Genomic DNA, 230,686 nt, shown 5'->3' with positions numbered 1-230,686 from the left:
GTATCTGATGAATGAAATAATACGGCTCCCCTCATGGGGGCGATTATTTCACGATGAACAGCGGCTTGCCAGTCATCTCTTGCGGGATTTCCATTCCCATCAGCGTCAGCATTGTTGCGGCGATATCAGACAGCTTACCGCCTTCCACCGCCGTTGCGTCTTTACCGACGTAGATCAGCGGAACCGGCAGGCTGGTATGCGCGGTATGCGGCTGGCCGGTGGTGTCATCCTTCATCTGCTCTGCGTTGCCGTGGTCGGCGGTGATCAGCAACTGACCGCCGGCATTCTGCACGGCCTCCACAACCTGACCGATGCAGTGATCCAGCGCTTCAACCGCCTGAACCGCGGCGTCGTAAACGCCGGTATGGCCCACCATGTCCCCGTTCGGGTAGTTACAGATGATGGCGTCATACTTGCCGCTGCCGATGGCGCTGACCAGCTTGTCAGTCAGTTCGGCGGAGCTCATTTCCGGCTGCAGATCGTAGGTGGCGACTTTGGGCGAGTTCACCAGGATGCGCTCTTCTCCCTTGAACGGCTCTTCGACGCCGCCGTTGTAGAAGAAGGTTACGTGGGCATATTTTTCGGTTTCGGAAATACGCAGCTGCGTTTTGTCGTGTTTCATCAGCCACTCGCCGAACGTATTGTTCAGGGACTCCGGCGGATAGGCGCAGGTGGCTTTGATGTCGGCGGCGTATTCGGTCAGCATGACGAATTCGCTGAATTTCACCACTTTATTGCGGGTGAAGCCGTCAAAGTCCGGGTTGATGAAGGCACGGGTGATCTGACGGGCACGGTCGGCGCGGAAGTTCATGAAAATCAGCGCGTCGCCGTCGTTCATCGCGGCATCGGCTTCGCCGGCGGCGCGGATCACGGTAGGTTTCACGAATTCGTCGTTTTCGTCGCGCGCGTAAGCGGCCTGCAGGGCGGCAACGGCGTTGTCTGCGGTGAATTCGCCCTTGGCTTCGGTCATCAGGTCATAAGCCAGCTGTACGCGATCCCAGCGGTTATCGCGGTCCATGGCATAGTAGCGGCCGATAACGGAAGCGATGCGGCCTTTACCCAGCGCGGCGAATTTCTCGGTGAAGCGCTTTAATGTGGCTTCGGCGCTGCGGGGCGGGGTGTCGCGCCCGTCGAGGAAAGCATGCAGGTAGATGGCTTCGGCGCCGCGTTTGGCCGCCAGTTCCACCATCGCCAGGATATGATCTTCGTGGCTGTGCACGCCGCCCGGCGACATCAGGCCCATAATATGAACGGCTTTGCCCGCGGCGACGGCTTTGTCTACCGCGCCGGTCAGCACGGCGTTGGTGAAGAAGTCGCCGTCCTTGATTTCTTTGTCCAGGCGGGTCAGGTCCTGATAAACGATACGGCCGGCGCCGAGGTTAACGTGGCCGACTTCTGAGTTGCCCATCTGCCCGTCGGGCAGGCCTACGTCCAGGCCGGAGGCGGAGATCAGGGTGTGAGGGCGGGTCTGCCACAGCTTATCCATCACCGGACGCTTAGCATTGAGAATAGCGTTATCCTTGCGATCTTCGCGGTAACCGTAACCGTCCAGAATCACCAGTACCATGGGTTTTTTGGCGCTCGACATTGCAACAACCTCGTTTTGGTAAGTTTCAAATTGATCAGTTTCAATATAAACAGGCATCTGCGCTGACAGGATTCAGCAGTACGGATGCCTGTGTATACGGGAGGCGTAATTTTACTACATAACGCGGAAGAAATGAGCGCAAAAATGATTAAAGTTGTTGTCCGGCCGCGTTATCGCGGCTGCCGGAGTGGAAAAAAAGAAAAATTTTTCGCGCTGCGCCGCAGTTTCCGCTTCCGCTCCGCCTGATTTGGCTGTATTTGACGCATGGCACAGGTATACTTTGGCTCTTTATGTTTATCCCCAAACCAACGGGAGCAGTTACACCCCATGCAAATGCAAGAAATAATGCAATTCGTCAGTGCCCACCCCATACTTAGTGTGGCGTGGATCGTGCTGTTCGTCGCGGTTGTGGTTATGACGTTCAAAAGCCGTTTCTCCAAGGTGAAGGAGATTTCACGCGGCGAAGCGACGCATCTGATCAATAAAGAAGACGCCGTTGTGGTGGATACCCGTACGCGCGAAGATTTTCGCCGCGGCCACATCACCAACGCAATCAACCTGACGCCGAGCGATTTGAAAAGCGGCAGTCTGGGAGAGCTGGCGAAGTTTAAAGGCCAGCCCGTTATTATCGTCTGCGCCAACGGCACGACCGCCCGCGAATCCGGTGAACACGTAGTGAAAGCCGGTTTTGACAGGGTCTTTACCCTGAAAGACGGTATCGCCGGCTGGGTTGCTGATAACCTGCCTCTGGCGCGTGGTAAATAATGCCGCGGCTAAGCCGTGGTTAATGCACTACGTGAGGTAAACGATGGCAAAGATCGATATTTATACCAAGGCAACTTGCCCGTATTGCCGCCGGGCGAAAGCGCTGCTGAATGAAAAAGGCGCGGCGTTTCATGAGATTGCTATTGATAACGACGCGCAAACGCGTGAAGAGATGATCGAACGCAGCGGCCGGACAACCGTACCGCAGATTTTTATCGATGGTCGGCATATCGGCGGTTGCGACGATCTCTATGCTCTTGATGCCCAGGGCGGCCTGGACCCCCTGTTGGCGTAATATTCGGTGCCGGCGCAGTGCCGGTAATCCAAGGATTTTTAACTAAAAGGTATTAAACACATGTCAGAACAAGCTAACACCGAGATGTCATTCCAGATTCAGCGTATCTACACCAAGGATGTTTCTTTCGAAGCGCCTAACGCACCTCAGGTATTTCAGAAAGAGTGGCAGCCTGAAGTGAAGCTGGACCTGGATACCGCGTCTGGTCTTCTGGCCGAGGGGGTTTATGAGGTCGTCCTGCGCGTGACGGTGACGGCTTCCCTGGGTGAGGAAACGGCATTCCTGTGTGAAGTTCAGCAGGGCGGCGTGTTCAGCATCGGTGGCCTGGAAGGGACTCAGCTGGCTCATTGCCTGGGCGCTTACTGCCCGAACATCCTGTTCCCTTATGCCCGTGAAGCCATCACCAGCATGGTTTCCCGCGGTACGTTCCCGCAGCTGAACCTGGCGCCGGTTAACTTTGATGCCCTGTTCATGAACTACCTGCAGCAGCAGCAACAGCAGGCGGAAGGCGCGGAAGCAGAACAGAACGGACAAGACGCCTGATGGCATCCCCGACCGCGTCCATGACCGTCATCGGTGCCGGCTCGTACGGCACCGCCCTGGCTATTACGCTGGCGCGTAATGGCCACCGGGTCGTGATGTGGGGCCATGACCCCGCGCATATCGACGCTCTGGAGCAGGCACGCTGCAACCAGGCGTTCCTGCCCGACGTTCCCTTCCCGGACACGCTGGTGCTGGAAAACGATTTGGCGAAAGCGATGGCGGCCAGCAGAGATGTGCTGGTGGTCGTGCCCAGCCACGTATTCGGCGAGGTTTTACGCCAGCTGAAGCCGCATCTGCGCGCGGACTCCCGCATCGTTTGGGCTACCAAAGGTCTGGAAGCGGAAACGGGGCGTTTATTACAGGACGTTGCCAGAGAAGCGCTGGGCGAAGCGATTCCTTTGGCGGTGCTTTCCGGCCCGACGTTTGCCAAAGAGCTGGCGGCCGGTTTACCGACGGCGATTGCCGTTTCTTCAACGGATGCGCAGTTTGCTGACGATCTTCAGCAGCTTTTGCACTGCGGTAAAAGCTTCCGTGTTTATAACAACCCTGATTTTATCGGCGTACAGCTGGGCGGCGCGGTGAAAAACGTGATCGCTATTGGTGCCGGCATGTCTGACGGTATCGGCTTTGGCGCGAATGCGCGTACGGCGCTGATCACCCGCGGGCTGGCGGAAATGAGCCGTCTGGGCGCCGCGCTTGGCGCCGATCCCTCGACGTTTATGGGAATGGCCGGGCTGGGCGATCTGGTGCTGACCTGTACCGACAACCAATCCCGTAACCGGCGCTTTGGTATTATGCTGGGGCAGGGGTTAGGCGTTCAGGAAGCGCAGGATACTATCGGCCAGGTCGTCGAAGGGTATCGTAATACCAAAGAAGTGATGGCGCTGGCGCAGCGCTACGGCGTGGAAATGCCGATCACCGAACAGATTTACCAGGTGCTTTACCAGCATAAAAATGCGCGCGAAGCCGCGCTCAGCCTGCTGGGCCGCGCCCGCAAGGATGAAAAACCGGGTAACTGATAACGCATATTAAGGCGGGAAAACGCCCTGAAGAGTTATTGGCGCGGTGATGGATGTGCTTGATATAGTCACTGGAGCAATTAATAACAATAATCGGGAGTAAGGACGATGTCGAAAGAAGAACTTGAACACGTTTGGCAGAGCATTAAAGCGGAGGCGCGCAAGCTCGTTGAATGTGAACCCATGCTGGCCAGTTTCTTCCACGCAACGCTCCTGAAGCATGAAAATTTAGGTAATGCGCTGAGCTATATGTTGGCTAACAAGCTGGCTAGCGCGATTATGCCGGCCATCACCATCCGTGAAATGGTGGAAGAGGCGTATAAGGCCGATGCCCGGATGATCGATTACGCCGCCCGCGATATTCTGGCTGTGCGCCAGCGCGACCCGGCGGTGGATAAGTATTCGACCCCCCTGCTTTACCTCAAAGGCTTTCATGCCCTCCAGGCCTATCGTATCGGCCACTGGTTGTGGTCACAGGATCGCAAGGCACTAGCTATTTATCTGCAAAACCAGATTTCTGTCGTATTCGGCGTGGATATTCACCCGGCGGCCCGTATCGGCTGCGGGATCATGCTCGACCACGCCACCGGTATCGTGATTGGCGAAACGGCGGTGGTGGAGAACGACGTCTCTATTTTGCAGTCGGTAACGTTGGGCGGCACCGGTAAGGAAGGCGGCGATCGCCATCCGAAGATCCGCGAAGGCGTGATGATTGGCGCGGGCGCCAAGATCCTGGGCAATATTGAGGTTGGCTGCGGCGCGAAAATCGGCGCAGGCTCCGTTGTCTTGCAGGCCGTACCGCCCCATACGACAGCGGCCGGCGTGCCGGCGCGTATCGTCGGCCGCCCCGACAGCGACAAACCCTCAATGGATATGGATCAGCATTTCAACGGGGTCAGCCAGGGGTTTGAATTCGGCGACGGCATCTGACAAATCGCGTGATGCGGGCGTTCTGCCCGCATTCCCCTTCCGTCATTACTCCTTCAGCAGGGCGCCGGGATAACCCAACTGGCGCCAGGCTTCGTAGACCACCACCGATACCGCGTTAGACAAGTTCATGCTGCGGCTGCTGGCCAGCATCGGAATGCGGATTTTCTGCCCGGCCGGCAGGTTGTCCAGTATCGGGGCCGGCAGGCCGCGCGTTTCCGGACCGAACAAGAGGTAATCCCCTTTCTGATAGCTGACGGCGCTGTGCGCGGGCGTGCCTTTGGTTGTCAGTGCGAACAACCGGCGCGGCTGTTCTTGCTGCAAAAACGCGTCATAGTCGTGATGTCGCCGGATGTTGGTGAATTCATGATAGTCCAGCCCGGCGCGGCGCAGGCGTTTGTCGTCCCAGGTAAAGCCGAGAGGCTCAATCAGATGCAGGCTGAAGCCGGTATTGGCACACAGGCGGATAATGTTGCCGGTGTTGGGGGGAATTTCGGGTTCGAATAAAACGATGTGTAGCATGTAACCTGCGCTCTCTCGGAATCAGAGAGCGCAGTATATACCGGTTGTCATGATGCGTGAATCAGTGGCCTTGCAGCGGCAGCCACAGCGCCAGGCGCATTCCGCCCAGCGGACTGTCTTCCGCCCGGACCCAACCCCGGTGCTGGCTGACCACGGTCGCTACGATCGCCAGGCCAAGACCGGTGCCGCCTGACTCACGGTCGCGGGCTTCGTCGGTGCGGTAGAACGGCTCAAAGATGTGCTCGCGATCTTCCGGCGCGACGCCCGGCCCGTCGTCGTCAACGTGAATCAGAACGCCGTGGTTGTCGTTGCTGAAGCTGATGGCGATTTGGTTATGGGAATAGCGCAGCGCGTTGCGCACGATGTTCTCAAATGCGCTGTCCAGCGCGCCGGGATTGCCCAACAGCGCCCACGATCCCGCCGGTTTGGTGACGGTCAGGGTTTTGCCCATCTGCTCCGCTTCGAATTTCGCATTGTCCAGTACGTCGGCCCACAGCTTATCCGCCTTCAAAATGACGCGTTCCAGATCGTTTTTGTGCTGATTGCGCGACAGCGTCAGCAGATCGTTGATCATGCCGTCAAGGCGGGAAGATTCAGTTTCAATCCGCGTCAGTTCGTTAAACTCGCCGTGACGGCGGCGCAACAGCGCCGTTGCCAATTGCAGGCGGGTCAGCGGCGTACGCAGCTCATGCGAGATGTCGGAAATCAGCCGTTGCTGGGCGGTTACCATGCTTTCCAGCGCGTTGATCATTTGGTTGAAACTGGCGCCCGCCGCCAGGAATTCCTGCGGGCCGGACTCCAGTTCCGGGTGCTGACGCAGATTGCCTTTGGCGACGTCGTCGGCGGCGTTTTTCAGCTTACGCGCCGGTTTAGCCAGGCTCCAGGCCAGCCACAGCAGCAGGGGAGAACTGATCAGCATGGTAACGAGCAGCAGCAGCAGCGGACGGTCAAACAGCAGGTTGATGAAGTCGGACTGCGGGCTGCTGGCCGGGCGCACCAGGTAGAGCTGATAGTTATCCTCGCCATCGCGGATAGAGAAGGGACCGAGCATTTCTGAGCGGCCGTATTTTTTCTTTTGGGGGAAATCGGCGTTGTCGGACTGGCCGATAAAGTTACGCACGATCTGCATTTCGTGACGCTGAGCGCCGATCACCCGCCCTTCGCTGGTCACCAGAATCAGGCGTTGACCCGGCGGCGACCATTTATCAATGGCGCGGAACAGCCGGCGCCACCACAGCAGATCGTTAGCGGGATCGGCAGCCAATTCCGCTTCGACGTGCTGTTCCAGCATCACGCCCTGCCGGCGTTCGCTGTCCAGCAGGGCGGTCATCTGGCGGGAGTCCAGCTTCGGCAGCATCAGCACGACCATGAGCACCAACACCAGCGTCAGCCAGAAAATAGCAAAAATTCGGGCTGTCAGGCTGTTGATCATGAAGTCGCTACCATCAGATAACCGCGGCCGCGCAGGGTTTTAAACCAGGGCTGTTTGTCGAGGCGATCAGGCAGTTTGCGGCGCAGGTTAGAAATATGCATATCGATGGCGCGGTCAAACGGCGTTAAACGCTTGCCGAGCACTTCCTGGCTGAGGTGTTCCCGGGACACCACCTGGCCGATATGCTGCGCGAGCAGGTACAACAGAGTGAATTCGGTACCGGTCAGTTCCAGGGAAACGCCGTCGAAGCTGGCCTCCTGGCGACCAGGGTTCAGGTGCAGCCTGTCCACTTCCAGCGTGGGGGAGCCGTTTTCCGAATTCTGTTGCTGCTCGCTCCAGTTAGAGCGCCGCAGAATAGCCCGGATGCGTGCTACCAGCTCACGATCGTTGAACGGCTTGGGTAAATAGTCGTCGGCGCCCAGCTCCAGGCCCAGCACGCGATCAAGCTCGCTGCCGCGCGCCGTCAGCATGATGACGGGCGTCTGGTGATGCTGGCGCAACTCCTTCAGGGTATCAATGCCATTCTTTTTCGGCATCATAACGTCCAGCAGCAACAGATCAATGCTGCCGTCGAGCATCGTCAATGCCTGCTCGCCGTCATGCGCCACAACAACGTTAAACCCTTCCAGCTCCAGCAGTTCCTGTAACAGGGAAGTCAGTTCACGGTCGTCGTCAACCAGTAGGATCTTGTTCATAGATGAATACCTCCAGACGCAAAATACGACATCAAATGCAGCTATTCCATGACTTTACGTAGCTTTACATCCCCTGACGCTATCTTTCAGTCCCGGGGGTACACTGCTTCACATTGACTGAGGCAACCCACAACAAGAGAGGAGCTGATGATGCGAGCAACCACCGCCTTAACAGTATCTACCTTGTTGGCATTTGTATCCTGCGCCGCCTTTGCTGGTTCGTCGAACGCTTATCATCATGACGGCTTACTGAGACAAAATATGGATAGCCAGATGTTCGAAGGCGTGAGCCTGACGGAACATCAACGCCAACAAATGCGCGATCTCATGCGCCAGGCCCGCCACGACCTGCCGGGTATGGATCTACATGATATCGAAGCCATGCACAAGTTGGTAACGGCAGAAACGTTTGATGCGGCGGCGGTGCGCGCTCAGGCGGAAAAGATGGCCCGCGAGAGCGTGGGGCGCCAGATCGAAATGGCCCGTATCCGCAACCAGATGTATAACCTGCTGACGCCGGAGCAGAAAGACCAGATTAACGTGCGTTATCAACAACGTGTTGAGCAATGGCAACGCCAGATGACGCAATTACAGAATGCTTCATCACTGAAGTTAGGTACGACCAAGTAATACCCTGTTTTTCCTTGCCATAGACACCATCCCTGTCTTCCCCCGCCATGATGGCGGGGTTTTTTTTCAGTAAATTTCGTGAAAACTCATTGCTTCACTGCCCACATTTTTATTTAGAGAAAGCCCGCAGCCGGGTTTACCGCATTTTCTTAATTGAAGAAAATATCCCGGACTTCTTCACTTTTTTAATTGAACTGGCGAGATTACAATCAGCTTCTCTTTGAATTTTTCTTTTAAAACGGATGGTTAGACGGCAGCAGACTAGACAAGTCAGGATGTGCGCAGAGGGCATATAACATTTGATGCTGAGGGGAATCATGTAAGGAGTTACAACATTGTGGTTGATATCGTCATATCCGGGGAGCTTTTGGTCATGCCAGTGGCGTCTGAAAATAAAACATGATGAATACTTAACAGTCTCTGGCGGTGTTCTGATGTCTTTTTTTGCTTGGGTTGCAGGTCCAGTTTTCAGTGAGCTATGGCAACAAGGCCGGGAAATCGAACCACTGATTGCGCGTAAAGACGCGCATTTATTAACGCGCTCTACGCCAGAGATGGAGCGTTATTTTGACCAGTCCTCCGCAGATCTGCCCGGCAAAATGGTTTCCCGGTGGCAACAGTGATGCTGCTGTTAGTGGCTTTTGCGCTTAATCTACTGACTGTGTTGCGCTTATTTCCCGTCTTAACGGCGCCATTGCATGCGTTGCTTTTTTTCGCTCCCGGACTTGTCATGATGGCGGCGACAATCACGTGCAGCTTTTTGCTGGCGCGCGGGTACAGTACCGGACTTGCGGGATTTTGCTGCCTGTTCACTGGTCTGTTATTGGCGACGGGTGGGCAACTGGTGGTCAATTTACTGATTGACGGCGGATCGCCGCTGCCTTTGCTGGTTGCGTTAGCTGCACTTCTGGGAGTGAGAAAAGTATTTAACGGACAAGGATTTGTGCTTTTCTCGCTCTATTGCCGTACCCAGCGTCTTGCAAGAGAGGTGCGAGAGATACGAATGAAATCACGCTAAGGAAAAATTCCGGATGTTGTTGTGATACTGAGTGTCAAATCGGGGATGTGGATATTTTGTGGATGGAGTTGATGTTAAAATCATTTTAATTCCCTAAGTGCGATTATGTTCCCGCCACTCATCATAAAGTGTGAGGCGAATGTATGGCGGAGAACGTGCGTTGTCTGCCCGTGTGGCAGATCGGGTTTAACGCTTTTCAATTTCCGGCAGAAGTTTTCATAATCAACTTGAACAGTTTGCCGCTTGCTCCATCCTTAATTTCCTTTTCCAGTTCGGCGGAGATGGTACAACTCTTTTTCTGTCGTTCTTTGTTTCCAGAGCCCGCGCGGTGCGCTTGGAATTTGCAGCGCGGCGCTTAACTGAAAAAATATCTCAGAATCCTTCAGTGTTTTTTATTGATCTGGTGAGCTTATAATCAAATTCACTCAACTTCGGCAAGATTTTTTGTCCTGGCAGGAAGAGCGTTTAGGGATGAGTAAAAGAAGTGAAATTATTGACGGCAGCAAAGCCGCCGGTTCCAGAAGTGGGTTGATATACACAAAGGTGCTTGGGTGGGTTGATCTTGGTCATGCGCAAGGGACTGATATCAGAAATATTCTTGGTCAAATTGAGCGAGGGGAGCGGTCAGGGAAAGAGCGGTACGATGTGACCTACTCCCAATCTATGTCTGATCCATTCCGTATTATGAAGATGGGAAAATTTATCACTTGGCGCATTAAGCGAGGTCGTTCGCAATATGAGCGTAAAAGCATTGCGCTTGGAATGATGATGTCATTGGCGCGAAAGTTTGAAGGGCTGCAAGCGTCTTTCCCTGTTAGCCTTGTTACCGATAGTGGCTTCAGTGGGGAAGACTTGGTATCTGATTTGCTTGGGTTTTATCGCGTCGTGTCCATTCAAAATCCGTTTGGAATTTTGCGGCCAGTCAGTAAAGAAGAAGCGCTTAAAATATGGGACTTCTACGGCAAAGTTGGTGACTGGAAGAATGAAACCTTTTTACCCATATTGTTTCCGGACCCTGAAAAATTCCCCAACGCGAAGCCACGTAAGGGCATGCTGCCAAATTTCATGCAGACCATCAGACCCTGGAACGACCTCCGATCCGGGGTGGTTGGTGTCGCTACTGCTAACGGATCGTATATTGATGATGCAAAGAGCGGGGTGTTGCCTTATGCGTAACTCACTTAAAGCCCTGTGCATTCTGGTTGTTGTGGCCGTTGCTGCGTTTGCGTATGCATGGCCGTATATACAAATGGAGTTTGCGGGTAGTGCCCACTATACAGAACGGGATGCGCGGGAGTATGACTTTTACACTCCTGATATTCTGAAAAAAATGCCGCGAATTACCGAGCGATATGATTTCAATTATTCCAATATAACTGGCCCGGCGGCGCAGGTGTGGTCGATAAATTTTTATGGGGCAAATGACATCAATCAAATTGATGACTACTTGATATCAATTGGATATGTGAAACAGAGCACCTGCGATATTGAGGCTGACTGTTGGCATGCCCCTGCATCTAAAGAGGTCGTGACGGTGGCAAAGTTTGCTACTGACACAAGCATATCCGTGCAGGTATACCTCAGCCCGTATAGATAACAGGAAGATGCAGTGCAAATAAAGCCCCGGCACTCTGAGCGGCACCCCATAAAGTCAGATGGGTCATATTAAGCGGCTTTCATGATCTGAGACCGTAATTTAAATTGTGTCATTGCCTGTTTTTGATATGTTCTTCCTGACAACGGAGGCAGGTAAATTATGGACGAAAAGAAACTTAAGGCGCTCGCAGCCGAACTGGCCAAAGGCCTTAAAAAGCCTGCGGGGCCAGTGCTGGCGCGGCTTTCTCGCGAGTTTTTGCGACGATGCTTTTTTCACCACTTTTTACGCTTCAATATCAATGGATTAACAAAAAAATTACCGATGAGCAGTAAGGTAAACCCCTGTCCCGCCGATATATAGAAAACCTCTCCCCCATAGGACTATCTGGCGTTATGAAAAATACCAAAGTAATCACAGTGATAATCACCGCGCTGGCGATTCTCAGCGTGCTTTTGCTGGTCACCGGAGGACTGTTTTACGCCGCGGTTAACAACGATCGCCAGAATTTCCAGAAAACCGGGCTGCTGAACTATCAGCAACAGCAGTTGAGCGGCAGCTTCCAGACGCTGCTCGAAACCCGCGTCACGATTAACCGCGTCGCTATCCGTATGCTGAAAAACCAGCGCGATCCCTCGTCGCTGGCGGAGATGAATCAATTGCTGGCCAACGCGGACGCATCGCTCAAGGTGGCGAAGGAATACTTTAACCACTACATCCAATCGGAAAATGTTTTTGGTCAGGACGAGGCTCTTGAGAAGCAAACTGAAACGAATTTCAATAAGCTGCGCGGTATGTTGCAGCAGTCCATTGTGTTCTTAAGGGCTGATAACTATCAGGCTTATGGCGATCTGGACAGTCAGCAGGCGCAGGAGAATATGAAAGCCAGCTACGACGAATGGCTGGTGCAGAATACCCGGTTGCTGGAGGACGCCAGCATGCAGAATCAGAACAGCTTTATCGGCATGCAGTGGACGCTCGGCATCATTTTACTGATTGTCATCGTCGTGCTGGCGCTGATTTGGCTTGGCTTACAGCAGGTATTGCTGCGTCCGTTGCGGGAGGTGATGAAACATCTGGATGCGATAGCCGGAGGTGACCTCACCCATGACATCCACGCCGAAGGGCGCAGTGAAATGGGCTTGCTTGCCGCCGGCGTTAAGGCGATGCAGCAATCCCTGATCCGAACTGTGAGCGCAGTACGCGACAACGCGGACTCCATTTATGCCGGCGCAGGCGAAATCACCCTCGGCAGTAACGATCTTTCTTCGCGCACCGAGCAGCAGGCCGCCGCGCTGGAAGAAACCGCCGCCAGCATGGAGCAGCTCACCGCTACCGTGAAGCACAATACTGATAATGCCCGTCAGGCGAGCCATCTGGCGCAAAATGCCTCGGAAACGGCGCTGAAAGGCGGCCGCGTGGTAGATAACGTCGTCAGTACGATGAGCGAAATTGCCGAAAGTTCGGAGAAGATTGTCGATATCACCAGCGTTATCGATGCCATTGCCTTCCAGACCAATATTCTTGCGCTCAATGCCTCGGTGGAAGCTGCCCGTGCGAATGAGCAAGGGCGCGGCTTCGCCGTGGTGGCCGGGGAGGTTCGTACCCTGGCGAACCGCAGCGCTCAGGCGGCGAAAGAGATTAAAGTGCTTATCGAAAACTCCGTCTCGCGCATTGATACCGGCTTTACCCAGGTGCGGGAAGCGGGCGATACCATGAAAGAGATTGTCACGGCGGTAACACGGGTGACCGACATCATGGGCGAAATCTCATCGGCCTCGGATGAGCAGAGCAAAGGCATCGAGCAGGTTGCCCAGGCGGTATCGGAGATGGACAGCGTAACCCAGCAAAACGCCGCGCTGGTTGAGGAATCTGCGGCGGCAGCGGCGGCGCTGGAAGATCAGGCAAACCATCTGCGTCAGTCCGTCGCCGTTTTCCAGATTCAGCAATATGCAGACGAGAGCAGGGCGTTGCCCGCCGAAATACCCCGGCAATCCCAGCCGGCAACGTCAAAACCGGTGCCGGTTGATGCAGACGTTAACTGGGAAACGTTTTGAGTTTGGCCGGATAGCTCTCTGCGGAAATGCGTAAAAAATCCGGAATCAGGAAACTGATTCCGGATTATCTTTATACCCAAAACAGCATACTGAACCCGGTCAGAATGATGATGCAGGCGATATTCAGGTACATCCCCACCTTCATCATTTCCCGCTGCTTAATATGCCCGGTGGCAAACACGATGGCATTGGGCGGCGTCGCGACCGGCAGCATAAAGGCGCACGATGCCGCGATGGCGATCAGTACGGCCAGAATGACCGGCGACAGGCCGAACGCTTCCGCTACGCCGGCGAAGACGGGAATTAACAACGCCGCGCTGGCCGTGTTACTGGCGAACTCCGTCAGGAAGACCACGAACGTGGCGATAACCAGAATCACGACGAAAATCCCCATGTCGGCAACCATCGCGCTGATCTGATTCGCCAGGAACAGGCTGGTTCCCGTCTCTTTCAGCACGTTGCTCAGGCAGATGCCGCCGCCGAACAGCAGCAATACGCCCCAGTCCGCGGTTTTTTCCACGTCTTTCCAGTGCACCACGCGGGCAAAGTTCACCAGTATGATTGCACACAGCGCTACGATGGTATCGAACGCCTTAAAGCCACCCAGCATTGCGTTGATCGGGCTGCTGAAAATCCAGAAGAAGACCGTCGTCCCGAAAATGCCGAGCGTGACGACTTTTCCTTTGTCCCATTTTACGGGCTGGTGGTTCAGCTCAAACTCGCCTTTCAAATCGGGCTTAAAGACCACATACAGAATAATGACAGCCACGGGTAACAACACGATGGTTGCCGGCAGGCCGAACTTCATCCATTCCACGAAGGTCAGCCCCACTTCCGCCGCCGCGATGGCGTTCGGCGGGCTGCCGACGATGGTGGCGATACCGCCGATGCTGGCGCTGTAGGCGATGCCCAGCAGAACGAAAACATATGTGGAGTGGCTGCTTTTACTGTCGACTTTACTCAGCACGCCCAGTACCAACGGCATCATCATGGCTGCGGTCGCCGTATTACTTATCCACATTGAAAGCGCGGCGGTAACGCCGAACAGCATGAAAATCGCCATACTCAGCTTACCGCGCGCCAGTACCAGCACTTTATCGGCAATGACTTTATCCAGCCCCTGCGTATGCATTGCCGCAGCGAGCGCAAACCCGCCCAGAAAGAGGAAAATCGTCGAGTTGGCAAAGTTATTCAATGCCGCCTGAGTGCTGAATACGTCAAGCAGTACCGCCATGACAGGAACGATAATTGCCGTTACCGTGACGTGCAGGGCCTCCGTCAGCCACAGTATGGCAATGAAGATCAGCATACTCAGCCCCAATACGATTTTCGGTTCATAGGGCAGGGTGTTGTACAGCACAATGAAGAGGATGATATCCAATAAAATAATGAGGCTGTTGCGGCTGAAAAACCATTCTTTGGTGTTGATGGGCAAAGGGGCAAGATCGTTTTTATTCATCTGATGTCCTTTTTCTAATCATTTTTGTGAATAGGATAATTACATGTATAAGGTAAAGAGTCCCAACCTCATGTGATAAAAGTGTTATCAATGTCAAATAATTGAAAATCAAAATATTCTTAAGAAGAGTAAATAAAGCATTTACTTTAATAAGATGAGGGTGGCAAAAATAACGAATGAAATAACGCGAGCGGAATAATCGCGTTATGGAAGGAGAAGCTAATAGGTTATTAAGTTAAACCAGAAGGAATATATAACGGATATATCTCTTCGTCTTAAGCCTAAGAATGATCAGTATTTATATCGCCCGAATCCATAGTGCTGCAATATGTCAGCCGCGCTCTCTGAACGCAGGAATTCTCCCAGTATTTCGCCCTGCGGGCTGCAAACTGCGGCGGTATAGCGGGCCATTACGTTCAGGGATTGCGGAATATCATAGACCACGAGATCGGCCCTTTGCCGCAGGCGCGGAGCATAGCTGGCGTAGCCGATGAACATATCCGTCTGCCCGCTGTGAATCAGCCAGGCGGCGGCCATCTCACCCTGCGGAATCGCCGGGCTCTCTGGCCCGCCGACCAGGCATTCGGCCTTCTGCTTAAGCGTCCTGCCCAGCCCTGGGCGTTGTTTTTCCAGGTTGTCAAAGAATTGCCAGGCATAATCCCCGCCGGGATCGCTGCCCGGCGTGGAGGTCGCCAGTCGTAGCCCCGTATTATCCAGCAGCGACAACCAGTCGTCATGTGCTGTTGCTGCGTGGGCGGCGACCGTCAGGCAAAGCTGATTGCTGGCGAAGGGAAAGTTGCGCCGGGCGCGCCCCGCCGCCGTTAACGCAGCCGGATGCGCGGCGTTGGCGGAAGCGAAAAGGTCGCAGTGCTCACCGGCTTCAATGCGCCGGCGCAGCAGCCCGGCAGGGCCGAACTGCGTCGTGACCTCAACGCCGCTGTGCGTCTGAAAAAGCGCCGTTAACGGCGCCCAGACCCGGCGCAAACTGCCTGCGGCCAGTACGTGCAGCATCAGTCGCCCCCCTGATACCGGGTACGATAAAAGCGCTGATACCAACGATCGGCTTCTTGTTGCATATCGATATCGCTGAATTTTTCCGGATACAGCTTTTTCGCCATCCACAGCTCCCCTAAACCAATGGCTTCCGGCATCGGATAACCCCAGGCCTTGGCGTATTCCGGCATCAGCCAGACCCGGTGGTTTTTAACCGCGTCGATGGTCTGCCATTGCGGCCCGGCGGTGATTTCATTCACCACCTGCGGGTAACGATCCTGAACAAAAATCACCTGCGGATCCCAGGCGATGACCTGTTCCATCGCGACCTGTTTAAACCCTTTTACCGTTGCCGCCGCGACGTTCAGCGCGCCCGCGTGCGCCATCATCAGCCCGGTATACTTTCCGGACCCGTAGGTGGTCAGCTCCGGGTTTGCCATATAGGCCCGCACCCGTTGCTGGTTGCTCAGGGAATTCAGGCGGTCGGCGACGCGCTGACGCCCGGCAAACGCGGCATCTGTCAGCGCTTTCGCCTCTTCCGGCTTATTGATAATGTCGCCAATCAGCGCAATCCCTTCCCTCAGCCCCTGGTTATAAGCCTGCTCTTCATCAGCCATGCCCGGATTAACTTTTGCCTTTTCTCCCGGCTGGTCGTGGCGCAGCGAGATGGCAATGACCGGAATGCCCAGCCCGCTGATTTTATCGATCATCTCCTGAGGCGCGTAGTTGGTGACGAACACCACCTGTGGCTTCAGCGCGACCAGGCTTTCGGCATCGACGTGGGTCAGATCGCCGAGGGTCGCTTTTCCGTTCAGTTCCGGGACCAGGCGCGCATAGTTATCGCCCAACTGCTGCTTCCAGTTCGCCAGAATACCGACGATTTTGTCCGTAGCGTTCATCTGCACCAGCAGGTTCAGGGTTTGATGCTGCAGCACGACGACGCGATCGACCTTATCGGGAACGGTGACCGTACGGCCGAGCTGATCGGTTACCTGCCGATCGGCAAGGCTGGAAAAAGAGAACAACAGCGTGAGTGCGGCAAGGAAACGTAATGATTTCATGAGCAGTCCTTTTTTCGATATAAACTCAATTATATAGCGATTGGTGTGATGAAAAACAGGCGTTAGCGCCCGAACTTCCGCGGCAGGGAAAAAAGAGTGAATGTCAAAGAAGAATGCCGGACCGGCAGCGATAGAAAAGACTTAACGGGCGCCGTCAGACGCCCGTGGAAAATCAGGCATTCTGATAAAGATCCCAGCGGTTTCCGTAAATATCTTCGAAAACGACAACCATGCCGTATTCTTCCTGGCGCGGTTCTTCACAGAAATGCACGCCTTTCGCTTTCATCTGATGGTAATCACGCCAGAAGTCGTCCGTTTGCAGGAAAAGGAACACCCGGCCGCCGCACTGATTGCCGATAAAACCCTGCTGCCGCTCGTTTGAGGCCCGTGCCAGCAGTAAATTACAATCGCTTTCCGGGTTCGGCGTGACGACAACCCAGCGCTTCCCCGGCTGCGGTGTATCTTCAACCAGCGTAAAGCCCAATTTATTCGTGTAGTAATCAATCGCGCGATCATAATCATCGACAACAATGGCGACATATCCCATGCATCTCTTTTGCGTTCTCAAACCACGGCTCCTTATGTATTGAAATAATAATTAGTCGCTTAAACATTCAATTGGATTATTTATCACGAAATAAGCCGCGTTATAACAGCACGATGCAAATTGATTTTTATTTTCGACAGACTGTATTTTTTTGCGTTTTATTTCGTTTTTACCGAGGTATTAGATCGGTATTTTCGTGCTTGGCTGTGCTGGATATCCGATTTTTAGCTCATGGCCTAAATAGCTAACGCTTTTATTGACCGGGGTCATTTATGCCGAAAAGTGATTACTTAATAGTCCTAATCAGATTCACAAATTGTCACATATTGGTATTAAGGATAATGATCTATGAGTAGTCCAGTCCCTCCCAGTGCGCTGCCCCACGAGCAACGCGTCGGCATCGGTGCTTACATCGCCCTGCTTTTTGCTATGGTGTTCTTTTCTGGCCTGCTCGGCGGAAAAGAGTGGTATGGCGTGTTCGATTTTACCACCCTTAACGGCGCATTCGGCAAGGTTGTCAGCGGCGTGAGCGGTGGCGGCAGTGAAGCTGTGAACGCTGCGACCAGCACCTTCCGCGGTAAAGGCGGTTCCGGCGCGATGGACGGCTTTCTGTTTGCCTTCGGCCTGATCCCGGCGGTGATGTTCGCATTGGGCATGATCAACGTGCTTGAGCACTACGGCGCCCTGAATGCCGCGCGTAAACTGCTTACGCCGCTGCTGCGCCCGCTGCTGGGCATCCCCGGCTCTGCCGGCCTGGCAATGATCGGCAGCCTGCAAAGTACCGACGTCGGCGCCTCCCTGACGCGCAACCTGTCCGATGAAGGGCAGCTCAATGAAAACGAACGTGATGTGTTCACCATGTTCCAGTTTTCCGCCGGCGCGATGATCACCAACTTCTTCTCCTCCGGCGCCATCCTGTTCACGCTGATCGCCGCCGACGGCACGCCGGCGGTACCGGCCTCCATCGGCCTGTGTATCGCGATAATGTTCGTCATGAAGATTTTCGGCGCCAATATCATGCGCCTGTTTTTACGCATGGGATCACGCAAGAACAGCGGGGAAGAAGCCCGCGATAAAGCACAGGGAGAAGCCTAATGTCCGCACCTACTTCTAATCCGATGATCACCGACATCTTTGTCGCTGGCGCGCGCAAAGGCTGGAATATCGCCACCACCAGTACGCTGCCTAACGTGCTGATGGCGTTCGTGTTGATCAAGGCGCTGGAAATCACCGGCGCGCTCAAAGGGCTGGCGCTGGTGTTCGGCCCGCTGATGGGGCTGTTTGGCCTGCCGGGCGAGGCCGCGGCCGTATTGATCGGCGGCTGGATGTCGATGGGCGGCGGCGTCGGTGTGGCGGTGGCGCTGTTTGACCAGGGCATTCTCACCGGCACCCACCTGGCGATTCTGGCGCCGGCTATCTACCTGATGGGCTCCCAGATCCAATACGCCGGCCGCATTCTCGGTGTTGTCGGAACCGCCGCCAAACGTATTCCGCTGATGATCGGGATTTCCGTCATCAATGCTTTTATCGCGATGCTGCTTATGCGCGTGATTCTCTAACGACGGGGAAAACAGATGCAACTGGAACATTATCTTGATGAATTGCGCAGCGTGGTAAACGTTGACTGCGGTACACAAACCATTGCCGGCGTAGCCAAGGTCGCGGCGACGTTCGCCCGGCTTTACCAGCAAGAGGGTTGGCACGTCGAGCAGGTTGATTTGGGCGACAAGGTCGGGCCGGGGGTTTTCGTCACCAATCACCCTAATGCCGAGAGTTATGACGTCCTGCTGGTCGGCCATCTGGATACCGTTTTCCCGCCGGGCACCGCCGCCGAGCGTCCGATGAGCCTGGCCGAAGGCCGTGCCCACGGGCCGGGCGTGTCAGACATGAAAAGCGGCCTGCTCAATATCCTGTGGGCGCTGCGTGATCTGAGCGATGCGGATAAGCAGCGCCTGCGTATCGCCGTTGCGATGAACCCGGATGAAGAAACCGGTTCGGTTCATTCTCATGCCTGGATTGGCGAGCTGGCTAAACGCAGCAACTGCGTGCTGGTGTGCGAAGCCGCGCGGGCAGATGGCTCGCTGGTGAAGGCCCGTAAAGGGATGGCGCGTTATCGTCTGCGTTTCCAGGGCGTCGCCGCCCATGCGGGCAACGATCCGGAGAGAGGGCGTTCGGCGATTACCGCGCTGGCGCATGCGGTGATTGCGGTGAATGCGCTGGCGGATATGAGTAAGGGCACGACCCTGAACGTCGGCGTCATCAGCGGCGGCGATGCGGCCAACATCGTGGCCGACCATGCGGAAGCCGTGGTGGATCTGCGCTTCTGGGACAACGACGAATACCGGCGCGTGAATCAGGCGCTGACCGAGCGCTGCGGGCAGCCGTTCCTGGACGGTGTAAGCTGCGATCTGGCGCAGGAAGCCCATACGCCGGCCATGTCGCCGTCTGCCGATACCGAGGCGCTGATGGCCCGCGTTGAGCAGGCCGGGCACGAGGAGGGCGTTAACGTCACCTGGCAGGCCGTCGGCGGCGGTTCGGACGCCAACCATACTGCGGCGCTGGGCGTACCTTCGCTGGATGGCTTCGGGCCTATCGGCGCGAACTTCCACAGCCCGGCGGAATACCTGGTTCTTGACAGCATTGAGCCGCGTATCCGCCTGCTGCGCCGGGTGATCAGCAACCTGTAATTCACCGTTCGCGCCGTTGGTCCGTCAGTTCTTTTGGGGCAGCGGCGCGTATTCTACGGGAACCCAGGCGTAGCCCTTGTCCTCTTGGCGTACGTGCCCGATGCCCGGGAAGGGCAGATGGGCGCCGCCGATCAGCCATTTCCCTTTTGCCGCCTCAGCAAACACCGCTTTTCTGGTTTCCACCGCTTTCTGGCTGTCGGAGTCATACTCGATGGCGACCTCAGGCCGTGCGAACTGCACGGAGTGGGAATGCACGATATCGCCCCAAATCAACATCTTGTTCTGGCCGGAATGCAGCATCAGGGAGGTGTGGCCGGGAGTATGCCCCGGAGTGGGGACGGTATTGATGCCGGGCAGTATGGCGTCGCCGTTGTTAAAGGTACGGAAGGCATTTTTGGCGGCGTAGGGCGCGATGGCGTCCTGGGCGGTTTTAAAGGAGGCGCGATGCGCTTCTGGCGCTGCGGCCATTGCCTGCGCGCTGAGCCAGAAATCGCTTTCGCCCTGAGACGCCATCACCGTGGCATTGGGGAAAACCGCTTTGCCTTCTGCTACCAGGCCGCAGATATGGTCGGGATGCATGTGGGTTAACAAGACGGTTTTCACTGCTTCCGGCGCGTAGCCCGCCGCGCGGATATTGTTGAGTATGTTGCCGGTCGTCGGGCCGAAGCAACTGGCGGCGCCGCTGTCGATCAGCACCAGGTCTTTGCCATTGTCGACCAGAAAAGCGTTCACTGCGGTTTGCACGCCGTCTTTTCCCGTTACCTGAAACATTCGCTGGAACAGGGCTTCAGCATCTTTGGCCTCTATGCCTTTCAGCAAGGTCGGGGAGATATTGACGAAACCATCATAGACGGCCGTTACCGTAAAATCGCCGACGGCATAGCGGTAGTAACCCGGAACCTGCGTTTGCTGTTGTTGCTGTTGTTGCTGTTGTTGCTGCGACGGCGCGGCCAGCGCAGAGAGCGGCAGCGCCGTAGCCGCGATGCCGGCGGAGGCTAAGGCCAGACAGGCGGCGATGGTTTTTTTGCGAATGTTCATCCTGTTCTCCAGAGTTCATATTACGGAATGGGCGTAATAGATAGGGATATAACGATGTCAAAGATAAGTATTTTTATGACGGAAAAAGCAACGCCTTAACGATATGGCAGGCAAGGACGGACGGGAAGGTCAGATATTCCGGAAACGCTTATCCCCGGCATATTTCCGGGGATAAAAAACGGGGGTGGCAGAATTATTTGTCAGGGCCGGTCGATCATATCCGGTTTGATGGCTGGCGTTTCAGCACGATTGAGCAGGTATAGCGATCCGCCGGGTGAATGGACACCGTGGTTTCAAACGTTTCGCCGTGCCGGTCGAGATAGCGGCGCACAATCCTTAAGGCGGGCGATCCCGGTTCCACGCCCAGCGCCCTGGCAAGCCGGGCCGGCATACCCACGGCGGAGATGGTTTGCCGGACTTCCTCGCTGTGAATGCCGTAATGTTTTTCAATCAGATCGCTGATTAACGCATAAGGCTCGCTGCGTACCAACTGACGCACCTTGGCAAAGCCGGGGCTGACGTAGCTGTCCGTCCAGCAGATAGGCATGTCGGGGCGGTGCGCATCTTCACGGATGCTGGCGATGTGCAGCCAGCGCGCGCCCGGCGCGCCGCCGATGGTGAGGGCGAGCGCATCGTCGGCGACGATTTCGTCAATCTTCTTCACTACCCGCAGATTGTTTTCGGCCAGCACCAGCAGATCTTCCAGATAGGCCAGAGGGTGATTCAGCCGCCCCTCTTCCGGTATCTCGGCCACGATGGTGCCGATGCCTTTATGGCGGGAGATTAAGCCCCGCTCGGTCAGATCCCGCATCGCTTCACGTATCGTGTGGCGGCTCACCTGATAGTGCTCGCACAGCTCCATTTCCGGCGGCAGCAGAGAGCCGGCCGGATACTGGCCGGAAACGATCCCCTGGAACAGCTCATCGGCGATTTGCTGGTACAACGACTTTTTCATAGGTCACGTTCTTCACAAATGATAACGATCCGCGTCACAAAACCGCGCTAAAACGCGTTGCTTTAAATGTACGGACATTATAGCTTAGCAATAAGCCAAATGTACGGACATTTGAATTTGTTCGGACATTAAGTCGTTCCCGCGCCGCCGTATGATGGCGTTATTCCGCGAGTTCTTTCCGGCGCAGGTACGGATTAAGTCCGGCGTAGTTTATCACCAATCTTATATCGTAAGGGGTAATTATGGCTTCCACCGTTATTGATTCCGTCCTGTTCCGCGACTCTTTCGGCACGCCGGGGATGCGCGCCATTTTTGAAGATCATGCGCTGATCCGTAAATACGTCGAGGTTGAAATCGCGCTGGCGAAGGCGGAAGCCCGCTGCGGCGTGATACCTCAGGAAGCGGCGGACGAGATTGCCGAAAAGTGTACCGCCGATACGCTCGATTTTGACCTGCTGCGCCATGAAACCGAGATCGTTGGCTATCCGATCCTGCCGCTGGTGCATCAGATCTCCAAACAGGCCGGGGCGTCCGGCGGATACGTTCACTGGGGCGCGACCACGCAGGACATCATGGACACCGCCGTTGTGCTGCAAATCCGTGATGCTTTTGATTTGATTGAGGCGGACATCCGCGAGCTGCGCCGTATTCTGGCCGATCTGGCCCGCCGCTATCGCGACACGCCGATGGCGGGAAGAACGCATTTACAGCAGGCGCTGCCGATCACCTTCGGCTACAAGGCGGCGATTTGGCTGGATATGTTCGACCGCCACGCCGAGCGCCTGGCGCAGGCCCGTCCGCGCGTGCTGGTGGGGGAGTTCGCCGGCGCTGCGGGAACGCTGGCGTCGCTTGGCGACAAAGGTCTGGCGGTGCAGAAAGCGATGATGGAGGAACTGGGGCTGGGCATACCGGTTTCCACCTGGCACGTTGCCCGCGACGGCTTTGCCGAGGCGGTAAACCTGCTGGCGGTAATCACCGGTTCACTGGGCAAAATCGCTTATGACGTCATGCTGCTGGCCGCGAACGAATTCGGCGAACTGTATGAACCGTTCGTGAAAGGCCGCGGCGCCAGCAGCACCATGCCGCAGAAGCGTAACCCGATTTCCAGCGAGCTGATGCTGGCCTGCGCCAAAGGCGTGCGTCAACACGCCGGGCTGATGCTGGACGCGATGGTGCAGGATCTCGAACGCGCCACGGGGCCGTGGCATGCGGAGTGGATCGCGATTCCCGAAAGCTTCGTGCTCAGCGCCGGGGCGTTGTTCCAGGCCAAATTTATGCTCAGCGGCTTGATCGTGGATGAAGCCGCAATGGCCAGAAACCTCGATCTGACCAAAGGTCTGATCGTTGCCGAAGCCGTCATGATGGGGCTGGCTCCCTACATCGGCCGGCAGGACGCCCACGACGTGGTGTATGACGCCTGCCGCATCGTCAATGAACAGGGCGGGCGTCTCGCTGATGTGCTGAACGCCATGCCGGCAGTTTCCCGGCGCCTTGACCCCGCGCTTATCGAACGCCTGACCGATCCGGCCAACTACCTGGGCATCGCGCCCCAAATGGTGGACCAGGTGCTGGAAAGCTCGGCGCAGCGGGGCTGAGCGACAAGGATGACGCAACGTGCGTAATTAAGGAGACGAACATGTCATCAGAGCCATCCAATAAGAAAAGGGCGATCGCCACGGCGATCCCCCTGCTGCTGGGCGTCGCCATCTGGTTCTCTCCGGTACCGGAGGGGCTGACGCCGCAAGCCTGGCATATGTTTGCCATTTTTGCGGCGACGATCGCGGCGATTCTGACTCAACCGTTGCCGTCGGGGGCCGTCATGCTGGTGGCCCTGTGCGTGGCGATATTCACCGGGACGCTGAAGGAGGCCAAAGCATTGTCCGGTTTTGCCAGCGGCACCGTTTGGTTGATCTTTTGCGCTTATATTTTGTCCCTGGGGTTCGTCACCTCAGGGCTGGGGAAACGCATTGCCTATAAAATGCTGTCGCTGTTCGGCGGCAGCAGCCTGGGCATCGCCTATTCGCTGGGCGTGTCCGACCTGATTATGGCGCCGGCGATGCCGTCAGTGACCGCCCGCTCCGGGGGGATCATTTTCCCGATCGCGCGCTCCATTAATTCGGTGCTCGGCTCATCGCCGGGGGAGTCCGGGAAAAAAATCGGTGACTTTCTTACCATGGTCTGCTTCCAGTTTACCCCGATCACCGGCGCGATCTTTCTCACCGGTATGGCGGCCAACCCGCTGATTGGCAGCCTGGCGAAAACCTCGCTGGGCGTGGAGATCACCTGGGGTGGCTGGTTTGTGGCGGCGGTGGTACCGGCGATGGCCTGCTTCTGCCTGATGCCGCTGCTGGTTTACCGGATCATCAATCCCGAGCTGAAGAAAACGCCTGAAGCGAAGGAGATGGGGCGCCACTCCCTGGCCGAACTTGGCCCGATGACGCTCACGGAGAAAAAAGTTGCCATCGGCTTTGCCCTGGCGCTGCTGGGCTGGGGCACCAGCCTGATTACCGGGCTGTCGGCGACCGCTGTCGGCCTGGGACTGGCGGCCTATCTGTTCGCGGTGCGCGCCGTAGACTGGAAAGCGTTGCTCAATGACCACGCGGCATGGGATACGGTGATCTGGTTCGGCGTCATCATCAGCCTGGCGGGCGGCTTGTCCGACTTAGGTTTTATTTCCTGGATGACGGAAAAACTGGGCGGCTCGATTCATGGCTTCGGCGCGATGCAAACATTTGTGATCCTCGGGGTGTTGTATATCTACGTGCACTATCTGTTTGCCACTGCATCGGGGCACGTCGCGGCGCTGTACGCACCGTTCGCCGCCGTCGCGATTGCCGCAGGCGCGCCGCCGATGATGGTCGCCATCTGCTTCGGGATCTTCAGTAATCTGATGTGGGGAAATACCGAGTATGGCGGCGGGCCGGGGCCGATCTACTTTGCGCAGGGCTATTTCGAACGCCCCCGCTTCTACCGGATTAACTTCTGCGTGGTAACGATGAACGTCATTGTGACATTCACCGTAGGTTTCCTGTGGTGGAAGATACTGGGGTTGTACTAAACGGCGATGACCGCCTTAATAACATCAATTAGCAGAAACTGAAACAGAGGAAGCGGGAATCGATCCCGCTTCTTTCTTTAGCGCTGTCCGGCGGACATTCCGCATTGGAAAATTAGCTTTCCGGCAATGCCGGCGCGGTGAAGAAGGAATAACGCGGGGCTTGCGGCCGCGTTTAGAAAGCGTACAATATGTGACATACATCACATAAAACGCAAGAGGCTGTACCATGTCATTCTGGGATAATTTGATGAAAAAAATCGACGAGTTTGCCGAGCTGATCCCGGTGCGCTTTTTCTGATAACTCGTCAGCGCAATGCAAAGAGGCCTGTTTTTACGGGCCTTTTGCTTTTTGAGGTTTCCGTTTGCGCAGCCCCAGCATATACAGAATGCGCAGCCTGATCCGCAGCAGGGTGAAGTTATGCACCAGCGGATGCTGGGGGATCAGCAACGATAAAAACATAAAAGCCTCCCCGCAGTGAATGGCCCCTGCCGCTTACCGGCAGAGGCGCGATCGTTACAGTTCTTCGGCGAAATACTGGATTTCCGGCGCCATAATTTGGTGCCTGGCGTCGATCATGCAGAGTTCGTAAGACTCCTTTTGCCAGGTCTGCCGCATTACCGCGTCGGCGGCGCTGGTGGTGAACTCCAGCGCGGCTTTGTCGCTCATCCCGTTCAGCAGACAGCCCAGCAGCAGCGCGCAGGTCAAATCTCCCACGCCGACCGGATAGCGGCTGAACGGGTAGAGCGGCCGGGCGGTATGCAAGACTTTATCCCGCGTCACCAGCAGCATTTCGAACGCGTTTTTGTCGCGGGCGCAGGCGCCCAGATGTTTGACCAACACTTTTCCGACGCCGCGCGCGATTAACGTCCGGGCTGCCTCAATCACGTCATCGAGGCGGGAAAGCGTCCTGCCGGTCAGCATCCCCAGCTCATACAGGTTCGGCCCCATGACATCGGCGAGGGCCACGGCTTCATTGAGGAAAAACGTTTCCACGCCGTCGGCGACGATGCAGCCTTTGGCCGGATGACTCATCACCGGATCGCAGAAATAGAGCGCCCGCGGATTGTGCCGCCTGACCTGCTCAATCGCGTGAACGATTTCTGCGCACTGGCGTTTGTCCCCCAGGTAGCCGGACAGAATGGCGTCGCACTCCGGTAACTTCTGAATGTTATCCAGTCCGGTGATCACGTCCGTCAGCTGCCCGGCCGGCAGGGCCATGCCCGTCCACTGGCGGTACTGCGTGTGGTTGGAAAACTGCACGGTGTAAAACGGCCAGACATCGATTCCCAATAACTGCATCGGGAACACTGCGGCTTTATTTCCGGCATAGCCGTAAACCACGCCGGACTGAATCGATAATACGTTCTTCATCGTTTTTCCCGTTCCGTTTAATTATTTGAACGTTGGCAGCCAGCCCAGCACGTCCAGAATCACCGTGAGGTACACGATAAATCCGCAGACGATGATCAGGTTCAGCACCAGGTTATTGCAGGGGGCGGTATAGAGTGCGCTGCTGTACCGTTTTCTGGCGCTTTTGACCAAAAACGGCGGCAGAATGACGCTCCAGATGGTGAAGGCCAGCCCTGCGTAGCCGATGGCATACACAAATCCGTTTGGGTAAAAGAAGCAGACCACGGCCGGCGGCAGGTAGGTGACCACCGCCGTTTTGAACCGTCCCACCCGGTCGTTCGGGAAGTTAAACAGGTCGGCGATGTAGTCAAATAACCCCAGCGTTGCCGCCAGCAGGGAGCTTGCCACCGCGAAGTTGCCGAAGAACGTCAGGATCAGGCCCATGTGCTTGCTGGCGAAGATCCCGCCGATGGCTTCAACGAATACGTCGATGTTGCCGCCTTTGGCGATAATCGGGGAGAACTCCGCCCGGCTGATGTTGCCCATCGTTACGGCGAGCCAGAAGATGTACAGCAACACGGCGAAGGCGGTGCCGATGATGATCGACAGCGTGATTTTCCGCACATTGTTTTTACCATACAGTTTCACCAGACTGGGGACGTTGCCGTGGAAACCGAATGAGATAATGCAGAAGGGCAGCGTCATCAGAACGTAAGGCAGGTAGCTGGTGCCTTGCAGGGCGACCGAGGCGGAGTCCAGCAGCTTGGCGATTTCAATATGGCTGACCATGCCGGAGAACGTGGCGAAGAAGGCGATAAACTTCCCGAAAATCAAAACGGTCGTGATGCGCCCGACCCACAGGGAACTGTACCAGGCGATGACCCCGACCAACATACTGACCACGATGACCGCCAGGCTGGAGGAGAAGGAGTACCCCGCGTACTTCATTACCGTTTGGGAAAGCACCGCCGAGGAACCGGAAATATAGGCGTAGGTGAGAATGTAAAGCACGAAACCGAAAGCGATTCCCACCAATAAATTCCATTTCTTACCCAGTAATTCCAGGGTGAAGGTATTAAAACTTGCTCCCGGCTCAAAATGCAGGTTGACCTCAACCAGCATCAGTCCGGTTAATAACATCATCAGGGCAATCAAAATAAGAATAATTGTTGCCCCGGTGAACCAAACACCCGCCATGGCAATTGGCAGGGAAAACATGCCGCCGCCGACCACGGTGGCAATGACCAGCATCGCGCCGTTGGTTAACCCGGGCGACTTATTTTGGCCTGAAATATGAATACCCATAATAAAGCTTCCTGTATAAAGTCTATTTCATGTACAGCATTCATAGTGAATTTCATGTTTTTTACTGACGGTTCTTCTGTTTTCTGACGAAAAAAAGCCCCATTAAAAATGGGGCCGGAATATAAAATTAAATATATTCGAAACGGGCGGTAAAGAAGCGCAGTTGCTTGGGCTCATAAACGAACTGCAGGCCGCGGATATCTTCTTTATGCTTATAGAGCTTAATAATGCCGTCGGCGACGAGATCCATATGCGCGTAAGTATAAACACGGCGCGGAATGGTCAGACGCACGGTTTCCAGCTTCGGACGGTGGTGGTCGCCGGTTTCTTTATTACGCCCTGCGGAGATGATGCCGCGCTCCATGCTGCGTACGCCGGTTTCAACGTAGATGCTGGCCGCCAGGCTCTGCGCCGGGAACTGATCCTGCGTCAGATGCTCGCAGAAACGACGGGCGTCAAGGAAGACCGCGTGGCCGCCGACCGGCTCTACGATAGGTATGCCGGCGTTTTTCAGCTTCTCGCCCAGGTAACGTACCTGCTTGATGCGGTGTTCGATATATTCAAACTGCATCGCTTCACGCAGGCCGATCGCCATGGCTTCCATATCGCGCCCGGCCAGGCCGCCGTAGGACGGCATGCCTTCATACACCACAACCAGCTCACGTGCGGCGGAGAACATCTCGTCGTCGTTCATGCACAGGAAGCCGCCGATGTTCACCAGGCAGTCTTTCTTACCGCTCATGGTGCAGCCGTCGGCATAGCTGAACATCTCGTGGACGATTTCTTTGATCGTCTTGTTCTCGAAGCCTTTTTCCTGCTCTTTGATGAAGTAGGCGTTTTCAACGCAGCGGGTGGCGTCATAGAACACTTTGATGCCGTGTTTTTTGGTCAGCTCGCGCACCGCACGCATGTTTTCCATGGACACCGGCTGGCCGCCGGCCAGGTTAACCGTTACCGCCAGGCAGATGTACGCGATATTCTGCGCGCCTTTCTCTTCGATCAGTTTTTCCAGTTTCTTCAGATCGATATTCCCTTTGAACGGGACTTCCAGCGTTGCGTCGTGGGCTTCATCGCGCACGATATCAATAAAGGTGGCGCCGTTCTTTTCCTGATGGAAACGGGTCGTGGTGAAATACATGTTCCCTGCGACATACTGGCCGGGTTTAATCGCCAGCTGGGATAACAGGTTTTCTGCGCCGCGCCCCTGGTGGGTCGGAACAATATGTTTAAAGCCGAACAGTTCGCGTACCGTCGCTTCAAGGTGATAAAAGTTTTCGCTGCCGGCGTAGGCTTCGTCGCCGATCATCATACCGGCCCATTGCTTGTCGCTCATGGCGTTGGTGCCGCTGTCGGTCAGCAGATCAATATAGACATCTTTTGAATTTAACAGGAATGTATTATATCCGGCTTCCTGCATTTTCTTTATCCGCTCTTCACGCGGAATCATTGAAACAGTTTCTACGCTTTTAATACGGAACGGTTCTGCTGGATACATCATGATTAAATCTCCAATTCGGTGATGGTGATAACTTGATAATTTAAACAACAGAATATCGGCTTGCCTGTATAAACGGGCAAAGAAACAGATTTCTTTAATTTCCTGCTTTATTAAAAGTCCAAAAATATGGCTCGGAGGCATCATGCGATAAACGATTAATTATTGGAATAGCTCCCGGAGATAAAAAATATGGCGTAAATAAGGTAAGTGTAAAACGCGTGATTAGCCTCACACGCTTTTATATAAATGTATAAATATCAACATATTGCCGATGTTGATTATTTGTTAATTAAAAAGGGATGATAAACGTAAAATCGATTTTAATTATCAGGCTAACGATGTGCCCTTGCTTTTTTAAAAGAAAAAAAGGTTATAAATCATGATGTAAATATAAACTGTGGCGCGGGGTTCAGATGAGCAATAACTTGCTGAAACGATAACGGTGGGAATAATATACCGATCACGCTTTGGCAGATTAGATTTACATATTTTCTATTCATATTCTTATTGCCAATATCTGCATTTACCCTCAATACAAATTATTTTTTACCATTCTCCCGCGATTATCCTGGGTGGTAAGGTCGCGGCTAAACTGCGTGGAAAGTGTCGCTGCGAGTAAAAGAAACTTTTTCCTTTCTTATGGTGGTCGTCCATACCATCAAGCGGAATTAATCAATGAAAGCAATGGGGACAGTATGTGCTCTACCTGCATCATTGAGACTGTAATCACGTTTTTTTATTTTGGTTTATGGTTGGCAACAGAATTGTGTACACATAAGTTTACATGGCAAAATACCGGTATTCCGGCTTGCTGAAAATCATAGAAAATCCATTTTATATTAATGTGTTAGATGCTTTCGGGTGAAGCGGCATCTGAATGATATCACCTCCTGATTTCCTGAATGACATCGGAGTTGCAAAGAAGTGTGATGCTGAGCAGGGCGTAAGAGAGAATCAGCGAAATATGATAAACATATAAGAAACAATTTCGATCATTATTTATTACATAAATAACAATTTATGAATGAGGGAAGCATGACGACATCGGAAAATCTGTCTGCATCGCCCCCCTTTTCCGGGGATAACCCCGGGCTGTTATCAAGCCTTATTACATACTGTCATCCTGAAACCGGTTCAAGGCGCCAACCGCCGGGTCCGATGTGCAACCGGTGCGTCAGCGCCAGCGCATTCAAAAAATGCGTGTCATGAGATACCACCATCAGCGCGCCGGGATAGGCGATAAGCGCATGTTCCAGCGCCTCCAGTGCAGGCAGGTCAAGATGATTGCCCGGTTCGTCAAGCAGCAATAGCTGAGCCGGTTCGCTCCCCCACAGGGCGCAGGCTAATGCCGCCTTCATACGCTCGCCTCCGCTGTAATGGGCTGAAGGGCGGGTAACGGTGTCGGCCGCCAGCCCGAGCTGCGCAAGGCGGGTGCGCAGCTCGCTTTCCGTAAGCGGGGAATTCAGCCGGCTCAGGGCCTGCAATACGCTCAGCGCCGCGGGGAGATAAGCGCTGGCGTTTTGATCAATCCTGGCGCAGCGGACGCCGGTTTCGCAACGGCCGTGCACCGGACGCAACTCTCCGGCCACGAGGTCCAGAAACGTGCTTTTCCCTGCGCCGTTCGGCCCCGTGATGCCGATGCGCACCGGGCCGTTCAGGCACAGATCCAGGGCAGGAAATGACGGCGGATGGCAGGGAAGACGAAGCCGTTCACAGGTCAGCACGCGGCGGTTAGCCGGAACGTGGCTTTGGGGCAGAGCCAGTACGACGCCCGTATCCGGCAACAGGCGGGAGAATGTTTCCCGTACTTCGTTATCCAGGTTTTGCCGCTGCTGTTCCCGTTTCTGCGTTTCCCGCCCGTCGTAGGCTTGCGCGCCGTCTTTTCTGCGCCCTTTGGTCAATCCGTCGAGGTTGGCCTGCGAACCCTGCCGCTGGTTGTGGGCATGGCGGCGTTGCTGGGCGTCGTGCGCCGCACTCCGTTCGCGGGAAGCCCGTTTACGTTCGGCCCGCAGATGATCCAGCTCCGCGCTGATTGCCGCCTGCTGCTGGCGTACGGCCGACTGCCAGGACGCATAGTTGCCGCCGTGGCGGGCAAGCCGCTCCGCTTGCAGGGCGACGGTAACCGGAATCTGCTCCAGCAGCGCCCGGTCGTGACTGATCGTGATGATATGCCCCGGCCAGCGCTGAAGCTGGTTGCTCAGCCACGTACGCGCTCCGGCATCAAGGTGGTTACTGGGTTCATCCAGTAATAAGCCGTCAGCGCCGGACAGGAATGCCCCGGCCAACGCGATGCGGGTCCGCTCTCCGCCGCTGAGGCGCGCCAGCGGGGATTGCGCATGCAGGCCGGATAAACCCGCCGCCGCCAGCGCCTCCGCGGCGTGTTCACGCAGCTGCCAGCGGCCGTCAAGGGCGTCGATGTCGCCGTCCTCCGGTTCCCCGCGTTCCACCCGTTCCAGCGCGCGGAACCAGGGCGCCAGCCCCAGCAGATCGATCACCTGTGCTCCGGCGGGCAAGCCGGCTTCAGGTTGCTGGCGAACGTAATACCATCTGCCGTGCCGCTCCACGCGCCCGGCGCTGGGCGTGCGCAGGCCCATCAGTAATTCTCCCAGCAGCGTTTTGCCTGAGCCATTTGGCCCGACGATGGCATAGCGGAGTTCGTAAAAAGCAAAGGATGAGGGATGCAAAATGCACCGCCCGTCAGGAAGCGTTAATGCGGCCTGATGCAGGTGAATGGAGATTTCGGATGAAGATGAAGCGGATGCGGCAAATGGCGCCATGAGTGCCCCCAATAATGATGCATGCCATAACACGGCCGCGGCGCTAAGCGCGGGCCAATCGTCAACGTATGGGCATCATTTGTTCATTTGGGTGGGGCACTCCTGTATAAGCTCGGAAAACTAACGGACTATAAAGTGCATGTGTCGTTATCGTCAAGAAATTGAACAAACTTTATACTGTTTCGGCGCAGGGTGAATCACGGAGGCGACAATGGATGAAGCAAAGATTCTGGGAGCAATGAGCACGGCGGAGTTGGGAAAGCTGTTTCCCGTGACGCTGAGCGGCCATGATGAGGCGTGGGTGAGCGTATTCCGGCGTGAGGCGAACGTGCTGGCTCCTGTTTTGCGGGGGTATGAGGCTGCGGTCCACCACGTCGGCAGCACGTCGATTCCCGGCATCGTTGCCAAGCCTATCATTGATATCCTGGTGGAGATCAAAGCCTGCCGCGACGAAAAGGCGTTGATTGACGGCATTGTGGCGACGGGATATTTCTACACCCCACAGCAGGGGCACCCGGAAAGGCTGCATCTGATGTTCGTTAAAGGCTATTCGCTGCAGGGCATGACGTTTCCGGGCGTTCATCTGCATATCCGCCGCTGGGGCGATCGTGATGAGGTGTTGTTTCGTGACTATCTTCTGCGCCATGATGAGGCGCGGCGTGAGTACGCCGCGCTGAAAACCGGGCTGGCCGAACGTTTCCATTACGATCGCGAAGCCTATACGGCAGGGAAATCGGCGTTTGTCCGGCGGATTGTCGATCTGGCTGCGGCGGAACAAGAAGATGAGGCGTCATGAATATCAGGGAAAGCCTGGCTCCGTTTATTACCGAAACTTTTGATGCGCAGGCGGCGGAGATACTCGCCTACTTACCGGCATTTCCTGTCGATCCCGGCCACATCAGGGCCGTCATCATCAATGAAACGGTGGCCGCGCAACCGGCGCTCGACTTTTACGGTGATGCCGCTTCCCCCTATCAGGTATCACTGCTTTCCCTGTTTCATCTGGCCGGCGCGGCGGTAAATTCGCTGGAAGACATCACCGCCGGCGGCATCTATTTAACCAGCGTACTGAAGTGCCCCAAAACGTGCCAGACGCCAGGTTCTGCGGAGGTTGAACGCTATGTTCCGCTGTTGCGGCGCGAGCTGGCGCTGTTTCCGTCATTGCAGGCCGTCATGCTGGCGGGTGATGTGGCAAGAAAGGCATTCAATATGCTGGCGAAAAGCGAAACCGGCAAAAATGCCCTGCCTGCGGTTTCAACCTACAAATTGCGCCATTGCGAACTTTTCTGGCAGGGCATCCGTTTGTTGCCTGCCTACATCATGACGGGCGACAACCTGAAGATAGAGAAATCCAAATCCACGATGTGCGCTGAGGAGTTGGCCAAGCTGATGCGGCTCCTTGGCGGGGAGTCACGCTGAGCCCGGTTGCTTTACGCGGTATGTGATCTCTCTCGCCGTTTTCCTCTCTCAGTTAAAAATTGAGTTAAATTTAGGTTAATTTATTGTGAATTAACCTTGGGCTAATTCACCCTTGTCCGCAAGCGGCCTGCGGGAAGCCTGAAAAACCGAACGCCGGCTCCGGCGGTGGGAGAGATGATGACAATGTCAGTACCGCACAGGGATGCCCGCTTTGAGGAATGGATTAATAAGATCAACCGTGCCTGCGGGCGGTTTTGCGCCGCCACGCTGGGCGATCACTTCAGCGGCGACGTTCAGGAGTGCCGGACGCACGCGCTGCGTATGAGCGTCGTGGATATCCGCCAGACCCGCCTGTACCGTACCGTGCGTGAAGTCGCGCAAAGCGACGACGGGCACTACTTCACGGTTTTTCAGCTTGGCGGACAGGCGGTGATGGAGCAGGGGAACCACCGCGCCGTGATGCAGCCGGGCGACGTTACCCTGATTGACGCCGCACGCCCCAGCAACTTCATTTTCAGCACCGGTTCCCGCCAGATCTCCCTGTTACTTCCGCGCCGTTGCCTGGAGCAAACGCCGGGTAACGGCACGCCGGTATGTGCTCTGCGTCTGCCCGCAGAAATGAGCGTGGTGAAGCTGGGCCGGCAGTTGATAACGGAGAGCCTGCGTAATCCGGGGCTGAGCCGCCCGGAGAGCGAGGCCGTGCTGGAGGCCGTCGCCAGCCTGCTCAGGCCGGCGGTGATGAATCACTGCGACGGGGAAAACCTGCATGACCGGGCATTCCGGCGCGCCGTTGAACTGATTGATAAACATATTCAGGCCGACACGCTTTCCCCGGCATGGGTTGCCGGAGAGATCGGCGTTTCGCTGCGCGGCCTGTACCGCATGTTTGCCCGCCAGGGGCTGGTGGTGGCGCAGTACATCCGCAACCGTCGTCTTGACCTGTGCGCTCAGTCGTTAAGAACGTCATCCGGGCGGCAAAAAATGTCCACCGTCGGCTATGCCTGGGGCTTTATCGATTACAGCCACTTCTCCCGCGCATTCAAGACCCGCTTCGGGGTTTCGCCCAGCGAATACCGTAAACAATATGGCTGAAACATGGCTAAAACGCGCGGCCCGGCCATGACTTCGCCCGTTGCCGTGAAATTGGCACGGATGACAAAAGGATTGGCAAACACAACAAAACAACGCTGCGGCGTGCTTGGTAATGTTTTAACCAAACGGATCGGAAATCCGTTCTTCAGTCGACCGCGTTGGGATACGTGCCGTTAGATTTGTGGCGAGGTGAATAATCGTGTTACGAAAGATAATGACTAAAAAACGTCTGCCCGCAGCGATTGCGCTGGCCGCCGGTATGATGGCTTCCGTTGGCTGGGTGCCTGCCGCCGGGGCGCACGGCGCGGCCGTGCATAGGGTGCCGATGGAGAAAACCCTGACGGACTTCGGCGCCACCGTGCAGTGGGATGACTATGCCCGTATGTTTACCATCATTAAAGACGGCGCGTACGTTAAGGTGAAGCCCGATGCCCATGAGGCCATCGTAAACGGCAAGCCGCTGAAACTTCAGGCGCCGGTGATTCTGAAAGGGAAAACGGCCTATATTTACGACGAATTTATCAATGATGTTTTCCAGTCCGGTCTGGATCAGACGTTCGCCGTGGAGCAGCGTGCGCATCCGCTTAACCCCCTGAGCGCGGATGAGATCAAGACCGCCGTGGAGGTGGTGAAGGCGTCCGGCAAGCTGCCCGGCGCGCTGCGTTTCACCGAAATTTCCCTGCGCGAGCCGCCGAAGGAGCAGGTGTGGAATTTCGTGCTCAAGGGCGGGGCGGTTAGCGCGCCGCGTCAGGCGGACGTTACGTTGCTTGACGGTATCCACGTGGTTGAAGGCGTCGTGGATCTGAAAGACAAAAAACTGGTGTCCTGGACGCCGCTGAAAGATGCACAGGGCATGGTGGTGCTGGATGATTTCACCAGCGTGCAGTCCATCATCAACGCCAGCCAGGAATATGCGGCGGTGCTGAAGAAACGCGGTATTCAGGATCCGACGAAAGTCATTACGACGCCGCTGACGGTCGGTTACTTCGACGGCAAAGACGGGCTGACGCAGGATCAGCGCCTGCTGAAAGTCGTGAGCTACCTGGATGTCGGCGACGGCAACTACTGGGCGCATCCGATTGAAAACCTGGTAGCGGTGGTCGATCTGCAACAGAAGAAAATCATCAAGATAGAAGAAGGTCAGGTTATTCCGGTGCCGATGGCGCCGAGGCCCTACGACGGGCGCGATCGCACGGCGGCGCGGGTTAAGCCTCTGGACATCATCGAGCCGGAAGGCAAGAACTACACCATCACCGGCCATACGCTTCACTGGCAAAACTGGGATTTCCACCTGCGGCTGAACTCACGCGTGGGGCCTATTATCTCCACGGTCACCTATAACGATCGCGGCAAAAAGCGTCAGGTGATGTATGAGGGTTCGCTGGGCGGCATGATTGTGCCGTACGGCGATCCGGATATCGGCTGGTACTTCAAGGCGTATCTGGATGCCGGCGACTACGGGATGGGAACGCTGACTTCGCCCATCGCCCTGGGTAAAGACGCGCCGGAGAATGCGGTACTGCTGGATGAAACCATCGCCGACTACACCGGCACGCCTACCACCATTCCGCGCGCCATTGCCATTTTCGAACGCTATGCCGGGCCGGAATATAAGCATCAGGAGATGGGGCAACCCAACGTCAGCACCGAGCGGCGCGAGCTGGTGGTGCGCTGGATCAGCACGGTGGGGAACTACGATTACATCTTCGACTGGGTTTTCCATGACAACGGCGTAATCGGTATCGACGCCGGCGCCACCGGTATTGAAGCCGTCAAAGGCGTGAAGGCACGCACCATGCAGGACCCGACGGCGAAAGAGGATACCCGCTACGGCACCCTGATCGATCACAATATCGTCGGCACCACGCACCAGCATATCTACAACTTCCGGCTGGATATGGACGTGGATGGTGAGAACAACAGCCTGGTAGAAGTGAACCCGGACGTGAAGCCTAACGATCGCGGCGGCCCGCGCACCAGTACCATGCAGGTGGATCAGGTGAACGTGGATACCGAGCAGCAGGCGGCGCAGAAATTCGATCCCTCCACCATTCGCTTGCTGAGTAATACCAACCGGCTGAACCGGATGGGGAACCCGGTTTCTTACCAGCTTATTCCGTACGCCGGTGGTACGCATCCCATCGCCAAAGGCGCCAACTTCGGCAAGGATGAGTGGATTTACCATCGCCTGAGCTTTATGGATCGCCAGCTGTGGATTACCCGTTACAACCCGGATGAACGCTATCCGGAAGGGAAGTACCCCAACCGTTCAATACATGACACCGGCCTGGGGCAATACGTTACCGATAATCAGTCCATCAGCAATACGGATAACGTTGTTTGGCTGACCACCGGCACCACGCACGTAGCGCGGGCGGAAGAGTGGCCGATTATGCCGACGGAGTGGGTGCATGCGTTGCTTAAACCGTGGAATTTCTTTGATGAAACGCCGACGCTGGGCCCCCGCGGGCAGCGTAAAAGTGATAAGTGATTTCCGGTGACATAATGCCATCACGCTAAGCTCCCGGCAGCATGCCGGGAACTTAGCACAGCATTTTATAGCGATGTGATTACCCATCGGTAATAATAAATATTGCTAATGATTTTTTCCGTCATTCAAAAACACTCCCTGCCTTGATTTCTGCATTCACGATCCGGCAATTTTTTTGTGATCAAGATCATTATTTCCCCGCTGGGCTACGCTGTTTTATGTCTGAATCCGGACGATGAAACAGGAGATACCGGCATGCTGAATCAATCCCTTGTTGTTGTTACAGGCGGCGGACGCGGCCTGGGCCGCGTGTTTGCCCGGCGGTTGGCGCAATCCGGCGCCAGGGTAGTCATTACCGGGCGCGATCCGGAAACGCTGAGCCGCAGCGCGGCGGAAATCGGCCATGGTACAGAAAGCATCGCTTTCGACGTCACGGATGCCGGTCAGGTGCGGGATGCGTTTGCGGAAATTGAGCGCCGCTTCGGGCCCGTTGAGGCATTGGTCAACAATGCGGGGGTTTTGGGGCCGGTGGACTATTTCTGGCGCAGCACGCCGCTGGAGTGGTACGAGGCGCTGGACATCAACCTGAAAGGCACCGTGCTGTGCTCGCATGCCGTACTGGATTATATGATTGCCCGCGAGCGGGGAACGATCATCAACATCGCCAGCAACGCCGGGGTATTCCGCTGGCCGACCTGCTCCTCTTACTCCGTCTCCAAGGCGGCCATCATCAAACTGACGGAGAATCTGGCCGTGGAAGTACGGGGGCACCATGTGTCGCTGTTCGCTTACCATCCCGGCCTGATCCATTCTGTTGGTATGTCTATGGACTTACAGCAAAGTGACGTTCCCGGGGAAAGCATGAAAGCGAAGCTGCTGGAATGGTGTAGGGAAGAGCACCTGGCGGGCCGGACGGTAGAGCCGGAAAAGGGGGCTGAGCACGTTGCGCAGCTGTGCGGCGGCGGCTATTCGGCGCTCAGCGGCCGTTATCTGACAGTGTATGACGATCTGGATGTGCTGTTGAGTGCGCAAAAAGAGGTGAAACGGCAAGACTTCCTGACCCTGCGGGTACGCGAATTTTCTCCGGCGTTGTCTGCGGGCAGTGAAGTGCCGGACTAATACCCCAAAAGCTGGCGGTAGCTGCGCTTTTCCTGGTTCTGTTCGCGCAGCCCCAGTTCACGGGCAAACTGGGCCAGTTGTTGATAAAGGAGGCGTAACTGGTCGGCATCGTCGGTCATCACGGCCACTTCGGCAAAGTACCCCAGGCTGGGCAGGTGGTCGAGGGTGACGTGGAACTGGCGGCAAAAGTAAATGCTGCGGGTTTTTTCCATGCGGAAGTAAGGATGAAAACCCAGCGTTTCCAGCATCACGGCGGCTTTGTCGCAGTCGCTGATATTGACCGCTTCACACTGCGACGGGCCGGGGCCTTTGACGATCCACAGCCTGATGCCGGAAGGCTGCATTTCCCGCAGGCACATGCTGACGTGCTGATTACCCAGCGTGGCTGAAGGAGACTCGAAGTAATGGTCCACCTCATGGTTATCCAGCAAAAAGGGTTCCGCATGCAGCGCTTCCAGACGCGCCCGTATCGGCGCGGGATCTGAAATCCTGAACTTAAGCTCCGCTTCGTATTTTCCTTTAAAGTGATCGGTCATGATGAGGATTCGCGCCTGGCCGCCTGGAAATTCACCGAGTATATCAGGATGCAAAATGCGGTAATCGGTTGAAATTCATAACTATGCGCCCGATCCCGAAATTGCGGGGGGATGGCATATGCGCGCGGTGGGGCATATTCATCACGGAATCCGCGTCGGGTATTGCTCGGAATTATCTGTTTCGTGATATATTTTTCTCCGCAAGCAATTTTTCGCAGCATAAAAGCGCTGGCGGATGGCGCGATATTCAATGGATATAGTCCGGATAGGCTATGGTAATAGTATGAATACCATTCCGGCGTACTGCTGGCATCGGAGGAGATCCGCCATGATTAACGTCATTCTGGTTGATGAGAACGACCGCCCAACGGGAACGATGGAGAAGCTGGAGGCGCACCGGCAGGGCAGGCGGCATCGCGCAATTTCATGCTATGTGTTCAACAGCCGCGGCTGGTTGCTGTTACAGCTGCGGGCGGTGCAGAAATATCACGCGGGCGGCCTGTGGAGCAATACCTGTTGCGGCCATCCGTTTCCCGGTGAAGAGACGCACCTGGCGGCGACGCGTCGCCTGCATGAAGAAATGGGGATGCATTGCCAGCTCCATAAGGCGTTTGAGTTCAGCTACCGGGTTGAGTTGGATAACGGGATGGTGGAAAACGAGTTCGGCCATATTTTCCTGGGAACCAGCGATCTCACCCCGCAGTTGAATCCGGCAGAGGCCGAGGCGTATGCCTATGTTGAACCGGAAACGCTGCGCCGGCAGATGGCGGAAGAACCGGCGCGTTTTACGCCCTGGTTTCTGCTTTGCTATCCGCACGTGCTGGATTATCTGGCCGGCAGGGAATAAGGGATTTACTTATTTTCTTTTCACCGGCCCCCCGCCATCATAAATGAGCGCCGGGAGCGGACGTATTCGGGAAGATGACAACCAAGAGGGAACTATGGCTTCCGTAGAGAAAAAATTTTATAAGCTGGCAGAAGCCTTTCGCACTGCCCTGGCACAGGGAAACTATGCGCAGGGGCGTGAGGTCGCCCGCCAGGCGCTGAAGCTGGCGCCCGGTAACCCTTCGCTGCTGGCGGATTACGCGCTGTGCCTGATGCGCACCGGCGACTATGAGCAGAGCCGTAAAACCTACATGCAGCTTCTGCGGCGCACCGGTGAGGAAAACATGCCCGGTACGGCGCTGGACGGGCTGGTGGAGGTGTGCGGCTGGCTGGGTGATAAGGCGCAGGTGCGCCGCTATGGCAATATGTCGTTAACCCAGGCGGATAATAAATTTCGTCAATTTCACGCTTACCCATTGCCCGACTCTCCGCCGCCGGCGTTCGATCCTTCCGTGGCAGAGCGTAATCTGATCGTCTTTTCATTGTACGGCGCCCGTCCCCGTTATTGCGAAACCGCAGTGATGAACGTCGGGGTTGCCCGCGACCTGTTCCCACAGTGGCGCTGCCGTTTTTATCTGGATGACACGGTTCCCGCCGGGGTTCAGGCGCGCCTGAGCGCCGCCGGCGCGCAGGTGGTAAAGGTATCGGACGATATCCGTCAGACGATACCGCCGCAGATGTGGCGCTTCCTGGTGATGGAAGATGAGGGCGTCTCCCGCTTCCAGGTGCGTGATGCGGATGCCTTGCTTTCGGAGCGCGATAAAGCGGCGGTGGAGGCGTGGCTGCAAAGCGGGTACTGGTATCACCACATGCGGGACTACTTCACCCATACCGAACTGCTGCTGGCCGGCATGTGGGCCGGGTGTCACAACCCGGCGCTGCCCGGAATCCGGACGCTGATCGCCCAATACCTGAGTGAAGAAGAAGCGCACAAACGCTTCGCCGACCAATATTTTTTGCGCCGCAGCCTGTGGCCTACCATCCGGCAAAGCCTGCTGAGCCATGATGATATGTTTGGTTTTCTGGACGCCGAACCGTTCCCGCCGCATGAGCCGGTGCGCTGGCTTCCCCATCAGTTCCACGTTGGCAGCAACGTCAGCTACAAGCGGGTCAGCAGCAACAGCGACGCAGCCGATGGCGCGGAGCAGCTCTGGGCGCTGCTGGATGAACAGGGAACGGAGCTGTGCCGGTATTCCTCGCCGGTAAAAGGCGGGCAGTGGGAAGAGTGGTTGCCATTCTTCCTGACCGACGGTATTCAGAGTGGTATATATCGTGTAAAGAATGTGATCGAATAGCGTCACGGATAAAATAATGCGGGAAAGCGGGTGCTTTCCCGTTTTTATATCGCACATTCTACGCTTTTATTTAGCAAACTGTGCCGAATACGTAAGCGGGAAATAACCGGCTTTTTTGTTGAATGTCATGAATTGTATATTTTTGTTTTTTCCAACAAAGTGTGTTACTCAATTAATTTAATCTCAACTCATTGAATTATAATATTTATTGCTATGTTTATTTGTTTTCGTGCAGTTTTAAATTTACGCGCTTTTTATTAAACTTTGCGGTTGTGTAAAGTTGGTGCATTGATATTCAATTTATTTGAATGAGTTTCTCAAAAGAGATCGGTGTTAATTTTAAGTGAAGATGTCTATTATTCTTTCATCGCAAGTTACTCCCGATTTTATTGACAATAACTGACAATCAGATAGAAAGGATACATCATGAAAAGCATCAAATTTTTCGCTGCAGTTTTGGCTCTTACCTCTGCATCTTTCGCTGCTACGGCGGCTGACTCGGTAACCACCGCGACCGGTGACCTGCAATCTATGGGTTATATTTCCGCTTCTGGTGCGACCAACCTGGATTCTTTGGAAGCGAAACTGGCCGCTAAAGCGGAACAAGCCGGCGCAAGCTCATACCGTATTATTTCCACTACCGGTCAGAATAAACTGCACGGAACGGCTGAGATTTATAAATAATCTTAGCAGCAGGAAATAATCACCGTGGCGGCACTGTGCCGCCTTTATTTTTTCTTCTTCATTTTTCTTTCTTTATATTTTTCCACCAGGAATTGCGTGCGAAATAATTCCTCTGTCGTGATATTTCTTCCCTCATATTTTCCATAACGTCTTCTGGAGCAAAACGGAAGCTGCGTTTACGCGGATTTTGGTGATAGCCTAACAGCAGTATGCGCCGCGATGCGGCGTGCCGGTCATTTCTGAATTCACGGGAGGCATTGTGGAGCAAACAATCGGGTTCATCGGCTGCGGTAACATGGGGAAGGCGATTCTGGGCGGGCTGATTGCCAGTGGCCTGGTTCCCGCACAGCACATCAGGGTCTATAACCGCAGTGCAGACAGCGTAGCGGCTATCGTACGTGAATATGGCGTGCGCGGCGCGGCGGACGCGTCTGAAGCGGCGCGCGACAGCGACGTGATCATCATCGGCGTTAAACCCGCCGGCGTGACCGGCGTGCTGAAGCAAATCAGCGGCGTATTGCGCCCGGAAACGATTGTGATCTCCATTGCGGCCGGCGTAACGCTGGAAACATTACAAGGCGCGCTGCCTGAACGGCAGAAAGCGGTACGCGTAATGCCGAATACCCCGGCGTTAGTGAATGCGGGTATGTCATCCATTACGCCGAATGAATATCTCACGCAGGATGACACGGAAAACGTAGTACGCCTGTTCAGCAGCTTCGGCAAGGCGGAAGTCGTGCCTGAGTCATTGATTCATGCTGTGGTCGGCGTCAGCGGCTCCGCGCCGGCGTATGTTTTCATGTTTATTGAGGCGATGGCGGACGCGGCGGTACTCGGCGGCATGCCACGGGCGCAGGCGTATGAGTTTGCCGCCCAGGCGGTGCTGGGGTCAGCCAAAATGGTGCTGGAAAGCGGTAAGCATCCGGGCGCGCTGAAGGACATGGTGTGCTCGCCGGGCGGAACCACCATTGAGGCGGTTAAGGTGCTGGAGGAACAGGGGCTGCGGGCGGCGGTAATTAACGCAATTCAGCATTGTATGCAAAAGTCCGAGGTAATGAGCCGGGGATAATTGCGCTTTTCAACGTATCCATTTTCAAAGCACCAATACCGGTGAAAGGCCGGTATTGGTGTGGTCGATTCATTTTTGGCGCGCATTATGTCCAATTATAATTACATTTGGGAATCTTCCTTAATTAGGATTATTTTCTAACGTTACAGAACAATTGTGCCAAGCATGTGTCAGATGAGGGTCTGAGAACTTTTTTGCACAAGGTCTTCCTGCTTAATGGAAACAATGAAATCACTGTCCCATCCGGTACAATCTTTGTTGCTGGCGCTTTATGTTGGCATCTTTCTTAATGCTTCTGTGTTTTATCGTCGCTTCAGCGAACTGACGCACGGAGAACATGTTTCCCGGCTGCTCAGTGGTGCCGTTGAAATCCTGGCTATCGTTCTGTTCACTTTCTTCCTCCTGCGCCTGCTTTCGTTGGGCGGCCGCTGGTTTTACCGCATTACCGCTTCGCTGCTGATACTGATTTCCGTCGGCGCCAGCTATTACATGACGTTTTTCAACGTGGTGATCGGCTACGGGATCATCGTTTCCGTTCTGACGACGGACATCGATCTTTCCAAAGAGGTCGTCGGCGTTAATTTCATCATCTGGATGGTGTGCGCCAGCATTATTCCCCTGACGCTGGTCTGGAACAGCCGGCTGCGTAATTCGCTGAAAGAACAACTGACCCGGCCCGGCCAGCGGCTGCGCACGCTGGGCATTCTGCTGCTGGTTGCCCTGCTGGTCTGGCTGCCGCTGCGCTGGATGGATAAGCAGCAAAAGCGGGCTGACGCGGCGAATAACGTCGATATGCCCAGCTACGGCGGCGTGGTGGCGCACTCCTACCTGCCTTCCAACTGGCTGGCGGCGCTGGGGCTGTATACGTACACCGCGATTGATGAGCGTCAGGATCGAAGCGAACTGCTTGATCCGGCGAAACAGTTCACCTATATCGCCCCGCCGGGTATCGACGACACTTACATGGTGTTCATCATCGGTGAAACGGCGCGCTGGGATCACATGGGCATTCTGGGCTATGGCCGGGATACCACGCCGCGGCTGGCGAAAGAGAAGAACCTGGCGGCGTTTCGCGGCGAATCCTGCGACACCGCGACCAAGCTCTCGCTGCGCTGCATGTTTGTGCGCGAAGGTGGTGCGTCGGATAACCCGCAACGCACTTTGAAAGAGCAAAACGTGTTCTCCGTGCTGCACTCTTTAGGGTTCAGCTCCGAGCTGTTCGCCATGCAGAGCGAGGTGTGGTTCTACAACAATACGGACGTTGATAACTTTGCCTTCCGCGAGCTGATCGCCTCTGAAAAGCGTAACGACGGCAAACCGGTGGATGATATGTTGCTGGTCACCGAGCTGCAAAACTCGCTGAAGGCGCATCCGGCCGGTAAACACCTGGTGATTTTGCACACCAAAGGCTCGCATTACCTGTATTCCCAGCGCTACCCGCGCGATTTCGCCCGCTATCAGCCGGAATGCATGAGCGTGGATGAGAGTTGCACCAAGGAGCAGCTGATTAACGCGTTTGATAACAGCATTTTGTATACCGACACGTTTATTGAAAACGTCATCAATCAGGTGCGGGACAAAAAAGCGCTGGTGTTCTATGCCTCCGATCACGGCGAATCCATCAGCGACAGCATGCACCTCCACGGTACGCCGCGGGAGATGGCGCCGCCGGAGCAGTTCCGGGTGCCGGTAATGGTGTGGGCGTCCGACAGTTTTCTGGCCGACGGGCGTAACCGTCAGGCATTCAGCGAATTACAGGCGCGCGCGCGCAGCGGTGCCGGCGCTAAGCACACGCAACTGTTCGACTCGATTCTCGGCTGCCTGGGATACACCTCGCCGGACGGTGGGATCGTGACAAAAAATAACCTGTGCCGACTATAAATCCGGTTTTTTCCTTAAAAATATGAGAAATGGTGTTTTTATCAGCGATCGGTGAAAGGAAAACAAAGAAGAGGGTTGACGCTGTTCCTGTACGGAAGTAAGATGCGCTCCGCATTCGGCGAGTAGCGCAGCCTGGTAGCGCAACACGTTCGGGACGTGTGGGTCGGAGGTTCAAATCCTCTCTCGCCGACCAAATTTACTTCCGGTAAGTTTTTAAAACGACCGGGAACCCGACAAGAACCCGCAACTCTCATTGAGTTTGCGGGTTTTTTGTTGGCTGCAATATGCCTGTCGTGATTTGTATAACTCTTTCCCCTTCTGACCTGTTTCTCCTGTTTTCGCTGTCAGGAAAATGAGGAATAATTCTGCGGTACTTGCCCTATGTGTCCGGTGAACAACGCCTGGAGCAGATAGTGCATGACTAACAGGGAGGATGGGTTGTGGAATTAAATGATGACGTAGCGCAGGCCGTGCTTGATTGGTACGACTCCGTATGGAACCTCCCTCCGCCTATGGGGAAAAAGCCGGTCTTAACCCCGGATACCAGCCTTTCTACGGGAAAATATCCGTGGGCGCGGGAAACCGGCGACGAGGTCATGGCGGATTATTTTTCTCGTTTTCAAGTCGATAGGGCCGGCTTTGATTTTCTGAAGTATTGGCCTTATGAGCGGGGGATTATTGCCGTTTTGTTTCGCAGGAAACCGAAAGCGCCGGAGCCGCTTACTGTTCACATGTTGATAGAGTCCGCCAGGGCTGGGCGGTGGTTGTATGATTCTGACTGATCATCGGTATAACAAGGCCATGCCACACTAAAATATCTCGAAAAGACGATGATTTTTTATTATTGATCTGCCGTGATGTTTTTCCTCACCAATGCCTGGCAGACGCTTGCTGTCATTAAAAAACCATACCGATAATAAGTGGCAATAAAACTTCATCGGTTTTGTGCGGGAAGTTAAAGGATGGAAAGGATTCAAAGGAATATTATTGGCATCGATCTGGGCACATCAAACTGCGCCGTGAGTGTTTGGCGTAATGGTCAACCCATATTGGTTCCGGCAGCCGATGGAAATAACCTGACGCCATCCGTCGTCGGCTTGGATGATGATGGGCATATCATCATCGGCCATCGTGCCAAATCGCGTTTAACCTCCCACCCGCACCTCACCATCGCCAGCTTCAAGCGTTACATGGGGACGGAACACCTCTTTACGTTGGGACCCCACCATTTTCGGGCCGAAGAACTTTCTGCCCTTGTGCTGGGTAAATTGAAAACCGATGCGGAAGTTTTTCTGGCACAGGAAGTCACCGAGGCCATCATTACCGTTCCGGCTTATTTCAACGATATTCAGCGTAAAGCGGTCAAGGCAGCGGGGAAGCTGGCGGGGCTGAAGGTTGAACGCTTGCTCAATGAGCCTACCGCCGCGTCGTTGGCTTATGGCCTTGCCAATCATAGCGAACAGAAATTCCTGGTCTTTGACTTGGGAGGAGGTACGTTCGATGTTTCGATTATCGATATGTTTGAAGGTGTGCTGGAAGTACGGGCCAGCAGCGGTGATATCTGGTTAGGTGGTGACGATTTCACTGAAAAAGTACGTCAGTGGATGCTGAGCTGTAAGCCGCAACTGAGTGACGCTCCGTCTGAAACATTGGCAGAGTTGGCCCGTCTTGCCGAAGAGATGAAGTGTCGCTTAACGCAGCACCCGCTGGCATCGTGCTCGCTGGGTTGGCAGGGCGGAACGCTGGAATGGGAACTGGATACGCCGACATTCGCCCAACTGTGTGAAGAATTGCTTACGCGCCTGAAGGCGCCGATCATCCAGGCGCTACATGACGCTCAGTTTTCACTGGCGTCGCTGGATCACGTCGTGCTGGTGGGGGGCGCGACGCGTATGCCCGTGGTGCGCCAGGTCGTGGCGCGGATGTTTGGCCGCTTCCCGCGCAGTGAACTGCATCCGGATGAGGTTGTGGCGCTTGGAGCCGGAATTCAGGTGGGGTTCATGCTGGAAGATAAGGCATTGGACGATATTGTGCTGACCGACGTGATGCCTTATTCCCTGGGGGTGAATGTAGCGCGCCAGTATGGTAGCCGCTATGAGGAAGGGTTCTTTTTACCGGTAATTGAGCGTAACGCCTTCGTACCGATCAGTGTCATGAAATCGCTGTCAACGCTACACGATAACCAGCAACAGATGGACATCGGGATTTATCAGGGAGAGGCGCGGCGGATAAAAGATAACATCTTGCTGGGCAGCATGTCAGTGCCGGTTCCTCCCCGTCCGGCCGGTGAAGTCAGCGTGGATATCCGCTTTACCTATACACTGGATGGCATTTTAGAGGTGGAATGCCGTGTCGCCGGAGAGGATACAATGTCATCGCTGATCATCGAGAAGGTGCCGGGGGTACTGAGTGAAGAGGAAATTCATCAGCGCCTGGCACAACTGGCCGCACTGAAACTACATCCTCGTGATGCTTCCGTAAACCGCCAGCTTCTGGCACGTGCTTCGCGGCGGTATGAACAGTTCCTTGGCGAACGGCGGCAGATTATTGATCATTTCGTGACGGATTTTGAAGTTGCGCTGGATTCCCAGGATGTAAGGGCGATTGCGGTGGCACGCCAGCAACTGGAGCAAGTGTTATCCCGTTTTGATGACGGTTTGGAGTGAGGCATGACCATCTGGGATATCCTTGGCATTGAGTCAACCAACGATCAGACCGCTATTCGCCGCGCCTATGCGCGCCAACTGAAGCAACATCGGCCGGATAAAGATCCTCAGGGCTATCAGCAACTGCATGAGGCATTTGAACTTGCCAAACAGCTGACCGGTGAGGGGGTAGGTTCATCCGTGTCGGAGGAATCCATTGATACACAGGCTGATCAGGTGATGGGTGGGGCTGTCGCGCCTTATCTTGATGCTTTATTGGCCCAATCTGAAACACAACCAGCTTCTTGCTTGCCCGTATGGGACAAAGGTGCGGTAATTGAAGAGGGGAAAAGGCTGGCGGCGCTGCTGGCGCAGAACAGCCATGAAGGCAGGCAGGAATTGCAGGCATATGTTAATTCGCGTTTGCCCGATTCTCTGGCCGCTCGCGAAGCGTTTAGCTTGGCTCTGGCGGAGGCGTTGAGTACCAGTGATGAATTAGATGAAACTCTGCTGAATGGTGTTTCCGCTATTATGATGTGGGATTTGGATCACTACCGCAGCAGTCAATTGCCGGCCTGGCTTATATCAGCGCTGGAGCGGCGTGTTCAGAAAAATTACGACAATCTTTACTGGGAGCAACTGGAATATAAGTATCAGCATTCCATGACCGATCGTCTGGTATGGCGAATGTTGATCACACCTGAAAAGCCAGTTGCCTGGTGGGTAAAATGGGTACCCGGCCTGATCGATACGCTACGTAAAGAGCTGACGACGATGGAGAGTAACCACCCGGCCTTGCTTGATCGTATCGGGCCGCAGGTTTTTATCCTGGCGGCTTTTAACTTCAGTATTGGCGGTATCTTGCTCAATCTTTATGTTTGGGGCGTGGTGAGCTGGGTAGTGGGAGCCCAAGCTGAGCGGGTATGGCCCGAACTGCTTTCCCTGTGGCTGGTAGTGGGGTTTTTCGTCTTGGCTTATGTGCCATTGCATCAACGTTTCAATGCCCGACCTGAACGACTGAGAGTCTATAACTTTTTGGTTTATTTGCTTTCGCTGGCGTTGTTGGTGCCGTTTGTCGTTAAATATTTCCGCTTTGTCACTTCACTGAAAACGAAAAGTACGGGCGAGGCATTGGCGGTTTTGTTGTGTTTCTCATTGCTGGTGGTCCCCATTGCCTGGTGGATTTGGAAGAGCCGGGCGCAATGGCGGATACTTGCAACACGCATTGTGGCGATACTGATTTCATTCCCGGTCAATTTCTTGCGTGGAGTGTTCAGCAGTTTGGGGCCAATCAGCGTGCTGCTGCTTATCCTGGTGCCAGTCGCATATGGCTTCATCATCCATCACGTTTACTTCACCCGATAACGCTCATTCCTGGCACTTGATAAACTGTACCAGCCGCGGTGCGGCAATCCGCTGATAATCCTGGGTGTTAAGAATTACCGATCGCTCCAGCGTGCCGGCGTTGAAGGCCAGCTCATCAAAGCGCTGGAACAGCAGCGGCGCGGCCACCAATAAAAGATCCGGATGAAAGCTGAACGGCGGTATGGCGCCGAAGACGCAGTCGGTCAGCGCGCTGACCTCTGCCGGGCTGGCGAGTGAAGCCCGTGTCCCGCCGATGCCCGCGGCGAGCAGGCTGAGATCGGCCTGTTGATCGGCAGGCAGAACGGCCAGCACATGCTGCTTTATGCCGTTCCCTTTCACGTGGCAGACCAGCGCCTTGGCGCCTTGCCCCAATTGAGTGCCGCGCAGCAGGGCGACTTCTTCGGAACGTCCGGCGCTGGCGTGTTCCATCACGCGGTAACGCGCCTGCTGCGTGTCCAAAAGCGTGGTCAGGCGGATAAATGTTTCTGCGGACAAGATTATTTTCTCCGGATTCTGTATTTGTCATACAGCGCAACTCGTGGGGCGCGCCATTTCTGACCACCATACCCCAATACCAAAATGGTGCAACCCATGCACAAAAACGGCGCATTGCGGATGATTTTGGTGCGGCGCAGGCAAAAAAAACCTCAATAAACAGAATATCATCCTGTCGATTAAACAGATCACAAAATCAATTGTTCAGTTATTCATCATTTGGCAAGAATTTTTTCGGCTACTTTTTTGGCCTGATTCTCTGCCTGAATAATAGCCTGTGGTGGATTATTCTGATAATAAAGTGCTAGCACAAATTTAAATTCTGCATATGTTACATGGAGGTTTTTTTTATGTTTGCATGATGTATATCACGCATCATGCAAATCACGTTTAGTTATATTGACGTCACCCTTAACACTTGCGAAATTGGTGCGTATGAGGGAGGGCAGGCGATATCCGCAATCATGGCGGATGCGCTTTAAAAACATGCGGGATTCGTTCTCCTGGCATGACGGTTGCACCTCTCTTTTAGCCTTTAGGCTGTTCGTCAAGACTGCGCACGAAAAAGAACAGGTCTGGCGGAACACACACAACACCACAACGGAGCCAAGCGTTATGTCTTTTTATAAAAAGAACACGTCCACTCGCGGGAAAAAAATGGGTGCACTGAAAGTTGGGATTGGTTTGGTGGCGCTGGCCGTTGCCGCCAGCGTTCAGGCAAAAACTCTGGTTTATTGTTCAGAAGGGTCGCCCGAAGGGTTTAACCCGCAGTTGTTCACTTCCGGTACGACTTACGATGCCAGTTCCGTACCGATCTATAACCGTCTGGTTGAGTTTAAAACCGGCACCACCGAAATTGAGCCGGGCCTGGCGGAAAAATGGGATATCAGCCCGGACGGGAAAACCTACACCTTCCACCTGCGTAAGGGCGTGAAGTGGCAAAGCAGCAAGGACTTCAAACCGTCGCGCGATTTTAATGCCGACGACGTCGTGTTCTCCTTCATGCGTCAGAAAGATGAAAACCATCCCTTCCATAAAGTCTCCGGCGGCAGCTACGAGTACTTCCAGGGAATGGGCATGGGCGAGCTGATCAGCAAAATTGAGAAAGTGGACGACTACACCGTCCGCTTTGATTTAGTCCGTCCGGAAGCGCCGTTCCTGGCCGACCTGGCGATGGACTTCGCCTCCATCATGTCCGCCGAGTACGGCGATCAGATGCTGAAAGCCGGCACGCCGGAGAAGATCGACCTCAACCCGCTGGGCACCGGTCCGTTCCAGATGCTGCAGTACCAGAAAGACTCCAAGATTCTGTACAAGGCGTTCCCGGATTTCTGGGGCACCAAGCCGAAGATCGATCGTCTGGTCTTCTCCATCACGCCGGATGCTTCCGTACGTTATGCCAAGCTGCAGAAAAACGAATGCCAGATCATGCCGTACCCGAACCCGGCCGATCTGGAGCGTATGAAACAGGATAACGCCATCAATTTGATGGAGCAGCCGGGCCTGAACGTCGGCTATCTGTCGTTTAACGTGGAGAAAAAGCCACTGGATAACCAGAAGGTGCGCCAGGCGTTGACTATGGCGGTCAACAAATCGGCGATTATCGACGCGGTTTATCAGAAGGCCGGCCAGTCCGCCAAGAACCTGATCCCGCCCACCATGTGGGGTTATAACGAGCAGATCACCGACTACGCGTACGATCCGGAGAAGGCCAAAGAACTGCTGAAAGAGGCCGGTATGCCGGACGGTTTCTCCATCGACCTGTGGGCGATGCCGGTACAGCGTCCGTACAACCCGAACGCCCGCCGTATGGCGGAGATGATTCAGGCCGACTGGGCCAAGATCGGCGTGAAGGCCAAAATCGTGACCTACGAGTGGGGTGAGTACCTCAAGCGCGCCAAAGACGGCGAGCACCAGACGGTGATGATGGGCTGGACCGGCGACAACGGGGATCCGGATAACTTCTTTGCCACCCTGTTCAGCTGCGCAGCCGCGAAAGAAGGCTCCAACTATTCCAAGTGGTGCTACAAGCCGTTTGAAGATCTGATCCAACCGGCGCGCGCCGAGTCCGATCATAATAAACGCATCGAGCTGTACAAACAGGCGCAGGTGGTGATGCACGATCAGGCTCCGGCGCTGATCATCGCGCACTCAACGGTATTCGAACCGGTCCGCAAGGAAGTGAAGGGCTATGTGGTCGATCCGCTGGGTAAACACCACTTCGACAACGTCTCTCTGGACTAATCCGGGCGGGCGACTTTGTTGTATATCCCCCGTTGTGCGGGGGATATAGCAGTTTGCTGTGAGCATCATAAGCCCGGCGGCCCATGAGCCGCCGGGCATTCATAAGAGAGTTCGGGATATGTTGCAGTTCATACTCCGGCGTTTGGGATTGGTTATCCCGACGTTTATTGGCATTACGTTGCTGACGTTTGCTTTTGTTCACATGATCCCCGGCGATCCGGTCACGATCATGGCAGGGGAACGCGGGATTTCAGCCGAACGCCACGCCCAGCTGATGGCGCAAATGGGGCTGGATAAGCCGCTTTATCAACAATATTTCACTTATATCGGCAATGTGCTGCACGGCGATCTCGGTATATCGCTGAAAAGCCGCACGCCGGTATGGCAGGAATTCGTGCCCCGTTTCCAGGCAACGATGGAACTGGGTATCTGCGCGATGATTTTCGCCGTGCTCGTCGGTATTCCCGTGGGGGTGCTGGCCGCGGTGAAGCGGGGATCGGTGTTCGATCACACCGCGGTGGGGATCTCCCTGACGGGATACTCCATGCCTATCTTCTGGTGGGGCATGATGCTTATCATGCTGGTTTCCGTTCAACTCAACCTCACGCCGGTATCGGGGCGTATCAGCGATACCGTCTTCCTCGACGACAGCTATCCGCTTACCGGCTTCATGCTGATCGATACGCTGTTTTGGGGCGAAGCCGGCGACTTTAAAGACGCGGTGATGCACCTGATCCTGCCCGCTATCGTGCTGGGTACTATCCCCCTGGCCGTTATCGTGCGAATGACCCGCTCTTCCATGCTGGAAGTGCTGAGCGAAGATTATATCCGTACCGCGCGCGCCAAGGGGCTGGGCCGGATGCGCGTCATCATCGTGCATGCGCTGCGCAACGCGCTGTTGCCGGTGGTCACCGTGATCGGCCTGCAAATCGGCACCCTGCTGGCCGGCGCGATCCTGACGGAAACCATCTTTTCCTGGCCCGGGCTGGGGCGCTGGCTGATCGATGCCCTGCAACGCCGTGATTACCCTGTGGTGCAAGGCGGCGTCTTGCTGGTCGCCACCATGATTATTTTGGTCAACCTGCTGGTCGACGTGCTGTACGGCATCGTTAACCCGCGTATTCGCCACAAGAAATAGGAGGCGCAACGATGTCTGAAGTAGTAACTGCGCCTAAGCCCATGACGCCGTTTCAGGAGTTCTGGCATTATTTTAAGCGCAATAAAGGGGCCGTGGTTGGCCTGGTGTATATCGTCATCGTGCTGATCCTGGCCATTGGCGCCAACGTTCTCGCGCCGCACCTGCCGGCCGAGCAGTTCCGCGATTCACTGCTGCGTCCGCCGGTATGGATGGAAGGCGGCAGCTGGCAGTTCATTCTGGGCACCGACGACGTGGGCCGCGACATCCTGTCGCGCCTGATTTACGGCGCCCGTCTGTCGCTGCTGGTCGGCTGCCTGGTGGTGGTGCTGTCGCTGATCCTCGGCGTGGTGTTCGGCTTGCTGGCCGGGTACTTCGGCGGCGTGATTGACGCCGTTATCATGCGCATTGTCGATATCATGCTGGCGCTGCCCAGCCTGCTGCTGGCGCTGGTGCTGGTGGCGATCTTCGGGCCGTCCATCGTCAACGCCTCGCTGGCGCTGACCTTCGTCGCCCTGCCGCACTACGTGCGCCTGACGCGCGCCGCGGTGCTGGTGGAAGTTCACCGCGATTACGTCACCGCCTCCAGCGTGGCCGGCGCGGGCGCGATGCGCCAGATGTTCGTCAATATTCTGCCCAACTGCCTGGCGCCGCTGATCGTGCAGGCGTCGCTGGGTTTCTCCAACGCCATCCTCGACATGGCCGCCCTGGGCTTTCTGGGCATGGGCGCACAGCCGCCTACGCCGGAGTGGGGCACCATGCTGTCGGACGTGTTGCAGTTCGCGCAGAGCGCCTGGTGGGTGGTGACCTTCCCGGGGCTGGCGATTCTGCTGACCGTGCTGGCGTTCAACCTGATGGGCGACGGGCTGCGCGATGCGCTTGACCCGCGTCTGAAGCAGTAAGGGGGCGGAGAAATGGCCTTATTGGATGTAAAGTCGCTATCGGTGCATTTCGGCGACAGCAACGCCCCGTTCCGCGCGGTAGACCGTATCAGCTACAGCGTGGATCAGGGGGAAGTTATCGGTATCGTCGGTGAGTCCGGCTCCGGTAAATCGGTCAGCTCGCTGGCGATCATGGGATTGATTGATTTTCCCGGCCGCGTAATGGCGGAAAGCCTGCAGTTTAACGGCAACGACCTGCAAAAGATCTCGGAAAAAGAGCGCCGCCAGTTGGTGGGCGCGGAAGTGGCGATGATCTTCCAGGACCCGATGACCAGCCTGAATCCCTGCTATACCGTGGGATACCAGATCATGGAAGCGCTGAAGGTGCATCAGGGCGGCAACCGCAAAACCCGCCGCCAGCGTACTATCGATCTGCTGACGCTGGTCGGCATTCCCGATCCGCAATCGCGCCTGGAGGTTTATCCGCACCAGCTTTCCGGCGGTATGAGCCAGCGCGTGATGATTGCCATGGCGATCGCCTGCCGTCCCAAACTGCTGATTGCCGATGAGCCGACGACGGCGCTCGATGTGACGATTCAGGCGCAGATCATCGAACTGCTGCTGGAACTTCAGCAGCGGGAAAACATGGCGCTGGTGCTGATTACCCACGATCTGGCCCTGGTGGCGGAAGCGGCGCACAAAATTATCGTGATGTACGCCGGTCAGGTGGTCGAAGCGGGCACGGCGAAGGATATTTTCCGCACGCCGCGCCACCCCTACACCCAGGCGCTGCTGCGCGCCCTGCCGGAGTTTGCCGCCGACAAAGCCCGCCTGGCTTCGCTGCCGGGCGTGGTGCCGGGGAAATACGACCGGCCGACGGGGTGCCTGCTGAATCCGCGCTGTCCGTACGCCACGGAGCACTGCCGCGCCGAAGAGCCGGCGCTGCGTGAAGTCAACGGACGTCAGGTGAAATGTCATACGCCGCTCGATGATGAGGGGAGGCCCGTCGCATGAGTCAGGAAAAACGGGATCAGGCCGCACAGCCGCTGCTGCATGCGATTGACCTGAAAAAGCATTATCCGGTGAAGAAAGGTCTGTTCTCGCCGGAGCGCCTGGTGAAGGCGCTGGACGGCGTTTCCTTCACGCTGGAGCGGGGAAAAACGCTGGCGGTGGTCGGGGAATCCGGCTGCGGAAAATCTACGCTGGGCCGCCTGCTGACGATGATTGAGAAGCCCACCGGCGGTGAGCTTTACTATCAGGGGCAGGACCTGCTCAAGCCGGACGCCAGCGCAGAAAAACTGCGCCGCCAGAAAATCCAGATCGTGTTCCAGAACCCTTATGCGTCGCTGAATCCGCGTAAGAAAGTCGGCGCGATCCTGGAGGAGCCGCTGCGGATTAATACCTCGCTGTCGTCGGAAGAGCGCCGGGCGAAAGCGCTGGAAATGATGGCGAAGGTCGGCCTGAAAACCGAGCATTACGACCGCTATCCGCACATGTTCTCCGGCGGCCAGCGTCAGCGTATCGCTATCGCCCGCGGCCTGATGCTGAATCCGGACGTGGTAATCGCTGACGAACCGGTGTCCGCGCTGGACGTTTCCGTGCGCGCTCAGGTGCTGAACCTGATGATGGACCTGCAACAGGATATGGGACTGTCTTACGTGTTCATCTCGCACGATCTCTCCGTGGTGGAACACATCGCTGATGAAGTGATGGTGATGTACCTGGGTCGTTGCGTGGAGAAGGGCAGTAAAGAGACGGTGTTCAACAATCCGCGTCATCCGTATACCCAGGCGCTGCTTTCCGCAACGCCGCGCCTGAACCCGGATCAGCGCCGCGCGCGCATTAAGCTGACCGGCGAGCTGCCCAGCCCGCTGAGCCCGCCGCCGGGATGCGCCTTCAACGCCCGCTGCCAGCGTGCGTTCGGCACCTGCAAACAGTTGCAGCCGCAGCTTAAGCAATACGGCGAACAGCTGATCGCCTGCTTTGCCGTGGATCAGGACGAAGCGGCGGAAAGCGCGTAATTCCCTGTTACCAATAAAAATACGGGCCGGAAAACCGGCCCGTATTTTTTTCTGCGTAACGTCACGCCTTAGTGCGGATAAGGCACCCAATCCCCGCCGTTCAGGCGAATGTAGGGTTTACCCTGATACTGTATCACGATGGCGTTGTCGTTCTCCGACACCGCAGCGGACTGCGGCAACCCTTTCACCAGCGCGTTCCAGTCCACGTTGTCCTGCGTGAAAATTTTTCCGTCTGCCGTGCGGGCAACTAACTCAGACAGCGCCAGGAAGCTGCTGGGAGCGTCGACGGTCAGTTCCGCACCCTGATGCGGGGTCTTCATCCCGACGAATTTTATCCCGACCGGCACATGGGTGATGCCCGGGCTGGGAATGTCGCGCAGGCCGGACATCTGCATTTTATCCCCCACCAGGGCGGCGCCGTGTTCCGGCACGATCACCACCATCACTTTACGGCCTGATTTTTCCAACGCATTCAGGAAGTTATTTAACTGATCAAATAACGTTTGCGCCCGGGTTTTATAATCCGCAGTTTTGCTCTGCCCGATAAAACGGTTACCGTCGTGCAGCGGGATCAGGTTGAAGAAGGTGGCGGTCCGGCCGCCGTCGTCTTTCTCCTGAGCGTCCAGCCAGCGTTGCAACACCTGCTGATCGTTGTATATCGGCTCGCCGTCGAACGAGGTCAGCTCATGGCCGATACCACTCTGTGACATCAGCGGTGCCTGCAAACCGGCGTATTTGCGCAGGCCGTCCAGGTAATTACCGAACACGCCGGAGTGGTCCATGATCAGCTCAGATTTAAAGCCCAGTTTGGCCAGATTGTCGAACAGGTAACACTGTTGCCCGGCCGGGGAATACAGCGCCTTATGCGATGGCTGGCCGCAACTGGCGCGCAGCAGGCGGATTGACGCCGGGCCGCTGTAGGCGGTCGCCGAGTTGAAGTTCTTAAACAGAATGTCGAAGTGGCTCCACAGCGGGTGGTTGCTCAGGCCGATGGAATCGATGTCGGACCAGGCCAGCGAGCAGATGTTGATCACCAGCAGGTCGAACGGCTGGGCATCTGCGGGCAGCGAGGCCGGAAATGCGGTCTGGCGCTGCTGTTCGCTGGCGTAGAAGGTGTCCAGCCAGGCGGAGAGGTTCTTGCTGGTCGGCGCCTCCGTTTGCGCGGGAATATCTCCGCTTGCGGCGGCCTGAGCGCCTCCACCGTCGGCGGCGGGGGCTGCGGCGCCCGTGCCCGCGGTGTTTGTCGCCGCTTCCGGCGCAAGCGAGAAAGCCGGGCCGGCGATGGTCAGCACATTCAGCCAGACCATGGCGGCAACCACGAACGGCGTAATGCGCACCCACTGCGACACGAACAGGTAGGCGACCAACAGAACGAACACGGCGCCGATCATTTGCCAGTTGATAAAGCGGTTAGCCAAATCCAGCAGGTAGTCGGAGGTAAAGCCCGCTAACTGCGAGCCCTGGCTGAGGATGCTGTTCAGGCCGGGCAGCCAGGTATCGTGATAAAACAGCGCGAAGCCGATGGGCAGCGCCAGCCAGTTGCGCCAGCGGCGCAGGCGTCCCTCCGGCAGGGGAAACAACAGAAACGCCATGAAAACCAGGTTGGCGAGGGGATGAAAATTAAGGTATCCGTACCACAACAGCCCGAATTTAATCAGAAAATAGTAGTTCCAGCCGGAAAGCCCGCGCCAGTTTTGCCACAACCCGGACGGCTGCGGGGAAGCTTCAGTGTTTGTCGTCATTTTGGCGGTTTACCGTAACAGAAGATGTGCGTTGCAAAACGCCGGCGGATTTCAGGTAGCGCGGCGCCAGGAAGCGCTGCCGGAAGCGTTGCAACAGGCGCGGCAGCCAGCGCCGGGCGGAGTAGCCCAGCGGAAGCATGATGACCGCACAAAGAATAATGAGCTGAATAATGTCGGTGATGTTCATCATGATGCGGACTCCCGGCCGCGTGCGTGCAGCAGCGTGATGGGGTACGGCACCTGAGGCGCCCGTTTGCCGCTTCCTGCCGCGGGGTCGTTGCTGCGGTGGATATCCGCAACGTCCGGCTCCTGCCAGTGAGGCGGACGGCTTTGCTGCATCTGATGAATTTCCGCGATGATCTGTTTGTCCTGATACCACACCATCCGGTTGCTGAACACTTCGTCCACCGGCAGGGGGAAAATGTGGCGCAGGGCGACGTCCAGATCGTTAAGGCGGCAGGAGGAGAGGAACAGCGTCATCCGCTCGTCGTCAAGCGTCACCAGATCGCCGAAGCGGCGGATATGGCACAGCGTCAGCGCCTGGCGGACCTTCAGGCCCGGCACCGGACGCAGCGCGATCAACAACCCTTTGCTGTCTTCCGGCAGCAGCGCGTTGTTCATCAGCGCCAGCATCGTTTCACAAAAACGCGGATGGGGAATGTACCCTTTCATGTTGAGCGGGCGCATTGCCTTGAGGAGCACGTTGATGTCCGCCGGAACGTGGCGCGGGAAAACCTGCCCCTGTACGCTTTCAATCATGGTCAGGCTGCGCGACAGCGGCGCGTTGTACGGAATGATCAGGTTGGCGCCGCAGGCCAGCAGCAGGCGTTCGTCGCTGAAACGCAGGCAGGGGGCGTTTTCCCGCACGATGAGCTTCAGCGCATTACCGCGCTGACGGCGCAGCCCGTGCACCAGGTGCGCCAGTTCATCAATCTGATCGTTTTGCTTCAGGCTGAAAATCAGGGTGGCGGCCTGTGCGGCATAGGCGGCGTCGGCCAGGGCTTTGTTGCTGCCGAACAGGCTCCAGTTTTCGGAAAGCGGCGGCGCGCCCTCCAGCACGTTGGCATGCGCCAGATAGAGAAAGTCATCGTTGCGCGGCTGAAGCGTCCGGGGTTTTTCCTCTTCGATGCGCCAGCCCTGCCCGTCGTGAAGTATTACCGTATCCAGACTGGCGCTCACGCCGTTTTGATTACACCAGAAAGCGACGTCATAACGATATTCATCCTGTAACCCGCGCAAACTGGCTAAACCCCATAGTTGCCGGTGTTTTGAGATAAATATTTTCCGAATGTTATTCACGCCACTGCCATGGCAAATGACGAGTAAGGTGCAGCGGCGCTGATTAAGCCAGGTGTTTATATTTGTTACCCAACGGGTCAGTACTTCTTTTTCAATGCTTTCCCAAAACGACGCCGGGGAAAATAATACTAACAAACTTTCTCTGGGATTAAGAATTCGTGTTAGATCTTCGGATAACTGTAATAAGGCTTTTTCTTCTTGTGGTAATAAAAAAATCGGCAGTTTCGCCGGCCCGTTGGTAAAGTTTTCCGGCCCGCCGACAATCTCCGCCGGCGGCGCGCCGATGCTTATCAATGCAGCATTGCAATCAATAGGTTGTGCCGCAATCATTTGATTGGTAAATGTTTTTGCGTCCTGTTCCCGATCGGCGTTCAACCAGTATAAGCCGGGCGTCTGCATCGTTTGGACTTCATCCCAAAGTTGATGAACGCCGAGAGTAAATGATAGTGTCATAGCATCTTCTTATTGATCTTAGAAACGGACATTTCATTAACGGGCAGCTAGCGAAACTACCTAAACAATTGTAACATTACAAACGATAAAGGCCATTCCATTAATATAGTAAGGGCATAGGGAATTACCGCCGGAGCAGATTTTTTTCCGCTTGCTATACTCTCTAAACATAGCTGATTTTTCACGGATAACAGAATGAATGATAAAAGAAATAATCCGGCTGAGAGTGATCCTTCGTTCAGTTTTCAAAATGATATTGATGCCCTGAGAAAAGCATTTTCACTGCCGAAAATAGATTATGTAGATATTTCCCGTCAGGAACATCTTACGCAGGTTATTGCGCGCTGGCCGCTGTTAGCTGAATTGGCGCAGGCTGGCGGGAGCAAAGCCTGATGACGATTATTGCGTTGCAGGGGATTCGCGGCGGCGTGGGCACCACGTCCATTACCGCGTCGCTGGCCTGGGCTTTGCGGCAGTTGGGCGACACGGTGCTGGCGATCGATTTTTCCCCGGATAATTTATTGCGCCTGCATTTCAACACCGCCTGGGAAGATTCGCGCGGCTGGGCGCGTTCGGTCACGGACGGTTTACCCTGGCAACAGGGCGCGCTGCGTTATGCCGATCGTATGGATTTCCTGCCTTTCGGCCAGCTGAATCGCGCGGAGCAGGAACGCCGGCCGGCGGTGGATTGGCCGGACTCCCTGAAAACGCTGGGCGCCAGCGGAGATTACCGCTGGATCCTGCTGGATATTCCCGCCGGTTACACCCCGTTGTCTGACGCCCTGACGGCGCTGGCCGATCTGACGATTTGCCCGCTGGTGGCCGACACCAACTGCCATGTCCGCCTGCATCAGCAGGCATTGCCGCCCGGCGCCCGCCTGCTGGTGAATCAGCTCGCCGTGGCGAATCAGCTTCAGGACGATATTTACCAACTGTGGCTGCAAAGCGTACCGGACCTGCTGCCGCTGGCGGTGCATCGCGATGCGGCGATGTCTGAATCGGCTGCGGCAAAGCAGCCGGTGGGGGAGTATCGCCCTGAATGCCTGGCCGCGGAAGAACTCACCACGCTGGCGAACTGGTGCCTGCTGCATACCGCCGGAGTGGCTCTGTGAGCGTGGTGCTGGATGGATTACTGGCGGCGCCGGTCAGCCGTGCGCTGACGCAGCGTTACCGTCTTTACCGCGCCAGCGGGGCGGGGCGCCTCGGCGCTTTTCTGGGCTGTTTCTGGACGGTGCTGGCCTGGACGTTTCTGCGCCTTGAGTCGCCGCGCTGGCGGCAGGTGCGGGAAAACTACGCCCGCTATTACCCGCATATTCCCCTGAACCGGCCCCGTCCGCTGGATATTCTGCGTTACCTGATCCAAACCCTGTGGCTGCTGGTGAGCGTTCCGGGCGCCGCGCAGCGCACCAAAGTTAACGCCGGGTTCGCCTCGCTGCGGCGTCTGCGCGGGCATTACCATCGCTGGATGGAGAAGTTGCCGGAGCGCATGAAACAAAGCGGGGTGGAAGAAGGCGCCGACAAATGGATCGACGGCATCAGCGGCGGGCTGCGCCGGGTTTTGCTGTGGGGCATGAGCCTGTTTGCCGCCGTGCTGGCGCTGCTGTGCATTTCCCAACCCTTTGATTTGAAATCCCAGTTCGTCTTCGTGCTGCTGCTGTGGTGCATCGGCATGGTGGTGCGGCGTATTCCCGGCCGTTTTTCGTCGCTGATGATGATCGTGCTGTCGCTGACCGTTTCCTGCCGCTATATCTGGTGGCGTTACACCTCTACCCTCAACTGGGACGATCCGCTCAGCCTGACGTGCGGCCTGCTGCTGCTGTTCGCGGAAACCTATGCCTGGCTGGTGCTGGTGCTCGGCTATTTCCAGACCGTCTGGCCGCTGCACCGCACGCCGACGCCGATGCCGCAGGATATCCGCACATGGCCGGTGGTTGATATCATGGTGCCGACCTACAACGAAGATCTCGGTGTGGTGAAGCCCACGGTTTACGCGGCGCTGGGCATTGACTGGCCGAAAGACAAGCTGAATATCTACATCCTCGACGACGGCGGGCGCGAGGAGTTCCGCCATTTCGCCGAGCAGGTCGGGGTGCATTACATCGCCCGTCCCACGCATGAACATGCCAAAGCCGGGAACATCAACAATGCGCTCAAACAGGCGCAGGGCGAGTACGTCGCAATTTTCGACTGCGATCACGTTCCCACCCGTTCGTTCCTGCAACTGACGATGGGCTGGTTTTTCAAAGACAAAAACCTGGCGATGCTGCAAACGCCGCACCACTTTTTTTCGCCCGATCCGTTTGAGCGCAACCTGGGCCGTTTCCGCAAGGCGCCTAACGAAGGCACGCTGTTTTACGGCCTGGTGCAGGACGGCAACGATATGTGGGACGCCACCTTCTTCTGCGGCTCCTGCGCCGTGCTGCGGCGTGACGCGCTGGACGAAATCGGCGGCATCGCCGTGGAAACCGTGACGGAAGACGCCCACACTTCTCTGCGCCTGCATCGCCTCGGCTATACCTCCGCGTATATCCGCATTCCCCAGGCCGCAGGGCTGGCGACGGAAAGCCTGTCGGCGCATATCGGCCAGCGCATCCGCTGGGCGCGCGGCATGGTACAGATTTTCCGCCTGGATAACCCGCTGATCGGCAAAGGGCTGAAGCTCGCGCAGCGCCTGTGTTATGCCAACGCTATGCTGCACTTCTTATCCGGCATTCCGCGCCTGATTTTCCTGACCGCGCCGCTGGCGTTCCTGATCCTGCATGCCTACGTGATTTTCGCCCCGGCGCTGGCGATCGCGTTGTACGTGATCCCGCACATGATTCACGCCAGCCTGACCAACTCGAAGATTCAGGGTAAATACCGCTACTCCTTCTGGAGTGAAGTCTACGAAACCGTGCTGGCGTGGTATATCGCCCGGCCGACCACGGTGGCGTTGTTCAATCCGCACAAAGGGAAGTTCAACGTTACCGCCAAAGGTGGCCTGATCGATCGTGAATACGTTGACTGGGTGATTACCCGTCCGTACCTGATGCTGGTGGTGTTTAACCTGCTGGGGCTGGCGTGGGGCGTCTGGCGGCTGGGGTTCGGGCCGGCGGACGAAGTCTGGACGGTGATGCTGAGCATGCTGTGGGTGGCCTATAACCTGATCATCCTGGGCGGCGCCGTGGCGGTGGCGGTAGAGGCGAAACAGGTACGTCAGGCGCACCGCGTGGAAATCGCCATGCCCGCCGTGGTCGCCTGTGAAAACGGCCATCTGTTTCCCTGCACGCTGCGCGATTACTCCGACAGCGGCGTGGGCATCGAGCTGTATGCCAATCACGTCATACAGGCGAACGAAGAGGTACGGCTGATGCTTAAGCGCGGTCAGCAGGAGTACGCGTTCCCCGCTACGGTGACCCGCGTGTTCGGCCGAAATATCGGCCTGCGCCTGGAGTCGTTGACGGTGCAGCAGCACGTCGAGTTCATTCAGTGCACCTTCGCCCGCGCCGACACCTGGGCGCTGTGGCAGGACAGTTTCGCCCAGGATCGGCCGGTGGAAAGCTTCCTTGACATTATCAAGCTGGGTTTTCGCGGCTATCAGAACCTGGCTGAATACGCACCTCCGTTGTTGCACGGGGTGCTCGTTGGTTTTACCACGCTGATTTCCTGGATTGTGTCCTTCATTCCGCGTGGCGTTGGGAGGGGTCTGGCGGCACATCACCCGACTCCGGTGGATAACCGTCAGAGTCCGGCGTTGGCTCAGCAGCGATGATAAAGATGATGAAGAGAAAACTATTTTGGCTAACTGCGGTAGCCCTGAGCGTGAGCGCTCTGGTGCGCGCCGAGCCGACGACGCCGACGCAGCCGGTTGTCCCGGCGCTGCCGGCTTCCCAGCCCGTCACCCCGCTGGCGGACCCATCCGCCGCGTCCGATGCGGTGGCGCAACCGCAGGTGGAAGCGGTGCCTTCACGCGATGTGGTGCTCAATTTTGCCAAAATCGCGCCGGCGCCGGGCAGCATCCGGCTGCGCGGCACCGATCCGACCAGCCAGGTGGAGTTCGGCGTACGCAGCGATGAAGTGGTGTCGAAAGCGCTGCTGAATCTGGAGTTTATTCCCTCTCCCGCGCTGCTGCCGACCGAGTCGCAGGTCAAGGTTTACCTGAATGATGAACTGATGGGCGTGATCCCGATTGCCAAAGAGCAACTGGGGCAGAAAACGCAGGTGCAGATGCCCATCGACCCACGTTACATTTCCGACTTCAACCGGGTGCGGCTGGAGTTCGTCGGCCACTACCGCATCATCTGCGAAAACCCGGCCAACACTACGCTGTGGCTGGACGTCAGCAGGGGCAGCGCCCTGGCTCTGACCTACCAGACATTGCCGCTGAAAAACGATCTCTCCCATTTTCCGGAACCCTTCTTCGACAGCCGCGATACCCGCCCGCTGACGTTGCCGATGGTGTTCGCCGCTGCGCCCGACGCCAGCCAGCAACGTTCGGCGGCGGTTCTGGCCTCCTGGTTCGGCGCGCGTGCGCAGTGGCGCGGCCAGAATTTCCCGGTGCTGTATAACCAACTGCCGGATCGTCATGCCATCGTGTTCGCCACGAACGACAAGCGCCCGGATTTCCTGCGGGACTATCCGGCGGTGAAAGGGCCGACGGTGGAAATGATCGGGCATCCCGACAACCCTTACGTCAAGCTGTTGCTGGTGCTGGGGCGCAATGACGACGACCTGCAAACCGCAGTGCGCGGCATTGCGCAGGGCAACATTCTGTTCCGCGGTGAAAGCGTGGAGGTGGAGGGGGTGAAAACCCTGGCGCCGCGCCAGCCTTACGATGCGCCGAACTGGGTGCGCACCGACCGGCCGATGACTTTCTCCGAGCTGCAAACCTATGCCGGGCAGCTGCAGTCCAGCGGGCTGGTGCCATCGCCGATTAACGTGACGGTGAACCTGCCGCCGGATTTGTACCTGATCCGCAGCACCGGCATCGACATGGACCTCAAGTACCGCTATACCGCGCCGCCGGCGGATGACAGCTCGCGGATGAGCGTCAGTCTCAACGATCAGTTTATTCAGGCATTTCCGCTCACGGCGCAGCATGAAAAGGGTTCCGTGCTGATGCGCCTGCCTCTGTTGCAGGGGCTGATTGATAAAGGCACTGAAGTGACGATTCCGGCGCTGCGGCTTGGCGCCAGTAACCAGCTGCGTTTCGACTTCAGCTACACCAACCCGATGCCGGGCGGCTCCATCGATAACTGCGTGACCTACCAGCCGGTCGACAACCATGTGGTGATTGACGGCAATTCCACCATCGACTTCAGCGGCTATCGCCACTTTATGGCGATGCCGGATCTGCGCGCTTACGCCAACGCGGGCTTCCCTTTCAGCCGCCTGGCGGATCTGTCGCAGACCACGGTGGTGGTCGGTAAAAGCCCGCGCCCGGCGCAGCTCAGCGCCCTGCTGAACACGCTCGGCGCCGTCGGCGCCCAGACCGGTTACCCGGCGCTGCAAGTGAAATTGACGGATGACTGGGCGTCGGCGAAAGCGCGGAATGACGACATTATGCTGATCGGCACTATTCCCGATGCCCTGAAGGACGACAGTAAGATTAACCTGCTGGTGCAGGCCACGGAAAGCTGGGTGAAAGTTCCGCTGCGCCAGCCGGCGCTGGACACCGTAATGCCCGATCCGGCGGACATCAAGCCCGACGCCCGCACCGATATCCGCTCCGACGGCCCGATGGCGGCGGTGATCGGCTTCCAGTCGCCGTTTGACGATCAACGCAGCGTAGTGGCGCTGCTGGCGGACAGCCCGCGCGGCTACGAGCTGCTCAATCAGGCGCTGAACGACAGCGGCAAACGCGCGGCGATGTTCGGCTCCGTGGCGGTGATCCGTGAGTCCGGCGTCAACAGTCTGCGGGTGGGGGATGTTTATTATGTCGGTCACCTGCCGTGGTGGGAGCGCCTGTGGCACGCCTTCGCCGAGCATCCGGTGCTGCTGGCCATCTTGTCGGTGGTGAGCGTGGTGCTGTTTGCCTGGGTGCTGTGGCGCTTGCTGCGTCTGCTGAGCCGCCGCCGTTTGTCCGCGGATGAACGGAAATAACGGCGATGAAAGGCATTGGCAGAGGCGCGTTGCTCCTGTTGCTGGTTCTGCTTCCCCTGACGTCGCGGGCCGCGCCCTGTGCGTGGCCGGCCTGGCAGGCGTTCCGGCAGAACTACGTCAGCGAACAGGGAAGGGTGATCGATACGTCTTCGCCGCAGAAGATCACCACTTCGGAAGGGCAAAGCTATGGCTTGTTCTTTGCGCTGGCGGCTAACGACCGCGAGACTTTCGACACCCTGCTGCAATGGACGCAGGACAATCTGGCGCGGGGCGATCTCAGCGCCCGCCTGCCCGCCTGGCTGTGGGGGGAGAACGCACAGAAGCAGTGGGGCGTGCTGGACGATAACTCTGCGTCGGATTCCGATCTGTGGATCGCATACAGCCTGCTGGAAGCGGGGCGCTTGTGGCAGGTTCACCGCTATCAGTCGCTGGGCACGCTGCTGTTGCAGCGCATCGCCCGTGAGGAAACCGCCGATTTACCCGGCCTGGGCGTGATGCTGCTGCCGGGCAGGAAAGGGTTTGCCCGCGAGGGGCGCTGGACGCTCAACCCGAGCTACCAGCCGCCGCAGTTGCTGGCGCGCATGGCGCGCTATCACGGCCCGTGGCAGGCGATGCGGGCGGTGAATCAGCGCCTGTTGCTGGAGAGTTCGCCCAAAGGCTTTGCGCCGGACTGGATTGACTGGGTGAAGACGCAGGGCTGGCAGCCGACGGCGGAAAAACATAGCGCCGGCAGCTACAACGCCATCCGCGTTTACCTGTGGGCCGGCATGCTGGCGGACGACGATCCGGACAAGGCCGCGTTGCTGCAGCGCTGGCAGCCGATGGCGCAGGCCACGGCACGGGCGGGGGTGCCGCCGGAGAGCGTGGATACCGTCAGCGGTGAAGTCAGCGGCGGCGGGCCGGTGGGGTTTTCCGCCGCGCTGTTGCCTTTCCTGCACGGCGACCCGGCGCTGGCGGTCCAGCGTCAGCGGGTGGCGCAAAATCCGCCGGGGGGCGGGGCGTATTACAGTTCGGTGTTAACACTTTTCGGCCAGGGATGGGATCAGCAACGATTTCGCTTCAACTCTGAGGGTGAGCTGGTACCTCAATGGGATCGCCAATGCGTAAGTTCACATTAAAACGGCTGGGGTGGGCCGGCCTTCCGTTATTCCTTCTCTCTGCGGCGCAGGCCGCCGTTTCCCCGGAGCAGTGGCTGCTTGAGCAGATCCGCCTGGGGGAGGCGACCCATCGTGACGATCTGGTGAAGCAATCCCTTTATCGTCTGGAGCTGATGGACCCGGACAACCCGAACGTGATTGCGGCGCGCCTGCGCCTGTCCCTGCGTCAGGGCGACCAGCAACAGGCGCAGCAGCAACTGGACCGGCTGGCGAAGCTGGCGCCGGATTCCGGGGCTTACCGGGATGCCAAAACCGAGATGATGCTGGCGTCGCCCGAAGGGCGGCAGCAATTGCAGCAGGCGCGCCTGTTGGCCGCGGCGGGGCGTATACCGGAGGCCGTAGAGGCTTACCATACGCTGTTTGGCGGCACGACGCCGCCCTCGCTGGATCTGGCCGTGGAATACTGGCGGCTGGTGGCCCGGCAGCCGGGCCAGCGCAAGCAGGCTATCGCCCGGCTACAAACGCTGAACCAACAATATCCCGGCAGCGGCAGCCTGCGTAACACGCTGGCTAACTTGTTGTTTGACGACGGGCAATCCCAGGCGGGATTTCTGGTGGTGCACCAGATGCTGGCGGATGTCGGCACCCGTTCCGACGCGGCGGATATCTGGCTGGCGCAGATTGATAAAATGCCGGTCAGCGATGCCAGCGTCGCGCAGTTGCAAAGTTTTCTGCTGGAATTCACCGACGGTGACGATGCCACAAAGGCAAGACAGAAACTGACGCAACAGCAGGCGCTGTTGGCCGATCCGGCCTTTCGGGCGCGTACCCGCGGGCTGGCGCTGGTCGATAACGGCAAGGGCGCGGTGGCGATCCCCGATCTGAAGCGCGCGTTGGCAGAGAAGCCCGATGACGGCGAAGTGCTGGGTGCGTTGGGGCAGGCTTACGCCCGGCAGGGCAACCGCGCCAAAGCCTTGCAGTTGCTGGAGCAGGCAGCGCAAGCGGATACCGCGGGCTATAACAACAGCAAGTGGCAGAGCCTGATTAAAACCAACCGTTACTGGTTGTTGATTAAACAGGGCGATAACGCCCTGCAGGCCAGGCAACTGGGGCAGGCGGAACGTTTTTACCGGCAGGCGCAGGGCGTGGATAACACCGACGGCTATGCGCCGCTGGGGTTGGGCGACGTCGCCGTAGCGCGCAATGATGACGCGGCGGCGGAGCGCTTTTATCAGCGGACGTTGCGCCTTGATCCCGGTAACGGCAGCGCGTTGCGCGGGTTGGTGAAGATTTACCAGCGGCAGTCGCCGGATAAAGCGCTGGCGTACCTGAACCAACTGCCGCGCAATCAGCGCAACGCGATGCGCGATACCCTGCAACGTTTACAGGCCGATGCGCTGCAGCAGGAGGCGGAGACGCTGGAGAAACAGCAGCAGTGGGCGCAGGCGGCGGACAAGCTGCGTCAGGCGCTGGCGCTTACGCCGGATGACGTGTGGCTGACGTACCACCTGGCAAAGGATTTGCGTGAAGCGGGGCAACCGGCGCAGGCGGACGCGCTGTTTCGGGCGCTGGCGCAGAAACACCCGGCTGATCCGCAACAGGTTTATGCCTGTGCGCTCTATCTTTCCGGCAGCGACCGGGACGACGCGGCATTGGCGCAACTGAATACCCTGCCCAAAGGGCAATGGGACGACAATATCCGCGAACTGGCGCAGCGCTTGCAGCTCAACGGCGTTTTGCAGAAGGCCAATGCGCTGCGTGCGACGGGCCATGAGCAGGAGGCGATTGCCTACCTGCAACAACAGCCGGCGAATACGCGCATCGATCTGACCCTGGCCGACTGGGCGCTGGCGCGGGAAGACTATGACGACGCGCAGTCACGCTACCAGCGGGTAGCGCAGCGGGAGCCGGAAAATGCGGATGCGCGGCTCGGCGAAGTGGAAACGTTTATCGCGCAGGGCAAACTGGGCGAGGCGCGCGCGGGGTTGAGCGCGCTGAAACAGCCGGCCGGCGAAACGCCGTCGCTGAATACGGCGCGCCGCGTGGCGAACGCCTGGTCGGAAGTGGGCGACGCCAGCCGTGCCGATCCGATGTTCCGTGATATCGCCCGGCAGGCGCTGACGCAGCCGCCGGGGCAGGACAGCGCGCTGGCGCTGCGCGATGTCGCCCGCTACGACGTGAAACAGCATCAGCCGCAGCAGGCGCTGGATATATACCGCAACGCAATGGTGGCGTCGCAAATTACGCCGGCCGTACCGCGGGACAACGACACCTTTACCCGCCTGATGCGCAATAATCCCGCCGATGACTGGCTGAAGCGCGGCATTCGCGCGGATGCGGCGGATTTGTACCGCCAGCAGGATGTGCGGATCACGCTGGACCACGATTACTGGGGTTCCAGCGGCACCAAAGGCTATTCCGACCTTACCGCGCAGACCACCATGTTACAGGCCGACGCGCCGCTGTATGACGGCCGTATGTTTTTGCGCACCGACTATGTTCAGATGGATGCCGGCACCTTCGGCGGCGATGGCGATGGTAAGTATTACGATAAATTCGGCACCTGCGCGGCGCAGGGATGCTCCGGCAGTAATAAACAGCGCGCCAACGGAGCGAGCCTGGCGGCAGGGTGGAGCAACGACACCTGGAGCGCGGATATCGGCACCACGCCGCTGGGGTTTGACGTGGTGGACTGGGTCGGCGGCCTGAGCTACAGCAGCGACTGGAACCATATCGGCTGGACGGTAAACGCCCACCGCCGCCCGATCTCCAGCTCCCAGCTTTCATTCAGCGGGCGGCGCGATCCCAACACCGGAATTACCTGGGGCGGCGTGCGGGCCAACGGGGTCAGCCTGAGCAGCAGCTACGATCGCGGCGGGGCCAACGGCGTCTGGGGCGATCTGAGCGCTGACCAACTGACCGGTAAAAACGTGGCGGACAATAACCGCGTACGCCTGATGGGCGGCTATTACTACAAGCTGATCAACGAAGATAACCGCCGCGTCAGTGTCGGGCTGAGCAGCATGCTGTGGCACTACCAAAAAGACCTGAGCGGCTACACGCTGGGCCAGGGCGGTTACTACAGCCCGCAGCGCTACTTCTCGCTGGCGGTGCCGGTGAACTATCGTCAGCGCACGGAAAACTGGTCATGGGATTTGGGCGGCTCTGTCTCCTGGTCCCGTTCCACCACCAAAGATCAGGAACGCTACCCGTTGCAAAATCTGGTGCCGGACAGCTACGCGGATAAAGACGCGATAGAAACCGGCAGCACCAGCAGCGGCTTCGGCTACACCCTGCGCGCGGTGGTGGAGCGTCGTCTCAGCGCGCACTGGACGTTGGGCGCCGGCGTCGATATCCAGGAGGCGAAGGATTACACCCCCAGCCATGCCCTGCTCTATGTCCGTTACTCGATGGCCGGTTGGGAAGGCGACCTGGATATGCCGCCGCAGCCGTTAATTCCCTACGCGGATTTTAAATAAGGATGGGGCGGGCAGCGTTATATTTTAAAATGCCCGCCTGCCTTGACCAAAAAAAAACCATCCCTCCGGCCTAAACAGGATTCAATCGCAAAATATTCCAGTATACTCTGGCAACATAATCCGGAATTCAGATCTTTCTGCCTAATCCTGTAATTAGCTCTATCTGCTGCGGAGAGAGGATTTTGCGAGTCAGCCGTTCTTTAACGATCAAACAGATGGCGATGGTGTCCGTTGTGGCGCTGGTCACTATCTGCATTTTTATTACGATCCAGCTCTTTCATTTCGTGGATCAGCGTAAAAATGACTATATCCGCCAGATGTGGAGCATGTCGCATACGGTGCGCGACCCGCTGGCTGAGGCCGTGATGAACGTTGATATTCCCAGGGCGCAGCAGCTGCTGAACAGCCTGAAAACGCCCGGCATTCTCGCCCGGGCTGACGTTGTGTTGCCCGGCAACGTGCCGGGCCTGCACGCCGATTTCCTGCCGCTGCGTCCGGTTCCCCCGATGGTGGTCCGCCTGTTTGACCTGCCGGTGCGCCTTTCCGTTCCGCTGTATGGTACGGAAAGCAACCTGGCCGCGCGCCAGCCCGTGGCGCATCTGGTGATGCAGATCGACGCCTACCGCCTGTATCAGTTTATTCTGTCGATGCTGTCTACCATGGTGTCTGCCTATTTGCTGCTGGCGCTGGTGCTGACGGTCGCCATCAGCTGGTGCATGAACCGCATGCTGGTGCACCCGCTGCGCGCGCTGGCGCAGGAACTGAACGCCATGCCGCTCAATTCGCCCAATTATCACCAACTGACCCTGCCGCCGCTGCATGGCGACGACGAGCTGGGGCTGTTGGTTCGCACCTATAACCGCAATCAGATGGCGCTGGAAAAGGCGCATGACATGATGAACCGGATGTCCACCCGCAACCCGGTCACTGATTTACCCAATCTCACGTTGTTTCTGCCGATGCTGGAGCAGCACCTGCTGTCCACGCGCCGCGCGCCGCTGTTCAGCGTGATGCTGATCGGCATCAGTACGTTGCAGGAAGCGATGGGCATACTGGATTCCGAACAGCGTAACCGCATGCTGAAGACTATCGTGGCGCGGATAAAGTCGTGTATGGATGAAGGCAACCTGCTGGCACAAATCAACCATGACCGCTTTGTCGTGCTGGCGCTGGATACGGAGCAGCCCTTCGAGGCGACGCACCTGGCGAAGCGGCTGATTGCCGAGATAAATCAACCCGTTGAGCTGCCGGATTACGGTATCCGCCCGGAAGCCAACATCGGCATTGCCGTATGCCATAAGCGCAGCGATGAAATCACCGATGCGCGTGCGGAGGTAGACTTGCTGATGGGCCAGGCCAGCTCCGCCCTGAATATCGTCGGCCGCGACGATCATCACCACTTTCTGTTTTTCGAACCGGAGCTGGCGCAGCGGGCCCGCGAGCGGCTGACTCAGGAAGACGCGATTTTGCACGGGCTGAAGGAAGGACATTTCTCCCTGTATCTGCAGCCCCAGCTGGATTTACGCACCGGCAAGGCCGTTGGCGCGGAGGCATTAATCCGCTGGCACCGGCAGGACGGCGGTTCGCCGCTCCCCTCGGTGTTTATTCCCCTGGCGGAAGAGACGGGAGGCATCGTGCCGTTGGGCGAGTGGGCGATGGAGCAGGTGGTGCGGATACTGGCGGAATGGCAGCCGCGTGGCCTGCGTTTGCCGCTGGCGCTTAACGTTTCCGGCGTGCAGCTTTCCGGCTCACGCTTTGCCGACCACCTGACGTCGCTGCTTGAGCAGTACGCCATTGACGCGACCTTGTTGCACCTGGAAGTGACGGAAACGGCTCGCATCCGCGACATTTCCCATGCCGCGGCCACGTTGGGGCAATTGCGCGAGCGTGGCATCCGGGTGGCGCTGGACGACTTCGGCATGGGGTATGCCGGGCTGAATTATCTCCAGTCCCTGCCTGTCGATATTATCAAGATCGACAAAAGCTTCGTCGAGCGACTGCCGCAGGACGGTTCGCTGGTACGCATCGTTAACGCCATTGCCGCAGAGCTGTCGTTGCATGTGGTGGCGGAAGGGGTGGAAACACAGGAACAATGCGACTGGCTGCAACAAAACGGCATCTTCTGCGTGCAAGGATACCTGTTTGCGCCGGCGCTGCCGCAGGATGAGTTTATTCGACGCTATCTAACCTGATGGTTACATTTTAGCGATGTTTTATTTCCATGTTGTTAATGTGGTTACTGTTCGCGCAATCCTAAATTTACTTGTCAAATCAATCATAGCTTGATGCGTTTCAGCTCTTAAATCTGATCATTTCCCGTTTCAGGTTGCAACATATCATTTTCATGTTGTTACATAGGTGTTATTTTCCGCGCAGGCGCAGGCTGGAATCCTGAGCCGGGTGATAAGAAGGTTATACAAAGTGTAACCCGGTTCTGTACCCTAAAGGGCTTCGGACAGTGGCGACGTTGTCGCAACCAGGAAGACAGGGGTATGCGTTGTATCTGGTTGCGTGAGTACCCAATAAGGATAGTTATTATGAAAAGAAATATTTTTAAGAGCCTCTATGTTCAGGTATTGATAGCCATTACGGTCGGTATCCTGCTTGGGCACTTTTACCCTGACCTAGGTGCCCAGATGAAGCCGCTGGGGGATGGCTTTGTAAAACTGATTAAAATGATTATTGCGCCGGTTATTTTCTGTACCGTGGTAACCGGGATTGCGGGCATGGAAAGTATGAAAGCGGTGGGTCGCACCGGGGCCATCGCACTGCTCTATTTTGAAATCGTCAGTACCATCGCGTTGATTATCGGTCTGGTCGTGGTAAACGTGATTCAGCCCGGCGCGGGTATGAACGTTGACCCTGCCGCGCTGGACGCCAAAGCGGTGGCGGTTTATGCGGATCAGGCGTCGCAGCAGGGGATTATTCCTTTCCTGCTGGACATCATTCCGGGCAGCGTGGTTGGTGCGTTCGCCAGCGGTAACATCCTTCAGGTATTGCTGTTCGCCGTAATGTTTGGTTTTGCCCTGCACCACCTGGGCGAGAAAGGTCAGATGATGTTTAACTTCATCGAGAGCTTCTCCAAGGTTATCTTCGGCATCATCAACATGATCATGCGTCTTGCTCCGCTGGGGGCATTCGGCGCCATGGCATTCACCATCGGTAAATACGGCGTGGGTACGCTGGTGCAGCTGGGGCAACTGATTCTGTGCTTCTACATCACCTGTCTGCTGTTCGTTGTGTTCGTGCTGGGTTCCATTGCCAAAGCCACCGGCTTCAGCATTTTCCGCTTTATCAGCTACATCAAGGAAGAGTTGCTGATCGTATTGGGTACTTCTTCTTCCGAGTCTGTACTGCCGCGTATGCTGGACAAAATGGAGAAGGTCGGCTGCCAAAAATCGGTGGTCGGGCTGGTCATTCCAACCGGCTATTCGTTCAACCTTGACGGCACCTCTATCTACCTGACGATGGCTGCGGTGTTTATCGCCCAGGCGACCAACACGCACATGGATATTTTCCATCAGGTCACCCTGCTGGTGGTTCTGCTGCTGTCGTCTAAAGGGGCTGCCGGGGTGACGGGCAGCGGCTTTATCGTCCTGGCGGCGACCATCTCCGCCGTAGGGCATTTGCCGGTGGCCGGTCTGGCGCTGATTCTGGGTATCGACCGCTTTATGTCTGAAGCGCGTGCCCTGACCAACCTGGTGGGTAACGGCGTGGCGACGATCGTTGTTGCGAAGCGCTGCCGTCAGCTGGATGAAAAGCAGATGAAAGATGTTCTGGGCAAAAAGCGCCCGGATGAGACACAAACTCAGTCGTTATAATCGTACTTCCTGATTTTACCCCACTAAATGCCCCCATTCGCTTGCTGCGAATGGGGGCATCTCTATAATGTGCTCCATTCGTTATTGATCCGGCCGCTTCGGTACAGAAATATTTTTCTCCGCGTGGTGATATCGGCGTGTCTTCGTGGTCTAAATGACAATTTACACACTCAGCCGTATAACATGGCATCCTTTGAACCCTGCTCGCGGGGTTCTTATTGGCAAGTTTTTTAGTAGGGGTTCACATGCAGGGCACCAGAATTCGTCTTTTGATTGGTGGATTGCTGCTGGCAGGGGTCGGCGGCAATGTGCATTCTGAAGCGCTACAACCCGATCCGGCCTGGCAGGAAGGCAAACTGGATAACGGTCTTTCATGGCAGGTGCTGGCAACGCCCCAGCGTCCGTCCGATCGGATTGAATTGCGTATGCTGGTTAACACCGGCTCACTTATCGAATCGACTCAGCAGGCAGGCTTTGCCCACCTGCTGCCGCGCCTGGCGCTCACTCAGAGCGAAACGCTGACGCCGGGGCAATTGCAGTCTTTTTTCCAGCAGGTTATCAATCCCGCCAAGCCGTTGCCGCTGGTGGTGACGTCGTACGATTACACGTCGTATAACCTGAGTTTGCCCAATAACCGCCCGGATCTGCTGAAGGACTCGCTGCACTGGCTGGCCTCCACGGTGGGAAAACTGCCGGTGAACGAGGCCACGGTGACGCAGGCTTTGCAGAGCGGAAGCGTTTCCTCGCTGATGATGACGTTGCCGGTCGATACCGGGGATGCCTGGTGGCGCTATCGCCTGAAAGGCTCCACGCTGCTGGGGCACGATCCCGGTAAAACGCCGGCGGCGCCGGTCGACGCGAATCAACTGGAGTCTTTCTATCATCAGTGGTATACGCCTGATGCCGTCACGCTGTATGTGGTGGGCAACGTCGATGGCCGCGCCCTGAACGAGCAAATCGCCAGGGCGTTCTCCTCGTTGCAGGGGAAACGCGAAACGCCGGCGACCGTGCCGACGCTTTCTCCGCTGCCGACCACGCCGGTGGCGCTGATCAGCGATGTACTGAAGCAGGATGATCTTTCCCTGATCTGGGACACGCCCTGGCAGCCAATTCGTGACTCTCAGGCGATGCTGCGTTACTGGCGCAGCGATCTGGCGCGTGAAGCGCTGTTCTGGCACCTGAAACAGGCGCTGGGCGGCAGCGCGCTGAAAAACAGCGTGAACCTGTCGTTTGACTGCCAGGTGCAGTACCAGCGTTCACAGTGCGGTATTCACCTTCTGGCGCCGCAGGCCAGCATGAGCAAAGCGCTGAACTTTGTGGCGGCGGAAATGGCCGTGCTGCGCGAGAAAGGCATTGATAACAAAGAGTTCACCGCGCTCATTGAGCAGAAGAACGGTCAGTTGGCCCGGTTGTTCGCCACGTATGCCCGCACGGATACCGACATCCTGATGAGCCAGCGTTTACGTTCTCAGCAGAGCGGCGTGGTAGATATCTCGCCGGAGGCATACCAGAAATTGCGCCAGGAGTTTCTGAACACGGCCTCGCTTGAGGTGTTGAATCAGGAACTGCGCGTGCAGCTTTCCCGTCAGCCTACGCTGGTGTTGCGTCAGCCGCGCGGTGAAGAAGAGGGCGATGTGAAGGCGTTGGCCGCGGCCTACAATCAGGCGTTGGGGCTGGCCAGTGATGATGTCGCGCCGCCAGCGGATGTTGTACCGGCTGATACTCCGGCCGCAACGGTGCCGGACGTTACGCCGAAAAGCGAACTAACCGCACCGGCGCAGACGCCGTCCGCGAACTGATGGTTGTGTCTGTTCGATAAAAACGCCGCCGGGAAACCGGCGGCGTTTTTGCCTGGCAGGACTTATTCCGGCATGGCGGAGCGGGGAATGATTGCGCCGCGGTACTGAATGACCGTGCTGGCCGTTTGGTGGCCGCGGCGTGCCGCAGACACGGCGTCGCCGCCGGTCAGGCGCACGGAAAGGTAGCCGGCGCTGAAGGAGTCGCCGGCGGCGGTGGTATCGACCACCTTCTCTTTGGGCAGCTTCACCGCCGGCACGTCGTTTTCCCCGTCGGCGGAAGACACGATGCAGGAATCTGCGCCGCGTTTAATCACCACCTCGCCGACGCCAAGCGCGTGGGTGCGGGCCAGCACGTCGGCGACCGGTTTTTCCCCCCACAGCATGTCTTCATCATCCAGCGTCAGGAACGCAATGTCGGTACAGGACAGCATGGCGCGATAGGCATGCTGCGTCTGCTCTTTGCTCTGCCACAGGCGCGGGCGGTAGTTGTTGTCGAAAATCACCTTGCAGCCTTTGGCGCGGCAGCGTGTCAGCAGCGCTATCAGGCGCTCGCGGTTGGCGTCGTTGAGGATGGCGAGGCTGATGCCGCTCAGGTACAGGTAATCAAACTCCTCCAGCTGTGCGCAAATCGCTTCGGCCTGCGGGCTTTCCAGCCAGTAACGCGCTGCGGCGTCGTTGCGCCAGTAGTAGAAGGTGCGCTCGCCGCTGGCGTCGGTTTCGATGAAGTAGAGCCCCGGCAATTTGTTGTCCAAACGCTGGGTTAACCCGGTGCGCACGCCTTCCTGATTCCAGGCTTCGAGCATTTCGCTGCTGAAGGTGTCGGTGCCCAGCGCGGTGACGTAGTTCACCTCAAGGCGGTCCGCTGGCACCAGCCGTGACAGATAAACGGAGGTATTCAGGGTATCGCCGCCAAAACCGCGGGAAAGATCCGCGCCTTTCTGCGACAGTTCGATCATGCATTCGCCGATGACGGCGATTTTTGCCGGTGTTGTGGAAGTGGTCATGTGAGTTTAGTCCATTAGAAGAGGAAGCTTTTAGCTAGTCTCACTATGACGGAACCTCTCGTCAACATAAATAAAACGCCGTTCTGATTTTATTGACGTAGATCGGGTTATCGCGGTGAATCCCGGCTCAGCCTGAATTCCCGCGATTGAAACGGTTATTTTTTCGCGCGTAATTCCGTCACCGTTTTTCCGCCGATTCCCCAGTTATCGGTGTCCACTTCGTCAATGACAACCACGGTGGTGGCCGGGTTTTTGCCCAGCACGTCAACCAGCAACTGTGTGGCGCCGGCGATCAGCGCTTCTTTTTGTTCTGCCGTGGCGCCTTCACGGGTGATTTTGATATTGACGTAGGGCATGGTCTGGCTCCTTAAGGAAAAATTGCGCCGGGCAGGCGCGATGAACGTTTACTGTAGCGGCTTCACGCGAAGAATTGTTAATAGAAGGTTATCACTGTGATCTGTCCCACATCAGGCGTCAGGTGGCGCATAGAGCTGCGGGCAGCTGTGATCCTGAATCTCCTCAATTGAAGCGAGATTCAGCCGCCAGAGCTGAAGGCGGGTGGCAAGCAGCACAAAGCGTTGCTCCGTCAGCGGCACCAGGGCCAGACCGTATGAGCCCATGTTGTTGCGCGCGCCGGGCAGACCATCCGCCAGCATCCGGAACGGCGTGCTTTGTGCGAGTTCGTCCGCGCTCAGCGCGCGCGCCCAATATTGATGACCGTTAATGCCGTTATCGATGGGCTGCCAGCGGGTATTCAACTGTGCCGACTGAGCTTCCAGCCGTTTTTGCACCGCCGGTTTCAGGCATGACATGTGAATGTGCAGCTGATTTTGGCTGCGCCCGTAGCGGGAGTTCACGGCGAAGGAAAGCTGTTGAACGGGAATGGCGCGACCGAGCTTTTGTTCCAGAAAATGACGCTCACGCCAGGCGGCGAGGAAATAGTTGGTTTGCCGTGATGTCAGCAGTTCCGGCGATTCCATGCCGCTGACCTTCGTCACCGGCATCAGGAGATACTGCAACGGCCCGTTGCGGTCTTTGAACACCACGTAGCCCTGCCCCAGATTGACGCTGGCGCAGGGCGCAGGCCGGTACTGCGTCTGTTGATGCGGGACGCACTGCCCGTTCACGATGTGCCAGAGCGCATCGGGACGGGAAGAGGATCGCAACCAGAACCAAAGGACAATGATAACGGCCGTCAGTACTAAGGCGACCGGGTAACGACAGCGGTTCAGCGTCATACGGTTTCCGGGCGGTGATTAATCAGGATACCGCCCTGAATTTATTGTGCGCACAGGCGTTTGTCCAGATATCCGCTCCAACTGGTTACCCCCAGGGCGACCAATACGACGACCGAACCGATCCAGGGCGTCGCCATCAGGCCGAGGTGATTAACCACCATGCCGCCAGCCCAGGCCCCGCCGGCGATGCCGAGGTTAAACGCGGCGATATTCAGGCCGGAAGCCACGTCCACCGCGTGCGGCGCGTAACGTTCCGCCTGCTGCACCACGTAGACCTGCAGGCCGGGGACGTTGCCGAAGGCTACGGCGCCCCATAACAACACCGTCAGCAGCGCCAGCGTACCGTTATGCGCAGTGAGGCCGAACAGGGCCAGAACCAGCGCCAGCAGCAGGAAGATGATTTGCAGCGCTTTCACCGGGCCGAGGCGATCGGCCAGACGTCCGCCCCACAGGTTGCCGGCGGCGACGGATACGCCGTAAATCAGCAATACCCAGGTCACCATGCCGGCGCTGAAGCCGGTCACCTGTTGCAGCACCGGCGCCAGAAAGGTGAAGACGACGAAGTTACCGCCGTAACCCAGCGCGGTTTTGGCGTACACCATCAGCAGGCGCGGCTGTTTCAGGATCGTCAGCTGACGGGCGATCGACGCCGGGGGCGTGTGCGGCAATCCTTTGGGGATGAAAATCAGGCTGCCCGCCAGGGCGATGACGCCCAGCAGCGAAACGGCCAGGAAGGTTTCATGCCAGCCGAAGTGCTGCCCGATAAAGGTGCCCAGCGGGACGCCGGTCACCAGGGCGACGGTCAGCCCGGTGAACATGATGGCAATGGCGCTGGCGGCTTTGTCTTTACTGACCAGGCTGGTTGCCAGCGTGGAACCGATGGAGAAGAACACCCCGTGGGCCAACCCGGTCAGCACGCGGGCGGTAATCAGGGAGAAATAACCGGGCGCCTGCCAGGCCAGCAGGTTACCGGCGGTAAACAGCACCATCAGGGAAACCAGCAGCGACTTACGCGGCATCCGGCCGGTTAACGCGGTGAGCACCGGCGCGCCGATGGCGACGCCAAGGGCATACAGGCTGACCAGCAACCCGGCTGAAGGCAGGGAAACCTGCAGGTCCGCCGCGATGGTGGGGATCAGGCCGACGATGACGAACTCGGTGGTCCCGATGGCGAACGCGCTGATGGTCAGCGCAAAAAGAGCAATGGGCATAATATGCACTCCGTAACTGGGGATTCCGTAATAAGGAATGTGCGTAGTGTGCCCGGAGTACTTTTGCTAAAATAGCGGGTGATGCTCACAACATAATTGACTGGCATGCAAAAATGAAAACCACAACCGAGGAATTGCTGGCGTTTGTCAGCGTCGTGGATTCCGGCAGCCTGACCGCGGCGGCGGAATTGCTGGGGCAAACGCCCAGCGGGGTCAGCCGGGCGCTGGGGCGGCTGGAACAGAAGCTGGAAACCACGCTGCTTAACCGCACTACGCGGCGCATCGACATGACCGAAGAAGGAAGGCTGTTTCTGGAACGGGCGCGGTCGATTCTGGAAGCGATGGAAGAGGCTGAAGAGCTGCTGGCCCAGCGTCGCCACCGCCCGGCAGGACGGCTGCGCATCAACGCGGCATCGCCGTTTATGTTGCACGTGGTGGTACCGATTATCGGCGAGTTTTCCCTCTGCTATCCCGACATCCGCCTGGAGCTTAACACCAGCGATCAAATCATCGATTTGCTGGAGCAGCGCACCGACGTGGCGATCCGCATCGGTAATTTGCAGGATTCCAGCCTGCATGCCCGCCCCATCGGGCGTTCCGGCCTGAAGCTGTTGGCCGCGCCGGCTTATCTGGAAAAACATGGCGCGCCGCAGAGCGTAGACGAATTGTTTTCCCATTGCCTGCTGGGCTTCACCCAGCCGGCCACGCTTAACCAGTGGCCGCTCAAGCAGCAAACCTGCGCCAGCCTGGCGATTACGCCCGCTATTGCGGCATCCAGCGGTGAAACCCTGCGCCATCTGGCGCTCAGCGGGCAGGGCATCGCCTGCCTGTCGGACTTCATGACCTATGAGGATCGTCAGGCGGGGCGGCTGGTTCAGGTGCTGAAAGAGGAAATGCTGGAGAGCTACCAGTCAATCCATGCGGTGTATTACCGCAACAGTCAGCTCTCCGCGCGTATTCGTTGCTTCCTCGACTTTCTGGCTAAACGCTACCCGCTGCACGGCGATTAAGCGCTTTTGCGGCGCTCGGGGATCTGTTCGTCGTCCTTGTACTCTGCGGTAGCGATCCAGGCGGCGCAGAACAGCGTCAGGCGGGCGAAAAAGTAGAAGAAGGCCATCAGCCCGATCACCGAGCCGAACGCCGCGCCGGAGGGCGAACGCGCCAGGCTCGGCAGTGTCCATGTCATGATGGACTTGATGATTTCAAACCCGATTGCCGCCAGCAGCGTACCGCGCAGCAGCGCTTTTTTGCGTGGACGGTGGCGCGGCAGGGCAAGGTAAATCCACAGGAACAGCAGATAGTTCGCGGCGATGGAGATCGACAGCGCGATAGTGGTCAGCGCCGGACGCAGCCATTCGATGCCGTCCAGCCCCAGCGCCCTGACGATTGACGCCTGCGCCGAACCGGCAACGGACGTTAAGGAAAGCGTCACGATCAGGGCGATGACCAGCCCGGTCAGGGAGATGAGATCGCGCAGGTAGCGGAAGTAGATTTTTTCCTTTTCCTGTGGATTGCGCTCCCAGACGTCACGCAACTGGGCGCGGATGGCTTCCCGCATGTTGCCCATCCAGCTGACGCCGGAATACAGGGCGATAGCCAGGCCGGTCAGGCCGACGGTGGTACGTTGCTGCACCGCGGTGTTCACCGTGTTTTTCAGCGTATTCGCTAACGTCGGGTCGCTGATGTTGTTGACGATTTTGTCGATCAGCTCCGTCAGCAGGTAAGGATGTGAAGCCAGCACGAAACCCGCGGCGGCGAACGACACCATCAGGATCGGAATCAGGGAGAGGAAAGAGAAATAGGTGATGGCCGCGCCGAACTGGCTTCCCATGCGATCGTTAAAGCGGTCCACGGCGCGCAGCAGGTGCGCGACGACGGGGAGCGCCCTGAACCAGTCAACGAAGCGGGTTGCCTGGCCGATCGTTTTCTCTACCGGCGGCGGTATGATGGTCTTTTTCTGCTGCTCTTCTGTCATTGGCATTACGATTTCCATGTATCCGCGGAATGCGGCGGATATATCCTTTTCATTGATGTAATTGAATAAATTCTAGCAGAGCGTGAATTCAAGACAAAATAAACATCCCGGATAGCGTCAGGAATGAGATTTTTCTCCGCTCAGGCGGAAAAATTGCCCGCCGGCGTTCGGATTATTCTTTGCGATTGGCAAGATGTTTTAAGAATTTCTCTATGACAATATGCGGTTCTGTATTTCAGGGAAATAGCCATCTTTATTCTGTGGTCATCTTATTTTGATAAAAATGACGGATTTGCTTTAGTACAACCAGCCACTTACACTGTAGTCGCTTCCCTCTGACCCGCCGAATAAATAACTACTCAGGGTAAGTTTATGTACGATATCGACATGAGTACGATTCATGTTTTTTTAACCGTCATGGATACGCGCAGCGTAACATTGGCGGCTGAATTATTGGGGAGTTCAGGGGCTTCGGTGAGCCGCGCATTGAATAAAATGCGTGAGCGATTTAATGATCCGCTGTTTATCCGCACCAAACATGGTTTAGAACCCACCGCCGTGGCGTTGAATATCACGCCCAATCTTTCCCGCGCGCTGGCCAGCATGCAGCAGGCGATCAGCACCTCGGGCAGCGTGTCGCAGGACGATCGCCGCCGGATACGCATTAAACTGTGCGCTTCGCCGGTAATGGAGTTTTATTTATTACAGGCATTGCAGGCGCAGCAGTATAATTTTCGCCACGTCACGCTGCTGACGGAAACCCACGACGGCGATTTATCAAAAGACATCAGCCGGTTGCGTGCGCGAAAAATCGATCTCAGCCTGACGCCGCAAAAGTACGCCGACTGGACGATCGCCAATGAGCCGGTGATGGAAGTGCGCCCGGTGGTGTTGTGCCGCAAAGGGCACCCGCGCATCGGGCCGGGGTTCACCATGGCGCAGCTGGAGCAGGAGGAGTACCTCAGTTCAACGATGTGGCCTTCGCTGTTTGCGGACAATGAGGTGCTTAATCCGCGCAACAAGATGCCGATCTACTCCAGTACGTCTCTGCTTAATCTGATGTTGCTGGCCGCGACGTCAGACAGCATTCTGCTGTGTAGCGCGCATTTTGCCCGGCCGTTTGCCCGGCTGATGGAGGTTCAGGTGCTGGAGATGCCGGAAAGCCACGCCGTGGGCACGATATATGCGCACTACCATAAGAGCCGCAGCGCCGAGCCGCATATTATGGAACTGGTCGACTACCTGCGACGCTACGCCGCAGATCAGGATGTTCTTCCTCAGGGAAGATAACAGTGCCAGTAGTACCCCTGGCCGAGGTCGATACCGGATTGCCGGCAGTGCAGGTATTGCACCTCTGTTTCGATGCCTTCCACCAGAATGGTTTGCGCGTAGCGGCGGTAAAAACGTGCGGCCTGTTGCAGGAAAGCGCCGCGCATCTGCCAGAAATAGTGCTTGTCGATTTTGATCCCGTCCCAGTACAGGTAACGCAGCGCCGCCAGCGGCGTATGCCGTTTTACGTCATCAAGCCAGATCTGATGCCCGCAGTCGCGCAGCCGCCCGGTGTTATGGCGCACGCGCAGATGCTCCTCCAGGGAAAGCGACGCCAGGTGTTCGATTTCCAGCGCCAGCGGGGTACGGATGGATAACAGACGGTTGACGAAATCATCGTCGATCAGATTCTGGTGGGCGATGTTGATGAAGATACGTTCATTTTTTCCGCTGACCAGCTTTAATTGCTGTTCAACCAAGTCTCTGACGCTGCGGCTGGATTGAATGGAGAAGAAGTCCTCCACGTTGTCTACGCCGCTGACTATGGAGAGGAGTTCCGCGCCGTAATATTGCTGGCTGAGTCCGACGATGGGCTGAAAGCGGGCGTGGAATTGCTTCCTTCCCAGCATAATGACCGTGCGTTCAGGCTGTATCGTCATTTTTTGCGCTCTGTCCCCATGGAAAATATTGTCTGAGTTCGGTCAGGTATAAATTGAGCCTGAATTCCATGGCGCAGATGAATACTTATTCACAATAATGCGGATTTATTATGGAGCAGGATTTATCTTTTCAGAGACTATTGCCGTATGGTTAAAGATAGCACCGCCGCATATTGTCTGGCGTGCAATCTAAATAATTTACTAATGTTTTACAACATCACTGATGTTTAACCTGAGTTTACTTTTCAGGCGCGGAAATAATGAACCTGCTGGCGCTGTCGTAGTTTTATTGTTGGGGGTTTATTATTTGTTATATATATCATCGTGTTGCGTGGAGTGTTAGGGGCTTTATGCAATAAATCGTCTGCGCGGAATCATGAGGAAATACGAAGTCTGGTCGGTTTTATTATGATATTTCATTTTGCGTAATAGTCATTTTCAGAATTCGGCGTTGTTTTTAAAAATATATCTGCTTTATTAGGGGCATCCCAAAAAGGGGATACGGAGGATTTTTGTCGCAGATTTTAAGCAATATCGCATAAGTATTGCTTAGCGTCTTCGGTAGATTTCTGAACAGACAAACCGTCAGCAGTACGGATATTGACGCTATTGAGTTAGCGTCCGGCAAGAGTAAAAGGCTTTTATTATGAGAGTAATATCAACATCGGAAGTGATCGACATTAACGACGCCTGCGTCGGCATCGTCTCCAACGACCCCCTGTTTACCGAAGGTGTCAAAGGGCTGCTCAAGCTCTGTCGTTCAGATATTGCGCCGGGAACGTGCCCGGTGATGCAAAGCAAAATCCTGTTTCTCGATCTCGACAGCCTCGACCAGTCGATTTTTGAGATCGTCCGTACACTGACCCACCTGAGCTACGAACAAACGTACCGCGTTGTATTCTGGACCACCAACCAGCATGACTACACGCTGAACTTCCTGCGCACCATCGAAAACGCCAGCTTTATCAGCAAAAATGCCCAGCTGGAACCCATTAAGAAGGCAATGCAGGCAGTGCTGCGCGGCGAGATCTTCATTTCACCGGCGATTGACGGGATGTTCCGCGAGTCCAACAAACCAGGCAACATCAGCGAAGAAACGTTCACCATTCTGGACAATATGATGAGCGGCGTGCGGGTGAAGCGCATTGCGGCCAACTTGCAGGTGGCGGACAAATCCATTTACAGCAAGATGCGTCAGTTTCGCGGTCGGCTGGCGCTGATGCGTAAAAGTGATTTTCTGAGCTTTATCCACGAAATTTCATAGACAAACGAAGGGAGCGTTTGTGCTTTTGCCGCAACGGGTTGTTGCGGCTTTTTTTGTCCGTTGCCGGGGAGTGCCTGGGTTCTGATGAAAAAAAGCCGGAATATATTCCGGCTTTTTCGCAGGTGATCCGGCCATTAACCGGCTTAGCGCATGGTCACAAACTCTTCCGATGCGGTCGGGTGAATGGCGACGGTATTGTCGAAATCTTTCTTGGTCGCGCCCATCTTCAGTGCGACGGCGAAGCCTTGCAGGATTTCATCCATACCGAATCCGATGCCGTGAATACCGACGATTTTCTCTTCCGGACCAACGCAGACCAGCTTCATACGACACGGCTGGCGGTGCTGGGTGACCGCGGTGTACATGGCGGTAAACGCGGATTTGTACACTTTCACGTTATCCGCGCCATGCTGTTCCTTCGCCTGATCTTCGGTCAGGCCGACGGTGCCGATAGGCGGGTGGCTGAACACCACGGTGGGGATATTGGTGTAATCCAGATGCTCGTCGGGCTTGTTGTTAAACAGGCGCTCGGACAGGCGGCGGCCAGCGGCCACGGCGACCGGCGTCAGCTCCACCGCGCCGGTGTTGTCGCCGACGGCGTAGATGCCCGGAACGCTGGTATTCTGATATTTATCTACTGAAATATAGCCTTTGGCATCGGTTTTCACGCCGGTAGCGGCCAGGTTGATGGCATCGTTGGCCGGCTCACGGCCGATGGCCCAGATCAGGCAGTCCACTTCCGTGCTGTTGCCGTTTTCCAGCGTCAGGGTCAGGCTGCCGTCGCTGTTTTTGGTGATGGACTTGGGCACGGACTGCGTATGCAGGTGCGGCCCTTCGGCGTTCATCACTTCAACCAGCGTTTCTACGATCATCGGATCGAAGGTGCGCAGCGGCGCATGCTTGCGCACGAACAGGTGGGTTTCTGCCCCCAGCCCGTTAAGTACGCCGGCGATTTCCACCGCAATATAGCCTGCGCCCACAACGGCAACGCGCTTCGGCATTGCATCCAGGGCGAAGAAGCCATCGGAATCGATGCCGTATTCCGCGCCGGGAATCGACGGGCGTGAAGGGCGGCCGCCGGTGGCGATAAGGATATGGTCCGCGGTAATTTTCTCGCCGTTGACCTCAACGGTGTGCGCGTCGATGAAGGTGGCGAAACCGTGAATGACGTCGACTTTGTTATTGCCCAGGCCGCGCTCGTAAGACTGATGGATGCGGTCGATGTAGGCGCTGCGGCTGGCGACCAGCGTTTTCCAGTCGAAACCGTTGATCGTGGTGTCGAAGCCGTAATCCGGGCCGTACAGGCGGATCGCTTCTGAAATCTGCGCCGCATGCCACATCACCTTCTTCGGCACGCAGCCGACGTTTACACAGGTGCCGCCCAGATATTTCGCTTCAATCAGGGCGCATTTCTGGCCGTACATGGCCGCACGGTTGATGGAGGCGATGCCGCCGCTGCCGCCGCCAATTGCAATGTAGTCGTAATGTTTCGTCATTAGCTGGGTCCATAGTCAGAGACAAATATTGGGCTCAAGTGTAACGCCAGAGCCGTTATCGCCACAAAGATTAGGCCTATTGTTGCGATAGGCCGGAATTATTCCGGCACGATCCACTCCAGATGCGTGTGCCCGGTGCCTGACGGCACCAGCGCCTGATGCAGCCAGGGCAACAGCTCGCGCATCTGCTGTTCCAGTTTCCACGGCGGGTTGATGACAATCATCCCCGAGGCGGTCATGCCGCGCTGATCGCTGTCCGGGCGCACCGCCAGTTCGATCTGCAGAATACGGCGGATGCCGGTTTCCTGTAAGTCGCGGATCATGCGCTTGGTTTGCTGGCGCAGCACCACCGGATACCACAGGGCGTAGACGCCGGTGGCGAAACGTTTGTAGCCTTCCTGAATGCCTTTTACCACGTCCTGATAGTCCGTTTTCATCTCGTAAGGCGGATCAATCAGGATCAGGCCGCGCCGCGAATCGGGCGGGAGCTGCGCCTTGAGCTGCTGGTAACCGTCGTCACGCAACACCCGCGCCCGCTCGTCTTTCTGAAACTCCTGGCGCAATAAAGGATAGTCGCTGGGATGTAACTCCGTCAGGTGCAGCTTATCCTGCGCGCGCAGCAGGAGACGGGCAATCAGCGGGGAACCGGGGTAGTAGCGCAACTGCCCGTTGCGGTTGAAGGCGCGCACGGCGTCCAGATACGACGTCAGGGCGTCGGGAATGTCATCGCGCTGCCACAGCCGGGCGATGCCTTCCAGGTATTCGCCTGTCTTTTCCGCGTGTTCGCTGCTTAACTGGTAACGTCCGGCGCCGGAGTGGGTGTCCAGGTAGAGGAAGGGCTTCTCTTTTTCCTTCAGCGCTTCAATGATCAGGCTCTGAACGGTGTGTTTAAGAACGTCGGCGTGGTTGCCGGCGTGGAAACTGTGGCGATAGCTCAGCATTTGATTATACTTAATTGATTTTTAAATGATTAATTTGTGGTTTGTTTCGAATCTCAAGATTTATTACCCCACAAATCACCCCACGTAGTTATGCTCAATGGTGAAAACACCAGAACGGAATGAAGGGAGTATAAAGCAGAAAAGGTTTGAAAGAACCACAAACAAAAAGTCTATATCCAGAGCCTATATGCAACTTTAAGAAAAACTGCTTATAGATGATTACATTGTGACAAGCTATTGACCTGCTCGTCATTGGTGACGGTCTTGTCCTTAGCCGGCAGGCCGGGAAGGCTTCGCTCATCGTCAGCAACGGCTTCAAGGCGGGTGATTTCGATATCAGGGGAATCAGTTTTAGCACGGAGTTCATCGAACTGTTTACCCTCTTCATCGGTCAGTCTGCGCTTCTCGCTATCCTTGCCTTTTTTCCAACTGGTTTGTTTAACGTGAAGATTGCAAGTGATAAATAGCATGCCAATAAAGAACAGAAGGCCCATGCCAAATAATTTGCTGACTCATAAAATGCTTCTCTTAACAGAACAATAAAGTTTCCATTAACATCCTCTTTTTATCTGTTAAGTTGCATCAAACAAATTTCACATATTTATTTCTTGGCATGGCCAGGCAATACAGTAATGCAAAAAACAGAGCTCCATACATTATGGAGTCATAAGGATCTATATCATAGTTGATAAAAAGAATATCCCTTAAGAAGTTATACCCATGATAAAAAATCCCAAATTGCAGCGCTGCAATAATTGGGACGATAAATGTATAAACGATAAATAACGGGCGCTTCATCTTTTTATCCACGACCAGCTTGATGTAATAAAGTAAAATAAATAAAAGTATCGATATACCGTAGTATACAAAAACAGGAAGCCATGATTTTGTAGATAAGATAACATCATTTTCCATCGTACTTACTCCCTATTACCTGATATACTGTATATCGAATAAGAAGTTGCTACACTTCCCATCGCATCAGTAGCTATCGCAACCTTACTCATTTCCTGCCAGCCCAAAATATAATCGCTCTTAATTTGATGAAACAACTTCCATGATTTATGTCTTGGCAATAGAACCTGGCGTGCAGCGCCATACCCTGTTAAGCCCAAGTCTACTGCACCGTATACTATATCAGCAGTATCATTGCTATAACCTAACGTTTGTGCTGTATAGCGGTAGGCGTCCCTTACTGGGCCGGATATATCTCTACGGAGTAGAAGATAATACCCGCTTTCATAAGCGTTATTCGCACCCTGAATCGCCATTGGCGCTCCGTATCCTGAACATGCTGCCCCCAATGAGCCTACACATACACCTGCGCCAGCAAAAAACTGAGCCCCTCCACTTACAAATCCTATTTGCTTAAGAACGATTTGCTGATTTTTATTTTTTCGCTCTTTTTCGACAATAAGGTAAAGCTGAACTTGTCCTGACATTATTAAAAAGTCTTGCTCTGCAAGATGCTCTATTTCAAGTTGTAAAACATCTACGCCACCACGATAAGACATGCAATTGATATAAATTTCGTGTTCGAGCTCACTGATTAAGTTCTCCGTATCGGAAAATAAACTCGAACGCAGAAACTGAAGGTGCCTTCCTGACAAGCTGCGCGAAAACCGCCTCAACTCCTCGCGTTTGCGCTCAAATTCATTACGACATGCGCTTTGTCCGTACCCCATAGCCCTCCCTGTCTGGTGTATATCAATCCTGTGTGATTGTAACCGTTTTTACCGGCTTGGCTATGGGGAGTCTCTTAAAGTTTGTTAACCAATTTACTTCACTTCTCGCTCATCCACCCAGGAGAAGACAATACTATTCGTGGCGATAGCTCAGCATGTCGATTTTCCGGTGACTGAATTCGGGCCGCTCCGCACGGGAAAGGCATATGGCGCCCAGTATAAACGTTCCGCCGGGAAATAGGTTGCTTTATCAGGACGGGGCCGATGACCCGCACATCGCCTATCGCAAGAATCGGAACGCTTAACTATTGATATTCGCTACACTTAACCTCATATAACGTTCATTACGCTGCCGCGCTGGCGGTGTTAACCTGTATTCATTCGCTGCCCGGCCGCGGGCTCCCGGGCCGCCATTTTATAAGGATCGTTTCCATGACCAATCCGTTACTGACGCCGTTCGACTTACCGCCTTTTTCCCGGATTAAACCGGAGGATATCGTCCCCGCCGTTACGTCGGCGCTGGCGGACTGCCGTGCGGAGGTTGAGCGGGTTGTGGCGCAGGGCGCTCCGTTCACCTGGGACAACCTGTGCCAGCCGCTGGCGGAAACCGACGATCGCCTGAGCCGGATTTTCTCCCCGGTCAGCCACCTGAATTCGGTGAAAAACAGCCCGGAACTGCGCAGCGCCTACGAGCAATGCCTGCCGCTGCTGTCGGAATACGGCACCTGGGTGGGGCAGCATGAAGGGCTGTACAAAGCCTATCGCAATCTGAAGGAAGGCGCGTCGTTCGCCGGCCTGACCAAGGCGCAGAAAAAAGCGGTGGAGAATGCGCTGCGTGACTTCGAGCTGTCCGGCATCGGCCTGCCGAAAGCGCAGCAGCAGCGTTATGGCGAGATTATGGCCCGCCTGTCCGAGCTGGGTTCCGCGTTCAGCAATAACGTGCTGGATGCCACCATGGGCTGGAGCAAGCTGATCACCGATGAACAACAACTGGCCGGCCTGCCGGAAAGCGCGCTGGCCGCGGCACAGGCGCAGGCGGAAGCCAAAGAGCAGAAAGGCTGGCTGCTGACGCTGGATATGCCGAGTTACCTGCCGGTTATGACCTATGCCGACAACCGCGAGCTGCGCCATGAGATGTACCAGGCATTTACCACCCGCGCTTCCGATCAGGGGCCGAATGCCGGCAAATGGGACAACAGCGCGATCATGGCGGAAACGCTGACGCTGCGCCACGAGTTGGCGCAACTGCTGGGCTTCGCCTCTTACGCAGATAAATCACTGGCGACCAAGATGGCGGAAAATCCCCGTCAGGTGCTGGATTTTCTGACCGATCTGGCGAAACGTGCCCGCCCGCAGGGCGAGGAGGAGCTGGCGCAACTGCGCGAATTTACCCGCCAGCACTACAACGTCAGCGAGCTGGAGCCGTGGGACATTACCTACTACAGCGAAAAGCAGAAGCAGCATCTCTATTCCATCAGCGATGAGGAACTGCGCCCGTACTTCCCGGAACAGCGCGTGCTGAGCGGCCTGTTTGAAGTGGTGAAACGCATTTACGGCATCACGGCGAAAGAGCGTCATGACGTTGACGTGTGGCATCCGGAGGTGCGCTTCTTCGATCTGTTCGATGACAGCGGTGAACTGCGCGGCAGTTTCTTCCTCGATCTTTACGCGCGCGAGCACAAGCGCGGCGGGGCCTGGATGGATGACTGCGTTGGCCGCATGCGCCGCAGCGACGGCACGCTGCAGAAGCCGGTGGCGTATCTGACCTGTAACTTCAACCGCCCGGTCGGCGATAAACCGGCGCTGTTCACCCACAACGAAGTGACCACGATGTTCCATGAGTTCGGCCATGGCCTGCATCACATGCTGACCACCGTGGAAACGCCGGGGGTGTCCGGCATCAACGGCGTGCCGTGGGATGCGGTCGAACTGCCGAGCCAGTTCATGGAAAACTGGTGCTGGGAGCCGGAGGCGCTGGCCTTCATCTCCGGTCACTATCAGACCAACGAACCGCTGCCGCAGGCGATGCTGGACAAGATGCTGGAGGCGAAAAACTATCAGGCGGCGCTGTTTATCCTGCGTCAGCTGGAGTTCGGATTGTTCGATTTCCGCCTGCATACCGAGTTCGATCCGGCGCAGGGGCCAAAGATTCTGGAAACCCTGCAGGAAGTGAAAAAGCTGGTCGCCGTAGTGCCGTCTCCATCATGGGGCCGTTTCCCGCACGCATTCAGCCATATCTTCGCCGGCGGTTACGCGGCGGGGTATTACAGTTATCTGTGGGCCGAACTGCTTTCGGCGGATGCCTTCTCCCGCTTTGAGGAGGAAGGGATTTTCAACGTGGATACCGGCCGCGCTTTCCTGGACAACATCCTGTCACAGGGCGGCTCTGACGAACCGATGAACCTGTTCCGCAATTTCCGCGGACGCGAGCCGAAAATCGACGCCATGCTGCGTCATTACGGCATCAAAGGGTAATCCGTTGAGCATTCAACTGATTACCGAACAAGGCGCCGACAGCGGCGCCTTGTCGCATCTGGCGCAGCGCTGGGGGCTGACGCACGATCCCGCTGCTGTGATGGCGCTGGTGCTGACGCCGCAACATCTTGAGCTGCGCAAGCTGGACGAACCCAAACTGGGCGCGATTTTTGTCGATTTCGCCGGCGGCGCGCTGGCGCACCGGCGCAGGTTCGGCGGCGGTCGCGGCGAAGCGGTGGCGAAGGCGGTCGGCATTAAGGGCGATTACCTGCCTGACGTGGTGGACGCCACGGCGGGGCTGGGACGCGATGCGTTCGTGCTGGCGTCGGTCGGCTGCCGGGTGCGGATGCTGGAGCGTCACCCGGTGGTGGCCGCTTTATTGGATGACGGTTTACGGCGCGGCTATGAAGATGCGGAAATCGGCGGCTGGCTGCGTGAGCGGCTGACGCTGATCCACGCTTCCGGTATTGACGCGCTGGATAGCCTGACGCCGCGCCCGGAAGTGGTGTATCTCGATCCGATGTATCCGCACAAGCAGAAGAGCGCGCTGGTGAAAAAAGAGATGCGGGTGTTTCAGTCCCTGGTCGGGGCAGATGCCGATGCGGATGAACTGCTGGCTCCGGCACGCCGGCTTGCCACCAAACGGGTGGTGGTCAAGCGGCCGGATTACGCGCCGCCGCTGGCGGGAATTCCCGCTCATGCGGCGACGGAGACCAAAAACCACCGGTTTGATATCTATATGCCGCAGGCATAACGGTGGAAGGGCCGGGGCGCTTACAGCACCCCTTGCGCCAGCATGGCGTCGGCAACCTTCACGAAACCGGCGATGTTGGCGCCCTGAACGTAGTTGGTTTGTGAGCTTTCACCGCCGTACTCCACGCAGGCCTGGTGGATGTCCAGCATGATGTGGTGCAAACGCAGATCCACCTTCTCGGCTTTCCAGCCCATACGCGCGGCGTTCTGCGCCATTTCCAGCCCGGATGTCGCCACACCGCCGGCGTTTGCCGCTTTACCCGGCGCAAACAGCACGTTCGCTTCCAGGAAGAGTTCGGTGGCTTCGATGGTGGTCGGCATGTTGGCGCCTTCGGCCACGGCTTTCACGCCGTTGGCGATAAGCTTGCGCGCCGCCTCGACGTCCAGTTCGTTCTGGGTGGCGCAGGGCAGGGCGATATCAACAGGAACGCCCCAGGGCTGCTGGCCTTCCAGATACGTTAAGCCGAATTCGTTGGCGTAGTCGCGTACGCGGCCGTCGTGCTGGGATTTGATTTCGCACAGGCGGGCCAGTTTCTCTTCGGTGAAGCCGGCTTCGTCCACCACGGTGCCGTTGGAGTCGGAAGCGGTGATAACGCGCGCGCCCAGCGACATGGCTTTCTCGATGGCGTATTGCGCCACGTTGCCGGAGCCGGAAACGGCGACGCGCATGCCTTCAAAGCCCAGGCCGTGACGTTTGAGCATGGCGTTGGTGAAATAAATCAGGCCGTAGCCGGTGGCTTCCGGACGAATCAGGCTGCCGCCGAAAGAGAGGCCTTTGCCGGTAAACACACAGGCGGTGTTGTTGGACAGCTTTTTCATCATGCCGGCCATGTAACCCACTTCACGGCCGCCTACGCCGATGTCGCCGGCAGGGACGTCGGTGTCCGGGCCGAGGTGGCGGTATAGCTCGCACATCAGCGCCTGACAGAAACGCATGATCTCGCCTTCGCTTTTACCGCGCGGGTTAAAGTCGCTGCCGCCTTTGCCGCCGCCCATAGGCAGGGTGGTCAGGGAGTTTTTCAGCGTTTGTTCGAAGCCGAGGAATTTCAGAATCGACAGGTTTACCGAGGGGTGGAAACGCATGCCGCCTTTGAACGGGCCGATCGCCGAACTGAACTGAACACGCCAGGCACGGTTCACCTGAACCTTCCCGTGGTCATCCAGCCAGGTGACGCGGAACTGAATGATGCGCTCAGGTTCGACCAAACGCTCCAGCAGCGCGCCATTGCGATAACGCGGGTTTTGTTCCAGAAACGGCCATAAGGTCGTCATTACTTCGCGCACGGCCTGAAGGAATTCAGGTTGATGTGGATCTCGCTGTTGTACACCGGACAGGAAACTTTCTAGAGACGAAAAATTCTCCATAGAGCTTTTACTCCTTGTGATAATTTAATGAAATATATGTATTTTTATGATTATTTTAGTTGTGGCTGGTTGCCGTGTTTGCGTTTTCGACTATAACACCAGCAATACCGGGGTTAACAAGTTTTTTTTCTGATGAGAGCGGGAGAAATATTAGCGATGCGCGATGATCCGCCGGTTTCAGGTATGCGGATCATCGCGGGTAAGGACGGGAATCAGCCTTTTTGTGCGGGCGTTGAGGCGTCTCCGGTTGCGTTCATCATCCGGTTCAGCCACGGCACCATGATAGCCATGATGATGGCGATGATCAGGGTGGCGATGCCGATTTTGCTGAAGACGCCGGTGTAGATCGGCAGCGTTTGCAGCGGGTCGGTAATGCCTTCCGGCACGGCGGTGAAGGTGGCGACGTAGCCGCCCAGCAGGAAGGAGGCCGCCTGCGTCAGGAACCACATGCCGAGGATAAAGCCCATCAGATACTGCGGCACCAGCGCCGCGACCATCGCCAGACCGAGGGCGCTGATCATCAGCTCGCCCAGGCTCTGGAACAGATAGACCAGCACGATGAACCAGGGCGAAGTCAGCCCCTGCGCATCAGCGAACCACAGCCCCGCGGCGGCGGCAGTCAGGAAGCCCAGTGAGCAGAGGAACATACCCAGCGTAAATTTCGCCGGCATGGTCAGGTCTTTCCCCTTAACGCCGAGGCGGGTGTAGAGCGATGCCAGGATCGGGCTGGCGACCACCACCCAGAAGGGGTTCAGCGCCTGGAAGCTCACGGGGTTGATCGTGAAGCCGAGAATTTCGTGGTGGACGTTATTGATGGCGAAGAAGTTGAGTGAGGTCGGCATCTGTGCGTACAGAATGTAAAACAGGATAGCTTCGATCATCAGCACGAAAGCGACGTACATTTTGTTGCGGCCGATCTTGTCCTGTTTGAACGCCTCGCGGAAGAAAACGAACACCACGCCGATGGAGATAACGATCAGCGCGATATTGGCGATTTTGACGTTATGCATCAGCCAGGCGCAGACGTACACCATGACGACGGTGCCCAGCAGCACCATCAGCAGGTTTTTCACGTTCAGGGGGCGGTGGTCCGGCTCGGAACCGATATTACGCACCATGCCGCGGCAGGCGAAGTAGACCAGCAGCGCGACGATCAGGCCGATACCGCAGATGTTGTAGGTGATGGCGTAGCCGTATTTGTCCGCAATGACCGGCGCGGCGGAGAGGGAGAGCAGCGAACCGATGTTGATGGACATGTAAAACAGGGTGAACGCCCCGTCCAGACGCGGGTCCTTCGGCGGATAACACTTCGACAGCAGGCTGGCCGGGTTGGCCTTGAACAGGCCGTTACCCACCGCGATGGTGCCCAGCGCGATGAAAATCATATTCGGGCTGTGCAGCGACAGCCCCGTCATGAAGTAACCGACGGCGAGTACAATGGCGCCCAGCACCATGGTGCGTTTGGTGCCGAGCAGGTGATCGCCCACGTAGCCGCCGATGGAGATCAGGCCATAAACCAGTGCGGCGAAGGCGCCGAAGGTAATGAACGCCTGTTCCTGTGAGAATCCCAGCTGTTTGACGAAAAAGACCGCCAGGATCCCCTGCACGCCGTAGTAGCCGAACCGCTCCCACAGTTCGACGAAGAAGATCATGAAAAAGGGTTTGGGTTGATGCAATAAACCGACAGGGGTGGGCTTATCCATGGTAAATCTGCCTCTGCGTGATGGTTCTTAGAAGTGTAGGCGGGCATCAGATGGCATGCCGTCTTGTGGTTGATGAACGAACAGAATTCCATTTCATTGCCTTTCGGCTTTGATTTAATTCCATATGATTTGTGGATGATAGGTTATTGTATTGTTTGTTGACTGACTTAGTGGTTGATCACACTAATCAGCTTTTGTCCGGCGGGAGATAAAAACGCGGAAAGAAAAACGCCCGCATGAGCGGGCGTTTGGAGATTCATTGATTAATTAAATGATTAGTCGTCATCTTCATCGCGCAGGGGAACGATCAGCATGTCGATATGCACGGTGTTGATTAACTGGCGCGCGGAAGACATCAGCTTGCTCCAGAAGTCCTGATGGTGGCCGCACAGCACCAGATCCATGTCGTACTTCTTGATCGCGTCAACCAATACCTGTCCCAGGTCACCGCTGCCGCTCAGGGTCTCTGCGATGGGATAACCGGCGTTCTGGGAGAGATCGGTCAATGCATGATGCGTTTCGTCGGAAATGCGTTTCTGCATGTCTCCGAGATTAACGTCGATCAAACCGGTGTAGAGATCGGAGTAATTGACATCAACGTGAATCAGAGAAACTTTGGCATTGTATGGCTTAGCCATAGAAACCGCTTTCTCGACCAGAATGTTACTCTCAGGGGAAAGGTCTACAGCAACCAGAATATGTTTATAAGCCATAAAGTACTCCTTCCGTAAAAGCCGATGAATAGGTGACAGGCATTTGCTTGTACCGGGCTTCTTGCATGCCTGCATGTTATCACTGTCCGCCGTTGCGAGGGTGTCTCTCCGATCACAACATGCGGGTTTTTATAGCCAAATGTTGCATAGCCGTCGTGCATCTGAATGAGGGCTGACCCTTTTGTTTTACACCCGGAAGGCGTATTCGCCTATGCCCCGGCGGCAAAAAGCCGCCTGACTGCTGTATTTGTGCTCACATCGTTATGCGATGGTTATAACGCGTGAAAGCGGGGCGGCGTAAAAGATTAGCCCCGTTTTTTATAAGGATAGCCCTTACTGAAAGCAAGTGCAGAATGCTCTGTATCAGCAATTAGTACTTTTTTTGTCGCTGGTTTACCGGCTTGCTCACGTTTTCTGCTTTTATTTTAGGAATAGATCGTGAGTTTTGGTGACAGCGGAACGCATTATTCGTTGTCGCACAAGATCTGCGAATTTGTTGCCGTGATCTCTATTCCATTTTCGTATTCTTTTCCTAAACTGGTAGATAGTGGCTTGCCGAATAATCAGGCTGGGCCACCTCCCCGATAAGAAATACTGCGGTTTGGTGCGCAGGCAAGGCACCAAAAGTTGTCTGGCAAAATAACGAGTGCGGTCATTCCGTGCTATGGCGGGGTGATTGCCGGGAGGAGAGCATGGTTAATACCGTTGCGCTGTTCTGGGCATTATTTGTGGTATGCGTGGTGAACATGGTGCGCTACTACTCCTCACTGCGGGCACTGCTGGTGGTTCTTCGCGGCTGTGATCCGCTTTTATATCAATACGTTGACGGAGCCGGGTTTTTTACCGCACACGGTCAGCCCAGCAAACAAATCCGTCTGGTTCGTTATATTTACGCACAACGGTATCTCGATCATCATGATGATGAGTTTATCCGTCGCTGTGAGCGCCTGCGCCGTCAGTTTATGCTGACCAGCGCCCTGTGTGGGCTGGTGGTGGTGTGTCTGGTATCGCTGGCGGTCTGGTATTGACTGCCTCAGGGAAGGATATAAAAAAACCCGTCAGGTTCACCTGACGGGTTTTTTGTTGCCCGGAAAGAATCAGAGCACGAACGTCAGCGCCAGCCAGTACAGGCCGCCGGCCAGTACGATGGATACCGGCAGCGTCAGTATCCAGGCTAACAGGATGTTCTTCACCGTCTTCTTCTGCACGCCGCCGCCGTCAACGATCATGGTGCCGGCAACGGAGGAGGAGAGCACGTGGGTGGTGGAAACCGGCATCCCGGTGTAGCTGGCTACGCCGATGGAGATAGCCGCGGTCATCTGGGCGGAAACCCCCTGCGCGTAGGTCATGCCTTTCTTGCCGATTTTCTCCCCGATGGTGGTCGCCACGCGGCGCCAGCCGATCATGGTGCCAAGGGAGAGCGCCAGCGCGACGGCGACGATAATCCACATCGGCGCATATTCGACGGTTTGCAGCAGGTCCTTACGCAGATCGCCGAGGTAGCGGCGGTCGCTCAGGCTGGTTTCCGGCAGCTTGCCGGCTTTCTCCGACGTGTCGGCGATGCACATCAGCAGACGGCGCATGTGGTTGCGCTGCTCAACGTTCAGTTCGCTGTAGCTTTGCAGATTACCCAGCATGCCCTGCGCCTGTTCAATGGCGATCAGCGCGCGGTCGCTGTGACAGTGGAATTCACCGCTGTTCAGCGCGACTTCGACCGGCGCTGTCGGCTCGCTGCCCACGATGTGCGGCAGGGTGTCCTTGTTTTTAACGTAGTACTGCTGGAGGTGCACCACGGCGTCGCGGGTACGGGCGATGTCATACCCGGTGGCGTCCATATTGACGACGAAGCCCGCCGGCGCAACGCCGATGAGCACCAGCATCAGCAAACCGATGCCTTTCTGGCCGTCGTTGGCGCCGTGAGAGAAGCTGACGCCGACGGCGGACAGGATCAGGGCGATACGGGTCCAGAACGGCGGCTTACGTTTGCCGTCGATTTTTTCGCGTTCCGCCGGCGTCATGTGAATGCGCTGGCGTTTTTTGGTGCCGCTCCAGTAACGGCGCAGCAGGAAAACCATACCGCCTGCCACGATCAAACCTACCAGAGGGGAGATAATCAGCGACATAAAGATGCCGATGACTTTCGGGATATTGAGCGCATCTACCACGGAAGCGTTGGTGACCAGCGCGTTCGTCAGGCCGATACCGATGATCGCCCCGATGAGGGTATGGGAACTGGAGGCCGGCAAACCGAAATACCAGGTGCCGAGGTTCCAGATGATCGCCGCCAGCAACAGTGAGAACATCATCGCCAGTCCATGGGCAGAACTCACGTTTAGCAGCAGATCGGTCGGAAGCATGTGGACGATGGCGTAAGCAACGCTGAGACCGCCCAGCATCACGCCAAGGAAGTTGAAGATACCGGACATCACGACGGCAAGCTGCGAACGCATTGCCCGGGTGTAAATAACGGTTGCCACCGCGTTGGCCGTGTCGTGGAAACCGTTGATGGCTTCGTAAAACAACACGAACAGCAATGCGAGTACCAACATTACGCTAGTGTGAAAATCTAGCCCTGCAAAAAGATGTAGCATAAGCGTTACGCCAGGTAGTGGACATGAACGCGGCGCATTATCTGTGAGAAAGCGGGTTGGGTAAAAGAGAAATATGACTATTTTTTGATTTTTTTGTGGCAAAAGATGTCATTAAAATTAGATTACTCTCATAAATTCATAGGGTTGCCGCCTTCTTTGCTCATTAATATTTTCTTACACTGGAGCCGCCGGAAAACGGCGTTTACAATGCTTTTTCAGAATTTGTGAGTGCCGTTTCATCACGGCAGGATATGAGGCAGGGTGTGGAAAGATTTGATGCGGTGATTATCGGCGCCGGAGCGGCCGGATTGTTTTGCGCCGCGCAGGCGGGACAGGCCGGATTACGGGTTCTGGTTGTCGACAACGGGAAGAAAGCCGGGCGGAAGATCCTGATGTCCGGCGGCGGTCGCTGCAACTTTACTAACCTCTATACGGAACCGGCGGCGTATTTGTCACAAAATCCGCATTTTTGTAAGTCTGCCCTGGCGCGTTATACCCAGTGGGATTTTATCGATCTCGTGGGGCGTTATCAGATCGCCTGGCATGAAAAAACGCTGGGCCAGCTGTTCTGCGATGATTCCGCGGAGCAGATCGTCGACATGCTGTTGCAGGAGTGCGCCAAAGGCCAGGTTACCCTGCGTTTGCGCAGCGAAGTGCTGGAGGTGGCGCGCGAAGGTGAGGAGGCGTTCCTTATTCGCCTCAATGGTGGAGAGGTGCGTACGCCGGCGCTGGTCGTCGCCAGCGGCGGGCTGTCGATGCCGGGGCTGGGCGCTACGCCGTTCGGCTATCAGCTGGCGCAGCAGTTCGGCCTGAACGTTCTGCCCACGCGTGCGGCGTTGGTGCCGTTTACGCTGCACAAGCCGGTGCTGGAACATCTTCAGGCGCTTTCCGGCGTGTCGGTGCCGGCACTGGTGACGGCGGAGTCCGGCGTTGCCTTCCGTGAAAATATCCTGTTTACCCACCGCGGCCTGTCCGGCCCGGCGATTTTGCAGATTTCCAGCTACTGGCAGCCGGGGGAGTTGGTCAGCGTGAATTTGCTGCCGGATGATGACCTGAATGCGTTCCTTGATGGGGAACGGGCTGAGCATCCGAACCAAAGCCTGAAGAATACGCTGGCAAAACGGTTGCCGCGCCGGCTGGTGGAATGCCTGCAAACCCTCGGCCAGATTCCGGAGTTAACGCTGAAACAGCTGGATGCCAGGCAACAGACGCAACTGGCGGACACGCTGCACAACTGGCGGGTGCAGCCTAACGGCACGGAGGGGTATCGCACGGCGGAGGTGACGATCGGCGGCGTGGACACGGCCGGGCTTTCCTCCAAGACGATGGAAGCGCATAAGGTGCCGGGGCTGTACTTCATCGGTGAAGTTGTGGACGTGACCGGTTGGCTGGGCGGGTATAACTTTCAGTGGGCGTGGAGCTCGGCCTGGGCGTGTGCGCAGGCGCTGGGGGAACGGTGCGGAGGGAAGGGGGCTGGTTTGTAGTTTTTGTTAGTTTCGTATTGAAAAAACGTAAAGTATTAAGGAAATACCCGTCAGAGAGCCAAAGGGATTTACTCTTTGGTGCTAATGTAGCTTTTAAACCTGCTTTGACTAAGTTAGAACCGTTAATCTGTATACATCATCAATGTTAATAAGGCCTGCACATGGCCTGAAGCAGCCAACATATTGTTGTTTGGCTGCTGAGTGTCAGCAAGGTGGATCTCCGGATTTGGACATCATTAACTGAATGTGTCGCTTTCCCTTTCCTCTATCCAGGTAATAAGCTCTGTGAGCTGCGTATCTGAAAACACGGCTATACCATGCTCAGACAGTAACGATGCTGCGACTCCCATACCTGGTTTACGCTGGCCGCTAAAAGAGCCGTCATAGATATACCGGCTGCCGCATGTTGGACTACCGTCAGTTAACAACGCAGCAGTACAACCAGACTCCTGTGCGGTACGCAGTGCCAGCCAGGCTGCAAGCTGATAGTGCTCAGTAACATCCCGCCCTGTATTTTCTGTTATTCTGGCTCGTCCATGCATCACGTCGTTACCGTTAGCAGAAATAATCTCTGCCGGAGGGCGTGGTACAGACAACCCGGCAGCCAGTTCAGGACAATGGATCACCAGACGTTGCTCCTGTTGCCAATGGGCAAGCTGAGCGATTATCGGGGCTTTCTCACTGCCGTTATAGCGGACTTTGAAACCCATCAGGCAAGCGCTTACCAGAATTTTGTTTATCATTTTTTCTTGCAATTAAGATAATAAAACGCCTGGATTATAACACGTTAGCGTTATGCATTAACCTGCTTATCCTGGCACGGCGCACCGTGATAAAAGCGGGAATAAAACGGGCAGATAGGAAAGTAGCCAGGTCCGCTGTGAGCGAAAAGCAAAAATTAGCTTCAAAAGTACATCATAGGTTCACTGGAAGCGGGGGAATGATTATGCGGGATACTTACATTTTCTCGTAGGTGAAAATGACGGATAAATATATGACAAAAACGCCGGCGTGATTTTATCCAACACGCCGGCCCCGTTTTCACCTGGCCTCCATGTTCCCATATTTCCGGTAAGCCCCCGGCGTCTGGTGGAATGTTTTGCTGAAAGTCCGGGTAAACGTCTGCTGCGAATCGAAGCCGTATTTCATGCTGATATCCAGAATCCTGTCATTGGTATCAAGCAATTCCTGCGCCGCCATTTGCAGTCTTCTCTTGCGTACATATTGCCCCAGGCTCTCGCCCGTATGGCGTGAAAACAGTCGTTGCAGATGCCATTTGGAATAACCAGAATAGCGGGCGATTTCATCAATACGCAGCGGTTTATGCAGGTTTTGATCGATCCAGTCGACCAGCACTTCTACTACCTGAACGGGAATATTCATGCTTTCTCCTTAAACTATTCTTTTATTCGCCGGATTATTTATTCTTCCCACCATGCGCCGAAGGTTTGATCCTTCTGCGCCGGGTAAACAACGTCGCCCAACCTGGGCGTTAATAATGAAAATGCGTAGTTCTTGCTTGCCGCCGCCAGCCGGCGGTAAGGGTCGTCCCAGGCGTGGTTCGCCAGTACGAAGCGACCAGCGTGGCTGGGGATGACGGCGCGTGCGTTGAGATCGGCGGTGGCCTGTGCGGTTTCCTCCGGCATCATGTGAATCTGCTGCCAACCGGGGTCATACTGGCCGTTTTCCATAATCGCGATGTCGATAGCGCCGAAACGATCGCCAATGGCTTTGAAGTGCGGGCCGTAGCCGCTGTCACCGCTGTAATAAATCTTGCGCACCGGCGTTTCGAACAGAAAGCTGGCCCACAGCGTTTGGTTCCTCTTCAGGCTGCGTCCGGAGAAGTGCCGTGCAGGCAGAACATGAACGGTCAGCGTGTTGGTGAGCGTCCACGACTGCCGCCAGTCCGCTTCCCGGACCTTGTCTGGCGGGATCCCCCAATGTTCAAGATGAGCGCCTACGCCCAGCGGCGTCAGGAATTGCCCGACTTTTGGGTTAAGTGCCTGGATCGTGGCGTAATCCAGGTGGTCATAATGATCATGGGAAATGAGCAGATAATCGATTTCCGGCATGTCTTCCGCCCGCCACGGGTATTTTCCGCCGAACGCTTTGTTCAGGAAGGAGAAAGGCGCGGCGTAGTCGCTGAAAACCGGATCGATGAGAATGCGTTTGCCCGCCAGCTGCATGTACCACGAGGAGTGGCCCAGCCAGACGATGACATCTTCCTGCGTCTCCAGCGCTGCCAGATCGGTGGTGACATACGGCAGATCGCCGGCGGGGCGCAGGTTTTCCCGCTTGCCCGCGACAAACTCCCACAGCAGGGCCAGCTGCCCCTTGTCTCCGGTCAGCATGGTCGTCGGCAGTTCATTATGAAACTGCCCGTCATTATAGTGCGGGGAACGGGCCAGTTGCTCCGCGCGTTCTCCCTGCGGGGCATGGCCGAAGCCGGCATTGAGGCCTAACGAAACACATCCCGCCGCTGCTAATAACATCACAATCACCACGCTGACTTTGAGAAATTTCATGTTTAGACGCTAACCCGATCACACACTCCGTGCGTTCCTGAGTGATTCACTTGATTATGAGTGAGTAATTACTCATTATAGGTGGCGACGTTATACCGTCAAGCAGGTTTACAGAATCTATACAAATGTTGCGGTACGTAGGGGATCGTGTTTCAATCATGCGTTTTTTAACGCGCGGGGGGTAAAACGCGGTGGCGCGTCCTAAAAGTGAAGAGAAAAAGCAGGCTCTGCTGGAAGCGGCAACCGCCGCAATCGCACAGCTGGGTATCAGTGCGCCGACGTCGTTGATTGCCCGGAAGGCGGGCGTTGCCGAAGGCACATTGTTTCGTTATTTCGCGACCAAAGACGAGTTGCTCAACGGGGTATACCTGTTCCTGAAGCAGGATCTGTGTCAGTTCACGCTGGAGAATATCGACAGCAGCGAGCATGACGCCAGAAAATACACGAACTATATCTGGAACTGCTACATCGACTGGGCGATCCTTCATCCCGAAGGGCATCGTACTATGCGCCAGCTGGCGGTCAGCGACAAAATCACCGAAGAGACGGAGCAGCAAGGCGCGGATATGTATCCGGAAATGTACCGGCGGTGTGAGCAGTCCGTACGGCCGATCTTCCGCACGTCGCCGTTCCGTACTTTTGGCCACGGTATGTTTATGGCGCTGGCGGATACCACGATGGAGTTCGCCACCCGCGACCCCGAACGCGCCGCTGAGTATAAAAACATCGGCTTTGAGGCGACGTGGAAAGCGATTACCAATGGGGAATAAGCGTTAAGTCCGGCGCTGGCTTGCGGCGTCGGAAATGTTTTTCCCGCTTTCCCGGGGGCGTTAGGACTATTCCTTATTTAGGCATTCTGTTTTGCTTAATACATCCTTCCTGTTGTTATCCTCTGCATATAATTGCTTGTGTTTAATCGCTTTTATTATTAAGCAGCGAAAGCTTGATTAATTCCCGGGTTGTGACAATGTGGGCCAGATACTTTTTTACCTATTAAGAATGAATTAAAATTATCGGGCATAATTATGCATATTATTTTTATTAATCTTTTAGGGCAGGATGCACAATGAAAAAATTAGTTCTCGCTTGCGGTTTGCTGGCTTTATCTACCTCTGTATTTGCCGACATGACCGATACCTGTAAAAAATACGTTGATGAAGTCGACGCGCTGATCGCTAAAGCCTCTGAGAATGAAGCGGCTAAAGCGCAGATGGACGCGATGAAAACTCAGATGGAAGAGAGCAAGAAGCAAATCGCCGCGATGCCTGCGGAGTCTCAGGACACTGCCTGTAAGCAGGGTCTGGAGTATATGGGCCAGATGAAAGCATCGATGGGCATCCAGTAAGCCCGATTTTTAGTCTGAAATAGAGCCGGATATCATTTTTTATCCGGCTTTTTTATTTGCCGGTATAGTGATTACAGCAGTGAATTAGCGCAATTCTCTGATATTAACGAATGCGTGGTTTTTTCTTTACCAGGGATTTTCCGTCGGTTTTATCTGATCTTATTCATGGTGACACATTTTCCCGCTATATTTATCACTTTTCCTTTCCCCCCTTTTTCTTATTCGTCCGTTTCCTTCGATGTAAAGTCCGGCGGACACGCCGCTGAATCATTTTCCTTTGTGAATTTGCGGGAATAGCCGGGGTGTACTAATAGTTGAAGCTGTTCTGCAGGTTTTATCGTTTCACGTTAACGTGGAGGTACGTGATGAAGAAGATTGGTATCAATGGGTTCGGACGCATCGGCCGCTTGGTTTTACGCAGGCTGCTTGAGGTTTCCAGCGAACTGGAGATCGTGGCGGTAAACGATCTGACATCGCCCAAGGTCTTGGCTTACCTGCTGAAGCACGACACCAGTTACGGCGCTTTTAAAACCAGAGTGGACTATACCGATGACGCGCTGATCGTTGACGGACGAAAAATCACCGTGTACGCCGAAAAAGACGCGCGCAATATCCCGTGGGGTAAGCTCGGTGTTGAAATCGTGGTGGAGTGCACCGGTTTCTATACGTCCGAAGATAAAGCGCGGGCGCACCTGGACGCCGGCGCGAAAAAAGTGCTGATTTCCGCCCCGGCCGGGGATATGAAAACCATTGTGTTCAACGTGAACGATGACGCCATGAGCGCGGGCGACACGATTATCTCCGTGGCGTCCTGCACCACCAACTGCCTGGCGCCGATGGCGAAAGCGCTGCATGATGGTTTCGGTATCAAAGCCGGCACGATGACGACGATCCATGCCTACACCGGCACCCAGTCTCTGGTCGACGGGCCGCGCGGGAAAGATCTGCGTGCATCACGTGCCGCGGCGGAAAACATCATTCCTCACACCACGGGCGCGGCCAAGGCCATCGGCCTGGTGGTTCCGGCGCTGAACGGCAGGCTTAAAGGTCACGCCCAGCGGGTTCCGGTGCTGACCGGCTCGGTAACGGAGCTGGTCTCTGTGCTGGAGAAAAAAGTAACCGTGGATGAAATCAACGCGCTGATGAAGAAAGCCACGGAAAACAACCCCTCGTTCGGTTATACGGATGAAGAAATTGTGTCGTCCGACATCGTCGGTACCGAGTTCGGCTCACTGTTTGACGCAACGCAGACCGAAGTGACGGAATTCGGCGATCTGCAGTTGGTGAAAACGGTGTCGTGGTACGACAACGAATACGGCTTCGTCACCCAACTGGTCAGAACGCTGGAAAAATACGCCAAGCTTTAAGGCTGTTTCCCGTCTGCTGTTAGAGCCGCGCCCCGCTGTATGCGGGGCGTTTTGTTTCGGCCGCATAACCCGGCATGGGCAGCGTTTTTACCGCCCGTTCTTCCGCCGCCTGCCGCTGCTCCGGTGCGTAGGGCAGAAAGAGTTTGGCGTCGTCAATGTCCGTTTGCCGGCGATAGCTCTGCGGAGCCTGGCCGAAATGCTTCTTAAACGTGCGCGAAAACGACTGCTGTGAATCGAAGTGGTAACGCATCGCGATGCTCAGAATGGTTTCCTGGCTTGAACGCAGCATCAGGGCCGATGCGGTCAGGCGACGCAGCCGGATGTAGGTCGCCAGGGATTGCCCGGTAACGCTTTTGAAAATGCGTTGCAGGTGCCACCTGGAGTAACCGGCTTTAACCGCCACGACGCTGATGTCCAGCTTGGTTTCGAGATTATTTTCAATCCACTGCGCCAGCATGGCGGCGAAATGCTTGTAGCGGGCGTGTTGTTCCGGAGTTTCCCTCATTAATGTCCTCCTGCCGGCGCTTTGCCGCCGGATGAAATAAAGGGGGGTCTGGCGAACCAGATGCTGAAAATCAGCAACAGGAAGACCCAACCCAGCAGGGTGAAGTAGTCGATGGTCGACATCATGTACGCCTGGTGCTCTACCAGCCGATCCAGCTGAGCGAGCGTGCTTTGGCTGATGCCGCCGGCCTGTTCCAGGTAATCAATGCTGTTGCCGTTATACGGGGTGATATGTTCCGTCAGGTTGGCGTGGTGAAGGATTTCCCGCCGGTGCCAGATCCAGGTGGTCAGCGAAGAGGCGAAGCTGCCGCCCAACACGCGCAGGAACGTCGCCAGCCCCGATCCTTCCGCTACGTCCGACGGCGACAGGTTGGAAAGCAGGATGGTGTTGAGCGGAATAAACATCAGCGCCACGCCCAGTCCCATAAACATCTGCACCTGTGCAATGCTGGCGAAATCGACGTCGGTATTGAACCGGGCGCGCATAAAGCAGGAGAGCCCCATGGCGATGAAGGAGACGCTGGCGAGCAGACGCATGTCGATCCGGTTGGAATAGCGGCCGATCAGCGGCGACAGCAGCAGCGGCAGCAATCCCACCGGCGCGGCGGCCAGCCCGGCCCAGACGGCGGTGTAGCCCATCTGGGTTTGCAGCCACTGCGGCAGGATCAGGTTGACGGCGAAGAAGGCGGAGTAGCTGAGCAACAGCGCGCAGGTGCCGACGGTAAAGTTACGGTTTTTGAACAGACGCAGGTTAACGATAGGGTTGCTGTCGGTTAATTCCCAGATCACAAACGAAATCAGGGCGACAACCGAAATCAGGCCGAGGGCGATGATGGTGCGTGATTCGAACCAGTCCAGATCGTTGCCCTTATCCAGTACGACCTGCAATAAACCGACGCCAACCACCAGCAGCGCGACGCCGATATAATCGATAGGGATCTTGCGCGCCGTTTCTTCGCGCCCGCGCAACTGCACCCATACCACAATGGCGGCGAAAATACCGGTCGGAATGTTGATGTAGAAAATCCACGGCCACGAATAATTGTCCGTCAGCCAGCCGCCGGTGATGGGGCCGACGATCGGCGCAATCACGATGACCATCGACAGCAGCGCCAGCGCCATGCCCCGCTTCGCCGCGGGAAAAATCGACAGCAGCAGCGTTTGGCACATGGGAAACAGCGGCCCGGCGAAGAAACCCTGTAAGGCGCGGAACAGGATCAACTGCGTCATCGACTGGGCCAGCCCACAGAGAAACGAGGTCAGCGTAAACAGCGCAACGGAGGCGGTGAACAGGCGCAACTGCCCGAAACGGCGGGAAAACCAGCCGGTCAGGGGCAGCGCGATGGCGTTACAGACGCCGAACGAGGTAATAACCCAGGTGCCCTGTTCGCCGCTGACGCCGAGATCCCCGGCGATGCTGGGCAGGGCGACGTTGGCGATGGTTGAGTCCAGCACCTGCATAAACGTCGCCAGTGATAATCCCAGCGTCGCCAGCCAGAGGCGTGGTGGCTGAAAGGTCGTTTCGGCCATTATGGACGCGCCTGTGCCGTTTCGTGGTAGCCGGCGCCGTTTTCATGCAGGATGCGCGCGACCATCTCATCAGCCTGCGCCAGCGGGTTGTCGTAGACGTCGGTGCTGTAGCGCGCGTTCGTGACCCGTTTGTTGGCCAGCAGGGCGCCTTCTGTCTGCTTCAGGCTGACGGTGGCGGTCATCGACAGACCGATGCGCAGCGGGTACTGCTCCAGATTTTTGGCGTGCAGCCGCACTTTAACCGGCAGGCGCTGCACGATTTTGATCCAGTTGCCGCTGGCGTTTTGCGCCGGCAGTAACGAGAACGCGGAGCCGGTGCCGATGCCCAGGCTTTCAATTTCGCCGGTATAGCTGACGTCGCTGCCGTATAAATCAGACACCAGGGTCACCTGCTGCCCGATGCGCATCTCGCGCATCTGATTTTCCTTGAAGTTGGCATCTACCCAAACCTCATTCAGCGGCACGATGGACAGCAGGGTGCTGCCGGGCTGTACCCGGTTGCCGAGCTGCACGGCGCGTTTGGCGACGAAGCCGCTGGCCGGGGCGATGATGCGGGTGCGGGCGTGGTCAAGATAACGCTGGCGCAGCTGGGCAACGGCGGTTTTGATATCGGGGTGCGAAGCCAGGACGGTGTCGTCCACCAGGGCCAGCTGGGTGTTCAGCGCCTGACGCGCGGCGTCCAGTTCGTTGCGGGCTGCATCCAGCGCTTCGCGGTAATGCGTCAGATCTTCGGCGGAGATGGCGCCGGTTTTCAGCAGATTGCGCCGCCGGTTGTAGTCGTTCTGCGCCTGACGGTATGCCACCTCTTTGGCGGCGAGCTGCGCGCGATAGTTATCGGCGGTGCTGTACAGGCCGCGCACCTGACGTACCGCGCCGGCCAGGCTGGCCTGCGCGTTTTGCAGGGCGATCTCCGTTTCGCTGGGATCGAGGCGCACGATTTCCTGACCTTGTTCGACATAATCCCCTTCATCCGCCACCACCCGGGTCACGGTGCCGGTAATTTGCGGAGATAAAACGATCAGGTTGCCGTTGACGTAAGCATCGTCGGTTTCTTCATAATATTTGGCATGCAATTGGTAATAAAGAATTGCACCCGCAGAGGCAATTAACAGAATGAAGAAAAAAATGATGAAAGAGGTTTTTCTTTTACCTGTTAATTGTTTATTACGTTGCGATTGAATATCCGCGGGAGCATTTTGAGGTTTGTCGTCCATATTTTTTACCGTTGAATGATGATGTCACTCAGTGATTAATCCATCCGTCGGGATCGTGCATTTACGATCTTTCGTTTCGATATATTTATAGTTTTAGCGCTTTTTTAACCGGCGAATATGCTGAGTTAACAACGGCAATGTCGTCACATCCCCGGTATCGCGCGCGTTCGGGCGGGAGGGCCGGTGGAGCATGCAACATAGAGTCATATTCCATTTCATTGATAATTATCATTTTTATATTATTCACCCTTGTAAGGTAAGCCTGCGGGCCGGTCCGTGACGGTAATGTATTTGCCCTGGCAGCTATTCAGGACTAAAGTTACTGCCAGGGCAACTACATGTCAATGCCCCGGCATGAAGAAAAATTAATCGTGCTGATTTATTTAGGGAAATGGACGGCTATCCGATGAGATAACGCACAAAATTTGTCGCGTGAGCGGGCATATATTGGCAATTTGTGCACTACGCCACATATGATCAATTCGTGCATCGGTATTTGCCCGGTACAATTAAGATGATGTCTACTTTTAAAATGCATGTTAGTTTTTGACTGGAAAATTATTACAGGCTAAAAACAGACGGCAATGAATCGAAAACATGGTTTTCGGATCGCCGTAAACGGTATAAAGGGAGGAGCGGGGATTCATGGCAAACCCTTCAAATGGATATTTTGCCGGCATCGATGTGGGGTCGACGACAATTAAATTGGTGCTGCTGGATGCGCAGCAACAACTGATCCATTGTGACTATCAACGCCATTTCTCTGATATCCGTCAGACACTGTTGCGTTTACTGGAACAGGCACGGCAGCATTTTTCCGGCGGGGAGATTACTCCGGTGATTACCGGCTCAGGGGGGCTGGCGCTTTCTGCGTTGCTGGGCATTCCTTTTGAGCAGGAGGTTATTGCCGGGGCCAAAACCATCACCACGCTGATCCCGCAAACGGACGTCGCCATTGAGCTGGGCGGCGAAGATGCCAAGATCACCTATTTTGATCGGCACGGCGTCGATCAGCGGATGAACAACAGCTGCGCGGGCGGCACCGGCGCGTTCATCGATCAGATGGCGTCGCTGCTCGAAACCGACGCGGCCGGCCTGAACCAACTGGCCGACAATTACCAGACGCTTTACCCCATCGCATCGCGCTGCGGCGTTTTCGCCAAGACCGACGTACAGCCGCTGATTAACCAGGGCGCAGCGCGTGAAGATATTGCCGCCTCTATTTTCCAGGCCATCGTTAACCAGACCATCAGCGGCCTGGCCTGTGGTAAACCTATCCGTGGCAAGGTGGCGTTTCTCGGCGGGCCGTTCTATTTCCTTTCCAATCTGCGCAAGCTTTTCATTAAAACCCTGCGGATGAAGAAAGATGACGTCATTTTCCCCGAAAATCCGCAGCTTTTTGTCGCAATGGGCGCCGCGCTGCTGGCGATGGAGGAGAGTGACGGCAAAGCGCGGATGACGTTGCCGGACCTGATTGCCCGCCTTGAGGGGGCGCAGGAGAACACGGTAAAAGAGTCCGATCTGCTGACGCCGCTGTTTACGCGGCAGGAAGAGATTGACGCTTTCCGCCGCCGCCATGCCGCGGCCAACGTCCGGCGCGCTGCGCTGGAAAGCTATCGCGGCCGCGTCTTTATGGGCATCGACTCCGGCTCCACCACCACCAAGGTGGCGCTGATCGGTGAACAGGGCGAGCTGCTGTATGATTTTTATGGCAACAACAAAGGCGATCCGCTGACGCTGGTGCGCGATATTCTGTGCCAGATTTACACCGCGCTGCCGGAGGGCGTGACGATAGCGCAGGTGGTGACCACCGGCTACGGCGAACAACTGATCAAGGCCGCGTTCCAGGCCGATCACGGCGAAGTGGAAACCGTGGCGCATTACCGGGCCGCCGAAGCCCTGTTGCCGGGTGTGGAGTTTATCCTCGACATCGGCGGGCAGGACATGAAATGCCTGTACATCCGCGACGGAGCGATTAACAGTATTCTGCTCAACGAAGCCTGCTCTGCGGGGTGCGGTTCGTTTATCGAAATGTTCGCCCGCTCCCTGAACGTGCCGGTGACGGAGTTCTCGCAGAATGCGTTGCTGGCGCAGCGGCCGGTCGATCTCGGTTCGCGCTGCACCGTGTTCATGAACTCGCGCGTTAAGCAGGCGCAAAAAGAGGGCGCTACCGTAGCGGACATTTCCGCCGGGCTTTCCTATTCCGTTATCAAGAATGCGCTGTTTAAAGTGATTAAACTCAAGCGCATGGACATGCTGCCGCAGAAAATCATGGTGCAGGGCGGCACTTTCTATAATGAAGCCGTGCTGCGCGCGTTTGAGCAACTGACGCAGCGCGAGGTGGTGCGCGTGGATATTGCCGGGCTGATGGGCGCTTACGGCGCGGCGCTGATTGCGCGCGATCGGGCGGGAAGCCGGGCGGAAAGCACCCTGCTTCACCCCGGCGCCCTGACGGCCTTTGGCGTAAGTCAGCAAAGCGATCGCTGCAAAAAGTGCAACAACCAGTGCCTGCTGACGATCAACTGTTTCGACGACGGACGTGAATTTGTTTCCGGCAACCGCTGTGAGAAGGGCGCACGGGCCGAGATCGCGCCAAGCGAACTGCCCAACCTGTATGAATATAAAGAGCAATGCCTGTTTGACTACCCGTCGCTGAGCAAAGAACAGGCGACGCGCGGCAGCGTCGGTATTCCGCGCGTGCTGAATATGTATGAAAACTATCCGTTCTGGCATACGTTCTTTACCGCGCTGGGCTTCCGGGTGGTGCTTTCCCCGCCTTCCACCGACCGTTTATACCTGAAAGGTATTGAAACCATTCCGTCGGAGTCGGCCTGCTACCCGGCCAAGATGGTGCACGGGCACATCGAACATCTGCTGGATCGTAAAGTCGACCGCCTCTTTTTCCCTTCGGTAACGTACGAGTGGCAGGAGTTCGGCGGCAGCGATCATCACTTCAACTGCCCGGTGGTCAGTACCTACTCCGAGCTGGTGCGCCATAACGTCGACCCTATCCGCGACGGCAAGGTGCCGTTCCATAATCCGTTCCTCAACTTCAATCACCTTGAGTCGATGGAAAAGGTACTGGCGGGTGAATTCAAATCGCTTGGTGTTACCCGGACGGAGGTCCGCCAGGCGGTGCGCGAGGCCTGGCAGGAATTGCAGACGGTGCGCCAGGAGATCCGCGATCGCGGGCAGGCGGTGGTGGACTGGCTGGCGGCCAACGGCCGTAACGGTATCGTGCTGGCCGGGCGTCCTTATCATCTGGACCCGGGGATTCATCATGGTATCGATCGCATCATCATCGAAGAGGGCATGGCGGTACTGACCGAAGACAGCGTGGCGCATCTGGGCGATGCCTTGTTGCAGCGCCCGCTGCGGGTAATCGACCAGTGGGCCTATCATGCCCGGCTGTACACATCGGGGGCGTTCGTCGCTGCCACGCCGCAGCTGGAGCTGGTGCAGTTGACGTCGTTCGGCTGCGGCCTGGACGCGCTGACCTCCGAGCAGGTTGAAGATGTGCTGCGCGCCGCCGGCAAGATTCATACCCTGATCAAGATTGACGAAGGCGCCAACCTCGGCGCGGTGCGTATCCGTATCCGTTCGCTCAAGGCGGCGATGGAGGCCCGCAGCCAGCGCGGCACGGCGGATGACACCGCGCAGCCTTACCGCGCACAGCGGGTGCCGTTTACCGAGGCGATGCGCAAAACGCATACCATCCTGGCGCCGCAGATGTCGCCGATCCATTTTGACCTGGTGCAGTCGGTGTTCCACAGCGAAGGCTACCGGCTGAAGGTGCTGGAAACAGTCAGCAAAGCCGCCATTGAGGAAGGGCTGAAGTACGTCAACAACGATGCCTGCTATCCGTGCGTGCTGGTCACCGGGCAGATCGTAGAGGCGCTGACCAGCGGGGAACACGACCCGCAATACAGCGCGGCGATTATTTCCCAGACCGGCGGCGCCTGCCGGGCCACCAATTACATCGCGTTCATCCGCAAGGCGCTGGAGGATGCGGGGTTCCCGCAGGTGCCGGTTATTTCTCTGAGCGACAAAGGCATCGAGGAAAACCCCGGTTTCCGCTACAGCTTTACGATGGTGAAAAAGTCGATCATGGCGGTGATTTACGGCGATCTGTTGATGAAAGTGCTGTTTCGCACCCGGCCTTATGAGCTGGTCGCCGGCGAGGCTGACCGGCTGTTTAACCGCTGGAACCTGCGCTGTAAGGAAAACCTGCTGGGTGATGGCAATATGCGGCAATTCCGGCGTGATATTGATGGGATCGTGGCAGACTTTGACCGGTTGCCGCTGCGTGATGTGCATAAGCCTAAGGTTGGCGTAGTCGGCGAGATTTTGGTCAAGTTCCACCCCGGCGCCAACAACGATTTGGTGAAACAAATCGAGGCCGAAGGCGGGGAAGCGGTGGTGCCGGACATGCTTGATTTCTTCCTGTCCTGCACCTACGGCACGCGCTTCGATCACAAGCAGTACGGGTTAAGTTTCATGAACATGGCGATTAATCAGGCCGTGACCCGTTACATCGAGTGGATCCGCGGCGCGGCGCGCAGTGCGCTGACGAAAAGCCGGCGCTTCAGCGCACCGCCGCCGATAGCCGAACTGGCCTCCATGGCGGAAGAGATGGTGTCGTTGGGTAATCAGGCCGGGGAAGGGTGGCTGCTGACGGCGGAGATGCTGGAACTGCTGGAAACCGGCGTGAACAATATCGTTTGTGTTCAGCCTTTTGGCTGCCTGCCGAACCATATTACCGGACGCGGCATTATCAAAAGCCTGAAGGCGCGCTATCCGGCCGCGAATGTTTTCGCCATTGACTATGATCCGGGCGCCAGCGAAGTTAACCAGCTCAACCGGTTGAAGCTGATGATGTCGGTGGCGAAAAACGCCATCTATCTGCAAAACGAGCCGGACCCGGATTTCTCAGCCTGCAAACCATGCGGTAAAAACGACAGTCTGCTGCTGGGCGGCGCGTCATAACCGAAAACGGCGCGCTGTTCAGTGCGCCGTTTTTCTGACGATCTCTTCTTTAACGATGTCGTTAAGTCCGGCAAGCGTTGCGATAAGGTGTCCGCTGGATGAGAGCCACTGGGCCAGCTGGCTTAGCGGCTCTTCGCCTTCGGCCAGCTCGGAGAACTCTTCTGGCGGGGGAGCGAAAGGATCGTCACGTTCCTCCATCTCCTGGTAAAGGTTCTCAAGGTTGGAGTCCAGCCAGACGGAAAGCTCTTCCAGGCGGTGACGCGGTATGTATTGCAACTCAGTCGTGTTGATCAGCGTTGCGATCATGGTGCATGACGGTGTTTTCATTCTATTTCCCTATCCCTGGCCCGGCTAAATGTGTCCCGGCAATGTTTTTTCTGACCAATGCTTTTTACTTATACCGTGACAATAACGCCGAATTCCGCTAATGGGCAAAGAAATTCTTTATTATTTGCGAAGCTCTTCGCAACACAAATACGATAATTATGCTCAGACAGTAGCATTGTTGGTTAAAAATACTTTAAGGAAATGAAAAGTCACCAGATCATAGGGAACCTGGTGACTTTTCACGGGCAAAGTGACCGGCCTTTTCAGACGCGGCTCAGAACCACTGGCCGAAACGGCGGATGTAGACGCGTTTCATCAACTGGGTGAGCACGCAGTAGCTGAGCAGGGTCGCTATCAGCCAGGGGAAATATTCCCAGGGCAGCGGTTGCAGGCCAACCCAATGACCAAGCGGCGAGAAGGGAATGTAGATCCCCAATGCCATGATCAGCCCGGTGGTAAGCATCACCGGCAGTGCGGCGGCGCTTTGGATAAACGGGATCTTGCGCGTGCGCAGCATGTGCACCACCAGCGTTTGGGAAAGCAGCCCCTCGATAAACCAGCCGGACTGGAACAGCGCCTGGTGGTCCGGGCTGTTGGCGCCGAAGATATGCCACATGATCGCGAAGGTGGTGATGTCAAAAATCGACGACGTCGGCCCGATCCACAGCATAAAGCGGCCGATGTTGGGCGCGTCCCACTTGCGCGGCTGGCGCAGGAACTCTTTGTCCATCTTGTCCCAGGGCAGGGAAAGCTGGGAGATGTCGTACATCAGGTTCTGCAACAGCAGCTGGATCGCCAGCATGGGCAAAAACGGAATAAAGGCGCTGGCGACCAGCACGGAGAACACGTTGCCGAAGTTGGAACTGGCGGTCATGTTCAGGTACTTGATGATGTTGCCGAACGTTTCGCGCCCTTTGATCACGCCTTCTTCCAGCACCATCAGATCTTTTTCCAGCAGGATGATATCTGCGGATTCTTTGGCGATATCGGTGCCGGTGTCCACGGAGATCCCGACGTCGGCGTCGCGCAGCGCCGGGGCATCGTTGATGCCGTCGCCGAGGAAGCCGACGGTGTGGCCACCGCCCTGCATAACTTTCAGTACGCGGGACTTTTGCAGCGGCGTCAGCTTGGCGAACACGGTGCGTTGCTCTGTCAGGCAGGCGAGCTGCTCGTCGCTGAGCGCTTCGATGTCATTGCCCAGCAGCGGTTCGCCCGGCTCCAGGCCGACATCCCGGCAGATTTTGGCGGTGATGACCGGGTTGTCGCCGGTCAGCACTTTGACCATCACGCCGTTTTCCCGCAGGGCGGCGATGGCCGCGGCGGCGCTCTCTTTCGGCGGATCGAGGAAGGTCAGCATGCCGCGGATCACCAGATCGCGTTCGTCGTCGACGCTAATCGGGAAGACGCAGCCGTCGATGCCCAGATCGCGGGTGCCCAGCATCAATACGCGGAATCCCTGCTGGTTATAGTCCGTCGCCAGCGCCAGCAGGCCCTGACGCCGGGCGTTGTCCAGCGGCAGCAGCGTGCCGTTGTCATCGATATGGGTGGCGATGGCCAGCATTTCTTCCACCGCGCCTTTGCAGATCAGGCGATGATGACGTTGTTCGTCTCCGACCACGATGGAAAGGCGGCGGCGCACGAAGTCGAACGGCAGTTCGTCGATTTTCTGGTAACGCGACATGGACTCGATTTCCGGTTTGCCGCGTGCGTAGCGGATCACCGCTTTATCCATCAGGTTCTTCATGCCGCTCTGGTAGTAGCTGTTCAGCCAGGCGAGTTGCAGAATTTCCGGATTTTCCCGCCCGTTAACGTCGATGTGGTGCTCCAGAATAATGCGATCCTGCGTCAGTGTGCCGGTTTTGTCGGTGCACAGCACATCCATCGCGCCGAAATTCTGGATGGCGTTAAGGCGTTTTACCACCACTTTGCGCCGCGCCATGGCGATCGCGCCTTTCGCCAGGTTCGAGCTAACGATCATCGGCAGCATCTCCGGCGTCAGTCCTACGGCGACCGCCAGAGCGAACAGGGCGGCGTCGCCCCAGTCGCCTTTGGTGAAACCGTTAATCAGCAGCACGACCGGCACCATAACCAGCATGAAACGGATCAACAGCCAACTGACGCTGTTCACCCCGCGATCGAAGGCGGTTTGGGCGCGGGTGCCGACGATGGATTTCGCCAGCGAGCCGAAATAAGTTTTATTGCCGGTTGCGACCACGACCGCTTTGGCCGTGCCGCTGGCAACGTTGGTGCCCATCAGGCAGATACTGGCCTGCTCCAGCAGTGCGCCTTCGCCGCCGGTGTCGGCGCCTTTCTGGCAAACGTCGGAGGTAACGTCATATTTCTCGACCGGGATGGACTCGCCGGTCAGTACCGCCTGGCTGATAAACAGATCGCGGGATTCAATCAGCCTGACGTCGGCGGGCACCATGTCGCCGGCGGAGAGAAAAATGATGTCGCCCGGCACCAGGTCCTGTAACGGAATTTCGCGGCATTCCGCCACTGCGCCGGGATGGGCACGGCGCAACGCGCTGGCCGTGGTGCGCACCATGGATTTCAGCGCCTCGGCGGCTTTGTTAGTGCGAAACTCCTGCCAGAAACGCAGCAGGCCGCTGAGCGAAACCATCACCAGAATGATGATGACGCCGATCAGATCGGTTTCCTCGCCCCGTTGCAGAGGCAGCCAGTAATCCGTAAAGAAGCTGATGAGCGCCAGCGTGGTCAGGACATAAATAAACGGGTTGTTAAAGGCCTGAAGCAACTGCACCAGGGCATGCGGCACTTTTTCTTGCGCCACCCGGTTTGGCCCGTAGTCCAGCAGGCGATCGGCGGCGTCGCCTTCCACCAGGCCTTCAGGGCTGGCGGAGAGCGCAGACAACGTGCTGTCCAGGCTGGCTTTGGCTTCTTCGGCAATCAGGAAAGTGCCTTTCTTTTTTTCTTTGCGGCCGCGTGATGCGGCGGCGTGTTCAATCATTTGAGTCATAACGCATTACTCGTTGTTACGCGCAGCACAGGCGTGATGAAACCCTCCGGGCAGGAGAACGTGCGGCGCTTTATGGTTTTCAGGTATGCGTTGCAGACGGGGGAACGGTATCAGCCCTTGCAACGCGGATAACGTTGCGTACCGGGGTGCTCTTCCATAACGGCTCCTTAGGCATTTGGTCAGTTCCGGGCGCGGAGAAACCGCGCCGGATCACCTGCACCCATAATGCCGAATGCACAGGTTTCCTCGCCTCACGGCGATAATTGCGGGTGGCCCCGGGAACGGAGCGTAAACAGGTATGACGACGCCCGCGTGATCTGCACGCGGAACGCAATCAGTGACGGACGGGCGATGTTCGCACAGGGTGAGCGCCCGGAGGAAACAGGGCGTGATCGTGAACGAGCCATATCGCCGTTTGCATGATTAACATGACGGTTTCCCTCTGAATCAGGGATGAATAAAATCGGGGTGCAACAGCTCGGGGAAAGAGGATTGATGCCGCCCGCCGGTATTACGGCAAGCTGTACATCAGAAAGGAGATAGTCAGCTTGCCAGCGTTAAAAATGAAATACTGTGACTGTCCAATGCCGATCTCCGTGATAATTGATGTGCGTAATATAAACTCTGCCTATAATGCTGTAAAGGCGCTTTTTCTAAACAAAATGTCAACGATAACGGCTTTATCTGATGCGCAGTGGGATTAATCCGATATATATTGCTGCTCCCGTGTAGCGGCGTTGATTGCCATCGAATTAGGACTTCATCGGTTGGGGAAATTAAAGAAAGCTAACGCTTTTAGATAAATTAATGTCTATTTTTTCTAAAGGGTATTTCAGCAACTGAAATGGTTGGTATGGTATTTGTTCTGTTTTTAACAATTGGAATATCGGCATTATTTACCCGAGCATGCATTTTTTGTGTAAATAGACGCAGTAAATGAGCAAAATGTGCTGAGCCGGCTTTATTATGTGTGATGAATCATCTGTTTTTTAAGGTTTATTTTTGGTGAAAAATATCGCGTTAAGTGTGTAAACATATTTTTTTTCTATAGTTTTACGAAGAGCGAAACCGGATGTTTTTCATAACCATATGATTTCTTAAGGCATATTTATTTTGATGTATTTTATTGGTTATATCGTCGGGGATATATTTTGTTATTATACTGTTTGAAAACCGCCACAAAGATGTTCTTGCTAGAACGTTGGATAACGTGTTTATACTATGCCGGAATTCACTGGGGCGGGAATGCCTGATATATTCAGTGAATTAATGGAATAAAGAGATACCGCCCGGACGATGGAGAAGGTTTTGTCCGATGAGGGTGTATCTATTCAGATGAACCTATCTGACAGGGACGAAAGGAATGATTAGAATTGTACTTATTGAACCCTATTATTATGATTCTGAGGGTGTGCGTGGCTGTTTTGCGGATTTAAAAACGCAGTGGCACCATTTCCGCAGCGTAGAGGAGTTTCTCTGCGTAAAAGACATGCCTGATTTCGATGTGCTCATTCTGGGCAGCGATAGCGACATTGATGCGGCCCTTCCCCGCAGCAACCCTTTTCCCGCGATAAAACAGCATTATCCCCATATCCCTGTCATTTTATTTACCCGGACGGAAGATCCTCAGGGGTTGGCGGCGTTGGCTGAACAAAACCCGTTTGCCGTGATTTCCAAACAGGACAACGTTCAGGAAATCCGGAACGCGGTGATCCGCAGCCTGATGGAAGAAGAAGGCGTGCTGATCAGCCCTTATGTTCAGGCTCGTCTGACCCATGCGAAGGTCGGCTGCAACACCAAAATGACGCGGATGGAGCAGAAAGTCATCAGTTGGATGCTGGAAGGGCAGACGATCGGTGATATCGCGCAGGCAACCAAACGCAGTAACAAAACCATCAGCGCGCATAAGCGTAACGCAATGAGAAAGCTGGGATTACACAACAATATCGCTTTTTGCCGTTATCTGGCGGCCCGGCGTCAGCAGGTTGTTTCTGACGCAGGGGCGCACCGCCTGCACTGATAATCAGACCGCCGGCCCGCGCAGCCGGGCCATGTGATGTACGTCAACGTACTGACCGTGGCGCAGCGCGTACCGGCGGCTGGTTCCCTCCGTTTCGAAGCCGAACTTGCGGTACAGGGCGATGGCGCCGGGATTGTCGGTGAACACCGTCAGTTCCAGCCGCGTTAAATCCAGCCAGTTGTCGGCCAGCTCCAGCATGGCTTCCATCAGCTTGCTGCCGATCCCCTGATTCTGATGTTCGTGGCTGACGGAAATGCCAAACGTTCCGCAGTGACGCCGCCGCATGCGCATAAAGGCTTCCAGCCTGATATTTCCGACGACAACACCATCCAGGCAAGCGACCAGGCTGTAGGTGCCTTCCGCCGGCTGACGTGTTTTTTCTTCCCAGTGGGTGATGGAAGGATAGGGGAGCTGCAACGTGTCGGCGTACACCGATGGGTGAGCGTGCAGGCGCTGTAACGCGGCGGCATCGCTGGGTTCGCTGTGGCGGATAATGATTTCACTCATGACGGTTCCTTGGCCTGATAGTTATAACCCTTTCAAGATAAAGGATAAAAAATAGTTTCCCTACGGTGTAAAAAGGTAAAAAAGCGCTTTACAAGCCATATTGATAATGATTATTATTTACATGCGTTCCGGGAAGGGCATAACATCCCGTCCCTTTCAGGAAGGCACGACATTGCTCACATTGCTTCCAGTGTTTATTTAGCCAGCTCGGGTGCTGGCTTTTTTTTTGCCTGCGGGAAGCCCCGCCGATCTGATATAAACCTGTTTCGTTTCACTGTAGCGGATTTCCGTTCGGTTACAATAGCCGGGCGGGGAAAGCCCTGCATTGACGTTATTGAAGGACAGGCACCATGGGCGTTGGTCAAGTTGAGCTGATTTTTTCCCTTTTGCAGCAGATGTGCGTGTATCTGGTGATCGCGTATTTGCTGAGTAAAACCCCGCTGTTCATTCCTCTGATGCAGGTGACGATACGTTTGCCGCATAAGATGGTGTGTTACCTCACGTTCTCCGTGTTTTGCATCATGGGTACCTACTTCGGCCTGCATATTGATGACTCCATCGCGAATACCCGCGCCATTGGCGCCGTATTGGGCGGCGTGCTGGGCGGCCCGTCGGTGGGGTTCCTGGTGGGGCTGACCGGTGGTTTGCATCGCTATTCCATCGGCGGGATGACGGCGCTGGCCTGTATGATCTCCACGGTGGTGGAAGGGCTGGTCGGCGGGTTGCTGCACAGTTATATGATCCGGCGCAAGCGTCAGGATCTGCTGTTTCAGCCGCTGGTGGTGGGCGGGATCACCTTCCTCGCCGAATGCCTGCAAATGCTGATCATCCTGATCGTCGCCCGTCCGTTCTGGGAAGCGGAAGCATTGGTGGAAAACATTGCCGCGCCGATGATGATCACCAATACCATCGGCGCCGCGATGTTCATGCGGATCCTGCTGGACCGGCGCGCCATCTTCGAGAAATACACCTCGGCGTTCTCGTCCAAAGCGCTGCAGATTGCGGCGCGGGCCGAAGGGGTGCTGCGCCAGGGGTTTAACCCGCAAAACAGTATGAAGGTGGCGCGGATACTTTATGAAGAACTGGGCGTCGGGGCGGTGGCGATTACCGATCGGGAAAAATTGCTGGCCTTTATCGGCCTGGGGGACGACCACCATAAGGTCGGCGCGCCGATTACGTCACCGCATTCACACCGGGCGATTGAGCAGAATCTGGTGGTGTATGCCGACGGCAACGAGACGCCTTACCGCTGTTCGCTGTCGCCGACCTGTAAGCTGGGTTCTACGCTGGTGATCCCGCTGCGCGGCGAAGATCGTCAGGTTATCGGCACCATCAAGCTGTATGAGCCGAAAAACCGGCTGTTTTCTAGCATCAACCGCACGCTGGGGGAAGGGATCGCGCACCTGCTGTCGGCGCAGATTCTGGTGGGCAAATATGAGCAGCAAAAGCAGTTGCTGATGCGCTCGGAGATCAAGCTGCTGCATGCCCAGGTTAACCCGCACTTCCTGTTTAATGCGCTCAACACCCTCTCTGCGGTGATCCGGCGCAATCCCGATCACGCCCGCCAACTGGTGCTATCGCTCTCGACCTTCTTTCGCAAAAACCTCAAACGCAGCAGCGACGTGGTGACGCTGGCGGATGAAGTGGAGCATGTGAAAGCCTATCTGGAAATCGAGAAAGCGCGCTTCGCCGATCGTCTGCAGGTGGCGTTTGATATCGATGAAACGCTGCTGAGTACGCACCTGCCGGCGTTTTCCCTGCAACCTATCGTGGAGAACGCCATCAAGCACGGCACGTCGCATCTGTTCGAATGCGGCCATATCCGGCTGCATAACTGGCGTGAAAACGGGGATCTGCTGATCAGCATTGAGGATAACGCCGGACTGTATCAGCCGCAGAAACCGCGCGGAGACGGGTTGGGCATTAATCTGGTCGATCGCCGGATTAAGGCGCGTTACGGCGGGCAGTATGGCATCAGCGTGGAGTGCGAGACGGATAAATTTACCCGGGTGATCGTGCGGGTACCGCTGGAAGACAACGCGGAGCAGGATGCGGCCTGAAGGCCGCATCCCATGGCTGAAACAGCCGTTAAAACTACACTTAAAACTACAGTTGAAACTACAGTAAAACCCGCAGCATACGGCGCAGCGGCTCTGCCGCGCCCCACAGCAACTGGTCGCCGACGTTAAAGGCGGACAGATACTGCGGCCCCATGTTCAGCTTGCGCAAGCGGCCGACCGGCGTGGACAGCGTGCCGGTTACCGCCGCCGGCGTCAGTTCGCGCATGGAAACGTCGCGGTCGTTGGGCACAACCTTGACCCACTCATTGTGGGAAGCCAGAATCTGCTCGATTTCCGGCAGCGGGACGTCCTGCTTCAGTTTGATGGTGAATGCCTGGCTGTGGCAGCGCAGCGCGCCGATGCGCACGCACAGGCCGTCAACCGGAATGACTTCACGGGTCGCCAGAATCTTGTTGGTTTCCGCCTGGCCTTTCCACTCTTCGCGGCTCTGACCGTTTTCCAGCTGCTTATCGATCCACGGGATCAGGCTGCCGGCCAGCGGTACGCCGAAGTTGTCGGTGGGCAGCGTGCCGCTGCGGGTCAGTTCGGTCACCTTGCGCTCAATGTCCAGGATGGCGGAGGCCGGGTCCTGCAACTCTTTGACCACGGCGGCGTTGAGCATGCCCATCTGGGTCAGCAGTTCGCGCATGTGGCGCGCGCCGCCGCCGGAAGCTGCCTGATAGGTCGCGACGGAAATCCACTCCACCAGATTGTGGGCGAACAGGCCGCCGAGGGACATCAGCATCAGGCTGACGGTGCAGTTGCCGCCGACGAATGCCTTAATGCCTTTGTTGAGGCCTTCCTGAATGACCTGATGGTTTACCGGGTCCAGAATTATGATTGCATCATCTTTCATTCGCAGCGCTGATGCTGCGTCAATCCAATAGCCGTTCCAACCGCTTTCCCGCAGCTTTGGATAAATTTCGTTGGTATAATCGCCGCCCTGGCAGGTAATGATGATGTCTAACGCGCGCAGCGCATCGATATCATAAGCATCCTGCAAGGTGCCGCCCTGCTTGCCGGTGAAAGCGGGCGCGGGCTGGCCGTGCTGGGATGTGGTGAAAAAAACCGGATGGATGGCGTCAAAATCGCGCTCTTCGATCATGCGCTGCATAAGCACTGAGCCGACCATACCGCGCCAGCCGATAAAACCAACGTTTCTCATAGCGTGTCCTGCCTTGGAAGGTGACGGAATTCAATACATGTCGCCCTCCCGGCGCCGTATGAAGGACGAACGCCAGAAGAAGAGACGGGGAGCGGAAATACTCCTGCTTCCCCAAAATTACAATATGTGCGCTGATGCGCAAGTGAATTTATTCGATATTACGGCGGGTTCTCAGTAACCCTGCTTATAAATGGCTTGTTTTCCGGAGGAAATACTCCTGCCGGAAGTCATGGAGACAGAGGAAATAATGACCGAAATGGTGTCGGCAACAGTGTTGCTGTTTTTGATAATGGACCCGCTGGGCAACCTGCCGATTTTTATGTCGGTGCTGAAGCATCTGGAACCGCGGCGGCGGCGTATCGTCCTGTTGCGCGAGATGTCCATCGCGCTGGCGCTGATGCTGTTGTTCCTGTTTGCCGGCGACAAAATCCTGCAATTTCTTAATTTACGCACGGAAACGGTGTCGATTTCCGGTGGGATTATTCTGTTTTTGGTGGCGCTGAAAATGATTTTCCCCACGCCGGGCGGCAGCCCCACCGGCTTGCCCGCGGGGGAGGAACCATTCCTGGTGCCGCTGGCGATCCCGCTGGTGGCCGGACCGTCCCTGCTGGCGACGCTGATGCTGCTGTCTCACCAGCATCCGGGCCAGATGGGCGGGTTGGTGATGGCGCTGCTGCTGGCCTGGGGGATTTCGGTGTGCATTCTGCTGCTCTCCGGCGTTTTTCTGCGCCTGCTGGGCGACAAAGGCGTCAGCGCACTGGAACGCCTGATGGGGCTGGTGCTGGTGATGCTGTCGACCCAAATGTTCCTCGACGGCGTGCGCGCTTACCTGAGCGTGTGATCGTTCAGGCTTTGCGGGCAGTCAGCAACAGCGCGCCCACCAGTATGAACAGCGAGCCGAAAACCCGGTTCAGGATCTTCATCTGCCGGGCGGAACGCAGCCAGCCGGCGATATGGGTCGCCAGGGTGGCATAGCCGATCATCACGATAACGTCGACCACCACGCTGGTGACGCCCAGCACCAGGTACTGAAGCGCCTGGGGCTGGTTCGGTAAGATGAACTGCGGAAACAACGCGGCCAAGAAGACGATGCTTTTGGGGTTGGTCAGGTTAACCAGCACCGAACGCTTGAACAGTTTACGGCGTGGTATGCTGGCCGCCAGCGTTTGCAGATCAAGCGAGCCGGCGGCGCGCCATTGCTGGATGCCGAGCCAAATCAGGTAGGCGGCGCCGAGCCATTTCAGTAGCTCGAACGCCAGCAGCGACTGGGAAATCAGGGTGCCGAGGCCGATACCGACCAGGCAGATATGCACACTCAGCCCGACCTGCAGTCCGGCTATCGAGGCAACCGTGCCGCGGTAGCCGTGGCTGATACCGGTGCTCATGGTATTGATGGCCCCGGAGCCGGGCGACAGGCTCAAAATTATCGTGGTCACCAGATACGTCAGCCACCAGTCGAGCGTCATGGTAAATACTCCCTGAATGAATACTTTTGTGCCACAATATCAGGGTTTCTGCTATTACTCACCTACCCACGGCGGGATTCCGGAAGGTCTATGCCATCATTGAGCCAAAGCTGGTTGCATCGTGAAAGTGAGTTTGCTGCGTTCACTACCGGCCCATTGCTGGATTTCTGGCAGCGGCGGGAAGAGGGCGAATTCATCGGCGTGGACGACGTGCCGATCCGCTTCGTACGTCTTTGCTCCCCGGAGCATAACCGCGTCGTGGTCATTTCGCCGGGTCGCATCGAAAGCTACATGAAGTATCCGGAAGTCGCTTACGATTTGTTCCACTGCGGCTATGACGTCATGATCATCGATCACCGCGGGCAGGGGCTGTCCGGGCGCATGCTGACGGATCATCACCGCGGGCATGTCCGGCGTTTTGATGATTACGTCGAAGATCTGACCCGCTTCTGGCAGCTGGAAATCGAACCGCGCGACTACGTACGCCGCTTTGCGCTGGCGCATTCGATGGGGGGCGCGGTGCTGGCGCTGATGCTGACGCGCAATCCGCAGGCGTTTGATGCGGTGGCGCTGTGCGCTCCGATGTTCGGCATTAAGCTGCCGATGCCGCTGTGGATGGCGAAAAAGGTCACCGGCTGGGTGGAACGCCGCCCGGCAATGCGCGACAGCTACGCCATCGGCACCGGCCACTGGCGTCCGTTGCCGTTTATCGTCAATGCGCTGACGCACAGCCGCCCGCGCTATCGTCGTTTTCTGCGTTACTACGCCGATTATCCCGAATTGAGGGTCGGAGGGCCGACCTACCATTGGGTGCGGGAAGGTATTTTCGCCGGCGAGCGGGCGATTGCCGGCGCAGGAAAAATTACTACGCCTCTGCTGCTGTTACAGGCGGAAGAGGATCGCGTCGTGGTGAATGCGGCGCAGGTTGCTTTTTGTCAGGCACTCACTCACGCAGGTCACCCCCCGTATGGCGGGGAGCCCCTGGTTATCCAGGGAGCGCGCCATGAGATCCTGTTCGAACAGGACAAGCGGCGGGCCGTGGCGCTGGATGCGATCGTGCATTTCTTCGCCTTACATTCTGATTCAGCGGCGGAAATACCCGCCAACTCCAGTCGAGGTTAAAAAGAGTTTTATGTACCACATCGTTGCTTCAGATATGGACGGTACTCTGCTGTCCCCCGAGCATACCCTGACGCCCTACGCCCGTGAGACGCTGCAACAGGTAACCCGCGAGGGGGTGAACTTCGTGTTTGCCACCGGCCGTCATCATATCGATATCGCCCAGGTGCGCGACGGCCTCGGCATCAGCGCTTTTATGATCACCTCTAACGGCGCGCGCGTGCATAACACGGCGGGCGAACTGATTTTCAGCCATAACGTAGATGAAGACATCGCCGGCGAGCTGTACAAAATCGTGTATAACGACCCGGACATCAGCACCAACGTTTACCGTAACGACGACTGGTTCACCGACCGTGAAAGCCCGGAACAACGTGAGTTCTTCCAGGAATCGGTGTTCCATTACCAGCTGTTCGAGCCGGGTTTGCTGCCGACAGACGGCATCTGCAAGATTTACTACACCTGCGACGATCACGACAAGCTGGCCCCGCTGGAAGAAGCGATTAACGCCCGCTGGGGCGATCGGGTGAATGTCAGCTTCTCTTTGCCCACCTGTCTTGAGGTGATGGCCGGCGGCGTTTCCAAAGGCCATGCGCTGGAGTACGTAGCGAAGCTGCTGGGCTATACGCTGAAAGACTGCATCGCCTTCGGCGACGGCATGAATGATATGGAAATGCTGTCGATGAGCGGCAAGGGCTGCATTATGAGCAACGCCCACCAGCGCCTGAAAGACGCGCTGCCGGCATTAGAAGTGATTGGCAGTAACGGCGACGATGCGGTGCCGCATTATTTGCGCCGGCTGTATCTGAAGTAACGCAAGAAGCTAAAAAAGAAAGCGCGCTGAATGACAGCGCGCTTTGTATAAGCCCATAACGCGCCGGCTTATTCTCCGGGAAACAGGAACGGGTTTACGCTGCTGCGCCCGAATCCTTCCTCTTCCATTTTGGCGTCCAGCACCAGCGAGGCCAGATCGTCGGCGACCGGCTCCACTTTGGGGTCTTTTTCCTGATACAAAATCTTCAGGTAAGTGTTGCACTCCCCGCAGCTTTCCGCTTTTACCGCGGCGTTTTCGCTGTCCAGCGACCAGTAATTCAGGTCGCGGGTCTGTTCACAGTTGCTGCACTTGACGCGCACCACATGCCATTCGCTTTCACACAGGCTGCAATGCAGGTAGCGCAGGCCGTTGGTGGTGCCCATGTGCACCACGCTGGCGACCGGCATGCTGCCGCACACCGGGCAGAACTGGCGGTGTTCGCCGTATTCGGTGCGCGCTTTGCCGGGGATCTGGGTCGCCATCTGCGCCCAGTAGAGCGACAGCGCCGCCCACAGGAAGGGCGCTTTGTCGCTGCCGACGTTGCCGTATTCACCCGCCAGCAGCATGCCGGCCAGCGCTTCCAGCTCCTGTGACCCGGTTTTTTCCAGATTCTCCAGCACCGGGAGAATATGCTCAGGCATGTCCGGGCGAATTTCCGCGATCAGCGCGCGCAGCAGGTGATGCCAGTGCGTACTGCGCGGGTAGACGCTCACGTCAAGCGGCGGTTTGCCGCGGGCCGCGGCGTCCGCCAGGGTTTGGGTCAGATCCAGCGTCAGCGGATGATCGTGCAGCACTTTTTCCTGTGCCTGGGCGATCGATGCCGCAAAATTCAGGTAATCCCCCAGCGGGTTTTCCTGCGCCAGCTCACGCAGACGCTCCGCCCGGCGGGTATAAAGGCTTTTCAGATTTGCGAAAAGCAGCGGCGGAATATAATCCGCCGCTGCTGTCTTTTCGCGATCCGTGCCTAATTGCTCTTTAGGTACGATACGAATACTCATAGTCAGGTCTTGTTTTCCTGTCGGTTCCGGCCGGCTTCTTTGGCGCGGATTTCACGATACCAGCGCGGGTGATGTTTTTTCGCCCAGGCCGCCGGTACCCAACCTTCCACCATGGCGGTAATAGTACCTTTCACCCACAGCGCCGCATAGATATGGATCATGATAACCAGTATCAGCAGCACGGCGGCGAAGGAATGCACCATCAGCGCCACACGGATCGCCGGAATTGAGAACGACGGAGCAAAGTAAGGACGCCAGATGACGATGCCGCTGACCAGCAGCAAAATCAGGCTGATAATCGCCAGCCAGAAAACGCACTTCTGACCGAAATTATAGCGTCCCGTATCACCGACTTCCTGATTCAGGGTGATCTTGTGGATGTTTTTCGCCCACAGAATATCGTCCTTGTTGATCAGGTTATGCTTCCAGTAACGGAAGAACATGATCAGAAACGCCGCGAACATCACCACGCCGAAGAAGGGGTGGAGAATACGCGCCAGCTGCGGCGTACCGAAGATATTCATCAACCAGTTGAACGACGGGAAAAGAAATCCCAGGCCGCTGATTGCCACGAACAGAAAGCAAAAAGCGACGATCCAGTGGTTAACGCGTTCCGGGGCCGAGTAACGCTTAATCGGTTGTTCCTTCCTCATTTGCGTTCCTCCTTCTCGTGTACATCAGACTCCGGCGCTCCGCTATTCTCCTCTTCCACGCGGTTCGGGCCAATACTCACATAGTGGAATATGCTGGCGGCGAAGGTCGCGGCGAAGCCCACCGCGGCCAGCGGTTTCCAGACGCCTTTCCAGAATTTCACCGTCGGGCTGATGCTCGGGTCTTTCGGCAGGCCGTGGTACAGCTCCGGACGATCGGCATGGTGCAGTACGTACATAACGTGCGTCCCGCCGACGCCTTGTGGATCGTACAAACCGGCGTTGTCAAAGCCGCGGGTCTTCAGCTCGCTGATGCGTTCTGCCGCCAGCGCTTTCATCTCCTCTTTCGAGCCGAAATGAATGGCGCCGGTGGGGCAGGTCTTCACGCAGGCCGGTTCCTGACCCACCGCCACGCGGTCGACGCACAGGGTGCATTTGTACACCCGGTTGTCTTCCTGGTTCATGCGCGGCACGTTGAACGGGCAGCCGGCGATGCAGTAGCCGCAGCCGATACAGTGCTCCGACTGGAAATCGACGATGCCGTTGGCGTACTGGATGATGGCGCCTTCCGATGGGCAGGCCTTCAGGCAGCCCGGATCGGCGCAGTGCATGCAGCCGTCCTTGCGGATCAGCCACTCCAGCCTGCCGTTCTCCTCCACTTCGGAGAAGCGCATCACGGTCCAGGATTTGGCGCTCAGATCGGCGGGGTTATCGTAAACCCCGACGTTGCTGCCCACCTCATCGCGGATGTCGTTCCATTCGGAACAGCCCACCTGGCAGGCTTTACAGCCGATGCAGGTGGTGACGTCGATAAGCTTGGCCACTTCTTCCTGGTGATCGCGCGCCACAGGGGGCGGCGTCAGGGAATTGGTGGCCGAACGCTTGATAATGTCTTGGGATTGCAGTGACATAGTTAGCCTCCGTTACACCTTTTCCACGTTAACCAGGAATGATTTAAACTCCGGCGTTTGCGTGTTGGCATCGCCCACGAACGGCGTCAGGGTATTGGCGAGGAAACCTTTCTTCGTCGTGCCCTGGTAGCCCCAGTGGATAGGAATGCCAATCGTATCAACGTCTTTGCCGTCAACCTTCAGCGTACGGATACGTTTGGTCACCACCGCTTTGGCCTTGATAAAACCACGCCTGGAACTGATCCGCACCGTATCGCCGTGCGCAATGCCTTTTTCATTCGCCAGTCGCTCGCCGATTTCCACAAACTGTTCCGGCTGGGTAATCGCGTTGAGCAGCGAGTGCTTGGTCCAGTAGTGGAAGTGCTCGGTCAGGCGGTACGTTGTGCCGACGTACGGGTACTTGTCCGCCTTGCCCATTTGCTCCCAGTCGTCGTCGAACACGCGTGCGGCCGGGTTGGAGACCACGTTCGGATGCAACGGGTTGGTGCCCAGCGGCGTTTCGAACGGCTCGTAGTGCTCCGGGAACGGACCTTCGGCCATCTTGTCGATGGCGAACAGGCGCCCCATGCCTTCCGGCTGCATGATGAACGGCCCGACGCCGCTGTCCGGTGCGGCGGCGCTGTAGTCAGGGATGTCGATCCCGGTCCACTTGGCGCCGTCCCAATGGATCAGCTCGCGCTTCGGATCCCACGGTTTACCCGACGGATCGGCGGAGGCGCGGTTGTAGATGATGCGGCGGTTGAGCGGCCATGCCCATGCCCAGCCCAGCGTGTTGCCCAGGCCTGACGGGTCGCTGTTGTCGCGGCGCGCCATCTGGTTGCCTTCCGGCGTCCAGCTGCCGGTGTAAATCCAGCAACCGCTGGCGGTAGTGCCGTCGTCACGCAGTTGGGCGAACGAGGTCAGCTGCTGCCCTTTCTTGACCAGCACCGCGCCGGTGGCGGGATCGACCAGATCGGCCAGCGCCTTGCCGTTGCTCTCCATTGCGACTTCTTCCGGCGCGGGGTTTTCCGGCGTCAGATAGTCCCAGCTCATGTTGAGCACCTGCTCCGGCACCGCGCCGCCTTCTTTGGCGTACATTTCGCGCAGGCGCAGGAAGATGCCGGCCAGGATTTCACCGTCGCTCAGCGCTTCGCCGGGGGCGTCCGCGCCTTTCCAGTGCCATTGCAGCCAGCGGCCGGAGTTGACGATAGAACCGTTTTCTTCTGCGAAGCAGCCTGACGGCAGGCGGAACACCTCGGTCTGAATTTCCGCCGGCTTGACGTTATTCATTTCACCGTGGTTTTCCCAGAAGGTGGCGGTTTCCGTGTTGAGCGGATCGATGCTGATCAGGAACTTCAGCTTGGAGAGCGCTGCAACCACTTTGTTTTTGTTGGGGAACGAGGCCACCGGGTTGAAGCCCTGGCAGATGTAACCGTTCACCTGGCCTTTGAGCATCATGTCGAAGTATTGCAGGACGTCGTAGCCCTTATCCCACTTCGGCAGCCACTCGAAGCCCCAGTCGTTTTCCTTCTGCGCCTTGTCGCCGTAGAACGTCTTCATCAGGCTGACGAAGAACTTCGGCGTGTTGCCCCAATAGTTCACCTGGCCCGGCAGGGTCGGTTTCGGGGTGGTGGCGGTCAGGTAGGTTTGCAGATCGGCCTGTTTCTCCGACGGCAGGCTCAGGTAACCCGGCAGGCTGGTGGACAGCAGGCCGATGTCGGTCAGACCCTGAATGTTGGAGTGCCCGCGCAGCGCGTTGACGCCGCCGCCGGCCATGCCCATATTGCCGAGCAGCAGCTGAATCATCGCCATGGTGCGGATGTTCTGCGAGCCGATCGAGTGCTGGGTCCAGCCCAGTGCATACAGGAACGACGCCGTTTTGTCCGCCGCGCTGGTTTCGGCGATGTATTCGCACACCTTCAGGAAGTCCGCCTGCGGCGTGCCGCACACGCGCTCTACCATCTCCGGCGTATAGCGGCTGATATGCTGTTTGAGCATATTCCAGACGCAACGCGGGTCCTGCAGGGTGTCGTCGCGCTTGGCAAAGCCGTTTTCATCCAGCTGATAGTTCCAGCTCGTTTTGTCGTAGCTGCGTTTTTCAGCGTTATAGCCGCTGAACAGGCCGTCGTCGAAGCCAAAGTCTTCCCGCACCAGCAGGCTGGCGTTGGTGTAGTGCTTCACGTATTCGGCGTTGATTTTGTTGTTGGTGATCAGGTACAGCATCACGCCCGACAGGAACGCGATATCGGTACCGGAACGGATCGGCGCATAAAAATCCGCCACCGAAGCGGTGCGGGTAAAGCGCGGATCGATCACGATGATCTTGGCTTTGTTGTGGATCTTGGCTTCCATCGCCCAGCGGAATCCCACGGGATGCGCTTCAGCGGCGTTACCGCCCATCACCACGATCAGGTTCGCGTTCTTGATGTCCACCCAGTGGTTGGTCATGGCACCGCGACCAAATGTCGGAGCAAGACTTGCTACCGTCGGTCCGTGTCAGACACGCGCCTGGTTGTCTACGGCAAGCATGCCGAGAGCGCGACTGAATTTCTGCGTCAGTAATCCGGTTTCGTTGCTGGCCGCCGAGGCGCACAGCATGCCGGTAGAGAGCCAGCGGTTTACCGTGACGCCCTGCTCGTTTTTAGCGATAAAGTTGGCGTCGCGGTCTTCTTTAATCAGCTTGGCGATGCGGTCGAATGCATCGTCCCAGGAGATACGCTGCCATTTGTCGGAACCCGGCGCGCGGTATTCCGGGTACTTAACCCGGGATTCGCTGTGAATAAAATCCACCAGGCCGGCGCCCTTCGGGCATAATGCACCACGGTTTACCGGATGGTCCGGGTCGCCTTCAATGTGGAAAATACGCTCTTTTGCGTTCTTGGCACCGTCGCCGAGGCTGTACATCAACAACCCACAGCCGACGGAACAATATGTACAGGTATTCCTGGTTTCACGGGCGCGTAACAATTTGTACTGCCGTGTCTCCGCCAGGGCGACCGCCGGGGCGAAGCCCAGTGCCGCCGCCGTGGTACCTGCCATACCGCCAGCACAGATCTTAAAGAACTGTCTTCTGCTGACTTGCATGGTGATCTCCTTCCTTCACATTGCTTAGAAATAATCTTGATTTTCAATGGACTGCAAAGAGGACGATGAAACGTTAACGTAAATCAAGTCCTGGTATACAAAGAACAAACTAAACTGTCAGGCTATTTGGCTATCCTTCGCGGTTATTTTGGATTTAAGCTAAACCTGCACAGCTTGTGTTGATACTACCACGTATTTGGTATGCGTTGTTACAGGCAGGTATCATAGACGTGAATAAAGAGAATGTTTTAAATATGGACAGTGTTACAGGGATGCGCCAGGTTGAGGTCCAGCAACGTGATCGCACGGGCATTTCCGTACCCGATTGGGTGGCGGAAGAAGTGCCTGTGGCATTGGTTTATAACGGAATTTCCCATGTGGTGATGATGGCGTCGCCGAAGGATTTTACCGAGTTTGCATTGGGCTTCTCCCTTTCCGAAGGAATTATCCGCTCTGCGCAAGATATTTATGGGATGGATGTGGTGCCATCCTGCAACGGCGGCATTGAGGTGCAAATCGAGCTTTCCAGCCGCTGTTTTATGAACCTGAAAGAGCGCCGCCGTTCCCTGGCGGGGCGGACCGGCTGCGGCGTGTGCGGCGTGGAGCAGCTTGCTGACGTCCTGCGCCCGGTGGCGCCGCTGCCGTTTACCCAAACCTTCGATCTGAATCACCTGGATGCCGCGCTGCCGCAGCTGCGCAGCGTGCAGCCGATAGGCGCGCAAACCGGGTGCACCCACGCGGCGGCATGGCTTGATCCGCAGGGGGCGCTGATGGGCGGGTGTGAGGACATCGGCCGTCATGTGGCGCTGGACAAACTGCTGGGCATGCGTGCGCGCCAGCCGTGGCAGCAGGGCGCGGTACTGGTTTCGAGCCGCGCCAGCTATGAGATGGTGCAGAAAGCGGCCATGTGCGGGGTGGAAATTCTGTTTGCCGTTTCGGCGGCGACTACGCTGGCGATTGAGGTTGCCGAGCGCTGTAACCTGACGCTGGTCGGTTTTTGCAAGCCGGGGCGGGGAACTGTGTTTACCCATCCGCAGCGGGTAGGGCGTTAACTTTTCAGATTATCCTGAGGGCGCATAGCCTGGCGGATATCGCCTGCGGACGAAAGAGAGGCGTTCATCCGCAGGCGTGTCGTTTTACATGTCGTGATGAAAAATCAGGTTACCGGCGCCGGGTTAAATACCGCCAGCGCGTTACGGATTCCCCAATGATCTGACCAGGTTTGCCTGCGGCCGCTGGCAACGTCCAGGATCATTTCAAATAAGCGCCAGCCCACCTGCTCAATGGTTTCTTCGCCGGTGGCGATGGTGCCTGCGTCAATGTCCATCAGGTCGTGCCAACGTTTAGCCAGCGCGGTACGGGTCGCCATCTTAATTACCGGTATCGCCGCCAGGCCATACGGCGTACCGCGGCCGGTGGTGAATACCTGGATCGTGATGCCGGACGCCAGCTGCTGCGTGCCGCACACGAAATCACTGGCCGGCGTCGCCGCGTAAATCAGGCCGCGTTTGGTCGGGCGCTGACCGGGCGACAACACTTCTACGATTGCGCTGCTGCCGGATTTGGCAATGGAGCCGAGCGCCTTTTCCACCACGTTGGCCAGGCCGCCCTTTTTGTTGCCGGGCGAGGGGTTGGCGCTGCGATCGGTCTTGCCGGTGTCGAGGTAGTTGTCATACCAGGCCATCTCTTCGAGCATGCGCTTGCCGACCTGCTCGTCCACGACGCGCGGGGTCAGCAGGTGAACGGCGTCGCGTACTTCCGTGACTTCCGAGAACATTACCGTTGCGCCGCAGCGCACCAGCAGATCGGAGGCGAAACCGACCGCCGGGTTGGCGGTAACGCCGGAGAACGCATCGCTGCCGCCGCACTGCATGCCGACCACCAGCTCGGAGGCCGGGATGGTCTCGCGCTTACGCTGGTTCAGCTTTTGCAGATGACGCTCGGCGATTTCCAGAATTTCATCCACCATCGCCATAAAGCCGACATGCTGCTCATCCTGCAAACGCATGATGCTGGCGTCCTGTACCTCGATGGGCTGCGTGTCGTCGGTGCCGGCCAGCAGGCGTTCGGGCTGGAGCTTTTCACAGCCCAGGCCGATGACCATGACTTCGCCGCCGAAGTTGGGGTTAAGCGCGAGGTTATGCAGGGAGCGGATGGGCACGACCGCCGCCGGCGCATTAATCGCAACGCCGCAGCCGTAAAGGTGGTTGAGGCCGACCACGCCGTCCACGTTGGGGTAACGCGGCAGGATGTCGTGCTCGATGATTTTCACCACGTGATCCACGACGCCGGCGACACAGTGCACGCTGGTGGTAATTGCCAGCATGTTTTTGGTGCCGGCGCTGCCGTCCGCGTTGCGGTAGCCTTCGAACGTGTAGCCTTCCAGCGGCGGTAACGGGGCGGGCGTGCGGGTCGCCAGCGGGAGGCTGGCAAGCGGCGGGGCGTCGGGCAGGACCACCAGCGATTCGTCAATCCAGCTGCCTTTGGCGATATCGCGGACCGCATAGCCGATAATTTCGCCATAGCGCAGGATATTTCCTCCCTGCGGAATATCCGTCAGCGCCACTTTATGGCCCTGCGGAATATGTTCAGAAAGTTCCAAACCGCAAGCGAACCGGGTCCCTGCCGGCAATCCATTGTCATTTACCACGATGGCGACATTATCGTTATCGTGAACCTTAATATAGAGCGGCACATCAGCCGGGGTTTTATTTATTACGCTCATCGTGATATTGCTCCGGTTTATATAAACACACCGTCACGTCATTAATGTAAAGCGTTATTCTCTGCTCACGGATGATTATAGGAAAGATAAATAAAGAAGACATTGTGCACTTGACTGTCTTGATGCGGATTTTTTGGGAATCTGTCGGGCGTTTGTCCAGTTTTCAGTGAGAGGGGTCACAAAATGAATGTTATGAGAGCCAGAGCTGGCGCACTCTGGCACGGTGTTGCTGGTTTTGTGAACTGTTGCGCATCGGATTGTGCACATGACCAGTAATACAGTATTTATTTTGCTTAATATAGTGCGTATGTCCGATGTTATGTTGATGTCCCATTCCTATACTGATGTCGTACGTTGGAAATTAATCATCGTCGCGTTATTACATTTCTGCTCAAAAAATAAAACGCAAAATTAACCAACATCATTCTGATTCCTCAAGCCCGAGAATATGCCGTTCAGAATGGAAAATAGCGGCAGCTATTATTTCAGGAGTGTATTTATGAATACAATCAGCTCAGTCGAGAGCGCAGCGGAAAAACGCACCAACACGCGCTACTGGATTGTGGTGATGCTGTTTATTGTCACCTCGTTCAACTACGGCGACCGCGCTACATTGTCGATCGCCGGCTCTGAAATGTCGAAGGTGATCGGGCTTGACCCGGTCGGTATGGGATATATTTTCTCCGCGTTCTCATGGGCTTACGTCATCGGGCAGATCCCGGGCGGCTGGCTGCTGGACCGCTTCGGTTCAAAACGCGTTTACTTCTGGAGTATTTTCACCTGGTCGATGTTTACGTTGCTGCAAGGCTTCGTGGATATGTTCAGCGGCTTCGGTATCGTGGTTGCTCTGTTCACCCTGCGCTTTATGGTTGGTCTGGCAGAAGCGCCTTCCTTCCCCGGCAACAGCCGCATCGTTGCAGCCTGGTTCCCGGCGCAGGAGCGCGGCACCGCGGTGGCGATCTTTAACTCGGCGCAGTATTTCGCCACGGTGATCTTCGCCCCTATCATGGGCTGGCTGGTTCATGCCGTGGGTTGGGCGCACGTGTTCTGGTTCATGGGCGGACTGGGGATCGTCATCAGCTTCATCTGGCTGAAAGTGATCCATGATCCGAAGGATCACCCCACCATTAACAAAGCCGAGCTGGAGTACATGGAAGCCGGCGGCGCGCTGATCAACATGGATCAGAAGTCCGAGAAGAAGAAAGAGTCCTTTGCTGTGAAGTGGGGGCAAATCAAACAGCTGATCACCTCCCGCATGATGGTCGGCGTATATATCGGTCAATACTGCATCAACGCACTGACTTACTTCTTCATTACCTGGTTCCCGGTTTATTTGGTGCAGGCGCGCGGCATGTCCATCCTGAAAGCCGGGATGATTGCCTCCGTACCAGCGATATGCGGCTTTATCGGCGGCGTGCTGGGCGGCGTGATTTCTGACTGGCTGATGCGCCGTACCGGCTCCCTGACGCTGGCGCGTAAAACCCCGATCGTACTGGGCATGTTGCTCTCCATGTCGATGGTGGTGTGTAACTACGTTGATTCCGAAATGCTGGTGGTAGGCTTCATGGCGCTGGCCTTCTTCGGTAAAGGCATCGGCGCGCTGGGTTGGGCGGTGATGGCGGATACCGCGCCGAAAGAGATCAGCGGCCTGAGCGGCGGTCTGTTCAACATGTTCGGCAACGTTTCCGGTATCGTCACCCCGATCGCCATCGGCTATATCGTCGGCACCACCGGTTCGTTTAACGGCGCATTGATTTACGTTGGTATTCACGCACTGGTCGCTGTTCTGAGCTATCTGGTGCTGGTGGGCAAAATTGAACGTATCGTCCTGAAACCCGCGTCAGCATCCTGAGGAGCCTTGTGATGGCAACGCAAAGCAGCCCGGTTATTACAGAAATGCAGGTTATCCCGGTCGCCGGTTATGACAGCATGTTGCTGAATATTGGCGGTGCGCACGGGGCCTATTTCACCCGCAACATCGTGGTGCTGAAGGACAACGCCGGTCACACCGGCGTTGGGGAAGCGCCCGGCGGCGAGGTGATTTATCAGACGCTGAAGGACGCCATACCGCAGGTAGTCGGCCACGAAGTGGCGCGGATGAACCGCCTGGTGCAGCAGGTGCACCTGGGCAACCAGTCTGCGGATTTCGATACCTTCGGCAAAGGCGCCTGGACGTTCGAGCTGCGGGTGAACGCGGTCGCCGCGCTGGAAGCGGCGCTGCTGGACCTGCTGGGGCAGTGCCTGAACGTCCCGGTGTGCGAACTGCTCGGCCCCGGCAAGCAGCGCGACGCCGTGACGGTGCTCGGCTACCTGTTCTACATCGGCGACCGGCGCAAGACCGATCTGCCTTACCTGGACGGCGCAAACGCCGCGCATCCGTGGTATCACCTGCGCCATCAGGAAGCGCTGGACAGCGACTCCCTGGTCCGCCTGGCCGAAGCGGCGCAGGACCGTTACGGCTTCAAAGATTTCAAACTCAAGGGCGGCGTATTGCCCGGCGAGAAGGAGATCGAAACCGTCACGGCGCTGGCGAAACGCTTCCCGGATGCGCGTATTACCGTCGACCCGAACGGCGCCTGGTTGCTGGATGAGGCCATCGCGCTGTGCAAAGGCATGCAAGACGTGCTGGCCTATGCGGAAGACCCGTGTGGCGCGGAGCAAGGCTATTCCGGGCGCGAAGTGATGGCCGAATTCCGCCGCGCCACCGGGCTGCCGGTCGCCACCAACATGATCGCCACGAACTGGCGTGAAATGAATCATGCGCTGCGCCTGGACTCCATCGACATACCGCTGGCGGACCCGCACTTCTGGACCCTGAGCGGCGCGGTGCGTGTTGCCCAGCTGTGCGATGACTGGGGGCTGACCTGGGGCTGTCACTCGAACAACCACTTTGATATCTCGCTGGCGATGTTCACCCACGTCGGCGCGGCGGCGCCGGGCAAACCGACCGCCATTGATACCCACTGGATCTGGCAGGAAGGCGATCAGCGCCTGACGAAGAATCCCCTGCGTATCGAGCAGGGCCAAATCAAGGTTCCCGACGCGCCCGGCCTGGGCATTGAGCTGGATTGGGATCGGATTCACCAGGCACATGAACTGTACAAAACGCTGCCGGGCGGCGCGCGCAATGACGCGCTGGCGATGCAATACCTCGTTCCCGGCTGGACATTTGACCGTAAGCGCCCCTGCTTCGGGCGTTAACCGAATTCTCCGAATTGAAGGATAAGTGAAAATGAGCCAAAACAACGCAACTCCGAAAGTCACGTCAATGCAGGTCATTCCGGTAGCCGGCCACGACAGCATGCTGTTGAACCTGAGCGGCGCCCATGCGCCGTTCTTTACCCGCAACATCGTGGTGATAAAAGACAATGCGGGCCACACCGGCGTGGGCGAAATTCCCGGCGGCGAGAAAATCCGTCAAACGCTGGAAGATGCCATTCCGCTGGTGGTGGGAAAAACCCTCGGGGAATACAAAAACGTACTGAACACGGTGCGGGCGCAGTTCGCCGACCGTGATTCCGGCGGCCGCGGCCTGCAAACCTTCGACCTGCGTACCACCATCCATGTGGTCACCGGTATTGAAGCCGCAATGCTCGACCTGCTTGGCCAGCACCTGGGCGTTACCGTCGCTTCTCTGCTGGGCGATGGCCAGCAGCGCGACGAGGTCGAAATGCTCGGCTACCTGTTCTACATCGGCGATCGCCGTAAAACCGACCTGCCGTACCAGAGCCAGCCGGACGAAAAATGTGACTGGTATCGCCTGCGCCACGAAGAAGCGCTGACGCCGGAAACCGTGGTGCGCCTGGCGGAAGCCGCGTATGAAAAATATGGCTTCAATGATTTCAAACTCAAGGGCGGCGTACTGGCCGGCAGCGAAGAGGCGGAAGCCGTCACCGCGCTGCACAAGCGCTTCCCGCAGGCGCGCGTGACGCTCGACCCGAACGGCGCCTGGTCGCTGGACGAGGCGATTTCGCTCGGTAAACAGCTGCGTGGCGTGCTGGCCTATGCGGAAGATCCGTGCGGTGCGGAGCAGGGGTACTCAGGACGTGAAGTGATGGCGGAATTCCGCCGCGCTACCGGGCTGCCGACCGCCACCAACATGATCGCCACCGACTGGCGTCAGATGGGGCATACGCTGTCGCTGCAATCCGTCGACATTCCGCTGGCGGACCCGCACTTCTGGACCATGCAGGGTTCGGTGCGCGTGGCGCAGATGTGCCATGAGTTCGGCCTGACCTGGGGCTCGCATTCCAACAACCACTTCGACGTTTCGCTGGCGATGTTCACCCACGTTGCGGCCGCTGCGCCGGGTGACATCACCGCAATCGACACCCACTGGATCTGGCAGGAAGGCAACCAGCGCCTGACCAAAGAGCCGCTGCAAATCAGGGGCGGCATGGTGAAGGTGCCGGAGAAAGCGGGCCTGGGCATTGAGCTGGATATGGACCAGGTGATGAAGGCGAACGCGCTGTATCAGAAGCATGGCCTGGGTGCCCGCGACGATGCGATGGGCATGCAGTACCTGATCCCCGGCTGGACGTTTAACAACAAGCGTCCTTGTCTGGTGCGCTGATGCGTTGGGAACGGCCCTTTAATTTTTGAACAGCGACAGATAAACGGAAGCGCTATGAAAGACTCACATTACCCGAATCAATTCCGCCAGCGTCTGCTGGCAGGGGAAACGCTCTACGGCTGCTGGTGCGCGCTGGGCAATCCGATCTCCACTGAAGTGCTGGGGCTGGCCGGGTTTGACTGGCTGGTTCTGGACGGCGAGCACGCGCCCAACGACATCACCACCTTCATTCCCCAACTGATGGCGCTGAAGGACAGCGCGAGCGCGCCGGTGGTACGTCCGCCGACCAACGAGCCGGTGATTATCAAACGACTGCTGGACATCGGCTTTTACAACTTCCTGATCCCGTTCGTGGAAACCGCAGAGCAGGCGGCACAGGCGGTGGCCTCCACCCGCTACCCGCCGGCCGGCATCCGCGGGGTTTCCGTGGCGCACCGCAGCAACCGCTACGGCACGCTGCCGGACTACTTCGCCACGATTAACGACAATATCACCGTCCTGGTTCAGATTGAGAACCAACTGGGCGTAGACAACATTGACGCTATTGCAGCGACCGACGGCGTGGACGGCATTTTCGTCGGCCCCGGCGATCTCTCTGCGGCGCTGGGCTATCTCGGCCAGCCGAATCACCCGGAAGTGCAGCGCGTGATCCAGCACATCTTTGAGCGCGCCGCGGCGCACGGTAAGCCGTGCGGCATTCTGGCGCCGGCGGAAGCGGATGCCCGCCGTTATCTGGAGTGGGGCGCGCGTTTCGTGGCGGTAGGCAGCGATCTGGGCGTTTTCCGCAGCGCAACGCAGGCGTTGTGCGATCGTTTTAAAAAATAATGCGGGTCACCGGCGCTGCGGCGCCGGCAAATGAAAAAGAGGTATGGAAATGAAAATTGGATTTATCGGTCTGGGCATCATGGGCAAACCCATGAGTAAAAATCTGCTGAAAGCGGGCTATTCACTGGTGGTTTTCGATCGCAATGCCGAAGCCGTTGCGGACGTGGTTGCCGCCGGCGCGACGGGGGCAGATTCTGTGAAAGGCGTTGCCGCGCAGAGTGACGTCATTATCACCATGCTGCCTAACTCACCGCACGTGAAAGAGGTTGTGCTGGGCGAGAACGGCGTGGCGGATAACGCCAAACCGGGTACGATCCTGATCGACATGAGCTCCATCGCCCCTCTCGCCAGCCGTGAAATCAGCGAAGCGCTGGCGAAGAAGCAGGTCGCTATGCTGGACGCGCCGGTCAGCGGCGGCGAGCCGAAAGCGATTGACGGCACGCTGTCTGTGATGGTCGGCGGCGACAAAGCGGTATTCGATCGCTGCTATGATGTGATGAAGGCCATGGCCGGTTCCGTGGTGCACACCGGGGACATCGGCGCGGGCAACGTCACCAAGCTGGCGAACCAGGTGATCGTGGCGCTGAACATTGCCGCGATGTCTGAAGCGCTGGTGCTGGCGACCAAAGCCGGGGTTAATCCCGATCTGGTGTATCAGGCCATCCGCGGCGGCCTGGCGGGCAGCACTGTGCTGGACGCCAAAGCGCCGATGGTGATGGATCGTAACTTCAAGCCGGGCTTCCGCATCGATCTGCACATCAAGGATCTGGCGAACGCCCTGGACACGTCGCACGGCGTGGGCGCTCAGTTGCCGCTGACGGCGGCGGTGATGGAAATGATGCAGGCGCTGCGCGCCGATGATTTGGGCACGGCGGATCATTGCGCGCTGGCCCGCTACTACGAGAAACTGGCCAAGGTTGAAGTTTCGCGGTAACCGGCCTCGCATCCGCGTGTTCTGCGCGCGGATGCAGGGAAAATTCAGCGGGCCGGGAGGTGTCGGAATGCCTCCGGGTCAACAGCGATTGGGTAGTTTATGAAAATAGTCATCGCACCGGATTCATACAAAGAGAGCCTCTCGGCTCTGGATGTCGCCACGCAAATCGAAGCGGGTTTCCGTGAAGTTTTCCCGGACGCCCAATACGTTAAATTACCCGTGGCCGACGGCGGTGAAGGTACGGTAGAGGCCATGGTGGCGGCGACACAGGGAAAGATCGTTGACGTTATGGTCACAGGGCCGCTGGGGGAGCCGGTGGCCGCATTTTACGGATTATCCGGTGACGAAAGCTGTGCGTATATCGAAATGGCGGCGGCCAGCGGGCTGGAGATTGTGCCGCAGGTGCAGCGCAACCCGTTGGTGACCACCTCCTACGGCACAGGCGAGTTGATTCATCATGCGCTGGCGCGCGGCGTGAAGCGGATTATTATCGGCATCGGCGGCAGCGCCACCAATGACGGCGGTGCCGGCATGGTGCAGGCGCTGGGCGTCAGGCTGCTGGACGCGCAGGGCGCGGAGATCGGTTACGGTGGTGAAGCGCTGGCGCAGCTGGCGCATATCGACGTCAGCGGCCTGGATGAGCGCGTGGCCGGCTGTCGTTTTGAAGTGGCCTGCGACGTGACGAATCCGCTGATCGGCCCGGAAGGCGCTTCCGCGATCTTCGGGCCGCAGAAGGGCGCCACGCCGGAGATGGTGCGGCAGTTGGATGATGCGCTGAAGCACTACGCCGGGGTTATCCGCCGCGATCTGGACATCGACGTGGAGCAGGTGCCGGGCGCAGGCGCGGCCGGCGGTATGGGCGCGGCGCTGCTGGCGTTCCTGAAGGCGGATCTGCGCCGCGGTATTGATATCGTGACCGGCGCGCTGGGGCTTGATGAACTGGTACGTGACGCGTCGCTGGTGATTACCGGCGAAGGGCGGATCGACAGCCAGAGTATTCACGGCAAGGTGCCGGTCGGCGTGGCGCAGATTGCCAAGCGTTACGGCAAGCCGGTCATCGGCATTGCCGGCAGCCTGACGCGGGACGTCGGCGTGGTGCATGAGTATGGCATCGACGCGGTGTTCAGCGTGATGTATACCGTCTGCACGCTGGAAGAGGCGCTGGCTCAGGCTGCGGACAACGTGCGCATGGCGGCGCGTGATATTGCGGCGACGCTCAAAATGGGGCAAAGCATCGCCGGATAACGGGGTGTGCCGCGGTGAATGCGTTCCTTCCAACAGGCCCGGCAATGCCGGGCCTGTTCTCTATTGGGAATTCGGAATTTAGGACGGGATATTTCCTGTATTTTTAAGGCGTCATACCTTTTGTTTTAGGAACGCGTTATATTTGTGTGTGTATTATATGCATTGGCAAGGATTGCCGGAGATCTTCAATATGGAAACGCTCTATCTTATGGGCTTGGTAATTACTAAAATCGTTGTTTTTATCGCGATTTGCTTCATTTCCGGGGCTATCTCCCGGCTCTTCAAAAAGCACAACCGGCAAACGCTGCTGCAAAGCGCGCTCAGCCCTGTCGCAATCGCCCCTGCCGTGATCATTACCGTGCTGCTCAGTATGGCGGAGTTCTCTGCCATCGCGCAGGCCAGCCAGAATACGCAGACCATTCGTCTGGACGTTATTTGTGCTGAAAAAATGCAGGTGTCCGGGGCGGATGCCCTGATGTGCCGGAGCATGGCCGGAGAGCAGGGCGCAGAGCAAGCGCCCGTGATCATCGACAACCGCCATGAGTGTGGCGGCGGTGACGTGACGGCGCGTTGTGTCTGACGATAAAAATGCGGTGCGGTAATACGCTGCGCGGCGTCCTTGTTTCCCCCGTCTTGTCAGCGCATTCCGCTGCCGGGGTCGCCTTCGCTGCCGTCCAGCTGTAACGCAATATACAGCAGCAGACGATCGTCGAAACTCCCCAGATTGAGCCCTGTCAGCTCGGAGATCCGGTTCAGGCGGTATTCCAGCGTATTGCGGTGAATGTATAACGCTTTGGCGGTGGCGCTGGGCTGCACGTTGTTAATGAACCAGGCATTGAGGGTGCGGCGTAATAACCCGTTGTTATCCATCGCCTTCAGCCGCGCCAGCGGGCGCACCAGTTCGCCCGCCTGCCAGCCGCCGCGCAGGCTGTCCAGCAATACCGGCAGCATCAGATCCTGGTAAAAATAGCTGCGCTGTTCCGGCATGCGCTGTTTCCCCACCATCATGGTGGTGTGGGCGGTGCGGTAAGAGCGGGCGATGCCGCCGGTGTCGGGAAAATAGTTGCCCAGCGCCAGGCGAATGCGCAGGCGGCTGCTGTCCGTCATGCGCGAAAGCAGGTTTTCAATCTGTACGCGGTGCGACTGCGGGTCCCAGCGGCCATAGCTGTTCAGCGCCGGGCGCAGCACCACCATTTGGGTCAGGGAGACGGTCGCGATCAGGTTGTCGCGTTCGGGCGTGGTTAACAGCGTCTGTAACTGCTGCAACTCGGCCATCGCGCTGTCTACGCCGAGCTGACCGCTGTCGATCTCCACCACCGCGGCGACGCGCGGCTGATTCAAATCCACGCCCAGGCGTTGCGCCCATTCCGCCAGCGCCGGGGAGAGCTCATCGGCGCGGATCAGGTTGAGCACCAACTCCTCACGCAAACGGCTGTCCTGCGCCAGCATGTGCAGCAGGCGTGCCTGTTCCAGCATCATCTCCGCCGTCATGCAGACCAGCTCGCCGTACTGCCGCAGCTGGGACGGATTGCCCGTCAGGCCGATAACGCCGACGATCTGGCCGTCGAGGCGCAGCGGAAGGTTAATGCCGGGACGCACGCCGTGCAGGTGGCGGGCGACGGCGTCGTCAATGTCTACCACCCGCCCCTGGGAAATCGCGAGCAGGGCGCCTTCATGCATTTCACCCAAACGTTCTTCGTCGCCGCTGCCGATGATGCGGCCGCGGCTGTCCATCACGTTGATGTTGCTGTCGATGATTTGCATGGTGCGGGTAACGATATCCTGCGCCAGCCGGTTGTCCAGGTGGTAGCCTGCCATATATAACTCCATACGAAAAGTAAGGGCTTTGGCTCGTTATACGCCAGATGGAAACACCGGACTTCGGTAAATTGCTGTTTCTGGCGTATAGATTGCACAGAATAGCGGGCATCAGGCCGTGATTCATTGTGCAATTGCATGAATAAGGGGGAATAACGTCGAAGTTGCCGGGGCGGTCACATTTTCTTCGTCTGTGCGGACATCGGCGCGGGCAATAGCATTAATCGGTACAAACAATAATACCGTGAAAGTCAGGGCTGCCGTGCGTTACGCGCAGTGACGGAATACCCTCTCCCTTCACAAGAGATTGATAATTATTTTCAATCGCATTTGGCGGGCTATAATAGGGACCGTATACATGAAGCCCGACCTAAAGGGCCATCAAGGCTGAACGGAGAAGACAACTATGAGCTATACCCTGCCATCCCTGCCGTATGCTTACGACGCACTGGAACCGCATTTCGACAAAATGACGATGGAAATCCATCACACCAAACACCACCAAACCTACGTCAACAATGCCAACGCCGCGCTGGAAAGCCTGCCTGAGCTGGCGAAGCTGAGCGCGGAAGAAGTGATCGCGCAGTTGGATAAGGTTCCGGCGGAAAAACGCACCGTGCTGCGCAACAATGCGGGCGGCCACGCCAACCACAGCCTGTTCTGGAAAGGGCTGAAGCTGGGCACCGAACTGAAGGGTGAGCTGAAAGCCGCCATCGAGCGCGACTTCGGCAGCGTGGACAAATTCAAAGAAGAATTCGAGAAGGCCGCCGCGACCCGTTTCGGCTCCGGCTGGGCCTGGCTGGTGCTGAAGGACGGCGGTAAGCTGGCCGTGGTTTCCACCGCCAACCAGGACAGCCCGCTGATGGGCGAGGCGATCTCCGGCGCATCCGGCTACCCAATCGTGGGCCTGGATGTGTGGGAGCATGCCTACTACCTGAAATATCAGAACCGTCGCCCGGACTACATCAAGGCCTTCTGGTCCGTGGTTAACTGGGACGAGGCGGCCAGCCGCTTCGCCGCTGCGCAGAAATAATTCCGCCGGACGGTTATTCACAAAGCGTGGGGAAACCCGCGCTTTTTTCTTTTCTCCGGCCGTCAGGACTGCGTATTATCAGAAACCATCATCGTGCGGGAGAGGTTTATGATGTTACAACCGGATGTGTATATCGGCGCCATTGCCGACTATGACGGCAGCAGGCCAAGCGCCATCGCCAAACGGCAGGTATCCGGCAGCGTGATGCTGACCGCGCTGGGGCTGGAAGGCGACGAACAGGCGGAGAAACGCCATCACGGCGGCCCGGACCGCGCCCTGTGCCACTATCCGCGCGAACATTACGCCTTCTGGCAGCGGCAGTATCCGCAACAGGCCGACCTGTTTTGCGCTCCCGCCATGGGCGAAAACCTGTCGACGCTCGGCATGACGGAAGAAAGCGTGTTTATCGGCGACATCTATCGCTGGGGCGAGGCGCTGATTCAGGTCACTCAGCCGCGCTCCCCCTGCTTCAAGCTCAATTACCACACCGGCATCGAGCGCTTCGCCGTGCAGATGCAGGACTGCGGCTATTGTGGCTGGCTGTACCGCGTGGTGGCGGAAGGCATGGTCGGACGTCACCACGGGCTGGAACTGGCGTCGCGCAACAGCGACGTCAGCGTGGCGGAGGCGATCGCCATTGCCTTTCAGATGCCGTTCGACGCCGGGGAGTACCGCCGCCTGATGAGCGCGGCCGGGCTTTCCGCCAGCTGGAGCAGAACCATGCAGCAGCGCCTGCTTAACGGCAAAATCGAGGACATGAACCAGCGTTTATTGGGCGCCTAGCGTTTATTCGTCCGCCATGAGTTTCAGCCAGTGGATAAAGGCGTCCACTTTGGGCCATTGCCGTGCCGACAGGGTGACGGCGTAGTAATGCTGGACGCACTGCATCTCCATTTTCGGGAACGGGGTGACTAACTCCCCCTTCTCCAGCCGCTTATTCACCAACCGTTTACGTCCCATCGCCACGCCGAGATGGTGGGTGGCGGCGATGATCGCCAGATCGGCGCGATCGAAGCCGATCCCCTGGCGGGCGATGTCCGGCATCAGTCCGAAATTCCGTGCCCAGCCCTGCCATTCGTCGGTGCCGGAGTCGTAGCTCCAGGCCTGACGATCGTGCAGCAGCGTACAGCGCCGCAGGTTGTCCGGATTTCCGGTCAGCCCGAAACGGGCGGCGTAATCCGGGGTACAGACCGGTATCACGGCTTCGTCCATCAGGTATTCGCAGTTTAACTGGCGCGGCGGGGAATCATCGAAATAGACCGCCAGATCGATGCCGGTGCCCTGAAAGTTCACGTTTTCATTGCCGGTCAGGATGTTCAGGCTGATGGCGGGATAGCGCCGGGTGAAGTCCGCCAGCTTTGGCACCAGCCAGCATTGCGCGATGGACGGGCGCGAATAGACGGTCAGCGTGCCGGAAAGCTCCTGACTTTTGATCTCCAGAATCTCCTGATTCAGGCCATCCAGCGACGTTTTCAGCGCCCAGAAGACCCGTTTTCCCTCCTCCGTCAGCTCCACCTTGCGGTGCGAACGCAGGAAAAGCTTGATACCCAGCTCCGCCTCCAACTGATTGATTCGGTGGCTGATTGCGCTGGGGCTGAGGGCCAGCTCTTGCGCAGCCAGGGCGAATGAACCGTGGCGCGCCGCAACTTCAAACGTATACAGCCTGGAGAGCTGATAACCGTTCAACAGCGTGTTTCTGGCAAAGTAACTGCTTTCCGTATACATACCTTTTTATCCCTTGCGCATCGTTTTTTTATCATACGGAAAATCGGCCATGATGGGATTTACAGATGAATTAAGGTGATGTAAAGCACGAAATAAGACGGTTTTTCGAACTAAATCACTACATTGATTCAATCTGGCGCATGTGAAGGGCGTTTTTTATCGTTTGTCAGAATGATCAGATTTTTATCCAATGAAGATGGAATTCATCATTGGACGAGGTGAAATATGGACTCACAGATTTGGGTTGTGGGTACGCTGTTAACCAGCATAATTTTAATAATATTTACCATTGTAAAACTCAAGGTTCACCCCTTTTTGGCCCTGCTGCTGGCGAGCTTTTACGTCGGCTCCCTGATGGGCATGAACCCGCTGGAGATGGTGAACGCCATCGAAGGCGGCATCGGCGGTACGCTGGGCTTTCTGGCCGCGGTCATCGGCCTGGGCACCATCCTGGGTAAGATGATGGAGGTGTCCGGCGCGGCGGAGCGCATCGGTATTACGCTGCAACGCTGCCGCTGGCTGTCGGCGGACGTCATCATGGTGCTGGTGGGCCTGGTGTGCGGGATTACCCTGTTCGTGGAAGTTGGGGTCGTACTGCTGATCCCGCTGGCGTTCTCGATTGCCAAGAAGACCAACACGTCGCTGCTGAAGCTGGCGATCCCGCTGTGTACCGCATTGATGGCCGTACACTGCGTGGTTCCTCCGCATCCGGCGGCGCTGTATGTGACGAATAAGCTGGGCGCCGACGTTGGTGCGGTGATCATGTACGGGTTGCTGGTCGGCTTGTTTGCGTCACTGATCGGCGGGCCGCTGTTCCTGAAGTTCCTCGGCAATCGCCTGCCGTTTAAACCGGTTCCGGCCGAGTTTTCAGAGCTGGAAGTGCGTCGCGAAGAAGACCTGCCTTCCCTGGGGGCGACCCTGTTCACCGTCCTGCTGCCGATCGTGCTGATGCTGATCAAAACGGCGGCGGAGCTGAACATGGCGAAGGGCAGTACGCTCTACACCCTGCTGGAGTTCATCGGCAACCCGATTACCGCGATGTTCATCGCCGCGTTCGTCGCCTATTACGTGCTGGGTATCCGCCGCAATATGGGGATGAGCATGCTGCTGACCAAAACGGAAGACTGCTTCTCATCCATCGCCAACATCCTGCTGATTATCGGCGCGGGCGGCGCATTCAACGGCGTGCTGAAGGCAAGCGGGCTGGCGGATACGCTGGCGGTGATCCTGTCGAACATGGACATGCACCCGATTCTGCTGGCGTGGCTGGTGGCGATCATTCTGCATGCCGCGGTGGGTTCCGCCACGGTAGCGATGATGGGCGCGACGGCCATTGTGTCGCCGGTGCTGCCGATGTATCCCGACATCAGTCCGGAAATCATTACCATCGCCATCGGTTCCGGCGCGATTGGCTGCACCATCGTGACCGACTCGCTGTTCTGGCTGGTGAAACAATATTGCGGCGCGACGCTGAACGAAACGTTCAAATACTATACGACGGCAACCTTCATTGCCTCGCTTATCGCGCTGATCGGCACCTTCCTGCTTTCTTACATCGTTTAAGCGAATAAAGAGACACGTTATGACGAAGACAGAAATTCAAACCCTGATTGATAACCACCCGCTGGTTAGCGACATGATTGCCCTGAAGGAGGTTGCCTGGTTCAACCCCGGCGTCACCACGCTGGAACAGGGATTGCCGTACGTCGGGCTGACGGCGCAGGACATTGCTGCCGCGCAAGCGCGCCTGAAACGCTTTGCGCCTTACCTGTGCCTGGCGTTTCCTGAAACGCAGAAAACCGGCGGAATCATTGAATCAGAACTGGTTGAGATTCCGCATATGCGGAACACGCTGGTGCAGCGCTTCGGCCAGCCGGTGAACGGCAGGCTGTGGCTGAAGAAAGACAGTCATCTGCCGATTTCCGGCTCCATCAAGGCGCGCGGCGGCATCTATGAGGTGCTGACCCACGCGGAGAAACTGGCGACGGAGGCGGGCTTGCTCACGCCGGATGAGGATTACAGCAAGCTGTTCTCGCCGGAGTTTCGCCAGTTCTTCAGCGGTTACAGTATTGCCGTGGGATCTACCGGGAACCTGGGACTTTCTATCGGTATCATGAGCGCCCGTATTGGTTTTCGCGTCACGGTGCATATGTCCGCCGATGCGCGCGAATGGAAAAAGCGCAAACTGCGGGAAAACGGCGTTGAAGTGGTGGAGTACGAGCAGGATTACGGCGTTGCCGTAGAGCAGGGGCGTAAGGCGGCGGAGTCCGATCCGAACTGCTTCTTCATTGATGATGAAAACTCCCGCACCCTGTTCCTCGGCTACGCGGTGGCCGGCGGGCGGCTGAAGGCGCAGTTTGCGCAGCAGGGCATTACGGTGGATGCCGATCATCCGCTGTTTGTCTACCTGCCCTGCGGCGTCGGCGGCGGACCGGGCGGCGTGGCGTTCGGGCTGAAGATGGCCTTCGGCGATCACGTTCACTGCATTTTCGCCGAGCCGACTCACTCTCCCTGCATGTTGCTGGGCGTGTATACCGGGCTGCATGATGGTATTTCGGTACAGGATATCGGAATCGACAATCTGACCGCCGCTGACGGCCTGGCGGTGGGACGCGCCTCCGGTTTCGTCGGACGGGCGATGGAGCGTCTGCTGGACGGCTTCTACACCCTGAGCGATCAGACCATGTATGACCTGCTCGGATTGCTGAACCGTGACGAAGGCATCCGGCTGGAGCCTTCCGCGCTGGCGGGGATGCCCGGCCCTGCGCGGGTGTGTACCGATGCAGACTACCTGGCGGCGCGGGGAATTTCCGACCGGCAGATGCAGAACGCGACGCACGTGGTATGGGCGACCGGCGGCGGTATGGTGCCGGAAGAGGAAATGACGAAGTATCTGGCACAGGCCGATATCTGATACCGAACCCCGCATTGCGCACGATTAGTAAAAAGCGGGGAGCGTGATCGCGTCATAAACATAAACGCTTAGCGCCAACATCCAGGAACGATTAAGGGGGCTGTCGCCCCCTTCTTTTTTGGCTGATACGGCGGCTTACAGGTACAGCGAACGCACGATCAGGAAATGGCCGACAAAATAACCGGCGGCGACAATCGCATCGGCGGCGCGGAAGGAGAACCGGTAGCGGCTGATAAGCCAGACGATATTCGACAGCAACAGCAATAACGCGCCGACGAGCTGGGAGAACCCAGCCTGAGTGCCGCGTGCGAAGTATTGGTCACCCGCCATCCACACCATCAGCAACGTCATAACGACGTAGGTCGCCACCGGCCAGCGAACCTCCTCCAGCCGGGTCCAGATAACGGCGAGCAGTACCGCCCCAATCACGATCAGCACCAACAGCATCGGCCAGTAAAACACCAGCGCGATGGTGCTGGCAAAACTGATGGTATAAAGCAGGTGAGAGAGGAAAAATGCGCCGATGGCATAGAGAAAACGTTCAGCGGGCAATAACAGCAGGGCATCGGCGATCAGTGTGACCAATAAACCGAGTAAAATCAGATACCCGTTAACGCCGAGGTTGGGGGCGCTCCAGGCCAGCAACAGCAAAAGCAATAACGTGACCGGTTTAAACACCCAGCGCTGCCAGCGCGGGCCGCGGTAGCTGGCATCGATAAACAGCCAGCCGGAAAAGAAAACTGCCAGAAAGGGCCAACTCATCATGTATCCTTCTTCAGTTCCGTATAAACAACAAAAATAGCCGCCCGCAAGCTGAAAAGATCACGATCCGTGTGCCCGCCGCGACTTCCGGCGCCGCGAAACCACGGGCTTCCCGTACGCTTCGAGTGTAGGTTAATAACGCCGCTGCCCGCAACGCCTTTCCGGATGCGTCGCGCCAACCTTCATGCTATGGTAGCCGCGGAATCTTTAACCCACGAAACGACGGAAGCAGCATGTCTGGTCAGCAGCCTTTATATCGCATCCAATTCATGAACAACGGTAAAAACTACCAGTTGTATGTGCGTGAGATCGTACAGAGCGCGCTATTCGGTTTTATTGAGATCGCAGACTTTGTCTTTGACAGTCAGACGACGGTGCTGGTGGATCCTTCAGAAGAGAAGCTGAAAAGCGAATTCGCCGGCGTGACCCGCAGTTACATTCCCATGCATGCGGTTATCCGCGTGGACGCCGTGACAGAACGCGGCAGCGCGCGCATTTCCGAACTGGGCGATAACGTCGCGGTGTTCCCCTACCTGCCGGGGAAAAAGCCGTAATGAGCAAGCCGCCGTTAATCTTCGCCGTGGTGGTGGTGATCATCGCCGTGCTGGCAACCCAGCGTTATATGCAGAAACGCCGTCAGGACGCGGTAAACGACGCCTCGCCGGTGCGCACGCTGCAGGCGGAAGTCAGCGCCAAACGCGAGTTTCCCGCCCCGAACCGTCGTTCGCGCCAGCGTGAGGTGATCGCCGCCGAAGAGATGCGTTATGAGGTCTATTTCCGCCCGCTCAGCGGCGGTGCTGAAATGATGTTTGCCCTGCCGGAGAAAACCTATCACGACATGGACAAAGGGATGCGGGGCGAATTAAGCGTGCAGGGAACGCGTTTTGTTGATTTTCGCCCCGATGCGGCGAAGTGATTACTTACCTTCTTTCTTCTGCGCATCCTGCTTTTTCTGCCAGTCCAGCAGCTCGAACACGCCGAACAGAAAGAAGCGCAGCTCCTGCATCCTGCTGATTTTCGGATGATCTTTCTTCAGGGTGCTTTTCAGCATGGTGACCTGCAGGCCGTGCATCAGCACCATGAAGATCAGCGCCACGTTGATGAAAATATTCAGCGGACGCGGAAAGGGCTGAATCAGGTTCAGCGCCATAAATGCCCAGACGCACAGCATGATCAGGCGGCCCAGATTAATCCACATGTTCGTCTCCTGTTTGCTGGGGTTTCGTGCGGGTATAGAGGCGGTAAGCGACCTGTCCGGCGACTTTCTCGCGGTGCAGCCGCCAGTTGGCGGGAACCTGTACCGCGCCGTTCTCCGACTCCGCTTCCACGTAGATCCAGGCTTCATCGGCCAGCCAGCCGTATTCTTCCAGTAACGCCAGCGTTTGGTTTAACAGATCGCGGCGAAACGGCGGGTCAATGAACACCACGTCGTAGGCGGTGCCCGGCTGGGCCAACCAATTAAGTGAGTTAGTGTTCACTATCTCCGCCTGTTCCGCTTTCAGCAGCGCCGCATTCTGTTTTAGCTGATTACAGACCTGGCGGTCCGCCTCCAGCAGCGTGACGTGGCTGGCGTAGCGGGACAGCGCCTCCATCCCCAGCGCGCCGCTGCCGGCGAAGCAGTCGAGGCAACGGGCGTCGTGCAGCACCGGCGCCAGCCAGTTAAACAGGGTTTCGCGCACCCGGTCGGTGGTCGGGCGCAGGCCCGGGCTGTCGGGCACCGGCAATTTTCTGCCGCGCCACTGGCCGCCGATAATGCGGATCTGTCCGGCGGGTCTGGATGATGAAGACGGTTTTTTGGCCATGAATTTTGTGATGAATGAAATGAACCAGAAACGGATGAGAGGGGGATACGTGCGCACATTCCCCCGCGTTGCCTGCAAGGTACCCGTTTCCGCACAGAATTACCACTTGAAACCCTTTTGTGTGCGCGTTGTGATAACGATAAGATGTTAAGTGATAAACTGAAAGTTTAAATCATCCGTATTGAATTTCGTTAGCCTCCGCTCCGGTCGCGGAAAACCGGACGGTCGGCGGCAAGGCCCTTATCAGGGGCGGGAGATCGGTCGTAACATGTCAAAAGATAAGAAAAAAGGTTTTTTCTCCTGGTTGGGGTTCGGACGTCAGGAAGAGCCGCAGGCGGATGATATCGCCGGACAAACCGCACCGGAGCAGGAGACGGTAGCGCATGACGCATCGCCGGCTGAACACCTGGATGACAAACTGCCCGAGCGGGAATCCCCGGCGGCGGCGCAGCCCGAAACTCCCGGCGAGTGGGATGCCGGTTCCCTGCCGGAACATGCGGCGGAGAACCTGCCGCAGGCCGAGCATCATCCCGTACATGCCGGGTCTGAGCCTGAGATGCCGCATGAAGCCCCTTCTGTTGCCGGACCGGTGGCGGAAGACGTTGCTCAGGTCGTGGAAGCGCCGGATGAGGCTGCGCTGGTATATGAAGAACCGGGCGACGCAGAGCCGCCGATAGACGAAGACGCGATTGAAGAGATCGTGACGGAAGAAATCGCGGAGGAAGATGTCCGGGAGCCGGTAACGCAGGAGCAGGAAAAACCGGCGCGGGAAAGCTTCTTTACCCGCCTCAAACGCGGGTTGCTGAAAACCAAACAGAACCTGGGTTCCGGCTTTATCGGCCTGTTCCGCGGCAAAAAGATTGATGACGATCTGTTTGAAGAGCTGGAAGAACAACTGCTGGTGGCGGACGTGGGCGTGGACACCACCCGCCGCATCATCGCTTCCCTGACCGGGCACGCCAGCCGCAAAGAGCTGAAAGACGCCGAGGCGCTGTACGGCAAGCTGAAGGAGGAGATGGGCGAGATCCTCAGCAAGGTGGATCAGCCGCTGGATGTAAGTACACACTCACCTTTCGTGATCCTGATGGTCGGGGTTAACGGTGTGGGGAAAACCACCACCATCGGCAAACTGGCGCGCCAGTTCCAGGCGGAAGGCAAGTCGGTGATGCTGGCGGCGGGCGATACGTTCCGCGCCGCGGCGGTGGAGCAGCTCCAGGTTTGGGGCCAGCGCAATAATATTCCGGTGATTGCCCAGCACACCGGCGCGGATTCCGCCTCGGTGATTTTTGACGCCCTTCAGGCGGCGAAGGCGCGCGGCGTGGACGTATTGCTTGCCGACACCGCCGGACGCCTGCAAAACAAATCCCACCTGATGGAAGAGCTGAAGAAAATCGTCCGCGTGATGAAAAAACTGGACGAAGATGCACCTCATGAGGTTATGCTGACAATCGATGCCAGCACCGGACAAAATGCGGTAAGTCAGGTCAAACTGTTTAACGAGGCGGTCGGCCTGACCGGTATTACGCTGACCAAGCTGGACGGCACGGCCAAAGGGGGCGTGATTTTCTCCGTGGCCGATCAGTTCGGCGTTCCGATCCGCTATATCGGGGTCGGCGAAGGTATTGAAGATTTACGGCCGTTTAAGGCCGACGATTTCATTGAGGCACTTTTTGCCCGCGAGGATTAAAAACGGATGATTCGCTTCGAACAGGTGAGTAAAGCGTATCTGGGGGGGCGCCAGGCGTTACAGGGCGTCGATTTTCATCTGCGCGCCGGTGAAATGGCGTTTTTAACCGGCCATTCCGGCGCGGGGAAAAGTACGCTGATGAAACTGATTTGCGGCATTGAGCGCCCCAGCGCCGGCCATGTCTGGTTTAACGGCCATGACATCAGCCGCCTGAAGAACAGTGAAGTTCCGTTTTTGCGCCGTCAGGTGGGGATGATTTTCCAGGATCACCACCTGCTGATGGATCGCTCGGTGTACGACAACGTGGCGATGCCGCTGATTATCTCCGGCGCCAGCAGCGAAGACATCCGCCGCCGCGTGTCCGCGTCGCTGGATAAGGTGGGGCTGCTCGATAAAGCGCGCAGTTATCCTATTCAGCTTTCCGGCGGGGAGCAGCAGCGCGTCGGCATTGCCCGCGCCGTGGTGAATAAACCGGCGGTACTGCTGGCGGACGAACCGACCGGCAACCTTGATGACGAACTGTCGGAGAGCATTTTGCGCTTGTTTGAAGAATTTAACCGCGTGGGGGTTACCGTGCTGATGGCAACGCATGACACCGGCCTGATTTCCCGCCGTCATTACCGTATTCTGACGCTCAGTCAGGGGCGCATGGCCGGAGGAATGTACGATGGCGACTAAATCCGCGGCCAAAGGGCGCGTCCCGGACAAAGCGAAGGCGCTCAAGGGCGGCTGGCGTGAACAGTGGCGTTACGCCTGGACCAATACCCTGACGGACATGCTGCGGCAGCCGCTGGCGACATTGATTACGATTCTGGTGATCGCGATTTCCTTGTCTCTGCCGAGCGTGTGCTACCTGATCTGGAAAAACGTCAGCCAGGCGGCGACCCAGTGGTACCCGACGCCGCAACTGACGGTGTATCTGGATAAAGCGCTGGACGACACCGCGGCAGTTCAGGTAATCGACGCCCTGAAGGGCGAAGAGGGCGTGGATAAGGTCAATTACCTGTCACGCGAAGAGGCGCTGGGCGAATTCCGCAACTGGTCGGGATTCGGCGGCGCGCTGGACATGCTGGAAGAGAACCCGCTGCCGGCGGTGGCGATTATCACGCCGAAGCTGTCGTTTGAAAGCAGCGAGACGCTCAACACCCTGCGTGACCGGGTGGCGGCGGTGAAAGGAGTTGACGAAGTGCGCATGGACGACAGCTGGTTCGCCCGCCTGGCGGCGCTGACCGGGCTGGTCGGGCAGGTGGCGGCGATCATCGGGATTCTGATGGTGGTGGCGGTATTCCTGGTCATCGGCAACAGCGTGCGTCTGAGCATTTTCAGCCGGCGCGACACCATTAACGTCATGAAGCTGATCGGGGCCACCGATGGCTTCATTCTGCGGCCTTTCCTGAACGGCGGCGCGATGCTGGGGCTGTGCGGCGCGGTGCTGGCGCTGATCCTGTCGCAGGTGCTGATCTGGCAACTGAGCGGCGTGGTCAGTAAGGTCGCGGCGGTGTTCGGCACGTCTTTCTCGCTGACCGGACTGGGCTGGGACGAATGCCTGCTGATGGTGCTGATCGCGGTGATGATTGGCTGGGGCGCGGCCTGGTTGGCAACGGTGCAGCATTTACGCCGATTTACACCCCAGTAAGCTTGCCTGACGTCCGGATGTGCTATAATCTTCCCTCGTTGAGTTGTCGTACGGGGGAAGAGCCTTTCAGGCAGAAAGCCCGATACAGGTTTCAACCTCAGACCCCGTCACGTTACCCTCCGCGCTTTACCGCTTACCCTGTCCGTCATCCGGGCGAACGGCACTTTGTGCAAAAAGAGTTTTGTGCAAATAAACTGTGGTTAACGGTGAACTTGTGGGGGCGCTCGCGGTCAAATTTTGCAGAATCGTGCTAGTGATTCGGGCTCAGCGCTGTACATACGGGCGAGTCCGGGAACGACGGGTACGGACTGTTTATATCATTGAGAGGGTTTGAATGACCAAAGAAATGCAAACTTTAGCCTTAGTTCCCCAGGGCAGTCTGGAAGCGTATATCCGCGCCGCCAACGCCTATCCGATGCTGAGTGCGGAGGAAGAGCGGGCACTGGGTGAACGGCTGCATTACGAGGGTGACCTGGATGCCGCCAAGCAGCTGATCCTGTCGCACCTGCGCTTTGTTGTTCATGTAGCCCGTAACTATTCAGGTTATGGGTTGCCGCAGGCTGACCTGATTCAGGAAGGCAATATCGGCCTGATGAAAGCGGTGCGCCGCTTCAATCCGGAAATGGGCGTACGCCTGGTTTCGTTCGCCGTGCACTGGATCAAAGCTGAAATTCATGAATACGTGCTGCGTAACTGGCGTATTGTGAAGGTGGCGACCACCAAAGCCCAGCGTAAGTTGTTCTTTAATCTGCGCAAAACCAAGCAGCGTCTCGGTTGGTTCAATCAGGACGAAGTCGAACTGGTTGCCCGCGAGCTGGGTGTGTCTGAAAAAGACGTTCTGGAGATGGAGTCCCGCATGTCGGCGCAAGATATGGCGTTCGATATGTCCTCCGACGACGACGGCGACAATACGCCGGTCGCGCCGGTTCTCTACCTGCAGGACAAGTCTTCCGATTTCGCCAACGGTATTGAAGAAGACAACTGGGAAAACCATGCCGCTGACAAACTGAGCGCGGCGATGGAGTCGCTCGACGAGCGCAGCCAACACATCATCCGCGCCCGCTGGCTGGAAGATGAAAACAAGGCGACCTTGCAGGAGCTGGCCGATCAGTACGGCGTTTCCGCTGAGCGTGTGCGTCAGCTGGAGAAAAATGCCATGAAAAAACTGCGCCTGGCTATCGAAGCGTAAGTTTTTCCTGTTGCAAAAAAAAGCGATGCGCGTGAGGGCATCGCTTTTTTTATGGGCGTTTCATGAGAGGCATCATTCCCTCGCACTATCACCCTTTCGTCCATCTCGCTGGACCTGAATTCCCGCGTTTCCCTCTCCAAATTCCCCCGATTTTCCACTCAGTTGGAATATGACGATTTTGAGCGAAGGCGCTCACAGCAATGGTTTGACGTGCTTTTAACCCGAAACACATTCGTTTTATAAATGATCCATCATTCAAGAATGGATTCCAACATGATGGAATGGGTTCATAAATCAAAAGTTCCGGCGTTATCACGGGCTATCGCGATTCTGGATATTGTCTCTGCGCGCGGGCACTGTTCAGCAAACGTGATCGTCAGCGAACTGGGCGTGCCGAAGAGCACGGTATACCTGCTGCTGGAGGAGCTGAAATACCAGCGCCTGCTGACGCAGGGGAAAGACGGTGATTACCGCCTCGGCCTGAAGCTGCTTGAGCTGGGCAGCCAGGTTTCCCGCCAACTGGACCTGCGTACGGTGGCGATGCCGCATCTTACCGCGCTGATGCAGGACACCGGCCACCTGTGCCACCTTGGCGTGCTGGACGGCGATGCGCCCATCTACCTGATTAAGGTAGAAAGCCAGTCCAGTATTCAGGTGCGGACCTGGGAAGGCAAACGCCTCTCCCTGTGCCGTTCTTCGCTGGGAAAATGCCTGCTGGCCTGGACCGAACGCGATCATCAGGACGCGTTAATCGCTTCCATTACCTTTGAACCCGGCCTGCCGAACACCATCACCGGCGAAAAGCAGTTGCGCGACGAACTGCAGCGTATCCGCCAGGCCGGCTGGGCTTATGACAACGAAGAGGATGTCGCCAACATCCGCTGCATCAGCGCGCCGGTGTTCAACGCCGCGCGTGAGGTGACGGCGGCGATTTCCATCGTGGGAACCACCCTGCAAATCGGCCCGGGAAACCTGGACGCATTGGCGGGAAAAGTGAAAGAACGTGCCTGGGCGATTTCCAGGGCGCTGGGATACAAAGAATAAGGTGAACATTATGCAACGACCTTCTGGCGTGATCAGCGCCATGTTAACCCCCTGGAAAGAGGGCGCACCGGATACGGCGGTGCTGAAAAGCATTGTCGACTTTCAGATCGACGGCGGGCTGACCGCGCTGTTTCCCGTCAGTTCGGTGGGTGAAGCCGGTTATATGACCCTCGATCAAAAGTGCCGGGTGATTGAAACCGTGACGGCGCAGGCGGCCGGCCGGGTGCCGGTATGGGCGGGCATTCCCGCCACCACGCCGCAGGAAAGCATTGAGCTGGCCGTGTGTGCGCGCCGGGCCGGTGCTGCCGGGGTGGTGCTGATGCCGGCGTCGTTTTATCACTACGAGCCGGAAAGGCATCTGGTCTACTTCCGCCAGATTGCCGACGCCGCAGAGCTGCCGCTGTGCCTGTATAACATCCCGTTCTTCGCCGACCCGCTCAGTGCGGAAATGGTAGCGGAGCTGGCCGCGCATCCCAATATCGTCGGTATTAAAGACTCCGGCGGGGAGGCGGTGATGCTGATGAAGATGCTGGCGCTGTGCCCGCGTGCGGATGCGGATTTCCGCGTGATGACCGGGCGCGAGGAGTTTTTCTACGCCGCCCTGTGCGCGGGCGCAGCCGGCAGCGTGACCGGCACAGCGGGCGTTCTGCCGGAGGTGATGCGCCGCATTTACGACCTGTTCCGCGGGCAGAAGCGGGAAGAGGCGCTGGCGCTGCAGCTGGCGGCGATGCCGGCAATGATGATGATGTCCGCCCTGCCGTTTCCGCTGGGTTACAAGCTGGCGATGGAACTGCGCGGTTTTGCGATGGGCGACCCGCAGGTTCCCCTGACAAATGAGCTGAAAGAAAAGATAGAACAAACCCGACACCCTCTGAAACAAGAAATAGAAAAACTATTAACCCTACTTAAATAATGAATGACGGAGTCTTATTATGTTGCAGTCGAGAAACTTGCCGAAGATAAAAAAGATCCGGGCCTATTTTATGGGCGGTGCAACGGCGGAAAAAGGATCGGGCGGCGCCGATTATCACGATCAACAGGAGAAACATTGGATCGACGATAAAATTTGTACGCCGATGAGTAAATATAAAGAATATGAACAATCCCGTCAGTCATTCGGTATTAATGTACTGGGGACTTTAGTGGTGGAAGTAGAAGCGGATAATGGAATTAAAGGTTTTGCCGTTTCTACCGCCGGGGAAATGGGCTGTTTTATTGTTGAAAAACACCTGAACCGTTTTATTGAAGGACGCTGTGTTTCTGATATTAAACTGATTCACGATCAAATGCTGCGCGCCACCATGTTTTATGCCGGAAGCGGCGGCCTGGTGATGAACACGATTTCCTGTATCGACCTGGCGCTGTGGGATCTGTTCGGGAAATGCACCGATCTGCCGGTCTACAAGCTGTTGGGCGGCGCGGTACGTGATGAGATCCAGTTCTACGCAACCGGTTCGCGCCCTGATTTAGCGAAAGAGATGGGCTTTATCGGCGGCAAGATGCCGACGCACTATGGCCCGCACGAAGGGGATCACGGCGTGCGTGAAACGGCGAAGATGGTTGCCGATATGCGTGAGAAATGCGGTCCGGATTTCTGGCTGATGCTGGACTGCTGGATGTCGATGGACGTCAACTTCGCCACCAAGGTCGCCCATGCCTGCGCGCCGTATAACCTGAAGTGGATTGAAGAGTGCCTGCCGCCGCAGCAGTACGAAGGGTATCGCGAGCTGAAGCGCAACGTACCGGCCGGGATGCTGGTGACCACCGGCGAGCATCACGGCACGCTGGAGTCGTTCCGCACGCTGTCGGAAACCGGCATTGATATCATGCAGCCCGACGTGGGCTGGTGCGGCGGGCTGACCACCCTGCTGGAGGTGGCGGCGATCGCCAAGTCGCGCGGGCAACTGGTCGTGCCGCACGGTTCATCAGTTTATTCTCATCATGCGGTAATTACGTTTACCAATACGCCGTTCAGTGAGTTTTTAATGACGGCGCCAAATTCGGATCATATGCGCCCGCAGTTTGATCCCATTTTGTTAGATGAGCCGGTGCCGGTAAATGGCCGGATGCATAAATCGGTATTGGATAAGCCGGGTTTCGGCGTAGAATTAAATCCGGCCTGTAAATTAACCCGTCCTTATACTCATTAATAAAGCGTCAGCCCGGTATTGATTAATTACCGGGCTGCATTCAGAGGTTTGAATTATGACAGCGCAATTAACTACGGCGGTAAATAAGACCCGCTGGCGTTTAGTCCCTTTCATGCTCTCGTTATATATATTAGCTTTTCTGGATCGGGCAAATATCGGCTTTGCTAAAGAGTCATATCAGATCGATACCGGATTAAGTAACGAAGCATATGCCCTGGGGGCAGGGATATTTTTCGTCGCCTACGCATTATTGGGCGCACCGGCGAATTTATTAATGAAGAAGTTTGGGGCGAAAACCTGGATTGGCTGCACCACGCTGGCCTGGGGGGTTTTATCCTCGGCGATGGCCTTTGCGGATACCGAATTCAAGTTCCTGCTGGTTCGCACGCTGCTGGGCGCGGCGGAGGCCGGGTTCTTCCCCGGCATGATCTACCTGACCTCGCTGTGGTTCCCGCTTAAAAGCCGTGCTTCGGTCATGGGGCTGTTCTACCTGGGAGCGCCGCTGGCGCTGACGCTGGGCAGCCCGCTCTCCGGCGCGCTGCTGGAAATGCACGGCCTGGCGGGGCATCCCGGCTGGTTCTGGATGTTCGTGATTGAGGGGCTGCTGGCGGTGGCCGCCGGGATATGGACCTTCTGGTATCTGGATGATGAGCCGTCGAAGGCGCGTTTCCTGACCGTTCAGGAAAAGCAGGCGTTGATGGCGGAAATGGCGGCAGAGGAGAGCAAAAAGGAAACCTCCAGCATTCGCGCGGGCCTGAAGATTCCGGCGGTGTGGCACCTGGGTATCATTTACCTGATTATCCAGATCAGCGTTTACGGCCTGATTTTCTTCCTGCCGACGCAGGTCGCCAGCCTGCTGGGCACCAAAGTCGGGTTTACGGCCTCGCTGGTCGCGGCGATTCCCTGGGTGGCGGCCATGTTCGGCACTTACTACATTCCGCGCTATGCAGATAAGAGCGGCGCGCTGCGTAATGTTGCGGGGATGACGTTACTGGTGGCGGCGCTGGGGATCGGCGCGTCCGCGCTGACCTCTTCACCGGCGCTGGCGATTGTCGCGCTGTGCTTCGCGGCGATCGGATTCATTGCGGTGCAGCCGGTATTCTGGACGATGCCGACCATGCTGCTGAGCGGCAGCGCGCTGGCGGCAGGGATCGGGTTCATCAATATGTTCGGGGCGATCGGCGGATTTCTGGCGCCGCAGATTCGCGTCGCGGCGGATAACTGGTTCGGAAATAACATCGCCGGGCTGTTGGTATTGTGCGGCATTACGCTGATTGGCGTGGTGGCGATTATGACGCTAAAGCGCGGAACACGGGATACGGCGGCACCAGTAAAGGCCGCGTAATTCAGTTATGCTCCCCCGCACGGATTCCGCCGGCGGGGGATAGCGGTTATTAGAGGCTGAATATGTCGAAGTCGTGGGCCAGCTCCGTGTTCGGGAATATTTCGCGGCACTCAGCTTTCAGCTTCTCAGCGCCTTCCCGATCGTATCTGGCGCTTAAGTGGGTGATGATGAGTTTCTTTGCCCCGGCGTCCCGGGCGGCGCTGGCCGTTTGATGCGTGGTGGAGTGGCCGTGGCGGTTGGCCTGTTCCGCCATTGCGGCTTCCAGCGTGGTTTCATGAACCATGACGTCCGCGTCGCGGGCCAGTATTGCGGCGTTGGGCGTTGGGGTGGTATCGCCGAAAATGGCCAGCACGCGGCCTTTCTGCGGTGGCCCGAGGTACTCTGCGCCATCGATGAGGCGACCGTCCGGCAGCGTAGCGCTCTCGCCGCGCTTGAGGTGCTGCATCCAGGGACCTGCGGGAATACCGTCCGCCGCCAGCCGCGCGGAGTCCAGTGCGCCGGGCTTATCGCTTTCTTCGATGCGGTAGCCGAAGCTGGGAACGCCGTGCGTCAGCGGCAGGGCGGTAACGGTAAACTGCGCATCGGCAAAAACCACGCCTGCTTCAATCTCAACGACGTCCAGAGGGTAGGTCAGGAAGGAGGCGCTCAGCGTCAGCGCGCTCTCGATGAAGGCTTTGATGCCGGGCGGGCCGTACAGCGTCAGCGGGTCGCGCGCGCCGTTCATCGAACGGCTGCTGAGCAGGCCGGGCAGGCCGAAGATATGGTCGCCGTGCAGGTGGGTGATGAATATCTTCTCCAGCTTACCTGCTTTGACCGGGCTGCGCAGAATCTGGTGCTGGGTGGCTTCCCCGCAGTCAAACAGCCAGGTTGTGCCTCTCTCCGCCTGCAAATTCAGCGCGAGGGCGCTGACGTTGCGCTCTTTGCCCGGAACGCCGGCCCCGGTGCCCAGAAAAATCAGTTCCATGTCTTTACCGCCTTTCCGTTCTGTTTCGACGCTATTTCTGCCAAATGTCGCCCCTGGGCGTGAAGCCGCAGGCCAGCATAAAGTGGCCCAGCTCATCGCGCTGCGCCGGCGGCAATCCGGCGACGGAAAGCTGCCAGGCGTTGATCTGCGGCACCTGACGCAGGGTGTCCTCTACCAGATAAAGCCCGACGCCGCGACGGCGCGTCACTTCACGTACGCACAGATCGTGCAGAACGGCGATGCCGCTTTTCACATCGGCTTTGACCTTTACCGCGCCGAGTAAGCGCTCATTAAAGCGGGCGGCGAACAGGGCATCGCCCTGATCCAGCCATGACTGCCAGGACGACGGGGATTGCTCCGGCCAGATTTTCGCCAAATCACGGCAATCGTCCGGCGTCAGGACATTCAAACGTTCAATAGTTAGCTTCATGTGATTCCCTGTGCTGAGGAAAAATCGCTGTGATTATTGTAAAGGAGGCGGGTGGTCAGGTCGTGTAACTTTTTCTGTACAACTTGCGAGAGTAATATTTTTATCCCTTCCCCCTTTTTCAGAGTAAAAATTTGGTAATTGATTTGATCAATAGACTATCTTGCTAAACTAGTGGGAAATGCTACCCCATTAATCCGACTTTTCTCCTGTTTACATCGCTTGTTTCTGCCTGATTGATTTGATTTACAGAATAAAACTCCTGTTTAATAACATGAAAAATAAAGCCTTATTTGTAAATATCATGAAATTTGCATGTAATTCGTTATTTCTTATACGTAAAAATGCATTTTGTTAAATATGTGTTTCAATAAAAAGGCAGCACAATAAATCCGATAACAACGCAAACACACAACACCACAACGAAAAATGGGGAATGAACGGATGAGTATCAAAAAGGGTAAGGCATTTTTGGCCGGCTGCATCGCACTGGCAATCAGCGGCGGTGCGATGGCAGAGGATATCAAGGTCGCGATCGTGGGCGCGATGTCCGGTCCGGTCGCCCAGTACGGCGACATGGAATTCACCGGCGCGCGTCAGGCCATTGCCGACATTAACGCCAAAGGCGGCGTGAACGGCAACAAGCTGGTCGGCGTGGAATACGACGACGCCTGCGACCCGAAGCAGGCCGTGGCGGTGGCGAACAAAGTGGTGAATGATGGTATTCGCTACGTCATCGGGCACCTCTGCTCCTCGTCTACCCAGCCGGCCTCCGACATCTATGAAGATGAAGGCATCATTATGATCACGCCGGCGGCGACCAATGCCGATCTGACGACCCGCGGTTACAAAATGATCATGCGTACCACCGGTCTGGACTCCGATCAGGGGCCGACGGCGGAGAAGTACATTCTTAACGTGGTGAAGCCGCAGCGCATCGCCGTGGTGCACGACAAGCAGCAATACGGTGAAGGCCTGGCGCGCTCCGTGAAGGACAGCCTGGAAAAATCCGGCGTGAAGCCGGTGCTGTTTGAAGGCGTGACCGCCGGCGACAAAGACTTCTCCACGCTGATCGCCAAGCTGAAGAAAGAGAACGTCGATTTCGTTTACTTCGGCGGTTACTACCCGGAAATGGGGCAGATCCTGCGTCAGGCCAAGCAGGCCGGCCTGAAGGCGCATTTCATGGGACCGGAAGGCGTGGGTAACTCCTCTCTCTCTAACATCGCCGGCGACGCTTCTGAAGGCATGCTGGTCACCCTGCCGAAACGTTATGACCAGGTGCCGGAAAACCAGCCGATTGTTGACGCGCTGAAGGCGAAGAAACAGGATGCGACCGGGCCGTTCGTCTGGACCACCTATGCCGCGCTGCAATCGCTGGTTACCGGAATGGAGCGCAGCGGCAGCCAGGAGCCGGCCGATATCGTCAAAGATCTCAAGGCCAAATCAGTGGATACCGTTATGGGGCCGCTGAGCTGGGATGAGAAGGGCGATCTCAAAGGCTTTGAGTTCGGCATCTTCGAATGGCATGCCAATGGCTCTTCTACGCCGGTGAAATAAAAACGCATTTTCCCGCGCGGGAAAGCGTCAGGAAGTCAGCTCCCCTGCCAGGGAAGGCAGGGAGGGGAGCGATTAGTGAAAAACACCCTTGTAGTATAAGGATGGGGTATGTCCGAGCAGTTTCTCTATTTTATCCAGCAGATGTTCAACGGCCTGACGCTGGGGAGCACCTACGCGCTGATCGCCATCGGTTACACCATGGTGTATGGCATTATCGGCATGATCAACTTCGCCCACGGCGAGGTGTACATGATCGGGAGTTACGTTTCTTTTATCGTGATCGCCGCCCTGATGATGATGGGGATTGATGCGAGCTGGTTGCTGATTGGCGCCGCTTTTATCGTCGCGATCGTGATTACCAGCGCCTATGGCTGGAGCATTGAGCGGGTGGCTTACCGGCCGGTGCGAACTTCCAAGCGCCTGATTGCGCTGATTTCCGCCATCGGGATGTCTATTTTCCTGCAAAACTACGTCAGCCTGACGCAAGGATCGCGCGATCTGGCGCTGCCGCGCCTGGTCACCGGCCAGTGGGTGCTGGGGGAAAGCAACGGCTTCGCCGCCACGGTTTCCACCATGCAACTGATCATCTGGGTCGTCACGGTACTGGCGATGCTGGCGCTGACCCTGTTCATCCGTTATTCACGCATGGGCCGCGCCTGTCGCGCCTGCGCGGAAGACCTGAAAATGGCCAGCCTGCTGGGCATCAGCACCGACCGCGTGATTTCGCTGACCTTCGTGATCGGCGCCGTTATGGCGGCGGTGGCCGGGGTATTGCTGGGCCAGTTTTACGGCGTGATTAACCCCTACATCGGCTTTATGGCCGGGATGAAGGCCTTTACCGCCGCGGTGCTGGGCGGCATCGGCAGCATTCCGGGAGCGATGATCGGCGGGCTGGTGCTGGGCGTGGCGGAAGCGCTCACTTCCGCTTACCTGAGCACCGAATATAAAGACGTGGTTTCCTTCGCGCTGCTGATCGTGGTGCTGCTGGTGATGCCGACCGGGATTCTGGGACGTCCGGAGGTTGAGAAAGTATGAAGCAACTCAATCTGGTCAACGCCGTGATCGCCACGGTGATGATGTTTATTCTGTCGGCGTTTTTCATGGGCGTACAACTGCGTCTGGACGGCACCAGGCTGGTGGTTGGCGCGGCGGGGGATATCCGCTGGCAGTGGATTTTCATCGGCTGCAGCGTGGTGTTTTTGTTTCAGATTCTGCGCCCGCTGTGGCAGAAAGGCATGCAGCGTGTGTCATCGCGCGCGTCGTTCGTGCTGCCGAGTTTTGACGGTTCGACGCCGCGCCAGAAAATCATGCTGGCGCTGATCCTGGTTGCCGCAGTGGCGTGGCCGTTCGTGGTGTCGCGCGGCACCGTGGATATCGCCACCATGACGCTGATTTACGTCATGCTCGGCCTGGGGCTGAACGTGGTGGTCGGGCTTTCCGGCCTGCTGGTGCTGGGCTACGGCGGTTTCTACGCCATCGGCGCTTACACCTATGCGCTGCTGAACCACTATTACGGCTTCGGTTTCTGGGTCAGCCTGCCGATTGCGGGCGGTATGGCGGCGCTGTTCGGCCTGCTGCTGGGCTTCCCGGTGCTGCGCCTGCGCGGGGACTACCTGGCGATTGTGACGCTCGGCTTCGGCGAGATCGTGCGTATCCTGCTGCTGAATAATACCGAGATCACCGGCGGGCCTAACGGGATCAGCCAGATCCCCAAACCGACTTTCTTCGGGCTGGAGTTCAGCCGCAGCGTGCGCGACGGCGGCTGGGGAACATTCCACGATTTCTTCGGCCTGAAATACGATCCGGGCGATCGCATCATTTTCCTGTACCTGGTGGCGTTGCTGCTGGTGGTGCTGACGCTGTTTATCATCAACCGGTTGCTGCGCATGCCGCTGGGCCGGGCGTGGGAAGCGCTGCGCGAGGATGAAATCGCCTGCCGTTCGCTGGGTCTGAGCCCGACGAAAATCAAGCTGACGGCGTTTACCATCAGCGCTGCGTTCGCCGGTTTTGCCGGAACGCTGTTCGCCGCGCGTCAGGGCTTTATCAGCCCGGAATCGTTCACCTTCGTCGAGTCGGCCTTCGTGCTGGCTATCGTGGTGCTGGGCGGGATGGGGTCGCAGCTGGCGGTGATTCTGGCGGCGATTTTGCTGGTGGTTTCGCGTGAGCTGATGCGTGATCTGAATGAATACAGCATGTTGTTACTGGGCGCTTTGATGGTACTGATGATGATTTGGCGTCCGCAGGGCCTGTTGCCGATGAAACGGCCACAGCTGAAGATGACGCAGAAAGGAGGCGAAGCATGAGCGGACAAGCCTTACTTTCGGCCAACGGATTGTGCATGCGCTTCGGCGGCCTGCTGGCGGTGAACAACGTGGCGCTGACGCTGAACGAAGGGGAGATTGTTTCCCTGATCGGTCCGAACGGCGCAGGGAAGACTACGGTGTTTAACTGCCTGACGGGATTTTACCGCCCGACCAGCGGCACGATTATGCTGCGCGATCGTCATCTGGAAGGCCTTTCCGGCCAGCAGATCGCCCGTATGGGCGTGGTGCGCACCTTCCAGCACGTGCGCCTGTTCCGTGAGATGACGGTGGTGGAAAACCTGCTGGTGGCGCAGCATCAGCATCTCAAAAGCGGGGTATTTTCCGGCCTGTTGAAAACCGCCGCCTTCCGCAAGGCGGAGCGCGGCGCGCTGGATCACGCCGCCGAGTGGCTGGAGCGCATCGGTTTGCTGGCGTTCGCCAACCGCCAGGCGGGGAACCTGGCTTATGGTCAGCAGCGCCGCCTGGAGATTGCGCGCTGCATGGTGACGCGCCCGGAACTGTTGATGCTGGATGAACCGGCTGCGGGCCTGAACCCGAAAGAAACCGAGGAACTGGACCATCTGATCGTGGAATTACGCGACAAACATAAGGTGTCGGTGTTGCTGATTGAACACGACATGAAGCTGGTTATGGGAATTTCCGACCGTATTTACGTTGTGAATCAGGGAACGCCGCTGGCACAGGGAACGCCGGAGCAGATCCGCAACCATCCTGATGTTATCCGGGCCTATCTGGGGGAATAAACATGCTGACGTTAGACAATGTCTCCGCCCACTATGGCAAGATTCAGGCGCTGCATCAGGTCAGCCTGCATATTGAGCAGGGAGAGATAGTTACGCTCATCGGCGCCAACGGAGCCGGTAAAACCACGTTGCTGGGGACGCTGTGCGGCGAACCGCGCGCGAGCGCCGGCCGCATCACCTTTCTTGGCAAGGAGATTACCGACTGGCAAACCGCGCGCATCATGCGTGAAGCCATCGCCATCGTGCCGGAAGGGCGCCGGGTCTTTTCGCGCATGACGGTGGAAGAGAACCTGGCGATGGGCGGCTTTTTCGCCGATCGCGAACAGTATCAGGCGCGCATCACGCGTGTCTACGATCTGTTTCCGCGTCTGTATGAGCGCCGCAGCCAGCGCTCCGGCACCATGTCCGGCGGCGAGCAGCAGATGCTGGCGATTGGCCGCGCCCTGATGAGCCAGCCGAAGCTGCTGTTGCTGGACGAGCCGTCGCTGGGGCTGGCGCCGATTATTATCCTGCAAATCTTCGATACCATTCAGCAGCTGCGGGAAGAAGGAATGACCATCTTCCTGGTTGAACAGAACGCCAACCAGGCGCTGAAGCTGGCCGACCGGGGATACGTGCTGGAGAACGGCCGCGTGGTGCTGGAAGATACCGGCGCGGCGTTGCTGGAGAACGCCGCGGTGCGGAGTGCGTATTTGGGGGGCTAAAACACCGGCCGGATACGCGTATATTGGAAATACCGCTATTAATTAATGGCGGTATTTTTTTGTCTATAATAAGTCGCGTATTAAGCAGATTTGGATCTTTATATCCGCTGGTATTCGTATGTTGTACAAAAAAACTTATGTGTATCGCCGGTTTTTCTTCGAATAAACTCACTGAAAACAATTGTTCACCGGTCACGGTTATTTTTCGTTATCTTCGGCGTGGGATAAATAGCTTATTTGTACGGATAATGCATTGTGCCTTTTTCTTAAAATTATCAATTTTATCAAATGGATAATTTTATCACCGCTATACTCAGAATGATAAATTATAACGATACTTTGCATAATAACCGGCCAAAATGTGAGGGATGCCTAATAAATACACATGCAGGGTGTTGCCTCTTATCCCGACGTATTAGTCTGGTAATAACTTAACGTTTAATTATGTATTCAGATTGTCTGGCTTCTTTTAATTCCGCGGACTAAGCACCCCCGGCGCTATCGCTATTGGGGTAACGGCAACGTAAACGAGGAGAGATGGATGACAACGAATAGTGTAATTCCGGGACAGTATGGCTTTGCTTTTAAACTGAAAGGTCGCTACGACAACTTTATCGGCGGCGAATGGGTTCCGCCCGCCGGAGGAGAATATTTTACCAACCTGACGCCGGTCACCGGCCAGCCGATGTGCGAGGTGGCAAGCTCCGACTCGCGTGACGTGGACCTGGCGCTGGACGCCGCCCACAAGGCGAAACTGACCTGGGGGAAAACGTCCGCAGCGCAGCGGGCAGCCCTGCTTAATGCCATTGCCGACAGGATGGAGGCAAACCTGCAACTGCTGGCTACGGTGGAAACCTGGGACAACGGTAAGGCGGTGCGGGAAACGCAGGGTGCGGATGTTCCCCTGGCGTTAGACCATTTCCGTTACTTTGCCTCCTGCATCCGCGCCCAGGAAGGGGCAATCAGCGACATCGAATCGGATTTGGTGGCTTATCACTTCCATGAACCGCTGGGCGTCGTCGGGCAGATTATCCCGTGGAACTTCCCGCTGTTGATGGCGTGCTGGAAGCTGGCACCGGCGCTGGCGGCGGGAAACTGCGTGATACTGAAGCCGGCCAAGCTGACGCCGCTGTCCGTTCTGGTGCTGATGGAGATCATTCAGGACATTTTGCCGCCCGGCGTGATTAACGTTGTGAATGGCGCCGGTGCGGAAATCGGTGAATATCTGGCGACGTCGGAGCGTATTGCCAAAGTGGCATTCACCGGCTCCACGGAAGTAGGCCAGCAAATCATGAGCTATGCGGCGAAGAACGTGATTCCGGTTACGCTGGAGCTGGGCGGGAAATCACCCAATATCTTCTTCGAAGACGTCATGGACAGAGAAGATGCCTTTTTCGATAAAGCGCTGGAAGGCTTTGCCATGTTCGCGTTTAACCAGGGGGAAGTGTGTACATGCCCGAGCCGGGCCCTGGTTCAGGAGTCGATTTACGACCGTTTCATGGAGAAGGCATTAAGACGCGTAGAGAGCATCCGCCGCGGCAACCCGCTGGATCTGGCGACGCAGATGGGCGCGCAGGTCTCCGCCGGCCAGCTTAAAACGATCATGACCTATATTGATATCGGCAAGAAAGAGGGCGCGGAAGTGCTGGTGGGCGGCAACCGCGTCGATTTAGGCCATGGCCTGGGCGACGGCTACTATCTGGAACCGACGGTGCTGTTCGGGCGTAACCATATGCGCGTGTTCCAGGAGGAAATTTTTGGCCCCGTGTTGGCGGTGACGACCTTTAAGGACGCCGAGGAGGCGCTGGCTATCGCCAATGATACGCCATATGGCCTGGGGGCGGGCGTATGGAGCCGTAACGGCTCGCTGGCGTACAAGATGGGGCGGGGCATCCAGGCCGGCCGCGTCTGGACCAACTGTTACCATGCCTACCCGGCGCATGCCGCGTTTGGCGGGTATAAACAGTCGGGCATTGGCCGCGAGACGCACAAAATGATGCTGGAACATTATCAACAGACGAAGTGTTTGTTGGTCAGCTACTCGGATAAGGCGCAGGGGCTGTTTTGATGCCTGAGTGAAGGGAGTTCTGATTTCATCAGAAAATACCGCCATGAAGACGTGGCGGTATTTTTTTGTCCCTGATTTATCGCCTGAGATTCTCCCTGTGTTTCCGCCTGCCGACGCGCTACACTTTTTCGATACGATGAAACCATGACGGATGAACACATGAGTATTGACTGGCCTTACCCTGCAATTGTTGCCCACCGGGGCGGCGGCAAGCTGGCGCCGGAGAATACGCTGGCGGCCATTGACGCGGGGGCGCGTTACGGTCATCACATGATTGAATTCGACGCCAAGCTGGCGCTGGACGGGGAAATCTTCCTGCTGCACGACGACACGCTGGAGCGTACCACCAATGGCTGGGGCATCGCGGGGGATTTACCCTGGGAGCAACTGAAGCAGGTGGATGCCGGCGCCTGGTTCAGCCCGATGTTCCGCCATGAGCGCCTGCCGCTGCTGGCGCAGGTGGCGGAGCGATGCGCCCGTTACGGCATGGCGGCGAATATAGAAATCAAACCCACCACCGGTACGGAAACACAAACCGGGCGCGCGGTGGCACTGGCGGCGCAGGTGCTGTGGTCCGCACATCCTTTGCCGCCGCTGCTGTCCTCCTTTTCGCCGGAAGCGTTGGCGGCTGCGCAGGAAGCCGCGCCGCAGCTGCCGCGCGGATTATTGCTGGAAGAGTGGGATGACGCATGGCCGGCGCTGACGTCGCGCCTGGGCTGCGTTTCCCTGCATATCGATCATCAGGCGCTGACCGCCGCGCGCGTAGCCGCGTTGAAAGCTGCTGGCCTGCGTATTCTGGTGTATACGGTGAACCGGCCCGAACGGGCGCGGGAATTACTGGCGTGGGGCGTAGACTGCATTTGTACTGACCGGATCGACGTCATCGGACCGGATTTTGCCGCCGGGGCGTGAAACGGAGGGCTGCCGGGCGCACCTGCGCCCGGCGACTATTTGGCGCTGGCGTTTTTTCTCTGCAAGCGCTGCTGTTCCAGCTGATTAAGCTGCGCATCCATCTGCTGACGCTGCAAATCCTGGTTGGCCTTTAAACGGTTGTTGTTCAGCATGCGCTGGTAGGAATCATTGCGCATATTGTCGTTCAGTTGCTGGATCTGGCTGGCCTGATTATCCCTCAGGATACGGGTTTGCGTATTACGCAACTGCTGTTGGTTAAAGTCGTTGCGCTGCTGCTGGAACTGGTTCTGCTGTTGCTGGATCATCTGTTGCTGGTGTTGCAGCACCGTATTGGCGCTGGCAACGGCGGGAACGACGCTCAGCGCGGCGGTGAGCAGCAATGTCCGGGCTGATGATGTAAATTTCATGACGTTCTCCTCCTGATGAGATCGTTTAAGTGTATCTCCGTACGCGCGTTCCGATGTGTCCGCGAGTGCGCGGCATGGATTTTTTACCCTTCATCCTTGTGTTTCGTGGTAAAAACCCTAATTTAATAAAGGATTTGGCGACGAATTTTGCCGTGTGTTGTTATCGGATTGTTAGATACAATACTCCCTTCGTTCGTTTAAAGGGCTGTCATACTATTATGGATCAGTTTATCGCCATTTCCGTTGATGAAGCACGCCGGAAGCTGGAGCTGGGCGGCGTTGCGCTGGCGGATATCCGTGATGTGCAAAGCTATGCGGCCGGGCATGTCCCCGGTGCGTTTCATTTAACCAATGCCACGTTGCAGCAGTTTATGCAGCACCATGATCCGGATACGCCGGTGATGGTGATGTGCTATCACGGCAACAGCAGCCGCGGCGCGGCGCAGTATTTATTGCATCAGGGATTTGACGAGGTTTACAGCATCGACGGCGGGTTTGAGGCGTGGCAGCGCAGCTATCCGCAGCAGGTCGAAACGTCGTCCTGACGGTGCTCTGGTCATTATCTCTCTACAAGATCGTTCAGGCTGCGCCGGAATGGCCTGAATAGTGAAAAGTGTAAACGGAAAAGCAGGTATTCATGGTTCGAGTCATTAGCTTACCCAACCCGCGTCTGGCCCAGGCCTTCGTGGACTATATGGCGACCCGCGGCGTGCAGTTAGAGCTGGAACCGCGCGAGCAGGACGTTGTTCTGTGGCTGCCGGACGATGCGAAGCTGCCGCAGGTAGAGCGTGAGCTGGAGCAGTTTATGAAGGAACCGCTGCATCCGCGCTATCAGGCCGCGAGCTGGCATTCAGGTACGACCGACAGCGGCCTGCGTTACGCCCGCTTTGGCTACCTGCAAAACCTGCGTCAGCAGGCCGGGCCGCTGACTATCGGCATCAGCGTGATTTGCATCGTGGTGTATCTGCTGATGCTGACGCTGGGCGACAATGCGGTGATGACATGGCTGGCCTGGCCGGCGGGTTCCGATCAATATTTTCAGGTGTGGCGTTGGATCAGTCACGCATTTCTGCATTTTTCTCCGCTGCATATCATCTTTAATCTGATGTGGTGGTGGTATCTTGGTGGTCAGGTTGAGAAACGTCTGGGCGGCGGCAAGCTGTTGCAGATTATGATTGTTTCCGCGTTTATGAGCGGCTGGGCCCAGTCCCTGTTCAGCGGCGTATACTTTGGCGGCCTGTCCGGCGTGGTGTATGCGTTGATGGGGTATGTCTGGTGGTGCGGGGAGCGCGCGCCGGGGCTGGGAATCGGTATGCCGCGCGGCCTGATGGTATTTGCATTATTGTGGCTGGTGGCAGGGCACTTCGGGTTATTCGGCATGTCGATCGCCAATGCCGCGCATATCGCGGGGTTGATCATCGGTCTGCTTATGGGATTTTGGGACATGCGCCACGCGCGCCGTCAACATTAATGGTTAATGCAGGGGAAGGCACGTGAAGCAAACACAGCGGCATGAAGCGATTATCGAACTGGTGCGCCAGCAAGGTTATGTCAGCACGGAAGAACTGGTTGAGCACTTCGACGTGAGTCCGCAAACCATCCGCCGCGATCTGAACGATCTGGCGGATCAAAATAAAATTCATCGCCACCACGGCGGCGCGGCACTGCCTTCCAGTTCGGTCAACACGGCGTATCACGACCGCAAGGGCATGCGTTCCCTGGAGAAAGCGCGTATTGCCGCCCGCGTCGCCAGCATGATTCCGGATGGGGCGACGCTGTTCATTGATATCGGCACCACGCCGGAAGCGGTGGCCCATGCGCTGCTTAATCACCGCAATCTGCGCGTAGTGACCAACAACCTCAACGTAGCGACGCTGCTGATGGCAAAGGAAGATTTCCGCCTGATTCTGGCCGGCGGCGAGGTCCGTACCCGCGACGGCGGTATTATGGGAGAGGCAACGCTCGACTTCATTTCCCAGTTCCGGCTGGATTTCGGCATTCTCGGCATCAGCGGCATTGATGCGGACGGCTCCCTGCTGGAGTTTGATTACCATGAAGTGCGCACCAAGCGGGCGATTATCGAGAACTCCCGCTGCGTGATGCTGGTGACTGACCACTCCAAGTTCGGCCGTAACGCGATGGTGAATCTGGGGAATATGAATTTGGTCGATTACTTGTTTACCGATCGGCTGCCGCCGGCGGAAACGCTGAAGGTGATCGAACAGTGTGACGTTCAGCTGGAGATTTGCTGATCTTTTTGAGCGGGGGAGGTCGTTGTTTCATCCCCCGCTCCGGGCCTTTCCTCGCCGGTTGTGCGCTGGCTTCCCTCTGGTACTTGCTGTATTTCCTCTCTTTTCTGTGTAAAACACGTCTCACGCGATTGTTACAGTAATAACGGCATGATGTTTTTATTTGGTTAACGTCTGGCGCTTATGGTTGTTTGTGATTAAAATAATGCTCGAAAACGAACATTATTATTTGATCCGAACCTCTGGAGGGCACGTGGAAACCAAAGACTTGATCGTTATCGGTGGCGGCATTAATGGTGCTGGGATCGCTGCGGATGCGGCGGGACGCGGGCTGTCCGTGCTGATGCTGGAGGCGCGGGATCTGGCCTGTGCGACGTCATCCGCCAGTTCTAAGCTGATTCACGGCGGGCTGCGCTATCTGGAACACTACGAGTTTCGTTTGGTCAGCGAAGCGCTGGCCGAGCGTGAGGTGCTGCTGAAGCTGGCGCCGCACATTACTTCACCGATGCGTTTTCGTTTACCGCATCAGCCCCATTTGCGTCCGGCCTGGATGATTCGCGCCGGGCTGTTCCTGTACGATCATCTGGGTAAACGCACCAGCCTGCCGGCCAGCCGTGGGTTGCGTTTTGGCGCGGACTCGGTGCTGCAACCGTCGTTAACGCGCGGATTCGAATATTCCGACTGCTGGGTGGATGATGCCCGGCTGGTGGTGCTGAACGCGCTGGAGGTGACGGAACGTGGCGGCGAAGTGCGTACCCGTACGGAAGTTACCCGCGCCTGGCGCGAAAACGGCCTGTGGATCGTGGAAGCGCGCGATCGGGACAGCGGTGAAACGCTGACCTGGAAGGCGCGCGGGCTGGTCAACGCCGCCGGACCGTGGGTGAAGCAGCTGTTTGATGAAGGGCTGCAGCTCAAGTCTCCCTACGGTATCCGCCTGATTAAAGGCAGCCATATCGTGGTGCCGCGCGTTCATCATCAGCCGCAGGCTTACATTCTGCAAAATGAGGATCACCGCATCGTCTTCGTCATTCCCTGGATGGATGAGTTTTCGATCATTGGTACTACCGACGTGGAATATCACGGCGATGCGCATAATGTGCACATTGATGACAGTGAAGTGGAGTATCTGCTTCAGGTTTATAACGATCATTTCAAACAGCCGCTGACGCGTGAAGATATCGTCTGGACTTACTCCGGCGTGCGCCCGCTATGCGACGATGAATCCGACTCGCCGCAGGCCATCACCCGCGACTATACGCTGGATGTGCATGACGAAAACGGCAAGGCGCCGCTGCTTTCAGTGTTCGGCGGCAAGCTGACCACTTACCGCAAGCTGGCGGAACATGCGCTGGAGAAGCTTTCCCGCTACTACGACAACTGCGGTCCGGCATGGACCAAAAACGGCATTCTGCCGGGCGGCCACCTGGAAACCGATCGTGATACTTACGCGGCCCGGCTGCGCCGTCGCTTCAACTGGCTGCCGGAGGCGCTGGCGCGCCGCTACACCCGGACTTACGGCACCCGCTGTGAAATGGTGATTGGCGACGCCGGCTCGCTGGCGGAGCTGGGGGAACATTTCGGCCACAACCTGTACGAGGCGGAACTGCGCTACCTGACGGAACATGAATGGGCGGTGGATCTCGACGACGTTATCTGGCGTCGTACCAAGCTGGGAATGTGGCTGGATGACGCGCAACAGCAGCGTGTCGCACAGTGGCTGGCGCAGCGTCATACCCGCGACCAGGTGGTGTTGCGTGCGGTGGGTGACTAGCGCAGGGTTGCCTGGCCGCTGAGGAAAAAACGGCGGGCCAGTATGACCACGGGGATGACAGCGCGTCATCCCCGATTACTTCCAACGTTGTTGCTGACTACAGCTTTACCGACTCAATGCCCCAAATCTCATCCGCGTACTCCTGAATCGTACGGTCAGACGAGAAGTACCCCATGTTGGCTACGTTAATCATCGCCCGGCGGGTCCACTCATCTTTATCTTGGTACAGCTCGTCGACTTTATCCTGCGTGTCGATATAGCTGCGGTAATCCGCCAGTAACTGATAGTGGTCGCCGAAGTTCACCAGGGAATCGAACAGGCTGGTATAACGCTTCGGATCGCCGGGGCTGAAAGCGCCGGTGGCGATCTGGTTCAGCACTTCGCGCAGTTCTTCGTCCTGCTCGTAGTACTGGCGCGGGTTGTAACCCTTGCGGCGCAGCTCTTCAACCTGCTCCGCCGTGTTGCCGAAGATGAAGATATTTTCCTCACCCACATGCTCCTGGATTTCAATGTTGGCGCCGTCCAGCGTACCGATAGTCAGTGCGCCGTTAAGGGCGAACTTCATATTACTGGTACCGGAAGCTTCGGTGCCTGCCAGGGAGATTTGCTCGGACAGATCGGCAGCCGGAATGATCAATTGCGCCAGGCTGACGCTGTAGTTAGGGATAAACACCACCTTCAGCTTATTCTTCACCCGCGGATCTTCGTTGATCACCTTCGCGACGTCGTTGATCAGATGAATGATCTGCTTGGCTGCGTAGTAAGCCGATGCGGCTTTACCGGCAAAAATCTTCACCCGCGGCGTCCAGTTGGCATCCGGATTTTTGAGGATACGGTTGTAGTGGGTGATCACGTGCAGCACGTTAAGCAACTGACGCTTGTATTCGTGAATACGCTTGATCTGCACGTCGAACAGCGCGTGCGGATCGAGCACCACGTTCAGCTCTTGTGCGATATATAACGCCAGCTGTTTTTTGTTCTCCAGCTTGGCGGCGCGCACATCGGCGATAAATTTGGGGAAATCAATGTGCGGCGTCAGTTCGCTGAGCTGGCTCAGATTTGTGCGCCACATCTGACCGATATTTTCATCCAGCACGGCGGACAACGGTTTATTCGCCAGCGCCAGCCAGCGGCGCGGCGTAACGCCGTTGGTCTTGTTGCAGAAACGGTTGGGGAACACATGGGCGAAGTCGGCAAACAGCGACTGCACCATCAGCTCGGAGTGCAGGGCGGAAACGCCGTTGACCTTGTGGCAGGCGATCACCGCCAGCCAGGCCATACGTACCCGGCGGCCGTTGGTTTCGTCGATGATGGACGCACGCGCCAGCAGTTCGTTGTCGCCGGGGTATTGTGCCTGCAACAGTTTGAGGAAGTGATCGTTAATCTGGAAAATAATTTGCAGGTGACGCGGCAGGATCTTGCCGAGCATGTCCACCGGCCAGGTTTCCAGCGCTTCGCTCATCAGGGTATGGTTGGTGTAGGAGAACACCTGCACCACGATGTCCCAGGCGTCTTCCCACGCGTAGTCATGCTCATCAATCAGGATGCGCATAAATTCAGGGATCGACAACACCGGATGGGTATCGTTGAGGTGAATGGCGATCTTATCGGCCAGGTTGTCTAAGGTGTGGTGTGTTTGCCAGTGACGGTGGAAAATGTCCTGGATGGTGGCCGACACCAGGAAGTACTCCTGGCGCAGGCGCAGTTCGCGCCCGCTGTAGGTGGAGTCATCCGGGTAAAGCACGCGTGATACGTTTTCCGAATGGTTTTTATCTTCCACCGCGGCGAAATAGTCGCCCTGGTTGAATTTGCCCAGGTTGATTTCGTTACTGGCGCGCGCTGACCACAGGCGCAGCGTGTTGGTGGCGTTGGTGTCGAAGCCGGGGATAATCTGATCGTACGCCTGCGCGATGATCTCTTCCGTTTCCAGCCAGCTCGTTTTGTTGCCTTCCTGCTGGATACGGCCGCCGAAGCGCACCTTGTAACGGGTATTGTGGCGCGGAAACTCCCAGGCGTTGCCGTACTCCAGCCAGTTATCCGGCGATTCCGCCTGCTGGCCGTTCACGATGTTCTGCTTGAACATACCGTATTCGTAACGGATGCCGTAACCGCGGCCCGGCAGGGCCATCGTGGCGAGAGAGTCCAGGAAGCAGGCCGCCAGACGGCCCAGACCGCCGTTGCCCAGCCCCGGGTCGGTCTCTTCAACCAGCAACTCATCCAGGCTCAGACCCATTTCGTCCAAAGCCTGCTTGATTTCGTCGTAAATCCCCATCGCCAACAGCGCGTTGGAGAGCGTTCTCCCTACCAGAAATTCCATGGACAGGTAATAAACCTGTCGCACGTCCTGCGAAAATTGCGCACGGGTAGAACGTAACCAGCGCTCGACCATCCTGTCCCGTACCGCAAACAACGTTGCGTTCAGCCAGTCATGTTGGTTGGCGACGGACGGATCCTTGCCAACGGTGAACATCAGCTTGTAAGCGATAGAATGCTTGAGCGCTTCAATGCTGACGACAGGTGAGTTATAGCTAAACGGTGATGAAGTCATAAAAGGTACACCCCGATAATTTGCATCATGCTACACCCTTCGTTTTTGCGGCTCCGTGCCTGCAAAACGCCCGGGTGTTGGTTTAATACACGTCATCTTTCAGGCTGCCCTCCGTTGGCTGAGCACATCCGTCAGCCGCACCGGCGCAGCCTGACTGATTAAGTGTATACATCATAACGTCGGAACGATGACGTTACCCAAAACCGGCCACCCCTCCTGGGCGGCCGAAAAAAACGGCGACATCGGTTAAATGTGCCGGTAAAGCTCCAGATATTGCTTCGACGCGGCGTGCCAGCTGAAGTCTTTCGCCATTGCCTGGCGCTGCACGTAACGCCACAGGTTCGGGCGCGTCCACAGCACGAAGGCGCGGCGGATGGCGTTAGACAGATCGGCCGCGTTGCTTTCGCTGAACACGAAGCCGCTGGCGGAGCCGTCCGCCAGGTTTTCCAGCGCGCAGTCGGTCACGGTATCCGCCAGCCCGCCGGTGTGCCGCACCAGCGGCAGCGTGCCGTATTTCAGGCCATAAAGTTGCGTGAGCCCGCAAGGCTCAAAGCGACTGGGCACCATAATAACGTCGGCGCCGGCCATGATCCGGTGAGAAAATGCTTCGTGATAACCGATCTGTACGCCGACCTGGCCCGGATACTCCGCCGCCGCGGCGAGGAAAGCATCCTGAAGAATAGCGTCGCCGGCGCCCAGCAGCACTAACTGCCCGCCGCCTTCCAGCAGGGTGGGCAGCGCCTCCAGCGCCAAATCCAGCCCTTTCTGGCTGGTCAGGCGGCTGACGACGGCAAATATTGGTTTTCTGGGATCGACCTCCAGCCCCATCGCGGATTGCAGCTGGCGCTTGTTGTCGGCCTTGGCCTTAAGGTTGTCGCGGTCGTAGTGGCTGGTGATCAGCTTGTCGGTCGCCGGGTCCCAGATCGCTTCATCAACGCCGTTGAGGATGCCGACCAGCCGGCCCTCCCAGGCGCGCTGCTGCAACAGACCTTCCATGCCGTAGCCGTAAGCCGGTTGCGTGATTTCACGCGCGTAGGTCGGGCTTACGGTGGTGATGCGATCCGCATAAAACAGCCCGGCCTTGAGGAACGAGATCTGCCCGTGGAACTCAAGCCCGTGCATCTGGAAAAAGTCGCGGGGAATGTGCAGTTCATCCAGGTGCGAGGCGGAAAACATCCCCTGATACGCCAGATTATGAACGGTAAACACCGACCGGGACGGCCGGCCGCGCGCGGCCAGATAGGCGCACGCCAGCCCGGCATGCCAGTCGTGGGCATGCACCACTTCCGGGCGCCAGTACGGATCGCAGCCGCTCGCCAGTTCCGCCCCCATCCAGCCCAGCAGGGCGAAACGGCGGTGATTGTCCTGATAAGCGTAGAGATTTTGATCGTGGTACGGACTGCCGGGGCGGTCATACAGATGCGGGGCGTCGATGATATACACGCCGACGCCCTGATAAAAGCCGAAGCGCAACGCAATGCGTCCGGCGAAGGTGTCCATCGTGGTGACAATCTGGGCGTCGGGAACACCGGCCTTGATGGCCGGGAAACCGGGCAGCAGTACACGGACGTTGGCACCCTGAGCAATTTGCGCTGCGGGCATGGAGCCGACCACGTCGGCCAGCCCGCCGGTTTTCAACAGCGGAAATAGTTCAGAACAAACGTGCAATACGTACATCTTCACTCCTATACAAGCCCGGAATTTCGGGAGTTAAGGTCACAGTCGCGCCAACATTTCGCGGGTTACTAATACAATGCCGCCTTCCGAGCGGTAAAAACGCCGGCTGTCTTCTTCCGCGTTCTCCCCGATAACCGTACCTTCGGGCAAAACGCAGGCGCGGTCAATAATGCATCGCCGCAGGCGGCAGGAACGCCCGACGTTAACCTCCGGCAGCAGCACCGAAGAATCGATGGTACAAAATGAGTTAACGCGGATGCGCGGGAACAGCACGGAGTGCACCACCACCGAACCGGAGATGATGCAGCCGCCGGAAACCAGCGAGTTCATGGTCATGCCGTGGCTGCCGGAGCGGTCCTGAACGAACTTGGCCGGCGGCAGGGACTCCATGTAAGTGCGGATAGGCCAGGACTTGTCGTACATGTCCAGCTCAGGCGTGACGGAGGCCAGATCCAGGTTGGCATGCCAGTACGCGTCCAGGGTTCCCACGTCGCGCCAGTACGGCGTGGCGTCAGGCGCGTTGGTGACGCAGGAAATACCGAACGGGTGCGCCCAGGCTTTGCCCTGCGCGGTGATTTTCGGGATCAGATCCTGGCCGAAGTCGTGGCAGGAGTCCGGCTGCGCCATGTCTTCTTCCAGCAACCGGTACAGGTATTCGGCGTTGAAAACGTAAATGCCCATAGAGGCCAGCGACATATTGTCGTCGCCTGGCATGCCGGGCGGGTTTTCAGGCTTCTCAAGGAACTTCAGGATTTTATGGTCGTCGGAGACTTCCATAACGCCGAAGGCGTGCGCCTCGCTGCGCGGGACGGGAATACAGGCGACGGTACATTCAGCGCCTTTTTCCACGTGATCGAGCAGCATGCGCGAGTAATCCATTTTGTAGATATGGTCACCGGCCAGAATCACCACATACTCGGCTTTGTAACGGCGGATAATGTCCAGGTTCTGGCTGACGGCGTCGGCGGTGCCACGATACCAGTGTTCGGTGTCGGGACGTTGCTGGGCGGGCAGCAGATCGACGAACTCATCCATTGAGGCATTAAGGAATGACCAGCCGCGCTGGATATGCTGCACCAGGGTGTGAGACTGGTATTGGGTGATAACGCCGATACGCCGGATGCCGGAGTTCAGGCAGTTGGACAGTGCGAAATCGACGATACGGAACTTTCCGCCGAAATGCACGGCCGGCTTGGCGCGGGTCAACGTGAGATCTTTCAGACGCGTGCCGCGCCCGCCCGCCAGAATCAGCGCCACAGACTTCTGCGGCAGCTGACGGGCTAACATAAGTTGATCTTGATTGACTGACGTAACCATCTCTTACTCCTTGTCATAAATATGGCGCCTGGAAGCCCATACGCCGAAAAAGTGTCAGGAATTCCGCATGACGCAAACGCTGCGGGCAGGCAACTGCCAGCGGCCTTTCTCTTCAGCCGGCGTCAGCGCGCCGAAAGGCGCTTCTGCATGCCAGTTGCCCGCGGGCAGACGGATATCCCGGTCGTGCCCGCTGCCGTTAACGGCGATGAGCCAGTTCCCCGAAAGCTGAATCAGCAACGGGTGTTTCTCTCCGTCTTGCCATTCCTGCGGCGTCAATGCCGCGGCGTCGGCGTTCAGCCAGACGACGTTTCCGTCTCCCTCATCCCACCACATATCCCCGCTCAGGGCCGGTATCCGTTTACGCAGCGCGATCAGCGCCGCGGTATAACGGGTCAGTTCCTCATCCGCGCCGGTCCAGTCGAGCCAGGTAATTTCGTTGTCCTGACAGTAAGCATTGTTGTTTCCGCGCTGGCTGTTGCCCAGTTCGTCCCCGGCCAGCAGCAACGGCGTACCCTGTGCCAGCAGCAGGGTGGCCAGCAAGGCCCGCTGGCTGGCGCTGCGGCGGCGCTGAATTTCCGCCCCGGCGTCGATGCCTTCCGCGCCGTGGTTGTTGCTGTGGTTGTTGTCGGTGCCGTCGCGGTTATCTTCCCCGTTGTCCTGGTTATGTTTCTGGTTAAAGCTGACCAGATCGCGCAACGTAAAGCCGTCGTGCGTGGTAATGGCGTTAACGCCGGCGGACGGCGCGCGATAATGGTGGCGAAACAGTTCGCTGGAGGCGGCGAAGCGGGCGGCGAACGCGCCGCGCGACAGGCCGTCGCTCAGCCAGAAGCTGCGCATGTCGTCGCGAAAACGGTCGTTCCACTCGCCAAACGGCAGCGGGAACTGGCCGAGCTGGTAGCCGCCGGGGCCAATGTCCCAGGGTTCTGCGATCAGCTTGCAGCGTGACAGCACCGGGTCCTGCGCCAGCGCGATAAACAGCGGCGAATGGCGGTTGAAGTCGGGCATGCGGCCCAGTACGGTGCCGAGATCGAAACGGAAACCGTCCACGTGGCACTCTTCCACCCAGTAACGCAGGCAGTCCATCACCCACTGCACGCTGTGCGGCTGGGTGAGGCGCAGGCTGTTGCCGCAGCCGGTCCAGTTTTCCAGCTGGCCGTCGTCGTTCATCCAGTAGTAACTGCGGTTATCAATGCCGCGCAGGGAAACCATCGGCCCCTGTTCGTCCAGCTCCGCGGTGTGGTTGAAGACCACGTCGAGGAGGACTTCAATCCCCGCCTTGTGCAGCGCCTTCACCGCATCGCGGAATTCGCTCAGCGGCGTGGTGCCGGCGCGGCCGGAGTGAAAGTCCGGCTCTACGCTGAACGGGGCCAGCACGTTATAGCCCCAATAATTACTCAACCCCAGCCGTTGCAGACGCGGCTCATCGGCGTGCTGCTGCACCGGCAGCAGCTCCAGCGTGGTGACGCCCAGCTTGCTGAGGTAGTCGATCATTACCGGATGCCCCAGCGCGGCGTAGGTGCCGCGCAGCTCCGCGGGAATGCCGGGGTGTTGCTGCGTCAGCCCTTTGACGTGTGCTTCATAGATGACGGTTTCTCCCCAGGAGATGGCCGGGGAGGCGTCGTTCTGCCAGTCATAAGGCTCGTCAATTACGATGGCGCGCGGGGTGACGTCGCGGGTGTCGTTCGGGTCCGGCTGCGCCTCGCCGCCGCACAGACGGTCATCTGCGGGCAGGCTGCCGCTGAGCGCCCGCGCATAGGGGTCGATCAGCAGCTTCGCCGGGTTGAAACGGTGGCCGGCAGCCGGGTTCCACGGGCCGTAGACCCGGTAACCGTATTGCTGGCCGGCCTTGCCTTCCGGCAACAGACCGTGCCAGACATCACCGCTGCGTGCGGGTAAATCAATGCAACGCTGACGCCCGTCGTCGTCGAACAGGCACAGTTCGACGCGTTCCGCATGAGAGGAGTGCAGGGCGAAGTTAATTCCCTGCGACGTGACGTGGGCGCCCAGCGGGCCAGATCTACCGGGTTTCAGCATTAAGCAGGTTCTCTCTTCAGATAAAGGGTGCACAGCGGCGGTACGGTCAGTTCAATCGAGTGCGGACACTGATGGCTGCCGATGGGCTGGCTCTCGATTCCGCCCTGATTACCCATGTTGCTGCCGTGGTAATAGTGTGAATCGGTGTTGAGAATTTCGCTGTAGCTGCCCGGATGCTCCACGCCGATACGGTAATGATGGCGCGGAACCGGCGTAAAGTTGCTGACCACCAGCACTTCGTTGCCTTCTTCATCACGGCGCACGAAGGCGAAAACTGAGTTTTCATTATCGTCAACCACCCGCCAGCTGAACCCGGCCGGATCGCAATCCAGGCGGTGCAGCGCGGTTTGCTCGCGATAGCAGAAGTTCAGATCGCGCACCAGGCGCTGCACGCCGTGGTGCCAGTTGTCGCCGCCTTCCAGCAGGTGCCAGTCGAGGCTGCTGTCGTGGTTCCACTCGCGGCCCTGAGCGAATTCGCCGCCCATGAACATCAGCTTTTTGCCGGGGTGCGCCCACATAAAGCCGTAGTAAGCGCGCAGGTTGGCGAACTTCTGCCAGGCGTCGCCGGGCATTTTGTCCAGCAGCGAACCTTTGCCGTGCACCACTTCGTCATGGGACAGCGCCAGCACGAAGTTTTCGCTCCAGGCGTACAGCAGGCCGAAGGTCATCTTGTTGTGGTGGTATTTGCGGTGCACCGGGTCCTGCTTCATGTAGTCCAGGGTGTCGTGCATCCAGCCCATGTTCCACTTGTAGTGGAAGCCGAGGCCATTGTTTTCCGGCGGCAGGGTCACGCCGGCGAAGTCGGTGGACTCCTCTGCAACGGTGATGGCCCCCGGCCGTTGCTGGCCGATGGTTTGGTTGGTATAACGCAGGAAATCAATGGCTTCCAGGTTCTGGTTGCCGCCGAAGCAGTTGGGCACCCACTCGCCTTCGGCGCGGCTGTAATCGCGGTAGATAATGGAGGCGACTGCGTCTACGCGCAGGCCGTCGATGCCGTAGCGTTCCATCCAGTAAAGCGCGTTGCCGGCGAGGAAGTTGCGCACTTCATAGCGGCCGTAGTTGTAGATCAGCGTATTCCAGTCCTGGTGGTACCCTTCGCGCGGGTCGGCGTATTCATACAGCGCCGTACCGTCGAACTGCGCCAGCCCCCAGGTGTCGCTGGGGAAGTGGCCGGGAACCCAGTCCAGCAGAACGTTGATGCCCGCCTTGTGCGCCGCATCGACGAAAGCGCGGAACTCGGCAGGCGTACCGAAGCGGCGCGTCGGCGCATACAGACCCAGCGGCTGGTAACCCCACGAGGCGTCAAACGGGTGCTCGTTAATGGGCATCAGCTCAATATGGGTGAAGCCCATTTCCTTCACGTAAGGAATCAACTGATCGGCCAGCTCCTGATAGCTGAGCCAGAAGTTGTTGTCGGTGTGGCGACGCCAGGAACCGAGATGCACCTCGTAAACGGAAATCGGCGCGTTAAAATCGTTAGCGCTGCGGCGCCTGGCGTTTTGCGGCACTTTCTTCGGCAGCGGCGCAACCAGCGACGCGGTGTCCGGGCGCATCTGCGCTTCGAAAGCGTAAGGGTCCGCCTTCAACTGGGTGACGCCGTGAACGTCAATCAGCTCATATTTATAGAGCTGGCCGCTGTGCACGCCGGGGATGAACAGTTCCCAGATGCCGCTTTCAGTGCGCAGGCGCATCGGGTTGCGGCGCCCGTCCCAGAAGTTAAAGTCGCCGACCACCGACACGCGCTGGGCGTTGGGCGCCCATACGGCGAAAACCACGCCGTCCAGATCGTCAATGGTGGTCAGGTGCGCGCCCAGGCGTTCGTAGGGTCGCAGGTGAGTCCCCTCATTCAGCAGCCAGTTGTCGACTTCGCCGAGCAGGGTGCCGAAGCGGTAGGGATCTTCCACAATTTGCGTGTGATCGCTCCAGGTTACGCGCAGCGAGTAGCGGAACGGGTTTTTACGCCGGGGAATAATGCCGCAGAAAAAGCCGCGGTCATCGATTTGATCAAGGGTTGCTACGGCACGCTGGTTCTTGCTGTCAATCACCTGGACTTGGGTCGCGTCAGGCATCAGGGCGCGAACCACCAGCCCGCCGTCTGTCTGATGCATGCCGAGGATGGAAAAAGGGTCGGCATGGTGCCCGGAGAGTAGCTGTTGAATAAGTGTACTGCTGGGAAGTACTGACATGGCATTCTTCCTTTAATTAACAGCATAAATGAGTCCAACAAAATCATCACTGATCAATGGGTTGACAGTAATTCTTTCTTGTCTCTCATCATGCCCGCCATTTGGAATTGGTTTCGTGACGCCTCTCTGAAAAGGCAGAGGTTTATGGTTGAAGGCACGAATCGTCACAGCTCCCCCGCCGCGGCCCGCGAAGGCAACGGTGATGAGTATTTAGACACAATTTTAAGCATAGTAAGCTTTAGTATGACGTATTGAACGAATCGTGCACTTTCAGACAAAGATCCGGCTTCTCCCGGCCCGTGGGCCGGAAGGGTGTCGTTATGCGGGGACGGCATCTTTTTTGGCGAACGCTATTGGCGCCGCCGGCGCTTTGACAAGCTTTTCCATATCCTGCTGGGTGATCAGCACCACGCCCTGCGGGCTGCGGTGGAAGCGGCGGGCGTCTTCATACGGATCTTCGCCGACGATGGTGCCGGCAGGAATAATACAGCCGCGGTCGATAATGCAGCGACTCAGGCGGCAGTTCTGTCCGATGGTGACGCCGGGCAGGATAACCGACTCTTCTATGCGGCTGTCCGGCGCTACGCGCACGTTGGCCGACAGCACCGAGTGAACAATCTGCGCGCTGTCGATGACGCAGCCGCCGGCAATCAGCGAGTTGTCAACGTGGTTGCTGATGTGGTTCGGGCTTTGATTGAAGCGCGCTGGCGCCTGTTGGCCGGTATAGCTGTGAATCGGCCAGTTGTCGTCGAACAGGTTCAACTGCGGACGGGCGGAAATCAGATCGATGTTGGCTTCCCAGTAAGCGTCTACGGTGCCGACATCGCGCCAGTAGGCTTCGCCGCTGGGCGTGCGGCTCATGCAGGAACGGCTGAAGGGGTGGGCATAAGCCACGCCGGCCTGCGCGGCGGCAGGGATGATGTCTTTGCCGAAATCGAACGTCGTGTCCGGGCGGGTCTGTTCCGCCTCCAGCGTTTGGTATAAAAAGTCTGCGTTGAAAACGTAGATCCCCATGGAAGCCAGCGACATTTTGTCGTTGCCCGGCATCGCAGGCGGATTTTTCGGCTTTTCTTCAAAACGGGTGATTTTCAGTTGTTTATTAACGGCCATGACGCCAAAAGCGCTGGCCTGATCGCGCGGAACTTCAATACAACCGACGGTACACAGCGCGCCGGATTTAACGTGATCCAGTAACATCTGTGCATAATTCATTTTATATATATGATCACCGGCGAGAATAACGACATACTCCGGACGGTAGTGCTGCTTCATCAGCGAGATATTCTGATAGACCGCATCGGCGGTTCCGCGATACCAGTATCCCTCTTCTAATTGCTGACGAGCCGGCAGCATATCGATAAATTCATTACGGTTATGATGCAGAAAGGACCAGCCTCGCTGAATATGGCGTAATAATGAATGGGCCTTGTATTGGGTAATAACACCGACCCGGTTAAGGCCAGAATTCAGACAATTCGACAGTGCGAAATCAATAATTCTGAAGCGGCTGCCGAAATAGACGGAAGGCTTGGAACGCCCGTCCGTCAGGCCATGAAGGCGGGTGCCGCGGCCACCGGCCAGTACCAATGCCACAGTGCGCTGAGTCAGCTGGCTGAGCAATGCAATATCCGTAACGCTTTGAGTCATCAAAGTTTTCCTTATGTTCATCCATTTAATCGCAACGTCTTCCTGCCCGGATAAATAACGGCAACGGGCCGAATACTGACGCTGAGCGTTTTTTCGCCATTTATGTAAAATGCGCGCAATTCCCGCCTGAAAATGGGGCCTTCAGACTTTTATTACGGTTTAAAGGAATTAAAAAAACGTGGTCCTACAGCAGCATATCTCAGCTGTTATCAAAATATTAAATCGCGTAAAAATATCATTAAAGGATATTTGATTAGGATTATTCCATGTCGCGATATAAATTCTGTCATTTCGGCAGGGGGCGTTTTGATGTGGATCAAATGGAGTGGAATAAAAAAGAAATTATTAAAGTAATAAACGGCAGGATTATCACAACCATGGGAAAGTTCCCCGTGGTTGTGATAATAAAGGAGAATTAACTCACGGAGACTTTTTTTCTTTTTTTATCAATATCTTTAATCAGCAGATTGATATCCCGATCGCTGAACATTTCCTCCAGCGTAGCCGTGAGCTTACGCCGCCAGTTCGGGTATTCCTGGCTGGTGCCGGGAATATTGACCGGTTGCGACATGTCCAGCCAGTCCTCCGGTTGCAGGCCGAGTAAGGCGCTGGCGCTTTCCGCGATGTAACGCTGTACGCCCCGGTTGAGTACCGGGCTCATGGCTAAGCGCCCGGCATGGTGGCCGGTTTTTTTCGGCACGCAGCCATACTGGTGCAGTCCATCGAGCAAGCCCTGTTTCGCCTGCTCTCTGTTTTCGTACAGCCCGTTGAGCACCTCGGTATCGGGGTAGAGGCCCAGTTCGTCGCCGAGCGTCAGGTCGCCGCTTTCCCAGAATCCGCGCAGGGTGGGCAGGTCGTGGGTGGTGACGGTCGCCATGGCCTGAACGGTGTAGGACTGCGGCGCGCGGAAGTGATTCTCCTGATCGTGCTCGAAATACAGCACCTTGTAAGAGTAGACCCCCGAATCACGCAGCTTCGCCACGATCTCTACCGGAACGGTGCCGAGATCTTCGCCGATCACCATGCATTTGTGGCGCTGACTTTCCAGCGCGAGGATCGCCAGCAGATCGTCCACCGGATAGCGCACGTAAGCGCCCTGATCGGCGGTTTCACCGAAGGGGATCCACCACAGGCGCAGCATCGACATGACATGATCGATACGCAGGGCGCCGCAGCAGGTCATGTTGGCGCGCAACATGTCGATGAAAGGTTGGTAGGCGCGCGCCTGCATCCTGTGAGGCGCCATGGGCGGCAGCCCCCAGTTCTGCCCGAGCGGGCCAAGGATGTCCGGCGGCGCGCCGACGGAGGCTTTCAGGCAATAGAGATCGCGTTCGGTCCAGGTTTCCGCGCCGCCCTCGGCGACGCCGACGGCCAAATCGCGGTACAGGCCGATGGGCATGCCGAGCTGCTGGCTGCGGGTGTAACAGGCCGCCAGTTGGATATACGCCAGCCATTGCAGCCACAAATAAAACTCAATCTCCTGCGGATGCTTCTGGCAGAAGGCGACGACGCCCGGTGCATCGGGGCTGTGGTACTTTTCCGGCCATGCCGGCCAGCCCCAGGCGTCGGGGTTATCGGCGCTGAGATGGGCGTGCAGGGCGTCGAAGATGGCCTGAGATTGCAGGCTCTCCCCGCCCTGGCTGATGAACTGGCGAAACGCCTTCATCCGGCTATTGCCCGGCTTCAGCGCCAGGAAAGCCGGAAATGCCCGCCGCAGCGCGCCCAGCTTCAGCTGCGTCACGGCGGTGTAGTCCACCCATTTAGCGCTGCGTGAGGCGTGCAACTGACGCTGCGTTGCCTCTTCCTGCCACCATGCCTGTGCGTCGGCGCTGTGCAGAAATTCCTCCACCTGATTAACGTCGATATACACGATGTTCAGCCAGCGGCGGGAAGACGGGCTGTACGGACTGGCGCTTTCCGGGAGGGCCGGATAAAGCGAGTGGATCGGATTCAGGCCGACGAAGGCGCCGCCGCGCGGCGCCAGTTCTTCGATCATGCGTTGCAGGTCACCGAAATCGCCGATGCCCCAGTTGCTTTCCGAACGCAGGGTGTAGAGCTGTACGCACGCCCCCCACAGCTTTTTACCGTTGAGCAGGGCGTCCGGCTCATAGCAGCGTGCCGGGGCGATGATCACCAGACACTGCCAGCGCTGTGAGCCGTCGCTCAGCGTGAGCGGGTGATATCCCAGAGGCAGGTTGCGCGGCAGCGTCAGGTTCTTGCGCTGCTGAATACGCCCCTGAAACGCGTTTTTCTCCGCGGACGTTTCCCCTGACTCCAGTTTTAACTCCCAGTGATAATCGCCCGAATGCTCGATGGGGATGACGCAGGGAGCCCCTTGTTGAAAGACAATAACCGCGGGAACGGGGGCTTTCGGTTCAGTGATGCCGGAACGCGGCAGCCCCATGGCGTCCAGCAGACGGCGTTTGGTTTCCGTGCTGATAGCCTGCTGCTTGCCGTGCGCATTGATATAGCTCGCGGCAATGCCGGCTTCCGTTGCCTGACTTTCAAGCTGTTTCCGCTCCATGCAAACTCCTTTAGCGCTTTGCTTGCCAGATACGTTGTTGGTAGTCGCGGATGGAGCGGTCCGAGCTGAACATGCCGACGCGGGCGGTGTTCAGAATGGTTTTGCGCGTCCACTCTTCCTTGTCACGATAAAGTACGTCAGCTTCCCGCTGCGCACGGCAGTAATCGGCGAAGTCGGCCAGCACCAGATAGGGATCGCCGCCTTCCAACAAGCTGTGCAGCATCATGTCGAATGCCTTCTTGTCGCCGTTGCTGAAGCTGCCGTCCGCCAGTTCGTCCAGCAAGGACTTCAGATGCTTGTCCTTACGATAGATGCTGCGCGGGTCGTAACCTTTCGCAATCAGTGCCTTAACCTGTTCGACGGTGTTGCCGAAGATGAAGATGTTCTCTTCTCCGACCTGCTGGGCGATCTCCACGTTGGCGCCGTCCAGCGTTCCCACGGTCAGCGCGCCGTTCAGCGCCAGCTTCATATTGCCGGTGCCGGAGGCTTCTTTACCGGCCGTGGAGATTTGTTCGGAGATGTCCGCCGCCGGGATCATCAGTTCGGCCACCGAAACGCGGTAATCCGGCAGGAAAGCGACCTGCAGGCGATCCTTCATTTTGGGATCGGCGTTGATTTTGGCCGCAACCTGATTGATGGCGTAAATGATGTTTTTCGCCAGGTAGTAACCGGGCGCAGCCTTGGCGCCGAACAGGAAGACGCGCGGTTCACGCGCCGCGTTCGGATCGTCACGCAGTTGGCGGTAAAGCGACAGAATGTGCAGCAGGCCGAGATGCTGGCGCTTGTACTCGTGCAGACGCTTAATCTGTACGTCGAAAATGGCGTTGGTATTCAGGGTCAGGCCCATCACCTGTTTCACGTAGCGGGCCAGGTTTGCCTTATTGTCCTGCTTGATGTTGCGGTACTCTTCGCGGAATCCGGCGTCATCGGCGTACGGCTCCAGCTCTTTCAGGGCGTCCAGATCGTTGGCCCACTCTTTTTTCAGCGTACGGTCGATCAGGCCGGCCAGCGCCGGGTTGCATTGCTTCAGCCAGCGACGCGGCGTGATGCCGTTGGTGACGTTATGGAACTTGTTCGGCCACAGCTGGTGGTACTCCGGGAACAGATCCTTCACCACCAGATCGGAGTGCAGCTGTGCCACGCCGTTCACCGCAAAGCCGCCCACCACGCACAGGTTGGCCATACGCACCTGCTTGTCGTGATGTACCGCCAGTTTCGCCCACACTGCATCGTCGCCGGGCCATTGTTCGTTCACCACTTTTTTGAAGCGGGCGTTGATCTGCTTGATGATGTCGAAATGGCGCGGCAGCAGGCTGCGCACCAGGCGCTCATCCCAGCGTTCCAGCGCCTCCGGCATCAGGGTATGGTTGGTGTAAGCAAAGGTCCGGGTGGTGATGGACCAGGCTTCGTCCCAGCTCAGCTGATGTTCATCGAGCAGGATGCGCATCAGTTCAGGAATGGCGATGGTCGGGTGGGTGTCGTTAAGCTGGATGACTTCGTAGTCGGGCAGCTCGGCCAGTTTACGTCCCGCCGTATGGTGCTTGCGCAAAATATCGGCCAGCGCACAGGCGCACTGAAAGTATTGCTGCATCAGGCGCAGGCGTTTGCCGGCCTGATGGTTGTCATTCGGATAAAGCACTTTGGTGAGCTTGGCGGCTTCGATGCCCGCGCTTTCCGCTTTGAGGAAATGACCGTCGTTGAACTGCGTCAGATCGAACGGATGCGTGTGCGTTGCCTGCCACAGGCGCAGCGGCTGGCTGACGCCGTTGCGGTAACCCAGCACCGGCAGGTCGCGGGCTTCACCGCGCAGGGTGAACGCAGGGCGCCACAGAACGCGGCCATCGGCCTGTTTTTCCAGCTTGCCGCCGAAGCTGACGTCAACGCTCAGGGCGCTGTTGTGGCGGAACCAGGGGTAGCTTTCACGCTGCCAGTCGTCCGGCGCTTCCTGCTGATGGCCGTCGGCAAAGGACTGACGGAACAGGCCGTATTGATAGCACAGGCCGTGGCCGGTAGCCGGTTGCTGAACGGTCGCCATAGAGTCGAGGAAGCAGGCCGCCAGACGTCCCAGCCCGCCATTGCCCAGCGCCGGGTCGGTTTCCTGCTCCAGCAGATCGCTGAGTTTGATGTCATGCTGCGCCAGCAGGGTTTCGACCTGTGTATACCAACCCAGGTTGATCAGGTTGTTGGCCGTCAGACGGCCGATCAGAAACTCCATGGAAAGGTAGTTTACATGACGTAATCCTTTCGTTTTCGGGGAGTTAACGACGGGGCGGGCGGCCAACAGCTCTGCGCAGGCACCGCTGACGGCTTGCCACCACTGGTGCTGCGTCATCTCGCTGGCGGATGTCAGCCCAAAATGCTGCCACTGGCGGGTTAATGCCGCCTGAAAAGCGTCTGTATCAAACGCGTCTTTATCAAACGATGTATGCGACATAAAAAGTCTCTCTCAAAATCAACACGCGATTTAATTATGCTGAGGTTATCCTGCCGGGCAGGGTGAGGATTAACATCCTCCCGGATGGGGAGGAGGCAGGGAGGAGCTTTGGGGCGTAGTAATGTTTATCTGCCATGAAATTGTGCTCCCTGTCACTCTTGCCGGATGATACGGGGCGTTTTCTTGTTCCTCCCCAGCCTCGGAGCTTTCCGAACGTTATTTTGAGAAAAGAACGGAAAATATCCTGAAGTATATTATTTGCCAGTAAAGCCGGAATGGAGTCAAGGTGTCCGTTCATGATGAATGAAAGCATGAGTCGTTTTGCGGGACAAAACGGTTTTTCTATGCATATTTCCGGAATAACGGTTTGATTATTAATGCTAATGCGTTTTTGTGATTTTGCCCTGAATTACCCGCTTAAAATGACTTTTTCGTAGGAAAAGTGCTCTTTTTATGTGCTTTTGTTGATTAATTTACGTTAAGGTTAAAATCTTTCACATACCGTCTATAATTATATGATTCCCTCCTGATGGTTATGTATTGGCGTTATATGCTAACTCACGGTTAATTATGCATTTTCATGTAATTCCGGATATTTTTTCAGCGAGTAGAGAATAATGAAATAATTTTGCCAATGGAAATATTGGTCTGCTTGGCTTATGCATTTTTACGTGTTGAAGATCACGTTATTTAATAATAACGTTTTTTATAAACGATTTGGCGCATACTAAGTCAGATATCTGAGCAAGATATAAATGACTATTCGTAGAAAAATGTGATCGACAGCAACTTCCTGCCATATCATCCATTTACTCTGTTGCAATAGCGGGTTCATTGACCGAATTTAAATAACAAATATTAATTACGAAGCGTGAAAAAATTAATTCTACGGTGCAGGACAGGCCAGAGTCTTATCATGCGGGGCTGATGAATATGTTGATTCCGTCGAAGTTAAGCCGCCCGGTGCGGTTGCAAAACACGGTCGCGCGCGATCGGCTGCTTACCAAGCTGTCGGCCGCGTATAACTATCGTTTGGTGTTGATTAACGGGCCGGCGGGATACGGCAAAACCACGTTATTGGCTCAGTGGGCGGCAGAGAAAACGGATCTTGGCTGGTTCTCCCTTGATGAAAGCGACAATCAGCCGGAGCGTTTCGCCAGCTATCTGGTGGCGGCGCTGCAACAGGCGACCGGCGGCCATTGCGGTAAAAGCGAGATTATGAGCCAGAAACACCAATATGCTTCGCTTTCCGCCCTGTTCGCCCAGCTGTTTATTGAGCTCTCCGACTGGAATACCCCGCTTTATCTGGTCATTGATGATTACCACCTGATCTCCAATGCCCAAATCCACGAAGCCATGCGCTTTTTCCTGCGTCATCAGCCTGACAATCTGACGGTGGTTCTGCTGTCGCGTACGCTGCCGCCGCTTGGCATCGCCAACATGCGCGTGCGCGATCAACTGCTGGAGATCAACATGCGTCAGTTGGCGTTTACGCATCAGGAAGCCCAACAGTTTTTCAACCACCGCCTGAGTTCCCCTTTTGCGGAAGGGGAGAGCCATCAGTTGTGCGACGAAGTAGAGGGCTGGCCGACCGCATTACAACTGATTGCCCTGTCGGCCCGCCAGTCCGCGTCGTCCGCTCAGGCATCGGCCAAGCGCCTGGGACGTATTAACGCCGCCCATCTGTCGGACTATCTGGCGGATGAAGTGCTGGATCATGTTGATGCCAAAACTCGCGATTTTCTGCTGCGTTGCTCGGTGCTGCGCTCCATGAATGACGTGCTGATCATGAACCTGACCGGCGAGGAAAACGGCCAGCAGCAGTTGGAAGAACTGGAGCGGCAGGGCCTGTTCATTCACCGTATGGATTCTTACGGCGAGTGGTTTTGTTTTCATCCCTTATTTGCCCAGTTCCTGCGTCAGCGTTGTCAGTGGGAGCTGGCTCAGGAGCTCCCCAATCTGCACCGGACCGCGGCGATGGGCTGGATGGACCTGGGATTCCCCGCGGAAGCCATTCACCATGCGCTGGCAGCGGGCGATGTCGAGATGTTGCGTGACGTATTGATGCAGCATGCCTGGGCGCTGTTCCATCAGAGCGAGCTGTCGTTGCTGGAAGAATGCATTCAGGCGCTGCCGTACGAAAAATTGATCCAGAATCCGCGCCTGGCGTTGCTGCAGGCCTGGCTGGCACAGAGCCAACACCGCTATGGTGAGGTGGAAACGTTGCTGACGCGCGCCGAACAGGGCATGTCTGAGCAGCAGATAGAAATTGATGACGAGCTGAGCGCAGAGTTTGATGCGCTGCGCGCGCAGGTGGCGATTAACGCCGGCAAGCCGGAAGAGGCGGAGTACCTGGCGACGGAGGCGTTGAGAAAGCTGCCGATCGGCAGCTATTACAGCCGTATCGTCGCCAGTTCCGTTATTGGCGAGGTGCATCACTGCAAGGGCGATCTGGCGCGGGCGTTACCGATGATGCAGCAAACCGAGCAGGTGGCGCGCCGGCATCAGGCCTACCACTATGCGCTGTGGGCGATGCTGCAACAAAGTGAAATTCTGATTGCCCAGGGGTTCTTGCAGGCGGCGTATGAAACGCAGGATAAAGCGTTTGAGCTAATTTATGAGCAGCATCTGGAACAGTTGCCGATGCATGAGTTCCTGCTGCGTATCCGCGCGCAGTTGCTGTGGTCGTGGGCGCGTTTGGACGAGGCGGAGGATGCCGCGCGCAACGGGCTGAAAGTGCTGGAAAACTACGATCCGCAGCAGCAGTTGCAGTGCCTGGCGTTGCTGACCAAATGCGCGCTGGCCCGCGGCGATATGGATAATGCCGGCTCCTGGCTGCGCCGCTGTGAAAATCTGCTGCTGTCGGGTAATTATCACCGTGACTGGCAAACCAACGCAGATAAATCACGGGTAATTTACTGGCAAATGACGGGCGATAAAACGGCGGCGGCCAACTGGCTGATGCAGGCCGAGAAGCCGGCGATGGCCGACAACCATTTCCTTCAGGGGCAATGGCGTAATATCGCGCGGGTGCAGATTCTGCTGGGTAAGTATGCGGAAGCGGAAGTGGTGTTGGACGAGCTGAACGAAGAAGCGCGTCGTCTGCGCCTGACGAGCGACCTGAACCGTAACCTTTTGTTGTGCAACCTGCTGTATTGGCATACCGACCGCAAAAGCGAGGCGCAGAAGGTGTTGATTGAGGCGCTCAGCCTGTCCAACCGCACCGGCTTTGTCAGTCACTTCGTGATTGAGGGCGAAATCATGGCGCAGCAACTGCGGCAGTTGCTGCAACTGAATACCCTGCCGGAGCTGGATCAGCACCGCGCCCAACGCATTTTGCGTGACATCAACCAGCATCATCGCCATAAGTACGCGCACTTTGACGAGAGCTTCGTTGAGAAGCTGCTTAATCATCCCCAGGTTCCCGAACTGATCCGCACCAGTCCGCTGACCCAGCGTGAATGGCAGGTATTGGGGCTGATCTATTCCGGATACAGTAACGAGCAAATTGCCGGTGAGCTGGACGTGGCGGCGACCACGATAAAAACCCATATCCGTAATCTGTATCAGAAGCTTGGCGTGGCGCACCGCCAGGAAGCGGTGCAGCAGGCACAGCAAATCATGAAAATGATGGGATACGGCGTATAAGTAAAGTGAATCATCATGCGCAAAGATAATTTGCGCGTGATGATTCAGTATTTAAAGCAGAGGCTTGATTAGCTGTAACTCAATCCCGATGCGGATAGCATGTTTGGCGTTTGCCACCCCCAGCTTTTTGACGGCGTTACCGATATGAAACTTTATCGTCGTTGTTTTCAGACCCAGGATTGAAGCAATTTCCTGATATGTTTTCCCCATGCTGGCCCAATACAGAATTTCATTTTCCCGTTTAGTAAAAACGTCCTTGCTTGCCTGAATGCTGCTATTTACCTGTCTTGCCTCTTTATAACAGAGGGAAAATTTATCAAGAGTGTCGATTAACAGCATTTGTAACTTATCTTTTTTGTTCTCCATCATACTTTGCGTATTACTGGCTTTTACGCCGGGCGTGATGAAAGAGAGTAATGCTAAATTATGATTATGATCGTGCAGTACGAAAGTATAGCCATTAATCGCACCGTATTTTTCTTCATAACCAAAAATTTTAGATAAATTGGCGTTGGCGTTCACTACCGTGCTGTCTGCCCATGCAAACGGCGAGCTTTTGTTTAGCGCGGTAATGATAACGGGATCGATGTGTTGGTAATTGTTTTTTTTGTAATTATCAACCCACTGATCTGAATAGTTAGAGATAAGTAGAAATTCTTTGGGATTTCTCTTATTTAACAGGAAATAGAAATAATGTAATGGACCATGACGCTTTAGCCTCTGTTCAATATAATCCTTCACCATGCTATGTATCGCGTCATTATTATAAAAAGATAACGACATATTATTGACCTCAGGGTGGACCGCACACTGTGTCAGTAAAAGAGCACAACATGTAATTGTTTGGCAAGACTGATCTGCACTTTTATTGATATTAATAAATATATTTCTGATGAATGTCTTAAATCCGGGAGGATGGCAGGAGGGCTATTAGTGGAAGGTGTAACGATCTCCATCAGGAAATAGGTTTTAGTTTCTCTCCCCCGCTGAGCAATGAGCCTGCGGGGGATTTATCTTGTATTTACCGGAAGAGTACGGTGATTATTTCGCTTGCCCATAATAAGCATGCGGGCCATGTTTCCGGCTGAAATGTTTTTCCATCAGGTAGCTGTCAATGGGGGTCAGATGCGGATTTAACCCGTGCGCGATCCAGGCCATCTTCGCGACTTCTTCCATAACAACGGCGTTGTGTACCGCCTCATCCGCTGTTTTTCCCCAGGCAAACGGCCCATGCTGATAGACGATGATGCCGGGGGTATGCAGAGGCTGTGAGTTCGCCAGAGCATCCGCGATAACCAGACCGGTGTTAAGCTCATAGTCACCGTTAACTTCTTCTTCGGTCAACGCCCGCGTGCAGGGGATGTCGCTGGCGAAGTAGTCCGCGTGAGTCGTACCCAGCGCGGGGATGGAAAGCCCGGCCTGCGCCCACGCGGTGGCATGCGTTGAGTGCGTATGCACAATGCCGCCGATTTGCGCAAAACGGCGGTAGAGCGCCAGGTGGGTCGGGGTGTCGGAGGAGGGGCGATATTTACCTTCCAGGACGTTTCCCTGCATGTCGACTACCACCATATCTTCCGGGGTCATCGTGTCATAAGAGATGCCGCTGGGCTTTATCACCACCCGCTGGCGGTCGCGATCGATGGCGCTGACGTTGCCCCAGGTAAACGTGACCAGCCCGTGACGCGGGAGCGCCATATTGGCGGCGTACACTTCTTCTTTCAATGCGTCCGTCATGCGGCCTCCTCAACGGCCAGACCGGCGCGTTCCATGCGTTGCAGTACCCAGTCACGCGCGGCTTTAATTTCGCTTACCGGATCGGCGGCGGTTTCACTCCACATTTCAATCAGGTACGGGCCGGTATAGCCTGTCTCCCGCAACGTGGTAAAACAGCGTTCGAAGTCCACCACGCCCTGCCCGAAAGGTACGTTTTTGAACTCGCCGGGCCGGGTGTCTTTAACGTGTACGGCGACGATATGACCGCTGCCGGCGCGCAGTTCCATCTGAACGTCGTTATCCCAGGCGGAAAGGTTACCGATATCGGGATAGAGCTGAAACCAGGGGTTGTTCAGGTAATGGGCGTATCCCATGGCTTTGCTGATGGAGTTCATCAGCGGGTAGTCCATGATCTCCATCGCCAGCGTAACCTGCGCCCGGCTCGCCATTTCCACCGCCAATTGCAGCCCTTCGCGAAAGCGCTCACGGGTTACGTCGTTGGCCTGTTGGTAATAGACGTCATAACCGGCCAGCTGAATCACGCGGATGCCGGTGTCCTGAGCCAGCCGGATCGCCTGCGCCATAATTTCCAGGCCGCGGGCGCGGGTGCGATCGTCTTCCGAGCCCAGCGGGAAGCGGCGGTGCGCGCTCAGGCACATAGAAGGAACGCGTACGCCGGTGCGGGTAATCGCGTCTACCAGCGCCATGCGTTGCTCGCGGCTCCAGTCGAGCCGCGCCAGCCGTTCATCGCTCTCGTCCACCGACATTTCAACGAAGTCGAAGCCCAGCTCAGCGGCCAGTTGCAGGCGCTCCGGCCAGCTGATGCCGGCAGGCAGCGCCTTTTCATAAATCCCTAAGGGGACACGCTTAAGGGTTGTCATCCTTTCACCTTAGCCCCACAGGCGGGCGATGGACTGCTTGAACTGACGGGCAGCCTGTACCGGGTCCGCGGCGTCGCGGATGCTGCGTCCGGCAATGAAAACGTGAATCGGAATACCGCGGAACAACGGCAGGTCGTCCAGCGCCAGGCCGCCGGTTACCGTTACCTTGAACCCCATGTCCGCCAGGCGCCGGATGGCGCTGATGTCTTCATCCCCCCAGGCGACGCCGGCGGCCTGCGCGTCGCGGCTGCGGTGGTAGACGACCTGCTGAATGCCGGCTTCACGCCATGACTGCGCCTGTTCCCAGGTCCAGTAGCCGGTCAGCTCAATTTGCACGTCGCCGTCGAACTCACGGGCGACATCCAGCGCGCCTTTCGCCGTGTTGATATCCGCGCAGCAAATGACGGTTACCCAGTCCGCATTGGCTTCGAAGCACATACGTGACAGAATTTTGCCGGCATCGGCGATTTTGGCGTCGGCCAGCACGATTTTATGGGGATACAGGGCTTTCAGATCGCGCACCGCGCGCACGCCTTCGCCGACGCACAGGATGGTGCCGACTTCGATAATGTCGACCTCTTCGGCGATCAGGCGCGTGGTTTGGTAGGCGCTATCAAGCGTTTGGTTGTCCAGGGCGACCTGGAGCATCGGTAATGTATGGGACATCGGGTTTCCTCTTGTTAATGTGCGGCTGCCGCGGTGGCGCGATCGATTAAATCCAGCACGTCCTGCTCAGTCCGGCAGGCGCGCAGGCGATCAAAATTCGCTTCGTCGTCAAACAGCTCGACGATTTGCATGATGCCGACTTCCTGATGCGTATTGGCATCCGTGGCGGCCAGCGTGATCAGGATATCTACCGGGTCATTTTCTTCGTGATTGAAGACCAGCGGCGTTTTCAGCGTAACCAGCGCGAAGCCCGTTTTAAGCACGCCTTCCTCCGGGCGGCCGTGGGGCATCGCCAGGCCCGGCGCGATGACGAAGTAGGGGCCGAAGCGTGTAACGCCGTCGAGAATAGCCTGGTAGTAACGGGGTTCGACCACGCCGGCGTTGACCAACAGATCGACACCGATCTTCACCGCCTCCTGCCAGGTTTCCGCTTCGGCCTGCAGGCGGATGGAGCGGTTTTGCGCCAGGGAATCACGTAATTTCATAATGGCTCCGCCTATTTAATGTCGCCGGGAAAATGCGCTTTGATAACTTCCATCAGCTTGGGGCCAAAGTCGGCGGCGGAGAGCATATTGCGCACGCCCACCACGTATTTGTTGCCGCTGACGGTGATCTCATCCGCTACATGGGTGGACGCGATGATGATGTCCGCGCCGCTCAGTTCCGCCTTGTACTCGCCGACGGCGCAGCTGTTTACCGTGTGAGTCACGCCCTGCTGGGTGAGAAACTGATCGACCTTCATCTTCATGATCATGGAACTGCCTTGCCCGCAACCGCATACCGCCAGAATTCGTACTGTCATAATGTGTTCTCCGTTGAGTTAGTGCGTTGAAGATTCCGCAAGCTGTTTGTCGGCATCTTCTTCGGCGCGCAGCGTGCGGCCGGCAAAAAACATGTACATCAGGGCAATAAGGATCACGATGCCCATAAACCACAGACCGAACGTCAGCCCCTGCATCAGCGGCGGCGCCAGAATCGACCAGTCGGCCATGCCCATCCAGGCGCTCAGCCCGGTCAGCTTCACCGCCCAGACGCAGCCGAAGATTTCAATCATCCCCATCACCAGGCAAATCTTGAGCGCCGCGCGCCAGCCGCCGAAGTGGTTGGCGAACACGCCGATGGTGGCGTTGGAGAAGAACATTGGAATAAAGCCGGGAATGATCATGATGGAAGAGCCGGCGAGGATCAGAATGCCTACGGCGATAAGCTGGCCGATGGTGCCCCACATAAAGCCCCAGACCACCGCGTTCGGCGCAAAGCTGTAAATGGCGGCGCAGTCGATAGCCAGCACGGCGCCGGGGATCAGGCGCTGGGAGATGCCGTTGAATGCTTCTGACAATTCAGCCACGAACATGCGCACGCCCTGCACGATGATGAAGATGGCGACGGCGAACTGGAAACCGGTTTGCAGGATGTAGATGGTCCAGTGCGTTTTCCCCGCCATTTGCTGCACCGTACCGATACCGAATGAACAGAGGATGGCGCCGAAAAACAGCGTCATCACGATGGCCGTAGAGACGATGTTGTCGTGGAAAATGTTGAGCCAGCCGGGCAGCTTCAGCTCTTCCACGCTCTCTTCTTTCTTGCCGAGATAGGGCGCCAGCTTGTAGGCAAGCCACGAAGCGAACTGTTGCTGATGGCCGATGGAGAAGCCGCAGCCCTCGGTCACTTCCTGGGTGGGTTTGTACATCATGTTGGAGGTGATGCCCCAGTAAAGCGAAACCAGCACCGCCGTACAGATGATGGTGGTCCACATCGGGTAACCGAGGATGTAGAAGAAGACGGCGATCAGCCCCGCCTGCTGAAACATGATGTGGCCGGTCAGCATGATGGTGCGGATGCCGGTGAGCCGGCGCAGCAGTACGTACAGGATATTCAGCGCCAGGGCGAGCAGCACTGCGTAGCCCACCCAACTGTAGGCGTCGCCCATGCGTTCGACGGTCGCCATCATCGACGCATAGGTGTCGGAGATGGCGCCGTTGATGCCGTAAACCTCAGAAAGCTTGGCCACCACGGGTTTGAAGGTGCCGGTCAGTATTCCCGAACCTGCCTGCAACAGCATGAAACCGATAATGGTTTTGATGGTGCCTTTGATGATGACCGTCGCGCTCTTGCGCAGCAGCAGATAGCCAAGGCAGGTAACGATGCCCAGCAGCAGCGGGGCGTTGGTCATGACCTGATTAAAAAATACCGTAAAGACGTTGTAGAGGGTTTCCATAAGCACTCCCGTTGGCTTTGGGACAACCTGTTTTCATTTTGCTGCGGCGTGATGCCGTGCGATTTATAGGGTCTTTTCACTTTAGCAATCATTATGAATCACCAAAAGATTGAATTTGATTATTTGTGAGAAGCTTCGCAACTTCATACGACGCTCGTCGTTTTCTTTTTGCCGGTTATTGATGTTGTTTCTATTTAATTCATTTAGTTACGGGATTTTTATAGCCAGTTTTCTTATAAAACGCTTGCCGCTGTCGGGAAGGTGAGTACGGAAAAGGAGAAAAATGATGCTTTCAATTCTGCTTTTTAACGTGTTAGATTTGATTGTGAAAATCAAAAATAATCACAAAATGATTTTGTGTGACTTTTTGCATCATTGACTGACCGAAGAGAGGCCCGCAGACATGAGTAAAGTTGAAACCATCACGCGCGAATCATGGATACTGAATACCTTCCCTGAATGGGGAACCTGGCTGAATGAAGAGATCGAACAGGAGCAGGTCGCTCCCGGCACCTTTGCCATGTGGTGGCTGGGCTGTACGGGGATTTGGCTGAAGTCGGAAGGCGGCGCCAGCGTCTGTGTGGATTTCTGGTGCGGCACCGGCAAACAGAGCCACGGTAACCCGCTGATGAAAAACGGGCATCAGATGCAGCGTATGGCCGGCGTGAAAAAATTGCAGCCCAATCTGCGTACGACGCCGTTCGTGCTCGATCCGTTCGCCATCAGGCAGGTCGATGCCATTCTGGCGACGCACGATCATAACGATCACATCGACGTGAACGTCGCTGCTGCGGTGATGCAAAACTGCGATGCTTCCGTACCGTTCATCGGCCCGCAGACCTGCGTAGACATGTGGGTCGGCTGGGGCGTACCGCGTGAGCGCTGCATCGTGGTGAAACCCGGCGACGTGGTCAGGGTGAAGGACATTGAGATTCATGCGCTGGACGCGTTTGATCGCACGGCGCTTATCACGCTGCCGGCGGAGGAGAAGGCGGCAGGCGTGTTGCCGGACGGCATGGACAAGCGGGCGGTGAACTATCTGTTCAAAACACCGGGCGGAACGCTGTATCACAGCGGCGACTCGCATTACTCGAACTACTACGCCAAACATGGCAACGAGTATGACATTGACGTCGCTCTCGGCTCTTACGGCGAGAATCCGCGCGGCATCACCGACAAAATGACCAGCGCGGACATCCTGCGCATGGCGGAAGCGCTGAACGCCAAAGTCGTGATTCCGTTTCACCATGATATCTGGTCGAACTTTCAGGCCGACCCGCAGGAGATCAGCGTGTTGTGGGAGATGAAGAAAGATCGGCTGAAGTACGGCTTCAAGCCGTTTATCTGGCAGGTGGGCGGCAAATTCACCTGGCCGGCAGACAAGGATAACCGGGAATACCATTATCCGCGCGGATTCGATGATTGTTTCACCATTGAGCCGGATCTTCCGTTTAAGTCATTCTTATAACAGAAGATTATTTTTCTCCGGGCCGGGATCGTTCGGCCCGGTTAGGGTTCATTTCAGACTGTTTTTCAAATATAATCACCAAATTGTCATTAACGCTCAGGATTCTCATGACCGAATCGCAAAGACATCAGGCGCTTCTGGAACTGCTCCAGCAAAGAGGATTTGTCTCCGTCGAACAGGTGATGGGGCATATGCAGATTTCTCCGGCTACCGCGCGACGCGACATCAACAAGCTCAGCACGGAAGGCAAGCTGAAGAAAGTCCGCAACGGCGCGGAGGCCGTCAGCCAGGGGCGTGTGGCCTGGACGCCGATGAATATTCATCAGGCGCAGAATCACGATGAAAAAATGCGCATCGCGCGGGCGGCGTCAACGCTGGTGAGGCCGGGTGAAAGCGTGGTGATTAACTGCGGCTCGACGGCGTTTCTGCTGGGGCGTGAAATCTGCGGCAAAGACGCGCAGATCATTACCAATTACCTGCCGCTGGCGAATTTCCTGATCGAGCAGGAGCACGACAGCGTCATCATCATGGGCGGCCAGTATAACAAGAGCCAGGCGATTACCCTGGCGCCGCAGGAGGGTGAAACGTCGCTGTATGCGGGGCACTGGATGTTCACCAGCGGCAAGGGGCTGACGGCGGAAGGGCTGTACAAAACCGATATGCTCACCGCGATGGCGGAGCAGAAGATGCTGAACTACGTAGGCAAGCTGGTGGCGCTGGTCGACAGCAGTAAAGTCGGGCAACGGGCAGGAATGCTATTCAGTCGTGCTGACCAAATCGACATGGTGATCACCGGCCGGGATGCTGATGAACGGGTGTTGCAGCAGCTCAGGGAGCAGGGCGTGGAGGTAATGCTGGTGTAGCAGAAACACCGCCGGCAGCGGTGTTTCATGCGGACATCAGTAGTATGAGTGTTCGCCGCGCTGGTGTTCCGTGAGGTCGCGAACGCCCTTCAGCTCAGGGAATTTCTGCAGCAGCTCTTTTTCAATCCCTTCCTTCAGGGTGTAGTCCACCATGGAACACCCGTTACAGCCGCCGCCGAATTGCAGGATAGCAAACCCTTCATCGGTGATTTCCATCAGCGATACGCGGCCGCCGTGACCGGCCAACTGCGGGTTGATCTGCGATTGCAGCACGTACTCAACACGCTCGATCAGCGGCGCATCATCATCAACTTTACGCATCTTGGCGTTGGGCGCTTTCAGCGTCAGCTGGGAGCCAAGCTGATCGGTGACGAAGTCGATTTCCGCATCTTCCAGGAACGGTGCGCTGATTTCATCCACATAGGCCGAGAGTTGATCGAATTTCAGCTCGGTGTCATTCGGCTCAACGGCGTCCGGCGGACAATAAGACACGCCGCATTCGGCGTTCGGGGTTCCCGGATTAATCACGAAGACGCGGATCTGGGTGCCCGCTTCCTGATTTGCCAGCAGTTTGGCAAAGTGCGCTTGCGCTGCGTCAGTAATACGAATCATGGCATTTGCTCAATAGTTGACTACTCTGGTCGGTTATAATACGCCGATTGTAAAGTGCTCACAAGGTGCGACACAGACAGATAACCTGAACGGACGCGGCGCCCGCGTCAAGCAGCAGGCGGCTGATTTCCGCCACGGTGCTGCCGGTGGTAATAACGTCATCAAGCAGCAGTATCGTTTCTCCGTCCAGCCGCTCCGTGCAAACAAACGCATTGCGCAGGTTGCGGCGCCTGGCGCCGGCGGTAAGCGTTTGCTGGGCCGGCGTATTCTTGACGCGCCGCAGCAAGCCGGCGGAGGTGCGGCAACTCAGCCAACGCGCCAGCGGGCGGGCCAGCAACTGCGTTTGATTGAACCCGCGCCGCCACTGACGCCGGTGATGCAGGGGAACAGCCACCACCCGGTGCACGGCGGATAACCCCCGTTCCCGCCGGGCCTGAAGATAGCGCAGCAGCATCAGTCGGGCCAGCGCGGGCGCCAGTTGCCACATCCCCTGATACTTCAGCCGTTGCACCAGCGTACTGAGCGGAGGACGATAGTCGGTGACCGCGATCATCTGCCGCCAGGGCGGCGGTTTTTGCTGGCAGCGCCCGCACGGTATTGAGGGCAATGCCGCAGGCAGCCCGCAACGGGGGCAAAGCGCGGCAGGCAGCAGCAGGGTACGGCAACAAACGCTGCAAATACCGTGCGCGGCGATTTTGAGCGGCAACTGGCATAGCCAACAACGAACGCCGGGCGTTAACATGTCGTATCCTGATGGCAAAGAAATTACAGACGGACAATAACCGATGACACAACTCTATTGGCAGACCTGCGGTGAAGGCGATCGCGATCTTGTGCTGCTGCACGGATGGGGATTGAACGCGCAGGTATGGCGTTGCATTTTGCCGCAATTGACGCCGCATTTCCGCGTTCATCTGGCTGATCTGCCCGGCTATGGGCGCAGCGGGGGATTTGGCGCACTGTCGTTGCCGGTGATGGCGCAAACCGTGCTGGATCAGGCGCCGCCGCGTGCGATCTGGCTGGGGTGGTCGCTGGGCGGGCTGGTGGCCGCTGAAGCAGCGTTATCGGCGCCCGATCGCGTGGCGGCGCTGATCAGCGTGGCTTCCTCGCCCTGCTTCTCCGCCCGCGAGGAGGAAGGGTGGCCGGGCATCAAGCCGGAGGTACTGACAGGGTTTCAGCATCAGCTCAGCCAGGACTTCCAACGCACGGTGGAACGCTTTCTGGCGCTACAGACGCTGGGGACGGAGAGTGCGCGTCAGGATGCGCGCACGTTGAAGGATGTCGTGCTGAGTCAGCCGATGCCGACGGCAGAGGTGCTGAACGGCGGACTGGACATCCTGCGTACGGCGGATCTGCGCGCAGCGTTGACGCGGCTCGACGTGCCGTTCCTGCGTATCTACGGCTACCTGGATGGGCTGGTGCCGCGTAAGGTGGCTGAAATGCTGGATGAACGCTACCCGCAAAGCCCTTCGCTGGTGATGCGTAAAGCTGCTCATGCGCCCTTTATTTCGCATCCGGATGAGTTTTGTGACGCGCTGAAAGCGTTTTGCCAACGGGCGGCTTAGCTGCCGCCGTTTTTGACGGGGAGTCTTTGTGCTGAGAGCGGGAAGCTACGGCGTCTTGATTTGATAAACCTCGATCTCGCACCTTTCCGTCTCCGGGCACCCTTTACAGCCGCCGCCCAGGCATCCGGTGTCTATCTCCGTCACTTTTTCTACGCTGCCCATGGCCTCCAGTCTCTCCAGCATGGCTTTCACCATAGACGGAGAGGCAGAGAGTTCCCGGCTTAATTGCCGCAGCTCAACCCGTCCATGCAGCGCGACGGCATCTCTGACCTGCAACAAACTCGTCATAACGCCAGTACCCTCTTAGTGACAGTGAGGTTTGCTGTTCGCCGTGCTGCAGCAGTCCGGCGCCGGGGTCGCGGGGAGACGTACGCTTACCCGATCCCGCGTGCGGCGCAGCGCGGTCAGTACGATGAGGTTAAATATCACGACCAGCGCAATCGTCACCAGGCTGTACAGCGGGTGGGCGCTGAAATTGGCGATCTGATAAAACAGCGCCGCCAGCGAATAAGCCACGTTCAGACCCCAGAAGATGGAGAAGGTCATCCAGCCGCGGCTGCTTTCACGGGCAATGGCGCCCATCACGGACACGCAGGGAACATACAGCAATACGAAGATCAGATAGGCATAAGCGGAACTGATGCTGCCGAATTTGCTGCTCATCACGCCCATGGAGCTGATGCCCATTTCACCGTCGCCTTTGCTGGCTTCGATGGGGTTGGCGAGCACGCTGAGGCTGAAGGTGTCCTTCAGGCTGGTCCAGGTTTCTTCTATCGCGCCGCCCAGCTCGTCCAGCAGGTTGAAAGAGTCGGGATCGAATTCCTCTGTTGTGATGTGTTCCGCGGTGTACAGGGTGTTCAGGGTGCCGACCACCACTTCTTTCGCCATCGCGCCGGTCACCAGGCCGACGGTCGCCTGCCAGTTGTCCGAATGCACGCCGATGGGTTGCAGCAGCGGCGTTATCACCTTACTGACCGAAGCCAGCGCGGAGTCGTTGATATCGTCAACGGGTTTGCCGCTGAAAGAGAAGCTGTTGAGCGCGCCGATAAAGACGCTGGCGATCACGATCACTTTCCCCGCGCGCAACACGAACCCTTTCAGGCGCTGCCAGGTTTGCAGCAGCAGGCTCTTAAGGTGCGGAATGTGGTAGACCGGAAGCTCCATCACGAACGGAGAGGCTTCGCCGCGCATCAGGGTATGCTTCAGCGTCAGCCCGGTGAGGATGGCCACCACGATGCCGAGCATATACAGCGAAAACACCACGATGGCGCCGTTCTGGCCGAAGAAGGCGGCGGAGAAGACAGCGAAGATAGCCAGACGGGCGCCGCACGACATAAAGGGCGCCATCATGATGGTCATCAGGCGCTCACGCGGCGCGTCCAGGGTGCGCGCCCCCATGATTGAGGGCACGTTGCAGCCGAAGCCGACGATCAGCGGCACGAAGGATTTCCCCGGCAGGCCCAGCGCCTGCATCAGGCGGTCGACGACGAATGCGGCGCGCGCCATGTAACCGGAGTCCTCAAGAAAAGAGAGGAACAGATACATCATGCCGATCTGCGGCACCAGCGGCAGCACGGTGTTTATCCCGCCGCCGATCCCCTGAGCCAGGAAAATCGTCAGCCAGTCCGGGAAGCTCAGGGTATGGCCGACCCACTGAATTCCCTGAATAAAGATGGCGGCCGAACCGACATCGAACAGCGGCTGGAGCGCCCCGCCGATGTTGATTGCCAGCAGGAACATCAGGTACATCACCAGCAGGAAGACCGGAATACCCAGCCAGCGGTTAAGCACCAGCGCGTCGAGTTTCTGCGTCAGAGCATTGGGTTTGGCTTCATGGGTGTTGCTCACGGCTTCGCAGATATCCGTGATGCTTTTATAACGGGCGTCGGCGATCAACAGCGCCGGATCTTCGTGCAGCGACTGTTGCAGGGTGGCGCGCGCGTCAGGCAGCAGCGCCTGGGCGTTGCTGGCGCGGGAGTAGCTGTAAATATCCCCTTCCAGCAATTGCAGGGAGAGCCAGCGGCGCTGTTGGGCGCTCATGGTGTCCGGAATGGCCTGCGCCAGCCGGTCGACCTGCGCCAGCAGCAGCGGTGGGTACTCTACCAGCGCCTCGACGGCGCAGGAGGGCGGCAGATCGATAGCGTCTTTTAACTCGCGGATACCGTTGGCGCGGGTGGAGACCAGGGGAATCACCGGGCATCCCAGCCGCCGGGACAGCGCGTTGATATCAATTTCGATTTGCTGGCTGCGGGCAATGTCCAGCATGTTCAGGGCGATGATGCAGGGAACGCCCAGCTCAAGCAGTTGCAGCGTCAGGTACAGGTTACGTTCCAGATTGGAGGCATCAACGACGTTGATCACCAGATCGGCATCGCCGCTGAGAATGTAATGGCAGGCGATTTGCTCATCCAGCGAAGTTTGCTCGGAAATGGTGGTCAGGGAATAGGTTCCCGGCAGATCAACCAGCTTCACCTGGTGGTCGCGGGTGGTGAAAGTGCCTTCCTTGCGTTCGACCGTGACGCCGGCCCAGTTTCCCACGCGCTGGCGTGAACCGGTCAACTGGTTGAACAGGGTAGTTTTTCCGGCGTTGGGGTTACCGATTAGCCCGATAGTGAGTTGTTTCATAAGCCAACATAGACAGTAAATACAGGGATAAACGCGGAACGGACGCCCGGACGTGACCTCAGGGGTGATGTGCCGCTTCTACAATTCAAACGCCGCCGGCAAATTACGTCAGCGGTTCAATAATCAGCAGTTCGATATCTTTTTTGCGCAGCATCAGGCTGACCCGGCGCGCTTCGATCTCTATCGGATCTCCCAGCGGGGCGGCGCGCACGACGCGAAACGGCGAACCAGGCAGGAAGCCCAGCGACAAAAGTTTCTGGCGATACGCCGGACTGATGGCCGGCGAAAAGCCGACGATTTTATATTGGCGACCTGGTTGCAGAGTGCGCATAGAACCTTCTTAGCACAGCAATAAACGAATGCGTGGACGAACTTCACCGGTGTAGTCAGTGTGCAGCGGTAACGGAAGTCATCCGGGAATAAGCAGAATAATTAAATTGATATTCGTTATCATCATCACTCGTCGCAAAACGGCAAAATAGCGCTTAACTTACCCGGTGATATTTGGTGCATCCGTGACGCTGATTTCCTGCCAGAGCAGATAAAATGATGCCCTTATGTGAGCCGTTTTAGCACTAATTATTTGCTATCGCAAATGAGAACTGTTCGTTAAATAGGTTAATCAAATGTTTAGTGGCGGAGCATTATGAAAATAAAGAAAGATATCCCCGCGCTCATCTGCTCAGGGGAATTGATTAATTTTGGGGTAAGCATGTGTGAATGCAAAATGACAGCAGGCTAATGCTATGATTTTATGGTTAATTATGTAAGTGGCTTTATTTTAAAAAAACTGATGTAAAAATGATTTTTGGATGTAAATGAATCGGGAGCGGTGCAACAGTATTTAACTGCCGGATATAAGTTATGGCGAAGTATTACCAGACGTAAAAAAATATTATTGCGATAAAGACGCATTTAACATTGCCGGATGTGACCGGGATCACCTTCCCCTGCGAACAGGGGAAGGTGATGACCCGAATTAACGCTTGAGCTTGCCGAATGCCGCCGCCAGGGCGTCGCCCATGGCGCTGTTGCCGGTTTCCTGCGTTTTATTTCTGCCGTTGCCGCCGCGCGGCTGATGACGATCGTTGCCGCGGGAAGCGGTATTACGCTCTCCGCCGCCGCGCCGGGACTGGGTGTCGCCCGGCTGTTCGTCCAGCCGCATGGTCAGGGCGATGCGTTTACGCTGCAAATCGACCTCCAGCACCTTAACCTTAACGATATCCCCCGCTTTCACCACCTTATGCGGATCTTCGACGAATTTATCTGCCAGGGAGGAGATGTGAACCAGGCCGTCCTGATGGACGCCGATATCCACGAAGGCGCCGAAGTTGGTCACGTTGGTGACGGAACCTTCCAGGATCATGCCGGGCGTGAGGTCGTTGAGCGTTTCCACGCCTTCGGCGAAGGTCGCGGTTTTAAACTCCGGACGGGGGTCGCGGCCCGGTTTTTCCAGCTCTTTGATAATGTCGGTGACGGTCGGCAGGCCGAAGCGGTCATCGGTGAAATCCACCGCTTTTACGCTCTGCAACGCCTGCGGGTTGCCCATCAGCGCCTGCAGGCTCTGATGGGTGGCGGCCAGAATGCGTTCCACCACCGGGTAGGCTTCCGGGTGCACCGTTGAAGCGTCCAGCGGGTTATCGCCGTGGTTAATGCGCAGGAAGCCGGCGCATTGTTCGAAGGCTTTCGGGCCGAGACGGCTGACTTTCAGCAACTGTTCACGGTTGCTGAAACGGCCGTTTTCGTCGCGCCAGTTGATGATGTTCTGGGCAATCATGCGGGTCAGGCCGGCGACGCGCGCCAGCAGCGGCACGGAGGCGGTGTTCAGATCAACGCCGACGGCGTTCACGCAGTCCTCCACCACGGCGTCCAGCTTACGCGCCAACTGGGTCTGGCTGACATCATGCTGGTATTGGCCCACGCCGATGGATTTCGGATCGATTTTCACCAGCTCCGCCAGCGGGTCCTGCAAGCGACGGGCGATGGAAACAGCGCCACGCAGCGAAACGTCCAGATTCGGGAACTCCTGCGCCGCCAGTTCAGAGGCGGAATAGACGGACGCGCCGGCTTCGCTGACGATGACTTTTTGGCCTTTTACGTCCGGATACTGTTTCTGCAGCTCCAGGTAGAAACGCTCCGTTTCGCGCGATGCGGTGCCGTTGCCGATGGCGACCAGCTCTACCTGATGCTTGATGCACAGCGCCGCCACAACCGCTGCCGCTTTGGCAGCCTGACCGGTGTGCGGGTAAATGGTGTCGGTGGCGACCAGCTTGCCGGTAGCGTCGACCACCGCCACTTTCACCCCGGTGCGCAGCCCCGGGTCCAGGCCCATGGTGGCGCGCATGCCCGCCGGCGCAGCCATCAGCAGGTCGTGCAGGTTACGGGCGAATACGTTGATGGCTTCTTCTTCCGCGCGTTCGCGCAGGGTGCCCATCAGCTCGGTTTCCAGATGCAGCAGCACCTTGACGCGCCAGGTCCAGCTGATCACCGCTTTGCGCCAGGCATCGGCGGGGGCATTGTTCAGGCGTACGCCGAGGTGATCAGAGATGATTTGTTCACAGTAGCTTTCACGCGGCGTTTCTTCTGCCTGCGGATCGGCATTGAGGGCGAGTTGCAGAATGCCTTCGTTACGGCCGCGGAACATAGCCAGCGCCCGGTGCGAAGGAACCTGGGCGATCGGCTCGTGGTGATCGAAGTAGTCGCGGAACTTGGCGCCTTCTTCCTCTTTACCTTCGCTCACGCGGGAAACCAGATGCGCGTTCTTCCACAGATAGTCACGGACTTTCGCCAGCAGGCCGGCATCTTCGGAGAAACGCTCCATCAGAATATAGCGGGCGCCGTCCAGTGCGGCCTTCACGTCCGCCACGCCTTTGCTTTCATCAACGTAGCCTGCGGCTAGCGCTTCCGGCTCCTGGCTTGGGTCCTGCCACAGCGCATCGGCCAGCGGTTCCAGGCCCGCTTCGATGGCGATCTGCCCGCGCGTGCGGCGCTTGGGTTTGTAAGGCAGGTAGAGGTCTTCCAGCTCGGTCTTGCTCTGCGTGGCGTTGATGGCGCCGGCCAGCTCGGTGGTCAGCTTGCCCTGTTCCTCAATGGATTTCAGGATCGTCGCACGCCGGTCTTCCAGTTCACGCAGGTAAACCAAACGGGTTTCCAACTGACGTAACTGCGTGTCGTCCAACCCGCCGGTGACCTCTTTACGGTAGCGGGCGATAAAGGGAACGGTGTTTCCCTCGTCCAGCAGACGGATGGCGGACTCAACCTGTTCAGGCCGCGCCTGTAATTCACCCGCGATAGTGCGGCTTAAAGAATCATTCATGAATTTACCAGCGATACTTTGTGAGGTTTAAGATACAAGGGCACAGTTATACGGACTGAGCCAAAAAATTGCCAGCATTGAGGCTGGAATAGCAGCGATAACATGGTAGTTTGTCCATTATTCTGAAACAAATTCAATGCAGAGAGACGGCTGGCAGGAAGATAATGGCGAAGAGTAACTATATTACCCGTGAGGGCTGGGAAGCGCTGGATCGTGAGTTGAAATACCTGTGGAAGGAGGAGCGCCCGCGGGTGACGCAGGCGGTCTCCGAAGCGGCGGCGATGGGCGATCGTTCTGAAAACGCGGAATATATTTACGGCAAAAAGCGCCTGCGCGAGATTGATCGCCGGGTGCGCTTCCTTTCTAAACGTCTGGATGTGCTGAAAGTTGTCGATCCCAGCCCGCAGCAAGAGGGGAAAGTCTTCTTTGGCGCCTGGGTGAAACTGGAAAATGAGCAGGAAGAGGAAAAGATCTTCCGGCTGGTCGGCCCGGATGAGTTTGAGCCGGCTAAAAAGTGGATTTCTATCGACTCACCGGTCGCCCGCGCGCTGATCGGCAAACGGGTAGATGATGAGATTACCGTGATGACGCCCAACGGCGAAGCCACCTACTGGATACTGGATATCCGCTATGTGCCGTTTGATGATTAAGCCATTAATTTGCGGTGTAACTGCAAGATAAATAACCTTTGTAACAATTTGGTCTAGAATCTACACCATAAATTGCTGTCAGATTGACGGCTATTTCTGAACAATGTAGTGCGTCGGCGATCCAGCCTTTGGGAGTCTATCATGCAAGAGAATTACAAGATTTTGGTTGTGGATGACGATATGCGCCTGCGTGCGTTGCTAGAACGTTATCTGACGGAGCAAGGCTTTCAGGTTCGCAGTGTGGCGAACGCTGAACAGATGGATCGTTTACTGACCCGCGAATCCTTCCACCTGATGGTGTTGGATCTGATGCTGCCCGGCGAAGACGGCCTGTCGATTTGCCGCCGTTTGCGCAGCCAGAGCAACCCGATGCCGATCATCATGGTGACCGCCAAGGGCGAGGAAGTCGATCGCATTGTCGGGCTGGAGATCGGCGCCGATGACTATATTCCCAAGCCGTTCAACCCGCGTGAGCTGCTGGCGCGTATCCGCGCCGTGCTGCGCCGTCAGGCCAACGAACTGCCGGGCGCGCCTTCGCAGGAAGACGCCGTTATCGCCTTCGGTAAATTCAAACTCAACCTGGGAACGCGCGAGATGTTCCGCGAGGATGAGCCGATGCCGTTGACCAGCGGCGAGTTCGCCGTGCTGAAGGCGCTGGTGAGCCATCCGCGCGAGCCGTTGTCGCGCGACAAGCTGATGAACCTGGCCCGCGGCCGTGAATACAGTGCGATGGAGCGTTCCATCGACGTACAGATTTCACGCCTGCGCCGTATGGTGGAAGAGGACCCCGCGCACCCGCGTTATATTCAGACGGTATGGGGTCTGGGATACGTCTTCGTTCCCGACGGCAGTAAAGCATGAAGCGATGGCGTTTCTCACCACGCAGTTCATTTGCACGCACGTTGTTGCTGATCGTCACGCTGCTGTTCGTCAGCCTCGTGACGACGTATCTGGTGGTGCTGAATTTCGCCATTCTGCCGAGTCTTCAACAGTTCAATAAGGTTCTGGCCTACGAAGTCCGTATGCTGATGACCGACACCCTGCAACTGGAAGACGGCACCAAGCTGGAAGTGCCCAAAGCGTTTAAAAGCGAGATTTATCGTGAATTGGGCATTTCCCTCTATACCAATTCCGCGGCGGAGGAACACGGGTTGCGCTGGGCGCAGTCTTACCAGTTCCTCAGCCAGCAAATGGCGCAGCAGCTGGGCGGGCCGACCGATGTGCGGGTGGAGATCAATAAAAACACCCCGGTCGTGTGGCTGAAAACCTGGCTTTCGCCCGATATCTGGGTGCGCGTTCCGCTGACTGAAATTCATCAGGGCGACTTTTCCCCGCTGTTCCGTTACACCCTGGCGATCATGCTGCTGGCAATCGGCGGCGCATGGCTGTTCATCCGTATTCAGAACCGGCCCCTGGTTGAACTGGAACATGCGGCGTTGCAGGTGGGGAAGGGGAATATCCCGCCGCCGCTGCGCGAATACGGCGCTTCTGAAGTCCGTTCCGTGACGCGGGCGTTTAACCAAATGGCGTCGGGGGTGAAACAACTGGCGGATGACCGCACCTTGCTGATGGCGGGCGTCAGCCATGATTTGCGCACGCCGCTGACGCGCATCCGCCTGGCGACGGAGATGATGGGCGCGGAAGACGGTTATCTGGCGGAGTCGATCAATAAAGACATCGAAGAATGTAACGCCATCATCGAACAATTCATCGATTACCTGCGCACCGGTCAGGAAATGCAGACCGAGCTGTGCGATCTGAACGGGATTCTGGCCGAAGTGGTCGCGGCGGAAAGCGGCTATGAGCGGGAAATCGACACCGATTTCGCCCCCGGCGAGCTGGAGGTGGACGTACACCCGCTCTCCATCAAACGTGCCGCGGTGAATATGGTGGTGAACGCCGCCCGTTACGGCAACGGCTGGATTAAGGTGAGCAGCGGCAGGGACGGCGGTTACGCCTGGTTTCAGGTGGAGGATGACGGCCCCGGTATCAAGCCGGAACAACTGGCGCATCTGTTTCAGCCCTTCGTACGTGGCGACAGCGCACGTACCACCAGCGGCACCGGGCTGGGGCTGGCGATTTTGCAGCGTATTATCGACGCGCATGCCGGCAGCCTGGATATCGGCACCAGTGAGCGCGGAGGGTTGAGAATTCGCGCTTTGCTGCGTTCAACGGAGGAGCATCCCGTACCTGCGGCCGGTGAAACGAAAGCGGTGCAAAAGCCGCCGCGTCCCCCGAAAAAGCCCCTCATTTAAGTACCAAGCCGGCCGCATCAGGCGACCGGCTTTGTGCCGATTTACATTCCTGAGAACGTATTCATGATCACCGCGCCGCTGATAATGAGCAGCATGGCGAGGATGGCGGGCAGGTCCGGCTTCTGCTTATACAGCAGCATGGAGCAAATCGTGACGCCGACGATGCCGAAACCGCACCACAGCGAATAGGCGACGCCGACCGGAATATAACCCATTGCCTTGGTCAGGGCGAAATAGCACAGCGCATACGCGCAGATAACCAGCACCGACGGCGCCAGCCGTTTAAAGCCGTTGGTTTTTTTGATCATTGAGGTGCCGGTGATTTCGGAACCAATCGACAGCGCCAGCCACAAAAATCCGATATTAAGCATGTTGTTTTCTCCTGTGAGTCTCTCAGCGGGTGGGTTCGTTGGTTATTGTGGCGACGGAGGCGACCGGCTCATCCTCAGGCGCTTCTTCACTGCCCATTTTGGAGAACACGTTCATGATGATGATGCCGCTGGCGATGACGGCCATACCGATAATGGCCGCCAGATCCGGGTGCTGGCCGTAGAACACCATGCCGAGCGAAGAAACCACCAGGATGCCGGTGCCGGACCAGGTCGCGTAGGCCAGGCCGACCGGAATGTCTTTCACCGCGCGGGAAAGCGAGTAGTAGCACACGCAGTACAGCACCACGATAAGCGCCAGCAGCAGGGTTTTGGTCATTCCTTCACTGGTGTCGAACATTTTCAGCGTGGAGGTGGCGGAGGTTTCGGAAAGAATAACCAGCAGCATCCAGAGCCAGCATTTTGATTTTGAAGACATATCATTGCTCCTGAGGGGATCGTGTCAAAGGTAATGGGCGGTTCTGTTTCAGATAATCGAGCGCGGCATCCGTCAGGCGGGCGCCGGGCGTCTGCGTCAGGCGTTGATCGGCCATAACGTCCCGCAGCGTGAGGTAGTGCGCCGTTGTTGTTGCCGTTGCGACGGGCGGCGTGGCGTGTATGCCGGATAGCTGCCGCTCCGCGTCATCCAGGTCGCACAGGCTTACGCCGCAGCCGGCCAGCGCCGCCAGGTGCGCCTGAATCCGCGCGGCGTAAGCCGGGTTTTTCCCCAGGCCGCGCACCCGGTTCAGCTCGCTGCCCGGATCGCAGTGATAAGGCAGAGCCAGCACCGCTTTCCCGGCCAGCAGAGCGTGATGCGTGACCCGGCTCACCGTTGATAGCGGGCGGGCATCGGCCAGCTCGGCGGCGGTGACGACGTCGAGAAACGGCAGCAGCAGCGTGTGGTAAGGGGCCATGCTTTGCGGCGCGGCGAATTCATCCAGCGGACGCAACCCGCCGAGCGTTGCCCAGCGATCGGCGTCGTGTACGTCATCGGCCGCGGCGACGGTGAACGCCACGTTTTCCATGGCGCGCAGGCGGGTGAAGATTTCGTCCCGATAGCCATCACCACGGGTCAGCAACAGCAGCACTTTTTTTTGCAGCCGGCGCAGGATTTCCTCAACCAGTTGGTCTGTCAGACTCGGGTTCATCGCAGCCTCCCGCCGTTAACCGGCAATAATGGACACCAGGTCGTTGTTCTTCAGGCCGGCGGCGTTGGCTTCATCGGTGTCGATATGAAACTCCAGCGTGAAGCCGTCGCTGACGCGCACTACTACGTCGTCGAACACCAGCGGGCGTTCGGTCGCCGCGCGCACGCTCACCTTCTGACCGTTGACGACGTTAAGGCGGCGGGCATCGGCGCAGGACATGTGAATATGACGCCAGGCGCAGATCACCTGTTCTTTCAGGCTGACATAGCCAGCCGGGCCGGCAAGCAGCGCGTCGCCGGAGGCGGCGAGATCGCCGGACTCGCGCACCGGCGCCCGGATGCCGAGGGCAAAGCAGTCGGCACGGGAGATTTCCAGCTGGCTGACGGCGCGCGCCGGCCCCAGCACGCGGACTTTGGTCAGGGTGCCTTTCGGCCCGACCACGTTGACGCACTCCTGCGCGGCAAACTGATTCGGCTGCTTCAGCGGTTTAAACGGCGTGAGGACATAGCCCGGCCCGAACAGCGCCTCGATATCCTGCTGTGAAAGATGAACGTGCCGGTTGGAAACCCCCACCGGAATGGCCGGTGCGGACTGATGCGTCAGACGCGTACGGATTGTTTCCATCAGAGCCTGGTTCATTGCGCTTTCTTCCCTTTTTTGCCTGCGGGCTTAACATCATGTTCCTGCTCTCCGGCCGGCGGCGTTTCCTCCTGAACCGGAGGAATGACGTTCTGCGGCGGCGCGACGGGTGCTACCGGTGCCAATGCGTCGTGCCCTTTCAGCGCGGACAGCGCGCTGACCACGCACTCTTCCGGGCGGGCGATAACCAGCGAGGAGATGAGGTTTCGGGTCGGGACGATGGCCGCCACGCCGTTTTCCACGGCGGCCTGAACGGCGCTGACCTCCCCGCGCAGGCAGACAGACACCAGACCGGAGCCGACCTTGCGGTAACCGATGATGCTGACGCTGGCCGCTTTACAGGCCGCGTCCGCCGCCTGAATGGCGGCAACCAGACCGTGCGTTTCAATAACGCCTAAACTATTCATGGAGTTACTCCTGTTTAATGTCTGACTAACCGGATGTCGAAATCGAACGTGCGGAAGAAGGCTTCCAGCCTGTCCAGCTCTTCCGGGCGGTATCCCGGATCGATGTCGATCGGGTAAATCATGTCGAGCCGCTCATACTTTTTACGTCCCAACTGATGATACGGAAGCATGTCGATGCGGCTGATATTGCCGCGCCGGGCCAGATCCATGACGTAGCGGATGGCGCCGGTGATGGCGTCCCAGGAGTCGTTGTAGCCGCGGATCAGCGGCATGCGGATGACGACGTGCGCGCCGTTGTCCACCAGCCATTCAACGTTGCGGCGGATGCCTTCGTTGCCGATGCCGAGCATTGCATGATGCTGGCGGGTGTCGATTTGCTTGATGTCGAACAGGAACGTATCGGTCACCGGCGCCAGCTTCTGGTAGTTGGCCAGGCTGGTGGTGCCCTGGGTTTCCACCGCGGTGTTAATCATCATTTTTTTGCATTCACTGAACAGCGCCACGGCGAAGTCTGTTTGCAGGCTCATTTCGCCGCCGCCGATGGTGACGCCGCCGCCGGAGGAGAGGTAGAAATCATAATCCTGCATGATGATATCCATCAGCTCGGCCACGCTGACGTCGCGCCCGACGATGTCCAGCGCATCGCCCAGGCAGGCTTCCTCGCAGCGGCGGCAGCCGATGCAGCTTTTGCTGCGATCGATATGGTGGCGCAATTGCCCGTCGGCGCCGGCGCGCATCACGTGAATGCCGGAGGGGCACACGTCGGCGCAGCGGCCGCAGTCGATGCACTTGTCACGCGAATACATCACCTGAAACTCGCCGGAAAGCCCTTCCGGGTTGGAGCACCACGGGCAGCGGAGGTTGCAGCCTTTGAAAAAGATCAGCGTGCGAATGCCGTCCCCGTCGTAGATGGAATATTTTTGGATGTTAAATATCCGGCCCTTTATTTCCTGCGCTGTGCCCATTCTCGTTTCCTCGGTAAAACCAGGCGTCCCTGCCCGTATGCCTTTTTTCGTCCGGTCAGAATTTCTCAATGACGGTACGGCTGATGATTTCGTCCTGAACCTCTTTGCACAGCTCGACGAAGTAGGCGCTGTAACCGGCCACACGTACGATCAGGTCGCGGTATTTCTCCGGTTCTAACTGCGCTTTCTTCAGCACCTCGTTGTCGACGTAGCTGAACTGCATCTGCCCGTTGCCCAGAATCGATGCGGTGCGCAGCAGGGTGATCAGGCCGTTACGGCCTTCCGGCGTGTCCAGCAGCCCTTTGAGGAACTTGAAGTTATGCACCATGCCGATATTCATGGTCTCCACGTTCATCTTGCTGACGGACTTGATGATGGCCGTCGGCCCCAGCTTGTCCGCGCCCTGCGTCGGGCTGATGCCGTCGGAAAGCGGCATCCAGGCCAGGCGTCCGTTCGGCGTGGCGTTGGTCAGTTCGCCGATCGGCGTGTTGTTGGAGATGGACAGCGTGCCGTGGCTGAGGGTGGAGTAGAGCATCCGGTACTTGCGGCACTCGCGCTCCGTCCACTCGGTGATGTCCAGGGCGAAGTCGTCGGCGTAGTTGTCGTCGTTACCGTACTTGGGTGCGTTCAGGCAGTCGCGGCGCATCGCTTCATGGCCGTCGAAGTTAGCCAGCAGTGCGTCGCGGACCTGCTCCAGCGTGTATTTGCGATCTTCATAGACCAGCTTGCGGATGGCGGCCATGGAGTCGACGTAGGTCGCCAGGCCGGAGAAAATCAGGCCGGGGCCGTGGTTGACCATCGCGCCGCCTGCGGCGACATCTTTTCCGCTCTCCATGCAGCCCTCGATCAGCAGCGACATCAACGGCTTCGGCGCGACGTCGCGGTGTACGCGCTGGCTGATGACGGTGCCGATGGCGGAGAGACGGACGATATGCGCCACCTGCTCCTTCACCGCCCGCTCAAAGTCGTCGAAGGTCGTCAGCGCGCCGAGCGGGCCGGTGTCGAGGCCCTGGTGGCTGTCGAACAGCACCATGCGCCCGCGGTTGAGGACGAATTCGATGGCGATTGGCCACTGGGTGTAGCCGGTAGAGGTCCACTGGTAAATGCGGCCGGATTTCTGCGGCTCCACGCAGCCCATCAGGCAGTAGTCGCGCGCGTCTTCGAAGTCGAAGCCTTTGCGCAGCATCATTTTGATGTGGGAATCATCGAAGTGGCAGGCAGGGAAGCCCATACCGGCTTTCACTACATCAACGATTTTTTCCATGTACTTCTGCGGCGACTGGTTATGAATACGGCAGGCCAGCGATGGCTGATAGACCTTAATGAAGCGCACCGCGTCCATGATCAGGTAGGTTAAATCGTTACAGGCATCGCCGCCGGAGCGCTTCTGACCGCCGACGGTCAGGTTGATGAACGGCTGGTAGCCGGCGAAGTATTTCGCCCCGGCTTCGCTGGACATCCACATCAGCTCGGCGCATTTCAGGATAAACGCCTGCATCATTTCCAGCGCCTGTTCTTCGGTCAGGCGGCCGGTGCGGATATCTTCCTGATACATCGGGTAGCAATACTGGTCGAGGCGGCCCAGCGACAGGCCGGTCTGGTTCTCTTCCACTTCGAACAGGGACTCGACGGTCCAGATGCTTTGCAGGGCTTCCTGCAACGTAACGGGCGGGTTGGCCGGGACGTTGCGGTTAACCTCGGCAATGGTCAGCAACTCGGCGCGACGGTGAGCGTCCGGTTCGGCAGCGGCCAGGTTCGTGGCGTGTTCGGCGATGCGACGGGCGTAGCTCATCACGCCTTCACAGGTTTCGATGGCGGCCTTGTAGAAGTAAATCCGGTCAATGTCTTCCGGGTTTTCCATATTCATCCGCGCCAGATTCGCTTCGGCGTCGGCCTTGATGCCGTTCATGCCTTTGGTAAACAGCAGCACGTCGTAGCCGGGGCAGGTGTCGCCGCCGCCGTTGATCTGGTGGTAGGAGAGGTCGCTGACGAAGGTTTCGCCGCTGAAGCTCCAGACGCCTGCTTCGCGGTACTGCGCTTCGCAGATCTCATCCAGCGAACGCCCTTCCCAGAAGGGGACGATCTCTTCGCGGATAATCTTTTTATCTGCTTCGGTGATTTCGAACGGGTCCTGTGGGCGGGTGCTCATGGTATCCAGTTCGTCCCTCACCCAGCGCCAGGCGATATCCGGCGAGAAGGCGCCGGCGCGCGGTTTGCCGCACGGATGGCCGACGATCAGCTCATCGGCCTGAATCAGGATCGGGGCGGTTTCGCAGGCGTGGCGGAAGGCTTTGGCGCGCAGCAGAATCGGCGGCAGGCCGGGGTTATTCTTCGCAACCTCGGTAAAAGCCTGGGCGCGATAGATGGAAACGCTCGGACGGGCGCGCAGATAATGGTCGCGCAGGCGCTGCATGCGCGGCGTCAGGCCTTCCATCACCTTGGTTTCAGCCGGGGTTGCCGCTGCGGCGTAGTGCGCGCTTGCTCCGGCATAGTGTGCAGTCGCGGCCGGCTGTGCAGCATGGCCCTGATACAGGCGCACCTGCAAATTGCCGTTGAGCGCGGTCAGGTTATCGCGCGCGCTGAGCAGCATTTCAGAGAGTTCGTTGATAGCGAGCGTGCTTTCGCCGCGCATCATGGCGTCGAACAGCGGATAACCGTCCGGCGTTCTGACGGTGCGGACTTCGGACAGTTCAGCCAGCTTCAGCCACAGGCTTTCGACCAGTTCATAGGCTTGCTCTGTCGTCAGCCGGCCGCTGTCCAGATCGCGGCGCAGCCAGGGGTAGAGCGCTTTGTCCAGGCCGCACGGGTTAACCGCGTAGCTGCCGTTGTCGAGATGCAGCGCCAGTTGCAGCAGATAGAACGCCTGCAGGGCTTCGCGGAAGGTTTGCGCCGGCCGGGCCGGGACGTTGCGCAAAATTGCCGCGTTATCCAGCAATTCGGCCTTACGGTAAGCATTGCTTTCTCCGGCGGCCAGTTGTTCCGCCCGGTTCGCCAGCGACGCCGCCAGTTGCAGCAGCCCGTCGCAGGCATAAATCGCCGCTTTTCCGGCGTTCGCTTCGTCCATACCGCCGCGGCTGACCGCGCTGCCGATGCTGCGAACCCGCTCTTCCAACTGCTGTTTGATCGCCAGCACGCCTTTTTCGATAACCAGCAGGTAGTCCGGTGAAGCGATGTCGTAGTTCAGGCCGAGAAAGCGATAAACGGAATCCGCATTCAGCTCCGCTTCGCTGTGAAAGACGGCGCTGCGCGGTGCGGAGGCCTGGCCGCCGACGATCAGTTCGTCCTGACCGACGACCGGCGGCAGCTTCTGCATCAGTTCATAGAAGCGGCGTGCCGGTTTGACCAACTGCGGCGTGCCGGCAATGTCGCTGTCCAGCGTGCTGAGAATGGCGGCGCGCTCCGGGCTGATGCTGGTTTTGTGGGTGAGTAATCTCTCCGCCAGCACTTTCACGCGCGGCGTTAATGCATATTTGGCCATGTGAGCCTCTCCTGATGTTCTTTTATTCCGTAATCGTGAGTTACATCGTGCTGACGTCTGTTCCGGCGTAGGCGCGACGGTAAAGTGCGGTCAGGGTGCCGGCATCCGCCACCAGCGGATTGGTCGGGGTACAGTTGTCGCGCAGCGCCTGCGCCACCATCTCCGGCAAACGTCGTTCAAATTCTTGCGCGTCAACGCCGGCCTGGGCGATGCTGGCGGGCAGATTCATGTTCTCTTTCAGGGCGTCGATGGCGACCAGCAGGCTGGTTACGCCCTCACGCGGCGTGGCGGCGGGCAGCCCCAGCAGGCGCGCCATATCGGCATACTTGCGGGTGGCCGGCGTGTTGCACAGCCCCGCGTAGTCGGCGTTGAACGCCACGACCTGGGTCATCAGCAGCGCGTTGGCCCGCCCGTGCGGAATGCGGAACGTACCGCCTAATGCGTGCGCCAGGCTGTGGGTAATGCCCAGCGACGCGTTGGTAAACGCCATGCCGGCCAGGCAGGAGGCGTTGTGGATTTTTTCACGCGCGGTCAGATCGTCGCCGTGGTGGTAGCAGTCCGGCAGATGACTGAAGATCAGCGCTGCCGCTTTCTCCGCCAGGGCGTCTGAAAAGTCGCTGGCATTGTGGGAAACGTAAGCTTCCAGCGCGTGGCACAGAACGTCGATGCCGGTGTCGGCGGTGATGGCCGGCGGTACCGACGTCACCAGCGACGGGTCGAGGATGGCGACGTCCGGCAGCATGAATTCGTCCACCAGCACCAGCTTTTCGGTACGCGCTTTCACCACGGAAAACGCCGTAACTTCCGAGCCGGTGCCGCTGGTGGTCGGAATGGCGACGAAGCGGGGCCGTGCCTTTCCTTCCTGCTGACGGGCGTGCCACAGGGTGAACATCACGGCTTTCGCGGCGTCAATGACCGACCCCCCGCCCAGCGCGACAATCAGGTCCGGGTAGTGGGCATCCATTACCTTCATGCCGCTGACGACGGCGGCGATGTCCGGATCGGGCAGCACGTCGTCGTAGATGCGGCATTCCGCGCCGGTTCGTTCCAGCAGGGCGATGACCCGCCCGGCCAGGCCGAAGCGTACCATCGCCTTGTCGGTGACGAGCAAGGCCCGCGTCGCCTTCAGTCCGCCGAGCATGTTCAGCGCGTCAGGGCCGAAATGGATGCGGGGTTTAATCAAAAACTCACTCATGACGTTATTCACTCCTCAGCGGTCCCGGAAAACCTTCTCGACGATGGCGACGACGGACATCGCTTTGTAACGATCTTTGTTCAGGGCGAAATATGCCTCTGCCAGCACGATGTCGTTGATGCCGGCCCCTACGCTGTCTACTGCTACGTAGGTTTTGTCCTTCAGCGGCTGCTGATCGTCATCGAGGGCGGTGATCATCAGCAGATTGCTGCCCCTGAGCTCATCGCATTTCTGCGTTGCGACTACGTGTCCGACTACTTTTGCGAGAATCATGGTTTTCCGCCTTTTCTGTCCGTATGCCTTATTTACCCAGGCGTGCGAGCACCTGTTTGATGATGTGCTCGACGTTTTCCTCGGTGATATCGCCGTTGGAAGAGGCGTTGCACAGCGCAGTCGTATGACTGACGAAACGGTCGTCCGCGGGCTGAGCGCCGGCTGGCGCCGCCGGTGCGCTGACGTGCGCGGGCCGGTTGAAGCGATCGTCATCGAGAATGCTGGTCTGGTAGCGCGGTGCCGCAGGGGTAGCCGCAACCGCCGGCGCCGCTGCGGGCGTGGCGCCTGAGGCGCGCAGTTCATCAACGGAGCGTACGCCGTAGCCGACCTTGCGGATATTCATCAGGTTCAGCGGGCCGACGTTATCGGAGCTGGAACCGCCGCCCACCGCGCCGCAGCCCAGCGTCAGCGCGGGGAAAATATTGGTGGTGGCGCCGATGCCGCCCAGCGCCGCCGGGGTGTTGATCAGAATGCGGTGAACCGGTTTCTCCAGGCAGAATTCGCGGATTACGTCCTGGTTGCGGGTATGAATCACCAGGGTGTGACCGAGCCCTTCGTTGGTCAGCAGCTCCATAACCCGGCGGCAGGCCGCCTGCCAGTCGGCTTCGACGTACAGGCCGAGGATCGGGCAGAGTTTTTCCCGCGAATAGGGATTGTTGTGTGAGACGGTGTCCTGGCGCGCGATTAACACCCGTGTGCCGGCAGGAACGGTGAATCCGGCACGCTGGCTGAGCCAGACAGCGGTTTTGCCCACGACTTCCGGGTTGATGGTGCCGTTGGCGCGCAGCAGCATGGCGGCTACCCGCGCGGCCTCATCGTCATTCATGAGGTAAGCGCCCTGCGCTTCAAGTTCTTGCCGGACTTCTGCGTAAATGCAGTCTTCAACGATGACCGACTGCTCGGAGGCGCAGATTACCCCGTTGTCGAACGTCTTGCTGGTGATGATATCGCTGACCGCCTGGCGGATATCCGCGCTGCGTTCGATAAAGGCGGGGCCGTTGCCCGGCCCGCCGCTGATTGTCGGCGTGCCGGAAGCGTAGGCGGCGCGCACCATGCCTTCGCCGCCGGTCGCCAGAATCAGCGAAACGTCTTTGCTGTGCATCAGCTCGCGGGTGGCGTCCAGCGTGAGCTGCGTTATGGCGCTGACCGCACCGGCCGGCGCGCCGGCGGCAATGGCTGCATTTTTGACAATTTCAATCGCCTTCCAGGTGCACTGACGGGCATTCGGGTGGGGCGAGAAGATGATGGCGTTACCGGCTTTCAGGGCAATAAGGGTTTTGTAGAAAACGGTCGAGGTCGGGTTGGTGGAGGGCACCAGCGCGCAGATAACGCCCAACGGTACGCCGACCTCCATCACCCGGTTGGCCTGGTCGTCACGGATGATGCCGACCGTTTTCATCGCTTTGATGGCGTCATAGACACGCAGTGAAGCGAAGGTGTTTTTCAGCACCTTGTCCTGCCAATTGCCGAAGCCGGTTTCCTCACAGGCCATTTTGGCCAGTTCTTCGGCGTGGCGCGCCGCTTCCTGCGCCACGTTTTTCACGATGGCGTCGATCTGCTCCTGCGAAAACTTCGCCAGAACCGCCTGTGCCTTTTTGGCTTCGCGCACCAGGTCGCGGGCGTTCTGCCTGGATTGCAAATCTTTGTCTAATGCAATCATCACTTGTTCCTCTGCAAACTAAAAGCGTGGATGGCCTCTCTTGCCGATGGCCGCTGACGTCAGGCCTTGTGCTGCGCGGCGATTTTTTCGATGTCGTTGTGCGGACGGGCGATCACGCGGTGGCTGACGACCGTGCCGATGCGTTTGGCCGCTTCCACGCCGGAATCCACCGCCGCGTTTACCGCGCCGACGTCGCCTTTCACCATGGCGGTGACCAGGCCGGAGCCGACGTTTTCATAGCCGATCAGCTCAACGTTGGCCGCCTTGCACATGGCGTCGGCCGCTTCGATACAGGCCACCAGCCCTTTGGTTTCAATCAATCCGAGTGCTTCTTTCATCGTGTTTTCCTTGCGTTATTCGGCCACTTTGTACTGCGCGACGATTTTTTGAATGTCGCCGTGCGGGCGGGCAATCACCAGCGACGTCACGACTTCACCGATACGCTGCGCAGCCTCCACGCCGGAGTCCACCGCGGCCTTCACCGCGCCGACGTCGCCTTTCACCATGGCGGTAACCAGCCCGGAGCCGACGTTTTCATAGCCGATCAGATCGACGTTGGCCGCTTTGCACATGGCGTCGGCGGCTTCAATGCAAGCCACCAGCCCTTTGGTTTCAATCAGACCCAATGCGTCACCCATCTTGTATTCCTCCGCCGTTATGCTTTGTGTTTAATCACGATTTTGCCGATGTCGTTGTGCGGGCGGGCGATGACCAGCGAAGTCACGACTTCGCCGATGCGCCGCGCCGACTCTACGCCGGAATCCACCGCGGCCTTCACCGCGCCGACGTCCCCTTTCACCATGGCGGTGACCAGCCCGGAACCGACGTTTTCATAGCCGATCAGCTCAACGTTGGCCGCCTTGCACATGGCGTCGGCGGCTTCAATGCAGGCCACCAACCCTTTGGTTTCGATCAAACCTAATGCCTCACCCATTGTTGTTTCCTCCACAGAACAGGTTTCCATTTTGTTACCGTCCGCCTGCTGCGCCGGTGCTGCGCAGGCGCAGAAAGGACGTCCGCAGTCACTATATGAGCCTGGGAAACAAACGGAATATAAATTCGGTAAGTGGGTTGATATGGTTTTTTATTCTGATTTTTGATGTTTTTAACGGGGCTATTTATCTGTTCATCCTGTTTTGTGGCGGGTGATTTAGCGTTGAGAATGTGCGGGAAAGCGCGGGATGAAGGGAAGGTAAAGGCCCGTTTGTTTTTGTTAATGGCTTGATAAATAAATGGTGATTATTGGCTTTGGGCGACGGGGTAAAGTGCGGGAGAGTTCACGCTTTAGCGGAAGGGGAATTTGGGGAGTGAAAGCAAATCGTGCGTTTTATTATTTGTTGGGTGAAGTGATGGCGACGTGACTGTCAGCCGAACTTGCTGCCGGGCTTCAGGGTGCAGATGAACAGCGGTGAATTGATTGAGCTGAGCAGCAGGGAGGTGCCATTCAACTGCTGGGCATTGAGGAACAGGCCGTCATGGCTGTCTGACATTTCACGCATGAAGTAGTCGAAAATGACGTTCGGGGATTGATCGATGGAGGACGCGGACGATTCCCACTTGCTGATGCGGTAGTGGCGATCGGTGGCGGAGATGCGTTTGGTGGTGTAGGTGAACTTCACGTAACGTTGCAGGTAGAGCCAGCCGGCGTCGGAGTCGGTGTAGCCCTCCACCACGATCGAGCCGTTGCCGTTGGCGCCGAAGGTAAAATGAATATTGCCGTTAACGTTTTCTTTCTCCATGTTTTCAAACCGCATGATTGCCTTGGTTGAGCAGGTCATCATGCCATCGCCCTGCGATGACAGGCGGTAGACGGAGGCCGCGGCGACCAGCAGGAACAGCAACAGTGAAAGCAGGAACAGCATTTTGGCGGTCAGTTTCATTGCGGATTCCATGAATAATAAAAATAGTTGTCACAGTAGCTGAACGGATTGGCTTCGTGCATGGCGCAATGCGCGAGGAAGACCCGTCCCAACCCGTTGGTTTGTAGTTTGTCGCCGTAGAAGAACACGAAACGTTCGCCCGGCTGGCATTTCAGCGCCAGCCGCTGACGCACGGCGTCGAAATTGGTTTTGCCGGCAGCGGTGTTGAGCATGTCGTCGTTCACCAGCAGCTCGCACTGGCTGTGGGAAATCGGCGTCAGGGCGACAGGCCGGGAAAGCGGATTGCCGAAGAAGGTATAAGCGCCGAGGGCCAGAGTGAAAAGCAGCAGCAGGCCGCTGGCGAGATACCAGCATACGCCCCGTGACGGCAATGGCGCGCAGGCTTCGGGGGGCGGGGCGTCGGCGTGGTTCCCGGCAGGCGGTTCGTCCGCGGCAGGCGCTTCGGGGATGGAAACGCTCTCTTCCCCTGCGTCGATTTTATAACGCGGCTGGTCGTCCACTAACTCAATGACGACCTCAGGATTGAGCTCAAGGTTGCCTTTGGGGATCGTGATAATGATGTTTTCCACGCCGTAGTAGCGGAGCGTCTTGCGCAGCAGGCTCAGGTACTGGTTCAGGTTGCTGTTGGAGGACGTCAGCCCGTTGTCGTCCCAGACTTTTTTCAGCACTTCGTCGCGGCTGATGATCCCCGGATTGCGGATAAAAAAGAACAGCAGGGCGTTGGCGGTAATGGAAAGGTGTGTGTCAGGTTGGTCGCTGCCCGGCAACGTCAGCGAGCCGTCACAGGCATCGTAATACAGGGTTGCGTTGATTTTATATCGCATGCTCGCTTCACTCCGCCATTTTGTCCGCCTGCCGGTACGTCATTGCGCATAGCCGATCAACCAACGCCTGGCGATGCTGCGGGGGCAACGTGGGGCCTTCGGTCAGCTCGGAGAGCCACAGGCCGTCGGCGGCGTAGCGCACGAGGGTGCCGGTGGGGCTGTTGTCCAGTTCGTCGCCGTTAGCCAGGTGTTTCAGCATCCAGTCGCGCCAGCATTTGCGCAGCACGTTTTCATCGGGCATCGCCAGCGACAGCACCGCCAACTGCCGGCTTTCGTCGGTGCCGTTCAACCCGGCCAGATAAATCAGGTAGGTGCGGGTAAAACGGCCGTAGGGTTCGGGGTCGAGCGACATGAGCGCCAGGATGTTCTTCTCCATGGTTGCCAGCAACCGTTCGTACAACGCATGAATCAGCGCCTGCTTGCCGGGAAAATGATGCAGCAACCCGCCCTTGCTGACACCGGCTTCCTGAGCGACCGCATTAAGCGACAGGGAAGCGATACCGCTGCGGGCGGCAATAATGCTGGCGGCTTCCAGAAGTTGCTCATGCAAGCGGGCCGGGTTTTTCTTTTTATGCTGGGGGGTATCGTTGGTCATGACTGGATCATACCGACCAGACGGTATGATTATTATTGATCGGCATCAACGGTCCCCGGTCGGTAAAATCGCATTTTCCCCGTAATGTGTTTCGCCTCACAGTTATCTCATTGTGTGAATATCACCAGCGTTAATTTCTCAGGGATTGACATCAACATATTGATTATGCGGAATTTTACTTAGTGGAGCGGTTACCATAAAAAAAGGCCATTCATTGAATGGCCTTTTGAGGGATTAAATTGCTTAATCTAAACGGCGTTACAGTTTCGGACCAGCCTTGACCAGCGCTTCACCCGCCGGGGTGTCAGTGTACTTGTCAAAGTTGGTGATGAAACGCTGCGCCAGATCCCGCGCTTTTTCCTGCCACTGCTCCTGGTTGGCGTAAGTTGCACGCGGGTCCAGGATGTCCGGGTTGACGCCGGGCAGTGAGGTCGGTACCGCCAGGTTGAAGATCGGCAGCGTGAAGGTTTCTGCGTTGTCGATCTCGCCGGACAGGATGGCGTCGATGATGCCGCGGGTATCTTTAATGGAGATACGCTTACCGGTGCCGTTCCAGCCGGTGTTCACCAGGTAAGCCTGCGCGCCTGCGGCCTGCATGCGCTTAACCAGCACTTCTGCGTACTTGGTCGGGTGCAGCGTCAGGAACGCCGCGCCGAAGCAGGAAGAGAAGGTCGGCGTCGGTTCGGTGATGCCGCGCTCGGTGCCTGCCAGTTTCGCGGTAAAGCCGGACAGGAAGTGATACTGAGTCTGATCGGCCGTCAGGCGGGAAACCGGCGGCAGTACGCCGAAGGCGTCCGCGGTCAGGAAGATCACCTTCTTGGCGTGGCCCGCTTTGGAAACCGGCTTAACGATGTTCTTGATGTGGTAAATCGGGTAAGAAACGCGGGTGTTTTCCGTTTTCGAACCGTCGTCAAAGTCTACGCTGCCGTCCGGACGTACCGTGACGTTTTCCAGCAAAGCATCGCGGGTGATAGCGTGGTAGATGTCCGGCTCGGCCTCTTCGGACAGCTTGATGGTCTTGGCGTAGCAGCCGCCTTCGAAGTTGAAGACGCCGTCGTCGTCCCAGCCGTGCTCGTCATCGCCGATCAGCTGGCGCTTCGGATCGGTAGACAGCGTGGTTTTGCCGGTGCCGGACAGGCCGAAGAACACGGCCACGTCGCCTTTCTCGCCCACGTTGGCGGAGCAGTGCATAGAGGCGATGCCTTTCAGCGGCAGCAGGTAGTTCATGATGGAGAACATGCCCTTCTTCATTTCGCCGCCGTACCAGGTCCCGCCGATCAGCTGCATGCGCTCGGTCAGGTTAAATGCCACGAAGTTCTCGGAGTTCAGGCCCTGTTCTTTCCACTGCGGGTTGGTGCACTTGGCACCGTTCATGACGATGAAGTCGGGTTTGAAGCCGGCCAGTTCTTCGTCAGACGGGCGAATGAACATGTTCTTAACGAAGTGTGCCTGCCAGGCCACCTCGGTGATGAAACGTACGCTCAGACGGGTGTCGGCGTTAGCACCGCAGAAGGCGTCGACGACGAACAAACGCTTGCCGGACAGCTGGGTGGTGACCAACCCTTTCAGATGCTGCCAGATTTCCGGGGAAATCGGTTTGTTGTCATTTTTACCTTTGCCCTGGTCGGCCCACCAGACGGTGTCGCGCGAGACATCATCACGCACGATGTATTTATCCTTCGGGGAACGACCGGTAAAAATACCGGTGTCAACGGATACGGCGCCCAGCGTAGTAAGGGTGCCGCGCTCATAGCCTTGTAGGGAGGCAGACGTTTCTTCGGTAAAGAGCAGGTCATAACTCGGATTGTAAACAACCTCTGTTACACCAGTGATGCCGTAGGTTGCCAGATCCGCTGCGGTTAAACCTTTGACGTGCATGTCACTACTCCTTAGATATTAAAATTTATTTTGTGCTAATTGTAGGTAGATAAGATGTGGGATAACCGAGAGTACTATCAAAAAAAATGAATTTCATTTTTATTTCATTAGTATTTGAGATGTAAAACACGGAAAATTCTGCAAAATCATCTATGTAACCTGAGATAAATCAATGAAAAAGCCCACAAATTGTGGGCTTAATTTATTTGAATAAAGCAAAAACTTTTTTAATGCAGGTTGTTAACCTGCTCGGTGGGGTGACCGGCCAGCAGAGATTTAACATCGGCAGAATCAAACACATAGTTCGCTCCGCAGAAGTCGCAATGCATATCGATGTTGCCCTCTTTTTCCAGCATGTCTTCCAGCTCCTCCGGGTTCACGGTCAGCAGCGCGTTGGCGCAGCGTTCCCGCGAACAGGTGCAGCGGAAGGTAACGTCCTGCGGTTCATACAGGGTGACTTCTTCCTGATGATACAGGCGGTACAGCACTTCGTTGGCCGGCAGGGTGAACAGTTCTTCCGCCTTGACCGTGGCTGTGAGCTGGGTCAGGTGGTTCAGATCGTCCGCACTGTTGGGCTGCGCCGGCACGATTTGCAGCAGCATGCCGGCGGCGGCGGGTTTGCCATTGGCTTCGCCGGTGCGGATAAACAGGCGGGTGGGCAACTGTTCAGACTGCATGAAATAGCCTTCCAGGCAGACCGCCAGCGTATCGCCGTCCAGGGCCACGACGCCCTGATAACGCTCACCTTCCTCCGGCGTGATGGTGATGACCAGATACCCGTTGCCGACCATCTCTTTCAGGCTGCTGCCGGGCGCGATGTCACCCTGCAGCCGGGCCATACCGCGCATTTCCTGACGATTGTTGCCGTTGATCACGGCCAGGCGCAGCGGGCCGTCGCCCTGCAACTGCACGGTGATTTCTCCGTCGAACTTGAGCGTGGCGGTCAGCAGGCTGGTGGCGACCAACAGTTCGCCGAGCAGGTTTTGCACTTCCTGCGGATACTGATGATTTTCCAGCATGTGCTGATAGGTTTCGCTCGCCGTTACCAGTTCGCCGCGCACGGCGAGGTTTTCGAACAGATAACGATGCAGTTGGTCATGATTGGACATAGCTTTTCTCTCGTTTGCGGCCGGTTTATTCCGGTGCGCCGTATTTAAATTTGATCAGATTGCGCCGCTCTTTCTTATCCGGCCTGCGCTCGGGGTGCGGCATGGTCAGGGCGTTCATCTTGCGCGCCTGCGCGACTTTCTCGCGGTTCTCTATGCTGGCGGCGGTTTCCTGATAAAGCCGCTGCGCTTCTTCGGCGCCGCGCCGCTGGGCGGACAGCGCCATGACGATGATGGTGCGTTCATCGTTCCCCTGACGCAGCTTAAGCTCCGCGCCCACCTCCACGGCCTTGCTGGGCTTGCCGCGCTGGCCGTTGTAATGCACTTTGCCGCCGTCGATCATCTCCCGTGCCAGCGCGCGCGTTTTGTAAAAGCGTGCGGCCCACAGCCATTTATCCAGACGGACAACGCCATCGTCCTGTTGATGTCGTTCTTTCATTGCGGCTCCTTGATCCGTTTGCGCTCAGCGCGGCTGAAAAGCGGGCAGCAGGATGCGGTAATCGTTCATCGACGGATGACGGGCAAACGTCTTTTCGCCGGTGCTGGAGTCAGGGTTGCTGACGCCCAGGCAGTAGCGGATGCCATAATGGCTGGCCGCGTCCAGAATCGGTTCCGCATCATCCACGAACAGCGTTCGCGCCGGGTCGAGGCCGGTGTGTTGTTCCACCGCCTCCCACAGCCGCCGATCTTCTTTGGGATAACCAAATGTATGGGTGGATAATAATAAATCAAGGTGCTGGTCCAACCCGGTGTGTTGCACCTTCACCGACAGGCTGTGCGGATGGGCATTGGTCAGCAGGATGGTACGCCGGCCGCTGGCGCGCAGGGCATCGAGGAAGGGGCGCGTATCCTGGCGCAGACGGGCGCGCGGGCCGACGTCGGTCGTCATCCGGTAAATATCCAGATTCAGCCGTTCGCACCAGTAATCGATGCAATACCAGTCCAGCGTATGCTGTACGGCCTGATACTCCTGAAAAACCAGATCGCGCGCTTCTTCCGGGGAAATCCCGCGCTGCTCGCTCAGCGTGCGGGGCACCAGCTGTAGCCAGAAATAGTTGTCGAACTCCAGATCCAACAACGTGCCGTCCATGTCTAACAGGACGGTATCTATTTCTTGCCAGTCAAAATCAGGAACCATGCGGCCTCCGTATCGGGTGAGGTCGGGCCGCCCGCGAAGCGGAAAACGGCCGATATCGGTAAAGTATATTTTTCCCGCGCGGGCTTGTCATGCCGGAGGCGAATTCCGCCTCCGGTAATTTTTTTATCTGGGGGAGAGATCGAAAGATGAGAATGACGGGTTGATGCAGCGATCATAATAATGCTGGATCGCGGGAATACGGCGCATGTTCTTTTGCAGGCGCATCAGCAGCAGGCCGAGGTTCACCACGACGATGGCCACGACGACCATAATCAGCAAACAGGTGCCGGCGTAACGCCACAGCGTCATGATGTCCGGCTCGCTGTGCAGCACGATGTGGCGGGTGCCGTTGGCGTCGGTGCTGATGTCGGTAATGACCCCACGCGCCGTGAAAGGGGTAACCAGCAACTGGCGCGACAGGTTTTCCAGCTCGCGCCACTGGTCGATGGAGTTGTAGTCATACAGAGATACCGACGGCTGGGCGTGATTCACCAGCGGTTTGCCTTCATCACTGACGATCAGGAAGCCGTTCG

201 protein-coding genes, 1 tRNA gene and 2 pseudogenes (2 of these 204 running past the window's edge) are annotated in these 230,686 nt (G+C 57.1%); 101 read left to right on the top strand and 103 right to left on the bottom strand.

The annotated features are described in order from the left end of the window. On the bottom strand, positions 1-35 hold the 5' end (the start) of the coding sequence (gene envC, locus C8D90_RS08700; RefSeq protein WP_115458049.1) for a murein hydrolase activator EnvC. 1,276 nt of this gene lie to the left of the window's left edge; only the first 35 of its 1,311 coding nucleotides appear in the window; it begins with the start codon at positions 33-35; its stop codon lies off the left edge, out of view. A gap of 8 nt (positions 36-43) precedes the next feature. Then, entirely contained in the window at positions 44-1,588 is a 1,545-nt protein-coding gene (gene gpmM / locus C8D90_RS08695) for a 2,3-bisphosphoglycerate-independent phosphoglycerate mutase (RefSeq protein WP_115458190.1), read from the bottom strand. Positions 1,589-1,921: 333 nt separating this feature from the next. Here gpmM and C8D90_RS08690 point away from each other — a divergent pair, with 333 nt between their 5' ends. From C8D90_RS08690 to cysE, 5 genes are all read left to right on the top strand, one after another. Continuing rightward, positions 1,922-2,353, top strand: coding sequence for a rhodanese-like domain-containing protein (locus C8D90_RS08690; protein WP_196238495.1), 432 nt, complete (start codon positions 1,922-1,924; stop codon positions 2,351-2,353). A 43-nt stretch (positions 2,354-2,396) separates the two neighbouring features. Continuing rightward, the gene (gene grxC, locus C8D90_RS08685; RefSeq protein WP_115458047.1) at positions 2,397-2,648 is read left to right on the top strand and encodes a glutaredoxin 3; all 252 of its coding nucleotides are present in this window, start codon (positions 2,397-2,399) and stop codon (positions 2,646-2,648) included. 60 nt (positions 2,649-2,708) lie between these two features. After that, on the top strand, positions 2,709-3,191 hold the full coding sequence (secB, locus tag C8D90_RS08680; RefSeq protein WP_115458046.1) for a protein-export chaperone SecB: 483 nt from the start codon (positions 2,709-2,711) through the stop codon (positions 3,189-3,191). Next, positions 3,191-4,210 carry an NAD(P)H-dependent glycerol-3-phosphate dehydrogenase gene (gene gpsA, locus C8D90_RS08675; protein WP_115458045.1) on the top strand — a complete coding sequence of 340 codons (1,020 nt, stop codon included), beginning with the start codon at positions 3,191-3,193 and terminating at the stop codon, positions 4,208-4,210. The genes secB and gpsA overlap by 1 nt, the downstream gene beginning before the upstream one ends. Before the next feature lie 108 nt (positions 4,211-4,318). After that, entirely contained in the window at positions 4,319-5,140 is an 822-nt protein-coding gene (gene cysE, locus C8D90_RS08670) for a serine O-acetyltransferase (RefSeq protein ID WP_115458044.1), read from the top strand. A gap of 45 nt (positions 5,141-5,185) precedes the next feature. On the opposite strand, the gene trmL is transcribed toward cysE, so the two are convergent. From trmL to cpxR, 3 genes are all read right to left on the bottom strand, one after another. Further along, on the bottom strand, positions 5,186-5,659 hold the full coding sequence (trmL, locus tag C8D90_RS08665; RefSeq protein WP_115458043.1) for a tRNA (uridine(34)/cytosine(34)/5-carboxymethylaminomethyluridine(34)-2'-O)-methyltransferase TrmL: 474 nt from the start codon (positions 5,657-5,659) through the stop codon (positions 5,186-5,188). Positions 5,660-5,720: 61 nt separating this feature from the next. After that, positions 5,721-7,091 (bottom strand): envelope stress sensor histidine kinase CpxA, encoded by a 1,371-nt coding sequence (cpxA, locus tag C8D90_RS08660; protein ID WP_115458042.1) that lies wholly within the window; start codon positions 7,089-7,091, stop codon positions 5,721-5,723. Next, positions 7,088-7,786, bottom strand: coding sequence for an envelope stress response regulator transcription factor CpxR (cpxR, locus tag C8D90_RS08655; protein WP_115458041.1), 699 nt, complete (start codon positions 7,784-7,786; stop codon positions 7,088-7,090). The genes cpxA and cpxR overlap by 4 nt, the downstream gene beginning before the upstream one ends. Positions 7,787-7,936: 150 nt before the next feature. On the opposite strand from cpxR, the gene cpxP reads away from it, so the two are divergent. The 3 genes from cpxP (at position 7,937) to C8D90_RS08645 (ending at position 9,434) form a co-directional block, all read left to right on the top strand. Continuing rightward, positions 7,937-8,416, top strand: coding sequence for a cell-envelope stress modulator CpxP (cpxP, locus tag C8D90_RS08650; protein WP_115458040.1), 480 nt, complete (start codon positions 7,937-7,939; stop codon positions 8,414-8,416). 434 nt (positions 8,417-8,850) lie between these two features. Continuing rightward, a complete protein-coding gene (locus C8D90_RS22235) occupies positions 8,851-9,039 on the top strand; it encodes a hypothetical protein (protein ID WP_230472987.1) in 189 nt (62 codons plus the stop codon). Continuing rightward, positions 9,039-9,434, top strand: a complete 396-nt coding sequence (locus tag C8D90_RS08645; protein WP_230472986.1) for a hypothetical protein — start codon at positions 9,039-9,041, stop codon at positions 9,432-9,434. The genes C8D90_RS22235 and C8D90_RS08645 overlap by 1 nt, the downstream gene beginning before the upstream one ends. A gap of 86 nt (positions 9,435-9,520) precedes the next feature. Here the strand turns inward: C8D90_RS08645 and C8D90_RS22230 are convergent. Continuing rightward, positions 9,521-9,752, bottom strand: a pseudogene (locus C8D90_RS22230) (site-specific integrase); the annotation flags it as partial. A 153-nt stretch (positions 9,753-9,905) separates the two neighbouring features. Here C8D90_RS22230 and C8D90_RS08635 point away from each other — a divergent pair. The 4 genes from C8D90_RS08635 to tcp all read left to right on the top strand — a co-directional run bounded on the left by C8D90_RS08635 (position 9,906) and on the right by tcp (position 13,085). After that, positions 9,906-10,610 carry a hypothetical protein gene (locus C8D90_RS08635; protein ID WP_115458039.1) on the top strand — a complete coding sequence of 235 codons (705 nt, stop codon included), beginning with the start codon at positions 9,906-9,908 and terminating at the stop codon, positions 10,608-10,610. Next, on the top strand, positions 10,603-11,031 hold the full coding sequence (locus C8D90_RS08630; RefSeq protein WP_115458038.1) for a hypothetical protein: 429 nt from the start codon (positions 10,603-10,605) through the stop codon (positions 11,029-11,031). Before C8D90_RS08635 ends, C8D90_RS08630 begins: the two co-directional genes overlap by 8 nt. A 159-nt stretch (positions 11,032-11,190) precedes the next feature. Further along, the gene (locus tag C8D90_RS08625; RefSeq protein WP_115458037.1) at positions 11,191-11,391 is read left to right on the top strand and encodes a hypothetical protein; all 201 of its coding nucleotides are present in this window, start codon (positions 11,191-11,193) and stop codon (positions 11,389-11,391) included. Positions 11,392-11,423: 32 nt separating this feature from the next. Continuing rightward, positions 11,424-13,085 (top strand): methyl-accepting chemotaxis citrate transducer, encoded by a 1,662-nt coding sequence (gene tcp / locus C8D90_RS08620; RefSeq protein ID WP_115458036.1) that lies wholly within the window; start codon positions 11,424-11,426, stop codon positions 13,083-13,085. A gap of 70 nt (positions 13,086-13,155) precedes the next feature. Here tcp and C8D90_RS08615 read toward each other — a convergent pair whose 3' ends face one another. The 4 genes from C8D90_RS08615 to C8D90_RS08600 form a co-directional block, all read right to left on the bottom strand. Continuing rightward, positions 13,156-14,544: an SLC13 family permease gene (locus C8D90_RS08615; protein ID WP_115458035.1), complete on the bottom strand. Its 1,389-nt coding sequence runs from the start codon at positions 14,542-14,544 to the stop codon at positions 13,156-13,158. A gap of 291 nt (positions 14,545-14,835) precedes the next feature. Next, positions 14,836-15,555 (bottom strand): molybdate ABC transporter substrate-binding protein, encoded by a 720-nt coding sequence (gene modA, locus C8D90_RS08610; RefSeq protein WP_115458034.1) that lies wholly within the window; start codon positions 15,553-15,555, stop codon positions 14,836-14,838. Continuing rightward, a complete protein-coding gene (locus C8D90_RS08605; protein ID WP_115458033.1) occupies positions 15,555-16,598 on the bottom strand; it encodes an ABC transporter substrate-binding protein in 1,044 nt (347 codons plus the stop codon). Before C8D90_RS08605 ends, modA begins: the two co-directional genes overlap by 1 nt. A 172-nt stretch (positions 16,599-16,770) precedes the next feature. Then, the gene (locus tag C8D90_RS08600) at positions 16,771-17,166 is read right to left on the bottom strand and encodes a VOC family protein (RefSeq protein WP_115458032.1); all 396 of its coding nucleotides are present in this window, start codon (positions 17,164-17,166) and stop codon (positions 16,771-16,773) included. A 327-nt stretch (positions 17,167-17,493) separates the two neighbouring features. Between C8D90_RS08600 and C8D90_RS08595 the strand changes: the two genes are divergently transcribed. The 3 genes from C8D90_RS08595 to C8D90_RS08585 are packed head-to-tail and all read left to right on the top strand — an operon-like array spanning position 17,494 to position 19,832. After that, on the top strand, positions 17,494-18,240 hold the full coding sequence (locus C8D90_RS08595; RefSeq protein ID WP_115458031.1) for a nucleoside recognition domain-containing protein: 747 nt from the start codon (positions 17,494-17,496) through the stop codon (positions 18,238-18,240). Further along, positions 18,240-18,704, top strand: coding sequence for a YjiG family protein (locus C8D90_RS08590; RefSeq protein ID WP_115458030.1), 465 nt, complete (start codon positions 18,240-18,242; stop codon positions 18,702-18,704). The genes C8D90_RS08595 and C8D90_RS08590 overlap by 1 nt, the downstream gene beginning before the upstream one ends. Before the next feature lie 15 nt (positions 18,705-18,719). Next, entirely contained in the window at positions 18,720-19,832 is a 1,113-nt protein-coding gene (locus tag C8D90_RS08585; protein WP_115458029.1) for a M20 family metallopeptidase, read from the top strand. A gap of 24 nt (positions 19,833-19,856) precedes the next feature. Here C8D90_RS08585 and C8D90_RS08580 read toward each other — a convergent pair whose 3' ends face one another. Next, positions 19,857-20,870, bottom strand: a complete 1,014-nt coding sequence (locus C8D90_RS08580) for an MBL fold metallo-hydrolase (protein WP_115458028.1) — start codon at positions 20,868-20,870, stop codon at positions 19,857-19,859. A 214-nt stretch (positions 20,871-21,084) separates the two neighbouring features. After that, the gene (locus tag C8D90_RS08575) at positions 21,085-21,825 is read right to left on the bottom strand and encodes a GntR family transcriptional regulator (protein WP_115458027.1); all 741 of its coding nucleotides are present in this window, start codon (positions 21,823-21,825) and stop codon (positions 21,085-21,087) included. Between the two features lie 242 nt (positions 21,826-22,067). Here C8D90_RS08575 and C8D90_RS08570 point away from each other — a divergent pair, with 242 nt between their 5' ends. Together C8D90_RS08570 and C8D90_RS08565 are read left to right on the top strand one after the other, a co-directional pair. Further along, positions 22,068-23,420: a class-II fumarase/aspartase family protein gene (locus tag C8D90_RS08570; protein WP_115458026.1), complete on the top strand. Its 1,353-nt coding sequence runs from the start codon at positions 22,068-22,070 to the stop codon at positions 23,418-23,420. A gap of 41 nt (positions 23,421-23,461) precedes the next feature. Continuing rightward, positions 23,462-24,883: a DASS family sodium-coupled anion symporter gene (locus C8D90_RS08565; protein WP_115458025.1), complete on the top strand. Its 1,422-nt coding sequence runs from the start codon at positions 23,462-23,464 to the stop codon at positions 24,881-24,883. 331 nt (positions 24,884-25,214) lie between these two features. Here the strand turns inward: C8D90_RS08565 and C8D90_RS22390 are convergent, their stop codons facing one another. The 5 genes from C8D90_RS22390 to C8D90_RS08545 form a co-directional block, all read right to left on the bottom strand. Next, complete coding sequence (locus C8D90_RS22390) at positions 25,215-25,343, bottom strand: hypothetical protein (RefSeq protein WP_260503013.1); 129 nt, start codon at positions 25,341-25,343, stop codon at positions 25,215-25,217. A gap of 54 nt (positions 25,344-25,397) precedes the next feature. Further along, entirely contained in the window at positions 25,398-26,255 is an 858-nt protein-coding gene (pdxY, locus tag C8D90_RS08560) for a pyridoxal kinase PdxY (RefSeq protein WP_115458024.1), read from the bottom strand. 21 nt (positions 26,256-26,276) lie between these two features. Further along, on the bottom strand, positions 26,277-27,539 hold the full coding sequence (locus tag C8D90_RS08555) for an aromatic amino acid transporter (protein WP_115458023.1): 1,263 nt from the start codon (positions 27,537-27,539) through the stop codon (positions 26,277-26,279). 127 nt (positions 27,540-27,666) lie between these two features. Continuing rightward, a complete protein-coding gene (locus C8D90_RS08550) occupies positions 27,667-29,037 on the bottom strand; it encodes a tyrosine phenol-lyase (RefSeq protein ID WP_115458189.1) in 1,371 nt (456 codons plus the stop codon). 1,118 nt (positions 29,038-30,155) lie between these two features. Next, a complete protein-coding gene (locus C8D90_RS08545) occupies positions 30,156-31,814 on the bottom strand; it encodes an ATP-binding cassette domain-containing protein (RefSeq protein ID WP_115458022.1) in 1,659 nt (552 codons plus the stop codon). A 211-nt stretch (positions 31,815-32,025) separates the two neighbouring features. Here C8D90_RS08545 and C8D90_RS08540 point away from each other — a divergent pair, with 211 nt between their 5' ends. The 5 genes from C8D90_RS08540 (at position 32,026) to C8D90_RS08520 (ending at position 37,935) form a co-directional block, all read left to right on the top strand. After that, a complete protein-coding gene (locus tag C8D90_RS08540; protein ID WP_115458021.1) occupies positions 32,026-32,610 on the top strand; it encodes a GrpB family protein in 585 nt (194 codons plus the stop codon). Continuing rightward, a complete protein-coding gene (locus C8D90_RS08535) occupies positions 32,607-33,233 on the top strand; it encodes a uracil-DNA glycosylase family protein (protein ID WP_115458020.1) in 627 nt (208 codons plus the stop codon). The genes C8D90_RS08540 and C8D90_RS08535 overlap by 4 nt, the downstream gene beginning before the upstream one ends. 177 nt (positions 33,234-33,410) lie before the next feature. Next, complete coding sequence (feaR, locus tag C8D90_RS08530) at positions 33,411-34,325, top strand: transcriptional regulator FeaR (protein WP_115458188.1); 915 nt, start codon at positions 33,411-33,413, stop codon at positions 34,323-34,325. 214 nt (positions 34,326-34,539) lie between these two features. Further along, a complete protein-coding gene (gene tynA, locus C8D90_RS08525) occupies positions 34,540-36,816 on the top strand; it encodes a primary-amine oxidase (RefSeq protein WP_115458019.1) in 2,277 nt (758 codons plus the stop codon). A 255-nt stretch (positions 36,817-37,071) separates the two neighbouring features. Continuing rightward, positions 37,072-37,935: an SDR family NAD(P)-dependent oxidoreductase gene (locus C8D90_RS08520; protein WP_147291344.1), complete on the top strand. Its 864-nt coding sequence runs from the start codon at positions 37,072-37,074 to the stop codon at positions 37,933-37,935. Here C8D90_RS08520 and C8D90_RS08515 read toward each other — a convergent pair. Beyond that, a complete protein-coding gene (locus C8D90_RS08515; protein ID WP_115458017.1) occupies positions 37,932-38,471 on the bottom strand; it encodes a class IV adenylate cyclase in 540 nt (179 codons plus the stop codon). The two genes, C8D90_RS08520 and C8D90_RS08515, sit on opposite strands and share 4 nt — an antisense overlap. Positions 38,472-38,799: 328 nt before the next feature. On the opposite strand from C8D90_RS08515, the gene idi reads away from it, so the two are divergent. From idi to C8D90_RS08470, 9 genes are all read left to right on the top strand, one after another. Beyond that, the gene (gene idi, locus C8D90_RS08510; RefSeq protein ID WP_115458016.1) at positions 38,800-39,318 is read left to right on the top strand and encodes an isopentenyl-diphosphate Delta-isomerase; all 519 of its coding nucleotides are present in this window, start codon (positions 38,800-38,802) and stop codon (positions 39,316-39,318) included. Positions 39,319-39,412: 94 nt separating this feature from the next. Beyond that, entirely contained in the window at positions 39,413-40,651 is a 1,239-nt protein-coding gene (locus C8D90_RS08505) for a tetratricopeptide repeat protein (protein WP_162844380.1), read from the top strand. 426 nt (positions 40,652-41,077) lie between these two features. Continuing rightward, the gene (gene bhsA, locus C8D90_RS08500) at positions 41,078-41,335 is read left to right on the top strand and encodes a multiple stress resistance protein BhsA (protein ID WP_115458014.1); all 258 of its coding nucleotides are present in this window, start codon (positions 41,078-41,080) and stop codon (positions 41,333-41,335) included. A 259-nt stretch (positions 41,336-41,594) separates the two neighbouring features. Continuing rightward, positions 41,595-42,404, top strand: coding sequence for a pyrroline-5-carboxylate reductase (gene proC, locus C8D90_RS08495; protein WP_115458013.1), 810 nt, complete (start codon positions 41,595-41,597; stop codon positions 42,402-42,404). A 216-nt stretch (positions 42,405-42,620) separates the two neighbouring features. Next, a complete protein-coding gene (eptB, locus tag C8D90_RS08490) occupies positions 42,621-44,285 on the top strand; it encodes a kdo(2)-lipid A phosphoethanolamine 7''-transferase (protein WP_115458012.1) in 1,665 nt (554 codons plus the stop codon). A gap of 116 nt (positions 44,286-44,401) precedes the next feature. Further along, positions 44,402-44,478: transfer RNA gene (locus C8D90_RS08485), tRNA-Pro, on the top strand. 247 nt (positions 44,479-44,725) lie between these two features. Beyond that, on the top strand, positions 44,726-45,067 hold the full coding sequence (locus tag C8D90_RS08480; protein WP_115458011.1) for a DUF1493 family protein: 342 nt from the start codon (positions 44,726-44,728) through the stop codon (positions 45,065-45,067). Between the two features lie 180 nt (positions 45,068-45,247). Continuing rightward, complete coding sequence (locus C8D90_RS08475; RefSeq protein WP_115458010.1) at positions 45,248-46,951, top strand: Hsp70 family protein; 1,704 nt, start codon at positions 45,248-45,250, stop codon at positions 46,949-46,951. Between the two features lie 3 nt (positions 46,952-46,954). Next, the gene (locus tag C8D90_RS08470; protein ID WP_115458009.1) at positions 46,955-48,295 is read left to right on the top strand and encodes a J domain-containing protein; all 1,341 of its coding nucleotides are present in this window, start codon (positions 46,955-46,957) and stop codon (positions 48,293-48,295) included. A 3-nt stretch (positions 48,296-48,298) separates the two neighbouring features. Here C8D90_RS08470 and C8D90_RS08465 read toward each other — a convergent pair whose 3' ends face one another. After that, complete coding sequence (locus C8D90_RS08465) at positions 48,299-48,790, bottom strand: YbaK/prolyl-tRNA synthetase associated domain-containing protein (protein ID WP_115458008.1); 492 nt, start codon at positions 48,788-48,790, stop codon at positions 48,299-48,301. A 615-nt stretch (positions 48,791-49,405) separates the two neighbouring features. Here C8D90_RS08465 and dppA point away from each other — a divergent pair. The 5 genes from dppA to dppF all read left to right on the top strand — a co-directional run bounded on the left by dppA (position 49,406) and on the right by dppF (position 55,071). Continuing rightward, entirely contained in the window at positions 49,406-51,034 is a 1,629-nt protein-coding gene (gene dppA / locus C8D90_RS08460) for a dipeptide ABC transporter periplasmic-binding protein DppA (RefSeq protein ID WP_115458007.1), read from the top strand. Between the two features lie 118 nt (positions 51,035-51,152). Next, positions 51,153-52,172 (top strand): dipeptide ABC transporter permease DppB, encoded by a 1,020-nt coding sequence (dppB, locus tag C8D90_RS08455; RefSeq protein ID WP_115458006.1) that lies wholly within the window; start codon positions 51,153-51,155, stop codon positions 52,170-52,172. Positions 52,173-52,183: 11 nt separating this feature from the next. Next, positions 52,184-53,071, top strand: coding sequence for a dipeptide ABC transporter permease DppC (gene dppC / locus C8D90_RS08450; RefSeq protein WP_115458005.1), 888 nt, complete (start codon positions 52,184-52,186; stop codon positions 53,069-53,071). A gap of 12 nt (positions 53,072-53,083) precedes the next feature. Continuing rightward, entirely contained in the window at positions 53,084-54,064 is a 981-nt protein-coding gene (gene dppD / locus C8D90_RS08445; RefSeq protein ID WP_115458004.1) for a dipeptide ABC transporter ATP-binding protein, read from the top strand. After that, positions 54,061-55,071: a dipeptide ABC transporter ATP-binding subunit DppF gene (dppF, locus tag C8D90_RS08440; RefSeq protein WP_115458003.1), complete on the top strand. Its 1,011-nt coding sequence runs from the start codon at positions 54,061-54,063 to the stop codon at positions 55,069-55,071. Before dppD ends, dppF begins: the two co-directional genes overlap by 4 nt. Positions 55,072-55,139: 68 nt before the next feature. Here the strand turns inward: dppF and bcsG are convergent, their stop codons facing one another. Genes bcsG through bcsE form a run of 3 tightly spaced genes read right to left on the bottom strand, consistent with a single transcriptional unit; the run spans position 55,140 to position 58,565 of the window. Continuing rightward, positions 55,140-56,813 (bottom strand): cellulose biosynthesis protein BcsG, encoded by a 1,674-nt coding sequence (bcsG, locus tag C8D90_RS08435; RefSeq protein ID WP_115458002.1) that lies wholly within the window; start codon positions 56,811-56,813, stop codon positions 55,140-55,142. After that, positions 56,797-57,000 (bottom strand): cellulose biosynthesis protein BcsF, encoded by a 204-nt coding sequence (gene bcsF / locus C8D90_RS08430; RefSeq protein WP_196238494.1) that lies wholly within the window; start codon positions 56,998-57,000, stop codon positions 56,797-56,799. The genes bcsG and bcsF overlap by 17 nt, the downstream gene beginning before the upstream one ends. Further along, positions 57,000-58,565, bottom strand: a complete 1,566-nt coding sequence (bcsE, locus tag C8D90_RS08425; protein WP_115458000.1) for a cellulose biosynthesis protein BcsE — start codon at positions 58,563-58,565, stop codon at positions 57,000-57,002. Before bcsE ends, bcsF begins: the two co-directional genes overlap by 1 nt. A gap of 195 nt (positions 58,566-58,760) precedes the next feature. On the opposite strand from bcsE, the gene bcsR reads away from it, so the two are divergent. The 9 genes from bcsR to C8D90_RS08380 all read left to right on the top strand — a co-directional run bounded on the left by bcsR (position 58,761) and on the right by C8D90_RS08380 (position 74,842). Next, positions 58,761-58,958 (top strand): cellulose biosynthesis protein BcsR, encoded by a 198-nt coding sequence (gene bcsR / locus C8D90_RS08420; RefSeq protein ID WP_115457999.1) that lies wholly within the window; start codon positions 58,761-58,763, stop codon positions 58,956-58,958. Beyond that, the gene (gene bcsQ / locus C8D90_RS08415) at positions 58,958-59,677 is read left to right on the top strand and encodes a cellulose biosynthesis protein BcsQ (protein WP_115457998.1); all 720 of its coding nucleotides are present in this window, start codon (positions 58,958-58,960) and stop codon (positions 59,675-59,677) included. Before bcsR ends, bcsQ begins: the two co-directional genes overlap by 1 nt. Continuing rightward, entirely contained in the window at positions 59,605-62,316 is a 2,712-nt protein-coding gene (gene bcsA, locus C8D90_RS08410; protein ID WP_115457997.1) for a UDP-forming cellulose synthase catalytic subunit, read from the top strand. The genes bcsQ and bcsA overlap by 73 nt, the downstream gene beginning before the upstream one ends. A gap of 8 nt (positions 62,317-62,324) precedes the next feature. Then, positions 62,325-64,646, top strand: coding sequence for a cellulose biosynthesis cyclic di-GMP-binding regulatory protein BcsB (bcsB, locus tag C8D90_RS08405; protein WP_115458187.1), 2,322 nt, complete (start codon positions 62,325-62,327; stop codon positions 64,644-64,646). 5 nt (positions 64,647-64,651) lie between these two features. Continuing rightward, a complete protein-coding gene (bcsZ, locus tag C8D90_RS08400) occupies positions 64,652-65,764 on the top strand; it encodes a cellulose synthase complex periplasmic endoglucanase BcsZ (protein ID WP_115457996.1) in 1,113 nt (370 codons plus the stop codon). Continuing rightward, complete coding sequence (bcsC, locus tag C8D90_RS08395) at positions 65,746-69,222, top strand: cellulose synthase complex outer membrane protein BcsC (RefSeq protein ID WP_115457995.1); 3,477 nt, start codon at positions 65,746-65,748, stop codon at positions 69,220-69,222. Before bcsZ ends, bcsC begins: the two co-directional genes overlap by 19 nt. 182 nt (positions 69,223-69,404) lie before the next feature. Continuing rightward, positions 69,405-71,414: a biofilm formation regulator HmsP gene (gene hmsP / locus C8D90_RS08390; RefSeq protein ID WP_115457994.1), complete on the top strand. Its 2,010-nt coding sequence runs from the start codon at positions 69,405-69,407 to the stop codon at positions 71,412-71,414. Positions 71,415-71,759: 345 nt separating this feature from the next. Then, positions 71,760-73,043: a dicarboxylate/amino acid:cation symporter gene (locus tag C8D90_RS08385; protein WP_115457993.1), complete on the top strand. Its 1,284-nt coding sequence runs from the start codon at positions 71,760-71,762 to the stop codon at positions 73,041-73,043. A 245-nt stretch (positions 73,044-73,288) separates the two neighbouring features. Beyond that, positions 73,289-74,842, top strand: a complete 1,554-nt coding sequence (locus C8D90_RS08380) for a M16 family metallopeptidase (protein ID WP_115457992.1) — start codon at positions 73,289-73,291, stop codon at positions 74,840-74,842. Positions 74,843-74,904: 62 nt separating this feature from the next. On the opposite strand, the gene kdgK is transcribed toward C8D90_RS08380, so the two are convergent. From kdgK to C8D90_RS08360, 4 genes are all read right to left on the bottom strand, one after another. Further along, positions 74,905-75,846 (bottom strand): 2-dehydro-3-deoxygluconokinase, encoded by a 942-nt coding sequence (kdgK, locus tag C8D90_RS08375; protein WP_115457991.1) that lies wholly within the window; start codon positions 75,844-75,846, stop codon positions 74,905-74,907. 155 nt (positions 75,847-76,001) lie between these two features. Further along, on the bottom strand, positions 76,002-76,202 hold the full coding sequence (locus C8D90_RS08370) for a 2-hydroxymuconate tautomerase family protein (RefSeq protein WP_115457990.1): 201 nt from the start codon (positions 76,200-76,202) through the stop codon (positions 76,002-76,004). A 111-nt stretch (positions 76,203-76,313) separates the two neighbouring features. Beyond that, complete coding sequence (locus C8D90_RS08365) at positions 76,314-77,084, bottom strand: CDP-diacylglycerol diphosphatase (RefSeq protein ID WP_115457989.1); 771 nt, start codon at positions 77,082-77,084, stop codon at positions 76,314-76,316. Positions 77,085-77,125: 41 nt separating this feature from the next. Then, entirely contained in the window at positions 77,126-78,295 is a 1,170-nt protein-coding gene (locus tag C8D90_RS08360; protein WP_115457988.1) for an MFS transporter, read from the bottom strand. 113 nt (positions 78,296-78,408) lie between these two features. Here C8D90_RS08360 and C8D90_RS08355 point away from each other — a divergent pair, with 113 nt between their 5' ends. Continuing rightward, positions 78,409-79,305 carry a LysR family transcriptional regulator gene (locus C8D90_RS08355; protein WP_115457987.1) on the top strand — a complete coding sequence of 299 codons (897 nt, stop codon included), beginning with the start codon at positions 78,409-78,411 and terminating at the stop codon, positions 79,303-79,305. Here C8D90_RS08355 and yhjD read toward each other — a convergent pair. Next, on the bottom strand, positions 79,302-80,276 hold the full coding sequence (gene yhjD, locus C8D90_RS08350) for an inner membrane protein YhjD (protein WP_115458186.1): 975 nt from the start codon (positions 80,274-80,276) through the stop codon (positions 79,302-79,304). The two genes, C8D90_RS08355 and yhjD, sit on opposite strands and share 4 nt — an antisense overlap. A gap of 366 nt (positions 80,277-80,642) precedes the next feature. Between yhjD and C8D90_RS08345 the strand changes: the two genes are divergently transcribed. After that, a complete protein-coding gene (locus C8D90_RS08345) occupies positions 80,643-81,560 on the top strand; it encodes a LysR family transcriptional regulator (protein WP_115457986.1) in 918 nt (305 codons plus the stop codon). Here C8D90_RS08345 and C8D90_RS08340 read toward each other — a convergent pair. Continuing rightward, positions 81,548-82,198 carry an EAL domain-containing protein gene (locus C8D90_RS08340; protein WP_115457985.1) on the bottom strand — a complete coding sequence of 217 codons (651 nt, stop codon included), beginning with the start codon at positions 82,196-82,198 and terminating at the stop codon, positions 81,548-81,550. The two genes, C8D90_RS08345 and C8D90_RS08340, sit on opposite strands and share 13 nt — an antisense overlap. A gap of 646 nt (positions 82,199-82,844) precedes the next feature. Between C8D90_RS08340 and C8D90_RS08335 the strand changes: the two genes are divergently transcribed. Continuing rightward, on the top strand, positions 82,845-83,462 hold the full coding sequence (locus tag C8D90_RS08335; protein WP_115457984.1) for a response regulator transcription factor: 618 nt from the start codon (positions 82,845-82,847) through the stop codon (positions 83,460-83,462). Positions 83,463-83,605: 143 nt separating this feature from the next. On the opposite strand, the gene gorA is transcribed toward C8D90_RS08335, so the two are convergent. The 5 genes and pseudogenes from gorA to C8D90_RS08310 form a co-directional block, all read right to left on the bottom strand. Next, a complete protein-coding gene (gorA, locus tag C8D90_RS08330) occupies positions 83,606-84,958 on the bottom strand; it encodes a glutathione-disulfide reductase (protein WP_115457983.1) in 1,353 nt (450 codons plus the stop codon). A gap of 98 nt (positions 84,959-85,056) precedes the next feature. Then, positions 85,057-85,899, bottom strand: coding sequence for a 23S rRNA (adenine(2030)-N(6))-methyltransferase RlmJ (locus tag C8D90_RS08325; protein WP_115457982.1), 843 nt, complete (start codon positions 85,897-85,899; stop codon positions 85,057-85,059). Between the two features lie 245 nt (positions 85,900-86,144). Beyond that, positions 86,145-86,369 (bottom strand): annotated as a pseudogene (locus C8D90_RS08320) (phage major capsid protein); the annotation flags it as partial. A gap of 112 nt (positions 86,370-86,481) precedes the next feature. Then, a complete protein-coding gene (locus C8D90_RS08315) occupies positions 86,482-86,814 on the bottom strand; it encodes a hypothetical protein (RefSeq protein WP_115457981.1) in 333 nt (110 codons plus the stop codon). Between the two features lie 5 nt (positions 86,815-86,819). Continuing rightward, positions 86,820-87,584 carry a DUF4225 domain-containing protein gene (locus C8D90_RS08310; protein WP_115457980.1) on the bottom strand — a complete coding sequence of 255 codons (765 nt, stop codon included), beginning with the start codon at positions 87,582-87,584 and terminating at the stop codon, positions 86,820-86,822. Positions 87,585-88,016: 432 nt separating this feature from the next. On the opposite strand from C8D90_RS08310, the gene prlC reads away from it, so the two are divergent. Beyond that, positions 88,017-90,059, top strand: a complete 2,043-nt coding sequence (gene prlC, locus C8D90_RS08305; RefSeq protein ID WP_115457979.1) for an oligopeptidase A — start codon at positions 88,017-88,019, stop codon at positions 90,057-90,059. 4 nt (positions 90,060-90,063) lie between these two features. Beyond that, positions 90,064-90,813 carry a 16S rRNA (guanine(1516)-N(2))-methyltransferase RsmJ gene (gene rsmJ, locus C8D90_RS08300; RefSeq protein WP_115457978.1) on the top strand — a complete coding sequence of 250 codons (750 nt, stop codon included), beginning with the start codon at positions 90,064-90,066 and terminating at the stop codon, positions 90,811-90,813. A 20-nt stretch (positions 90,814-90,833) separates the two neighbouring features. On the opposite strand, the gene gdhA is transcribed toward rsmJ, so the two are convergent. The 3 genes from gdhA to uspA all read right to left on the bottom strand — a co-directional run bounded on the left by gdhA (position 90,834) and on the right by uspA (position 94,593). After that, on the bottom strand, positions 90,834-92,177 hold the full coding sequence (gdhA, locus tag C8D90_RS08295) for an NADP-specific glutamate dehydrogenase (protein ID WP_115457977.1): 1,344 nt from the start codon (positions 92,175-92,177) through the stop codon (positions 90,834-90,836). Between the two features lie 212 nt (positions 92,178-92,389). Further along, positions 92,390-93,880, bottom strand: coding sequence for a dipeptide/tripeptide permease DtpB (gene dtpB / locus C8D90_RS08290; protein ID WP_115457976.1), 1,491 nt, complete (start codon positions 93,878-93,880; stop codon positions 92,390-92,392). A 275-nt stretch (positions 93,881-94,155) separates the two neighbouring features. Continuing rightward, on the bottom strand, positions 94,156-94,593 hold the full coding sequence (gene uspA, locus C8D90_RS08285; protein WP_115457975.1) for a universal stress protein UspA: 438 nt from the start codon (positions 94,591-94,593) through the stop codon (positions 94,156-94,158). A gap of 692 nt (positions 94,594-95,285) precedes the next feature. Here uspA and uspB point away from each other — a divergent pair. Continuing rightward, the gene (uspB, locus tag C8D90_RS08280) at positions 95,286-95,621 is read left to right on the top strand and encodes a universal stress protein UspB (RefSeq protein WP_115457974.1); all 336 of its coding nucleotides are present in this window, start codon (positions 95,286-95,288) and stop codon (positions 95,619-95,621) included. Positions 95,622-95,690: 69 nt separating this feature from the next. Here the strand turns inward: uspB and pitA are convergent, their stop codons facing one another. Beyond that, on the bottom strand, positions 95,691-97,184 hold the full coding sequence (pitA, locus tag C8D90_RS08275) for an inorganic phosphate transporter PitA (protein WP_115457973.1): 1,494 nt from the start codon (positions 97,182-97,184) through the stop codon (positions 95,691-95,693). A 263-nt stretch (positions 97,185-97,447) separates the two neighbouring features. Here pitA and C8D90_RS08270 point away from each other — a divergent pair, with 263 nt between their 5' ends. Further along, positions 97,448-98,668 (top strand): BaiN/RdsA family NAD(P)/FAD-dependent oxidoreductase, encoded by a 1,221-nt coding sequence (locus C8D90_RS08270; RefSeq protein ID WP_115457972.1) that lies wholly within the window; start codon positions 97,448-97,450, stop codon positions 98,666-98,668. Between the two features lie 236 nt (positions 98,669-98,904). Here the strand turns inward: C8D90_RS08270 and C8D90_RS08265 are convergent, their stop codons facing one another. From C8D90_RS08265 to C8D90_RS08255, 3 genes are all read right to left on the bottom strand, one after another. Beyond that, positions 98,905-99,411: a DUF523 domain-containing protein gene (locus C8D90_RS08265; protein WP_115457971.1), complete on the bottom strand. Its 507-nt coding sequence runs from the start codon at positions 99,409-99,411 to the stop codon at positions 98,905-98,907. Between the two features lie 298 nt (positions 99,412-99,709). Next, a complete protein-coding gene (locus C8D90_RS08260; protein WP_115457970.1) occupies positions 99,710-100,051 on the bottom strand; it encodes a RamA family antibiotic efflux transcriptional regulator in 342 nt (113 codons plus the stop codon). A 38-nt stretch (positions 100,052-100,089) separates the two neighbouring features. Continuing rightward, a complete protein-coding gene (locus C8D90_RS08255) occupies positions 100,090-101,193 on the bottom strand; it encodes an MBL fold metallo-hydrolase (protein WP_115457969.1) in 1,104 nt (367 codons plus the stop codon). Positions 101,194-101,384: 191 nt separating this feature from the next. On the opposite strand from C8D90_RS08255, the gene C8D90_RS08250 reads away from it, so the two are divergent. From C8D90_RS08250 to gap, 3 genes are all read left to right on the top strand, one after another. After that, a complete protein-coding gene (locus tag C8D90_RS08250; RefSeq protein ID WP_115457968.1) occupies positions 101,385-101,963 on the top strand; it encodes a TetR/AcrR family transcriptional regulator in 579 nt (192 codons plus the stop codon). 296 nt (positions 101,964-102,259) lie between these two features. Further along, complete coding sequence (locus tag C8D90_RS08245; protein WP_115457967.1) at positions 102,260-102,538, top strand: DUF5339 domain-containing protein; 279 nt, start codon at positions 102,260-102,262, stop codon at positions 102,536-102,538. Between the two features lie 365 nt (positions 102,539-102,903). Then, the gene (gene gap, locus C8D90_RS08240) at positions 102,904-103,905 is read left to right on the top strand and encodes a type I glyceraldehyde-3-phosphate dehydrogenase (RefSeq protein ID WP_115457966.1); all 1,002 of its coding nucleotides are present in this window, start codon (positions 102,904-102,906) and stop codon (positions 103,903-103,905) included. A 19-nt stretch (positions 103,906-103,924) separates the two neighbouring features. Here the strand turns inward: gap and C8D90_RS08235 are convergent, their stop codons facing one another. Genes C8D90_RS08235 through C8D90_RS08225 form a run of 3 tightly spaced genes read right to left on the bottom strand, consistent with a single transcriptional unit; the run spans position 103,925 to position 107,153 of the window. Next, positions 103,925-104,410 carry a helix-turn-helix domain-containing protein gene (locus C8D90_RS08235; RefSeq protein WP_230472983.1) on the bottom strand — a complete coding sequence of 162 codons (486 nt, stop codon included), beginning with the start codon at positions 104,408-104,410 and terminating at the stop codon, positions 103,925-103,927. Next, positions 104,410-105,939, bottom strand: coding sequence for a DHA2 family efflux MFS transporter permease subunit (locus tag C8D90_RS08230; protein WP_115457965.1), 1,530 nt, complete (start codon positions 105,937-105,939; stop codon positions 104,410-104,412). The genes C8D90_RS08235 and C8D90_RS08230 overlap by 1 nt, the downstream gene beginning before the upstream one ends. Further along, positions 105,939-107,153, bottom strand: a complete 1,215-nt coding sequence (locus C8D90_RS08225; RefSeq protein WP_115457964.1) for an efflux RND transporter periplasmic adaptor subunit — start codon at positions 107,151-107,153, stop codon at positions 105,939-105,941. The genes C8D90_RS08230 and C8D90_RS08225 overlap by 1 nt, the downstream gene beginning before the upstream one ends. A 645-nt stretch (positions 107,154-107,798) precedes the next feature. On the opposite strand from C8D90_RS08225, the gene C8D90_RS08220 reads away from it, so the two are divergent. After that, positions 107,799-112,139 (top strand): 2-hydroxyacyl-CoA dehydratase, encoded by a 4,341-nt coding sequence (locus tag C8D90_RS08220; RefSeq protein ID WP_115457963.1) that lies wholly within the window; start codon positions 107,799-107,801, stop codon positions 112,137-112,139. A gap of 18 nt (positions 112,140-112,157) precedes the next feature. On the opposite strand, the gene C8D90_RS08215 is transcribed toward C8D90_RS08220, so the two are convergent. Together C8D90_RS08215 and mgtA are read right to left on the bottom strand one after the other, a co-directional pair. Then, entirely contained in the window at positions 112,158-112,466 is a 309-nt protein-coding gene (locus tag C8D90_RS08215; RefSeq protein WP_147291343.1) for a hypothetical protein, read from the bottom strand. A 274-nt stretch (positions 112,467-112,740) separates the two neighbouring features. Continuing rightward, positions 112,741-115,446, bottom strand: coding sequence for a magnesium-translocating P-type ATPase (gene mgtA / locus C8D90_RS08210; protein ID WP_115457961.1), 2,706 nt, complete (start codon positions 115,444-115,446; stop codon positions 112,741-112,743). A 1,363-nt stretch (positions 115,447-116,809) separates the two neighbouring features. Between mgtA and C8D90_RS08205 the strand changes: the two genes are divergently transcribed. After that, on the top strand, positions 116,810-117,466 hold the full coding sequence (locus C8D90_RS08205) for a LuxR C-terminal-related transcriptional regulator (protein ID WP_115457960.1): 657 nt from the start codon (positions 116,810-116,812) through the stop codon (positions 117,464-117,466). Between the two features lie 3 nt (positions 117,467-117,469). Here C8D90_RS08205 and C8D90_RS08200 read toward each other — a convergent pair whose 3' ends face one another. After that, complete coding sequence (locus C8D90_RS08200; protein WP_115457959.1) at positions 117,470-117,973, bottom strand: GNAT family N-acetyltransferase; 504 nt, start codon at positions 117,971-117,973, stop codon at positions 117,470-117,472. A gap of 350 nt (positions 117,974-118,323) precedes the next feature. Between C8D90_RS08200 and C8D90_RS08195 the strand changes: the two genes are divergently transcribed. Beyond that, the gene (locus tag C8D90_RS08195; RefSeq protein WP_115457958.1) at positions 118,324-120,033 is read left to right on the top strand and encodes a sensor histidine kinase; all 1,710 of its coding nucleotides are present in this window, start codon (positions 118,324-118,326) and stop codon (positions 120,031-120,033) included. A gap of 58 nt (positions 120,034-120,091) precedes the next feature. On the opposite strand, the gene asd is transcribed toward C8D90_RS08195, so the two are convergent. Further along, entirely contained in the window at positions 120,092-121,198 is a 1,107-nt protein-coding gene (asd, locus tag C8D90_RS08190; RefSeq protein WP_115457957.1) for an aspartate-semialdehyde dehydrogenase, read from the bottom strand. A 247-nt stretch (positions 121,199-121,445) separates the two neighbouring features. Between asd and C8D90_RS08185 the strand changes: the two genes are divergently transcribed. Continuing rightward, complete coding sequence (locus tag C8D90_RS08185; protein WP_115457956.1) at positions 121,446-122,039, top strand: YhgN family NAAT transporter; 594 nt, start codon at positions 121,446-121,448, stop codon at positions 122,037-122,039. Between the two features lie 4 nt (positions 122,040-122,043). Here the strand turns inward: C8D90_RS08185 and rhtB are convergent, their stop codons facing one another. Further along, entirely contained in the window at positions 122,044-122,664 is a 621-nt protein-coding gene (gene rhtB, locus C8D90_RS08180) for a homoserine/homoserine lactone efflux protein (RefSeq protein WP_115457955.1), read from the bottom strand. A 90-nt stretch (positions 122,665-122,754) separates the two neighbouring features. On the opposite strand from rhtB, the gene pldB reads away from it, so the two are divergent. Both pldB and yigL read left to right on the top strand, forming a co-directional pair. Next, positions 122,755-123,786 carry a lysophospholipase L2 gene (gene pldB / locus C8D90_RS08175; RefSeq protein ID WP_115457954.1) on the top strand — a complete coding sequence of 344 codons (1,032 nt, stop codon included), beginning with the start codon at positions 122,755-122,757 and terminating at the stop codon, positions 123,784-123,786. Positions 123,787-123,796: 10 nt separating this feature from the next. After that, positions 123,797-124,597, top strand: a complete 801-nt coding sequence (gene yigL, locus C8D90_RS08170; RefSeq protein WP_115457953.1) for a sugar/pyridoxal phosphate phosphatase YigL — start codon at positions 123,797-123,799, stop codon at positions 124,595-124,597. A 68-nt stretch (positions 124,598-124,665) separates the two neighbouring features. Here the strand turns inward: yigL and fdhE are convergent, their stop codons facing one another. The 4 genes from fdhE to fdnG are packed head-to-tail and all read right to left on the bottom strand — an operon-like array spanning position 124,666 to position 130,219. Continuing rightward, positions 124,666-125,595: a formate dehydrogenase accessory protein FdhE gene (gene fdhE / locus C8D90_RS08165; RefSeq protein ID WP_115457952.1), complete on the bottom strand. Its 930-nt coding sequence runs from the start codon at positions 125,593-125,595 to the stop codon at positions 124,666-124,668. Positions 125,596-125,597: 2 nt separating this feature from the next. Next, positions 125,598-126,248, bottom strand: coding sequence for a formate dehydrogenase cytochrome b556 subunit (fdoI, locus tag C8D90_RS08160; protein WP_115457951.1), 651 nt, complete (start codon positions 126,246-126,248; stop codon positions 125,598-125,600). Then, positions 126,245-127,156: a formate dehydrogenase subunit beta gene (fdxH, locus tag C8D90_RS08155; protein WP_115457950.1), complete on the bottom strand. Its 912-nt coding sequence runs from the start codon at positions 127,154-127,156 to the stop codon at positions 126,245-126,247. Before fdxH ends, fdoI begins: the two co-directional genes overlap by 4 nt. A gap of 12 nt (positions 127,157-127,168) precedes the next feature. Further along, positions 127,169-130,219, bottom strand: a complete 3,051-nt coding sequence (fdnG, locus tag C8D90_RS08150; RefSeq protein WP_147291342.1) for a formate dehydrogenase-N subunit alpha — start codon at positions 130,217-130,219, stop codon at positions 127,169-127,171. 254 nt (positions 130,220-130,473) lie between these two features. On the opposite strand from fdnG, the gene fdhD reads away from it, so the two are divergent. Continuing rightward, on the top strand, positions 130,474-131,271 hold the full coding sequence (gene fdhD / locus C8D90_RS08140) for a formate dehydrogenase accessory sulfurtransferase FdhD (RefSeq protein ID WP_221810456.1): 798 nt from the start codon (positions 130,474-130,476) through the stop codon (positions 131,269-131,271). A gap of 104 nt (positions 131,272-131,375) precedes the next feature. Here fdhD and garD read toward each other — a convergent pair whose 3' ends face one another. Further along, positions 131,376-132,944, bottom strand: coding sequence for a galactarate dehydratase (gene garD / locus C8D90_RS08135; protein WP_115457946.1), 1,569 nt, complete (start codon positions 132,942-132,944; stop codon positions 131,376-131,378). 499 nt (positions 132,945-133,443) lie between these two features. Here garD and C8D90_RS08130 point away from each other — a divergent pair, with 499 nt between their 5' ends. The 7 genes from C8D90_RS08130 to C8D90_RS08100 all read left to right on the top strand — a co-directional run bounded on the left by C8D90_RS08130 (position 133,444) and on the right by C8D90_RS08100 (position 141,101). Beyond that, positions 133,444-134,796 (top strand): MFS transporter, encoded by a 1,353-nt coding sequence (locus C8D90_RS08130; RefSeq protein WP_115457945.1) that lies wholly within the window; start codon positions 133,444-133,446, stop codon positions 134,794-134,796. An 11-nt stretch (positions 134,797-134,807) separates the two neighbouring features. After that, a complete protein-coding gene (locus tag C8D90_RS08125) occupies positions 134,808-136,145 on the top strand; it encodes an enolase C-terminal domain-like protein (protein ID WP_115457944.1) in 1,338 nt (445 codons plus the stop codon). Between the two features lie 31 nt (positions 136,146-136,176). Beyond that, positions 136,177-137,517, top strand: coding sequence for a glucarate dehydratase (gene gudD, locus C8D90_RS08120; RefSeq protein WP_115457943.1), 1,341 nt, complete (start codon positions 136,177-136,179; stop codon positions 137,515-137,517). Positions 137,518-137,571: 54 nt separating this feature from the next. Further along, positions 137,572-138,342 (top strand): 2-dehydro-3-deoxyglucarate aldolase, encoded by a 771-nt coding sequence (garL, locus tag C8D90_RS08115; protein ID WP_115457942.1) that lies wholly within the window; start codon positions 137,572-137,574, stop codon positions 138,340-138,342. Positions 138,343-138,385: 43 nt separating this feature from the next. Then, entirely contained in the window at positions 138,386-139,276 is an 891-nt protein-coding gene (garR, locus tag C8D90_RS08110; protein ID WP_115457941.1) for a 2-hydroxy-3-oxopropionate reductase, read from the top strand. Between the two features lie 99 nt (positions 139,277-139,375). Then, on the top strand, positions 139,376-140,521 hold the full coding sequence (locus C8D90_RS08105) for a glycerate kinase (RefSeq protein ID WP_115457940.1): 1,146 nt from the start codon (positions 139,376-139,378) through the stop codon (positions 140,519-140,521). 190 nt (positions 140,522-140,711) lie between these two features. Next, entirely contained in the window at positions 140,712-141,101 is a 390-nt protein-coding gene (locus C8D90_RS08100) for a hypothetical protein (RefSeq protein WP_115457939.1), read from the top strand. A gap of 56 nt (positions 141,102-141,157) precedes the next feature. Here the strand turns inward: C8D90_RS08100 and C8D90_RS08095 are convergent, their stop codons facing one another. Continuing rightward, positions 141,158-142,339, bottom strand: coding sequence for a CdaR family transcriptional regulator (locus tag C8D90_RS08095; protein WP_115457938.1), 1,182 nt, complete (start codon positions 142,337-142,339; stop codon positions 141,158-141,160). 406 nt (positions 142,340-142,745) lie between these two features. On the opposite strand from C8D90_RS08095, the gene sodA reads away from it, so the two are divergent. Further along, complete coding sequence (gene sodA / locus C8D90_RS08090) at positions 142,746-143,372, top strand: superoxide dismutase [Mn] (protein WP_115457937.1); 627 nt, start codon at positions 142,746-142,748, stop codon at positions 143,370-143,372. Positions 143,373-143,483: 111 nt separating this feature from the next. After that, a complete protein-coding gene (gene yiiM, locus C8D90_RS08085) occupies positions 143,484-144,155 on the top strand; it encodes a 6-hydroxyaminopurine reductase (RefSeq protein ID WP_115458184.1) in 672 nt (223 codons plus the stop codon). Positions 144,156-144,158: 3 nt separating this feature from the next. On the opposite strand, the gene dsdC is transcribed toward yiiM, so the two are convergent. Beyond that, positions 144,159-145,097, bottom strand: a complete 939-nt coding sequence (dsdC, locus tag C8D90_RS08080) for a DNA-binding transcriptional regulator DsdC (RefSeq protein WP_115457936.1) — start codon at positions 145,095-145,097, stop codon at positions 144,159-144,161. Positions 145,098-145,322: 225 nt separating this feature from the next. Between dsdC and dsdX the strand changes: the two genes are divergently transcribed. Together dsdX and dsdA are read left to right on the top strand one after the other, a co-directional pair. Further along, positions 145,323-146,660 (top strand): D-serine transporter DsdX, encoded by a 1,338-nt coding sequence (gene dsdX / locus C8D90_RS08075; RefSeq protein WP_115457935.1) that lies wholly within the window; start codon positions 145,323-145,325, stop codon positions 146,658-146,660. Between the two features lie 19 nt (positions 146,661-146,679). Then, positions 146,680-148,011, top strand: coding sequence for a D-serine ammonia-lyase (gene dsdA, locus C8D90_RS08070; protein ID WP_115457934.1), 1,332 nt, complete (start codon positions 146,680-146,682; stop codon positions 148,009-148,011). Between the two features lie 135 nt (positions 148,012-148,146). Here the strand turns inward: dsdA and C8D90_RS08065 are convergent, their stop codons facing one another. Beyond that, positions 148,147-148,773, bottom strand: a complete 627-nt coding sequence (locus C8D90_RS08065; RefSeq protein WP_115457933.1) for a lysoplasmalogenase — start codon at positions 148,771-148,773, stop codon at positions 148,147-148,149. A gap of 233 nt (positions 148,774-149,006) precedes the next feature. On the opposite strand from C8D90_RS08065, the gene C8D90_RS08060 reads away from it, so the two are divergent. Both C8D90_RS08060 and C8D90_RS08055 read left to right on the top strand, forming a co-directional pair. After that, positions 149,007-149,327 carry a DUF1820 family protein gene (locus tag C8D90_RS08060; RefSeq protein ID WP_115457932.1) on the top strand — a complete coding sequence of 107 codons (321 nt, stop codon included), beginning with the start codon at positions 149,007-149,009 and terminating at the stop codon, positions 149,325-149,327. Next, complete coding sequence (locus tag C8D90_RS08055; protein ID WP_115457931.1) at positions 149,327-149,689, top strand: DUF2500 domain-containing protein; 363 nt, start codon at positions 149,327-149,329, stop codon at positions 149,687-149,689. The genes C8D90_RS08060 and C8D90_RS08055 overlap by 1 nt, the downstream gene beginning before the upstream one ends. Here the strand turns inward: C8D90_RS08055 and C8D90_RS08050 are convergent, their stop codons facing one another. After that, entirely contained in the window at positions 149,690-149,971 is a 282-nt protein-coding gene (locus tag C8D90_RS08050; RefSeq protein ID WP_115457930.1) for a DUF1145 family protein, read from the bottom strand. It abuts the gene before it with no gap. Beyond that, positions 149,961-150,575, bottom strand: coding sequence for a 16S rRNA (guanine(966)-N(2))-methyltransferase (rsmD, locus tag C8D90_RS08045; RefSeq protein ID WP_115458183.1), 615 nt, complete (start codon positions 150,573-150,575; stop codon positions 149,961-149,963). Before rsmD ends, C8D90_RS08050 begins: the two co-directional genes overlap by 11 nt. Before the next feature lie 268 nt (positions 150,576-150,843). Here rsmD and ftsY point away from each other — a divergent pair, with 268 nt between their 5' ends. The 8 genes from ftsY (at position 150,844) to C8D90_RS08005 (ending at position 159,626) form a co-directional block, all read left to right on the top strand. Beyond that, positions 150,844-152,262, top strand: coding sequence for a signal recognition particle-docking protein FtsY (gene ftsY, locus C8D90_RS08040; RefSeq protein WP_115457929.1), 1,419 nt, complete (start codon positions 150,844-150,846; stop codon positions 152,260-152,262). 6 nt (positions 152,263-152,268) lie between these two features. Continuing rightward, complete coding sequence (gene ftsE, locus C8D90_RS08035; RefSeq protein WP_115457928.1) at positions 152,269-152,940, top strand: cell division ATP-binding protein FtsE; 672 nt, start codon at positions 152,269-152,271, stop codon at positions 152,938-152,940. Next, the gene (gene ftsX / locus C8D90_RS08030) at positions 152,930-153,898 is read left to right on the top strand and encodes a permease-like cell division protein FtsX (protein ID WP_115457927.1); all 969 of its coding nucleotides are present in this window, start codon (positions 152,930-152,932) and stop codon (positions 153,896-153,898) included. The genes ftsE and ftsX overlap by 11 nt, the downstream gene beginning before the upstream one ends. A gap of 334 nt (positions 153,899-154,232) precedes the next feature. Continuing rightward, positions 154,233-155,087: an RNA polymerase sigma factor RpoH gene (gene rpoH / locus C8D90_RS08025; RefSeq protein WP_115457926.1), complete on the top strand. Its 855-nt coding sequence runs from the start codon at positions 154,233-154,235 to the stop codon at positions 155,085-155,087. A gap of 276 nt (positions 155,088-155,363) precedes the next feature. Beyond that, the gene (locus tag C8D90_RS08020) at positions 155,364-156,131 is read left to right on the top strand and encodes an IclR family transcriptional regulator (protein WP_115458182.1); all 768 of its coding nucleotides are present in this window, start codon (positions 155,364-155,366) and stop codon (positions 156,129-156,131) included. Between the two features lie 10 nt (positions 156,132-156,141). Further along, positions 156,142-157,044 (top strand): dihydrodipicolinate synthase family protein, encoded by a 903-nt coding sequence (locus tag C8D90_RS08015; protein WP_115457925.1) that lies wholly within the window; start codon positions 156,142-156,144, stop codon positions 157,042-157,044. 19 nt (positions 157,045-157,063) lie between these two features. After that, on the top strand, positions 157,064-158,281 hold the full coding sequence (rhmD, locus tag C8D90_RS08010; protein WP_115457924.1) for an L-rhamnonate dehydratase: 1,218 nt from the start codon (positions 157,064-157,066) through the stop codon (positions 158,279-158,281). A 55-nt stretch (positions 158,282-158,336) separates the two neighbouring features. Further along, positions 158,337-159,626 carry an MFS transporter gene (locus tag C8D90_RS08005; RefSeq protein WP_115457923.1) on the top strand — a complete coding sequence of 430 codons (1,290 nt, stop codon included), beginning with the start codon at positions 158,337-158,339 and terminating at the stop codon, positions 159,624-159,626. A gap of 49 nt (positions 159,627-159,675) precedes the next feature. Here C8D90_RS08005 and rnz read toward each other — a convergent pair whose 3' ends face one another. After that, entirely contained in the window at positions 159,676-160,590 is a 915-nt protein-coding gene (rnz, locus tag C8D90_RS08000; RefSeq protein ID WP_115457922.1) for a ribonuclease Z, read from the bottom strand. 31 nt (positions 160,591-160,621) lie between these two features. Continuing rightward, positions 160,622-161,020 (bottom strand): aspartate 1-decarboxylase autocleavage activator PanM, encoded by a 399-nt coding sequence (panM, locus tag C8D90_RS07995; protein ID WP_115457921.1) that lies wholly within the window; start codon positions 161,018-161,020, stop codon positions 160,622-160,624. A gap of 441 nt (positions 161,021-161,461) precedes the next feature. Between panM and C8D90_RS07990 the strand changes: the two genes are divergently transcribed. The 7 genes from C8D90_RS07990 to ugpQ all read left to right on the top strand — a co-directional run bounded on the left by C8D90_RS07990 (position 161,462) and on the right by ugpQ (position 169,325). Beyond that, positions 161,462-162,574, top strand: a complete 1,113-nt coding sequence (locus tag C8D90_RS07990; protein ID WP_115457920.1) for a branched-chain amino acid ABC transporter substrate-binding protein — start codon at positions 161,462-161,464, stop codon at positions 162,572-162,574. Positions 162,575-162,682: 108 nt separating this feature from the next. Then, the gene (livH, locus tag C8D90_RS07985) at positions 162,683-163,609 is read left to right on the top strand and encodes a high-affinity branched-chain amino acid ABC transporter permease LivH (protein ID WP_115457919.1); all 927 of its coding nucleotides are present in this window, start codon (positions 162,683-162,685) and stop codon (positions 163,607-163,609) included. Then, entirely contained in the window at positions 163,606-164,877 is a 1,272-nt protein-coding gene (locus C8D90_RS07980; protein ID WP_115457918.1) for a high-affinity branched-chain amino acid ABC transporter permease LivM, read from the top strand. The genes livH and C8D90_RS07980 overlap by 4 nt, the downstream gene beginning before the upstream one ends. Further along, the gene (gene livG, locus C8D90_RS07975; RefSeq protein WP_115457917.1) at positions 164,874-165,641 is read left to right on the top strand and encodes a high-affinity branched-chain amino acid ABC transporter ATP-binding protein LivG; all 768 of its coding nucleotides are present in this window, start codon (positions 164,874-164,876) and stop codon (positions 165,639-165,641) included. Before C8D90_RS07980 ends, livG begins: the two co-directional genes overlap by 4 nt. A 2-nt stretch (positions 165,642-165,643) precedes the next feature. Continuing rightward, positions 165,644-166,345, top strand: coding sequence for a high-affinity branched-chain amino acid ABC transporter ATP-binding protein LivF (livF, locus tag C8D90_RS07970; protein ID WP_115457916.1), 702 nt, complete (start codon positions 165,644-165,646; stop codon positions 166,343-166,345). 541 nt (positions 166,346-166,886) lie between these two features. Then, positions 166,887-168,413, top strand: coding sequence for an acetaldehyde dehydrogenase ExaC (gene exaC, locus C8D90_RS07965; RefSeq protein ID WP_115457915.1), 1,527 nt, complete (start codon positions 166,887-166,889; stop codon positions 168,411-168,413). Positions 168,414-168,572: 159 nt separating this feature from the next. After that, entirely contained in the window at positions 168,573-169,325 is a 753-nt protein-coding gene (ugpQ, locus tag C8D90_RS07960) for a glycerophosphodiester phosphodiesterase (RefSeq protein ID WP_115457914.1), read from the top strand. Positions 169,326-169,360: 35 nt separating this feature from the next. Here the strand turns inward: ugpQ and C8D90_RS07955 are convergent, their stop codons facing one another. Further along, entirely contained in the window at positions 169,361-169,732 is a 372-nt protein-coding gene (locus C8D90_RS07955; RefSeq protein ID WP_230472982.1) for a hypothetical protein, read from the bottom strand. A 218-nt stretch (positions 169,733-169,950) separates the two neighbouring features. On the opposite strand from C8D90_RS07955, the gene glpE reads away from it, so the two are divergent. From glpE to glpD, 4 genes are all read left to right on the top strand, one after another. After that, the gene (gene glpE / locus C8D90_RS07950) at positions 169,951-170,277 is read left to right on the top strand and encodes a thiosulfate sulfurtransferase GlpE (RefSeq protein WP_115457913.1); all 327 of its coding nucleotides are present in this window, start codon (positions 169,951-169,953) and stop codon (positions 170,275-170,277) included. Between the two features lie 92 nt (positions 170,278-170,369). After that, the gene (glpG, locus tag C8D90_RS07945) at positions 170,370-171,203 is read left to right on the top strand and encodes a rhomboid family intramembrane serine protease GlpG (protein ID WP_115457912.1); all 834 of its coding nucleotides are present in this window, start codon (positions 170,370-170,372) and stop codon (positions 171,201-171,203) included. Between the two features lie 22 nt (positions 171,204-171,225). After that, the gene (locus C8D90_RS07940; protein ID WP_115457911.1) at positions 171,226-171,984 is read left to right on the top strand and encodes a DeoR/GlpR family transcriptional regulator; all 759 of its coding nucleotides are present in this window, start codon (positions 171,226-171,228) and stop codon (positions 171,982-171,984) included. A 250-nt stretch (positions 171,985-172,234) separates the two neighbouring features. Then, the gene (gene glpD, locus C8D90_RS07935; RefSeq protein WP_115458181.1) at positions 172,235-173,752 is read left to right on the top strand and encodes a glycerol-3-phosphate dehydrogenase; all 1,518 of its coding nucleotides are present in this window, start codon (positions 172,235-172,237) and stop codon (positions 173,750-173,752) included. Between the two features lie 97 nt (positions 173,753-173,849). On the opposite strand, the gene glgP is transcribed toward glpD, so the two are convergent. The 8 genes from glgP to malP all read right to left on the bottom strand — a co-directional run bounded on the left by glgP (position 173,850) and on the right by malP (position 190,119). Next, positions 173,850-176,300, bottom strand: a complete 2,451-nt coding sequence (glgP, locus tag C8D90_RS07930) for a glycogen phosphorylase (RefSeq protein WP_115457910.1) — start codon at positions 176,298-176,300, stop codon at positions 173,850-173,852. A 246-nt stretch (positions 176,301-176,546) separates the two neighbouring features. Next, the gene (gene glgA, locus C8D90_RS07925; RefSeq protein WP_115457909.1) at positions 176,547-177,977 is read right to left on the bottom strand and encodes a glycogen synthase GlgA; all 1,431 of its coding nucleotides are present in this window, start codon (positions 177,975-177,977) and stop codon (positions 176,547-176,549) included. Between the two features lie 39 nt (positions 177,978-178,016). After that, positions 178,017-179,294 (bottom strand): glucose-1-phosphate adenylyltransferase, encoded by a 1,278-nt coding sequence (glgC, locus tag C8D90_RS07920; protein ID WP_115457908.1) that lies wholly within the window; start codon positions 179,292-179,294, stop codon positions 178,017-178,019. A gap of 54 nt (positions 179,295-179,348) precedes the next feature. Further along, positions 179,349-181,328, bottom strand: a complete 1,980-nt coding sequence (glgX, locus tag C8D90_RS07915) for a glycogen debranching protein GlgX (RefSeq protein WP_115457907.1) — start codon at positions 181,326-181,328, stop codon at positions 179,349-179,351. Beyond that, positions 181,328-183,514, bottom strand: a complete 2,187-nt coding sequence (gene glgB / locus C8D90_RS07910) for a 1,4-alpha-glucan branching protein GlgB (RefSeq protein WP_115457906.1) — start codon at positions 183,512-183,514, stop codon at positions 181,328-181,330. Before glgB ends, glgX begins: the two co-directional genes overlap by 1 nt. Positions 183,515-183,832: 318 nt before the next feature. Then, entirely contained in the window at positions 183,833-185,161 is a 1,329-nt protein-coding gene (glgC, locus tag C8D90_RS07905) for a glucose-1-phosphate adenylyltransferase (RefSeq protein WP_115457905.1), read from the bottom strand. Between the two features lie 415 nt (positions 185,162-185,576). Continuing rightward, positions 185,577-187,685, bottom strand: coding sequence for a 4-alpha-glucanotransferase (gene malQ / locus C8D90_RS07900; protein ID WP_115457904.1), 2,109 nt, complete (start codon positions 187,683-187,685; stop codon positions 185,577-185,579). Between the two features lie 10 nt (positions 187,686-187,695). Beyond that, positions 187,696-190,119, bottom strand: a complete 2,424-nt coding sequence (malP, locus tag C8D90_RS07895; protein ID WP_115457903.1) for a maltodextrin phosphorylase — start codon at positions 190,117-190,119, stop codon at positions 187,696-187,698. Positions 190,120-191,052: 933 nt separating this feature from the next. On the opposite strand from malP, the gene malT reads away from it, so the two are divergent. Next, the gene (gene malT / locus C8D90_RS07890; protein ID WP_115458180.1) at positions 191,053-193,767 is read left to right on the top strand and encodes an HTH-type transcriptional regulator MalT; all 2,715 of its coding nucleotides are present in this window, start codon (positions 191,053-191,055) and stop codon (positions 193,765-193,767) included. 51 nt (positions 193,768-193,818) lie between these two features. Here the strand turns inward: malT and C8D90_RS07885 are convergent, their stop codons facing one another. The 7 genes from C8D90_RS07885 to ulaA form a co-directional block, all read right to left on the bottom strand. Continuing rightward, the gene (locus C8D90_RS07885) at positions 193,819-194,550 is read right to left on the bottom strand and encodes a helix-turn-helix transcriptional regulator (RefSeq protein WP_115457902.1); all 732 of its coding nucleotides are present in this window, start codon (positions 194,548-194,550) and stop codon (positions 193,819-193,821) included. A gap of 258 nt (positions 194,551-194,808) precedes the next feature. After that, complete coding sequence (locus tag C8D90_RS07880; RefSeq protein WP_115457901.1) at positions 194,809-195,501, bottom strand: L-ribulose-5-phosphate 4-epimerase; 693 nt, start codon at positions 195,499-195,501, stop codon at positions 194,809-194,811. Further along, positions 195,498-196,361 (bottom strand): L-ribulose-5-phosphate 3-epimerase, encoded by an 864-nt coding sequence (locus tag C8D90_RS07875; protein ID WP_115457900.1) that lies wholly within the window; start codon positions 196,359-196,361, stop codon positions 195,498-195,500. The genes C8D90_RS07880 and C8D90_RS07875 overlap by 4 nt, the downstream gene beginning before the upstream one ends. Before the next feature lie 9 nt (positions 196,362-196,370). Then, positions 196,371-197,027 (bottom strand): 3-keto-L-gulonate-6-phosphate decarboxylase UlaD, encoded by a 657-nt coding sequence (locus C8D90_RS07870; protein ID WP_115457899.1) that lies wholly within the window; start codon positions 197,025-197,027, stop codon positions 196,371-196,373. A 14-nt stretch (positions 197,028-197,041) separates the two neighbouring features. Further along, complete coding sequence (gene ulaC / locus C8D90_RS07865) at positions 197,042-197,512, bottom strand: PTS ascorbate transporter subunit IIA (RefSeq protein ID WP_115457898.1); 471 nt, start codon at positions 197,510-197,512, stop codon at positions 197,042-197,044. A gap of 11 nt (positions 197,513-197,523) precedes the next feature. Further along, a complete protein-coding gene (gene ulaB, locus C8D90_RS07860) occupies positions 197,524-197,829 on the bottom strand; it encodes a PTS ascorbate transporter subunit IIB (protein ID WP_115457897.1) in 306 nt (101 codons plus the stop codon). Positions 197,830-197,847: 18 nt separating this feature from the next. Further along, positions 197,848-199,245 carry a PTS ascorbate transporter subunit IIC gene (gene ulaA, locus C8D90_RS07855; protein WP_115457896.1) on the bottom strand — a complete coding sequence of 466 codons (1,398 nt, stop codon included), beginning with the start codon at positions 199,243-199,245 and terminating at the stop codon, positions 197,848-197,850. 403 nt (positions 199,246-199,648) lie between these two features. On the opposite strand from ulaA, the gene ulaG reads away from it, so the two are divergent. Both ulaG and ulaR read left to right on the top strand, forming a co-directional pair. After that, positions 199,649-200,713 carry an L-ascorbate 6-phosphate lactonase gene (gene ulaG, locus C8D90_RS07850; RefSeq protein ID WP_115457895.1) on the top strand — a complete coding sequence of 355 codons (1,065 nt, stop codon included), beginning with the start codon at positions 199,649-199,651 and terminating at the stop codon, positions 200,711-200,713. A gap of 107 nt (positions 200,714-200,820) precedes the next feature. Beyond that, on the top strand, positions 200,821-201,576 hold the full coding sequence (gene ulaR, locus C8D90_RS07845) for an HTH-type transcriptional regulator UlaR (RefSeq protein ID WP_115457894.1): 756 nt from the start codon (positions 200,821-200,823) through the stop codon (positions 201,574-201,576). 36 nt (positions 201,577-201,612) lie between these two features. Here ulaR and nfuA read toward each other — a convergent pair whose 3' ends face one another. Together nfuA and gntX are read right to left on the bottom strand one after the other, a co-directional pair. Next, positions 201,613-202,188 carry a Fe-S biogenesis protein NfuA gene (nfuA, locus tag C8D90_RS07840; protein ID WP_115457893.1) on the bottom strand — a complete coding sequence of 192 codons (576 nt, stop codon included), beginning with the start codon at positions 202,186-202,188 and terminating at the stop codon, positions 201,613-201,615. A 58-nt stretch (positions 202,189-202,246) separates the two neighbouring features. Further along, a complete protein-coding gene (gene gntX / locus C8D90_RS07835; protein ID WP_115457892.1) occupies positions 202,247-202,930 on the bottom strand; it encodes a DNA utilization protein GntX in 684 nt (227 codons plus the stop codon). 43 nt (positions 202,931-202,973) lie between these two features. Between gntX and bioH the strand changes: the two genes are divergently transcribed. Next, complete coding sequence (gene bioH / locus C8D90_RS07830; RefSeq protein ID WP_115457891.1) at positions 202,974-203,753, top strand: pimeloyl-ACP methyl ester esterase BioH; 780 nt, start codon at positions 202,974-202,976, stop codon at positions 203,751-203,753. A gap of 45 nt (positions 203,754-203,798) precedes the next feature. On the opposite strand, the gene C8D90_RS07825 is transcribed toward bioH, so the two are convergent. The 4 genes from C8D90_RS07825 to C8D90_RS07810 all read right to left on the bottom strand — a co-directional run bounded on the left by C8D90_RS07825 (position 203,799) and on the right by C8D90_RS07810 (position 209,694). Next, positions 203,799-204,041, bottom strand: a complete 243-nt coding sequence (locus C8D90_RS07825) for a FeoC-like transcriptional regulator (protein ID WP_115457890.1) — start codon at positions 204,039-204,041, stop codon at positions 203,799-203,801. Positions 204,042-204,056: 15 nt separating this feature from the next. Continuing rightward, positions 204,057-206,378 (bottom strand): Fe(2+) transporter permease subunit FeoB, encoded by a 2,322-nt coding sequence (gene feoB / locus C8D90_RS07820; protein ID WP_115457889.1) that lies wholly within the window; start codon positions 206,376-206,378, stop codon positions 204,057-204,059. A gap of 103 nt (positions 206,379-206,481) precedes the next feature. Continuing rightward, complete coding sequence (gene feoA, locus C8D90_RS07815) at positions 206,482-206,709, bottom strand: ferrous iron transporter A (RefSeq protein ID WP_115457888.1); 228 nt, start codon at positions 206,707-206,709, stop codon at positions 206,482-206,484. Positions 206,710-207,357: 648 nt separating this feature from the next. Continuing rightward, positions 207,358-209,694 carry a Tex family protein gene (locus C8D90_RS07810; protein WP_115457887.1) on the bottom strand — a complete coding sequence of 779 codons (2,337 nt, stop codon included), beginning with the start codon at positions 209,692-209,694 and terminating at the stop codon, positions 207,358-207,360. Positions 209,695-209,858: 164 nt separating this feature from the next. On the opposite strand from C8D90_RS07810, the gene greB reads away from it, so the two are divergent. From greB to envZ, 3 genes are all read left to right on the top strand, one after another. Continuing rightward, entirely contained in the window at positions 209,859-210,344 is a 486-nt protein-coding gene (gene greB / locus C8D90_RS07805) for a transcription elongation factor GreB (RefSeq protein ID WP_115457886.1), read from the top strand. 141 nt (positions 210,345-210,485) lie between these two features. After that, positions 210,486-211,205, top strand: coding sequence for an osmolarity response regulator transcription factor OmpR (gene ompR, locus C8D90_RS07800; protein ID WP_115457885.1), 720 nt, complete (start codon positions 210,486-210,488; stop codon positions 211,203-211,205). Next, complete coding sequence (gene envZ / locus C8D90_RS07795) at positions 211,202-212,599, top strand: two-component system sensor histidine kinase EnvZ (RefSeq protein WP_230472981.1); 1,398 nt, start codon at positions 211,202-211,204, stop codon at positions 212,597-212,599. The genes ompR and envZ overlap by 4 nt, the downstream gene beginning before the upstream one ends. Positions 212,600-212,640: 41 nt before the next feature. Here envZ and C8D90_RS07790 read toward each other — a convergent pair whose 3' ends face one another. The 21 genes from C8D90_RS07790 to C8D90_RS07690 form a co-directional block, all read right to left on the bottom strand. Continuing rightward, the gene (locus C8D90_RS07790) at positions 212,641-212,970 is read right to left on the bottom strand and encodes a DMT family transporter (protein ID WP_115457884.1); all 330 of its coding nucleotides are present in this window, start codon (positions 212,968-212,970) and stop codon (positions 212,641-212,643) included. A gap of 22 nt (positions 212,971-212,992) precedes the next feature. Continuing rightward, positions 212,993-213,406, bottom strand: coding sequence for a DMT family transporter (locus C8D90_RS07785; RefSeq protein WP_115457883.1), 414 nt, complete (start codon positions 213,404-213,406; stop codon positions 212,993-212,995). Position 213,407: 1 nt separating this feature from the next. Further along, complete coding sequence (locus C8D90_RS07780) at positions 213,408-214,115, bottom strand: hypothetical protein (RefSeq protein ID WP_115457882.1); 708 nt, start codon at positions 214,113-214,115, stop codon at positions 213,408-213,410. A gap of 15 nt (positions 214,116-214,130) precedes the next feature. Then, complete coding sequence (locus C8D90_RS07775; RefSeq protein ID WP_115457881.1) at positions 214,131-214,754, bottom strand: phosphate propanoyltransferase; 624 nt, start codon at positions 214,752-214,754, stop codon at positions 214,131-214,133. Next, positions 214,751-215,161, bottom strand: coding sequence for a BMC domain-containing protein (locus C8D90_RS07770; protein ID WP_115457880.1), 411 nt, complete (start codon positions 215,159-215,161; stop codon positions 214,751-214,753). Before C8D90_RS07770 ends, C8D90_RS07775 begins: the two co-directional genes overlap by 4 nt. 14 nt (positions 215,162-215,175) lie before the next feature. Further along, positions 215,176-216,126, bottom strand: coding sequence for a choline TMA-lyase-activating enzyme (gene cutD / locus C8D90_RS07765; protein ID WP_115457879.1), 951 nt, complete (start codon positions 216,124-216,126; stop codon positions 215,176-215,178). 55 nt (positions 216,127-216,181) lie between these two features. After that, complete coding sequence (cutC, locus tag C8D90_RS07760) at positions 216,182-219,604, bottom strand: choline trimethylamine-lyase (RefSeq protein ID WP_115457878.1); 3,423 nt, start codon at positions 219,602-219,604, stop codon at positions 216,182-216,184. Positions 219,605-219,644: 40 nt separating this feature from the next. Beyond that, positions 219,645-220,799, bottom strand: coding sequence for a 1-propanol dehydrogenase PduQ (locus C8D90_RS07755; RefSeq protein WP_115457877.1), 1,155 nt, complete (start codon positions 220,797-220,799; stop codon positions 219,645-219,647). 15 nt (positions 220,800-220,814) lie between these two features. Next, positions 220,815-221,072: a EutN/CcmL family microcompartment protein gene (locus tag C8D90_RS07750; protein ID WP_115457876.1), complete on the bottom strand. Its 258-nt coding sequence runs from the start codon at positions 221,070-221,072 to the stop codon at positions 220,815-220,817. A 28-nt stretch (positions 221,073-221,100) separates the two neighbouring features. Beyond that, positions 221,101-222,732 carry an acetaldehyde dehydrogenase (acetylating) gene (locus tag C8D90_RS07745; protein ID WP_115457875.1) on the bottom strand — a complete coding sequence of 544 codons (1,632 nt, stop codon included), beginning with the start codon at positions 222,730-222,732 and terminating at the stop codon, positions 221,101-221,103. 59 nt (positions 222,733-222,791) lie between these two features. Then, positions 222,792-223,070 (bottom strand): BMC domain-containing protein, encoded by a 279-nt coding sequence (locus tag C8D90_RS07740; RefSeq protein WP_115457874.1) that lies wholly within the window; start codon positions 223,068-223,070, stop codon positions 222,792-222,794. A gap of 15 nt (positions 223,071-223,085) precedes the next feature. Further along, on the bottom strand, positions 223,086-223,370 hold the full coding sequence (locus C8D90_RS07735; protein WP_115457873.1) for a BMC domain-containing protein: 285 nt from the start codon (positions 223,368-223,370) through the stop codon (positions 223,086-223,088). Positions 223,371-223,387: 17 nt separating this feature from the next. Then, positions 223,388-223,666 carry a BMC domain-containing protein gene (locus C8D90_RS07730; RefSeq protein ID WP_115457872.1) on the bottom strand — a complete coding sequence of 93 codons (279 nt, stop codon included), beginning with the start codon at positions 223,664-223,666 and terminating at the stop codon, positions 223,388-223,390. A gap of 430 nt (positions 223,667-224,096) precedes the next feature. Continuing rightward, the gene (locus tag C8D90_RS07725) at positions 224,097-224,612 is read right to left on the bottom strand and encodes a FidL-like protein (RefSeq protein ID WP_115457871.1); all 516 of its coding nucleotides are present in this window, start codon (positions 224,610-224,612) and stop codon (positions 224,097-224,099) included. After that, positions 224,609-225,436, bottom strand: a complete 828-nt coding sequence (locus tag C8D90_RS07720; RefSeq protein WP_115457870.1) for a winged helix-turn-helix domain-containing protein — start codon at positions 225,434-225,436, stop codon at positions 224,609-224,611. Before C8D90_RS07720 ends, C8D90_RS07725 begins: the two co-directional genes overlap by 4 nt. A gap of 7 nt (positions 225,437-225,443) precedes the next feature. Continuing rightward, positions 225,444-226,031: a TetR/AcrR family transcriptional regulator gene (locus C8D90_RS07715; protein WP_115457869.1), complete on the bottom strand. Its 588-nt coding sequence runs from the start codon at positions 226,029-226,031 to the stop codon at positions 225,444-225,446. A 258-nt stretch (positions 226,032-226,289) separates the two neighbouring features. Next, positions 226,290-227,909: a phosphoenolpyruvate carboxykinase (ATP) gene (gene pckA / locus C8D90_RS07710; RefSeq protein WP_115457868.1), complete on the bottom strand. Its 1,620-nt coding sequence runs from the start codon at positions 227,907-227,909 to the stop codon at positions 226,290-226,292. 227 nt (positions 227,910-228,136) lie between these two features. Beyond that, positions 228,137-229,018, bottom strand: coding sequence for an Hsp33 family molecular chaperone HslO (gene hslO / locus C8D90_RS07705; protein ID WP_115457867.1), 882 nt, complete (start codon positions 229,016-229,018; stop codon positions 228,137-228,139). A 25-nt stretch (positions 229,019-229,043) separates the two neighbouring features. Further along, entirely contained in the window at positions 229,044-229,454 is a 411-nt protein-coding gene (hslR, locus tag C8D90_RS07700) for a ribosome-associated heat shock protein Hsp15 (protein ID WP_115457866.1), read from the bottom strand. A gap of 24 nt (positions 229,455-229,478) precedes the next feature. After that, on the bottom strand, positions 229,479-230,153 hold the full coding sequence (gene yrfG, locus C8D90_RS07695; protein ID WP_115457865.1) for a GMP/IMP nucleotidase: 675 nt from the start codon (positions 230,151-230,153) through the stop codon (positions 229,479-229,481). A gap of 123 nt (positions 230,154-230,276) precedes the next feature. Beyond that, on the bottom strand, positions 230,277-230,686 hold the 3' end of the coding sequence (locus C8D90_RS07690) for an IgaA/UmoB family intracellular growth attenuator (RefSeq protein ID WP_115457864.1). It continues 1,714 nt past the right edge of the window; the window shows 410 of its 2,124 coding nt (coding positions 1,715-2,124); its start codon lies beyond the right edge, outside the window — the gene reads right to left on this strand; it ends in the stop codon at positions 230,277-230,279.

The organism is Enterobacillus tribolii (genome assembly GCF_003363015.1).
GTDB classification, from domain to species: domain Bacteria; phylum Pseudomonadota; class Gammaproteobacteria; order Enterobacterales; family Enterobacteriaceae; genus Enterobacillus; species Enterobacillus tribolii.
The sequence above is the reverse complement of the archived record's forward strand: the minus strand, read 5'-3'. Positions and strand labels throughout refer to the sequence as shown.

Coding starts and splice junctions, on each gene's coding strand:
- gpmM (WP_115458190.1), bottom strand. CDS start 1,588: ATGTCGAGCGCCAAAAAACCCATGGTACTGGTGATTCTGGACGGTTAC.
- C8D90_RS08690 (WP_196238495.1), top strand. CDS start 1,922: ATGCAAGAAATAATGCAATTCGTCAGTGCCCACCCCATACTTAGTGTG.
- grxC (WP_115458047.1), top strand. CDS start 2,397: ATGGCAAAGATCGATATTTATACCAAGGCAACTTGCCCGTATTGCCGC.
- secB (WP_115458046.1), top strand. CDS start 2,709: ATGTCAGAACAAGCTAACACCGAGATGTCATTCCAGATTCAGCGTATC.
- gpsA (WP_115458045.1), top strand. CDS start 3,191: ATGGCATCCCCGACCGCGTCCATGACCGTCATCGGTGCCGGCTCGTAC.
- cysE (WP_115458044.1), top strand. CDS start 4,319: ATGTCGAAAGAAGAACTTGAACACGTTTGGCAGAGCATTAAAGCGGAG.
- trmL (WP_115458043.1), bottom strand. CDS start 5,659: ATGCTACACATCGTTTTATTCGAACCCGAAATTCCCCCCAACACCGGC.
- cpxA (WP_115458042.1), bottom strand. CDS start 7,091: ATGATCAACAGCCTGACAGCCCGAATTTTTGCTATTTTCTGGCTGACG.
- cpxR (WP_115458041.1), bottom strand. CDS start 7,786: ATGAACAAGATCCTACTGGTTGACGACGACCGTGAACTGACTTCCCTG.
- cpxP (WP_115458040.1), top strand. CDS start 7,937: ATGCGAGCAACCACCGCCTTAACAGTATCTACCTTGTTGGCATTTGTA.
- C8D90_RS22235 (WP_230472987.1), top strand. CDS start 8,851: ATGTCTTTTTTTGCTTGGGTTGCAGGTCCAGTTTTCAGTGAGCTATGG.
- C8D90_RS08645 (WP_230472986.1), top strand. CDS start 9,039: ATGCTGCTGTTAGTGGCTTTTGCGCTTAATCTACTGACTGTGTTGCGC.
- C8D90_RS08635 (WP_115458039.1), top strand. CDS start 9,906: ATGAGTAAAAGAAGTGAAATTATTGACGGCAGCAAAGCCGCCGGTTCC.
- C8D90_RS08630 (WP_115458038.1), top strand. CDS start 10,603: ATGCGTAACTCACTTAAAGCCCTGTGCATTCTGGTTGTTGTGGCCGTT.
- C8D90_RS08625 (WP_115458037.1), top strand. CDS start 11,191: ATGGACGAAAAGAAACTTAAGGCGCTCGCAGCCGAACTGGCCAAAGGC.
- tcp (WP_115458036.1), top strand. CDS start 11,424: ATGAAAAATACCAAAGTAATCACAGTGATAATCACCGCGCTGGCGATT.
- C8D90_RS08615 (WP_115458035.1), bottom strand. CDS start 14,544: ATGAATAAAAACGATCTTGCCCCTTTGCCCATCAACACCAAAGAATGG.
- modA (WP_115458034.1), bottom strand. CDS start 15,555: ATGCTGCACGTACTGGCCGCAGGCAGTTTGCGCCGGGTCTGGGCGCCG.
- C8D90_RS08605 (WP_115458033.1), bottom strand. CDS start 16,598: ATGAAATCATTACGTTTCCTTGCCGCACTCACGCTGTTGTTCTCTTTT.
- C8D90_RS08595 (WP_115458031.1), top strand. CDS start 17,494: ATGAGTAGTCCAGTCCCTCCCAGTGCGCTGCCCCACGAGCAACGCGTC.
- C8D90_RS08590 (WP_115458030.1), top strand. CDS start 18,240: ATGTCCGCACCTACTTCTAATCCGATGATCACCGACATCTTTGTCGCT.
- C8D90_RS08585 (WP_115458029.1), top strand. CDS start 18,720: ATGCAACTGGAACATTATCTTGATGAATTGCGCAGCGTGGTAAACGTT.
- C8D90_RS08580 (WP_115458028.1), bottom strand. CDS start 20,870: ATGAACATTCGCAAAAAAACCATCGCCGCCTGTCTGGCCTTAGCCTCC.
- C8D90_RS08575 (WP_115458027.1), bottom strand. CDS start 21,825: ATGAAAAAGTCGTTGTACCAGCAAATCGCCGATGAGCTGTTCCAGGGG.
- C8D90_RS08570 (WP_115458026.1), top strand. CDS start 22,068: ATGGCTTCCACCGTTATTGATTCCGTCCTGTTCCGCGACTCTTTCGGC.
- C8D90_RS08565 (WP_115458025.1), top strand. CDS start 23,462: ATGTCATCAGAGCCATCCAATAAGAAAAGGGCGATCGCCACGGCGATC.
- C8D90_RS22390 (WP_260503013.1), bottom strand. CDS start 25,343: ATGTTTTTATCGTTGCTGATCCCCCAGCATCCGCTGGTGCATAACTTC.
- pdxY (WP_115458024.1), bottom strand. CDS start 26,255: ATGAAGAACGTATTATCGATTCAGTCCGGCGTGGTTTACGGCTATGCC.
- C8D90_RS08555 (WP_115458023.1), bottom strand. CDS start 27,539: ATGGGTATTCATATTTCAGGCCAAAATAAGTCGCCCGGGTTAACCAAC.
- C8D90_RS08550 (WP_115458189.1), bottom strand. CDS start 29,037: ATGATGTATCCAGCAGAACCGTTCCGTATTAAAAGCGTAGAAACTGTT.
- C8D90_RS08545 (WP_115458022.1), bottom strand. CDS start 31,814: ATGGCGCCATTTGCCGCATCCGCTTCATCTTCATCCGAAATCTCCATT.
- C8D90_RS08540 (WP_115458021.1), top strand. CDS start 32,026: ATGGATGAAGCAAAGATTCTGGGAGCAATGAGCACGGCGGAGTTGGGA.
- C8D90_RS08535 (WP_115458020.1), top strand. CDS start 32,607: ATGAATATCAGGGAAAGCCTGGCTCCGTTTATTACCGAAACTTTTGAT.
- feaR (WP_115458188.1), top strand. CDS start 33,411: ATGACAATGTCAGTACCGCACAGGGATGCCCGCTTTGAGGAATGGATT.
- tynA (WP_115458019.1), top strand. CDS start 34,540: ATGACTAAAAAACGTCTGCCCGCAGCGATTGCGCTGGCCGCCGGTATG.
- C8D90_RS08520 (WP_147291344.1), top strand. CDS start 37,072: ATGCTGAATCAATCCCTTGTTGTTGTTACAGGCGGCGGACGCGGCCTG.
- C8D90_RS08515 (WP_115458017.1), bottom strand. CDS start 38,471: ATGACCGATCACTTTAAAGGAAAATACGAAGCGGAGCTTAAGTTCAGG.
- idi (WP_115458016.1), top strand. CDS start 38,800: ATGATTAACGTCATTCTGGTTGATGAGAACGACCGCCCAACGGGAACG.
- C8D90_RS08505 (WP_162844380.1), top strand. CDS start 39,413: ATGGCTTCCGTAGAGAAAAAATTTTATAAGCTGGCAGAAGCCTTTCGC.
- bhsA (WP_115458014.1), top strand. CDS start 41,078: ATGAAAAGCATCAAATTTTTCGCTGCAGTTTTGGCTCTTACCTCTGCA.
- eptB (WP_115458012.1), top strand. CDS start 42,621: ATGGAAACAATGAAATCACTGTCCCATCCGGTACAATCTTTGTTGCTG.
- C8D90_RS08475 (WP_115458010.1), top strand. CDS start 45,248: ATGGAAAGGATTCAAAGGAATATTATTGGCATCGATCTGGGCACATCA.
- C8D90_RS08470 (WP_115458009.1), top strand. CDS start 46,955: ATGACCATCTGGGATATCCTTGGCATTGAGTCAACCAACGATCAGACC.
- dppA (WP_115458007.1), top strand. CDS start 49,406: ATGTCTTTTTATAAAAAGAACACGTCCACTCGCGGGAAAAAAATGGGT.
- dppB (WP_115458006.1), top strand. CDS start 51,153: ATGTTGCAGTTCATACTCCGGCGTTTGGGATTGGTTATCCCGACGTTT.
- dppC (WP_115458005.1), top strand. CDS start 52,184: ATGTCTGAAGTAGTAACTGCGCCTAAGCCCATGACGCCGTTTCAGGAG.
- dppD (WP_115458004.1), top strand. CDS start 53,084: ATGGCCTTATTGGATGTAAAGTCGCTATCGGTGCATTTCGGCGACAGC.
- dppF (WP_115458003.1), top strand. CDS start 54,061: ATGAGTCAGGAAAAACGGGATCAGGCCGCACAGCCGCTGCTGCATGCG.
- bcsG (WP_115458002.1), bottom strand. CDS start 56,813: ATGACGACAAACACTGAAGCTTCCCCGCAGCCGTCCGGGTTGTGGCAA.
- bcsF (WP_196238494.1), bottom strand. CDS start 57,000: ATGAACATCACCGACATTATTCAGCTCATTATTCTTTGTGCGGTCATC.
- bcsE (WP_115458000.1), bottom strand. CDS start 58,565: ATGACACTATCATTTACTCTCGGCGTTCATCAACTTTGGGATGAAGTC.
- bcsR (WP_115457999.1), top strand. CDS start 58,761: ATGAATGATAAAAGAAATAATCCGGCTGAGAGTGATCCTTCGTTCAGT.
- bcsQ (WP_115457998.1), top strand. CDS start 58,958: ATGACGATTATTGCGTTGCAGGGGATTCGCGGCGGCGTGGGCACCACG.
- bcsA (WP_115457997.1), top strand. CDS start 59,605: ATGCCTGGCCGCGGAAGAACTCACCACGCTGGCGAACTGGTGCCTGCT.
- bcsB (WP_115458187.1), top strand. CDS start 62,325: ATGAAGAGAAAACTATTTTGGCTAACTGCGGTAGCCCTGAGCGTGAGC.
- bcsZ (WP_115457996.1), top strand. CDS start 64,652: ATGAAAGGCATTGGCAGAGGCGCGTTGCTCCTGTTGCTGGTTCTGCTT.
- bcsC (WP_115457995.1), top strand. CDS start 65,746: ATGCGTAAGTTCACATTAAAACGGCTGGGGTGGGCCGGCCTTCCGTTA.
- C8D90_RS08385 (WP_115457993.1), top strand. CDS start 71,760: ATGAAAAGAAATATTTTTAAGAGCCTCTATGTTCAGGTATTGATAGCC.
- C8D90_RS08380 (WP_115457992.1), top strand. CDS start 73,289: ATGCAGGGCACCAGAATTCGTCTTTTGATTGGTGGATTGCTGCTGGCA.
- kdgK (WP_115457991.1), bottom strand. CDS start 75,846: ATGACCACTTCCACAACACCGGCAAAAATCGCCGTCATCGGCGAATGC.
- C8D90_RS08370 (WP_115457990.1), bottom strand. CDS start 76,202: ATGCCCTACGTCAATATCAAAATCACCCGTGAAGGCGCCACGGCAGAA.
- C8D90_RS08365 (WP_115457989.1), bottom strand. CDS start 77,084: ATGACGCTGAACCGCTGTCGTTACCCGGTCGCCTTAGTACTGACGGCC.
- C8D90_RS08360 (WP_115457988.1), bottom strand. CDS start 78,295: ATGCCCATTGCTCTTTTTGCGCTGACCATCAGCGCGTTCGCCATCGGG.
- C8D90_RS08355 (WP_115457987.1), top strand. CDS start 78,409: ATGAAAACCACAACCGAGGAATTGCTGGCGTTTGTCAGCGTCGTGGAT.
- yhjD (WP_115458186.1), bottom strand. CDS start 80,276: ATGCCAATGACAGAAGAGCAGCAGAAAAAGACCATCATACCGCCGCCG.
- C8D90_RS08345 (WP_115457986.1), top strand. CDS start 80,643: ATGTACGATATCGACATGAGTACGATTCATGTTTTTTTAACCGTCATG.
- C8D90_RS08340 (WP_115457985.1), bottom strand. CDS start 82,198: ATGACGATACAGCCTGAACGCACGGTCATTATGCTGGGAAGGAAGCAA.
- C8D90_RS08335 (WP_115457984.1), top strand. CDS start 82,845: ATGAGAGTAATATCAACATCGGAAGTGATCGACATTAACGACGCCTGC.
- gorA (WP_115457983.1), bottom strand. CDS start 84,958: ATGACGAAACATTACGACTACATTGCAATTGGCGGCGGCAGCGGCGGC.
- C8D90_RS08325 (WP_115457982.1), bottom strand. CDS start 85,899: ATGCTGAGCTATCGCCACAGTTTCCACGCCGGCAACCACGCCGACGTT.
- C8D90_RS08315 (WP_115457981.1), bottom strand. CDS start 86,814: ATGGAAAATGATGTTATCTTATCTACAAAATCATGGCTTCCTGTTTTT.
- C8D90_RS08310 (WP_115457980.1), bottom strand. CDS start 87,584: ATGGGGTACGGACAAAGCGCATGTCGTAATGAATTTGAGCGCAAACGC.
- prlC (WP_115457979.1), top strand. CDS start 88,017: ATGACCAATCCGTTACTGACGCCGTTCGACTTACCGCCTTTTTCCCGG.
- gdhA (WP_115457977.1), bottom strand. CDS start 92,177: ATGGAGAATTTTTCGTCTCTAGAAAGTTTCCTGTCCGGTGTACAACAG.
- dtpB (WP_115457976.1), bottom strand. CDS start 93,880: ATGGATAAGCCCACCCCTGTCGGTTTATTGCATCAACCCAAACCCTTT.
- uspA (WP_115457975.1), bottom strand. CDS start 94,593: ATGGCTTATAAACATATTCTGGTTGCTGTAGACCTTTCCCCTGAGAGT.
- uspB (WP_115457974.1), top strand. CDS start 95,286: ATGGTTAATACCGTTGCGCTGTTCTGGGCATTATTTGTGGTATGCGTG.
- pitA (WP_115457973.1), bottom strand. CDS start 97,184: ATGCTACATCTTTTTGCAGGGCTAGATTTTCACACTAGCGTAATGTTG.
- C8D90_RS08265 (WP_115457971.1), bottom strand. CDS start 99,411: ATGATAAACAAAATTCTGGTAAGCGCTTGCCTGATGGGTTTCAAAGTC.
- C8D90_RS08260 (WP_115457970.1), bottom strand. CDS start 100,051: ATGAATATTCCCGTTCAGGTAGTAGAAGTGCTGGTCGACTGGATCGAT.
- C8D90_RS08255 (WP_115457969.1), bottom strand. CDS start 101,193: ATGAAATTTCTCAAAGTCAGCGTGGTGATTGTGATGTTATTAGCAGCG.
- C8D90_RS08245 (WP_115457967.1), top strand. CDS start 102,260: ATGAAAAAATTAGTTCTCGCTTGCGGTTTGCTGGCTTTATCTACCTCT.
- gap (WP_115457966.1), top strand. CDS start 102,904: ATGAAGAAGATTGGTATCAATGGGTTCGGACGCATCGGCCGCTTGGTT.
- C8D90_RS08235 (WP_230472983.1), bottom strand. CDS start 104,410: ATGAGGGAAACTCCGGAACAACACGCCCGCTACAAGCATTTCGCCGCC.
- C8D90_RS08230 (WP_115457965.1), bottom strand. CDS start 105,939: ATGGCCGAAACGACCTTTCAGCCACCACGCCTCTGGCTGGCGACGCTG.
- C8D90_RS08225 (WP_115457964.1), bottom strand. CDS start 107,153: ATGGACGACAAACCTCAAAATGCTCCCGCGGATATTCAATCGCAACGT.
- C8D90_RS08220 (WP_115457963.1), top strand. CDS start 107,799: ATGGCAAACCCTTCAAATGGATATTTTGCCGGCATCGATGTGGGGTCG.
- C8D90_RS08215 (WP_147291343.1), bottom strand. CDS start 112,466: ATGAAAACACCGTCATGCACCATGATCGCAACGCTGATCAACACGACT.
- mgtA (WP_115457961.1), bottom strand. CDS start 115,446: ATGACTCAAATGATTGAACACGCCGCCGCATCACGCGGCCGCAAAGAA.
- C8D90_RS08205 (WP_115457960.1), top strand. CDS start 116,810: ATGATTAGAATTGTACTTATTGAACCCTATTATTATGATTCTGAGGGT.
- C8D90_RS08200 (WP_115457959.1), bottom strand. CDS start 117,973: ATGAGTGAAATCATTATCCGCCACAGCGAACCCAGCGATGCCGCCGCG.
- C8D90_RS08195 (WP_115457958.1), top strand. CDS start 118,324: ATGGGCGTTGGTCAAGTTGAGCTGATTTTTTCCCTTTTGCAGCAGATG.
- asd (WP_115457957.1), bottom strand. CDS start 121,198: ATGAGAAACGTTGGTTTTATCGGCTGGCGCGGTATGGTCGGCTCAGTG.
- C8D90_RS08185 (WP_115457956.1), top strand. CDS start 121,446: ATGACCGAAATGGTGTCGGCAACAGTGTTGCTGTTTTTGATAATGGAC.
- rhtB (WP_115457955.1), bottom strand. CDS start 122,664: ATGACGCTCGACTGGTGGCTGACGTATCTGGTGACCACGATAATTTTG.
- pldB (WP_115457954.1), top strand. CDS start 122,755: ATGCCATCATTGAGCCAAAGCTGGTTGCATCGTGAAAGTGAGTTTGCT.
- yigL (WP_115457953.1), top strand. CDS start 123,797: ATGTACCACATCGTTGCTTCAGATATGGACGGTACTCTGCTGTCCCCC.
- fdhE (WP_115457952.1), bottom strand. CDS start 125,595: ATGAGTATTCGTATCGTACCTAAAGAGCAATTAGGCACGGATCGCGAA.
- fdoI (WP_115457951.1), bottom strand. CDS start 126,248: ATGAGGAAGGAACAACCGATTAAGCGTTACTCGGCCCCGGAACGCGTT.
- fdxH (WP_115457950.1), bottom strand. CDS start 127,156: ATGTCACTGCAATCCCAAGACATTATCAAGCGTTCGGCCACCAATTCC.
- fdhD (WP_221810456.1), top strand. CDS start 130,474: ATGGACAGTGTTACAGGGATGCGCCAGGTTGAGGTCCAGCAACGTGAT.
- garD (WP_115457946.1), bottom strand. CDS start 132,944: ATGAGCGTAATAAATAAAACCCCGGCTGATGTGCCGCTCTATATTAAG.
- C8D90_RS08130 (WP_115457945.1), top strand. CDS start 133,444: ATGAATACAATCAGCTCAGTCGAGAGCGCAGCGGAAAAACGCACCAAC.
- C8D90_RS08125 (WP_115457944.1), top strand. CDS start 134,808: ATGGCAACGCAAAGCAGCCCGGTTATTACAGAAATGCAGGTTATCCCG.
- gudD (WP_115457943.1), top strand. CDS start 136,177: ATGAGCCAAAACAACGCAACTCCGAAAGTCACGTCAATGCAGGTCATT.
- garL (WP_115457942.1), top strand. CDS start 137,572: ATGAAAGACTCACATTACCCGAATCAATTCCGCCAGCGTCTGCTGGCA.
- garR (WP_115457941.1), top strand. CDS start 138,386: ATGGAAATGAAAATTGGATTTATCGGTCTGGGCATCATGGGCAAACCC.
- C8D90_RS08105 (WP_115457940.1), top strand. CDS start 139,376: ATGAAAATAGTCATCGCACCGGATTCATACAAAGAGAGCCTCTCGGCT.
- C8D90_RS08100 (WP_115457939.1), top strand. CDS start 140,712: ATGGAAACGCTCTATCTTATGGGCTTGGTAATTACTAAAATCGTTGTT.
- C8D90_RS08095 (WP_115457938.1), bottom strand. CDS start 142,339: ATGGCAGGCTACCACCTGGACAACCGGCTGGCGCAGGATATCGTTACC.
- sodA (WP_115457937.1), top strand. CDS start 142,746: ATGAGCTATACCCTGCCATCCCTGCCGTATGCTTACGACGCACTGGAA.
- yiiM (WP_115458184.1), top strand. CDS start 143,484: ATGTTACAACCGGATGTGTATATCGGCGCCATTGCCGACTATGACGGC.
- dsdC (WP_115457936.1), bottom strand. CDS start 145,097: ATGTATACGGAAAGCAGTTACTTTGCCAGAAACACGCTGTTGAACGGT.
- dsdX (WP_115457935.1), top strand. CDS start 145,323: ATGGACTCACAGATTTGGGTTGTGGGTACGCTGTTAACCAGCATAATT.
- dsdA (WP_115457934.1), top strand. CDS start 146,680: ATGACGAAGACAGAAATTCAAACCCTGATTGATAACCACCCGCTGGTT.
- C8D90_RS08065 (WP_115457933.1), bottom strand. CDS start 148,773: ATGAGTTGGCCCTTTCTGGCAGTTTTCTTTTCCGGCTGGCTGTTTATC.
- C8D90_RS08060 (WP_115457932.1), top strand. CDS start 149,007: ATGTCTGGTCAGCAGCCTTTATATCGCATCCAATTCATGAACAACGGT.
- C8D90_RS08055 (WP_115457931.1), top strand. CDS start 149,327: ATGAGCAAGCCGCCGTTAATCTTCGCCGTGGTGGTGGTGATCATCGCC.
- C8D90_RS08050 (WP_115457930.1), bottom strand. CDS start 149,971: ATGTGGATTAATCTGGGCCGCCTGATCATGCTGTGCGTCTGGGCATTT.
- rsmD (WP_115458183.1), bottom strand. CDS start 150,575: ATGGCCAAAAAACCGTCTTCATCATCCAGACCCGCCGGACAGATCCGC.
- ftsY (WP_115457929.1), top strand. CDS start 150,844: ATGTCAAAAGATAAGAAAAAAGGTTTTTTCTCCTGGTTGGGGTTCGGA.
- ftsE (WP_115457928.1), top strand. CDS start 152,269: ATGATTCGCTTCGAACAGGTGAGTAAAGCGTATCTGGGGGGGCGCCAG.
- ftsX (WP_115457927.1), top strand. CDS start 152,930: ATGGCGACTAAATCCGCGGCCAAAGGGCGCGTCCCGGACAAAGCGAAG.
- rpoH (WP_115457926.1), top strand. CDS start 154,233: ATGACCAAAGAAATGCAAACTTTAGCCTTAGTTCCCCAGGGCAGTCTG.
- C8D90_RS08020 (WP_115458182.1), top strand. CDS start 155,364: ATGGAATGGGTTCATAAATCAAAAGTTCCGGCGTTATCACGGGCTATC.
- C8D90_RS08015 (WP_115457925.1), top strand. CDS start 156,142: ATGCAACGACCTTCTGGCGTGATCAGCGCCATGTTAACCCCCTGGAAA.
- rhmD (WP_115457924.1), top strand. CDS start 157,064: ATGTTGCAGTCGAGAAACTTGCCGAAGATAAAAAAGATCCGGGCCTAT.
- C8D90_RS08005 (WP_115457923.1), top strand. CDS start 158,337: ATGACAGCGCAATTAACTACGGCGGTAAATAAGACCCGCTGGCGTTTA.
- rnz (WP_115457922.1), bottom strand. CDS start 160,590: ATGGAACTGATTTTTCTGGGCACCGGGGCCGGCGTTCCGGGCAAAGAG.
- panM (WP_115457921.1), bottom strand. CDS start 161,020: ATGAAGCTAACTATTGAACGTTTGAATGTCCTGACGCCGGACGATTGC.
- C8D90_RS07990 (WP_115457920.1), top strand. CDS start 161,462: ATGAGTATCAAAAAGGGTAAGGCATTTTTGGCCGGCTGCATCGCACTG.
- livH (WP_115457919.1), top strand. CDS start 162,683: ATGTCCGAGCAGTTTCTCTATTTTATCCAGCAGATGTTCAACGGCCTG.
- C8D90_RS07980 (WP_115457918.1), top strand. CDS start 163,606: ATGAAGCAACTCAATCTGGTCAACGCCGTGATCGCCACGGTGATGATG.
- livG (WP_115457917.1), top strand. CDS start 164,874: ATGAGCGGACAAGCCTTACTTTCGGCCAACGGATTGTGCATGCGCTTC.
- livF (WP_115457916.1), top strand. CDS start 165,644: ATGCTGACGTTAGACAATGTCTCCGCCCACTATGGCAAGATTCAGGCG.
- exaC (WP_115457915.1), top strand. CDS start 166,887: ATGACAACGAATAGTGTAATTCCGGGACAGTATGGCTTTGCTTTTAAA.
- ugpQ (WP_115457914.1), top strand. CDS start 168,573: ATGAGTATTGACTGGCCTTACCCTGCAATTGTTGCCCACCGGGGCGGC.
- C8D90_RS07955 (WP_230472982.1), bottom strand. CDS start 169,732: ATGAAATTTACATCATCAGCCCGGACATTGCTGCTCACCGCCGCGCTG.
- glpE (WP_115457913.1), top strand. CDS start 169,951: ATGGATCAGTTTATCGCCATTTCCGTTGATGAAGCACGCCGGAAGCTG.
- glpG (WP_115457912.1), top strand. CDS start 170,370: ATGGTTCGAGTCATTAGCTTACCCAACCCGCGTCTGGCCCAGGCCTTC.
- glgP (WP_115457910.1), bottom strand. CDS start 176,300: ATGACTTCATCACCGTTTAGCTATAACTCACCTGTCGTCAGCATTGAA.
- glgA (WP_115457909.1), bottom strand. CDS start 177,977: ATGTACGTATTGCACGTTTGTTCTGAACTATTTCCGCTGTTGAAAACC.
- glgC (WP_115457908.1), bottom strand. CDS start 179,294: ATGGTTACGTCAGTCAATCAAGATCAACTTATGTTAGCCCGTCAGCTG.
- glgX (WP_115457907.1), bottom strand. CDS start 181,328: ATGCTGAAACCCGGTAGATCTGGCCCGCTGGGCGCCCACGTCACGTCG.
- glgB (WP_115457906.1), bottom strand. CDS start 183,514: ATGTCAGTACTTCCCAGCAGTACACTTATTCAACAGCTACTCTCCGGG.
- glgC (WP_115457905.1), bottom strand. CDS start 185,161: ATGACTCAAAGCGTTACGGATATTGCATTGCTCAGCCAGCTGACTCAG.
- malQ (WP_115457904.1), bottom strand. CDS start 187,685: ATGGAGCGGAAACAGCTTGAAAGTCAGGCAACGGAAGCCGGCATTGCC.
- malP (WP_115457903.1), bottom strand. CDS start 190,119: ATGTCGCATACATCGTTTGATAAAGACGCGTTTGATACAGACGCTTTT.
- malT (WP_115458180.1), top strand. CDS start 191,053: ATGTTGATTCCGTCGAAGTTAAGCCGCCCGGTGCGGTTGCAAAACACG.
- C8D90_RS07885 (WP_115457902.1), bottom strand. CDS start 194,550: ATGTCGTTATCTTTTTATAATAATGACGCGATACATAGCATGGTGAAG.
- C8D90_RS07880 (WP_115457901.1), bottom strand. CDS start 195,501: ATGACGGACGCATTGAAAGAAGAAGTGTACGCCGCCAATATGGCGCTC.
- C8D90_RS07875 (WP_115457900.1), bottom strand. CDS start 196,361: ATGACAACCCTTAAGCGTGTCCCCTTAGGGATTTATGAAAAGGCGCTG.
- C8D90_RS07870 (WP_115457899.1), bottom strand. CDS start 197,027: ATGTCCCATACATTACCGATGCTCCAGGTCGCCCTGGACAACCAAACG.
- ulaC (WP_115457898.1), bottom strand. CDS start 197,512: ATGAAATTACGTGATTCCCTGGCGCAAAACCGCTCCATCCGCCTGCAG.
- ulaB (WP_115457897.1), bottom strand. CDS start 197,829: ATGACAGTACGAATTCTGGCGGTATGCGGTTGCGGGCAAGGCAGTTCC.
- ulaA (WP_115457896.1), bottom strand. CDS start 199,245: ATGGAAACCCTCTACAACGTCTTTACGGTATTTTTTAATCAGGTCATG.
- ulaG (WP_115457895.1), top strand. CDS start 199,649: ATGAGTAAAGTTGAAACCATCACGCGCGAATCATGGATACTGAATACC.
- ulaR (WP_115457894.1), top strand. CDS start 200,821: ATGACCGAATCGCAAAGACATCAGGCGCTTCTGGAACTGCTCCAGCAA.
- nfuA (WP_115457893.1), bottom strand. CDS start 202,188: ATGATTCGTATTACTGACGCAGCGCAAGCGCACTTTGCCAAACTGCTG.
- gntX (WP_115457892.1), bottom strand. CDS start 202,930: ATGTTAACGCCCGGCGTTCGTTGTTGGCTATGCCAGTTGCCGCTCAAA.
- bioH (WP_115457891.1), top strand. CDS start 202,974: ATGACACAACTCTATTGGCAGACCTGCGGTGAAGGCGATCGCGATCTT.
- C8D90_RS07825 (WP_115457890.1), bottom strand. CDS start 204,041: ATGACGAGTTTGTTGCAGGTCAGAGATGCCGTCGCGCTGCATGGACGG.
- feoB (WP_115457889.1), bottom strand. CDS start 206,378: ATGAAACAACTCACTATCGGGCTAATCGGTAACCCCAACGCCGGAAAA.
- feoA (WP_115457888.1), bottom strand. CDS start 206,709: ATGCGCACTCTGCAACCAGGTCGCCAATATAAAATCGTCGGCTTTTCG.
- C8D90_RS07810 (WP_115457887.1), bottom strand. CDS start 209,694: ATGAATGATTCTTTAAGCCGCACTATCGCGGGTGAATTACAGGCGCGG.
- greB (WP_115457886.1), top strand. CDS start 209,859: ATGGCGAAGAGTAACTATATTACCCGTGAGGGCTGGGAAGCGCTGGAT.
- ompR (WP_115457885.1), top strand. CDS start 210,486: ATGCAAGAGAATTACAAGATTTTGGTTGTGGATGACGATATGCGCCTG.
- envZ (WP_230472981.1), top strand. CDS start 211,202: ATGAAGCGATGGCGTTTCTCACCACGCAGTTCATTTGCACGCACGTTG.
- C8D90_RS07790 (WP_115457884.1), bottom strand. CDS start 212,970: ATGCTTAATATCGGATTTTTGTGGCTGGCGCTGTCGATTGGTTCCGAA.
- C8D90_RS07785 (WP_115457883.1), bottom strand. CDS start 213,406: ATGTCTTCAAAATCAAAATGCTGGCTCTGGATGCTGCTGGTTATTCTT.
- C8D90_RS07780 (WP_115457882.1), bottom strand. CDS start 214,115: ATGAACCCGAGTCTGACAGACCAACTGGTTGAGGAAATCCTGCGCCGG.
- C8D90_RS07775 (WP_115457881.1), bottom strand. CDS start 214,754: ATGAACCAGGCTCTGATGGAAACAATCCGTACGCGTCTGACGCATCAG.
- C8D90_RS07770 (WP_115457880.1), bottom strand. CDS start 215,161: ATGAATAGTTTAGGCGTTATTGAAACGCACGGTCTGGTTGCCGCCATT.
- cutD (WP_115457879.1), bottom strand. CDS start 216,126: ATGGGCACAGCGCAGGAAATAAAGGGCCGGATATTTAACATCCAAAAA.
- cutC (WP_115457878.1), bottom strand. CDS start 219,604: ATGGCCAAATATGCATTAACGCCGCGCGTGAAAGTGCTGGCGGAGAGA.
- C8D90_RS07755 (WP_115457877.1), bottom strand. CDS start 220,799: ATGAGTGAGTTTTTGATTAAACCCCGCATCCATTTCGGCCCTGACGCG.
- C8D90_RS07750 (WP_115457876.1), bottom strand. CDS start 221,072: ATGATTCTCGCAAAAGTAGTCGGACACGTAGTCGCAACGCAGAAATGC.
- C8D90_RS07745 (WP_115457875.1), bottom strand. CDS start 222,732: ATGATTGCATTAGACAAAGATTTGCAATCCAGGCAGAACGCCCGCGAC.
- C8D90_RS07740 (WP_115457874.1), bottom strand. CDS start 223,070: ATGAAAGAAGCACTCGGATTGATTGAAACCAAAGGGCTGGTGGCCTGT.
- C8D90_RS07735 (WP_115457873.1), bottom strand. CDS start 223,370: ATGGGTGACGCATTGGGTCTGATTGAAACCAAAGGGCTGGTGGCTTGC.
- C8D90_RS07730 (WP_115457872.1), bottom strand. CDS start 223,666: ATGGGTGAGGCATTAGGTTTGATCGAAACCAAAGGGTTGGTGGCCTGC.
- C8D90_RS07725 (WP_115457871.1), bottom strand. CDS start 224,612: ATGAAACTGACCGCCAAAATGCTGTTCCTGCTTTCACTGTTGCTGTTC.
- C8D90_RS07720 (WP_115457870.1), bottom strand. CDS start 225,436: ATGCGATATAAAATCAACGCAACCCTGTATTACGATGCCTGTGACGGC.
- C8D90_RS07715 (WP_115457869.1), bottom strand. CDS start 226,031: ATGACCAACGATACCCCCCAGCATAAAAAGAAAAACCCGGCCCGCTTG.
- pckA (WP_115457868.1), bottom strand. CDS start 227,909: ATGCACGTCAAAGGTTTAACCGCAGCGGATCTGGCAACCTACGGCATC.
- hslO (WP_115457867.1), bottom strand. CDS start 229,018: ATGTCCAATCATGACCAACTGCATCGTTATCTGTTCGAAAACCTCGCC.
- hslR (WP_115457866.1), bottom strand. CDS start 229,454: ATGAAAGAACGACATCAACAGGACGATGGCGTTGTCCGTCTGGATAAA.
- yrfG (WP_115457865.1), bottom strand. CDS start 230,153: ATGGTTCCTGATTTTGACTGGCAAGAAATAGATACCGTCCTGTTAGAC.